The sequence below is a fragment of the Lachnospiraceae bacterium genome, from assembly GCA_025758065.1.
GTDB lineage: Bacteria > Bacillota > Clostridia > Lachnospirales > Lachnospiraceae > Enterocloster.
The window spans coordinates 1,295,172-1,525,857 of sequence record CP107199.1 but is presented as its reverse complement, the minus strand read 5'-3'; the positions used below and the strand labels follow the sequence as shown (position 1 = coordinate 1,525,857).

191 protein-coding genes, 2 pseudogenes, 3 riboswitches and 1 other annotated feature (2 of these 197 only partly in view) are annotated in these 230,686 nt (G+C 44.0%); of the genes and pseudogenes, 65 read left to right on the top strand and 128 right to left on the bottom strand.

Annotated elements, in window-relative coordinates; all coding sequences use genetic code 11:
• The 6 genes from OGM16_07005 to thrC form a co-directional block, all read right to left on the bottom strand.
• A protein-coding gene (locus OGM16_07005) for a GH25 family lysozyme (protein UYJ47986.1) crosses the window boundary here: on the bottom strand, positions 1-1,785 show its 5' portion. It extends 150 nt beyond the left edge of the window; the window shows 1,785 of its 1,935 coding nt (coding positions 1-1,785); its start codon is at positions 1,783-1,785; the stop codon falls past the left edge of the window.
• Between the two features lie 109 nt (positions 1,786-1,894).
• Positions 1,895-2,929 carry a cell wall-binding protein gene (locus OGM16_07000; protein UYJ47985.1) on the bottom strand — a complete coding sequence of 345 codons (1,035 nt, stop codon included), beginning with the start codon at positions 2,927-2,929 and terminating at the stop codon, positions 1,895-1,897.
• 216 nt (positions 2,930-3,145) lie between these two features.
• The gene (locus OGM16_06995; protein ID UYJ47984.1) at positions 3,146-5,029 is read right to left on the bottom strand and encodes a phosphotransferase; all 1,884 of its coding nucleotides are present in this window, start codon (positions 5,027-5,029) and stop codon (positions 3,146-3,148) included.
• A gap of 389 nt (positions 5,030-5,418) precedes the next feature.
• Positions 5,419-7,533, bottom strand: coding sequence for a glutamine synthetase III (locus tag OGM16_06990; GenBank protein ID UYJ48409.1), 2,115 nt, complete (start codon positions 7,531-7,533; stop codon positions 5,419-5,421).
• Between the two features lie 277 nt (positions 7,534-7,810).
• Positions 7,811-8,674: a class II fructose-1,6-bisphosphate aldolase gene (gene fba, locus OGM16_06985; GenBank protein UYJ47983.1), complete on the bottom strand. Its 864-nt coding sequence runs from the start codon at positions 8,672-8,674 to the stop codon at positions 7,811-7,813.
• A 142-nt stretch (positions 8,675-8,816) separates the two neighbouring features.
• Positions 8,817-10,313: a threonine synthase gene (gene thrC / locus OGM16_06980; protein ID UYJ47982.1), complete on the bottom strand. Its 1,497-nt coding sequence runs from the start codon at positions 10,311-10,313 to the stop codon at positions 8,817-8,819.
• Positions 10,314-10,787: 474 nt separating this feature from the next.
• Here thrC and sfsA point away from each other — a divergent pair, with 474 nt between their 5' ends.
• Both sfsA and OGM16_06970 read left to right on the top strand, forming a co-directional pair.
• Positions 10,788-11,597, top strand: coding sequence for a DNA/RNA nuclease SfsA (sfsA, locus tag OGM16_06975; GenBank protein UYJ47981.1), 810 nt, complete (start codon positions 10,788-10,790; stop codon positions 11,595-11,597).
• Positions 11,598-11,624: 27 nt separating this feature from the next.
• Entirely contained in the window at positions 11,625-11,855 is a 231-nt protein-coding gene (locus tag OGM16_06970; protein UYJ47980.1) for a ferrous iron transport protein A, read from the top strand.
• A gap of 51 nt (positions 11,856-11,906) precedes the next feature.
• Here OGM16_06970 and uraA read toward each other — a convergent pair whose 3' ends face one another.
• From uraA to OGM16_06955, 3 genes are all read right to left on the bottom strand, one after another.
• On the bottom strand, positions 11,907-13,163 hold the full coding sequence (gene uraA, locus OGM16_06965) for a uracil permease (GenBank protein ID UYJ47979.1): 1,257 nt from the start codon (positions 13,161-13,163) through the stop codon (positions 11,907-11,909).
• Between the two features lie 56 nt (positions 13,164-13,219).
• Positions 13,220-15,208, bottom strand: a complete 1,989-nt coding sequence (locus tag OGM16_06960) for a DEAD/DEAH box helicase (GenBank protein UYJ47978.1) — start codon at positions 15,206-15,208, stop codon at positions 13,220-13,222.
• Positions 15,209-15,359: 151 nt separating this feature from the next.
• Positions 15,360-15,755 (bottom strand): DUF6483 family protein, encoded by a 396-nt coding sequence (locus OGM16_06955; GenBank protein ID UYJ47977.1) that lies wholly within the window; start codon positions 15,753-15,755, stop codon positions 15,360-15,362.
• Between the two features lie 412 nt (positions 15,756-16,167).
• Between OGM16_06955 and OGM16_06950 the strand changes: the two genes are divergently transcribed.
• On the top strand, positions 16,168-17,244 hold the full coding sequence (locus OGM16_06950) for a DUF3810 domain-containing protein (protein ID UYJ47976.1): 1,077 nt from the start codon (positions 16,168-16,170) through the stop codon (positions 17,242-17,244).
• Between the two features lie 43 nt (positions 17,245-17,287).
• Here OGM16_06950 and OGM16_06945 read toward each other — a convergent pair whose 3' ends face one another.
• From OGM16_06945 to OGM16_06905, 9 genes are all read right to left on the bottom strand, one after another.
• Positions 17,288-18,949, bottom strand: coding sequence for a metallophosphoesterase (locus OGM16_06945; GenBank protein ID UYJ47975.1), 1,662 nt, complete (start codon positions 18,947-18,949; stop codon positions 17,288-17,290).
• Positions 18,950-18,951: 2 nt separating this feature from the next.
• The gene (locus OGM16_06940) at positions 18,952-19,764 is read right to left on the bottom strand and encodes an HAD family hydrolase (protein ID UYJ47974.1); all 813 of its coding nucleotides are present in this window, start codon (positions 19,762-19,764) and stop codon (positions 18,952-18,954) included.
• The gene (locus tag OGM16_06935) at positions 19,742-20,326 is read right to left on the bottom strand and encodes a xanthine phosphoribosyltransferase (GenBank protein ID UYJ47973.1); all 585 of its coding nucleotides are present in this window, start codon (positions 20,324-20,326) and stop codon (positions 19,742-19,744) included. The genes OGM16_06940 and OGM16_06935 overlap by 23 nt, the downstream gene beginning before the upstream one ends.
• 39 nt (positions 20,327-20,365) lie before the next feature.
• Positions 20,366-21,529: a trigger factor gene (tig, locus tag OGM16_06930; protein UYJ47972.1), complete on the bottom strand. Its 1,164-nt coding sequence runs from the start codon at positions 21,527-21,529 to the stop codon at positions 20,366-20,368.
• Positions 21,530-21,693: 164 nt separating this feature from the next.
• The gene (locus tag OGM16_06925) at positions 21,694-23,091 is read right to left on the bottom strand and encodes an aminopeptidase (GenBank protein ID UYJ47971.1); all 1,398 of its coding nucleotides are present in this window, start codon (positions 23,089-23,091) and stop codon (positions 21,694-21,696) included.
• A gap of 17 nt (positions 23,092-23,108) precedes the next feature.
• Entirely contained in the window at positions 23,109-24,065 is a 957-nt protein-coding gene (locus tag OGM16_06920) for a leucine-rich repeat protein (protein UYJ47970.1), read from the bottom strand.
• A 60-nt stretch (positions 24,066-24,125) separates the two neighbouring features.
• Entirely contained in the window at positions 24,126-24,887 is a 762-nt protein-coding gene (locus tag OGM16_06915; protein UYJ48408.1) for a sulfite exporter TauE/SafE family protein, read from the bottom strand.
• Positions 24,888-24,895: 8 nt separating this feature from the next.
• Positions 24,896-26,215, bottom strand: a complete 1,320-nt coding sequence (locus OGM16_06910) for an amidohydrolase family protein (GenBank protein UYJ47969.1) — start codon at positions 26,213-26,215, stop codon at positions 24,896-24,898.
• A gap of 9 nt (positions 26,216-26,224) precedes the next feature.
• Positions 26,225-26,386, bottom strand: a complete 162-nt coding sequence (locus OGM16_06905; protein UYJ47968.1) for a hypothetical protein — start codon at positions 26,384-26,386, stop codon at positions 26,225-26,227.
• Between the two features lie 13 nt (positions 26,387-26,399).
• On the opposite strand from OGM16_06905, the gene OGM16_06900 reads away from it, so the two are divergent.
• A complete protein-coding gene (locus OGM16_06900) occupies positions 26,400-26,597 on the top strand; it encodes a hypothetical protein (protein ID UYJ47967.1) in 198 nt (65 codons plus the stop codon).
• 22 nt (positions 26,598-26,619) lie between these two features.
• On the opposite strand, the gene OGM16_06895 is transcribed toward OGM16_06900, so the two are convergent.
• The 4 genes from OGM16_06895 to OGM16_06880 all read right to left on the bottom strand — a co-directional run bounded on the left by OGM16_06895 (position 26,620) and on the right by OGM16_06880 (position 30,233).
• The gene (locus OGM16_06895; protein ID UYJ47966.1) at positions 26,620-28,362 is read right to left on the bottom strand and encodes an EAL domain-containing protein; all 1,743 of its coding nucleotides are present in this window, start codon (positions 28,360-28,362) and stop codon (positions 26,620-26,622) included.
• Between the two features lie 182 nt (positions 28,363-28,544).
• On the bottom strand, positions 28,545-29,057 hold the full coding sequence (locus OGM16_06890; protein ID UYJ47965.1) for a hypothetical protein: 513 nt from the start codon (positions 29,055-29,057) through the stop codon (positions 28,545-28,547).
• Between the two features lie 2 nt (positions 29,058-29,059).
• Positions 29,060-29,404 (bottom strand): cupin domain-containing protein, encoded by a 345-nt coding sequence (locus OGM16_06885; protein UYJ47964.1) that lies wholly within the window; start codon positions 29,402-29,404, stop codon positions 29,060-29,062.
• A gap of 100 nt (positions 29,405-29,504) precedes the next feature.
• Positions 29,505-30,233, bottom strand: a complete 729-nt coding sequence (locus OGM16_06880; protein UYJ47963.1) for a 4Fe-4S binding protein — start codon at positions 30,231-30,233, stop codon at positions 29,505-29,507.
• Positions 30,234-30,316: 83 nt separating this feature from the next.
• Between OGM16_06880 and OGM16_06875 the strand changes: the two genes are divergently transcribed.
• A complete protein-coding gene (locus tag OGM16_06875; GenBank protein UYJ47962.1) occupies positions 30,317-30,982 on the top strand; it encodes a Crp/Fnr family transcriptional regulator in 666 nt (221 codons plus the stop codon).
• 20 nt (positions 30,983-31,002) lie between these two features.
• Here the strand turns inward: OGM16_06875 and OGM16_06870 are convergent, their stop codons facing one another.
• Positions 31,003-31,617, bottom strand: coding sequence for a hypothetical protein (locus OGM16_06870; GenBank protein UYJ47961.1), 615 nt, complete (start codon positions 31,615-31,617; stop codon positions 31,003-31,005).
• A 174-nt stretch (positions 31,618-31,791) separates the two neighbouring features.
• On the opposite strand from OGM16_06870, the gene OGM16_06865 reads away from it, so the two are divergent.
• Positions 31,792-33,348, top strand: coding sequence for an ATP-binding cassette domain-containing protein (locus OGM16_06865; GenBank protein ID UYJ47960.1), 1,557 nt, complete (start codon positions 31,792-31,794; stop codon positions 33,346-33,348).
• Between the two features lie 285 nt (positions 33,349-33,633).
• Here the strand turns inward: OGM16_06865 and OGM16_06860 are convergent, their stop codons facing one another.
• Genes OGM16_06860 through OGM16_06845 form a run of 4 tightly spaced genes read right to left on the bottom strand, consistent with a single transcriptional unit; the run spans position 33,634 to position 38,860 of the window.
• The gene (locus tag OGM16_06860; GenBank protein UYJ47959.1) at positions 33,634-34,497 is read right to left on the bottom strand and encodes a YitT family protein; all 864 of its coding nucleotides are present in this window, start codon (positions 34,495-34,497) and stop codon (positions 33,634-33,636) included.
• A 7-nt stretch (positions 34,498-34,504) separates the two neighbouring features.
• Positions 34,505-35,632: a C45 family peptidase gene (locus tag OGM16_06855; GenBank protein ID UYJ47958.1), complete on the bottom strand. Its 1,128-nt coding sequence runs from the start codon at positions 35,630-35,632 to the stop codon at positions 34,505-34,507.
• Between the two features lie 17 nt (positions 35,633-35,649).
• Positions 35,650-37,221, bottom strand: coding sequence for an AbgT family transporter (locus OGM16_06850; protein UYJ47957.1), 1,572 nt, complete (start codon positions 37,219-37,221; stop codon positions 35,650-35,652).
• Positions 37,222-37,234: 13 nt separating this feature from the next.
• The gene (locus OGM16_06845; protein UYJ47956.1) at positions 37,235-38,860 is read right to left on the bottom strand and encodes an amidohydrolase; all 1,626 of its coding nucleotides are present in this window, start codon (positions 38,858-38,860) and stop codon (positions 37,235-37,237) included.
• A 202-nt stretch (positions 38,861-39,062) separates the two neighbouring features.
• Between OGM16_06845 and OGM16_06840 the strand changes: the two genes are divergently transcribed.
• The 3 genes from OGM16_06840 to OGM16_06830 all read left to right on the top strand — a co-directional run bounded on the left by OGM16_06840 (position 39,063) and on the right by OGM16_06830 (position 41,677).
• The gene (locus OGM16_06840; GenBank protein UYJ47955.1) at positions 39,063-40,040 is read left to right on the top strand and encodes a LysR family transcriptional regulator; all 978 of its coding nucleotides are present in this window, start codon (positions 39,063-39,065) and stop codon (positions 40,038-40,040) included.
• A gap of 69 nt (positions 40,041-40,109) precedes the next feature.
• The gene (locus tag OGM16_06835; GenBank protein UYJ47954.1) at positions 40,110-40,850 is read left to right on the top strand and encodes an RluA family pseudouridine synthase; all 741 of its coding nucleotides are present in this window, start codon (positions 40,110-40,112) and stop codon (positions 40,848-40,850) included.
• Positions 40,851-41,005: 155 nt separating this feature from the next.
• Entirely contained in the window at positions 41,006-41,677 is a 672-nt protein-coding gene (locus OGM16_06830; protein UYJ47953.1) for a hemolysin III family protein, read from the top strand.
• Here the strand turns inward: OGM16_06830 and OGM16_06825 are convergent.
• The 19 genes and pseudogenes from OGM16_06825 to OGM16_06735 form a co-directional block, all read right to left on the bottom strand.
• Positions 41,662-41,955, bottom strand: coding sequence for a GIY-YIG nuclease family protein (locus OGM16_06825; GenBank protein UYJ47952.1), 294 nt, complete (start codon positions 41,953-41,955; stop codon positions 41,662-41,664). The genes OGM16_06830 and OGM16_06825 overlap by 16 nt on opposite strands.
• 363 nt (positions 41,956-42,318) lie before the next feature.
• Positions 42,319-43,218, bottom strand: a complete 900-nt coding sequence (locus tag OGM16_06820) for a TPM domain-containing protein (protein UYJ47951.1) — start codon at positions 43,216-43,218, stop codon at positions 42,319-42,321.
• A gap of 12 nt (positions 43,219-43,230) precedes the next feature.
• Positions 43,231-44,376, bottom strand: coding sequence for a TFIIB-type zinc ribbon-containing protein (locus OGM16_06815; GenBank protein ID UYJ47950.1), 1,146 nt, complete (start codon positions 44,374-44,376; stop codon positions 43,231-43,233).
• Between the two features lie 2 nt (positions 44,377-44,378).
• Complete coding sequence (locus OGM16_06810; protein UYJ47949.1) at positions 44,379-45,707, bottom strand: SPFH domain-containing protein; 1,329 nt, start codon at positions 45,705-45,707, stop codon at positions 44,379-44,381.
• Positions 45,708-46,643: an ABC transporter permease gene (locus OGM16_06805; GenBank protein ID UYJ47948.1), complete on the bottom strand. Its 936-nt coding sequence runs from the start codon at positions 46,641-46,643 to the stop codon at positions 45,708-45,710. It lies immediately after the preceding gene.
• The gene (locus OGM16_06800; protein UYJ47947.1) at positions 46,621-47,583 is read right to left on the bottom strand and encodes an ABC transporter ATP-binding protein; all 963 of its coding nucleotides are present in this window, start codon (positions 47,581-47,583) and stop codon (positions 46,621-46,623) included. Before OGM16_06800 ends, OGM16_06805 begins: the two co-directional genes overlap by 23 nt.
• Before the next feature lie 25 nt (positions 47,584-47,608).
• A pseudogene (locus tag OGM16_06795) lies at positions 47,609-47,755 on the bottom strand (transposase).
• Between the two features lie 678 nt (positions 47,756-48,433).
• On the bottom strand, positions 48,434-51,046 hold the full coding sequence (locus tag OGM16_06790) for a hypothetical protein (GenBank protein ID UYJ47946.1): 2,613 nt from the start codon (positions 51,044-51,046) through the stop codon (positions 48,434-48,436).
• A gap of 3 nt (positions 51,047-51,049) precedes the next feature.
• Positions 51,050-52,192, bottom strand: a complete 1,143-nt coding sequence (locus OGM16_06785) for a HAMP domain-containing histidine kinase (protein ID UYJ47945.1) — start codon at positions 52,190-52,192, stop codon at positions 51,050-51,052.
• Positions 52,182-52,886: a response regulator transcription factor gene (locus tag OGM16_06780; GenBank protein UYJ47944.1), complete on the bottom strand. Its 705-nt coding sequence runs from the start codon at positions 52,884-52,886 to the stop codon at positions 52,182-52,184. The genes OGM16_06785 and OGM16_06780 overlap by 11 nt, the downstream gene beginning before the upstream one ends.
• Positions 52,887-53,629: 743 nt before the next feature.
• Positions 53,630-55,771 carry an RNA degradosome polyphosphate kinase gene (locus OGM16_06775; GenBank protein UYJ47943.1) on the bottom strand — a complete coding sequence of 714 codons (2,142 nt, stop codon included), beginning with the start codon at positions 55,769-55,771 and terminating at the stop codon, positions 53,630-53,632.
• A gap of 1 nt (position 55,772) precedes the next feature.
• On the bottom strand, positions 55,773-57,335 hold the full coding sequence (locus OGM16_06770; protein UYJ47942.1) for an exopolyphosphatase: 1,563 nt from the start codon (positions 57,333-57,335) through the stop codon (positions 55,773-55,775).
• A 336-nt stretch (positions 57,336-57,671) separates the two neighbouring features.
• A complete protein-coding gene (locus OGM16_06765; GenBank protein UYJ47941.1) occupies positions 57,672-58,940 on the bottom strand; it encodes an ATP-binding protein in 1,269 nt (422 codons plus the stop codon).
• 40 nt (positions 58,941-58,980) lie between these two features.
• The gene (gene pheA, locus OGM16_06760; protein ID UYJ47940.1) at positions 58,981-60,123 is read right to left on the bottom strand and encodes a prephenate dehydratase; all 1,143 of its coding nucleotides are present in this window, start codon (positions 60,121-60,123) and stop codon (positions 58,981-58,983) included.
• Between the two features lie 46 nt (positions 60,124-60,169).
• A complete protein-coding gene (locus OGM16_06755; GenBank protein ID UYJ47939.1) occupies positions 60,170-60,919 on the bottom strand; it encodes a 1-acyl-sn-glycerol-3-phosphate acyltransferase in 750 nt (249 codons plus the stop codon).
• 122 nt (positions 60,920-61,041) lie between these two features.
• The gene (locus OGM16_06750) at positions 61,042-61,494 is read right to left on the bottom strand and encodes a hypothetical protein (protein ID UYJ48407.1); all 453 of its coding nucleotides are present in this window, start codon (positions 61,492-61,494) and stop codon (positions 61,042-61,044) included.
• 86 nt (positions 61,495-61,580) lie between these two features.
• Complete coding sequence (locus tag OGM16_06745; protein UYJ47938.1) at positions 61,581-62,036, bottom strand: prepilin-type N-terminal cleavage/methylation domain-containing protein; 456 nt, start codon at positions 62,034-62,036, stop codon at positions 61,581-61,583.
• A gap of 4 nt (positions 62,037-62,040) precedes the next feature.
• On the bottom strand, positions 62,041-62,397 hold the full coding sequence (locus OGM16_06740; GenBank protein UYJ47937.1) for a type II secretion system GspH family protein: 357 nt from the start codon (positions 62,395-62,397) through the stop codon (positions 62,041-62,043).
• A 186-nt stretch (positions 62,398-62,583) separates the two neighbouring features.
• Positions 62,584-64,233: a GspE/PulE family protein gene (locus OGM16_06735; protein ID UYJ47936.1), complete on the bottom strand. Its 1,650-nt coding sequence runs from the start codon at positions 64,231-64,233 to the stop codon at positions 62,584-62,586.
• Between the two features lie 61 nt (positions 64,234-64,294).
• Between OGM16_06735 and OGM16_06730 the strand changes: the two genes are divergently transcribed.
• Complete coding sequence (locus OGM16_06730) at positions 64,295-64,780, top strand: A24 family peptidase (GenBank protein UYJ47935.1); 486 nt, start codon at positions 64,295-64,297, stop codon at positions 64,778-64,780.
• Here the strand turns inward: OGM16_06730 and OGM16_06725 are convergent.
• From OGM16_06725 to clpB, 8 genes are all read right to left on the bottom strand, one after another.
• Positions 64,754-65,305 (bottom strand): hypothetical protein, encoded by a 552-nt coding sequence (locus tag OGM16_06725; protein UYJ47934.1) that lies wholly within the window; start codon positions 65,303-65,305, stop codon positions 64,754-64,756. The two genes, OGM16_06730 and OGM16_06725, sit on opposite strands and share 27 nt — an antisense overlap.
• Before the next feature lie 4 nt (positions 65,306-65,309).
• A complete protein-coding gene (locus tag OGM16_06720) occupies positions 65,310-65,762 on the bottom strand; it encodes a prepilin-type N-terminal cleavage/methylation domain-containing protein (protein UYJ47933.1) in 453 nt (150 codons plus the stop codon).
• On the bottom strand, positions 65,759-66,082 hold the full coding sequence (locus tag OGM16_06715; protein ID UYJ47932.1) for a type II secretion system GspH family protein: 324 nt from the start codon (positions 66,080-66,082) through the stop codon (positions 65,759-65,761). Before OGM16_06715 ends, OGM16_06720 begins: the two co-directional genes overlap by 4 nt.
• On the bottom strand, positions 66,066-66,593 hold the full coding sequence (locus OGM16_06710; GenBank protein ID UYJ47931.1) for a hypothetical protein: 528 nt from the start codon (positions 66,591-66,593) through the stop codon (positions 66,066-66,068). Before OGM16_06710 ends, OGM16_06715 begins: the two co-directional genes overlap by 17 nt.
• Positions 66,583-67,968, bottom strand: coding sequence for a hypothetical protein (locus tag OGM16_06705; protein ID UYJ47930.1), 1,386 nt, complete (start codon positions 67,966-67,968; stop codon positions 66,583-66,585). The genes OGM16_06710 and OGM16_06705 overlap by 11 nt, the downstream gene beginning before the upstream one ends.
• 35 nt (positions 67,969-68,003) lie before the next feature.
• Positions 68,004-69,194 carry a type II secretion system F family protein gene (locus OGM16_06700; GenBank protein ID UYJ47929.1) on the bottom strand — a complete coding sequence of 397 codons (1,191 nt, stop codon included), beginning with the start codon at positions 69,192-69,194 and terminating at the stop codon, positions 68,004-68,006.
• Between the two features lie 84 nt (positions 69,195-69,278).
• On the bottom strand, positions 69,279-69,458 hold the full coding sequence (locus OGM16_06695; protein ID UYJ47928.1) for a DUF4250 domain-containing protein: 180 nt from the start codon (positions 69,456-69,458) through the stop codon (positions 69,279-69,281).
• A 361-nt stretch (positions 69,459-69,819) separates the two neighbouring features.
• A complete protein-coding gene (clpB, locus tag OGM16_06690) occupies positions 69,820-72,411 on the bottom strand; it encodes an ATP-dependent chaperone ClpB (GenBank protein ID UYJ47927.1) in 2,592 nt (863 codons plus the stop codon).
• A gap of 499 nt (positions 72,412-72,910) precedes the next feature.
• Here clpB and OGM16_06685 point away from each other — a divergent pair, with 499 nt between their 5' ends.
• Together OGM16_06685 and OGM16_06680 are read left to right on the top strand one after the other, a co-directional pair.
• A complete protein-coding gene (locus tag OGM16_06685; GenBank protein ID UYJ47926.1) occupies positions 72,911-73,912 on the top strand; it encodes a hypothetical protein in 1,002 nt (333 codons plus the stop codon).
• Positions 73,913-74,069: 157 nt separating this feature from the next.
• Positions 74,070-74,897 (top strand): hypothetical protein, encoded by an 828-nt coding sequence (locus tag OGM16_06680; GenBank protein ID UYJ47925.1) that lies wholly within the window; start codon positions 74,070-74,072, stop codon positions 74,895-74,897.
• A 162-nt stretch (positions 74,898-75,059) separates the two neighbouring features.
• On the opposite strand, the gene OGM16_06675 is transcribed toward OGM16_06680, so the two are convergent.
• The 4 genes from OGM16_06675 to OGM16_06660 all read right to left on the bottom strand — a co-directional run bounded on the left by OGM16_06675 (position 75,060) and on the right by OGM16_06660 (position 78,682).
• Positions 75,060-75,884 carry an SDR family oxidoreductase gene (locus OGM16_06675; protein ID UYJ47924.1) on the bottom strand — a complete coding sequence of 275 codons (825 nt, stop codon included), beginning with the start codon at positions 75,882-75,884 and terminating at the stop codon, positions 75,060-75,062.
• Positions 75,885-75,987: 103 nt separating this feature from the next.
• Positions 75,988-77,244, bottom strand: a complete 1,257-nt coding sequence (locus OGM16_06670) for a transposase (protein UYJ47923.1) — start codon at positions 77,242-77,244, stop codon at positions 75,988-75,990.
• A 54-nt stretch (positions 77,245-77,298) separates the two neighbouring features.
• Positions 77,299-77,715 carry an IS200/IS605 family transposase gene (gene tnpA, locus OGM16_06665; GenBank protein UYJ48406.1) on the bottom strand — a complete coding sequence of 139 codons (417 nt, stop codon included), beginning with the start codon at positions 77,713-77,715 and terminating at the stop codon, positions 77,299-77,301.
• A gap of 409 nt (positions 77,716-78,124) precedes the next feature.
• Entirely contained in the window at positions 78,125-78,682 is a 558-nt protein-coding gene (locus tag OGM16_06660; GenBank protein UYJ47922.1) for a hypothetical protein, read from the bottom strand.
• A gap of 356 nt (positions 78,683-79,038) precedes the next feature.
• On the opposite strand from OGM16_06660, the gene OGM16_06655 reads away from it, so the two are divergent.
• Complete coding sequence (locus OGM16_06655) at positions 79,039-79,506, top strand: heme-binding protein (protein ID UYJ47921.1); 468 nt, start codon at positions 79,039-79,041, stop codon at positions 79,504-79,506.
• A gap of 12 nt (positions 79,507-79,518) precedes the next feature.
• Here OGM16_06655 and OGM16_06650 read toward each other — a convergent pair whose 3' ends face one another.
• The 4 genes from OGM16_06650 to thiC all read right to left on the bottom strand — a co-directional run bounded on the left by OGM16_06650 (position 79,519) and on the right by thiC (position 87,477).
• On the bottom strand, positions 79,519-80,583 hold the full coding sequence (locus tag OGM16_06650) for an FAD:protein FMN transferase (GenBank protein ID UYJ47920.1): 1,065 nt from the start codon (positions 80,581-80,583) through the stop codon (positions 79,519-79,521).
• Entirely contained in the window at positions 80,580-85,043 is a 4,464-nt protein-coding gene (locus OGM16_06645) for a DUF1533 domain-containing protein (GenBank protein UYJ47919.1), read from the bottom strand. Before OGM16_06645 ends, OGM16_06650 begins: the two co-directional genes overlap by 4 nt.
• A 367-nt stretch (positions 85,044-85,410) precedes the next feature.
• Complete coding sequence (gene thiE, locus OGM16_06640) at positions 85,411-86,064, bottom strand: thiamine phosphate synthase (protein ID UYJ47918.1); 654 nt, start codon at positions 86,062-86,064, stop codon at positions 85,411-85,413.
• A 105-nt stretch (positions 86,065-86,169) separates the two neighbouring features.
• Complete coding sequence (thiC, locus tag OGM16_06635) at positions 86,170-87,477, bottom strand: phosphomethylpyrimidine synthase ThiC (protein UYJ47917.1); 1,308 nt, start codon at positions 87,475-87,477, stop codon at positions 86,170-86,172.
• A gap of 178 nt (positions 87,478-87,655) precedes the next feature.
• Positions 87,656-87,765, bottom strand: a riboswitch (TPP riboswitch).
• 152 nt (positions 87,766-87,917) lie between these two features.
• Here thiC and OGM16_06630 point away from each other — a divergent pair.
• The 7 genes from OGM16_06630 (at position 87,918) to OGM16_06600 (ending at position 95,155) form a co-directional block, all read left to right on the top strand.
• On the top strand, positions 87,918-88,820 hold the full coding sequence (locus OGM16_06630; GenBank protein ID UYJ47916.1) for a LysR family transcriptional regulator: 903 nt from the start codon (positions 87,918-87,920) through the stop codon (positions 88,818-88,820).
• A 209-nt stretch (positions 88,821-89,029) separates the two neighbouring features.
• Entirely contained in the window at positions 89,030-90,655 is a 1,626-nt protein-coding gene (gene nikA, locus OGM16_06625) for a nickel ABC transporter substrate-binding protein (protein ID UYJ47915.1), read from the top strand.
• Positions 90,656-90,839: 184 nt separating this feature from the next.
• Positions 90,840-91,781: an ABC transporter permease subunit gene (locus tag OGM16_06620; protein UYJ47914.1), complete on the top strand. Its 942-nt coding sequence runs from the start codon at positions 90,840-90,842 to the stop codon at positions 91,779-91,781.
• On the top strand, positions 91,781-92,602 hold the full coding sequence (locus tag OGM16_06615; GenBank protein UYJ47913.1) for an ABC transporter permease subunit: 822 nt from the start codon (positions 91,781-91,783) through the stop codon (positions 92,600-92,602). The genes OGM16_06620 and OGM16_06615 overlap by 1 nt, the downstream gene beginning before the upstream one ends.
• Positions 92,602-93,441, top strand: coding sequence for an ABC transporter ATP-binding protein (locus tag OGM16_06610; protein UYJ47912.1), 840 nt, complete (start codon positions 92,602-92,604; stop codon positions 93,439-93,441). The genes OGM16_06615 and OGM16_06610 overlap by 1 nt, the downstream gene beginning before the upstream one ends.
• Positions 93,425-94,204, top strand: coding sequence for a dipeptide/oligopeptide/nickel ABC transporter ATP-binding protein (locus OGM16_06605; GenBank protein ID UYJ47911.1), 780 nt, complete (start codon positions 93,425-93,427; stop codon positions 94,202-94,204). Before OGM16_06610 ends, OGM16_06605 begins: the two co-directional genes overlap by 17 nt.
• A 15-nt stretch (positions 94,205-94,219) precedes the next feature.
• Positions 94,220-95,155: a succinylglutamate desuccinylase/aspartoacylase family protein gene (locus OGM16_06600; protein ID UYJ47910.1), complete on the top strand. Its 936-nt coding sequence runs from the start codon at positions 94,220-94,222 to the stop codon at positions 95,153-95,155.
• Positions 95,156-95,172: 17 nt separating this feature from the next.
• On the opposite strand, the gene OGM16_06595 is transcribed toward OGM16_06600, so the two are convergent.
• The 9 genes from OGM16_06595 to metG all read right to left on the bottom strand — a co-directional run bounded on the left by OGM16_06595 (position 95,173) and on the right by metG (position 107,321).
• Positions 95,173-95,571: a zinc ribbon domain-containing protein gene (locus tag OGM16_06595; protein UYJ47909.1), complete on the bottom strand. Its 399-nt coding sequence runs from the start codon at positions 95,569-95,571 to the stop codon at positions 95,173-95,175.
• 74 nt (positions 95,572-95,645) lie between these two features.
• A complete protein-coding gene (locus OGM16_06590) occupies positions 95,646-96,878 on the bottom strand; it encodes an oleate hydratase (GenBank protein ID UYJ47908.1) in 1,233 nt (410 codons plus the stop codon).
• Between the two features lie 35 nt (positions 96,879-96,913).
• A complete protein-coding gene (rsmA, locus tag OGM16_06585; GenBank protein ID UYJ47907.1) occupies positions 96,914-97,777 on the bottom strand; it encodes a 16S rRNA (adenine(1518)-N(6)/adenine(1519)-N(6))-dimethyltransferase RsmA in 864 nt (287 codons plus the stop codon).
• 121 nt (positions 97,778-97,898) lie between these two features.
• Positions 97,899-98,678: a TatD family hydrolase gene (locus OGM16_06580; protein ID UYJ47906.1), complete on the bottom strand. Its 780-nt coding sequence runs from the start codon at positions 98,676-98,678 to the stop codon at positions 97,899-97,901.
• Positions 98,679-98,683: 5 nt separating this feature from the next.
• Entirely contained in the window at positions 98,684-99,934 is a 1,251-nt protein-coding gene (locus tag OGM16_06575) for an aminotransferase class I/II-fold pyridoxal phosphate-dependent enzyme (GenBank protein UYJ47905.1), read from the bottom strand.
• Positions 99,935-100,152: 218 nt separating this feature from the next.
• Positions 100,153-101,433 carry an amidohydrolase family protein gene (locus tag OGM16_06570; protein ID UYJ47904.1) on the bottom strand — a complete coding sequence of 427 codons (1,281 nt, stop codon included), beginning with the start codon at positions 101,431-101,433 and terminating at the stop codon, positions 100,153-100,155.
• Between the two features lie 35 nt (positions 101,434-101,468).
• On the bottom strand, positions 101,469-102,884 hold the full coding sequence (locus tag OGM16_06565) for an NCS2 family permease (GenBank protein UYJ47903.1): 1,416 nt from the start codon (positions 102,882-102,884) through the stop codon (positions 101,469-101,471).
• 401 nt (positions 102,885-103,285) lie between these two features.
• Positions 103,286-103,382: riboswitch (purine riboswitch) on the bottom strand.
• 564 nt (positions 103,383-103,946) lie between these two features.
• The gene (locus OGM16_06560; protein UYJ47902.1) at positions 103,947-105,143 is read right to left on the bottom strand and encodes a molybdopterin molybdotransferase MoeA; all 1,197 of its coding nucleotides are present in this window, start codon (positions 105,141-105,143) and stop codon (positions 103,947-103,949) included.
• A 195-nt stretch (positions 105,144-105,338) separates the two neighbouring features.
• Positions 105,339-107,321 (bottom strand): methionine--tRNA ligase, encoded by a 1,983-nt coding sequence (gene metG / locus OGM16_06555; protein ID UYJ47901.1) that lies wholly within the window; start codon positions 107,319-107,321, stop codon positions 105,339-105,341.
• A 196-nt stretch (positions 107,322-107,517) separates the two neighbouring features.
• Here metG and OGM16_06550 point away from each other — a divergent pair, with 196 nt between their 5' ends.
• The 3 genes from OGM16_06550 to OGM16_06540 all read left to right on the top strand — a co-directional run bounded on the left by OGM16_06550 (position 107,518) and on the right by OGM16_06540 (position 111,178).
• Positions 107,518-109,389, top strand: coding sequence for a DUF885 domain-containing protein (locus OGM16_06550; protein ID UYJ47900.1), 1,872 nt, complete (start codon positions 107,518-107,520; stop codon positions 109,387-109,389).
• Positions 109,390-109,676: 287 nt separating this feature from the next.
• Entirely contained in the window at positions 109,677-110,123 is a 447-nt protein-coding gene (locus OGM16_06545; GenBank protein ID UYJ47899.1) for a TRAP transporter small permease subunit, read from the top strand.
• Positions 110,120-111,178 carry a TRAP transporter large permease gene (locus tag OGM16_06540; GenBank protein UYJ47898.1) on the top strand — a complete coding sequence of 353 codons (1,059 nt, stop codon included), beginning with the start codon at positions 110,120-110,122 and terminating at the stop codon, positions 111,176-111,178. Before OGM16_06545 ends, OGM16_06540 begins: the two co-directional genes overlap by 4 nt.
• Positions 111,179-111,323: 145 nt before the next feature.
• On the opposite strand, the gene spoVT is transcribed toward OGM16_06540, so the two are convergent.
• The gene (spoVT, locus tag OGM16_06535) at positions 111,324-111,872 is read right to left on the bottom strand and encodes a stage V sporulation protein T (GenBank protein ID UYJ47897.1); all 549 of its coding nucleotides are present in this window, start codon (positions 111,870-111,872) and stop codon (positions 111,324-111,326) included.
• 142 nt (positions 111,873-112,014) lie between these two features.
• A complete protein-coding gene (locus OGM16_06530) occupies positions 112,015-112,452 on the bottom strand; it encodes an FKBP-type peptidyl-prolyl cis-trans isomerase (GenBank protein ID UYJ47896.1) in 438 nt (145 codons plus the stop codon).
• Between the two features lie 188 nt (positions 112,453-112,640).
• Here OGM16_06530 and nagB point away from each other — a divergent pair, with 188 nt between their 5' ends.
• The 7 genes from nagB to OGM16_06495 all read left to right on the top strand — a co-directional run bounded on the left by nagB (position 112,641) and on the right by OGM16_06495 (position 121,138).
• Positions 112,641-113,369: a glucosamine-6-phosphate deaminase gene (gene nagB, locus OGM16_06525; protein UYJ47895.1), complete on the top strand. Its 729-nt coding sequence runs from the start codon at positions 112,641-112,643 to the stop codon at positions 113,367-113,369.
• 778 nt (positions 113,370-114,147) lie between these two features.
• On the top strand, positions 114,148-115,161 hold the full coding sequence (locus tag OGM16_06520; GenBank protein ID UYJ47894.1) for an ABC transporter ATP-binding protein: 1,014 nt from the start codon (positions 114,148-114,150) through the stop codon (positions 115,159-115,161).
• Positions 115,154-116,128 carry an ATP-binding cassette domain-containing protein gene (locus OGM16_06515; protein ID UYJ47893.1) on the top strand — a complete coding sequence of 325 codons (975 nt, stop codon included), beginning with the start codon at positions 115,154-115,156 and terminating at the stop codon, positions 116,126-116,128. The genes OGM16_06520 and OGM16_06515 overlap by 8 nt, the downstream gene beginning before the upstream one ends.
• Positions 116,129-116,382: 254 nt before the next feature.
• Complete coding sequence (locus tag OGM16_06510) at positions 116,383-118,023, top strand: ABC transporter substrate-binding protein (protein ID UYJ47892.1); 1,641 nt, start codon at positions 116,383-116,385, stop codon at positions 118,021-118,023.
• A 29-nt stretch (positions 118,024-118,052) separates the two neighbouring features.
• Entirely contained in the window at positions 118,053-119,072 is a 1,020-nt protein-coding gene (locus OGM16_06505; GenBank protein ID UYJ47891.1) for an ABC transporter permease, read from the top strand.
• A 2-nt stretch (positions 119,073-119,074) separates the two neighbouring features.
• Positions 119,075-119,911 carry an ABC transporter permease gene (locus OGM16_06500; protein UYJ47890.1) on the top strand — a complete coding sequence of 279 codons (837 nt, stop codon included), beginning with the start codon at positions 119,075-119,077 and terminating at the stop codon, positions 119,909-119,911.
• Positions 119,912-120,061: 150 nt separating this feature from the next.
• On the top strand, positions 120,062-121,138 hold the full coding sequence (locus tag OGM16_06495; protein UYJ47889.1) for a Xaa-Pro peptidase family protein: 1,077 nt from the start codon (positions 120,062-120,064) through the stop codon (positions 121,136-121,138).
• A 600-nt stretch (positions 121,139-121,738) separates the two neighbouring features.
• Here the strand turns inward: OGM16_06495 and OGM16_06490 are convergent.
• Together OGM16_06490 and OGM16_06485 are read right to left on the bottom strand one after the other, a co-directional pair.
• Positions 121,739-122,818, bottom strand: coding sequence for a hypothetical protein (locus OGM16_06490; GenBank protein UYJ47888.1), 1,080 nt, complete (start codon positions 122,816-122,818; stop codon positions 121,739-121,741).
• Positions 122,791-123,135 carry a hypothetical protein gene (locus tag OGM16_06485; protein UYJ47887.1) on the bottom strand — a complete coding sequence of 115 codons (345 nt, stop codon included), beginning with the start codon at positions 123,133-123,135 and terminating at the stop codon, positions 122,791-122,793. Before OGM16_06485 ends, OGM16_06490 begins: the two co-directional genes overlap by 28 nt.
• Positions 123,136-123,334: 199 nt before the next feature.
• Between OGM16_06485 and OGM16_06480 the strand changes: the two genes are divergently transcribed.
• Entirely contained in the window at positions 123,335-123,913 is a 579-nt protein-coding gene (locus tag OGM16_06480; GenBank protein UYJ47886.1) for a peptidylprolyl isomerase, read from the top strand.
• 186 nt (positions 123,914-124,099) lie between these two features.
• On the opposite strand, the gene OGM16_06475 is transcribed toward OGM16_06480, so the two are convergent.
• From OGM16_06475 to OGM16_06460, 4 genes are read right to left on the bottom strand one after another with little or no spacing between them, the layout of a single operon-like run.
• Complete coding sequence (locus OGM16_06475) at positions 124,100-125,398, bottom strand: TRAP transporter large permease (protein UYJ47885.1); 1,299 nt, start codon at positions 125,396-125,398, stop codon at positions 124,100-124,102.
• Between the two features lie 40 nt (positions 125,399-125,438).
• Complete coding sequence (locus OGM16_06470; GenBank protein UYJ47884.1) at positions 125,439-125,945, bottom strand: TRAP transporter small permease subunit; 507 nt, start codon at positions 125,943-125,945, stop codon at positions 125,439-125,441.
• A 35-nt stretch (positions 125,946-125,980) separates the two neighbouring features.
• A complete protein-coding gene (locus OGM16_06465; GenBank protein UYJ47883.1) occupies positions 125,981-127,066 on the bottom strand; it encodes a TRAP transporter substrate-binding protein in 1,086 nt (361 codons plus the stop codon).
• Positions 127,067-127,088: 22 nt separating this feature from the next.
• A complete protein-coding gene (locus tag OGM16_06460) occupies positions 127,089-127,520 on the bottom strand; it encodes an HIT domain-containing protein (protein ID UYJ47882.1) in 432 nt (143 codons plus the stop codon).
• A 385-nt stretch (positions 127,521-127,905) separates the two neighbouring features.
• Here OGM16_06460 and OGM16_06455 point away from each other — a divergent pair, with 385 nt between their 5' ends.
• Positions 127,906-129,066 (top strand): iron-containing alcohol dehydrogenase, encoded by a 1,161-nt coding sequence (locus OGM16_06455; GenBank protein ID UYJ47881.1) that lies wholly within the window; start codon positions 127,906-127,908, stop codon positions 129,064-129,066.
• Positions 129,067-129,177: 111 nt separating this feature from the next.
• Positions 129,178-130,260: a GntR family transcriptional regulator gene (locus OGM16_06450; GenBank protein UYJ47880.1), complete on the top strand. Its 1,083-nt coding sequence runs from the start codon at positions 129,178-129,180 to the stop codon at positions 130,258-130,260.
• 60 nt (positions 130,261-130,320) lie between these two features.
• Here OGM16_06450 and OGM16_06445 read toward each other — a convergent pair whose 3' ends face one another.
• The gene (locus OGM16_06445) at positions 130,321-130,950 is read right to left on the bottom strand and encodes a metallophosphoesterase (protein UYJ47879.1); all 630 of its coding nucleotides are present in this window, start codon (positions 130,948-130,950) and stop codon (positions 130,321-130,323) included.
• On the bottom strand, positions 130,947-132,902 hold the full coding sequence (locus OGM16_06440; GenBank protein ID UYJ47878.1) for a BMP family ABC transporter substrate-binding protein: 1,956 nt from the start codon (positions 132,900-132,902) through the stop codon (positions 130,947-130,949). The genes OGM16_06445 and OGM16_06440 overlap by 4 nt, the downstream gene beginning before the upstream one ends.
• A gap of 212 nt (positions 132,903-133,114) precedes the next feature.
• Here OGM16_06440 and OGM16_06435 point away from each other — a divergent pair, with 212 nt between their 5' ends.
• Both OGM16_06435 and OGM16_06430 read left to right on the top strand, forming a co-directional pair.
• Positions 133,115-133,741 (top strand): lactate utilization protein, encoded by a 627-nt coding sequence (locus OGM16_06435; GenBank protein UYJ47877.1) that lies wholly within the window; start codon positions 133,115-133,117, stop codon positions 133,739-133,741.
• Positions 133,742-133,797: 56 nt separating this feature from the next.
• Positions 133,798-134,076: an iron-only hydrogenase system regulator gene (locus OGM16_06430; GenBank protein UYJ47876.1), complete on the top strand. Its 279-nt coding sequence runs from the start codon at positions 133,798-133,800 to the stop codon at positions 134,074-134,076.
• Between the two features lie 185 nt (positions 134,077-134,261).
• Here OGM16_06430 and mfd read toward each other — a convergent pair whose 3' ends face one another.
• From mfd to OGM16_06410, 4 genes are all read right to left on the bottom strand, one after another.
• Positions 134,262-137,792 (bottom strand): transcription-repair coupling factor, encoded by a 3,531-nt coding sequence (gene mfd, locus OGM16_06425; protein ID UYJ47875.1) that lies wholly within the window; start codon positions 137,790-137,792, stop codon positions 134,262-134,264.
• Between the two features lie 92 nt (positions 137,793-137,884).
• Positions 137,885-138,451, bottom strand: coding sequence for an aminoacyl-tRNA hydrolase (gene pth / locus OGM16_06420; GenBank protein ID UYJ47874.1), 567 nt, complete (start codon positions 138,449-138,451; stop codon positions 137,885-137,887).
• Between the two features lie 326 nt (positions 138,452-138,777).
• A complete protein-coding gene (locus OGM16_06415) occupies positions 138,778-139,440 on the bottom strand; it encodes a transglycosylase domain-containing protein (GenBank protein ID UYJ48405.1) in 663 nt (220 codons plus the stop codon).
• Positions 139,441-139,715: 275 nt separating this feature from the next.
• The gene (locus OGM16_06410) at positions 139,716-142,058 is read right to left on the bottom strand and encodes an extracellular solute-binding protein (GenBank protein ID UYJ47873.1); all 2,343 of its coding nucleotides are present in this window, start codon (positions 142,056-142,058) and stop codon (positions 139,716-139,718) included.
• Positions 142,059-142,347: 289 nt separating this feature from the next.
• Between OGM16_06410 and OGM16_06405 the strand changes: the two genes are divergently transcribed.
• The 4 genes from OGM16_06405 to OGM16_06390 all read left to right on the top strand — a co-directional run bounded on the left by OGM16_06405 (position 142,348) and on the right by OGM16_06390 (position 146,314).
• Entirely contained in the window at positions 142,348-143,727 is a 1,380-nt protein-coding gene (locus OGM16_06405) for an ABC transporter substrate-binding protein (GenBank protein UYJ47872.1), read from the top strand.
• 126 nt (positions 143,728-143,853) lie between these two features.
• Positions 143,854-144,753, top strand: coding sequence for a sugar ABC transporter permease (locus OGM16_06400; protein ID UYJ47871.1), 900 nt, complete (start codon positions 143,854-143,856; stop codon positions 144,751-144,753).
• A 15-nt stretch (positions 144,754-144,768) separates the two neighbouring features.
• On the top strand, positions 144,769-145,590 hold the full coding sequence (locus OGM16_06395; protein ID UYJ47870.1) for a carbohydrate ABC transporter permease: 822 nt from the start codon (positions 144,769-144,771) through the stop codon (positions 145,588-145,590).
• Between the two features lie 31 nt (positions 145,591-145,621).
• Positions 145,622-146,314 (top strand): MBL fold metallo-hydrolase, encoded by a 693-nt coding sequence (locus OGM16_06390; GenBank protein ID UYJ47869.1) that lies wholly within the window; start codon positions 145,622-145,624, stop codon positions 146,312-146,314.
• 107 nt (positions 146,315-146,421) lie between these two features.
• On the opposite strand, the gene OGM16_06385 is transcribed toward OGM16_06390, so the two are convergent.
• The 4 genes from OGM16_06385 to OGM16_06370 all read right to left on the bottom strand — a co-directional run bounded on the left by OGM16_06385 (position 146,422) and on the right by OGM16_06370 (position 150,166).
• Complete coding sequence (locus OGM16_06385; GenBank protein ID UYJ47868.1) at positions 146,422-147,462, bottom strand: ATP-binding protein; 1,041 nt, start codon at positions 147,460-147,462, stop codon at positions 146,422-146,424.
• Between the two features lie 207 nt (positions 147,463-147,669).
• Positions 147,670-147,996, bottom strand: a complete 327-nt coding sequence (locus tag OGM16_06380; GenBank protein ID UYJ47867.1) for a hypothetical protein — start codon at positions 147,994-147,996, stop codon at positions 147,670-147,672.
• Positions 147,997-148,295: 299 nt separating this feature from the next.
• Positions 148,296-149,984 carry a transposase gene (locus tag OGM16_06375; protein ID UYJ47866.1) on the bottom strand — a complete coding sequence of 563 codons (1,689 nt, stop codon included), beginning with the start codon at positions 149,982-149,984 and terminating at the stop codon, positions 148,296-148,298.
• A complete protein-coding gene (locus OGM16_06370) occupies positions 149,984-150,166 on the bottom strand; it encodes a hypothetical protein (protein UYJ47865.1) in 183 nt (60 codons plus the stop codon). Before OGM16_06370 ends, OGM16_06375 begins: the two co-directional genes overlap by 1 nt.
• Before the next feature lie 749 nt (positions 150,167-150,915).
• On the opposite strand from OGM16_06370, the gene OGM16_06365 reads away from it, so the two are divergent.
• Positions 150,916-151,674, top strand: coding sequence for a GntR family transcriptional regulator (locus tag OGM16_06365; protein UYJ47864.1), 759 nt, complete (start codon positions 150,916-150,918; stop codon positions 151,672-151,674).
• Positions 151,675-151,841: 167 nt separating this feature from the next.
• Here OGM16_06365 and ptsP read toward each other — a convergent pair whose 3' ends face one another.
• The 8 genes from ptsP to OGM16_06325 form a co-directional block, all read right to left on the bottom strand.
• Entirely contained in the window at positions 151,842-153,461 is a 1,620-nt protein-coding gene (gene ptsP, locus OGM16_06360) for a phosphoenolpyruvate--protein phosphotransferase (GenBank protein ID UYJ47863.1), read from the bottom strand.
• 35 nt (positions 153,462-153,496) lie between these two features.
• Complete coding sequence (locus tag OGM16_06355) at positions 153,497-153,754, bottom strand: HPr family phosphocarrier protein (GenBank protein UYJ47862.1); 258 nt, start codon at positions 153,752-153,754, stop codon at positions 153,497-153,499.
• 249 nt (positions 153,755-154,003) lie between these two features.
• Positions 154,004-154,831 carry a PTS system mannose/fructose/sorbose family transporter subunit IID gene (locus OGM16_06350; GenBank protein UYJ47861.1) on the bottom strand — a complete coding sequence of 276 codons (828 nt, stop codon included), beginning with the start codon at positions 154,829-154,831 and terminating at the stop codon, positions 154,004-154,006.
• Positions 154,831-155,574 carry a PTS sugar transporter subunit IIC gene (locus OGM16_06345; GenBank protein ID UYJ47860.1) on the bottom strand — a complete coding sequence of 248 codons (744 nt, stop codon included), beginning with the start codon at positions 155,572-155,574 and terminating at the stop codon, positions 154,831-154,833. The genes OGM16_06350 and OGM16_06345 overlap by 1 nt, the downstream gene beginning before the upstream one ends.
• Positions 155,575-155,589: 15 nt before the next feature.
• Positions 155,590-156,054, bottom strand: coding sequence for a PTS sugar transporter subunit IIB (locus OGM16_06340; GenBank protein UYJ47859.1), 465 nt, complete (start codon positions 156,052-156,054; stop codon positions 155,590-155,592).
• Positions 156,051-156,473 carry a hypothetical protein gene (locus tag OGM16_06335; protein UYJ47858.1) on the bottom strand — a complete coding sequence of 141 codons (423 nt, stop codon included), beginning with the start codon at positions 156,471-156,473 and terminating at the stop codon, positions 156,051-156,053. The genes OGM16_06340 and OGM16_06335 overlap by 4 nt, the downstream gene beginning before the upstream one ends.
• A complete protein-coding gene (locus OGM16_06330; GenBank protein UYJ47857.1) occupies positions 156,457-157,143 on the bottom strand; it encodes an HAD family phosphatase in 687 nt (228 codons plus the stop codon). The genes OGM16_06335 and OGM16_06330 overlap by 17 nt, the downstream gene beginning before the upstream one ends.
• 24 nt (positions 157,144-157,167) lie before the next feature.
• A complete protein-coding gene (locus OGM16_06325; GenBank protein ID UYJ47856.1) occupies positions 157,168-158,145 on the bottom strand; it encodes an SIS domain-containing protein in 978 nt (325 codons plus the stop codon).
• Positions 158,146-158,517: 372 nt separating this feature from the next.
• Here OGM16_06325 and OGM16_06320 point away from each other — a divergent pair, with 372 nt between their 5' ends.
• A complete protein-coding gene (locus OGM16_06320) occupies positions 158,518-160,233 on the top strand; it encodes an IS1634 family transposase (GenBank protein ID UYJ47855.1) in 1,716 nt (571 codons plus the stop codon).
• Positions 160,234-160,394: 161 nt separating this feature from the next.
• Here OGM16_06320 and OGM16_06315 read toward each other — a convergent pair whose 3' ends face one another.
• From OGM16_06315 to OGM16_06285, 7 genes are all read right to left on the bottom strand, one after another.
• Positions 160,395-160,895, bottom strand: coding sequence for a QueT transporter family protein (locus OGM16_06315; GenBank protein ID UYJ47854.1), 501 nt, complete (start codon positions 160,893-160,895; stop codon positions 160,395-160,397).
• Positions 160,896-161,100: 205 nt separating this feature from the next.
• Positions 161,101-162,270, bottom strand: a complete 1,170-nt coding sequence (locus OGM16_06310) for a DUF401 family protein (GenBank protein UYJ47853.1) — start codon at positions 162,268-162,270, stop codon at positions 161,101-161,103.
• A gap of 546 nt (positions 162,271-162,816) precedes the next feature.
• Complete coding sequence (locus OGM16_06305) at positions 162,817-164,196, bottom strand: FAD-dependent oxidoreductase (GenBank protein UYJ47852.1); 1,380 nt, start codon at positions 164,194-164,196, stop codon at positions 162,817-162,819.
• 170 nt (positions 164,197-164,366) lie between these two features.
• Positions 164,367-167,963: an AMP-binding protein gene (locus OGM16_06300; protein ID UYJ47851.1), complete on the bottom strand. Its 3,597-nt coding sequence runs from the start codon at positions 167,961-167,963 to the stop codon at positions 164,367-164,369.
• 399 nt (positions 167,964-168,362) lie between these two features.
• The gene (gene spoVG / locus OGM16_06295; protein UYJ47850.1) at positions 168,363-168,644 is read right to left on the bottom strand and encodes a septation regulator SpoVG; all 282 of its coding nucleotides are present in this window, start codon (positions 168,642-168,644) and stop codon (positions 168,363-168,365) included.
• A 91-nt stretch (positions 168,645-168,735) separates the two neighbouring features.
• Positions 168,736-169,857: a glucose-1-phosphate adenylyltransferase subunit GlgD gene (gene glgD / locus OGM16_06290; GenBank protein ID UYJ47849.1), complete on the bottom strand. Its 1,122-nt coding sequence runs from the start codon at positions 169,855-169,857 to the stop codon at positions 168,736-168,738.
• Complete coding sequence (locus tag OGM16_06285) at positions 169,854-171,128, bottom strand: glucose-1-phosphate adenylyltransferase (GenBank protein ID UYJ47848.1); 1,275 nt, start codon at positions 171,126-171,128, stop codon at positions 169,854-169,856. Before OGM16_06285 ends, glgD begins: the two co-directional genes overlap by 4 nt.
• Before the next feature lie 385 nt (positions 171,129-171,513).
• Between OGM16_06285 and asnS the strand changes: the two genes are divergently transcribed.
• From asnS to OGM16_06270, 3 genes are all read left to right on the top strand, one after another.
• Complete coding sequence (asnS, locus tag OGM16_06280; GenBank protein ID UYJ47847.1) at positions 171,514-172,905, top strand: asparagine--tRNA ligase; 1,392 nt, start codon at positions 171,514-171,516, stop codon at positions 172,903-172,905.
• Between the two features lie 404 nt (positions 172,906-173,309).
• Positions 173,310-174,380: a metallophosphoesterase gene (locus OGM16_06275; GenBank protein ID UYJ47846.1), complete on the top strand. Its 1,071-nt coding sequence runs from the start codon at positions 173,310-173,312 to the stop codon at positions 174,378-174,380.
• A 4-nt stretch (positions 174,381-174,384) separates the two neighbouring features.
• A complete protein-coding gene (locus tag OGM16_06270; GenBank protein UYJ47845.1) occupies positions 174,385-176,274 on the top strand; it encodes an AAA family ATPase in 1,890 nt (629 codons plus the stop codon).
• Between the two features lie 247 nt (positions 176,275-176,521).
• On the opposite strand, the gene OGM16_06265 is transcribed toward OGM16_06270, so the two are convergent.
• The 5 genes and pseudogenes from OGM16_06265 to OGM16_06245 form a co-directional block, all read right to left on the bottom strand.
• Positions 176,522-176,671: a hypothetical protein gene (locus tag OGM16_06265; protein ID UYJ47844.1), complete on the bottom strand. Its 150-nt coding sequence runs from the start codon at positions 176,669-176,671 to the stop codon at positions 176,522-176,524.
• 251 nt (positions 176,672-176,922) lie between these two features.
• Positions 176,923-177,066, bottom strand: a pseudogene (locus OGM16_06260) (glucosamine-6-phosphate deaminase).
• Positions 177,067-177,503: 437 nt separating this feature from the next.
• Positions 177,504-178,571 (bottom strand): putative sulfate exporter family transporter, encoded by a 1,068-nt coding sequence (locus tag OGM16_06255; protein UYJ47843.1) that lies wholly within the window; start codon positions 178,569-178,571, stop codon positions 177,504-177,506.
• 472 nt (positions 178,572-179,043) lie between these two features.
• Positions 179,044-180,051, bottom strand: a complete 1,008-nt coding sequence (locus tag OGM16_06250) for a D-cysteine desulfhydrase (GenBank protein ID UYJ47842.1) — start codon at positions 180,049-180,051, stop codon at positions 179,044-179,046.
• 285 nt (positions 180,052-180,336) lie between these two features.
• Entirely contained in the window at positions 180,337-181,299 is a 963-nt protein-coding gene (locus OGM16_06245; GenBank protein UYJ47841.1) for a LysR family transcriptional regulator, read from the bottom strand.
• A 274-nt stretch (positions 181,300-181,573) separates the two neighbouring features.
• On the opposite strand from OGM16_06245, the gene OGM16_06240 reads away from it, so the two are divergent.
• Together OGM16_06240 and OGM16_06235 are read left to right on the top strand one after the other, a co-directional pair.
• Entirely contained in the window at positions 181,574-182,281 is a 708-nt protein-coding gene (locus OGM16_06240) for a sulfite exporter TauE/SafE family protein (protein UYJ47840.1), read from the top strand.
• A 27-nt stretch (positions 182,282-182,308) separates the two neighbouring features.
• Complete coding sequence (locus OGM16_06235; GenBank protein ID UYJ47839.1) at positions 182,309-183,490, top strand: hypothetical protein; 1,182 nt, start codon at positions 182,309-182,311, stop codon at positions 183,488-183,490.
• 154 nt (positions 183,491-183,644) lie between these two features.
• On the opposite strand, the gene cytX is transcribed toward OGM16_06235, so the two are convergent.
• The 4 genes from cytX to OGM16_06215 all read right to left on the bottom strand — a co-directional run bounded on the left by cytX (position 183,645) and on the right by OGM16_06215 (position 188,636).
• A complete protein-coding gene (gene cytX / locus OGM16_06230; protein ID UYJ48404.1) occupies positions 183,645-184,808 on the bottom strand; it encodes a putative hydroxymethylpyrimidine transporter CytX in 1,164 nt (387 codons plus the stop codon).
• Positions 184,808-185,614 carry a bifunctional hydroxymethylpyrimidine kinase/phosphomethylpyrimidine kinase gene (gene thiD / locus OGM16_06225; protein ID UYJ47838.1) on the bottom strand — a complete coding sequence of 269 codons (807 nt, stop codon included), beginning with the start codon at positions 185,612-185,614 and terminating at the stop codon, positions 184,808-184,810. Before thiD ends, cytX begins: the two co-directional genes overlap by 1 nt.
• 480 nt (positions 185,615-186,094) lie before the next feature.
• Positions 186,095-186,202: riboswitch (TPP riboswitch) on the bottom strand.
• 49 nt (positions 186,203-186,251) lie between these two features.
• On the bottom strand, positions 186,252-187,358 hold the full coding sequence (locus OGM16_06220) for a hypothetical protein (GenBank protein UYJ47837.1): 1,107 nt from the start codon (positions 187,356-187,358) through the stop codon (positions 186,252-186,254).
• Between the two features lie 231 nt (positions 187,359-187,589).
• A complete protein-coding gene (locus tag OGM16_06215) occupies positions 187,590-188,636 on the bottom strand; it encodes a Fic family protein (protein UYJ47836.1) in 1,047 nt (348 codons plus the stop codon).
• Between the two features lie 179 nt (positions 188,637-188,815).
• Here OGM16_06215 and OGM16_06210 point away from each other — a divergent pair, with 179 nt between their 5' ends.
• The gene (locus OGM16_06210; protein UYJ47835.1) at positions 188,816-189,082 is read left to right on the top strand and encodes a hypothetical protein; all 267 of its coding nucleotides are present in this window, start codon (positions 188,816-188,818) and stop codon (positions 189,080-189,082) included.
• Positions 189,083-189,420: 338 nt separating this feature from the next.
• On the opposite strand, the gene tkt is transcribed toward OGM16_06210, so the two are convergent.
• The 5 genes from tkt to OGM16_06185 form a co-directional block, all read right to left on the bottom strand.
• Positions 189,421-191,406 carry a transketolase gene (tkt, locus tag OGM16_06205; GenBank protein UYJ47834.1) on the bottom strand — a complete coding sequence of 662 codons (1,986 nt, stop codon included), beginning with the start codon at positions 191,404-191,406 and terminating at the stop codon, positions 189,421-189,423.
• Between the two features lie 203 nt (positions 191,407-191,609).
• Entirely contained in the window at positions 191,610-192,959 is a 1,350-nt protein-coding gene (locus tag OGM16_06200) for a glucose-6-phosphate isomerase (GenBank protein UYJ47833.1), read from the bottom strand.
• 126 nt (positions 192,960-193,085) lie between these two features.
• Positions 193,086-194,714: a glucosyltransferase domain-containing protein gene (locus OGM16_06195; protein UYJ47832.1), complete on the bottom strand. Its 1,629-nt coding sequence runs from the start codon at positions 194,712-194,714 to the stop codon at positions 193,086-193,088.
• A gap of 66 nt (positions 194,715-194,780) precedes the next feature.
• The gene (locus OGM16_06190; protein UYJ47831.1) at positions 194,781-195,557 is read right to left on the bottom strand and encodes a hypothetical protein; all 777 of its coding nucleotides are present in this window, start codon (positions 195,555-195,557) and stop codon (positions 194,781-194,783) included.
• Between the two features lie 248 nt (positions 195,558-195,805).
• Entirely contained in the window at positions 195,806-196,498 is a 693-nt protein-coding gene (locus OGM16_06185) for a 5'-methylthioadenosine/adenosylhomocysteine nucleosidase (GenBank protein UYJ47830.1), read from the bottom strand.
• Positions 196,499-196,708: 210 nt separating this feature from the next.
• Here OGM16_06185 and OGM16_06180 point away from each other — a divergent pair, with 210 nt between their 5' ends.
• Positions 196,709-196,954: a TIGR03905 family TSCPD domain-containing protein gene (locus tag OGM16_06180; GenBank protein ID UYJ47829.1), complete on the top strand. Its 246-nt coding sequence runs from the start codon at positions 196,709-196,711 to the stop codon at positions 196,952-196,954.
• Between the two features lie 89 nt (positions 196,955-197,043).
• Here the strand turns inward: OGM16_06180 and OGM16_06175 are convergent, their stop codons facing one another.
• Positions 197,044-197,658 (bottom strand): DUF975 family protein, encoded by a 615-nt coding sequence (locus tag OGM16_06175; GenBank protein UYJ47828.1) that lies wholly within the window; start codon positions 197,656-197,658, stop codon positions 197,044-197,046.
• A 301-nt stretch (positions 197,659-197,959) separates the two neighbouring features.
• Positions 197,960-198,329, top strand: a binding site (T-box leader).
• Between the two features lie 142 nt (positions 198,330-198,471).
• On the opposite strand from OGM16_06175, the gene OGM16_06170 reads away from it, so the two are divergent.
• The 4 genes from OGM16_06170 to OGM16_06155 all read left to right on the top strand — a co-directional run bounded on the left by OGM16_06170 (position 198,472) and on the right by OGM16_06155 (position 203,653).
• Entirely contained in the window at positions 198,472-199,530 is a 1,059-nt protein-coding gene (locus OGM16_06170; GenBank protein ID UYJ47827.1) for a sugar ABC transporter substrate-binding protein, read from the top strand.
• 91 nt (positions 199,531-199,621) lie between these two features.
• Positions 199,622-201,160, top strand: coding sequence for a sugar ABC transporter ATP-binding protein (locus tag OGM16_06165; protein UYJ47826.1), 1,539 nt, complete (start codon positions 199,622-199,624; stop codon positions 201,158-201,160).
• Positions 201,147-202,076, top strand: a complete 930-nt coding sequence (locus OGM16_06160) for an ABC transporter permease (protein ID UYJ47825.1) — start codon at positions 201,147-201,149, stop codon at positions 202,074-202,076. Before OGM16_06165 ends, OGM16_06160 begins: the two co-directional genes overlap by 14 nt.
• Positions 202,077-202,168: 92 nt before the next feature.
• On the top strand, positions 202,169-203,653 hold the full coding sequence (locus OGM16_06155; protein UYJ47824.1) for an FGGY family carbohydrate kinase: 1,485 nt from the start codon (positions 202,169-202,171) through the stop codon (positions 203,651-203,653).
• Here OGM16_06155 and OGM16_06150 read toward each other — a convergent pair.
• Positions 203,641-204,456: a hypothetical protein gene (locus tag OGM16_06150; protein ID UYJ47823.1), complete on the bottom strand. Its 816-nt coding sequence runs from the start codon at positions 204,454-204,456 to the stop codon at positions 203,641-203,643. The genes OGM16_06155 and OGM16_06150 overlap by 13 nt on opposite strands.
• Positions 204,457-204,467: 11 nt before the next feature.
• Entirely contained in the window at positions 204,468-205,016 is a 549-nt protein-coding gene (locus tag OGM16_06145) for a helix-turn-helix domain-containing protein (GenBank protein ID UYJ47822.1), read from the bottom strand.
• Positions 205,017-205,394: 378 nt separating this feature from the next.
• Between OGM16_06145 and OGM16_06140 the strand changes: the two genes are divergently transcribed.
• The 6 genes from OGM16_06140 to OGM16_06115 all read left to right on the top strand — a co-directional run bounded on the left by OGM16_06140 (position 205,395) and on the right by OGM16_06115 (position 212,761).
• Entirely contained in the window at positions 205,395-205,970 is a 576-nt protein-coding gene (locus tag OGM16_06140; protein ID UYJ47821.1) for a VTT domain-containing protein, read from the top strand.
• Positions 205,971-205,997: 27 nt separating this feature from the next.
• Complete coding sequence (locus tag OGM16_06135) at positions 205,998-207,008, top strand: AraC family transcriptional regulator (GenBank protein UYJ47820.1); 1,011 nt, start codon at positions 205,998-206,000, stop codon at positions 207,006-207,008.
• Positions 207,009-207,071: 63 nt separating this feature from the next.
• Entirely contained in the window at positions 207,072-208,970 is a 1,899-nt protein-coding gene (locus tag OGM16_06130) for an ABC transporter ATP-binding protein/permease (protein ID UYJ47819.1), read from the top strand.
• 15 nt (positions 208,971-208,985) lie between these two features.
• Positions 208,986-210,728, top strand: coding sequence for an ABC transporter ATP-binding protein/permease (locus tag OGM16_06125; GenBank protein UYJ48403.1), 1,743 nt, complete (start codon positions 208,986-208,988; stop codon positions 210,726-210,728).
• A 216-nt stretch (positions 210,729-210,944) separates the two neighbouring features.
• The gene (locus OGM16_06120; GenBank protein UYJ47818.1) at positions 210,945-211,583 is read left to right on the top strand and encodes a metal-dependent hydrolase; all 639 of its coding nucleotides are present in this window, start codon (positions 210,945-210,947) and stop codon (positions 211,581-211,583) included.
• A gap of 317 nt (positions 211,584-211,900) precedes the next feature.
• A complete protein-coding gene (locus OGM16_06115) occupies positions 211,901-212,761 on the top strand; it encodes a phosphoribosylaminoimidazolesuccinocarboxamide synthase (GenBank protein UYJ47817.1) in 861 nt (286 codons plus the stop codon).
• A 372-nt stretch (positions 212,762-213,133) separates the two neighbouring features.
• Here the strand turns inward: OGM16_06115 and OGM16_06110 are convergent, their stop codons facing one another.
• The 5 genes from OGM16_06110 to OGM16_06090 form a co-directional block, all read right to left on the bottom strand.
• Complete coding sequence (locus OGM16_06110) at positions 213,134-214,267, bottom strand: hypothetical protein (GenBank protein UYJ47816.1); 1,134 nt, start codon at positions 214,265-214,267, stop codon at positions 213,134-213,136.
• A 38-nt stretch (positions 214,268-214,305) separates the two neighbouring features.
• Positions 214,306-215,943: a DUF2813 domain-containing protein gene (locus tag OGM16_06105; protein UYJ47815.1), complete on the bottom strand. Its 1,638-nt coding sequence runs from the start codon at positions 215,941-215,943 to the stop codon at positions 214,306-214,308.
• Between the two features lie 8 nt (positions 215,944-215,951).
• Complete coding sequence (locus OGM16_06100; GenBank protein ID UYJ47814.1) at positions 215,952-217,235, bottom strand: restriction endonuclease subunit S; 1,284 nt, start codon at positions 217,233-217,235, stop codon at positions 215,952-215,954.
• Position 217,236: 1 nt separating this feature from the next.
• Positions 217,237-218,580: an N-6 DNA methylase gene (locus tag OGM16_06095; protein ID UYJ47813.1), complete on the bottom strand. Its 1,344-nt coding sequence runs from the start codon at positions 218,578-218,580 to the stop codon at positions 217,237-217,239.
• A gap of 250 nt (positions 218,581-218,830) precedes the next feature.
• The gene (locus OGM16_06090) at positions 218,831-220,735 is read right to left on the bottom strand and encodes a diguanylate cyclase (protein ID UYJ47812.1); all 1,905 of its coding nucleotides are present in this window, start codon (positions 220,733-220,735) and stop codon (positions 218,831-218,833) included.
• Between the two features lie 405 nt (positions 220,736-221,140).
• Here OGM16_06090 and OGM16_06085 point away from each other — a divergent pair, with 405 nt between their 5' ends.
• Positions 221,141-221,767, top strand: a complete 627-nt coding sequence (locus OGM16_06085) for a type III toxin-antitoxin system ToxN/AbiQ family toxin (GenBank protein UYJ47811.1) — start codon at positions 221,141-221,143, stop codon at positions 221,765-221,767.
• A gap of 70 nt (positions 221,768-221,837) precedes the next feature.
• Here the strand turns inward: OGM16_06085 and OGM16_06080 are convergent, their stop codons facing one another.
• Positions 221,838-222,713 (bottom strand): LysR family transcriptional regulator, encoded by an 876-nt coding sequence (locus OGM16_06080; protein ID UYJ47810.1) that lies wholly within the window; start codon positions 222,711-222,713, stop codon positions 221,838-221,840.
• A 172-nt stretch (positions 222,714-222,885) separates the two neighbouring features.
• Here OGM16_06080 and OGM16_06075 point away from each other — a divergent pair, with 172 nt between their 5' ends.
• Positions 222,886-224,274 carry a sodium-dependent transporter gene (locus OGM16_06075; protein UYJ47809.1) on the top strand — a complete coding sequence of 463 codons (1,389 nt, stop codon included), beginning with the start codon at positions 222,886-222,888 and terminating at the stop codon, positions 224,272-224,274.
• A 92-nt stretch (positions 224,275-224,366) separates the two neighbouring features.
• Here OGM16_06075 and OGM16_06070 read toward each other — a convergent pair whose 3' ends face one another.
• Positions 224,367-225,191, bottom strand: coding sequence for a Cof-type HAD-IIB family hydrolase (locus tag OGM16_06070; GenBank protein UYJ47808.1), 825 nt, complete (start codon positions 225,189-225,191; stop codon positions 224,367-224,369).
• Positions 225,192-225,514: 323 nt separating this feature from the next.
• Between OGM16_06070 and OGM16_06065 the strand changes: the two genes are divergently transcribed.
• From OGM16_06065 to OGM16_06045, 5 genes are all read left to right on the top strand, one after another.
• Positions 225,515-228,283 carry a sigma 54-interacting transcriptional regulator gene (locus OGM16_06065; protein ID UYJ47807.1) on the top strand — a complete coding sequence of 923 codons (2,769 nt, stop codon included), beginning with the start codon at positions 225,515-225,517 and terminating at the stop codon, positions 228,281-228,283.
• 9 nt (positions 228,284-228,292) lie between these two features.
• Positions 228,293-228,778 (top strand): PTS sugar transporter subunit IIB, encoded by a 486-nt coding sequence (locus OGM16_06060; GenBank protein UYJ47806.1) that lies wholly within the window; start codon positions 228,293-228,295, stop codon positions 228,776-228,778.
• 18 nt (positions 228,779-228,796) lie between these two features.
• The gene (locus OGM16_06055) at positions 228,797-229,567 is read left to right on the top strand and encodes a PTS sugar transporter subunit IIC (protein UYJ47805.1); all 771 of its coding nucleotides are present in this window, start codon (positions 228,797-228,799) and stop codon (positions 229,565-229,567) included.
• A complete protein-coding gene (locus tag OGM16_06050) occupies positions 229,560-230,381 on the top strand; it encodes a PTS system mannose/fructose/sorbose family transporter subunit IID (GenBank protein ID UYJ47804.1) in 822 nt (273 codons plus the stop codon). Before OGM16_06055 ends, OGM16_06050 begins: the two co-directional genes overlap by 8 nt.
• 124 nt (positions 230,382-230,505) lie before the next feature.
• Positions 230,506-230,686, top strand: the beginning of a protein-coding gene (locus OGM16_06045; protein ID UYJ47803.1) for a hypothetical protein. The gene runs 1,043 nt beyond the window's last position; 181 of the gene's 1,224 nt are visible here — the first part of the coding sequence; its start codon is at positions 230,506-230,508; the stop codon falls past the right edge of the window.

Below are 230,686 nucleotides of genomic sequence, written 5' to 3'. Positions count from 1 at the left end.
ATTTACAGGGGTGATCTGTACGTTATTGCCTGTATTACCTGTATTGCTGCCTGAAACATTATTGCCGGTATTTGTATTTCCTGGATCCTGGCTATTCTGGTTACTGTCACTATTTTCCTGGCTCTGGACACTTAATGCTCCATCTGCACCAGCCTGGTAAACAGTTCCATTTATCTCTATTGACCTGCCAGCGACCATGCGGCCATCTGAAGGATCCAGATAATAATGGATTCCACCTGCATCGATCATACCGGTTGCCATGCGCCCATCACCATTAAAGTAATACCATGCGCCGTCTAACTGTCTCCAGCCGGTTGCCATAGCACCTGAGCCTTTCAGGTAATATTTACTGCCTGCTTCTGTAAGCCAGCCGGTCTGCATCACACCGTCACTGCCAGTATAGTACCAGATGCCATTATCATTGATCCACCCCTTTAACATATCACCGGAGCTGCCAAGATAATACCATTTGCCATTCTGGCCAGTCCAGCCAGTAAGCATTTTCCCGGAATTTTCCAGATAATACCGTTTGCCGCTGACCTCGATCCAGCCAGTCTGCATCACGCCGTCATTGCCGGTATAGTACCAGGTGCCATTATCATTGATCCAGCCTTTCTTCACAGCGCCGCTACTTCCAAGGTAGTACCATTTTCCATTTTCTGCCTGCCATCCAGTCTTCATTTTTCCGGTAGTGGTGTCCAGATAGTAACTTGCGCCTGCTACTGTGATCCAGCCGGTGGATGCAAGGCCATCTTTGTCCATGTAATACCAGTCATCCCCATCTTTCGCCCAGGCATTTTTCTGCTTCTGGTAATTTGCATAATAATAACGCTTTCCGTTAATAGTACGCCAGGTATCAGCGGGGATCACAGAAGAAAAGTCCTTAAACTGAAAGTCAATATCCACTCTTGTTTTGATGCCATTTACAGAGCCACTGCTGGTTGCCTGCCACATCACCGGATTCTGGTAGGTTGGGCGGGCAGAATAACGTGCTACCCATACAGGATAGTTCATCTGGCTCATATCCAGTTTGTTTTTCAGCCAGTTCTCATTTGCATAGATAATGGGGTAATAACCTGCTTGTGAGATCCGCTTGCAGAACGCATTAGCAATGGCTGCCAGCTCTGACTTTGAGAGATTTCCCTGAGTGGAATCTTCCATATCAAAGGCTACGGGATAAGAAATGGGATAATCATTAATAAGGTTTAACACAAAATCTGCTTCCTGGACTGCCATATCTGTGGTAGTTGCAAGGGAATAAATATAAACGCCTACTTTAATACCATTGGCAGCTGCATTCTGGATATTTTTGTGGAAATATGGATCTACCGCCCCTTTTGAACGTGTTCCCAGCATAACAAAGGAAATATCATCCTTTGCCACCTGGCTCCAGTTGATCTCTTCCTGCCATCTGGATACGTCAATTCCACGATGGAGCACATTCTGGATGGCACTTCCGTCTGGCATCTGATAGGTACCGTTTACTTTCTTCCAGGCATTGGCATTTGCAGTAGTGTCACTGGAGGAAGTGTTTGAATTATTGGTATTATTGTTGTTATTGGTATTATTGTTATTGTTTGAATTATTGGTATTTGGTGTGGAATTGGATGAAGTCTTATTTCCCGGATCTCCAGGTCCTCCGGCAGAGATCTCTGTTACACGGGAAGCGTCATCTCCCGGACCAGCTGCCAGTACAGGAACAGCATTTCCCAGGCTTGCAAGTCCCAAAACGCCTGCCAATGCCAGTGCCCGGCAGCGCTTTATCATTTTATCTGTACGATTCATATTTTTCTCCTGAAAAAGGGGATGTCGCCTGTCTGACATCCCCCATTATATGAATGTCCTCCCGGATTCCGGGAGAACATCTGATCCTTTGTTTACGAAATCCCTCTTATCAGCCTGGTCCGTCTGTACGTCCTGCCACTAAGGTATCAGAGCTGGATGTGGTCCCTGACGGGTTTGCCGGATTGCTTCCGGAAGGTCCATTACTGGAAGCAGAATTTTTCTTTACGCCAGGTCCGCCATTTTCACCTGTTACACCGCCGGAACTGGAGGTACTGCTTGCCGGTGTCTGTGCAGATACGCCGCTTGCATTCTGGCATGCACCGCTTGCATCAAAGTTATAGGTAGTTCCGCTGATCTCCAAAGAAGTTCCTGCAGTCATCTTTCCGCCATTAGACGGGTTCATGTAATAGATCTTATTATCTACCTGGATCCAGCCGGTCATCATATGTCCATTGGTATTAAAGTAATACCATGCATTATCGATCTGTTTCCAGCCTACGCTCATCTTTCCATTGCTCTGATCCATATAGTATTTGCTGCTTTCGCTGTCAGTAAGCCAGCCAGTAAGCATACGGCCATCTGTATTCAGATAATAGTAATCTGTGTCGACTTTTGCCCAGCCGGTCATCATCTTTCCATCTGTTCCGAACAGATACCAGTTATTTTTGATCTGTGCCCAGGAATTTACCACGCACTTACCGTTGCTCTGGAAATAGTACCAGGAGCCTTCCATCTGGCGCCAGCCGGTTCCCATAGAGCCATCACCACGCATAAAATAATAATCGTTTCCGATTTTTAACCAGCCAGTAACCATGGTGCCGTCATCTAAAAAGTAATACCATTTGCCATATTCCGGATTTGCCCAACGGTTCTGTGCCATTACGCCGTTTGGACGGAAGAAATACCATTTTCCGTCAATCTGTTTAAATCCGGTAGTCATATGTCCATCGGAAAGGTCCATATAATATTTTCCCTCGCTGGTTTCCAGCCAGCCTGTATATGTCTTGCCCTGATAAATGTAGGTCCAGTGGTCATTTGACTTGGTCCAGCCATCTGCGGCGTATGAATTGAACACTGATCCCACTGCCATAGCACCGATCATACCGGCTGCTGCAAGGGCTGCAAAATATTTTTTACGTCCCATGTCTCTCCTCCTGTTATTTGTGTATCGTGATCTCTTTTTCTTTTCTATATTTTTCACTGATCCGCTTTTCACTGTTCTGCTTTTGTTGGTCTGCTTTCTACTGATCTGTTTTCACTGTTCGGTCAGTTTTTTTGTTCTTAATCAAGTATATCACAAATGAACTTTCCATGATTAACATTTTTATTACAATTTTCTGAAACCTGGCAGTTGGGATCTCTAAAAGAACTGCGGCAGTTCCTTCATCAGTTTCTTATAATATCGTTTTGCATACCGGTACATGATAATGGTATACTCTCCAAATTCTTCTCCCAGACTTGCCTTGTATACAGCCCATAAGCACCAGAGGAAACCGCCCAAAGCCGCATCTGCATAGGTAATGAACCGCTCTCTGTCATCCGGTCTTCGCTGTAAGTACAGTTCCAGCAATTTTTCGGTCTGTTCTTCTTCATAATAAGAATAGATAGCGCACATGGAAACATCCATTAACGGATCGCACATGCCTGCATATTCCCAGTCAAGAAGTTTTGCACTGTGATCCGGGAAGATCAGGAAGTTATCCACATTTGCGTCAATATGGCACAAACATTGTGGAAGTTGCATTTTATCCAGCGCATCCAGCAGCCGGTTTACCCATTCACGGACCTGGCTGTAATCCTCAAAAGGAATACCGCCATGTTCCAGACAAAGCTTCTCGTAAGAGCTGATCCGTTCTCTGATATCAAAGCTGTGGCCTACTTTTAAGCCTGCTTCATGGAGCTTTCGCACCATATCCATACAAAGCTTCATATCATCCCAGTTATCGGCGCTGGCATTGCGGGTATTTTCATAGTATTCAGAGATCTTATAACCAGTCTTCGGATTCAGATACAGCACATGTTCTGTGATACCTAAAGGACGGATGGCATCGTAAACTTCTTTTTCCTGCTCTCTGTTAATAAGAAGTTCTGTGCCCGGTCCCGGAATACGGCAGATACAGTGATGATCTCCAGTGCGGAACAGGAATGATTTGTTGGTCATTCCGGATTTTAAGCATTTAATGTCTGTGATCTGGGATTCCTGAACGTGGAACACTTCTGCCACCAGCTCCATTGCTTCATTATCAGAGTGGTTCTGGTAATGGGTATCAAACAGGCGCAGCTCTTCCAGGTTTTCAAATTCATATACCTGGTCATCCGGCTGACGGTTGATGTCCATTTCGATCTGACCCCATTTAGATGCAGGAACACCACAGGCTTCTTCTGTCTGTTTTAACAGCTCTTTGTCCTCTTTTTCCAGACGGTGTTTTGCTTCTCCCTTTAACATATCTACATAAGGCTGTTCCCAGTAGAACTGCTCGGTTCCCGGGATCTGGTAATAAGCCTCTAAAACAGGAAGGAACCTGGCTGAGAACTCTCTGGAAAGATACACGGGACCATACATAAACCATACATCTTTTCCACCTACATTCACATCGCTGATATGTCCTTTTTTATTGAAGGTAAAGCACCATTCCTTTGTCTCCCCTTCTTCGTGGGCTGCGCTGTACCAGGCGCCGCATTCATAGGAATGGTACATATTTTCCCGCATCCAGTTATCAGATGAAAGAATGTATACATTCCGGCCCTTTAAAAACTTTCTGGCCCTGTATACCGTAGCCAGAGTATTTTTACAGGAATACTCCGGATTGTATAACAGTCTCACATCAAATTTATCAATAAGATATTCAAATTTTTCTTTTAAATAGCCTACTGCAATGGTAATGTCGTAGATTCCCACTTCATGGAGCTGTTTGATCTGACGTTCGATCATGCGCTCACCAAAAACTTCCAGAAGACCCTTTGGGGTTTCGAAAGTAAGTGGCACAAAGCGGGATCCAAAACCGGCTGCAATGATCAGTGCTCCGTCTACTTTATAGGGCTTTAAAAGCTCTTTTCCCTTTTCCAGAAGAATAAGATGTTTTTCTTTCCCATTTTCTTCCTCTGCAATATATCCCTCTGCCAGACATTCCTTTACCAGTCCATTGACTGTTCCCAGGGAAATATCCATGTTTTTCGCCATTTCCCGCTGTGTGATGTCCGGTTTTTCCAGTATATTTCTGCATACCAATGCCTGTCGGTCCATAAATTCTGACTCCTTTTCCTGTTTGCATGTTCATTTTCAATCGTTTTTTAATACATGTGAACATTATAGCACAGGGAGTTTAAAATGCAAGGTAAACAATGGCATAAATAAAATGCCCTTTAGTGATACGCTATATATCACCAGAAGGGCATTTTATTATGATTCTGATATGTATAATACCAGGGTCAAAAGGTCAGAAATCCGATGCAAGCTTGCTTGCAGGAGGATTTTTGAACTTGGGACCCGCCAAAAACATGAGTAAGAAGCCATTTTTTGAAGAAAAATGAGCGGATTACGAATGTTTTTAGAATTGCGAGAGTGCAAAGCACGTAGCAATTCGGTATCAGAGGGGTCAAAATACCTTTTGACCCCAACATCATCATATGTATTTAAACTTCAAATATCAGGTCGCCGTAGCTTGGCATTGGCCATAATTCTTTGTCTACCAGCATTTCCAGTTTATCTACCGGAGTTCTTAATGCTGCCATTGCAGGAACTACTTCCTCATGGTAAGCAACTGCCTGGTTTTTGCCGCCATCCATTGCTGCGCTCTTTTCAGTAATTTCAGTCAGTTTTGCAAGAGCCAGTTTTGTTTCTGCCAGAAGATCAGAGGTCTCTAACAGAAGCTCTGTCTGGGTGCTTACATCTGCTTCAGGGCAAGCACTCTTTACTGCGGAGATGGAAGCTGCAAGAGCGGTTGTGTATTTGATAACAGCCGGGATGATCTGCTTTCCAGCCATATCGATCATAGTCTTTGCTTCGATGTTGATAGCCTTTGCATAGCCTTCATACTCAACTTCTACTCTGGACTCCAGCTCGGTCTTTGTGAATACGCCGAATTCTTCAAACAGCTTTACAGCCTTGTCTGTGATCAGTGCCGGAATAGCATCTACCATAGACTTGATGTTTGGAAGTCCTCTTCTCTCAGCTTCTGCTACCCACTCATCGGAATAACCATTTCCATTGAATACAACTCTCTTGTGAGCTGCCAGGGTTTCCTTGATCAGGTCATGTACAGCCATATCAAAGTTATCTGCCTTCTCCAGCTTGTCAGCTGCTTCCTTGAAGGCTTCAGCGATAATGGTATTTAATACTGTATTTGCAGATGCAATAGAGTCGGAAGAACCTACCATACGGAACTCGAACTTGTTTCCTGTAAATGCAAATGGAGAGGTTCTGTTTCTATCGGTTGCGTCTTTATCAAAGTCAGGAAGGATATCAACACCTGTTTTTAAAGTTCCGCCCTGCTTGGAGTGAGTTGCCTCACCAGTATCACAAAGCTGATCGATGACATCTTCCAGCTGCTCGCCTAAGAAGATAGAAATGATCGCTGGCGGTGCCTCGTTTGCTCCCAGTCTGTGATCATTTCCTACGTTGGAAGCAGATTCTCTTAACAGGTCTGCGTGGATATCTACTGCCTTGATGATGCATGCCAGAACTAACAGGAACTGGATGTTCTCATGAGGTGTATCTCCCGGGTTCATCAGGTTAGTACCGTCATCTGCTGTCAGGGACCAGTTGTTATGCTTACCGGAACCATTGACACCTGCAAATGGCTTTTCATGAAGGAGGCATGCAAGTCCGTGGCGTTCTGCCACTTTCTTCATAGTCTCCATAACGATCTGGTTATGGTCTACAGCCTGGTTTACACCTTCATAGATCGGTGCCAGCTCATGCTGTGCAGGAGCTACTTCGTTATGCTGTGTTTTTGCAGGAACACCTAATTTCCAAAGCTCCTTATTTAAGTCGTTCATGTAGGAACCGATACGCTCACGGATAACACCAAAGTAGTGGTCATCCATTTCCTGTCCCTTTGGAGGCATTGCCCCGAAAAGAGTACGTCCGGTATAGATCAGGTCTTTACGCTGTAAATATTTTGCACGGTCTACAATGAAATACTCCTGCTCAGGTCCTACAGAAGGAACTACTCGCTTTGCAGTGGTATTTCCGAAAAGACGGAGGATACGCAGTGCCTGCTCGTTTACTGCCTGCATAGAACGAAGAAGAGGTGTCTTCTTATCCAGTGCCTCGCCCTTATAGGAGCAGAAGGAAGTAGGAATGCAAAGGGTAACACCAATAGCATCTTCTTTTAAGAAGGCTGGGGAAGTACAATCCCATACTGTATAACCTCTTGCCTCGAAAGTTGCTCTTAAACCGCCGGATGGGAAGGAAGATGCATCAGGCTCGCCCTTGATCAGTTCTTTTCCGGAGAATTCCATGATCACTTTTCCGTCTACCGGTGCTGAAATAAAGGAGTCATGTTTCTCAGCAGTTACTCCGGTCAGCGGCTGGAACCAGTGGGTAAAATGGGTTGCGCCATGTTCAATGGCCCAATCCTTCATGGCATGTGCCACAACGTCTGCAATACTTGGATCCAACTCAGCGCCATCTTCAATGGTCTTTTTCAGTTTTTTGTACACACTCTTTGGCAGGCGGTCTTTCATGACTGCGTCATTAAATACGTCCTTGCCAAACATCTCTGAAACACTTACTACTTCGCTCATAGATTCTCCATCCTCTCTTGCATCATTTTTTATGATTTCCATAAATCCTCATTCGAGATGCTTTTCTTCAGCTATTTGCAGTACATCCCTTACTATCTTTACCTGAAAACCTAATTTTTTTAAGTTTAAAGTATCAGGTAGTAAAAAAGGCGCTCTCCTAATATAGAGAACGCCTTCGTTCTTTCTTAAAATAAACCATTTCTTTTAAAATTGCAAGTGGTTTTTTAAAAAAAGATTTTGTATTGTACTAACTTATTTTGTGATATCTGCTTTATTTTCAGGCTTTGCCAACGGAGCCAAACAGTTCCATTTTTTCTTTTACAGTAGCCTTGATAGCTTCTGCGCCTGGTGCTAACAGCTTTCTTGGGTCGAAGCCCTTGCCCTGTAAGTCTTTTCCTTCTTCAACATACTTTCTGGTTGCTGCTGCAAAGGACAGCTGGCATTCAGTATTTACATTGATCTTAGCAACGCCAAGGCTGATGGCTTTCTTGATCATGTCAGCCGGGATTCCGGTACCGCCGTGAAGAACTAATGGCATATCGCCAACTGCCTTCTTAACATTTTCCAGAACTTCAAAGTTTAATCCCTGCCAGTTAGCCGGATATTTTCCATGGATGTTGCCGATACCTGCTGCCAGGAAGTCAATACCCAGATCTGCAATAGCCTTGCACTCATTAGGATCTGCGCATTCACCCATACCTACTACGCCATCTTCTTCGCCGCCGATGGAGCCAACCTCAGCCTCTAAGGACAGACCCATAGCATGTGCGATCTTTACCAGTTCCTTGGTCTTGTCAATATTCTCTTCGATCGGATAATGGGAACCGTCAAACATAATGGAGGAAAATCCTGCTTTGATACACTTATAGCAGCCCTCATAAGTACCATGATCCAGATGCAGTGCAACAGGAACGGTGATATTCAGTTCATCGATCATAGCGGATACCATAGCTGCTACGGTCTTGAAACCGGTCATGTATTTTCCTGCGCCCTCAGATACACCCAGGATAACAGGGGAATTTAATTCCTGTGCTGTTAAAAGGATGGATTTGGTCCACTCAAGGTTGTTGATATTAAACTGTCCTACTGCGTATTTGCCTGCTCTTGCTTTTTCAAGCATTTCTTTTGCTGATACTAACATTTTTATTCCTCCTTGTACATACTGTAATTTTGCACTGTGTCCCGGATTTTCCGGATACCTGTCTTTGTTAAATATATAACTTTGTTATATTCTTAACGTACTAATCCATTATACTCTATCTTGTCCTAAAATGGAAGCTGTTTTAAGCGATTCCAAGGATATTCTTTACAGTTTCACCCATTTTATCCACATCGCATTCTGTATTGTGGCGGATCACTGCGCTGCGCAGTTCTTCTACTGCCTTTGGAACCGGTGTGCCGGATACTTCAGACAGCTCATCTACTACTGCAAATTCATCCTTTCCTTCTACAGCAGACTTACCTTTAATAGCCTCTAAAACGCTGTGGGAGAACTTGTATGGGCTTGCGGTAGATGCGATCACAGTCTTGGTCTGATCCCCTGTTTCTGCCTTATATGCATTGTAAACGGTAGCTGCAACACCTGTATGGGTATCGATCAGGTATCCTGTATCTTCAAAGATCTTGCGGATAGTTGCCTCATTCTGTGCCTCTGTAGCAAAACCGCCTCTGAAATCGGACATGAACTGGCGCATGTTCCCAGTTACTGTATAACTTCCCTTTTCAGAAAGGTCTTTCATAAGAGCTGCATCTGCTGCTGCATCGCAGCCTGTGCTTAAATAGATCAGACGCTCTAAATTGCTGGAGATCAGGATATCCATGGAAGGGGAATTAGTTAAGATAAATTCTCTCTTTCTGTCATAGGTTCCTGTTGTGAAGAAGTCATAAAGAACTTTGTTGTCATTGGAAGCGCAGATCAGGGTCTTGATAGGCACACCCATATGCTTTGCAAAATATGCAGCAAGAATATTTCCGAAGTTGCCGGTAGGCACTACAACGTTGATCTCTTCTCCGTTCTCGATCTGCTCATTTTCCAGCAGTTTTGCATATGCATATACATAATAAACTACCTGTGGGACCAGACGGCCGATATTGATAGAGTTTGCAGAGGAAAACTGGAAGCCGGCCTCTGCCATTTCTTTTTCAAGTTCTTTGTTGCCAAACAGCTTCTTTACCCCGGTCTGTGCATCATCAAAGTTTCCATGAATGGCAACTACGCTGGTATTATCACCTTTCTGGGTACGCATCTGCAGTTCCTGAACCTTGCTGACACCGCCCTTTGGATAAAATACGATAATACGTGTTCCCGGAACGTCAGCAAAACCTGCCATCGCAGCTTTTCCCGTATCACCGGAGGTAGCAGTTAAGATCACGATTTCTTTATCTGCGTGGTTTTTCTTTGCAGCAGTGGTCATAAGATGAGGAAGAATGGAAAGTGCCATGTCTTTGAAAGCAATGGTACTGCCATGATAAAGCTCCAGGAAATACGCTCCGTCTGCCTTTGCTAAAGGCGCGATCTCCTCTGTATCAAACTTGCTGTCATATGCACTTGCGATACAGGTTTTTAATTCTTCCTCTGTATAATCTGTCAGGAAAAGCTTCATCACTTCATAGGCTGTTTCCTGATAGGTCATTCCTGCAAGCTGTTCTAAGGTCTTGTCCAGCCTCGGGATCTCTGTAGGCATGAAAAGTCCGCCGTCTTCTGCCAGACCCTTTAAAATGGCCTGTGACGCTGTAACACCTTTCTGTCCGCCTCTGGTACTTTCGTAGGATAATGCCATGATTTTTCTTCCTCTCTTTTTTATGAATGTTTATGATAATGTCACCGTCAGGTAACATATCCGTTTAATAGCAAAATGATCGTTAAACAGATATTATACGTTGGGGTCAAAAGCTATTTTGGTACTTATTTTGGAAAAAGTGTAACATATTTCAATGCACGCCGCAATATAAAAAAGTTTTTAGGCTTCTGTAAATATGTTATACTAACCTAATAAGATGTTGGGCAAACGTATTTTGATGATGATACCAGGGTCAAAAGGTCATAAATCCGATGCAAGCTTGCTTGCAGGAGGATTTTTGAACTTGGGACCCGCCAAAAACATGAGTAAGAAGCCATTTTTTGAAGAAAAATGAGCGGATTACGAATGTTTTTAGAATTGCGAGAATGCAAAGCACGTAGCAATTCGGTATCAGAGGGGTCAAAATACCTTTTGACACTCACATCATTTTGATCCATTGGAGGTAACATACATATGACCTATGATAATATAGTAACCGGAACATTTTTAAAACGTCCTAACCGCTTTATTGCCTACGTGGATGTAAATGGGGACATTAAAACCTGCCATGTAAAAAATACAGGCCGCTGTCAGGAGCTTTTAGTTCCCGGATGCAGAGTAGTCCTGGAATTTCATCCCAAAGCAAAGGAAATGAAGCGGAAAACGGAATATGACCTGATCGCAGTTTATAAGGGAGATCTGCTGATCAACATGGACTCCCAGGCACCTAATCAGGCGGCTTTAGAATGGATGCGGGAAAAAGAGGCAAAGGGACTTTCTTTAGAAAACGTTGGGATTCCAACTAATATCAGACGTGAAGTGACTCACGGGGATTCCCGGTTTGACCTTGCTTTTGAATTGAAGGATGATGTAACTGGTAAAACAGTTCCTGCTTTTATGGAAGTAAAGGGCGTCACTCTGGAAAAAGAGGGAAATGTATTTTTCCCTGACGCACCTACCATCCGGGGTGTGAAGCATTTAAATGGACTGGCCCAGGCAAAAAAAGATGGCTTTGAGACTTTTCTCCTCCTTGTGATCCAGATGAAGGGGATCCGGAAATTTTATCCTAATGATGAGACACATAAGGCTTTCGGGGATGCCCTTCGGGCAGCAGCTGCAGCCGGGGTACATATTCTGGCATATGACTGTATCGTTCAGGAAGATTCTATGAATATTGATGAAAAGGTAGAGGTTGGATTACTATACACAGCAGATCCCATTGCTGCTCATGCAGCCCATGAGCAGCAACCTGGGTTATCTTATAACGATCCGCATATAATTTAATAAGAAACTGACTATGGACGTGAAACTGTGGTAGAGCCTTTATCCAGTCTGCGTGAAGGTGAAATAGCTGAGGTGGTATGGATCATCTCAGAAGCTGATATAAGAGATATGCTGGGGCGAAACGGCTTTCTGTCTGGTGAAACCGTCACCTGTCTGTTTAAAAACCCGGCACGGCAGCTATGTGTATACAAAATACGCAGACGGGTGGTTGCTATGCGGGAAGAATATACAAAAGAGATACTGGTACGGCGGATATAATATCCGCCTGCCAGTATCTCTTTTGTAATTACAATGCATTATGATGAAAAATCACTCCACCTGGTCATTGGTCAGTTTGAATCTGTCTAATACATAGAATACCAGACTCATTGTCATACCTACTACACAGGCAAGAACCATTCCTGTAAGCTCAATATTTCCAATGCGAAGGGCTGCGCCGGAAAGACCGGTTACGAAGATAACGCTTGTGAGCATCTGGTTACGGTTTTTAGAGTAGTCTACCTTAGAGTCTACCAGGATGCGCAGACCGGAGGTTCCGATCATGCCGTAAAGCAAAAATGAAATACCACCGATAACAGGACCCGGAATGGTGCTGATAAGGGCAGACAGCTTTCCTACAAAGGAACATACGATAGAAAGAATGGCTGCACCTGCAATAACCCGGACACTGTATACACCAGTTACTGCCATTACCCCGATATTCTCACCATAAGTGGTTGTCGGCACAGAACCGATCAGACCGGAAAGCATAGTGGAAAAATTGTCGGCAAATAAAGATCTGTGAAGTCCCGGATCTTTTAACAAATCTCTTCCTACGATCTTGCTGGTAACTACCTGATGTCCGATGTGTTCGGAAATGATGACCAGAATGACCGGAAGGATGATCATAATAGCCTGGGGATCAAATTTCGGGGAAGTAAAATGAGGCACGGCAATAAGCTTTGCTGCTGCTACTTCTTCAAAATCTACGATCCCGCAGATGATGGCTGCTGCATATCCGGCCAGAACCGCAATGAGGATCGGGATAACTGCCAGGAATTTGCGAAACAGGATGGAACCAAATACAGCCACCCCCAAAGTCACTAGGAATACAATGATTTTTCTTGGGTCAATGGTCTCATCCAGAAGACCTGCGTTGGAAGCTGCATTAGAGGACAGTTCCAGACCGATCAGCGCCACTACCGGGCCCATAGCTGCCGGAGGAAGCACGATGTTGATCCAATCTGTACCGAATTTATAAATGATCAGAGCTAAAATACAGCCACAGAAACCAACTGCCACAAAACCGCCTAAAGCATATTCATAACCAAAATTCTGGATAACAATAGATGCCGGTGCCAGAAAAGCAAAACTAGAACCTAAGTAAGCCGGTGCTTTTCCCTTTGTAATAGCAATAAATAAAAGGGTCCCGATACCATTCATAAACAGCACAATAGCCGGGCTGATGCCAAACAGGAAAGGCACCAGAACGGATGCGCCAAACATGGCAAACATGTGCTGGATACTTAATGGTATCAACAGTTTTACAGGAACTTTTTCTTCTACCTGAATGATTCTCTTTTCCATTACATTCTCCTTTGATGTGTTATTTGTTTCCGGAAAGCTTCCAGAAGTACATTATATTATCTTCTTCTGGGATGTACCCTTTTTCCACGTTCAAAGCAGCGTTCGCAAATGGAAAACGGATAATCCCAGGAAAGTTCTCTTCCACAGATGGTGCATTTCCGGGTATAGCTGGCACATTCTGTCTTTAAAATGCGGCTGATCTCTTCTTCTGTATTTCTGCGCTCTTCTAACAGATTTTCTTCCTGAATGGGCAGTCCCACTTTTCTGGAAAACTGAAAATACAGATCCAGCATTTTATAATAACTTTCCAGATCATACAGATCTGGTCCCGGCGTGTATGGAAACTGCAGTTCTTCCACATCCCGGTAATCCCGGCAATAGTCCTTCCACAGATCCATGACCAGTTTATTATCAATGTCCACAGAGCAGGTGATCAGCTTGTAGATCTCTTCTTTGGAAAATTCATCCATGTGGTCTTGCTGCACATGTTCAAAGCTTACATACAGTGCTAACAGTTCATCCACTTCCATTTTTTCATAAATAGAAGGCGTTTCCATGCCGGCCCATATTTTTACCAGTGTATCGATTTCAGCCGGCAGCTTTAACAGCTGTTCCGGGAAGCCAATGTAGGCTTTCATAATAGGGATCGGCCGCCTCTTTAGTCCGTCCTTTATTAATTCCAGATCATCCAAAACAGCCACAAAGCCTTCGTCATACAGTCCGAAACGTCCTGCGCGGCCTGCGATCTGCTTGATTTCCTCGGGCAGCAGGCTTCTGCGGCCCACTCCGTCAAATTTCCGGGTCTCAATAAAGACAATACGGCGGATCGGCAGGTTTAAGCCCATTCCAATGGCATCGGTACTGACTACCACTTCTGTTTCTTTTTCAAGGAAGCGGCGTACCTGCTCTCTTCTGGTAGCAGGAGGCAGACTTCCGTAGATAACACTGCAGTGTACTCCCTGGTTTTCCAGGTGGGCTGCCAGGGCCAGTACGGATTTTTTTGAAAATACAATAAGGGCATCGCCTTTTTTTAAGTCTTTTTTTAATGAGTAGGGCTTTTCTTCTAAGGTAAGTCTTGTATTACGCTTATGGCGAAGGATCTTAAAAGTATCCCCGCAGCGCCTGATCATCTGTACGATAATATCTTCTGCCTCCGGTGCCATACACAAATGGATCTCCTCTGCCCGGAGTCCTAAAACTGCTCTGGTCCAGTTGTGTCCTCTGTATGGATCTGCTACCATCTGGCATTCGTCTACAACAGCTACATCGAAATATTCATGCTCATTTAACATTTCCACGGTACATGCCTGACAGCAGGCACCTGCCACTTCCAGTGTTTCTTCTCCTGTTATCATAGAACATGGAATATTTTCGCCGTTCAGCCGGTCATAAACTTCCAGTGCCAGAAGTCTTAATGGACCGAAGTAGGCACCGTGGGAAGCTGTTTTTAACCGTTCTAAGGCATCATGGGTCTTTCCGCTGTTTGTTGGGCCTATATGAAGAATAAAATGGCGCTTCATGGCTCTGGTCTGCGGATACTCATCCTCCGGGCGGCGTTTTACAGACTCCCTGATCCCCTTTTTAATGGTCTTTGGAAGATAAAACAGCTGATAAGCGCGCTCTAATGAATTAGTAAGAAGGTAGCGGCGGATGCCCTGCATTTTTAATACATGCTCCAGCTCTTCTTCTGTGAGTTCCGGCAGATATTCCATATCTTTTGCTGCCAGCATCCTGCAGAAATCTTCCATTTTTTTCCAGTTTTCTCTTAACTGATCCAGAGCTGCACCTGGTTTTAAACGTTCTTCCTTATGCATGAGATAGGCACATACTTTTGCAAACATGGCATGGATATCGTTTAATTCATTTGGTTTTTCCACCCCGTTTAAAGTTTCCTGGCTTAAACGGTTTAAACGGTGTTTTAAGTCCGCTCCTGTCATGGAACGGTATCTTTTGTTGGCTGTTCCGAAAAACAGCTCCCTATAATACTGCCCCAGATAGGCCAGACACTCTTCTTTTATTTCCATGGATGTTCCTCTTTCATTCATGGCGATATCACCCTCCGGTGACATGTCCGTTTTCTTATATCCGCCACAAAGGGCCGCTGCAATGTTTTAAGTCATCCTGCAGCAGCCCCCTGTGTTTCTTGTGGTCTCACCTGTAAGTGCGCGGATTTTCGTAATCCGCGCCATTATCTGGTCAAACCATAGTGGTATCTACAAAATTTTCAAATCCGGTAATGCCAAAGCTTGCGCTGACGCTGTTGATTCCTTCTACGATCTCTTCTCTGGAATAATTTGCCATGAAAAGTGTATCATCATCTAACTGGTTTAAATACATATAGAAGGTCAATGCCATTTCCAGATGTTCTGTGTCGTTCTCATCCAGATTTTCGTAAAGCTGGTTTTCAGCTTCGTTGATCTCACCGGCATCTACCAGATCACGAAGCTTCCTGTAAATACGGTCTGTATCACTATATTTGTCCTCTGTATCAGGGAGGGCATAATTGATCTCATTTTTTCCCAGTGCCAGTCTGGCAATGGCGCGGACTAAGTCGCTGATGGTCCGCATTACGTAATCGTCCTGATATCCCATATCTTTTTCCCCTTTTACTTATGATGTACTCTCGGAGTCTTTCCTGCACTTGCCTTTGCGGCCGATTTTCCGCCAGTTGCACCCGAATTTCAGAGGCGGACGCACCGCTGGCGTCTCCTCGATATGCCTGGCAGTAAATGCCACCTTTGGCGTCGTTTGTTTTTCCTCTGAGTCTATTAAAGTATAGATGATAGTGACTTTTCAGTCAAGGCAAAAGCATTTATAATAAGTGGCAAAGGGTTACTTTTCACGGGTAGGAATTTTCTGAACTGAAAATTCCGTATGATACAGTTGTGACCGCGGATTTTGCCGATTCGGAATGCGGAGCATCGGCAAAATCCTGTTACAGTGCGCGGGCATGGAGAGCCCGTGTACTGTAACGGCAAAGGCATGGATGTAGGAGGTTATAAATTTGAAAAAAATATTTGCTGCCAGTGTGATCATGGGCATCCTTTCTGTTTTATTAAGTCTTTGTGCCAGAAAGGTCACTGGCTTTGCCCAGGCTTATTCTGTGACTGTTTATCCTGTTTTGAAAGGGATCTTTGCACGCATTTCCGGGATCTTTCCTTTTTCAGTATCTGAAGCAGGATTATATTTTTTGTTATGTTTTATCCTGTTTTGTCTCATCCGGTGGTTTAAAAAGCCATTGTTTCTGTTAAATGGGGCCTGTTTCATAGCTGCTCTCTTATTTTTCCTGTTTACAGTCAACTGCGGCATTAACTATTACAGAAATTCTTTTTCCTATGAAGCTGGTTTTGTGGTCCGGTCTCATTCTATAGATGAGCTTTACGCTCTTTGCAGTGATCTGGTGGATAACGTTAATGAAAATGTGCCGCAAGAAACAGATACTCCCCCATCAGATGCCGGGAATCTCTCTTATTTTCAGAATTTCCCTTATCTGCAAAAAATGGGAAAAGAAGGGCAGAAAGCCATGAAAGGACTGGCGGATCAATATCCCCAGTTTAAAAGCTGGTATCCATATCCCAAGCCTTTGATCAATCCAAGGCTTTTATCTATCCAGCAGCTGACCGGTATCTATTCTCCTTTTACAATAGAAGCCAACTACAACAGCGAGATACCTGGCTACAACATTCCCCACACCATCTGTCATGAATTATCTCATTTACAGGGATATATGAGAGAAGATGAGGCAAATTTTATCGGATATCTGGCCTGTACCAGCTCAGAAGACAGATCCTTCCGTTACAGTGGTTATCTCACTGGCTGGGTGTATGCCGGAAATGCCCTGGCGAAAGCAGATTATGAAGGTTTTATTGAACTTTATAAGAAATTAGATGAAAAAGCCAGAAATGACCTGGAAGATAATAATGTTTTCTGGGATCGTTTTGAGGGAAAGACAGCAGAAGTGTCCACCAAGGTAAATGATACATATTTAAAAGCCCACAGCCAGACAGATGGTGTCTTAAGCTATGGGCGTATGGTTGACCTTATGCTTGCGGACTATTATCCAGATGCCGCAGCAGACTGAGCTGTTTTTCTAAATGTTTCCCTGAATATTTCCCCAATCTGCATCACTGGCGGAGGGCTTTCGATGGGGTTGCCTCAGAAGCCGTAGCCTTCTTCCAGGTATACCTCTCTTCTAAGATGGTATCTTCCGGGAGCAGCAGGTAATTATTATCCCGGTCTGCATCATTAATCATGGCATTTAACTCTTTTATCAGATAGCTGTCCGGGAGATTCCGCTCCCACCAGGTATAGCCCTCTGAAGTCCTTATCCCTTTGGCATCGATCTTGCGGCCTGCGTAGTAATCAATATATACATCTGCGTAGGTCTCTGCCATGGATCTTTTTACATCACTTCCCACATTTCGTACTACACCGCCGATCTGGTCTGAGATCAGCTTCTGGAGATATTCTTCAGACCATGTTTCAAAATCTAAAAGATCAGTATTTTCCTGTCCTGTACGTCTGGCCCAGGCAGACACATCCACAGATTCTGTGGAATATTCCATGCTCCCATCTGCTTTCCACTGTAAAATGCCGTACTGACAAGGTGGGATACTTATGGCATCAGTAACGATCTCCTGAATACCGTAGGCATCATCTGCCACTCCCGGTTCCGCCTTATGCTTGCGGATCCTCTGTACATGGAGATGACCGCTTAAAAACAGGGGAATTTTATATTTCTGAAGAAGATCGATAACTTCCCCGTTATTATCCATAGCACACTGTGTGGTGTACATACGGCTCTGGGCAAGAAGGTTGTGATGGGCAATAGGCAGTATCTGCATCCCATCTTCCTGGGCTTTTTTTAACTGCTCATCCATCCACACTAAGGTTTCTGCCTTGATCCGGCCTTCTACCAGGTTTTCAGGCTCATACTGGCAGGAATCCAACATCAGCAGGCGGTTTCTTTCATCCAGCTGATAAACATAACTTAAAGAAGCACTGTCCCGGCTGATAGCCTGATCATAGCCATACATATGATAAATATCATAAAATTCTTCTGGTGTAACACTGTCTGCGGCAGTTTTTTCATCTCCAAAATAGACAGCTGCATTAGGATTATTGATATCATGATTTCCCGGAATGACCAGCACCGGAATACCTGCTTCCTGGACTTTGCCAAGCTTCCTGGCCAGCTCCTCATGGTTGATCTTCTCCCCATTCATGGTAATATCTCCGCTGAGCACCAGTGCTGAAGGCTTTTCGGCGATCACCTGATCCATAAATGCATCTAACAGCTGGGGAAGATATTTTACTACCTTTCCGTCACACCGCTCTACAAAGAGCTGAAAAGCGGCTCCATCATCCTCTGCATCTGCACTCTGATAATGGACATCCGTTGCCTGGATGATCTTTGGGGGCGTATACGGCAGTTCTTGTGGAACCTCTGGCCATACCTGCTCTATAGTCTTGTTCCAGCCTTTATAGCCGGTCTCCCGGCGGATATAGGTTCCTTTTCCATCAATCTTATCCTGTGTTTCTTCTGTATCTCCTGACAGTCCTACTTCACCATTTCCGTCGTTTTTTCCATTTTTATGATCTTTGTCAGGATCTGCATCGTTATCAGTCCCGTCTATTACAATATCTGTATCTGCCCCAGTCTCTGTAGTATATTCTGTACTGTCTATGGCAGTTGTTATTTTCTTAAAAAAGTGCAATACCCCGAAGCATACCAGAAATACAAGGGTATACATCAGGGCACTGACGATCCAGGTTTTTCGTTTCATACTTATATGATCCCCAACTCTTTCATAGCATAGGCGATCCCGTCATCCTCTACTGTTTTTGTGATAAATGTGGCATATGGCTCTAATACCGGACTGTGATCTCCCATGACTACGCAGTTTTCTGCATACCGGAACATGGAAAGGTCATTGCTGCTGTCACCAAATACATAGGCATCTTCGATCCCAATGCCGCAATGCTTTAATACCAGATCAATGGCTGTGGCCTTGGAATGGCCTCTTGGGATACACTCATAAAAACCGTTTTCCCGGTCAATAACCTCAATATCAGGCATTCTTCCAAACAGCTCTTTGCAGCGGCTTTTTTCATCAGAACCAATGTAAAATTTATCAAAATCAAAGCTGTCATCTTCCCAGAAACATGGCATTGGGCAGCCAGATATCTTAACAGACTGTTTTACGCGTTCTACCTGTGGCAGGCGGGATGGTGTTTCGTGCATATAGCAGCCGCCCAGTCCTTCTAACACGCCGTCCAGTCCACATTCATCAATGTCTCTTTTTATCTGCAAACCTCTTTCGTGTGGGATCATATGATGGTATAATACCTCATCTCTTACTCTCACATAAGTACCACAGCCGCAGAGGAAGCCATCTGCATCCACCTGGGAACGGATCTGTGTTAAATGAGGATACACACGGCCTGTATTGATCAGGACTAAATGCCCCTTTTCTCTGGCCTGTTTCAGTGCCTCTTTCGCACTGTCAGGAACCCTCCGCGTCTTTTCAGACAGGAGGGTTCCGTCAATATCAAAAAATAAAGCTTTTGTTCTGTTATTATTCATCATCCCTGAATACAATAGTTCCTGTCTCCTCATCCATGCTGTCAACAATAGCCAGTGACTCCAGACGGATGCCTTCGGAACGGATCAGATCTCCGCCTACCTGGAAGCCTTTTTCAATAACGATACCCGCACCTACTAATTCAGCGCCGGAATCCCTTACTACAGCTGCCAGACCTTCTAATGCCTTTCCATTTGCCAGGAAATCATCAATAAGAAGCACTTTATCACCTTTTCCGAGGAATTCCTTAGATACGATGATGTCATATACTCTTCCGTGAGTAAAGGACTCTACCTTAGAAGTATAAACTTCACCTGCAATGTTCTTGGTCTGTGTTTTCTTCGCGAATACAACAGGGACATCAAAATACTGAGCTACAATACATGCAATTCCGATTCCGGAAGCTTCGATGGTAAGGATCTTGTTTACTTCCACATCCGCAAACCTGCGCTTGAATTCCTTTCCGATCTCCCCAAACAGTTTAATATCCATCTGATGATTTAAAAAACTGTCTACTTTCAGCACATTTCCTGCTTTGATCTTGCCGTCCTTACGGATCCTGTCTTTTAAGAGCTGCATGTATAATATCCTCCTTCTCCATTGGTTTTTAATGTAAGATTAATTTGCCTTTGTAGTTTCCATTGTTGTTTCTGCTTCTGTGGTCTCAGACTCAGTTGTTTCGTTTTCGGAAGTTTCCTCTGCTGCAGTCTCAGTTTCAGTAACAGCTACTTCACGCTCAGACAGTTTTGCAGGATTTTCTGCCTCATTGTCTGCATTGGAAGCTAAGAATCTTAATACCTTATCCTGAAGTACCTGCTCCTTTACAGTATCTTCACCGTAAAGGCTTACTAAAGTATCCTTGGTTGCTCCGTTTGCCTGTGCAAATGCTTCCATATCCTCATCTGTAATATTGTCAAGACCTTCTTTTGCTGCAATATCCTTTACAACGATTTCTTTCTTGGCTGCTTCTTTTACAGAAGAGTAGATATACTCCTTAAATCCAGCCTCATCCATACCATTTGCCTGTGCCATCTGGGAAAGAGTCATTCCATACATCTTAGCCTGGTTGGTGTACTGCTTTAACATCTGGTTGTAGCGTACAGAAATACCATTTCTGGAAAACTTGAAATCGGAGTTGTCGATCACATCCTGAAGAACATCCTGTTCCATTTCCTGCTCTGCTGTCTTCTGCTTCTGGGTTAACAGATCAGCCCGGATACCTTCCTTGTACTCATCTACAGTCTGGTAAGAAGAGGTTCTCTGTACAAATGCATCATCTAATACTGCGTCCTGTTTCTCCTTTACAGAATTAACAGTTACTTCAAATACAACTGCCTGTCCTGCTAAGGATTCTTCTCTGTAATCTTCCGGGAAAGTTAAGTTTAATGTCTTTGTCTCGCCCTTTTTTGCACCGATCAGACCATCTTCAAAACCATCGATCATGGTCTTGGAGCCAAGAGTCAGATCCGTACCTTCTGCAGTACCGCCATCAAAAGCTTCTCCGTCTTTTGTGCCCTTGTAATCAATGTTTACAATGTCACCATCTTTTGCAGCTCTGTCTACTTCTACTTCATTTGGATTCTGCTTCAGATTGGTCTGGATCTTCTGGTCTACTTCATCGTCTGTTACTTCCGGGGCAGCTACATTTACTTTTACGCCTCTGTACTCAGAAACAGTTGCAGAACCAAGGTTTACATTTGTGGTGTCTGTGCTGCCTGCACATCCAGTCATTAACACAGCTGCAGTCAGACCGCATAAACATAATAATTTCAGTTTTCTCATTGTTGCATGTCCTTTTCTTTTCATTCTTTTCGCTTATTGTCTTCCCAGAAGCTTTTTGTCCGCCTCCGGAAAACAAAAACAGACTTTTTTTAAGCGTTGTACATAGTTATACCATACACGGACGGGAAAAAAAAGCCTTTCCGGAAATTTTATACTTTCGGATTTTATGACGCATAAAAAGCTTTAAAAGCTTTGTATGTATGGTAAACATCTAATTTAGAAGAAAGTTCAAAAGGTGCATGCATAGAAAGGATCGGCACACCTAAGTCTACTGTATCTACATCCATGTGGGCTACAAACTTGGCAATGGTGCCGCCGCCGCCTGCATCCACTGCTCCAAGCTCGCCCGCCTGCCAGTAAACACCTGCATCTTCCATAATACCGATGACTTTCGCCATGATCTCCGCACTTGCATCATTGGAGCCGCTTTTTCCTCTTGCACCTGTGTATTTGGTGAGAACACAGCCTTTGTTGATGTAGCTGGAATTGCGGGCCTCGTATACATCTGCGAAGGTTGGGTCATAAGCTGCATTTACATCAGAAGATAAACATAAGGAAGCTCTTAATACATCTCTCACCAGAATCTTTTCCATAGAAGCAAGATCTTCTATATAATGAAGGACATAATCGGAGTTTAAACCTGTATTTCCGTCAGAACCTGTTTCTTCTTTATCTGTTAAAATGGTCACTGTGGTATGCTCAGGCTTTTTGGTGTCGATCTCCGCAGTCAGTGCAGTGTATGCACAAACCCGGTCATCCTGACCATAAGCACCCACCATACTGCGGTCTAAACCGATATCCCTTGCTTTTACAGCCGGTACCAGTTCAAATTCGGCTCGGAAGAAATCCTTTTCCTTGATCCCGTACTGGTCATAAAGCAGTGCCAGAATGGAAAGCTTTACTGCATCCTTAATATCTTCACCCTCATAGGGAAGAGAACCTAAAACAACATTTAATTCTTCTCCCTTTAAGCCATCTTTTAATTGGCGCTCATTCTGCTTGGCAGCCAGATGGGGCAGCAGGTCTGTGATACAGAATACCGGATCATCTTCCTTTTCACCGATGCAGATCTCCGTCAGTTCCCCGTTTTTCTTTGCAACAACGCCGTGGATCGCCAAAGGGATCGTTCCCCACTGGTATTTGCGGATACCGCCGTAATAATGTGTTTTAAAATAGGCAATATCTTCTTTTTCATATAATGGATTTGGCTTTAAGTCCAGTCTTGGGGAGTCAATGTGGGCTCCATTCATATGCAGGCCTTCTGATAATGGCTTTTTGCCAAATGTAGTTGCGATAATAGCCTTGCTGCGGTTTACATAATACACCTTGTCTCCCGGCTCATAAGAGGCAGTACGGTCAAACAGCTTATAGCCAGCTTTTTTTAACATGTGGACCGCTTCTTTTACACACTCACGCTCTGTTTTTCCTGCGTTAAGGAATTTTTTGTAGCCTTCGCAGTATTTGAAAGCCTTTTCCTTGTGGTCTGGTGCATCTTTTCCAATATGTGGGGCAGACCAGGTAAGCTGCTCCTGTAACTCCTGTGCTTTTGTTTTCTTGGACATTGGATTTTCCTCCTCTTCTATAATTCAAAAGTGCGGGGCTGGGGCTTCGGTTTACCGCCCGCCTGCGCCCCCAGCTTTTTGTGCCTTGCATCCATAAGGATGGCCAAAACCTGGGCATCCCCCAGCCCGGCAGCAGCCTGTATCATCTGCTCTATCATCCGGACGTCTGTTTCTTTTTTCTGTGCCAGCCAGGAAAGGATTTCTCTTTCCCCCCGTTCTGCAAGACCTTTTGCTGCTTCTTCCGGATGTTTTTTGATATACTTCCAGTATTCTTCTTTCCATTCCTCTGTCAAGCCTTTTGGCCAATACAGACGGTAAAGAGCCATGCGGCATACGAGAACCGGGCTTTCTAAGATTTCTGCTGTTGGCAGCAGCTTGTCATATTCCCAGAACTGAAAATCAGTTCCGCTAAAGCAATACCGGTACATATGGCCACAGCCATGCATTTCCCGCATAATGATACGGGCGGGAGTATTTTCTATAGACTCCTCAAAGAACTCCGGGAAAATAAGCTTTGCCAGCAGTTTTCCCTGTTCATCCCGGTAGTCTACTACCAGCATCTGCCGCAATTCTGAAAGGATCTCTTTAAAACTGGACTTTACCTCTGGAAAAATGCGTATATCCAGTTCTGTTATCCGGGTACAGCCGGTAAATACTCCTGCGCCCCAGTCTTTCACTGTACTGCAGCAGGAAATCTTCTTTAAATGAAAGCAATTATAAAAGGCATAGGCTCCCACTTTTTCCAGATGCTCCGGCAGCGTAAGCTCCTCCAGGACCTCGCCGCACATTTCCGGCTCTCCTTCCCGTTCTACTGCCGGCTGCTCCCGCCTTCGCACAGTTTGGGAAAATGTATATGTATCCAATTCTGTTACCGGAAGTCCTTCTATGGTGTCCGGTATCACCAGTTTGTTATCTAATGTGTAGCAGCGCTCCACACAGATCCCATTTGCAGTCTTTCTATATGATATATTCATGTAATCAGTTTAATCAGTTTTGACATTTTTTTCAACCCTATTTAAAAAAGCTGCTTCCTTTTACAGAAACAGCTTACAGATGGCAATGCAGATGGAAAATACGGCAATGCCTTTTTTTAATAATGTCTGATTGATGCGGACTGCATTTTTACTTCCAAAATAAACGCCGATACCATGGAATACCAGGGCTGCAGCCAATATTTTCAAAAGCCGGACTGAGATACACTGGGAAAAATATCCTAAACATGCAGGAATCCCAATAAAAATAGAATTAAACAATGCTACACCAACTGCAGTGCGCACCGGGATCTCCAAAAGGACTAAAAGTGGCATTACCAATACCGGTCCGCCTGCTCCCGAAAGAGCACAAATGGCACCGGTGACTGTTCCAAGACCTAAAACAGCGGGAAGATTTCCTACAAATGTACTGTCCTTTGCCTGTTCATCACTGGCAGCTGCCTTTTTATCTTTTCTTAAAAGAATGGAGATACCAGAAAGAAAAACTACTGTATATAGCAAAGTTTTTACGCCGGACTCCGGAATCAGCATGTTAAGACACACACCGAAAACAGCTCCTACCAGGCTTCCTACACTCAATTTAAGCCCAAATCTCACATCCAGATTTCCAGTCTTTTTGTAATTAACAGAGCCTAAAAGCCCGGATACAATAAAAGCTCCAAAGCTTAAGGCCAGCCCTTCTGTAGTGCCAAGTCCCAGAAGAGATGTATATATGATAGGCAGAAGAAATCCTGCTACACCTGTCAGCCCCACACAGGCTCCTACCACCAGATTGACCATTATTACGATCAGCCAGAATGTGATACCTGTGATCATGTATTTACTTCCTCCATGTATTTCATCGCTTCATAAAAGATTTTTTCTTCATCCAGAGTGAGGATTTCACGATTCTTCATCAGCAGCCTTCCATCTACAACCATATCACAGACATCAGACGCTGTAACACATTCTAACAGGGTATTCACCAGATTACCAGTAGGATATAAATGAGGCTGCATGATATTAATGGTGATAAAGTCCGCCTTTTTGCCTTCTGCAATGATACCTCCATCTTCTTTCATCAAGTGATATCCCTCTTTTGTAACCATGGAAATGATCTGGGCTGCAGGCATAATGGCCGGATCACTCTGGGCAACACCATGTTTTACATTCATTACAGAACGGAATATCTTCATTTCATTCCATAAACTTAATCCACCATGAGCTGCACCGTCTGTACCAAGTCCTACACAAATGCCATCTTCCAGAAGAGCCGGTGTTTCCGGAACTCCTTTTGCACAATTGCTGAAAGGGCAGTGACATACTTGCACATTCCGTTCATGAAGGATCGATCTTTCATGGGCCGATACCATGATGCTGTGGGCACCGATAAAACGGTCACTTAAAACACGCAATGAATCCAGATATTCATAAGGGCGCATCTTAAAATGCTGAAGAAAGAAATTCACTTCTCCCGGATATTCGTTCATATGAGCCTGTAAAAGAGCCTGACGGTCATCTGCATGCTCTGTTATCTGGCGGATCAGACTTTCAGAACAGGAGATCAGGGAACGCAAAGCATAAGCTGACTTCAGTCTCTTATATTCCCCACAGAATTCATAAAAATCATCTGCCCGGGCAACAGCCTCTTCTGTTGTAGTTGCAATAGACTCCGGAAGTCCTTTTTCATCCATGGTAGAAAGGGAAAGTGTTCCACGCAGTCCCGCCTTATCATAAACCTTCACAGCTTCTTTCATATGATAGCTTCCTGCGTCAATAAAAGCCGTAGTTCCTGATCGGATCATTTCCAGAGCAGCCAGCTGCGCACTCAGCTTCATTTTTTCCGGTGTCAGGGTACTCTCAAAAGGAAGCATGATACGGGTCCAGATCATAGGAAGTTCATCTAACACGCGGCCCTTTAGCAGCTGCTGTCCTGTATGCATATGACAATCTGCCAGACCAGGCATCAAAAGTTTGCCGCAGCCGTCTAATACCTGTGGTGCAGCTTTTCCAGGTTCTTTGACCTTTAAACTGCTTTCAGAAGCAGGTGCGATCTTTGAAAAACGGCCATCTGTCACATCTACTGTCTGGTCTTTTAAAATCGTTCCGTCTTCTGTCAAGACAGATACATGAGTAATACGTAAATCAACCATATTGACCTCCTAGATCGCTCCTGCAGCCATTAATCCCATTTGAGCAATAATTGCTGAGAATACAAAAGTACCTGTCATGACAAACACACCGATCAGTATCATTTTCCAGCCCTGTTTTAAGAAGGTATTGATCTGGTCACTGATAGAAACACCAGCATATGCGCCTACCATAGTAAGAGGTGCGGTGAAATTGATCTTTCCGGCAGATGCAATGACAAATTCACGGCATGGGGAAATAGGGGATGCTGCCAGCAGTCCGATAATAGAAACATATGCAACAATAGGAAGTTTTAAAGGAACTACTTTACTTACTGCAACCCCTGCAATAGCGATTGCCAGCAGAATGCACGTTCCTGGAAGAGAGTCAGTAAATGCTACATGAAAGGCTTCGAGAAAACATCTAACTACCGCCCCTCCTGCAGCATTTTTTCAAATTCATCTACTGGTACCGGCGGTGAAAACCAGTATCCCTGAACTTCATCGCACATGGTATTTCTAAGGATGGACGCCTGTTCCGGTGTCTCAACTCCCTCACATACAATATGATAGCCAAGACCTTTTAACAGGTTGATGATCTCACGAAGGAAATAAATACCCTTGGGAGTGATCTCGCAGTTATTAATAAAGGCCCGGTCTACTTTCACCGTATTTACCGGAATATCAATAACTGTATTTAATACTGAATAGCCTGCTCCAAAATCATCTAAAGCAGTCCGAAAACCAACTGTCCGAAGCTTTGCAAACAACTGTTTTACATGGTCATAATCAGAAACAGTGGCAGTTTCTGTAAGCTCTAATTCTGTAAGAGCCGGATCCACACCATACTTTTCCAGAATAGCAGTATAACGATGGATGGTATCGCTGTTCTGGGCATGGAGCGCTGACGCATTGATAGAGATCAGACGCTGTGGAAGTCCCTGTTCTTTCCATTTTGCCAGGAGTTTTACTGTTTCCTCAAACATATAGAAATCCAGGTCAATGATACGGCCATTTTTCTCATAAACCGGGATAAAGCTGTCCGGCGGAAGCAGTGTTCCGTCTTCTTTCTGCCAGCGGACTAAGGACTCCGCCCCTACGATCTTTCCTGTGGTCAGTGAGAAGCGTGGCTGAAGATATACTTTAAATTCCCGGTTTCTAATGGCTTTGTCAATCCCTGTGGCGATCTCATTTTCCATATTCTGCCGGTCTGCCATAGTCTTGTCATAAACGCAGACTGTTACCGGAGAATTGTCCTGGATCTGATGTCTTGCATAGTTTGCAGCATCAATAGCAAAGGACGCCCCGGCGCAGTCCCCTTCTACTTTATAAACGCCGGTGCGCAGACGCAGTTTCGCTTCCGGGTATTTTCTCTGCTGCCGTTCAATAAATCCACTATTGATACGATTGATGGCATCTATAGAAGTGTCATTCCATTTTTCTTCAAAGAAAAGCAGGAACTGATCTGCTACCACTCTGGTAAAATGAGCGGTATTGCACTTTTTCAGTGTATCAATAATATAACCGGTAAATTCCCTCAGCAGCTGGTCTCCGGCTGCATATCCATATTTACGGTTAAAGTATTTGAAATTTTCAAGATCTGTATAAACTAAAAGATAGCCTTCTCCCTTTCCGTCAGTGAGCACATTGTCTATTTCTTCCCTGAAGCGGTTGAAGGAAGGCAGTCCTGTAACCTTGTCATATTCCGGATAACCAGTGCAGCAGCTGCACGGTGTCCCTGCCGCTTTCATCTGGACCAGTTCATGTTCTAAACGCTCTTCCTGGTGCCACTCCCCAGTCACATCAATGACCATGCCAAAAAGAATGTCTGATTCCCCTGCATCCCCTTCTTCTGAAATGGAAACTGTCTCAAGACGTTTTCTGGAAATACCGCCATCATCATCTACTTCCCTGATATCAATAGGGCCTTTGATACGTCCGCTGTAAAATTCAATAGCTTTCCATCGGTCATCTGGATATATCCGTGTTTTGTCCCTGAGATAATCGCAGTATTCCGGAATCTCTGCATCTACTTCCAACTCTTTATTGTAACGTATCAAAGTATCTGTTTTTACATGATATTCAAATATGATAACACCGCTTTTTTCTAAAATAGCGGAAAGATGCTTCAGCATTCTCCTGCTGTCGTTCTCTTTACTGCGCTTTGGCATCTTTTTTTCCTCCTCTTATCTCAAGTACCATCCCCAGGTGGAATTACACTCATGGTTTAATTATACATCATACTTTACCATATTTGCATTTGCGATTCAAGTTGATTCCCGCTAATACTTATCTGGCATTTTTGCCAAATTTTTCTAAAACTTTTCTAAAGCCTTACTTTTACAGATACTGTTTACAGCAGTTCTTTTACTGTGATCTCTGCAGCATCCATTTCTTCTATAGCCGGGAGTATTTGCTCCGGTTCCCAGTCCTCTGCCAGGATAAAAAGTCCTTTGTAAACAGCAGCCATGATATCCTGGAAACGGCTGTCTTTTTCATTTCCATTTTCAATAACTTTAAATACATCCCGTCCTGTTTTTTTCAATCCTGAAAACAGGCGTATCTTAAGAGAGCGTACCTGGACCGGTCCGTTCCAGAAGCGGTCCATATCGTAATCGTCTGTATTTCCGCACTTTGCCACGCAGGTGGCGCAGCCTGGGGCAACTGCCAGTTTTTCAGCCCTTATCTGTTCTAACTGCTTCTCAAGCTCTTTTTCATCTGCATCCACTCTTACCAGGACAGACAGGGCGCATGTTACCACCCTGTCTGTGTTTTCTGTCTTTAAATGACTATATGTGGTCCTGGCAAGTCCGATCAAAGCTCCTGTAAGAATATCTTCCAGCTTTTTTTCTCCCTGAAGTCCCATTTTTACTCCTGCTCTGTTGGAAATACAACGGTCAACAGCATTTTAAAGGTTTCTTCCGCATAAACAGCGTGAGGAACCTTTGCTGGCATAATAAGAACGTCACCAACGCAGCAGAAATGCTCTTTTCCGCCTACTGTAAACTTGCCTTTTCCCTCTAACACCTGTACCATGGCATCGCCTGTGGAATCATGGGTGCTGATCTCTTCACCTTTGTCAAATGCAAATAAGGTTATACTTACAGCTTTGTTCTGGGCCAGTGTACGGCTGACGATCTGACCTGGCTGCACAGTTACCTGGTCTGCTAATGGAAGTACGGTTTCGTGTTCAATGTTTTTAATAAATGCCATTTTTGTTTACTCCTGCTATGATCTTTTCCCCGCCTGCTGGGCGGGGAGTGATATCCATTTTGCTTTTTATTTTTTTCCCAGCCACCGGGCAGAGAGACAGTTAATCCAGTATCTTACCATCAATAGAAATGGTCACCACCTGCCACGGAATAAACTTTCCGCTGTTTTTTAAAGCTTTGATGGCCGCCTGCTCCAGACCGCCGCAGCATGGAACTTCCATGCGCACTAAAGTGACGCTCTTGATATCATTTGCTGCAATGATCTCCGTCAATTTTTCACTGTAATCGCAGTCATCTAATTTAGGACATCCGATGAGAGTTACTTTGCCTTTTACAAAATCCTTATGGAAGTTTCCATAGGCATAGGCAGTACAGTCTGCTGCAATCAGCAGCTTTGCCTGATCAAAATATGGTGCCTTGATCGGTGCCAGCTTGATCTGTACCGGCCAGTTGCTTAACTGGGAAGTAATCGGCGCTGCACTTAATGCGCTTTCTTCTGCCTGGTCTGCTTCCTGGTTTTTACGGTTCATCTGACGCATACGGGTTCCCGGACATCCGCCTGCCGGTGCCGGATGAGCGCCTGCTGCTGCTTTTTTCTTCTTATTTTCAAGTACAGCTGCCTCATCATATGCAGCTGCCTCTCTCTCTATAAAGGAAATGGCGCCCGCCGGACAGGCTGGAAGGCAATCGCCTAAACCATCACAATAATCATCTCTTAATAATTTCGCCTTGCCATTTACCATTCCAATGGCACTTTCGTGACAGGCCTGGGCACAAAGTCCACAGCCATTACATTTTTCTTCATCAATATGAACGATCCTGCGTATCATTTCTATACCTCCTTGACATTATACAAGGAATATACTACAATCACCTGCAAATGTATGTTGTTCTGACAACAAAAGGAGAGAAAATGGATCATAAATTGTTGGAAAATGCACCCTTATTTAAAGATGTAGCCCCGGAAGAGATCGATGCCATGCTCCAGTGCCTTGGCACGGAAGAAAAGGAATACGAAAAAGGCGAGATCATCTTCCACGCCGGAGATGTGATCCATTCCATCGGACTGGTCCTTACCGGCCGGGTCCAGATCGAAAATGATGATCTCTGGGGCAATAAAAGTGTTCTGGAAAGCGTGGGGCCCGGCTTTGCCTTTGCGGAAAGCTATGCCTGTCTTCCCGGAGAACCCCTTATGGTCTCGGCGATTGCAGCTGAGCCTTCAAGGATCCTGTTTTTAGATACAGGCCGGGTACTGACCGCCTATCCATCTGCCTGCTCCCATCACAGCCGCTTAGTCCAGAACCTGTTATATATTTCTTCCCAGAAAAATTTAAACCTGTCCCGCCGTATCTTCCACACCTCTTCCAAGTCCATACGGAGCCGCCTGTTATCTTATCTGTCCTTCCAGGCTGCTAAAGCAGGAAGCCAGGATTTTTATATTCCTTTTAACAGACAGCAGTTAGCCGACTATTTAAGCATTGACCGAAGCGCTATGTCCGCAGAGCTTAGTAAAATGCGAAAAGAAGGGATACTGGAGACAGATAAAAATCATTTTGTTTTAAAGTCAGACCTGCTGTAGCAGCAGGTCTGTTTTTTGTTTTATCTTCTGGCTTCTCTTGTTTTTTCGATCAGCCTGCGTATTCCCTGTTTCGGATAAGAAAGCAGTGCTCCAAAATCTACAGCCAGCTGGTAGCGTTCTTCCTCGGTTCCGCCACACTGGCTTTCCAGCTCTTTCTGGCGTTTTTTCAGTTCCAGATAGGTCTCATAAACGTCCTGGGTACGGAAAAACAAATAATTATATTTATCCTGGTTTGCCTCTGCCAAAAACAGATCCGTAATCAGCGCCTCATCCTGTGGATGATAAAGGATCCCGTATTTCTCGCAAAGCCGCTTTACCTGGGGCAGATAGGAGTCACGCTCTGCCTTTGTATCACATGGATGGCTCATTGCCAGCTTTTTAAGGCCGGATGCCACCATTTCACAAAAGCAGTCCATAACACCGCACTCATAAGAGTAATGATCAATCGGCACTTCCTTCTCTGCTTCCTCTAAAAGCACATACTCATCCTTATCCAGTGAAAGAGGTATTCCCGATACGCTTGTAACATTCGCTCCCCCATACCAGGTGCTGTCCACCTGAAAAATGTCTCCTATCTGATATTCTGCAGAATACTCGTCATTTTTTCGGATGATCTTTATTTTTTGTTTATCCATAAGCAGTTTTACCTCCTTGCTGCAGCTTCAACATACATCTTATTTGCCTCATCTTAACATATTCCCCCTCAAACCTCAATAGCTGTGAAAAACCGGTTGCCATAGCCCACTTTCTCATGTAGAATGGGCTTATCTGTGCTGCCATCTATTGTTTTGTAAGGAGACAAGTTTGTAATGAGTATATTAAATGTAGAACATTTAAGTCACGGTTTTGGAGACCGGGCTATTTTTCAGGATGTGTCTTTCAGGCTTTTAAAGGGAGAACACATTGGTCTTGTGGGTGCTAATGGTGAAGGCAAATCCACTTTTATGAATATCATCACCGGAAAACTGATGCCTGATGAAGGCAAAGTGGAATGGGCAAAAAATGTAAATGTAGGCTATCTGGACCAGCATACGGTCCTGGAAAAGGGCATGTCCATCCGCGAAGTGTTAAAAAGCGCTTTCGCTCCCCTTTTTGAAATGGAAGAGCGCATGAACCATATCTGCGACAATATGGGGGATGCAGATGAAGCGCAGATGAATACCATGATGGAAGAGCTGGGAACGATCCAGGATCTTTTAATGGCCCATGATTTTTATGTGATCGACTCTAAAGTAGAGGAGGTCGGCCGTGCTCTTGGGTTGGATGAGATCGGTATGGACCGTGACGTAACGGAGCTTTCCGGCGGTCAAAGAACCAAGGTCCTTCTTGGAAAGCTGCTGCTTCAGAAACCGGATATCCTTCTTCTTGACGAGCCTACCAACTATCTGGACGTACAGCATATTGAATGGCTGAAGCGGTATCTTCAGGAATACGAAAATGCTTTTATCCTGATCTCCCATGATATCCCGTTTTTAAACAGCGTCATCAACCTGATCTATCACATGGAAAACCAGCGTCTGGACCGTTATGTAGGCGATTATGATAAGTTCCAGGAGGTTTATGCTGTAAAAAAAGCCCAGTTAGAGGCTGCCTATAAACGCCAGCAGCAGGAGATCGCAGAACTGGAAGATTTCGTAGCCAGAAACAAAGCCCGTGTTTCCACCAGAAATATGGCTATGTCCCGCCAAAAGAAGCTTGATAAAATGGAAGTGATCGAACTGGCAAAGGAAAAACCAAAGCCAGAATTTAATTTCCTGGAAGCCCGCACTCCAGGTAAATATATTTTTGAGACTAAAGATCTGATCATCGGATACGATGAGCCTCTTTCCCGTCCTTTAAACCTGACTATGGAACGGGGGCAGAAATGCGTTTTAGTAGGTGCAAATGGTATTGGAAAAACCACGCTTTTAAAAAGTATCCTTGGACTGACACCAGCTTTAAGCGGTTCTGTAGAACTGGGAGATTATCTTTCCATCGGATATTTTGAACAGGAAATGGCTCCCGGCAATACTACCACCTGTCTGGATGAAATCTGGAAGGAATTCCCGTCTTATACCCAGTATCAGGTGCGCTCCGCCCTTGCAAAATGCGGTCTGACCACAAAGCACATTGAAAGCCAGGTCCGCGTATTAAGCGGCGGTGAGCAGGCCAAAGTACGCCTGTGCAAGCTGATCAACCGTGAAACCAATGTTCTTCTTTTAGACGAGCCTACCAACCATCTGGATGCAGATGCAAAAGAAGAATTAAAACGTGCCTTAAAGGCTTACAAAGGAAGCATCCTTCTCATCTGCCATGAACCGGATTTTTATGAAGGTCTGGCTACAGATGTATGGGACTGCAGAGACTGGGCACTGCGTTTATCATGATCTTACCATGATCATAAAAGGCTGCTTTCAGATCATTTACTATGAAAGTCCCGGACGGCAGCCGCGAATGAGCCATGCTTGCATGAGCGAATTCACGGGTATCGGACGGGCAAGCCGGTATGAGCAAGGAGCGCGATAGCGCGGATTGTGAATGCTGGCGACGATTGCGGGAGCACCAAAGGTGCGGAGCAATCGGCTTTCATGAATGGTGATGCCTGCGTCAGCAGGCATGTCCGTTTAAATTGAATGACCTGAAAACAGCCTTCTGTTATTTCTGATTATCTTTTATTTTGAGGAAATATCTTCAATAAAACCTTCTCCGAATACCTCCTTCACATCACTTACAATAAGAAACGCCTGCTTGTCATATTCCCGGACAATATCCCTAAGCCAGACGATCTCTTTTCTGGGAACAACACAAAACAGCATGTCCCTTTCTGTTCCGGAATACATTCCTACTGACCTTACAGCAGTAACCCCTCTCTCCATATTTTTCATGATCGAACCTGCGATCTCTTTACTGCGTTCAGAAATAATGATCGCAAGTTTCGAAAAATTCAGACCATCTAAAATTCCATCTGATACGCGGCACACTGCATAGATCGCTATCATCGCATACAATGCTGATCCCAGTCCAAATACAGAAGCACCTGCCAGTACTACCATTGCATCAAGGACCTGCATGATCTGAGATACAGAATATTGACGGATCTTCAGATGAAGCAGGGCGGCGAGCATATCCGTACCCCCTGTAGTGGCATGTACTGCAAATAAAATCCCTGTTCCAACTCCGGAAAGAATACCACCAAATAAAGCTGATAAAAAGATATCATCTCCGGCAATGGTCATTTCCGGCAAAACATACAAAGAGACTGACAAGGACACAGTTGCTATAAATGTCCTTTTAATAAAATTCCATCCTTTCAAACGCCAGGCAGCCAGAAATAATGGAATATTCAGTAATGTATTTGTCAGCCATAAGGGTATATCAAACAGACTTTTAAATATGATCGCCATGCCGGATACTCCACCGGTAACAAGGTTCACAGGATCATAAAGGTTTTTTATTGCAAACCCCATTAAAAATGCTGCAAAAATAATCACTGCGTAACAGGCCAATTCAGTTTTTACTGCCCTGAAATCCTTCATTTTTATTTCACCATTTTTCTATCTGATCCCAGTCAGATTTTTTATGCGGACGTTCCCACATATATTCTTTAAATTCCCCACAGCATGGGGTTCCTTTACATACCCAGATGCGGCGGTCTGTCACATCCATAAGGATACACCCAAGCGTACTGATCCGGTTCAGCTCTGTCTTTCTGCTATCACCGTGTCTGCAAACGCTGAAAGGATATCCAAAATGATCCTTAAAGGCATCCTTTATATCTTCCATGGTGACTGCACCTGCTTTAGGCTGAAGATGTTTTAAAATTCTTCTGTCACGATATAAAGTTCCCCCCAGTGCATCTACCTGATATGCATAATGTGGATGACGGATATGGTTACTATGGGCTATCAGACCATTTTCCGGATACAGCACCAGCTGTCCATCCTTTAGTTTTTCAAATCCCATGGCATCACCGCCGCAATAAGCAGCCACATAATACATTGGAAGCATTGATTCCGCTCCGAATATCTGATTCACCGCATCAACATAACGGTCCTGTTCCAAAAATTTACGGCGGATAAATACAGATGGGATTCCAAAAACTTCAGGATTATATGTTTTTTGCAGACTGTTGACTCCCAGGGCAATTCCTGCCTGGTTCATGCCATATCTGGCAAGCTGTCCTGCCTCTGTAACGATCATCAGATCCGGACCGTCATCTCTAAGTATCTGTAAGATCACGGTGCCGAATTCCTGCCATGTATAAGTGTCCCAGTTCTGCGCCAGGATCGTATGTCCATTGGCAGAAGCATCCGGCAATACTGCAACGCTGGAACAGCCATCCAGTTCCTCCTTATCAGAAGGGGGTCTGCGGACCAGAGTCATAGCTTCAGACCGCGAATTTAAGGTTAAAAGGTCATCAAACTCTACATCTGCGCCCTGGGCGATCCCTTCTAATTCATCTAAAAGTTCCGGTGAGTAAGAACGGATAAAAGGAAGAAATTCTTTGGATATCACTTTTGCTTCATCCCAGCTTACCGCAGTGTGACCGCCATTAAAAAAACGGATATAGCGTTCCAATACTCCCTGTATCAGTTCTTTACATTGAACCCCATAGTCTACTCCACGTTCTCTGTGGTTTTTACCCCGGATAGTGAAAACAGGCATCTCCATATTGTTCTCTCCTCTCTTTACTTGATAAACATAGTAACACCAGGGCCAAGGGGCAGGTTAAATGCCCACCAGACACCTAAAATAAGCAGTTCCGTGATCATAGTCGCTATTGCATATGGCATACAGCCTGCAAAAACCGTTCCCATACCCGGTGTTTTACTCTTGTCTGTATTATACTTACCCAGAAGGCCTACGATCAGTGCCACATCAGAAGAGATCGGTGCGATCGCATTGGTAGCAGAATCTCCGATGCGGTATGCTACTGTAGTTAAAGCCGGGCTAAAGCCGATCGCATAAAGCATTGGGATCAGGATCGGTGCCAGGATCATCCACTTTGAAGATCCGGAAGTCATAAATAAATTTAAAAATGTAGAGAAAAATACAATAAATACAATAAGACCAAATCCATTGATACCTGATGTTTTTATCCATTCAGCACCTGCAGCACCTAATGCAGTCGGAATATTAGATGCATTAAACAGGTAAATAAATAAGGAGGCCGGAAGTGCGATCACCATGAAATTAACCATGGAATTAATACTGCCTGCAAGCATCTTAGGCAGGGAATTCCAGTCTTTTAAAGCACCAGTTGTACGTCCATAGGCAATTCCTGTAACCATAAAGAATAAAAATAACAGTGTTAACACACTCTTTAATAACGGAGAGTTAGGAACAAGGCTTCCATCATCTGCACGGAAAACAGAATTTTGCGGAATGCATATGATGACCAGTAATGCCAGGTAAATAACTGCTGCGATCCCTGTATTCCGGAGTGCCTTATGCTCCAGGGGAGATAAATCTTTATCTGAAGAGCCAATCTGAATAAGACTTAAATCCTTTGCTTCGCCGATAAAGCCTCTGACAAATTTTGTTGTTACCACGGTAAATACCACTGTCAGGATAATGGCGCATGCAAACATAAAATACCAGTTCTGAAGTACATGTACAGTAGAGGTGTCGATTCCCAGAGAAGAACATACAGATTCATTGATACCACTTAACAGTACATCCAGATTTCCAACAAATACATTGGCAGACATTCCGGCATTACCTGCCGCATATGCCAAAATGATGCCCAGCCACGGATTATACCCCATTGAAGCAAATACCGCCGCTGCTACTGCTGTACAGCCTAAGATACCTGCATTAGAGGCTGTATTTGCATTGATCGCAATAAATGAAACAATGGCAAATACAAATGCCGGACGTACACCTGCGATCGTTCTCTTAATAAACGCACCGAACAGTCCCACCTGTTCTGCCAGTCCGATGGACAGCATCAGCAGACCCATCATCATCATTGGTGAAAAGTTATAATAAATACTGTATAAATTCTGTGTTACATAATTTATGGTCTCTTTATTTAACAGGTTCTTTATAGTCACTGTTACAATTTCCCCGCCTGTTCCTTTGGAAGATGCACTTTCATAAGTCACAGAAACACCTGCAAATATCACAGAAAGAACAATTGCCACCACGATTAGGATCGTAAACAGATAAAATGGATGCGGAAGTTTATTACCAATAACCTCAACACCATTAATAAACCGGAAAAACAACCCCTTTTTTTCTTCTTTTGTCTTCTCCATACCTGATTCTCCTTTACTTTGTTTCATATACAACTTCTCCGCCAACAACTGTCTGCAGGGAGCAGATATCTTTTATTTCTTCTTCCGGGCATTTCATATAGTCACGGTCGATCACAACAAAATCTGCCAGTTTTCCCGGCTCGATACTGCCTTTTAACTGCTCTTCAAATGCTGCGTAGGCCGCCCAATTTGTATAAGAACGCAGTGCTTCCTCCCGGGTCATTGCTTCCTGTGGATGCCATCCTCCTTCCGGTTTTAAATGCTCATCTTTTCTTGTTACCGCACAATACATGCTTAAAAATGGATTGCAGCTTTCTACCGGTGAATCCGTTCCGTTTGGTAAAGGATTTCCCTGGTCGATCAATGTTCTCCATGCATATGCACCTTTTATGCGCTCTGCTCCCAGACGTGCATCTGCTACATTTTTATCCGTCCGTAAAAATACAGTCTGATGAGTAGGTATAACCCCCAGTTTGCGGAAGCGTTCTATGTCTTCCGGGGCAATGATCTGGGCATGCTCACTTCTAAGACGTGCATCTTTATCTGGAAGCTCCTTTAAAAGCTGTTCATATACATCCAGACACTGACGATTAGCTGCATCTCCAATTGCATGGCACCAGGTCTGGAAACCAGCCCTTCGCGCCTCATACAATACAGAATACAACTGGTCATTTGTCCACTTTCCATTTCCTTTATGACCTGGCTGGTCTTCATAGTCTTCTAACATCCATGCACTTCTGGCTCCTAAAGATCCATCAAGGGATATCTTATAGGCTCTGGCTGTAAGACGATTGTCATACATACCAATTCGGAGTCCCTTCTTAAAGAATTTTAAAGAGCCTTCCATCAGTTCCTGGTAATTCGGACGTCCCAGTACACGCATACTTACATAGATCCTTAATTTCAGACGCTCTTTTTCATATAATTCCTGCCATGCTTCCACCCACTCTTCCGGTGAGCCGGCATCCTGAACAGATGTTAAACCATTTGAAAAGAATTCCTGCTGGGCCAGCAATACGATCTTCTGGATCTGTTCCTTTGTATACGATGGTATCGCTTTATTAAATGGATCCTGCGCCTGATCAGTAACCACACCAAGGAGACTTCCATCCTGCTTATGTAAAAATTCTCCCCCTGCCGGGTCTGGTGTATCCTTTGTGATCCCTGCTGTTTCAAATGCCTTTGTATTCGCCCATGCAGCATGTCCGCAGGCTCTTGTAAGGTATACCGGTGAATCCGGAGCCACAGCATCCAGGTCTTCTTTGGTAGGAAATGATGGATCATCCCACGTATCATTGATCCATCCCCGTCCAATGATCCATTCTCCTTTTTTCGCACTGCTGTAAGCATCAGCAACCATGTCCAGGATCTCCTGCTTTTGTTTTGATACCAGATTCAGGTTCAGCTTCATAGCACCTGTATTGGTAATGTGAAGATGGGCATCGATCAATCCAGGCAGTACCGTTTTTCCCTGAAGATCTATGATCTTCGTGTGTTCGTCACAATTTTCAAGAACCTCCTCTGTACTGCCAACAACACTAAATCTGTCCCCCGACACCCCGAATGCAGCGGCTGTGGAAAATTTATCATCTGCAGTATAAATATTCCCGTTGATCCATGCCATATCCAGTTTTCGCATCTTGATTCCTCCTCCTGTTTTTACATCATATTGACAGCCTTATTATTTTCAGCTAATATGATTGTAACTATTTTTGCAAATATAATCCAATACTAATTATTTATAAATTCTATAACATAAATGAATTGAATTTTCTGAATACTTATTCATTAGAGTTTCATCCTCTATTACAGTTTGTATTCCGCAGAAAGGATGATCATAAATGGATCTGGATAAGGTCACTTACCTTCTGGCACTTGCCGATACCAAAAACTATTCACGGGCAGCAGAACAATGCCATATATCACAGCCTGCTTTAACACGTTATATTAAAAACCTGGAAGAAGAATTAAATGTAACACTATTCGACCGGTCTTCCTTTCCCATCCGGCTTACCTATGCCGGGGAGCGATATATAGATGGTCTTTTGAAGATCCTGGAAATGAAAGAAAAACTGGATAAGGAAATGAGAGAAATTGCAGGGCATGTTCAGAACCAGATCTCGATCGGCATGCACAGCACCCGCTGTTACAGCTGGCTTCCCCGCATTCTTCCTGACTATCAGAAAATCTGTCCCAAAGTAAAGGTCAAGCTGAGCGAGGGAAATTCAGCTAAATTACAAAAGGATGTAAAAAACGGGGCGATCGATGTATTTTTTATATGTTCAAAGCCTTCTGATCTTGATGGTCTGACATTTGTCCCTCTTTTTCAAGAAGAAATGACTCTTATTGTAAGCCGTACTGCAGCTGTTTTTCATAACTTAATACTTCCGGAAAACATCCCGGGAGTTCTCCAGTATATTCCTCCTCGTATTCTGGAACAGATTCCTTTCATTTCCCTGACACCGGGACATGGAACCTATGAATTTGCAAGGGAACAATTTAAAAAATTTCAAATATCCCCCTCTGTTTCTATGGAGCTGGATAATTCACCTACCGTGTACCGTTTAGTTCCGCAAAACAATGGCTTTGGATTTGCTCCCGTAACTGTTACCTATGAAGAAAAATTTGACTATACACCTATTTTCTGCTCCATGGACCATCATGTAAGTTCAAGGGAAATCGGATTGTTATACCGGGATAGTTCTTCATTATCTCCTGCAACCCGCCAGTTTATCCAGACAGCCAGAGAAGTTATCCCCAGTTTTGTAAGATCTGAGATCCCTCATTTTGAAGTCCGGGAAGATATTAACTTTTCTTAACTTTATTATAAGGCGACATCACCATAAATGAAAGTTTAAAATAATAACACCTGAAAGGTAAACCCAACCATGCTTTCCATATTATATGAAGATAACGATATTATAGTCGTAATAAAGCCAGCCGGTCTGGAATCACAAAGTGGAAAAAGCTTTGCCCCGGACATGGTCAGTGAAATACGAAAACACCTGGCCAGTCATCCACAAGATATCCACAAATTAACAAAAGAAACATCCACAGCTTCCAAATATCCACAGCCACCTTATGTAGGAGTTATCCACAGACTAGACCGTCCGGTATCTGGTATTATGGTATATGCCAAGAATCCCAAGGCTGCAGCTTCACTTAGTACCAGCCTTCAGCAGGGAAAAATAGAAAAATGGTATCAGGCTGTGATCTGTGGAAAACCTGTGGATAACAATGGGACATATGTGGATTATCTTAAGCAGGACAAGAAAAACAACTGTTCACGGATTGTGGATAAGTCTGATCCTGACGGAAAAAGAGCTGAGCTGGAATACAAAGTGTTAGACTGTATGCAAACGGAGGAAAAGGATCCCCAATACTTAAGTCTGGTGGAAATAAAGCTGCTCACCGGCAGGCATCATCAGATCCGGGTTCAATTTTCCGGTCATGGAACACCTCTTTATGGAGATGGCAAATACGGAAATAATGAAAAAGCTGTAAGAAAAAGCCTTGCTTTGTGTGCCTGCCATTTAAGATTTAAACATCCGGCAACTGGCCGGATCATGGATTTTCAGATAAAACCGGATACAGGAGCTTTTAAATTATTCAGTAAAAACATATCATAAATACAAAACGTCGGACCTTAAAAAGTCTGGCGTTTTTTTATCCTTGCATAATTCCATCACTTGTTGTATAGTATTAATTGTAATGACATATAGTATTGATTACTACATATAAAAGTTTTCAAAGCTTATATGACACATGCAAGGAGGTATCTGCTATGAGTGCAAAAATAAAAAGAAATATCTGCCGTATGAAAGATCCCGGAAGCGCCATTACCCATCTGATCGCTATGGTGGCCGCTGCCATTGCATCAGTCCCGCTTTTGATCAAAGCAGCAAAAACGCCAGGCTACCTGCATCTGGCAGCACTGGCGGTGTTTATTTTAAGTATGATCTGTCTGTATGGGGCAAGTACCTTGTACCATACACTGAATATTTCTCCTGTTATCAATAAGCGTCTGCGCAAGCTGGACCATATGATGATCTTCGTCCTTATTGCCGGAACTTATACACCGGTATGCCTGATCGTTTTAGGAGACCACACCGGCTGGAACCTTTTAGGTCTTGTATGGGGCATTGCCCTTGTTGGGATCATCATCAATGCTCTCTGGATCACCTGCCCCAAGTGGTTTTCTTCCCTGATCTATATTGCCATGGGATGGGTGTGCATCCTGGCTATCTCCAAGATCATCGCTGCACTTCCAGCTGGTGGCTTTGCATGGCTTTTAGCAGGCGGCATTATTTACACCGCAGGAGGAATTATATATGCATTGAAACTGCCGATTTTCAATTCCAGGCACCGGTACTTTGGCTCCCATGAGATCTTCCACCTGTTTGTCATGGGCGGCAGTCTCTGCCACTATATGATGATGTATCAGTTCGTGGCATAAAGCTGACTTTCTGAAGCCACGAATATGTCCATATTACAGCCATGGGCGATCAGCTCCTCCTTCTTCTTCCGGGGGAGCTGTTTTATTGCATATTCCCGCTTCATGGCCTCCTGTTTTGTCCCAAAGGCTTCATAATAGGCCAGTGTCACCGGTCTTCTTGACTTCGTATATTTGGCTCCAGTGCCGCTGTTGTGGGCATGGAGCCGTTTTTTTAAGTCATTGGTCCATCCGCAGTACAATGTCCCGTCTGCGCAGTGGAGTATATAGGTATAATTCATATCTTTCCCCTGAAGCTTCCTTCTGATCCTGAAGTTTTCCCGGATTCCGGTAATCTGTACATCCTAAACCATACATTTTATGTACTGGTATAATCCACGATAATTATCGATTCATTACACACAGGATAAATTTTCATGTGCAAGGAAGCTGAATGAGGCGATGCCAGTAGCATCGTCGATTGAAGCTGACGCGGCATATGGAAATTTAGACAAGTGAAAGGGGCGGATAATTATTGTGGATTATACTAGGCAGAGCCAGAAAGCTCTGCCTCTCCAGGCTCCGGAACCTGCAGATCTATATAAAGCATCAGCGGATGCATCTATTATCATCATACGCTGCTGCTTTTAAATTGTGCCAGCTTCTCAAAAACGTCTTCCGCCGCCTCCATGACTGCTCCCGCTGCTGGAAGTATGTATTGTGCTGCGTCCTGCCGAACTGCTTCCAGAATGTCCTCTGCCTCCGCTTCCACTGGAAGTATTTCTTGGAATAGGTACAGAACGCACATACTTATTGACCATTTTGTCCCCGGCAACAGAAAAATGGAACGCACAGTCCGCCCGGTAAGCCTGAAGACTGTTTGATACCTCTCTGCTGCTCTGTTTCATAGCATAACGTTTTTTTATATCCAGACATACGGATCCAGCTAAAATTCCGGCGATCACCATTGCTATTGCCACCTCATACAAGCGGATGCTGTGGTAACGGACGATCTCGCCTGTATCCCGGTCATAAGTATACTGACCGGATTCCACGCCCTCTTTTACATAGGCCTTTACATCTTCCAGAAAATGCTCCGTAGCTCCTGCAAAGTCCCGGTTTCCCAGATCTCCATATACATCATCTAAAATGCTTTCAATACGTTCATCTGTAAGCATATTGATCATTGTACCTGTAGTTGAAATATAGCATTCTCCCCCCGGCTGTCCAGGTCCGTCCATATAGTATAACAGCAGTACACCGCTGGCTTTCTTTCCCACACCAAAGCCACCGTAGTCATAATAATCATCTGCATATTCTTCTGCTGAACGTTCCCCGTCTGCATAAGCGCTGACTATGACCACATCCATCTTTGTGCTTTTTCTGCACTGGGCAATTTTTTCTTCCAGCTGTATTATTTCTGTTTCACTAAACAGTCCCGCCTGGTCAAATACGCGGGGCTGGCCGCTTACTGCTCCCGTCTGGTCCGCCCATACTGCCATACTGCCCATAACTAAAAATGTACAGATCAGCAGACAGATCATTATCCCTTTTATCTTTTTCATCTCATCACCTCATCAGCCGATCCAATACCCTAAAAACAGCAGTATCACACACACCGGTACAAAAATACTTAAGAATAAAACTGCCAGTTTTTTATTATCCACCGGAAGCTCTCCCCATATCTTTCCCGTCTGGCCATTTAAAGCAAAATAATAGATCTTCCCTCTGGCCTTATCATTATAGGTTACTGTCCATACAGGAAGAAGGGCAGCAGCCCAGGTCTCTTCGGTAATATCCGCCTGATTCTTTCGCACCTGGACGCTGGAATAATTCCCGGTCTGGCTGCTTAGGCTGGATAATGCAAACTGCCGTACCTCTTCTTTAACCTCATTTACAAAACCATCTTTTTCCATATCCCGGTTCTCTGCCACAAAGCCGGAAAGATAACCCATGGAAAATTCTTTTTTCTCATTCAGACGGTAAGGCAGAACACCATCGATCAGCTTTCTGTTGGCCTTCTTTAATGCATTTCTGGCTACAGAGTCTACATTCATATCTCCCTGTCTTTGGATATCATAGACTTTCGTTTCTGTATAGCGCATACCCGCCGTCTCCCAGGTACGGACAGTCTTTCCTTCTGCCTGAAGATCTCCCTTTACCTTGCAGCTGTAAAGCCAATAAGGGAAATATACACCGGTCATGCTCTCGATCTGGCGGGGAGAAAAGAAATAATCCGGTACGAATTTTTTCCGTCCTACCCACTGGGTAAATATCTCCTGGGCTTTTTTCTTATCGATCTGAAACGGGAGTATATAGTCCGGTTTAAATTCCCCCCGCAGTTTTTCTTCCAGCACAACAGGATTGTGACAGTAATAACAGAAAGAAGCAGCCGTAGTCTCATCTGTGACAATCTGTGCACCACAGCTTGGACAAATGTACATGATAGAGGTAACTGTCTTTTTTCTGCCTGTATTTTCAGATGCGTCTTCTGTCTGCACAGCCTGTGTCCCCGATGTTTCAACCGGTACATCCTCTGTTATTACATTATTTTCCTGGATCTCTGCCCGTTTCTCTGCTTTTTCCAGCTCTTTCTTTTCTATCTCATCCAGCTCTTCCTGTGAAAACTCAGAAAGACAGTATTCGCACCTGTATTTCTGAATGTCTGCATTAAATGTCAGTCCGCCGCCGCAATTAGGGCATTTATATGTTATAACTCCCATGCTTAAGCTTCTCCTCTTGGATTTCCGCATTCACTGCAGAACTTGCCTTTATTAACAGTACCACATACCGGACAGGTCCACTCTGCTGACGGCTTTGGTTTTCCACACTCGCTGCAGAATTTTCCTGTGTTTTCCACATGGCATGCAGGGCATATCCAGGGCTGCTTTACAGACTGGGCCGGCTGAACTGCCTGGGCACCATTATTTCCTGTGCTATAACCCATCTGTCCACTTGGAACGCCGCCATTTCCTGCGCCATATCCCATCTGTCCACCTGGAACACTGCCATTTCCTGCGCCGTATCCCATCTGCTGTCCCTGCTGCATCTGCCTGTTCATCTGCATCTGCTGCATATTAGCTGCAGACGCTGCACCCATAAAAGCACCTCCATTTTGCATTCCAAGACCCATTCCCATAAATCCGGACATAGCTCCGTTTGTATTGGTACCTGCACCTTTTAATCCTTCTGCAATGGTGCTCTGTACATAACCTTCTCTTATAGACGGATCTCCCATCATAGCACCCTTGTTGCGCATATTGATCAGTTCCTGTGATGTTTCGTCATAGGAAATGCTTGCAATTCCTACAGACTGGATCTCCATACCACGCAGTTCTTTCCACTGGTCATCCAATACATTGGACATATATTTTCCAAGCTCCATGCTCTTGGAAGGAACATAGGAAATGCGGATGCCATCAGCTGACATCTGGTTAATGGAAGTCTGCAGTGCCTCTAAAAACTCATTTAAGTACTGCTCATTGATATCTTCCATTTCCACCCGGTCTGCATTCTTTGGAATCACTTCTGCATAAAATTTCAGTGGATCAGTGACCTTAATAGAATAGGTTCCATGCGTCCGTAAAAACAATTCTGCGTTATAGAAATTATCAAAATAGTTAATGGCATTTTTAGTACCGAATTTCAGCCCCCGGATCTCCTGAAGATTAATATAATATACTTTCTGGGCTGTAGGAGCCACACCTCCAAAGCGGATCCTTCCTAACGATTCCTTTACTGCCTTCCCTAAAGAGCCATTCATAAGAGAAGGCTGTGTATCCAGGCTTACCTTATAGTAGCCGGGTTCTGCTGTGTAATCCACCACTTTTCCCCCATCTACTAAGATCATGCACTGCTCCGGATATACATGGATAATGGAACCTTCTGTTACCATGTTATCAGAGCCTTTACCATTTTCACCTGTTCCTTTTCTAAGCTGGACGCCTTTTGCAAAAACAGTCTGTGCTCCCATATTGTCCGGTTCCAGGGCCTCCAGCCACTGGTCTGACAGACCTGTACCAACTGCATGTGATGCTGCTTTAATGATTCCCATTTATTTTTCTCCTTTTTTATTCACCCTTTTTAAGCGTGATTTTTTATGTTTTACCGGTTCTACAAAATGAATAGCTCCTGCGATCAAAGCTGCCCCTGCTGTCAGCTGAAGCACAATGCTAAGTCCGATCCAGTGTTTAATGATAATGCCGCTTCCCGACATTCCAAAATAACTTACTATATCTGCAAGGGGTGTTCCTCTGCCCGCCTGTTCCCCAATGATCGCCATAAATGTAACCGCCGGGTTAAACAAAAACAGGTAAAAGGAAACGCCGGAAGAAGCTCTGAACCCACTATCTGCTATGGAATAGGCCGTCGTCTTATCCAGGCTCATTCCTGATATGGAAAGAGCAAAACGGTTGATAAAATAAGTTCCTGCTACTACTGCAACCAGTGTTCCATATGTGACCACAGTTGAGATGGTAGAGCGCTTAAGGGCTGCTGAAAAACAGATGCCGATGCTTCCTGCAAAAAATGCCACTGTCACATAGCAGAGGATCAGTGAGAAAGCATCTGCCCATGTGATACCCCCGTATACGAATACCATTGCAACAGCCGGGAAACTGGAAAGGATGAGCAAAAGCAGTGTGCTTAAAGCACTCAACAGCTTCCCGCCTACGATCTGTCCGGCACTCATCCGGGTGGTCAGCATCAGATCTAAGGTCTGGCGTTCCCGCTCCCCGCTGATAGAGGAAGCAGTTACTGCCGGAACAATAAACATTAATAATAAAAATTCCATGGATGTAACAAATTCATACAGATCCATAAAACTGCTGTACTGGATGTTCGCAGTTGCTTTTACCTGCATGATCACAGAATACATATTTAAAAGCGTTACCAAAAACAAGATCCCATTAAAAAGAAAGATAATAAGGGGCAGTTTCAGGCTTCGGGAGCTTACCCGCATTTCCCTGTTATAAACCGGATTCTGCTTCATAAGAAGTCACCACCCTTTCTTCTTCATGGTCTGTCAGCTGCATAAATACAGTTTCCAGACTGCCCTTTTCTCTGGTAAAACCATTGACCAGCACATCTGAATCAATGAGCTGCTGTAATAGCACAGCCTCATCCCGGGCATCCCCGGCAAAACGGACGCAGATGTCCTTTTCACGCATGGAAATGGTACGCACACAGGGATGGCTCTTTAAAATAGACAATGCCTTTTCCATATTGCTGTAAACAGAGATCACCAGTGGATTAGATGCATTGACTCTTGATAAAATGTCCTGGATATTTCCCTCTAAGATCATCCTTCCCTGATCAATGATGCCAATATCCGTACACATTTCTGATAACTCTGACAGCACATGGGAACTGATAAGGATCGTCTTTCCTGCAAATTTCAGATCTTCCAGTATCTCTTTAAATTCTACCCGTGTCCTTGGATCAAGACCGGAAGTTGGCTCATCTAAGATCAGTATCTGTGGATCGTGGATCAATGCCCTTGCCAGACAAAGGCGCTGCTTCATGCCTCTTGAAAGACCGTCTACATAAAAGTCAAGTTTTTCATTCAGTCCCACCTGCTCCAAAAGGGCAGTATAGCGTTTTCTCGCCACCAGACCGTCTATATGGTAGCAGGCAGCAAAAAAACTCATATACTCGCCTACTGTCAGATTATCATATACACCGAAAAAATCCGGTACATAACCGATACAGGAGTGCAGCTTATCCGGGTCTTCCAAAGCATCTTCCCCGTTAATGACCACACTTCCTTCTTCTGCCTTCAAAAGACCTGTTATGATCTTGATGGCTGTTGTCTTTCCTGCTCCGTTTGGCCCCACAAATCCATAAAGGGCACCTTCCCTTACTGTCATGTTCAGGCCGCTTAAAGCATGATATTTACCATATATTTTATGGAGATTTTCTATCTTAAGCATTATTTGCTCCTCCTTCCTTGTTTTTCTCATATCTGCTTGATATAGAACGCTGCAACCTGCGTTTTTTCTTTTCTAATTTTTTAACAACTTGACTTTTATTAATGTTCTGATATTTGTTACCATCAGAACATATCGCCAAATCTTTAATTCCTAAATCAATTCCAATACTTTCATGTGATGGAATGTTTGCGACTTTTGAATTTAGGAAACTTTGAATATCCTTTGAAAAATCTCTTATAAGCATCACAAGCGTCTTTAATTGCCGATTTTGGGATATTGTTGACTTGGGTCCGAAAGCCACCGGCACACATGACAGATGCGCATTTGAATGAAAATCCTTTGCTCGTGGGCTTGCGCCGCCTATTGTCAGAACTGCGAACCAAACTCGCACGCTTTGCGTGCTCAAACAGTGGTTCTCCATTCTGACGCTATGCTCGCCCACTCACGGATTTTCAACAAATGCTTATTCTGTCATGTGTACCGGCGGCTTTCTACGTTATTGGCAATAAAAAATGCAGGAGCAAACCAATAAGCAGTTTTCATGCAGGAGGGGGATTGTACTTAAGTACGGCATTCTTTATGTGACATATCCATTACAGTAGAAAGGGCTCTTCCATGTATAATAAGCATTCGGTAGGCAATTTTGTCCATTTTGTGAGCATAGCTGGCAGGTTGGAGGCACTGTTTGAGCGAACGCAGTGAGCGAGTTTGCCGGAGACCTGCCTAATCGGCGGCGGAGCAAAATGGACAAAATTGTCGTGAATGCGTTTATACATGGAGGAGCCCTTTCGGCCCCTATTGAACTAAATCGCAATATAAGTTATAAAAAGCGACACTGGTTTATAATATTTTATAACTTCAAATCAACTGCTCGTTGCCTTCCTGTGACAGTCAGTACCGGAAGCATGATGTTCCAGGTGTACTCTCCTGTTGTGTCATATATATAGCGGACAGTAATGGTATTTCCGGGAGATAAATATTCTTCTAATTCTTCCCGGTCAAAATGTTCCTTGTCCGGTTTTACAGGATCATAATTGCCAGTATCATAATTATAAAAATACATGCTTCCTGCAAATGGAACAGTGTAATAATACCGCAGGCTGTCTGAGGCCTCGGCTGTCAACGGATGGAAATCCACAGATTCTACTTCCGTTTCATTTCCCAGATAATATTCTAAGATCACAGGCGTCATTCCGTACATGGTGTTACGGTCTGCATCATACTCCCCTGAAAGAACATTTGGCTGTTTCTGCATAGCAGAGCGGTAAATTTTCCCGCCCTTTTCATAGTTTACATCCAGCCGGGCTGTTAAAAGGGTACAGCCGTATGCTTCATAATCTGCCTGTTTCATAAAATCCATGTTTTCTTTTTCATTTCCAAAAGCCACCACACAGGCCTGGGCATGATACCCGGAAATATAATTTTCAATATAAAATGAAAGAAGATTTGCTCTTTCTAATGCCTTTACATAAGTGGCATCTTCCATATCCCCATTCATATCATACAGAGAAACACCTGTGATCTGGGAAGCCAGTGCATAGCTGAAATTAGTAGCACAGAAGGTCACAGACCGGTTATCTAAGGAAACCGTTTCTCCCGGTTCCATATTTCCAATGATCAGCAACTGATTATAAAGGAGCAATGCTGCATTTTCCACTGCATAAGGATAATTATTGGTGATCGTACCGGAAAGCTCTCCGTTAAAAGCCCGAAGTTCTCCGGAAAATCCTTCTCCTGTTTCATTTTCCTTATGCGTCTCCATCTGGAAAATTTTGGAATTAAATGCCCCTGTGTCCACTGCCTGGATCCAGGTAGCATCATCATCGTACCGGATGGTGATATCTGCCTTATCTTCATCTGTAAATTCTGCTGCAGGCGCCTGGTCATAATAGGGACTGCCGGTAACCGGATACAGGCGGTACTGGGGATTCAGTCCCACTGAATAGGTTTTATTATAAGGCGCCCGCATATTAATAAAGGTAGTTTCTGATTTATCTGTTCCACTGGTATTTTCAATCGTAGCATAAGTGAAAAACGGACCGGAAAAGCGGGTTCCTGAACCCATTATGATCACCATTCCTGTAGTACAAATGGCAAGAAGAGCTACCGATGGCTGATAATATTCCCGTAAGTTTCTCTGTTTTAAGAAGAAATAAAGCCCCGGACCTGCTAATACCACATAGGCCACTGCCAATGTCACATAAAAGCCGATTTTGGGAAGATTGCGGATATTTCCTGTATTTACAAGGCTCTGTATGGACCAGAACTGATTGTAATTACCGCCTCCTGCAGTACTGTTTAAGTTGTTGATCCGGTCTTCCCCTAAAAGAGTGGTAAGAAAATGATCTGCATAGGAACTGTCCCTGGAACAATACTCTTCCAGATCTGTAAAATCAAAAGCAGCCACTGCTGCCATTCCATTTCCCATGGATGTACTGGAAAGGACTGTAAATGAATCACTAGTGATCAGTTCTGTACCACCTTTCAGATTTACATCTGTGCAGTCTAAGGTAAGGCGGTCATCTCCCCTCTCTTTGACTCCCCGTTCTGATCCCATAGAAATCTCATAAGAAATAGCAGGTAAGACCGGATATTCAAGAAGCTGACTGCTAAAAGCAGATAAGGTTTCTTCTCCTCTGTTTCCTGTTCCGAAAAGAAGGATACCTCCTCTGTGTACCCATTCCAGGATTGCATCCGTCTGCTCCTGTGTAAGGGCCTGTGTATTAAAATCTGTGATCAAAAGCACATCCAGCTGGTCTAAGCCCAATTCTGTATCCGGAAGATCATATACAGCCAGGTCAATGGTTTTTGTCCGCAGCATACTATAGTTGACACCCACCTGGTCCAGATAAGAAAGCTTTTCAGGTTCATCACTTACCACACCAATAAACAGTTGGGCTGTCTGGGTATCCAGATCCATTTTCAGGCGCTTGCTTAAAACCTGCTTTCCATTTTCATCATAAAGACTGATATACATCACATCCAAGCGGCTACTGAGAGAAATATTTAATTTCTTCTCCAGACTTTTACCTGCTTCTATGCTTACAGGAAATTCATAGCGGTATGCATCATATTTCACCTGGGAGCTGTTGCTGTAACCGTCATAATCCGGCTCTCTGGAAGTAACGCTTAAAACACCGTTAAAATCAATTTCCCGGGTATTATCTAACAAAATGTCCAGTGGCAGAAAGCGGCCGCTTTTAGCCACATTATCATATCCGTAAACCACATCCATTGAAATGGGGCCTTCTCCCATCATTTCTTCTGCTGATGCTGTATTTTCTTCTGATGCTGTATTTTCCGCGGTCTCTCTAGCAGACTCATAAGCTGCTCCCGGACCATCTGCCGTCATGGCTGCCAGTCCTTCCAAACTTAGGGAAGCTGACAAAAGGACGGCAAAAAGGGTGCTTTTCAGCGCCCTTTTTGTATTCTTTCCAACGATTCTGTTTTTACCTGTATCCATCCTTTAATCCTCATTTTTATGTCCGAAATTTTCCTTATCTACATCAAAATCCACCTGGAGCTTTACTGTAAATACAGTTCCGTTAAGATCACTGGCTACGCTGATCGTGCCGCCATGCATATCCACGATCTCTTTTGCAATGGCAAGACCTAAGCCTGTGCCGCCGGTACTGCTGGAACGCGACTGCTCCACACGGTAAAATTTGTTGAAAATAAGTGGAAGTTCATCGGCAGGTATCACATAGCCGTAATTAGTAACGGAAACTGTTACTGTTTCACCTTCTGCGTGTATCTTTACTAACACCCGCTTTCCATCTGCGCCGTATTTAATGGCATTTCCGATCAGATTGTCAAAAAGACGTGCCAGAAGATTTCCATCTGCATTAATGATCTTAGCCGGTACATTGCTCTGAAGATCGTAGGACAGTCCTTTTTCCACAAAATTGGGATATGCTTCTTCTACCAGCTGTCCCAGAAGCTTTACAATATCAATCTGGCCTACATGCATGGCAATCTTTCCACAATTTAACTTGGTAAAACCAAACAGATCCTCGATCAGCTTCTGCAGCCTCCTTGATTTCCCGTAGGCAATCTCTATGTATTTATGCTGCATATCTGCAGGTACCTGCTGATTTCCGGCCAGAAGCTCCAGATACCCGATAATGGAAGTCAGCGGTGTCCGCAGATCGTGGGCTACATTGGTGATCAGTTCATTTTTCGTCCTCTCTGATTCCCGCTCTTTTTCCATCAGCTTTTTGATATCTGCTGCCATATGGTTTAAATTGGCTGCCATACTGGAAAATTCATCATCACCGATCACATCGATCACTGTGTTCAGATTCCCTTCTGAAATGTTCTGTACTGCCTCAGAGATCCTGCTGATATACCGGATATAAGGTTCCTGGAGGATCATAAAGGTAACAGAAAAAAGCAGGATCCCAAGTATGAGATATAACAGGACCACTGCCGTGTGCTGCTTTTCAATGGCCTGGACCATTAAAAGCATTTTTCCTCTGTTTCCCATATACCGGGCCACCATTGACAGGTTCGTAACAAGGAACACCTCTACCAGGCAGGTAATGATGGCGCTGTATATGATGTTAGTGATCACACGGGTGCGGTAGCGCCTGCTTACATCATTTTTCAATCTTATAACCTACGCCCCACACAGTGGTGATGATCTTATTCTGCCTGGTATCTTCTTTCATCTTTCCTCTTAAACGCCGTATATGTACCATAACTGTATTATTAGCTTCATAAACTTTCTCATTCCAGACTTTTTCAAAGATCTCATCTGTACTGAAGACCTTTCCCGGATTGGAAGCTAACAGATAAAGGATATCAAATTCAATGGGTGTTAATTTGATCTCTTCCCCGTCTACGATCACCTTATGATTATCACGGTTAATGCTCATTCCTTTAATGGTGATCTCATTATTTACAGTCTCTCTTGCACCGCTGTTAGGATTTAACTGGGTGTAACGGCGCAGCTGGGACTTGACTCTGGCAGTCAGTTCCAGCGGGTTAAACGGTTTTACCACATAATCATCTGCCCCGGTCCCAAGACCTAAGATCTTATCTAAGTCTGTAGATTTGGCACTTAACATGATAATGGGGATATTATTTGTCTCACGGATCTTTCTGCACATTTCCAGTCCGTTCATTCCGGGCATCATAATGTCTAACAGCACCAGATGGATGTCCTGTTTATCCAAGATATTCAGTCCCGCCTCTGCATTTTCCGCTTTAAATACTTTATAACCATCGCTGACCAGATAAATCTCGATCAGGTCTGCTATCTCTTTTTCGTCATCCACTACCAAAATATTAATATCGGGCATTTACTTGTCCTCCTCTTTGGTTATATGTTCTCTCTGTACTTGATTTTATGAGAAGATTTATATATCTTAGAGTATACCATATCTTAGCATCTACTTCCTTACTTTTTTCTTGAAAAATTCTGGCTAAATTGGGATTTAGTTCAATAGGGTCCGAAAGGGCTCCTCCATGTATAAACGCATTCACGGCAATTTTGTCCATTTTGCTCCGCCGCCGATTAGTCAGGTCTCCGGCAAACTCGCTCACTGCGTTCGCTCAAACAGTGCCTCCAACCTGCCAGCTATGCTCACAAAATGGACAAAATTGCCTAACGAATGCTTATTATACATGGAGGAGCCCTTTCTACTGTATTGGATATGTCACATAAAAAATGCGGTACTTAAGTACAATCCCCCTCCTGCATGAAAACTGTTTATTGGTTTGCTCCTACATTTTTTATTGCCAATAACGTAGAAAGCCGCCGGTGCATATGACAGAATAAGCATTTGTTTGAAAATCCGTGAGTGGGCGCGCATAGCGTCAGAACGGAGAACCACTGTTTGAGCACGCAAAGCGTGCGAGTTTGGTTCGCAGTTCTGACAATAGGCGGCGCAAGCCCACGAACAAAGGATTTTCTCCCAAATGCGCATCTGTCATATGCATCGGTGGCTTTCGGACCTTAGTCAACAATATCCTAATATCAAATCAAAATGGCATCACAGCCAGATTTTTATGAGCCATCAGATTGTAACAACACGACCTGATCCTACAGTACATCTACCTTCACGATAGGCTGAAAAATACGGGTCACAACCGGATCCCCGGCATCCTGACACGCCTTTGCCATCTCTATAGCCTCTTTGCAGAACTGTTCCTGGGAATTTACAAGGACTTTACCCCGTTTATCCACTTTCTCATAGCTTCCGTCTGGTTTCAGGATATGAGCCTTAACATTGTCTTCCAGCTCCAGCTCTAAAATATGGATGACTTTCTCTTTTAATATTTCATCTTCTACAGGGAACAGTATCTCCACACGGCGGTCTAAGTTTCTCGGCATCCAGTCTGCACTGCCCATATAGACCTCAGGGCTTCCATCATTGAAGAAGTAGAAGATGCGGCTGTGCTCCAGGAAATTTCCTACAATAGAACGCACGGAAATATTTTCGCTTAAGCCAGGTACACCTGCTTTCAAGCAACAGATCCCCCGGACTACCAGTTCAATCTTTACACCTGCACAGGAGGCATCATACAGTGCGGAAATGATCTCCTTGTCGCAGAGAGAGTTCATTTTTGCCATAATATGGGCTTCTCTGCCTTCTCTCGCATGCTCTGTTTCACGGTTGATCATCCGCAGGAAACGGTGGCGCAGCCATAAAGGTGCTACAGACAGCTTATTCCATGCCCTTGGCTCAGAATATCCGGAAAGCATGTTAAACACAGCTGTTGCATCTTCACCGATCTGCGGATCACAGGTTAATATGCCACAGTCTGTATAAAGTTTCGCCGTAGAATCGTTGTAATTGCCGGTTCCAAGGTGAACATAGCGGCGGATCCCATCTTCTTCCATACGGACAACCAGGGTTATCTTGCTGTGAGTCTTTAAGCCAACCAGACCATAGATAACATGGCAGCCTGCTTTCTCTAACATTTTTGCCCAGTTAATGTTATTTTCCTCATCAAAACGGGCCTTTAACTCTACCAGTACAGATACCTGCTTACCGTTATCTGCTGCCTCTGCCAACGCTGCGATAATAGGTGAATTTCCACTGACGCGGTATAAGGTCTGCTTAATAGCCAGCACCTCAGGATCTCTTGCTGCACTGCGGACAAAGTTGACTACCGGGTCAAAGCTCTGGTATGGATGGTGGAGCAGGATATCACCTTTGCGGATATTGGTGAAAATATCATCCTCATTCATCAGTTCAGGCACAGGCTGAGGAATGTATTTTGGCGTTTTTAAATGTGAAAAACCGTCCAGACCATACATTTTCATTAAAAAGGTCAGGTCTAATGGTCCTGAGATCTGGAAAATATCTTCACTGCTGATGGACAGCTCTTTTTTTAAGATCTTTAACAGCTGTTTATCTACATTGGACTCAATCTCCAGACGGATAGCTTCTCCCCACTGGCGTTTTTTCAGCTGTTTCTGGATCTCTTCTAACAGGTCTACTGCCTCTTCCTCATCCAGTGAAAAGTCTGCATTCCGCATAATACGGAAAGGATGGGAAGCCACAATATCATAGTTTAAGAATAGTGACTGCATATTCCTCTCGATGATCTCCTCCAGCAGGATGACTACTCTCTGGGATTCCCCGTCATCGTTCTTTTCCTCCGGCAGTTCCACAATACGTGGTATAACAGATGGAACCTGTACCATAGCAAATTCCAGCTCTGCATCTTTTTCATTTTTCTTCTTTAAAAGAGCTGCAATGTTTAATGTTTTATTGCGGATCAGCGGAAACGGTCTTGATGAGTCAAATGCCATTGGTGTAAGGACCGGGTACACATTTTTGTGAAAATATTCATCTGCAAAAGCAGCCTCATCCCTAGTCAGATCCTCATGTTCCATGACAATGCGCAGGCCATTCTGTTTTAAGGCCGGTACCAGGGAACGGTTGTAGGTGGAATACTGCACATCCACCAGCTGATGGGTCTTTTCACTGATCTTTTCCAGCTGCTCTTTTGCAGTCAGTCCTGCAATATCTTTTTTCGCATATTTTGCATGGACCATATCCTTTAAAGAAGCTACACGGACCATGTAAAATTCATCCAGATTAGAAGCAGTGATGCTTAAAAATTTCAGGCGGTCAAACAGCGGGATGCTTTTAACTCTCGCCTCGCTTAATACACGGTAGTTAAATTCGATCCAGCTTAATTCGCGGTTTACATAATCATTTTTCTCAGCCATTTTACACTCTCCTCTTCTGCTTCAAAACAGGACGTATTCCAAAGATTTCCTCAAAGAACGCCGCCTTCTGCTCAAAAGAAGCACTCTCTAACGCAAGATCCCCCTGATAGCCGGTAGTGATCACCAGCCGGCCGTCCCTTACTGCCATACGGCTATCAATGAGCTTTGCCTTATGGGTCTTGTCCATGGAATTTGCCAGACGCAGGATCGCTGTCAGCTTTGCGATGAGGATGGTAATTGCCGTCCGGTCAGATACTCCCGCCAGGTCCTGTCCCGCCTCTGTTTCCAGCTGCATCATATCATAGTCGAAATCACGGATATTGTAGCGGACTACATTGGCAATGATCTCACGCTCTAAATGGCTTAATCCGATGATCTCTGTGGACATGATCAGGGCATAGCCGCATTCGTTGGAATTTTTCATGCTGATGAATTTTCCGCAGGCATGGAGCGTAACTGCGATTTGAAGGAGCAGGCGGTCACGTTCTCCCAGTCCGTGGAAGCGTTTCGTACTGTCGAAGATATTCATAGCATACTGCTCTAATACCTGATTATGGCTGGCGTGGCATTTGTATTTTTTCGCCATGTTCCTGGCTGCCGCCAGAATATCATTTTCAAAGTTATGATCAAAACGGATCAGCTTTTTATCGCTGGCATATTCTGCTGCAATACCGTCACATATACCGATCGCCGGGATCCAGAACATTTCTGCCCCGGTTATATCCAGGATCCTTGTATAAACGGCTGCTGCAGGAAGAAGAAGATTTGCGTAATCGCTGTTTACACCGAAATTTTCTTCGATCTGGTTAATGGTCATCTGGGAAAGCTTATCATAAAAAACATGCATCGTTTCTGCATCTACATGGCTTTCCCCACCCTTTATGCCCAGACGGCGCATAAGATACAAAATATTATCTCCAATACCGATGAGATTCGTGATCTGGCGGTCTCTTAAATACATTTTCCTGAAAGTGATCAGTTCATTATCCACGATCTCTTCAATATGCAGTCTGTTGCCCTCTACGCTGACAGGTATTTTAGATAACTGGCTGCGAAGGCGCAGGCTGCCAAGAGGCATGTTCTGGGTAGCTACCAGAGAGTCTTTGTCAAAAAGCGAGATCTGGGCACTGCCAAATCCTACATCTACAATAGCAGTACCTTTCTGGATGATCTGGTTGAACTCACCTGCTTTTGACGCAACTGCCTTATAACTGATAAAACGCTGCTCAGAGTTGCTGATAATGTGTACCTCCAGTCCGGTACGCACCCGTATCTGGTCCAGGATAATGCGGCTGTTTTTTGCCTCACGCATGGCAGTAGTAGCATAGGCGCGGTAGTCCTTTACCCGGTACAGCTTCATTGTTTCCGTAAATTTTTCCAGAACCCGGCACAATTCATCTGCCAAACCATAACTTATCTTTCCTTCACTGAAGGTATCGCTTCCTAAAGCGATCATATGACGGACATGATCAATACTCTTGATCCCTTTGTCTGAGATTTCATAAATCCCCAGCTCCAGGGCAAAAGAACCTACATCGATCGCCGCAAACATTCTGACTGCCACTTTTTTCCTCCTTAAAAAATGCGTATACATCATTTTTAAAAAATTCCCCGCAACGGGGAATTTTAAATTTATATTTTGTATACAATGATGTAACCGGATTGCTCCATTGCTATGCAATTCCCGCAATCCTCGAACACCTCAAACTCCCATAAAATGGCGTGTTCACACCATTTTATTTCGTTTTCGGTGTTCGGCGTGTCAATAAGTATAAATTGCTTATTTGTGCGAGCACAAACGCAATTTATACTTTTGACACTTACATCATACAATAGTCTACTGCATATTTTCACTTTCTGCCCCATATCGGGGTAAAGACTGTGTAAAATCCATGTAAAATCACTTTCTTCCTAACAAATGTGTAATAAACTGGGAAGCGGTACGTCCTGACAGACCGCCATGGCTTAACTCCCACTTGTTTGCTTCTAATAACAGTTCATCTTCCGGCATATCCAGCTGGTATTTTTCTGCAAGCGCCTTTACAATGCCCTGGAACTGGAACTTGTCCGGAGAACCATAATAGATCGTAACGCCAAAACGGGCTGCCAGGGAAAGCTTCTCCTGAACAGTATCATTATTATGCAGATCATCATCTAATTCTCTCTTATCAGAGAACTTCTCACGGATAAGATGACGGCGGTTTGAAGTTGCATAGATCAGCACATTTTTCGGACGCTTTCCAAGACCGCCCTCTAAGATCGCCTTCAGATATTTATATTCCAGCTCATATTCCTCAAAGGAAAGATCATCCATGTAAATGATGAACTTATAGTTGCGGTCCTTGACCTGCTCTAATACTTCAGAAAGTGCCTTAAATTGATGCTTATACACTTCGATCATTCGCAGTCCCTGGCCATAATATTCATTGAGAATGGCCTTAACACTGGAAGATTTTCCGGTACCTGCATCACCGAACAGCAGAACGTTATTAGCTTCTTTTCCGCTGATAAATGCTTCCGTGTTCTCGATCAGCTTCTTCTTCTGTGCCTCGTATCCAACAATATCTTTAAAATACACATGTTCTACATTGATGATCGGATCAATGATAAACTGATGCTCATCTTCTTTTTCAATAATACGGAATGCCTTGTTTAAGCCGAATTTTCCTACGCCGTACTCACCGTAGAAAGCCGCCATATGGCTTTGGAACTCTGTTTCATCAGCTGATTTCTCAAGGAGTACTGCCAGATCTACGATACGGTCTCTGATTCGGCGGTTGAACACGCGGCTTTCCTGGTTAGATGGACGATAATCTGCAAGCTCCTTCCACATAACCGCCGGCTCTAATGTTTCAATATTAAAGTCAAATAATGCCTTGAAAATACGGTAATCATTTCTTGCCAGCATATCCAGTGTGCCGCCGGCATTTCCCCGTATCTCACAGGTGGTGGTGTAGGCATTTTCATTATCTGCCAGACAGAGAGCTAAGAAACAATGCCATAAATTGCCCTCAAAGCCGTATTCTACAGCCAGTTCTACAAGCTGTCCTGCACAGCCAAAGGCATCTGCCTTTTTTTCACTGCTTCCCAGTCCCATAAGACTGGCCATATCCTCAAAAAGATCTTCATGCTTTAAATTTCTGTAGATCACAAGTTCATTGATGTTCATTTTCTCGTCCTCTTTTTTGTCTTCCAAAGTATTTTTTTATTTAAGCTTCATAATTGCCCAGGATGCGCAGTGTGGCTGCCTCTTCTGCAATGCCCTTTAATGCGTTCTGAACAGCGGGATCACTTAAATTTCCTTCCACATCTACAAAGAAACGGTATTCCCAGCTTTTTCCAGGTATCGGTCTGGACTCGATCATCAGCATATTTACGTTGTTGTAGATCAGGTTTCCAAGCATATTATAAAGAGTACCGCTCTTGTGGGCACATTCAAAGCAGATGCTGATCTTATTTGCTTCTTTCTGGTAAACAGGATCTTTTGCAAGGATAATAAAACGGGTGGCATTGTTTTTATTATAATTAATGGACGGTTCCAGAACCTTCAGGTCATACAGCTTTCCTGCGATCTCACTGGCTACTGCAGCCTGTGTCACATCGCCGTCTTCTAACACTTTCTTTGCAGAAACAGCCGTATTTTCCATGCTTATCTGCCGCCACTGCCTGTGGCTGTTTAAATACCGGGAACACTGCATCAGTGCCTGAGGATGGGAATAGACCTGATGGATATCTTCCAAAGTCGCACCTGGCAGTCCTAAAAGAGCATGACTTACCGGAAGTTCTGTCTCTCCTACTATGTATACATTATGCTTTACCAGAAGATCATAATTGTCACTGACTGCCCCGGCAGAAGAATTTTCAATAGGCAGAACCGCAAAATCTGCTCTTCCTTCTTCTACCTCTAACATAGCATCTTCCATGGATTTTACATGATAAACATCTGCGTCCTGACCAAAATATTTTAAAGCCGCACCATGTCCATAGGAGCCTTCCACACCCTGATAAGCAATGCGGGCACCTTCTTTTTTAAGGGAATCTGTCATGGTAAAACCGGTTTCCAAAGCCTGTCCATGGCGGATCAGCAGACCATACTGCAGCTTGCGGCTGATGGTCATGATTTGGGAAAACAGCTCATATACACCTTTTTTATTAAAATCATTTCCTGCCATGGCAGTAACTGCTTCTAATTTCTGGCGTTCTCTCTCTCCATCGTATACCTTTTTTCCTGTCTGTATCTTAAACTCAGCTACATCAGAGCAAAGAGCCATTCTTTTTTCAAACAGCCCTACCAGCTGGGTATCGATCTCATCTAATTTGTTGCGTATCTCTTTCAAGTCCAGATTTTCCATTTTTTTCCATCCTCATTTATGCATTTCTCTTACACAGCTTTTGCTTCTACTTTCCTTCTCTTTCTTCCATCTGTCTGCGCAGCATACTGCTGATGACATCTCTGGTATAGGCACCTGGGAATTTCTTTTTATCAGGAGGAAGCTCTTTTAAATAGATCGGCTCTCCGTACTCAATGATCACATGGCTTTTGCGGATCCATGGAGTATGGCGCTCAAACACATCATCTGTACCGGTAATAGCTACCGGGATCACAGGACAGCCGCTTTTTTCTGCGATCTTTAAGCTTCCTTCGTGGAATTCCATCAGATCTGCTGGATCTTTGCTTTCATTTCTGGTTCCTTCCGGAAAGATCCACATGGAAACACCGCCTTTTACCTTCTCAATTCCTGTGAGAATGGTCTTTAAACCTTCCTTTATATTGGCGCGGTCCAAAAACAGACAGTTCATCTGCTCCATCCACAAATTTAAAAGAGGAATGCCTATCATCTCTTTTTTGGCAATAAAACCGGTTGGTGAAGGTACAGTGGTATAACCCATTACAATGTCGAAATAACTTCTATGGTTTCCTACATACAGCACAGCCCTATCTTTAGGTATATTTTCCAGTCCTCTTACCTCACAGGTAATACCCGCCAGATTTCTGACGATCCCAAGTATCCATCGTACCATATTCAGGCTTTTTAAAGTAGCTGCAACTGCATCTTTTTTTTCCAGAGATCTTAAATAAAAAAGCACCGGAAGAGATAATATCAGGTACAGCGCCACTGCTGACAGCACTAAAATCAAACGTATCATAGTCTTCTCCTTTGTTAATACAGCAGATATCCGTGATCCGCTGTACTGATCATGCTAAACTTCTATATATTATATAAAATTGCAGGCTTAAATACAACCTAAAATACACCCGTAAACAACCGCTATTTATGGGTACACAGGCTTTCAAACAGAAGCCCTGTACCAAACCAGAAAGGGATAAAGGCAAGACGGATCACCCCGCCTATATGATCAGGCCACTGGGAATAATCCCATGGACAGATGCCTTTGCCCATAAGAAAGGTTCCTGCAATGTATTCCCCTGTGTAAATAAGTACCATGCAGATAAGACCATGGCGAAGCTTCAAAGCTGCCAGGGGCATTTTATCTGCATCTGCTTTTTCAAACCCGGGAAGTCCGGACAGCCATCGGTCACACCATTTTACGATCAGTGGAAGAAGGGCGCCTGCGCCATAAATAGGGAACATGATAATAGACGTAGTCCCCATAAGCTTTGGATCTCCCCGCATCCATGCTTCTACAGATGTAAAAAGGATCTCCAGACACCAGCCGGCTATGCCGCAGCGCAGGAAATCCCTTAAAGCCAGACCTGTCATTTCTCTTGTACGGCCAGACAGCTTCGCTGCCGCCGGATGGAACACTCTTTTTTTCATAACATTAGTCTGTGTTGGTTTTCAGTTAATTATTCTATTTCTTCCACTTTCCGGGTGCCGTCAGCTTCTACTGTGACACGGACTTTCACCCATTTATCCTGATATATCATTTTTTCTAACTGTCCTGTTTTTATGTCTGCATCTACAGATATTACCAGGGCATTTTTACTGCCTGCAGACATATATCCGGACAGCTCATTGTCCGGATCGTCCAGATCCAGGTTCATCAGCCTGTGAAGCTTTCCAATGGTAAGCTTTCCTTCTTCTCTCTGTTCATCCAGATACTGCTGTACTGCATCTGCTGTGATCTGGGCATCTGTGTATGCAGCCATCCTTCTGGCACTTTTTATATAACCTAAGACAGATGGGACTGCTACTGCCATAAGGACTGAAAGAATGCCTAACACTGCGATCAGTTCAATGAGAGTAAATCCTTTCCTGTCTTCGCCTGTATTCTGCTTTTTCTCCTGCATTTCATTTTTCATATTATTAATTACCGCCTGATAGCATACGGCCTTCTCCCGTCTTTCCTGAATATTCTGCTTTATAGGTCTTCTTTCCTATCTTACCTTCCCAGACCGCCGTATCATTATCTGCATCATAATAATAGCTTTGTGTTTCCTCTTCTGCCAGAACACCTGCATCTAACATCTCCTGCTGTGCTTTCCCCTGGACATAATTGGACCTGGCATTGGCAATTGCTACCTGTTTGGCAGACCGTTCCTGGAAATGATTGTAAGAAGGTACAGCAATTGCCATGAGAATACCCATGATCGCGATCACGCAGATCAGTTCCACTAAAGTAAATCCTTCCTGTTCCCTATATTTTTCTCTTTCGTTCCTCATACTCTTCCTCCTGTCATGTTCTCTCGGAATCTTTCTGTGCCTGATTTTGTGAGAAGATTTTTTGTCAGTTGTGCCCAAATTTCTGAGGCGTACGCGGTGCGTACGTTGATGAAATTCGGGTGCAACTGGCGGAAAATCGGCCACAAAAGCAGGTGCAGGAAAGACTCCGAGAGGACATAATTCTCTTTAATTAACAGAATAAATAACATTTTCCGCTTCTTTCATATCCATTTCACCGGCGATCACCATTTCTGCCGCCTGTTCCTGAAGGGACGGAAAACCTCTTTCTCTCTGATAATACCGGATCTTCTCAGCAGCTTCCCCATCCCTTATCATATTTCTCCCTTTTTCATCCAGCTCCAGCATTTCATAGACAGCGGTTCTATGGCTGTAACCGGTAAACTGGCATTCTCCGCATCCAACAGCTTCCCATACCTCTTCTACTTCTTCACCTGTAAGTTCCCGGATCAGATGTCTGGTCCCGCTTTCCGCTAATACCTTTCTCTTACAATGGGGACAGAGCACTTTTACCAGACGCTGTGCCACCACGCCTGTAAGTGCTGCTGCGATCATATAAAATGGGATTCCCATATTTTTCAAACGGTAGATCACTGATACACAGTCATTAGTATGCAAAGTGGAAAGCACCAGATGGCCGGTGACGGCAGCTCTTACACCAATATCCGCCGTTTCTTCATCTCTCATTTCGCCTACCATGATCACATCCGGATCCTGCCGGAGAATAGAACGGAGTACTGCTGCAAATGTCAGCCCTGATTTTGCATTGACCTGTACCTGCGTCACTCCGGGGATTACCTTTTCCACCGGGTCTTCTACTGTAACGCGGTTGATCTTCTTGGCGCCCAGACGGTTTAATGCTGCATAAAGAGTGGTAGATTTCCCACTTCCTGTAGGCCCGGTTACCAGGATGATACCAAATGGGGCTTTTAACATTCTGCCGAATATCTCTTCCTGTGTTTCGCTCATTCCAAGACGGCGTATATCCATAAGATTACTGTCTCTGTCATTTCCTAGCAACCGCAGCACCACGGTTTCTCCATAAACCGAAGGCAATGTGGAAATACGCAGGTCTGTAGTGATCTCCTGGCTTTCATAGCGGTATTTTCCATCCTGGGGAAGCCGTTTTTCTGCAATATCCATTCCGCCCATCAGCTTTAATCTGGTAACTACCGGGCGGTGATAGAGCATTTCCATCTCTGTATACAGCCCCAGATCCCCGTTAATGCGAAAACGAATGGTAAGATAATCTTTCCCCGGTTCTATATGAATATCACTGGCATTTCTTTTATAGGCAGATTCGATCAGCGTATTTACCAGACGGATCACCGGGGCACTTTCACTTTTTTCTTCGGTTGCTTTTCCATCTTCATTTTCATGCTCAGCTGTACTTCCTATGCCTGCAATAGCCGTTTTCATCTGGTCCAGGGAAGTCAGGACCGGCCGAATCACCATTCCTGACAAAGCCTCTGCCTCATCTAAAACATGAGGATCAACAGGAAATGTAAACGCTGTTACCAGCTCTCCTTTTGCAAAACATACAGGGAAAACATTATTTCTTCTGATAAAAGATGCAGGAAGAGCAGCTAACGCCGCCGGATCTGCAGGTTTCTCATCTAAACAGACTACGTCATCTGCTTCCTTCTCACTGAAACATTTTAAAATCCCCGCTTCTGTGGTATACCCTAAAAGGAGCATGATATCTGTAAGGCTTTTGTCTCTGTGGTCAAACTGTACCTTTTTCACACGTTCCAGCTGTGCTCTGGTGATGATGCCTTTTTCCACCAGCATTTCTTCTACATTGGTCTTTACTGACATGGTTGCTCCTTTCCCTCATAAATGTTATACTGCTTACATTCAATAATACAGGTGATGACAAATGAACTCTTTTATCTTTATTTCTGTCCTGTGCAGCTGCCTTCTTCTTTATAGTGCATGGACCGACGGAAGAGAAGGCTATATACCGGACCAGGTCAGCATTCTGATCTTTGTCCTGTCACTTTTCAGTGTGTTAAACGGATACGGTCCCGGATTTTTAATCCGCATAGCAGGTGCATTTTTCTGCGGCGGTCTTTTGGAACTGATCCGCTTAATAAGCAAAGGCGGTATTGGTATGGGTGATGTAAAGCTGATGACTGCCTGTGGCTTCTATCTCGGAATTGTTCCAGGCATTTTTGTCCTGATGCTTTCCTATATGCTTGCAGGCCTCTTCTGTCTTCCTGTTCTGCTTTTAAAAAAAGCCTCTTTAAAGACCAGGATTCCCATGGCACCATTCTTCGCAGCTGCCATGATCCTGATGCTCTTCTTTGAAAAACCCCTGCTCGCCTGGTACTTTTCCCTATGGAATATTTTCTGTATCCCCTAAGGGGACTTCACTTTCCAGGTGCATGGAAAAACCACCTGTTTTTGTCCATGTATCTACAAAAGCAGTCCCCCTGACAGGATATGCCTTTAAACGGATGCGCACAGTACAGGGATCACCATTTTCATCTGTGTAACTGCCTTCTCCTACCGTCATATATTCTTTATCTTCCAGCTCTTCATCTATATCATTTTCTTTATCTATAACACTTTCTTCATCTATATCATCATTTTCTTCATCTGCTTCCAGATCAGAACTGTCATTTTCAAACTCATCCATCAACAGGCCAAGTGCTTCACTTTCGCCCATACGCACTGCTTCACAGAAAGAATTATGGATCATCCGGGCAGTAAGACGTGCTTCCATGTAAGCCCGGTTTTTCAGGGCTGCACGGATATGATACTTAGAAGCCGCCATATAACCACAGGACAATATGGATAAGAGGGTAACAAAGAAGATCACATACAAAAGGCTTCCACCTTCTGTCCGGCTGATCTTCTTATTTTTCCTGTGAAATCTCCTTTTCATAGGTTTATGTCCCCTCCATCTGTTCTGCTTCCTGCTGACCATAAAGAGCCGGCAGTTCTATTTTCCGGGTATGGATCTCTTCTTCCTTATATAAAATGGTGATATATACCACTGCTATTTCCGGTTCTGTATCAGAAAAATCCAGTTTTACCCGGTAATCGCCAGCTGATACCTGGTCAATGTCTTCTTGTGTAAGGCTGTTCCAATCTTCTCCTTCCAGATAATACAAAACATCATCTTTTCCCGGATCTATGCGAAAAGAAGCAGACTGCTCCAATCTGGATGTGATCTTAAACGCAGCTGCATCTCCCATGCTTTCCGCCTGATATAACTGCATATGTTTTCTGTACACCGTCAGCTGACTGCCAAAAAAGCCGGACGCCCATACAGCCACCACCGCGCTGATAGAAAGAACGGCGATCAGCTCCAACAGCGTAAATCCTTCTTTGCTTTTCATGGATCTCCCCTTTTGTAATAAGTCATTCCATCACCGTTTTCATCTGTTACTTTATATCCGGAAAATACTTCCAGGGCATCTCCTTCATTCCCCAGAAAAATGACTTCAAATGTTTCACCTGTTGGGCTTCCTTCACCCTTTTGGGCCAGGGCTGACAATTCATAAGCGCCCTGTACCAGAGAATGCTCTCTGGCAAGAAGTTTTCCATTTGCAGCTGTCATGGCAAGAAATGCTCCTGCCACAGAAAAGAGGATTGCTGTACTGACCACCACTTCTACCAGGGAAAATCCAGCCTGTTTTTCCTTATTTCTTCTGTTCATGGCAATATGACACCTCCATAAATCCCTTCAGGTTTTCTTCTGCCTGTTCCAGTTTCAGGGAACTGATGCACAACGCACTGCCTTCTTTACCTATGTTATCCACAAAAGTAGCCGCCTGATCTCTGGTTGTACACAAAAATTCCAATGACAACGTGGTATATACATACCCTTCTGTTTCCATTGCTTTTGTCTCACCGGTATTTAAACTTACAAGCTGTACCTGGGATGCCCCGGCCAGATCCTGAAGGCGTATATCCATCTGGTCAGGACTCATATCAGCGAAATAAATCTGGCCCTTTCCTGCATTTTCAAGCTTTTCCAAAAGCCTGCTGTTATCTTTCTTATTTCCCGTTCCTTTTGCCCTCACACGGATCTCCAGGTCTTTTCCCTCTTCCCATTCCCAGAGGATCCTAAACATTTCCGGTCCTGCCCATAGCTTGTAAAATCCGGTCCAGAGCAGAAGAAGCATCAACACAGTTACCAGAAAACGTTCTCTTCTACTAAGTCTCATGACCAGTCTCCTTTCCAGACTTAAAAAGGATCTCACCATGAACCTTCGTTTCCTGCTTCTGCCAGCGGCTCTGATCCATTATAAATCCATTTTCCTCCATTATCCGGATAAACCCTGATATATCCCTGGTATCATCCGTTAAAATCTTTATGCGGATCCTTCCGTCTTCTGCAAGAAACTCCAGGGATTCCAGTTCCATTTCCGGCTTTAAGGCATTATCAAGGCTGGAAAATAATGTAGGATCAATAACAGCATTTCCGGAAATCTCCCCCATCTCATTCACCAGTCCTTCCAATTCTTTCAGCTGTGCCTCCAGCTGCTTCTTTTCCTCTTCCTCATAAACTTCCTGACGGTCAGCATACATTAATTCCAGATGGTGCAGCTTCCTATGGGTATAAAACCGGATCGTAAGAAGGCTGACAGCTATCACAGCAAATAAAATAAGACTGATACATACCGGTTTTAGCGGAAATCCAGCATCTGTGATCCGCACCCATAGATTTTCATCATCTATATAATCAGTTCTTTCACTGAACTGAAGGTTTTTCAGATTCTCTGCCCTGAACTGTTTTTCCCACAGGGTGCCATGATTTAAAGCTTCACATGGAACTTCCAGCAATCCGCCTAAATATCTGGCACATGATCCTGGTGCTATAAGACAGTCATTCTGAATCAGGACACCTCCCAGTTTAAAGCCTTCATCATTATTTTTACGTATCCTGCAGATTCTTAAGATCTGGGCCTGCAATTCTTCCATTAGAACACATTCTTCTCCCATTTTTGAGAAGATTCCCGGCTTCAGCTCCAGTTTTTCCCAATAATAACAGCGGCCGTCCTCTATTTCATACAGGCCTATAAAGTCTTCTGACAGATGGACCAGCACCATGGGACTTTCTTCCATACCATACTCTTTGGGATCTGGAAAGGATGCCACAAAGGCAGGTGACGGAAGGATTTCTTTTAAATGCAGCTTGACCCGTGAAGCAGCTGATCTTACTGCCCACAGCCAGCTTCCCGGCGCTGTATAGACCACGCCCCGCAGCATTCCTTCCTGAGAAGAAGGAAAGAAATCGGCTGCCAGAAGCTGTTCCTCTTCTCCGCCCAGGATCAGAAGCTGTTTTTCCGCCATCTGAAGTGCTGTACTTTTCGTGGAAGCAGGAAGGTTTACCACATGGATCCCCACTTTTACTCCCATGATCACAGTTACCTTTCTGCCTTTTAAGTTATAAACCTCTGACAGGGATTCCATGGCACTTTCTACGCCTTCCAGCCCGGCTACAGGCCTGAAACCCAGAAAGTAATAACCACCTGATTTGCCTGGCGCTCTCCGGATATAATATAATTTGTCTTCTGTAAGATAGACGAAATGTTTCACTGCATCGCATCCTCCCTGCAAAAATTTCACAGCAGTTACAGCAGTGCCGAATACATGTTAAATACCGGCAGCATAATGGATAAAACAATAGTTCCCACAATGCCTGCCATCACTAAGATCATACACGGTTCTATCAATGTTACCAGCCTCTGCGCTGACTGTTCTGCCGCTTTTCCATAATAAACTCCCGCCTGCAGCAACACCGACTCCAGTTCTCCTGATTCTTCGCCTGCTGCCACCATGGAAAGAAATACGGGATGAAAGATCCTCTGGCGTTTCAGTGCCGCTGAGAGACTTTCTCCTTTTTCCAGACCATTTACTGCTTCCTGTATTTTACGCTCCACCCATGTATTTCCCATAACACGGCCGGTAATGGCCATACAGTCTATGATCCCGTTTCCACCGCCATACAAAACAGAAAATGCAGAAGCAAAACGGGATGTATAAATAGTCTTAAGCAGGCCTGCTATCACCGGTATATGGAAAAACAGGCCATCCACCCTTAACCGCAGCTTGGGAACAGCCGATAACAAGGCAAATACCAGAAAAACAACTGGTATCCAAAGACAGTACAGGATCCAGTCCTTTTGTAAATGATCTCCTGCCGCCATCATAAAACGGGTAATAGCCGGAAGCTCATATTCTTCCAATATATCTGCAAACTGCGGAAGTACGGTTGTAAGAAGAAAAACGGATGCGCCTATACTAGCCAGTAAAAGGATAAAAGGGTAGATCATGGCAGTCCGCACCTTTCCTTCCATTTCTACTTCTTTGGCATAATAGACGGACATTTTCTGTAAAATATCATCCAGTGTACCGCTTGCTTCTCCTGTCTGTATCATATATATAAGGAGTTTTGGAAAACACTTTCCCATGGATCCCATTGCTTCTGAAAGTGTCTGACCCCTGTGGATCTTCTCTTCCAGCCTGGCAAGAAGGGCCTTCATTTCCCGGGTAGGTGCTGTTTTACAGGCTGTTTTCAAAATATCTGACTGTGGAACACCTGAAGATAACATAGAACTGACCTGGCTGCAAAAAGGCGGCAGCCATTTTAATGGGACTGTAAAGTGTCTCATGGAAACAACTCTGTCTTCATTTTGCAGGAAATAACAGTAAAGACCGTCTTCTGCCAGTGATTTCACCAGCTGGGCCTCATTTTCCCCTTCCCTTATTCCTTTATATTTATGTCCTTTTCTATCTTTTGCACGGTATCTGTAAAGGCTCATCTGTTTTCTGCTCCTTTTAGTGGCGGTACTAACGAAAGAACCGGCCTTACCTGAACAGCCTTGTTCAGGTAAAACCGGCACATCCTAACGGAAACAATTTTTTTCAGACACATATTCAAAGCCAATATCAGACAATGTTTTCCTGATATGGAGTTCATTCAGATCCAGGATCTGGCACATTTCTCCCAGGGAACTGTAGTTATCTCTCAACTGGGTATTTATATAACTTAGTAATATCATAGGATCTTTAGGCAGTGTACTCATACAAACGCCATCCTTTCCCGAACTTTATAAATGATCATTCATGCTCATCTATGATTACAGGGAATTATATCATCTGCGACTTTTCATTTCAACTGTAATCTTGTAATTTCAGGAAGATTTTTGGGATTAAAATATAGGAATATGTGGGGTTATTCACTATATAATGTATGTTATATGCATTGTATAATACCATAATCAAAGACCCAAAAATACGATGCACGCTTGCTTACCAGAGGATTTTTGAACTTGGGATCTGCCAAAAAACATGCCTGAGAAGCCTTTTTGGAAAAAATGAGCAGAACACATAACAAGAAAAACCGCTGCGAAACATTTTTACCTGTTTCACAGTGGCTTTATCTATTTACTCTGCTTTTGCACTGAGATGATCTCCCTCAGGCGCAACATCGATCACAATAGCAGAACCTTCGCTTACCTGATCTGCAAGAATGATACGTGCAGCCAGTGTTTCTACATTTTTCTGCAGATAACGCTTCAGAGGACGTGCACCGTATACAGGATCGTATCCATGATCCGTAATGAAAGTCTTGGCAGCATCTGTCAGACGCAGCTTTAACTCTCTGTCAGCCAGACGCTTATTCAGGTCTGCTACGCACAGATCAACAATACGGCTGATATTATCCTTAGTCAGAGGCTTAAACAGGATCATTTCATCCAGACGGTTTAAAAACTCAGGTCTGAAGTGGGCTTTCAGATCACCCATAACCATATTTCTCGCTTCTTCACGGATATTGCCGTTTTCATCAATTCCCTCCAACAGATACTGGGAACCAATATTGGAAGTAAGGATGATAATGGTATTCTTAAAATCTACAGTACGCCCCTGGGAATCAGTGATACGGCCATCATCCAGTACCTGCAGCAGTACATTAAATACATCTGGATGTGCCTTTTCTACTTCATCAAAGAGGACAACGCTGTAAGGTTTACGGCGTACAGCTTCTGTCAGCTGGCCACCTTCATCATAGCCAACATAACCTGGAGGCGCTCCGATAAGACGAGCCACAGAATGCTTCTCCATGTACTCACTCATATCAATACGCACCATATTGGACTCATCATCGAACAATGCCTCTGCCAGTGCCTTTGCAAGCTCTGTTTTACCTACACCGGTAGGTCCTAAGAACAAGAAAGAACCAATAGGCTTTGTAGGATCCTTGATACCTGCTTTGGAACGGATAATGGCATCTGTAACCTTTTCTACTGCCTCGTCCTGTCCTACTACACGTTTGTGAAGGACTTCATCCAGGTGTAAAGTCTTGCTGCGCTCACTTTCTGTCAGCTTTGCAACGGGGATACCTGTCCACTTGGATACAATGCGGGCGATCTCATCTTCTGTTACACTTTCATGTACCAGGCTGAGATCTTCATTTTTAACCTTTTCTTCTTCTGCTTCCAACTCTTTCTGCAGCTGAGGCAGCTTGCCGTACTGCAGCTCTGCAGCCTTGTTCAGATCATATTTCTGCTGTGCATCCTGAATCTGGCGGTTCACAGCCTCGATCTCCTCACGGAGACTGGATAACTTATCTACACTGGCTTTTTCATTCTGCCACTGGGCTTTGCCGGCAGCGAATTTATCATGAAGCTCTGCCAGCTCTTTCTGTAAGTCTTCCAGACGTTCTTTGCTCAGTCTGTCTGTTTCTTTCTTAAGAGCCGCTTCCTCGATCTCCAGCTGCATGATCTTACGTGACAATTCATCCAGTTCTGCCGGCATACTGTCAAGTTCTGTCTTGATCATGGCACATGCCTCATCTACCAGATCAATGGCCTTATCCGGAAGGAAACGGTCAGATATATAACGGTCGGAAAGCACTGCTGCACTTACCAGTGCAGAGTCTGCGATCTTTACACCGTGGTAAACTTCGTAACGCTCTTTTAAGCCACGAAGGATGGAAATGGTATCTTCTACTGTAGGCTCTGCTACCATAACCGGCTGGAAACGGCGTTCCAGAGCAGCATCTTTTTCAATGTACTGACGGTATTCATTTAATGTAGTTGCACCGATGCAGTGAAGTTCACCTCTTGCAAGCATAGGCTTTAACATATTTCCGGCATCCATAGATCCCTCTGTCTTACCTGCGCCTACAATGGTGTGCAGCTCATCAATGAACAGGATGATCTGTCCTTCGCTCTTCTTTACTTCTTCCAGAACAGCTTTCAGACGTTCCTCAAATTCGCCTCTATATTTAGCACCGGCTACCAGAGAACCCATATCCAGGGCAAACAGCTTCTTATCCTTCAGGCCGTCAGGAACGTCACCACGGACAATCCTCTGAGCCAGGCCTTCTACAACAGCTGTTTTACCAACACCAGGTTCACCGATCAGGACCGGATTGTTTTTCGTCTTTCGTGAAAGGATACGGACTACATTTCTGATCTCGCTGTCACGGCCAATGACCGGATCCAGTTTCTGGTCTCTGGCACGTTCTACCAGATCGTAGCCATATTTCTGTAATGTATCATAAGTTGCCTCCGGATTATCGCTTACCACTCTCTGATTTCCTCTTACAGTGGAAAGTGCCTGAAGAAACTTTTCCCTGGTAATGCCATAGGTTTTAAACAGATCCTTCATTTCCTTAGAAGGCTGTTTTAACAGAGCCAGGAAAAGATGCTCTACAGAAACGTATTCATCTCCCATGGATTTTGCTTCATCTTCTGCATTGATCAGGACTTTATTTAAGTCATTGCTGATATACAGCTGACCGCCTCCGCTTACCTTGGTCAGTTTCTCTATAGCCTGCTTTGCCTCATTTTTAAACATGTCACCCTGGATGCCCATTTTCGTGATCAGTTTCATGATCAGGCTGTCTTCCAGTGCCAGCAGACTGTACAGCAGATGCGGCTGGTCGATCTGCTGGTTTCCATATTCATATGCCAGCTTTTCGCAGTTCTGAACTGCTTCCATTGATTTCTGTGTAAATTTATTAATATTCATATGCCCACTCCCCTTTCCGGAACAGTGCGTTTGTTGTCTTGTTTTTTGTTCTATGCGTACTATAACACTAGTTATTAGCACTGTCAAGAGGTGAGTGCTAATTTTATGTAAAAAATTTATCCGCTACCCTTTGACAAAATGGCTCCCCCTCCGTATAATAAGATTTACAGTTACTTCTGCAGCCTGTTACAGGCTTCATGGTTTTCATTATTTTCATTATTTTCGGTAATTTCCAAAATTATCCAGTTTTTACTTTGTACCTTGACAATTAAATATGAAGATACCAGGGTCAAAAGGTCATAAATCCGATGCAAGCTTGCTTGCAGGAGGATTTTTGAACTTGGGACCCGCCAAAAACATGAGTAAGAAGCCATTTTTTGAAGAAAAATGAGCGGATTACGAATGTTTTTAGAATTGCGAGAGTGCAAAGCACGTAGCAATTCGGTATCAGAGGGGTCAAAAGACCATATGAAACATATTTTACAAAGGAGAGCAAGGTATGAAGAAAAAAAACAATAGTATAAAGCTTTTAACATTTATGTGTTTTATAGTGTGTATGATGTGTATGATCCAGACATCCCCCATACTGGCACAGGAAACAAAAAATATTACCTTTTCAAAAAAACTCACCAGGGAAGAAGCAGCAGATTTTGAAGAACCGGATGCATTTTATGAAGATGAAGATGGAATTAAATATCAGCTGACAGAATGGGAGCTGGAAGAAAAAGCAGGAGAAGAAACACGAGTACCCATGGAAAAACAGGTACGCTATCTTGGCCTGGAAGATGGGGAAGCGATCCCGGAAACGATCAATGCCAAAACACCTTTTCCGCAGCCAAATTTACCAGAAGCAACGATAACAGAGAGTCAGCTAAGAGAAAACCAAGAAGAAACACCAGCACAATTATCCGGATCACTCCATAAAACAGAGATTCAAACTATAAATGAACAATGGAAAGACGACTTATATCTGCCAGTTACTTTCTATTCTTATGGGGCAGATGAATTTCAGCTGGAAAATATTATTATTTCAGCAGAAGCTGACCACCTTCTTGAAGAAACCACAAAAAAAGGTTCTCTTATCCTTGACAGTCTCGGACTGTCTGACCAGGCATACCACATCACTTCTATGATCTGGAGCGGAGAACCATTTACAGATGAAGATGGCCAACTTTGCCGGAATGCCATTGCATTAGGGGAACGCCTTTTGAAAGATGTAGAAGTTGTTTACAAAGGTGAGGTCATCTTAAAAGAACCTGATCATTATGAACTTCATGCTGTATATCAGGCACAGGAAGTTAATGAAGAGTCTGCCGAAGAACTTACAACGCAGGCAGAACCAGAACTGCCGATATCTGCCTCCAAAAAAGGACCCTTCTGGTACCTGATCCGCACCGGTTTTGTGATCACAGTGGCTATAGGGATCATCGGGATCCTGATAGGTATCATTTTACTGTTTATTATGAAACGGCGCAAAAAAGAAGAAAAAGATCATTTTTAGAAATAAGCCCAGGGAAAAGTTTAAGGAAAAATTCATAAAAAAAACATAGTAAAAACACAGCTTTCGTAGTAAGATGTATCGTACCGCAGAAAGAGACATCATAGAAAATATACCGTTACAGTAACGAAACACCTGCGGCAAAGAGAGGAGAATCATTATGAAAAAACAATATCTGGCAATTGCATTTCTGGCAGTTGCACTGGGGCTGACCGCCTGCTCTTCTAAAAAAGCGGATACAGAAACTACAACTGTGCAGGCAGCAGAAAGCACAACAGAAGCTTCCTCTGAGGAAGAAGCAGAGGAAGAATACTACTATGGTTTTGTCAGCCTGGTAGAAGATAAGGTAATCACTGTATCTGACGATGAAGGTAAAACTGTAAAATTTGATATTACAGATGCCATACTGACCGATGCAGATGCAGTAGGCGAAGGCGATGAAGTAAATGTTGGTTATACTGGTGAAATGTCTGATGATGTAACAAAGGCAACCTCCGTAGAGATCATGACTTCCGCAGCAGAAGTTGCAAGAGAAGAAGAGGCTGATACAGAGGATCTGGTAGTGGAAGGAACCATTGAAAGTGCTGATGACAGCACCATTACTTTAAAAAATGATGAAGGAACCTATACACTGAACGCCCTTATTGCCCAGAAGGTAACAAAAGACGGTATCAAAGCAGGTGCCACAGCAGAAGTTACCTACTACGGCGACTTAGAAGATACAACTGATCATGCAGTTGCTACCCGTATTATCACTGAAGATGCAATGGATTCCGAAGAAGCACAGAAGAAAACTCTCACTGGTACTGCAGCAGAGGTTGAGACCGACCACATTGTTCTGGACACTGCAGACCCGGAAAATACATTCTTCTCTTTCGTAGGAACAGAGGGAATGTTTGACGGCATCAATGTAGGTGACAAAGTAACCGTTATTTATGACGGCACACTGACTGAAAAGATGATCCCGGCCCAGGGTGTTGAGAAATAGAAATATTATAAGACCAAAGAAATATCGTCCATACAAGAGTGAAAATACTCCTGTATGGACGTTTTTGTTTGAAAAAAGCAGCTGCCAATGGAATCCATCTTCCAAAAGCAGCTGCTCCTTTTATTTCGTAATCTCTTAAATTAAATTGTTCAATTTACTCTATTACCTGCCAGAGGTTGTGCCGCCATCAATGCACAGTGCCTGACTTGTGATCTCGCGGGCGAAATCGCTTGCAAGGAATACGGTTGCCCAGGCAATATCTTCTTCCTTCTGGTCATGTCCCAGTGGGATCATGCTCTTAACGGAAGCATTCCACAGCTCTTCGCGTTTTTCAGGGGTCAGTTCATTATGAACTTCCGGATCCCAGCCATTGTTCATTCCTTCCAGTATTTCTTCCCACATTGCTGTACGGATGATTCCCGGAAGAATAGCATTTACACGGACTCCATAAGGAGCTGCATGTTTTGCAGCTGACTGCATCAGGCTTGTTACAGCTGCTTTGGATGCACTGTAGGTCTGGAGCATTCCCATACCATCTCTGCCTGCAATAGAGGATACAAGGATCATATTTCCGCTCTTATTTGCTTCCAGATGTGCCAGACCATGTTTGATCATATGTACGGTTCCCACTACATTAATATTAAACAGTCTCTGAACCTCTTCTGTGGTTGTATGCATCATATCCTGAAGGGAAATTACACCTGCTGCATTTACGATCACATCAATCTTTCCGCCGCCAAATGCTGCTGCGTCAGCGATCAGTTTCTTAACGTCTTCTTCAACAGCAACATCACACTTTGTGAAACCACCCTTTACGCCAAGTGCCTCGATCTCTTTCACGGTAGCCAGGCCCTGATCTTCTTTACGGTTTGCAATGTATACATTTGCACCACATCCTGCAAACTGAAGTGCCATCTCTTTACCAAGTCCACGGCCACCACCTGTAACAAGGACTGTCTTTCCAGTAAAATCAATATTCATTGCCATAAGTGAACTACTCGGTAACTAAGTTACCAGAGCATCTGAAATCTGGCGGGATACCGCCCTTTTTCAGGGTGCGTCCATGACACCACTACTGCTTGCCTTTCGGCTATACAGCTACTTTTATTATTTCTGGATTTTTTAGTCCGGCTACGGACAGTTCTTTCTGTTTTCCGGATACGGAAAGATATTTTCGCAGGATATTAAATGCTCCTACTGCATCCGCATTATATCTTACTCCATCCGTTATATACATGCCCCGCTCTTTTCGGTTTGATGCTTCTGCATATCTTTTTGATACTTCTGGTGAAAACGGACTGCACTGGCTGGTATAGCTTTCTTCCTGTTTTATCAATGGTATTCCATACAGTTTTAGTTTATATTCCAACATGATATAAAGTTTATTATACGGCAGTCCGTGAAACTTCTGGTTTGCCTTGTGGCCTATCTCTTTTCCTTTACGGATATTTCGGATATCTCCTATGATCACACTGCTTATCCCTTCTTTTCTACAGTATTCTGCAAGCCATCTGGTCACCTTATGAAGGTAATCCTTTACTGCGTCCTGCTTTTTTCGGTAAATCCTCTTGATATGTTTCGATGATCGGGGATATTTTATGCCATTTCCCGACTGCTGTGCATACCATATTGATTGAACTCTGCTGATTTCTTTGTGAAAGTATCTTTCCAGTGAAAGATATTTCCTTCCCAGAATAAAAGTCCTTCCATTTTCGGAATCATAACAGGTCATCAGATTATGAATTCCAAGATCTATTGATAAATAATGGCCATTCAGGGAGATCGGTTCTGGTTCTTTGACCTCGTAGACAACGATAAGGTCACATTTTCCATCTTCCGGTGGATAGATCCGCAGCTGCTTTATGTGATCCATGTTCCTGAAAATCTTATTTTCAAGATATAGAAATTTTTCATGAATCCCATAAGCTTCTTCCATATAGCTTTTCAGATCCTTTGACAGAGACAGCCGCAATTGATCGGAGCCTTTCTCGTGCTGGATTCCCATCTGCATGTAAGTGATCGGTATATTGTCCTGTTTAAATCGCGGCGGATTTGGATCTTTGATCCCAACGGTCTTTTTAAGAACATAAAATGATTTCCAGGCTTTATCCCGCTGCTTGCAGGTCTCCTGCGCTGTCTGGGACGGAAGCTGTCTATACCACAGATCTCCTTTATGCGCTTTCTTCTGATAATACCAGTCAGGATACTTCTCCAGCTCCAATTCTTTATATCGACGGCGTTCATAGTTGCAGACATTCCAGAGTTTGGAAGCAGCATAACACATATGCCCTATAATATTAGAATATTCCGGCCTGATATTGACCGATGTTCTGTGTGACAGCAGCATTCCCCTTCCCCCTTCAGACAGCCATGCATATGAATATTTACAATTCACATTGAATTAATACGACTTGCTCTGATGTTCAATATAACGGCGGATATTTTCCTCAGATACAGATCCGATCGTTTCCACATAATAGGAATGGTTCCACAGTTCTCCCTTCCACAACTGGTTTCTTATTTCCGGAAAACGTTCGAATAATTTCCTGCCTGTGATCCCCTTCAGATACTTGATAATGGCTGTTATTGACAGTTTTGGTGGAGCTGATACAAAACAGTGAACATGATCACCTTCACCACATTCAAATAAATGAACGGTAAAGCCTTTATCGTCAGCTATCTGCTGCACAAGTTCCTGCAGGTATTTCTCAACTTCTGGGGTTAATATCTTCCGTCTGTATTTCACCGACCATACCATATGGTAGTTGATATTGCACACGCAAGTCCTATAATGTATAAGATTTTCTTTCATACATATAGTATATCATATTGAATTGTAATACACAATCATTATTCGAACATATTTTCGTTTTTATTGTATGCCAGTTACGGCATTAATATCAAAGAATGAGGATTATTATATTATTTACATTGTGCAGATATGCACACTTCTGAGCTTTCATCTCGGTAATTGAATTGCCGAGGATTCCCGCTTATTGTCCTAAAATCCCCTTTCCATATATAATATACTGTGATGTGAGTGTCAAAAGTAAATTTTGCCGCTCACTGATGTAACCGGATTGCTCCATTGCTATGCAATTCCCGCAATTCTCATACTATGCTTAACTCTGTTAACATTTTATTAATCTATATGGAAATGTCAATGTTTATAATCTTAATTTTTAACTTATCATCCCATAATTACAGACTTTTCTATTGTTAATTTTTTAATCAATTTTTTCAAAACAACCACCTTTATTCTCCGGCCAGGTGCATTTTAATTCTTCCCGGTAATGATACCAGAGGACCTGTCCGTCTGTCATGGAAATCCCTATTTCTTTTATTCCGTCATTATCCAAATCTTTTAACTGGATCTTAAACATATCATCTGCCTCTTTTTCCGGCTCCCACAAAAGACTGCCCTCTCTGGCACCACTTGCACTGTCATATACGGCATAGCCATTTTTACCATCCAACGGGGAAAGACAGAAAATGAGAGTTCCTGCATCGTCCAGATGCAGATCTTCAGAGTACGCCCTGAACGTGCGCCAGTCATCACCGGCAATATCCGTTTCAAAATAAGGCTCTGTTTCCGGTTCCCGGATCTGGATACCATACAAAAGCCAGATCGTACAGATAAATAAAAATACGCTGATCAGAACCGGAACAATACCGGCAGCTGTGAAAATATGCCATTTTTTCTGCCCCGTCTTTCTGCTCTGGATCGTACCAGCAGCAATAAATCCTATTCCCAGCAATAATGTGGCCATTTCCAATAAAAACATTCATTTTCCCCCTCTTTCACCAAAATGTTCTCTCGGAATCTTTCTGTGCTTGATTTTGTGAGAAGATTTTTTGTCAGTTGTGCCCAGATTTCTGAGGCGTTGGCGTTGCGTCCGCCTCTGAAATTTGAGTGCGACTGGCGGAAAATCGGCCACAAAAGCAAGTGCAGGAAAGACTCCGAGAGGACATCAAAGATCACTTCACTGTTCTGTATATCTAAACTATACAGCTATTCTTTTGCGAAAAATATTAACCAAGGGTTAGTACATTGTTTTGTGAATTTCATTTCCTGCTGTACACATTTCCTCTTAAAGGCTATAATAGTTCTGGTAAATACAGATCTACAAGGGGGATTATTATGTACGATTTAAAAATGTTAGAAGAGATCAAAAGCCAGGAAAAGCGTATCCACTTTTCTTCTTTTGATCACAATGATGCCTATACACTGGGAACCATGCTTCGGGAACGTGGCCTGACCACTCCAAAGCCAATTGCGATCCGCATTGTTTTTGATGATATTATCCTGTATCAGTCCTTCCTCCCGGGAACAGATGAAAGCAACAACCAGTGGATGAACCGCAAGCAGCACACAGTTGAACGCTGTCACACTTCTTCCCTGCGTGCAGCTGTTGAGCGCGAATTAAACGGCGTAAAAGAAAACTGGCAGCAGGATGAGTCCCACTATGCATTCTGCGGCGGCGGATTCCCAATTATTGTAAATAATGAGTTTCGGGGCGTTGCCATTATCTCAGGTCTGCCTCATCTGGAAGACCACAGAAACCTGGTGGAAGTAATGGATCAGTTCTGCGCACAGAAAAACGCATAAGATCTATTCACCTTATCTGCGGATCACCTGGATTTCCTGCTCTGTGCCAAGATCCACAGGTTTAAAGGTATTTTCCAGACCTTCTGTAATATAAATCTGTCCGTTCTCATCTTCTAAAACAGCCTCATAATTCTGGTGACTGCGCCAGTGTGAGGCTGCTTTTTCAACCCCCATGACGAAAAGGGCCGTGGAAAGACCATCACACAGAAAACCGCTGTCGCTGATAATAGTCACGGATACCAGACCGTTTTTGGCCGGAGCTCCGGTTTTTGGATCCATGATATGCCAGTAGATCTGACCGTCGTCGCCGGCAAAATAGCGTTCATAGCCACCAGAAGTAACCACTGCCTTATCTTTTACAAAAACACCGCCCAGATAACGGTTTTCTTCTGCTGCACGGATACCAATAAACCAGTCTGTTCCGTCTGTTTTTGTTCCAATAGTCTGGATATTTCCTCCTAAACTAAAAAGAGCAGAAGTAACGCCCTTTTCTTTCATCAACTTTGCCAGAACCTCTGCTGTATAGCCTTTTCCCACGCTTCCTAAGTCTACCAGCATATCCGGGGCTATGGTTACAGTGTCACCATTGATCTGGATCTTATGATAGTCTACACATGCAGCTAATACTTTGCGTTCTTCTTCATCAGGAATACGATGTTCACCTGTGGTGAAGCCCCAGGCTTTTACGACCGGGTAAGCTGAAATGTCTAAAGCGCCATCTGTATCTTTACACAGTTCAAGTGTTTTTTTCATCTGCTTAGCAATTTCCGGTGCAAACTTTGCTTCCTTTTTCTCGTTTAATTCCCACATAGGGCTGTTTTCTTTTGTCACAGAAAGCGCATCTTCCAGTTCCTCTATTTTTTCCCTGACTTTTTCTTCTACTTCATCATTTCCGCCATAGAGCTGAAACTGCATCACCGTATCCATGGCAAATACTGTAAAATTTTTTTCATTTGATCCTGCCTCAGTACGCAAAACAGGGCGGTCGTATTTGACCGCCTCTGTTTCGGCTGTTTTGGGAGCTGTACTGCACCCGCACAACATCAGTGTCAGGATCACCAGACACCATTTTTTCAATTAGATTTCCCCTCTGTTTTGGTTACTTCAGAGTCTTCGGAAGCATTGTCAGATGCAGCAGTTTCGGAAGTTTCTTCCCTGGAATCTTCGGAGCTGTTGTCTTTAGAATCATCTTCCTTGGAATCCTCAGTCTTATTATCGCTGTTTTCTGTTTCAGACGGAGTTTCCGGTTCTTTGGTGGAATCCTCCTTAGATTCATCCTTGGTTTCATTCCTGGAATCATCCTTGGTTTCATCTTTGGTTTCATCCTTGGTTTCGTCCTTAGATTCATCTTTGGAATCGTCCTTGGTTTCATCCTTGGTTTCTTCAGAAGATCCGGTCTCATCAGCCTTATTTTCTTCATCTCCAGATGGAGTTACTCCTGAAGTTACACCGTTAGAACCGGTGGCTGCATTATCCTTGATTTTCTCATTAAATCCATCTTCCGTTGATTCCTGCTCATCTAACAGTTCTTCTTCTGCCTCTGTCTGATCTACCAATTTGCCATCTCTTATGTAAAATACATAAGTACTATATTCGCTATTCTTACTGTAGATGGTAACTTTGATCAGATCACCTGATTGGTAAGAATCAAAGCTGTCCTTAGCAAAATCAATATAATCCTTTCCATTTCCCGTACTCTCACTTTCAGGTGTTGTACCTACTTTAAACTGCTTATCTGATATGGAACCATAAATGCATTTCTCATATTTAAATGTTCCCACCATTATATAATCTATAGTACCAAGATAAGTATCTCTTGAAATATTATTTATCCTATCTACTTTAAAGAGTAAACGATATGCCTCATAATTGCCTGACCAGCTTTCTACGGAGACTGATCCAAAAGTAATATCGCTATTACTTTCAGTATCTCCGGTACTACCAGAATTGTCCTCCCCTTCGATCTGTACTTCAATTACCTGGCTCTTATATCCATCTGCATTAATCGTAAGTGTATGTGTACCCGCAGACAATCCAGATGTATCAATAGTGATCTCTGTGTCATTTACTGTTGTGCTAAGCTTTTCTTCCCCATACTTAACAGAAGTAATTGCTTTCAGATAGTCTGCATTGCCGGTCAGTGTCCACTTTGTCTTTTCCTTGATATTAAGCTGGCCAGTAAGCTGTGGGGCATCTTTATCTGCTGCAGGCGGATCAACATCCGTACCATCTTTCAGAACATAATTATTACCACTCTTAACTACATTAAAAGTCAAAGATTTATAGCCATCTGCATTAATTGTGATCTCTAATTCATCACTGTCTTTAAATGCACTGTCTTCTGTCAGGCAAAGGCGGTCATTTTTGCCACCATACACAGGATCACCGGTTACTCTGAAATTATTTTTTGAATTCCAGAAAGAACTAACTTTGGTATACGTTGTATCTCCAACTTTAATATCCTCTATATTAGCCAGATATGTCTCTAAAGCTACTTTTTCATCATCTGTTGTCCCTTTATTAAAGGTAACAGTATAATAAGCCTGTGCCATTATCTCTGCTTTTGTATATTCAAAGCTGAGCATCTCCGGCTCAAATGCAGTAGGATCTTCAACCCCTTCATCAACCACAATCGTAGTCCTCAGTGCTTCTGCATATCCCTTAGCCCGGACAGTCAGTGTGTGCTCTCCCGGTTTGATATTACCAATGGTCAGAATCTTCTTATTCTCAGATACTGCATAATACGATGCATCGCTACTTTCAACACCTTTGGTATAAAGTGTATCATCATCCAAAGCTACAGACTGCAAATACTTTAAGAATCCGCCTTCAGAACCAGTTACTTCTACAGTTGCGTCTGCATAGAATCCCTGGATTTTTCCAAAGGTTCTCTTGTCAGATACATAAGAAGTCTTATTGTCTTTATACTGTACAGTCAGTGAAAGCCCTTCTTCCAGGATCTGATCGTATGTGACCTTAAACGCGTTCATCTGATATCCGTCCGCTTCCACTGTGATCTTATATTCTTCTCCTGGTGTGAACAGACTCTTGTTCAGAGTTAAGATTCCATTTTCAACATCTACGCTATACTGTTCTTTTGTTAATCCGGTCCAGCTGCCATTGATCACAATGTTCCTGATCGCAGCCAGATAAGCCTTATCCTCATGGCTTAAGACCACGTCTTCATTTTCCCTGTTCCTGATTATTGTAAATGCACCAGCTGCAGGACGGGAGAAATCTCCTTTATTCTGGATCTCACCTAAAAGTCCATCCTCCAGAACTTCTTTTGCAGCAGCGGGACTGTTATTCCATACAACTCCTTTTGTCTTGTAATCCTCAAAGGGAATAATTCCTGTGGTCTTGCTGCTTTCTACTGAATGGATATAAGCAACCCAGTCATAATACTGGTCGTCTTTATCATTTTTATTAAATGCAGCATCTACACCGGCCATTTCATACCACCAGTCTATAACCGCTTCAGACTCTGTAGTAGATTTTCCAATTTCTTCCAGAATATTTGCATTTACAAGCAGATCCGTATCAAATACCAGATTTGCAGAAACAGCCATACTGCCAGAATCGCTTTCGCCGGAGCCGCTGCTGCTGCCGGAACCAACAGAAGCAGTGGAAATACCATCAAATGAATACTGCACAATACCCATTTCATCCTTAGATGGAACACTCTCTCCCTTAGTTACTGTAAACTCTACAGAAGCTGATTTGAAACCATCTGCATAAACAGTCAGTTTATAATTGCCTTTATATTTAAAATGATCCACATTATCATTATAAATGACAAACAGATCCTGACTGAACAAAAACCAGTCGTTGATCTTGTCTAATTCTACAGTTTCAGTTGGTCCCTCCAGAACTACACGATTCACCGGTGTCTCTATTCCGTATACCATATTTTCAACCTGGAAATGCAGGTTCACACCTGACTGTGGAGTCTCTTTCAGTTTAAAAACAGGCGCCTGTGCATTTACTACATGGATTGGAACCAGTGCAGATGTACCTGACTTTGACTCTACGCGGACATAGTATCTTCCATTATTTGTAAAATTGCTCTGTCCTGTCTCAATGGTCAGCTCACCTACACGGCCCTTTCCATGAGGTACATTTTTTGCACGGTCAAATACCAGATTACTGTTGATCGTATTTTTATTTTCATTATACTCTACCAGCTGAAGACGATTGATACCATCAAACCACTCTTTCTCTTCATCGGTATTGTAGTTAAACATAATAGTTACGGTTGCTTTACCATCTTCACTTAATTCTGCATCTGGTGAATATGCAGGATGGGCTGCCGCCTTTTTACCAAGTGCAAATGTGGTTTTGGATGGTGAGTATCTTACAGAACCGTCATCTGCATAATTGGTCAGATAGTAATCCCAAAGTGCTACAGGACCATGAGCCAGGATCTTCTCTGGCAGATAACTGGTTCCTGTATAGATCACGCCATTTGCAGCTTCATCATCCAGGGAAACTATCTGTGTTCTGACAGGATCTGCTGCATTGCTTACAGTCAGTTCAGCCGGAGGCTTAATAACAGCCAGTTTACAGATGCTTCCATCGTCAGTTACATTGGAAAGTGCAGATGTTACATCTACACCATCTGCATATACCTTGGTGTTGCTTGCATTATAACCATCCTCAAATGCTACGGTGATCCACCAGCCGAGGGAATTTACCTCAACCAGCCCCGTCTCATCTTCCTTTACAAATACAGCCTTAGTCTGGTCTGCACTGCTATTAGAATTATTATTACTATTATTGTTTGTATTGTTGCTGTTGTTGCCATTATTGCTGTTATTTGTATTATTGCTGTTATTATTGTCTCCAGTCCCATTACGATCAGATACGTTGCTTCCTGCATTAGAGTTGCCAGAACCGCTACGGCTGCTTCCGCCACCACCGTTTCCACCCCTGAGGCTGGTTTCTGATCCTTTGGTATTCCTGGATGGATCGCTTGCAAATCCCTTTCCTTCTACCACTTGCACCTTACCGTTGCCATCTATCCACTGACCGGCTGCGTTTACTTTGTAACCATCTGGAGTTACACCATCTGCAAACATTTTTCCGTGGTTTTCGCCTGCAACAGGTTCGAAATAGTAGCTGCGCCCATCAACCCACTGCCAGCCGGTAACTGCTGCACCTTCGGTGCTGTCTGTTGTAGTATTGAAAAAATACCAGCTTCCTTTTGCATCCTGATACCAGCCGGTTGTCATTTTTCCTTCTGTTTCATCTGGATTTGCATTAAAATAATACGTACGGTCATTCATGCGCAGCATGCCAGTTTCCATAAGTCCGTTCTCTGGCTGCAGGTAATACCAGCCGCTTGCAGTCTGGATCCAGCCTGTTGCCATCTCTCCTGATGGCTTTCTGAATTTCCATCCTTCTGCTTCTTTCACCCAGGTTCCTGCCTGAAGCTGTGATTCCCCCGTTGCCTGAGCGCCGAAAGCTGTGCCTGCCTGCAAAGCTGCAGCCGCAAGCAACATAGTTAACAACGTTTTTGCTTTTCCTGTTTTTCTCATAAGTAAAAACTCCTCTTTTTATAATGACGTTTGCTTAAACTCGCATGTCGAGTTAGTTTATACTAACATCATTTTTTAGTCAACACTAAGGGGCGGTTTCACCATGATAAGATTTGTCAACAACAACACATATATGTAATCGGAAATATTTTTTTCAGGAAATACGACTGGCTGACCATCATTATAGTTTATAGAGAATAATGATAAATCGGCTTAAATAAAGGATCTGGCTGAATTCATTTGAAGAAATGCACACATAAGATCAACAGAAAAAGGGCTGCAATCAGCAGCCCGTATATTATCAGGAATCTTTCTCAGATTTAAAATTTTTGTGTTTTTATATAACAAACCCAGCAATTGTAATTCATTATTTTTCAAGAAGATTGCGCTCCATTTTCTCCCTAAGCTCCCTGGTGGTTGCTTCAATATCTTGTGCTGCAAAGATACCTGATACAATGGCAGCTCCCACTGCACCGCTTCCTTTCAGCTTTTCAATATTGTCCAGGCAGATACCTCCGATAGCTACTACCGGAATAGATACGGATGCACAGATAGCCTGCAGCTGTTCCATGGTCATTGGACGGGCATCTTTTTTGGTAGATGTGCCAAATACGGCACCACTGCCTAAGTAGTCAGCCCCCTGTGACTGGGCTTTCAATGCCTGTTCTACCGTTTTGGCTGTGACTCCCAGGATCTTGTCCGGTCCAAGAAGCTTTCTGGCAAGACCGGCATCCATATCATTCTGTCCTACGTGAACACCGTCTGCACCACAAAGTCCAGCCAGTTTTATATTATCATCAATCAGGAGAGGAACATTATATTTTTCTGTAAGAGCACGCATTTTTTTCGCCTCTTCCAGATATTCTTCCACATTGTCATCCCGCAGTCCTTTTTCACGAAGCTGCACCATGGTAGCGCCGCCCTTTAAGGCTGCTTCCGTCTGTTCATAAAGGCTCATACTTCCGGTCCAGGATCGGTCGGTTACTGCATAGATCAACAACTGGCTTTTGTCAAATTTCATGTTTCTCTCCCTTTCTTGTGTCTGCTCATGCCCACTCGCGAACCCGCGCTTACACGCTTTACTGCCTGCTTACGCAGGCTGTTCACTGGTCAATGGCCCATTATATCATTCATCAAAAATGCTTACGATCTCACCGTCTAAAATACGGTTCATATTTTTTACAGCACAGAAGTTGCCGCACATAGAGCAGGTATCTTCTTTTTCCGGCTTTGCAGATGCTCTGTAGTTTCTTGCCTTTTCCGGATCAATAGAAAGCTCAAAGGTCTTTTCCCAGTCCAGTTTCTTTCTTGCCATTCCCATCTGACGATCCCACTCAGAAGCGCCTTTGACACCTTTTGCAATGTCAGCTGCATGAGCTGCGATCTTGGAAGCGATGATACCTTCTTTTACGTCATTCAGATCCGGCAATCTCAGATGTTCTGCTGGTGTTACATAGCATAAAAATGATGCTCCGTAGGTTGCTGCGATCGCACCGCCAATAGCCGCTGTAATATGATCATATCCCGGTGCAATGTCTGTAACAAGAGGTCCTAATACATAGAACGGAGCGCCCTTGCAGATGCTCTGCTGGATCTGCATATTGGCTGCGATCTGGTTAAGAGGCATATGGCCTGGTCCCTCTATGATCACCTGGACATTCTTCTCCCAGGCTCTTCTTGTGAGCTCACCTAATGTTACCAGCTCTTCGATCTGTGAAACATCGGTAGCATCTTCTAAGCATCCCGGACGGCAGGCATCACCTAAGCTGATGGTCACATCATATTTCTGGCAGATATCCAGGATTTCATCAAAATGCTCATAATATGGATTTTCCTTTCCAGTCATTTCCATCCATGCGAAAATAATGGATCCGCCTCTGGATACAATGTTCATAAGACGCTTATTCTGTTTGAAACGCTGGGCAGTTGAACGGTTAATGCCAATGTGGATGGTCATAAAATCCACACCGTCCTGCGCATGCATTTCCACAATCTTTAACCACTCTTCGGTAGTAATATCCTTCAGTGCCTTATGATAGTATACCACTGCATCATAAATCGGTACAGTACCAATGATGGCCGGACACTCAGCAGTCAGCTTTCTTCTGAATTTCTGGGTATCGCCCCATGAACTTAAGTCCATAATGGACTCTGCACCCATTTTTACTGCGTCATTTACTTTCTGAAGCTCCATATCCAGATCTTTACAGTCTCTGGAGGTTCCAAGATTTACATTGATCTTGGTCTTTAACATGGAACCGATACCATTAGGATCCAGGCATTTGTGGTTTTTATTTGCAGGAATGGCTACTTTTCCCTCTGCCACCAGCTGCATTAACTGTGCTGTATCCATCTGCTCTTTTTCTGCTACTGCCTGAAGCTCCTTTGTAATAATTCCTTTTCTGGCAGCATCCATCTGTGTTGTGTAGTTCATTTTCATTCTCCTTCACATCATATTTTTCCACAGAAAGGGCACCCGGACGGAATGTTTTCCACATTTACTGCACATATTTCTGCTGTGTATGTTGATCATCAGTCTTTACGCAGAAAAAAGAAAACGGTCCGCCCACATAAGGAACGGACCGCAAAATATACGTATTATACATAAATACAATATGCGACACATTATTTCCCTACGTTGGCATTACCCACATCAGGTACAATAGGTCGAAGTTTGATTACTTCCTCTCAGCCTGCTTCACAAGCTCCCTGTTCCCATTCAGAATAACATTTATTGGTAAAAATTGTCAAGTTGTTTATTACTGTTCACATGTTGCATGATCAGCAGCTGAATTTGCTGATTGTGCGCTGTCTTTTTTTCTGTTATAGTGGTTAGCATAAACTTACTGTTTACTGCACTTCAGGGAGGAACCTATGGAATTACGTCAGCTGGAATATTTTATGATCACATGTGAAAAAGGCAGCTTTAATCAGGCAGCAGAATGTCTTTATACTACACAGCCTAATGTGAGTAAAGTGATCAGTTCTCTGGAAAAAGAGCTGGGACGACCTCTTTTTGAGCGCAGCAGCCGGGGTATCCACATTACCCCTTACGGTGAAACAGTCCGGGAATATGCCCAGAATATACTGCATAATGTAAGCCTGATCAACTCATTGACTGATCACAATCAAGGTCAAAAATTCAGTCTCGCTACTTACCCCAGCAATATGATCTCCCGCCTATTAACAGATTTTTACAAAGAAATGGGAGATTCTTACATTGTGGAACACTTAGAAGGCACTGTGGAGGAGATCAGCAACCGGGTAGCCCAGGGGCTTTCTGAAATTGGCATCGTTTATATTGCGCAAAAGCAGCTCCACCAGTTCCAGCACATTCTGTCCCACAAAAAACTTAAATTCGTTCCTCTTGACAGAAAAGAAGCCTGTGTTTATGTAGGCCCCAGGCATCCCCGCTACCAGGATGACAGCATTGACTTTCAAGAGCTTTCCTCTCTTTCCTTTGTAAGGGGTGTAAGGGATTTTTTCTCCGTAGAACACCACTTGAACCATGTAAGCCTTGGAGCGATCAGCACAGAACAGCTCCACTACGCCGTCTATACCAACAGTGATCACCTGACCATTAACCTGTTATTAAACACGGATATATGCAGTCTCGGCATCAATTTCCTTTATGATCAGTACCGCCAATATGATGTCCGGCAGCTGCGGATCAATAACTGTGAGCCTTTTCTCCTTATTGGCTATATCTGCCCGGATCATGCAAAATTAAGCAAAGCCGCTGAATGGTTTATCAGCCATTTTAAGGATATCTTGTAGATATTTTAGTTCAGTTATAACATTTTGGAATAACTAAGCCCCTCTAATTTCATCAGTAGTAAGTCTTAACTAACCTGTGTTATACTCTCTATCGTTCGTTTCAGGCGAATGAACAAACAACATTATATTTTATATCCTCTCAGAGTCTCGCAAAATCAAGTACAAAAAGATTCCGAGAGTACATTTCTTACAACAGGAGGAAACTTATCATGAAAAAAAGATGGGGCACAATGCTTCTGGCAGGTCTCTTAGGCACCGCCTTATTAAGCGGCTGCGGTTCATCCGCTTCTGACTCTGCATCTTCTGCTGCAGATCCTAAGCCTTCAGAAACTACCACTACAGCTGAAGGTACAAAAGAAGACCTGATCTTCGTAAACTATCGCGATATCCGCGATCTAAACCCACATTTATATGCCGGCGAAATGTATGCCCAGGAAATGTTATACGAAGGCCTGGTCAATATTACCGCTGACGGTTTTGAGGGCTGCCTGGCAGAAAGCTGGGATGTCAGTGAAGATGGTAAAGTATATACTTTCCACATCCGTTCAGGCGTAACATTTTCAGATGGTGAAAAGTGTGACGCATATGCCATCAAAGCAAACTTTGACGCGATTCTGGAAAATAAAGACCGCCATACCTGGCTGGAAATGATGCATCTGTTAGTAGGAGTAGATGCTCCAGATGAAAATACCTTTGTGATCGAATTATCTGAACCATATTATCCTCTTTTAACAGAGCTTGGCGTGACCAGACCATTTGCCATGATCTCACCGAAAGCCATGAAAAACAGCAGCACCAAGGATGGGGTAGAAGCCTATATAGGTACTGGTCCATATGTGCTGGATGAGTTCGTTACTGATGAATATGCCGTATTCAAGGCAAATCCAAACTACTGGGGCGAACAGCCGGCTATTAAAACCATCACAGTGAAAGTCATCCCGGATAATCAGACCCGTATCCTGGCTCTGGAAAAAGGTGAGATCGATATGATTTTCGGAAAAAATATGATCGATGCAGATGCCATTAACCAGTATCTGGACAGTGATAAATTTACCGTAGAGCTTTCTGAGCCAACTTCCACCAGGCAGATCGTCCTGAATACTTCTTCTGACATTCTTTCAGAAAAAGACGTGCGCGTCGCCCTTCAGCACGCAACCAATAAGCAGAATATCTCTGACGGTATTTTCTATGGACTGGAAAAACCGGCAGATACTCTGTTTGCCTCCACAATTCCATATTGTGATATTAAACTGGAACCATATGCTTATAACTTAGAATTAGCTGGACAGATTCTGGATGACGCAGGCTGGAAAATGGGTTCCAACAATGTCCGTGAAAAAGATGGACAACAGTTAAATGTTGATCTTCTCTATAACAGTGACAGCGTTACTGAAAAATCCATTGCAGAGTATCTTCAGAGCGAATACCAGTCCATCGGTGTTTCCTTAAACATACATGGTGAGGAAGAACAGTCTTACCGTGACAATATGAAAGCAGGTAATTTTGATATGGTATTTAATATCTGCTGGGGTACTCCTTACGATCCCCAGTCCTCTCTGGCTGCCATGCGTGCACCTGTATACGGCGATTATGCAGCACAGCTCGGTCTGGATGATAAAGCAGAGATCGATGATGCTATTACTGAGATCCTGGTCACCACAGATGAAGACAGACGCCAGGAACTTTACACCTACGTTCTGACTCATCTCCATGAAGACGCAGTTTACATTCCGCTGACTTATGAATGCAACAAAGCAATCTATCGTTCCGATATGAAAGGCTTCCACTTTACCCAGACTCAGTATGAGGTTCCATTCCAGGATTTCTCTTTCTAAACGGACATGTCACCTGATGTTGACATCACCACAATTCAAGTCGAACGTCTGTTGTTACGTGCCGATGGCACTCCCGCAGCTGCCGCCAGTATTCGTAAAATGTGCATGAAGCCGTCTCCCTTGAGGCGGCTTTGTTCCAATTAGATCCTTTATCACATTTATTTTTCCAAGCGGAGGTATTATTTTGAAACCCTATATCATCAAGCGGATCCTGTCTTCCATTCCGCTCCTTCTCATTATTTCCTTTGTATGCTTCGTTTTTATCAATCTGATTCCTTCTGATCCGGCTGAAGTAGCTTTGCGTGTACGTCAGGTTCCCATTATCACGGAAGATGCCATTGCTGAGGTCCGTGCCCAGCTTGGTCTAGACAAGCCTTACCTGGTCCGTTACTTTACCTGGGTACTGGACTGTCTTCACGGCAATTTTGGAATTAGTTATGTAAACCCAAGCCGCACTGTTTCAGGAGAACTGCTGCGCTGTATGCCTGCTACTTTACAGCTTGCCGGTGCTTCCCTTATTATGGTGATCCTTTTAAGTCTTCCTATCGGCTTTCTTTGTGCAGTATATAAGGATGGCTGGTTTGACCGGCTCATGCGAGGTCTTGTATTTATGACCACTGCTATGCCGCCTTACTGGGTGGGACTTCTGTTAATGTGGCTGATCTCCATTAAACTTGACCTTCTGCCTACCAGTGGGAACGGTACGATCAGACATCTCATCCTTCCTGCTTTTACTGTATCCCTAAGCTATATTTCTACCTATATCCGCCTGATCCGCAACAATATGCTTGAAAATATGAAACAGGATTATGTACTTTACGCCAATGTCCGCGGTCTCACTCAAAGATCCATTCTGGTAAAACATATTCTGAAAAACTCCATGCATACCTGCATTGTTGCCATTGGTATGAGTATCCCGCAGCTGATCTCCGGAACTATTGTGGTAGAAAATGTATTTGCATGGCCTGGACTGGGAACCTTGTGCATCAGTTCCATTTTCAACCGGGATTATCCTGTTATCCAGACTTATGTTCTTTTGATCGGTGTCCTGTTTGTTATGTTTAACCTGCTGTTTGATATCCTGCAAACCGTATCTGACCCCCGTATGCGAAAGGAGAGCAACTGATGTTACACCGGTTTCTTCACAATAAAACTGCTGTCAGCACAGTAACACTTGTACTGATCGTGGCATTAATGGGCATTTTTGCCCCATTTATTGCTCCACATGATCCCTATGCTACCAATATTCTTAACAAATTTTCCCAATTCAGCAAAGAATATCCCCTTGGTACTGATAATCTTGGCCGCTGTATCCTCTCCCGCATGATCTACGGGATCAGGCCCACTCTTGGTCTGGCCGTACTGACTATGTTAGGTACCATCGGTCTTGGCGCTCTGATGGGACTTCTGGCCGGGTATTTCCGTGGTATTACAGAAGAACTGATCATGCGTATAGTAGATGTAATGTTGTCTTTCCCAAGCCAGATCATGGTCTTTGCCGTGGTTGCACTGCTGGGCATTAACGTACAGAATGTGATCCTGGCAAATGTCTTTATTAAATGGGCCTGGTATGCCCGCATGATCCGCACAGGTGTCATGCAGTACCGGGACCGGAACTTTGTCCAATTTTCCCGCTGTGTAGGGACTCCTGAACGTTTTATCCTTTTTAAACACCTGGTTCCATCCATTGCAGCAGATCTGGCTGTTCTCTCTTCCTTGGATGTAGGCTGGGCTATCATCAATATTTCTACTTTGTCCTTCCTTGGACTTGGTGTACAGGCCCCTACTCCTGAATGGGGGGCTATGCTTAGTGAAGCAAAAAATGTCCTGACCAGCAATCCGGCCCAGATGCTGGTCCCTGGTATTGCCATCGTTATTTTAGTTTCTGCCTTTAACTTAATGGGAGATGCCATTCGTGATGTACTGGATCCAAAGGAGGTGCTGTAATGTCTGCCATTTTAAAAGTTGAAAACCTGAATGTAACACTGACATACCGTAAGACTTCAAAAAAACTGGTTGAAAACGTAAATTTTGAAGTCCACCCAGGAGAATGCCTGGGAATCCTTGGTGAGTCTGGAAGTGGAAAAAGTATGACTGTAAAATCAATTCTGGGCCTGTTAGATAAAAATTTCCATGTTTCCGGAAGCGCTGTTTTTGATGGTCATGATCTTCTAAAAGAATCAAAAGAAGAACTGCGCAGACTTCGCGGAAGCCGGATCACCATGGTGCTTCAGAACCCCATGACCTGTTTTGATCCTCTGTACCGTATAGGAAATCAGATGGCTGAGACTTTCGCCACCCACACTACATGGAACGCCCAGGAGATCCGTTCCCACTGCCTAAAGATCCTGAACCAGATGCAGATCTTAAATGGAGAAGAAGTTTTGCAAAAATACCCCCACCAGCTTTCCGGTGGTATGCTCCAGCGCATTATGATCGGTATTGCCATGGCATTGCAGCCTGAGCTTCTGATCGCTGATGAACCAACAACTGCCATTGATGCCATCACTCAATATGAGATCCTGGAGGAATTTATCCGCATTAAAAAGAGCAAAAATACTGCCATGCTTTTCATCACCCATGACTTAGGGGCAATATCCAAAGTAGCTGACCGCATCCTGGTCATGAACAGCGGACATATCGTAGACAGTGGCGACTTTGAGCATATCCGAAATCATGCCCAGGATCCTTACACCCGCCTGCTGATAGAAAAACGTTCTGCGGTTATGCATCACTATCGCGAAGTTTTACATAGAAAGGAGATATCCCATGCTGGAAGTAAATAATGTATGTGTCAGCTTCCGGAGCGAACGACAGGAAAAAATTTTCGGAACTACCAGAAACCAGGTATTATTCGATGTATCCTTAAAAGTCTCACAGGGAACCTGCCTGGGAATACTTGGGGAATCCGGAAGCGGAAAATCCACCCTTGGCCGTGTGATCTGCGGTCTTTTAAAACCCGACACAGGAGAAGTAAAAATCCAGGATGTGTCTGTTTATGCATCCAGAAATGGCCTGAAAAACTTTCAAAAACGCTTAAGTGTTGTTTTCCAGGATTATACTACCTCTGCCAATCCCCGTTTTCGCGTAAAAGAGATCATTGCTGAAGGTCTGGCTGCAAGAGAACGAAATCAAAAGATCCGGCTGGATCGGCTGGAAGAAACTAACCGCCTTTTAGAGCTTGTGGGACTGGATCCCTCCTATGCAAACCGATATCCCCATGAACTGTCCGGCGGACAGCTGCAGCGTGTCTGCATTGCCCGGGCTGTAGCATGCCAGCCAGAGATCATTCTTTTTGACGAAGCTATCTCTTCCCTGGATGCACATACCCAGGTCCAGATCATGGATCTTCTCCATGATCTGAAGGAAAAACTGGGACTCACTTATATTTTCATTACCCATGACCTGACTTCCGTCACTTATCTGTGCGATGATGTGCTTTTCCTGTATCATGGCCGTATTACCGAACACATTCCGGTATCCCGTATTGCAGAAACAAAGGATAACTATGCCAGAAAGCTTTTAGCTTCTATTATTGAATTTGACTAGAGGAGATCTTTAAACATGAAACTGTCTGACTTGAAAGCCGGCAGCAATACAAAGCAAACTCTCCTGCTGCCTGTGGCCAGCCCTTACCCCGTTGAGATAACTGCCATATGCGGCAGCCAGCCTGGAAAAACCCTGATAGTGACTGCAGGTATCCATGGCTGTGAATATGTAGGCATAGAAGCCCTGAACCGTCTGAAAAAAGAACTGGATCCCGCCGGTCTTTCAGGACGTGTCATCCTGCTTCCCCTGGTAAATCCAGAAGGCTTTTACATGGGTGCCAAACAAACGATCCCTGCGGATGGCCAGAATTTAAACCGCATGTTTCCCGGTGATCCTGCCGGTACCTTTTCCAGCCGCTTTGCAAAAATCCTTGAAAAAGTCCTGTATCCTGAAGCTGATTTTCTGATGGATCTCCATGGCGGTGATATAAACGAAGCTCTGACTCCTTTGATCTTCTTTCCTGCAGCCGTTCCTGATACACTGGCTGCCAAAACCTCTGCTGCTGCAGCGGCTCTTTCTGTTCCATACCGTGTTGCTTCCACTTCCAAAAATGGGCTATACAGCTGGGCCGCCCAGTGTGGTATTCCATCGCTTTTAGTAGAACGGGGTGAACGGGGACTATGGAGTGAGAACGAAATTACAGCCTGCAAAAGAAACGTTTTTGAACTAATGGATCATCTTAAGATCAAAACTTTTTCAAATACAGCCTTTCACCAGGAAGAAATCCGTCAGTCAATTTATGAAGAAGCACCTATAAATGGTTTCTGGTATCCCGCTGTGTCACATGCCGGTCAGAAATTAAAACAGGGCGCCCTCCTTGGCACCCTGAAAGATTTTTATGGAAATGAAATTTTCCGGTATACTGCCCCATTTGACGGCGTTATACTTTATTACACCCTGAGTCTGGGTGTAAAATACAAAGATCCGTTGATCGCATATGGGAGGATTTAATATTTATTTTGGACTCATTAGATCCGTCCCCCGCACTTGGGGCAGTAATTGTAATCTTCATCTGTCTCAAATCCGCAGCGCATACACTTTTTATGGGGATTTCCGGAACCTTCCTGCCAGGTGCGGGTGTATTTTCCCTCCTGGACCAGATGAAGGTCGGCAGATGTGATCGACGGTTCTTCCCCTCTTAAAATAGCTTTTCCGATTTCCGGCTCCAGCTCATAAATGGCACTGCAGCAGGACATCTGCACATAAAAGCGCTTATTCCACTTAAACAGCGGGATAAAGAAAAAACTGAAATACATATAGGTCATAAAGACCTGACACTGGCTGGTGCTGCCGCAGCTTCCGCAAAGAATGCTCTTTGCGTAGTTAAGCAGCTTCCTGCCCTGACTGATACCTCCGATAAACAGCATTTATCCATCTCCTTTTTAACAAAATGTACCACCTATAGCGGCATGACCATGCACGAAAATTACAGACCTGAAAGTTACAGACCTGCACGGTACAATGAACTGACCACCTTGTAAACTGTGAGCCATTTCCCGGTCCGGGACTTCTTTCTCTCTCCTGTTCCTCCAGCCCATTTTCCTGCGTGCATCAGCTCATCTACTGTGCTTCTGGCACTTGACACAGCATAGTTTCCTGTAAGGCAGAAGCCTTTTTCCAGCCGTGAAAATGCTCCAACAAAACCAAGATTCCGGCTTCCGGCCGGAACGGTTTTAGGCCGGTCTGTAAAATGATGAGGACGAAGTGATGAGAGTTTACCTGTTTCATCTGAAAAAGCTTCCGGCTCTCCCATAGCAATATGCAGATCAGCCGTTTTTTTCCATAATTTCCCAGAACCACTGCCATTTTCCATAATGCAGATATCCCCGGAACCCAGATTTATTTTTTCAAATACAAAGGATTCCCGGTCGGTTTCTTCTTCCTGCAGTCTGCGTTTTACATACAATTTCTTTACTGCCAGTCCATTTCCGCCTTCATTGCCATTTTCAAGTTCCAGATCCGTTACCTGGCTGTTTTCCAGCAATAATACACCTTTACGGCGCAGGTATTGTTTCAGCAAACAGATCAGATCTTTCATTTCATCTGGCGAAAGGAAGAGAAACGGTCCTTTTATTTCCCATAAACTTCTGCGAAATCCTGCCAGGCTGCTGTCCTTTTGCAGGCCAAACACACACTGGCACAGCTGCCACAGATTTGTCTCAAATATATGAGGTGTTTCACTGAACCAGTCTTCAATGCTTAAAATATCCAGCCTTTCTTCTTCTGTACACAACAACCGCCAAAGTGCAGGAAGATCCCCCCAGTCCAGACATTCTCTGCCTTCTGTTTTCGGGAAAGTAAATACTTTTTCCCCGGAATCCGGTATTTTTCCACACATTTCCAGAAAATCTTTGCAGTTTTCCCGGCTTACTACAAGAGGGCGTATTTCTTCCTCTCCCTCAGTGCCTTCTCCAAACACCATAATGCTGCTTCCTGGAAAATGGCAGTCTTTTATAAGCCAGACTGCTGCTGCCAGAGAGCTTAAACCATTTCCTATAATATAAGCCTTCTGCTTCCCATAATCCCTGCTCCGCACTACAGCAGCTTCCACCGCCGCCAGTCTGGCATCATTTTCCGCTTTTTTATCTTTCTCTATCTGATAAGTCCATGCACCGGCTGCAGCACCTAAGCCTGCGGCCACAGCTAGCCGGATCCATCTTTTTTTATCTGACATAGGCATTTTCGCCTTTCTTTTTATAAACGGCTTAATTACTGTGCAAAATAGTTAGCCAGCTGTGCAAACTGCTCCAGACTTAAGGCTTCTCCACGGACAGAAGGTGATACTCCCAGGCTCTCAATAGCCTTTGTAATCTCTTCTTTTGAAAAAGAAATTTCCGGAGAGTTATTTAAACCATTCTGCAGTGTTTTTCTTCTCTGGTTAAAGGATGCCCGGATCAGCTTAAACATCAGCTTTGGATCTTTCACCTGTACCGGCGGCTCCTGATAGCGGGTCAGGCGGATCACCGCAGAACCCACATTCGGTCTTGGGATAAAGCAGTTTGGCGGTACATTTGCTACAATATACGGACTTGCATAATACTGCACTGCCAGAGACAGGGCACCATAATCCTTAGATCCCGGCCCTACCTGCATACGGTCTGCTACTTCTTTCTGCACCATAACAGTAATATTGTCAATAGGCACATTACTCTCAAACAGTCCCATGATAATGGGGGTAGTAATGTAATATGGCAGATTTGCAACTACTTTAATAGGTCTGCCGTTATTGTATTCCTTTACCAGCTCATTAATATCCACTTTCAGGATATCCTGGTTGATGACTTTTACATTGGAATAATCCTTTAATGTATCTGTAAGGATTGGCAGCAGATTGGTATCGATCTCCACTGCGATCACCTGTCCTGCGCTTTCTGCCAGATACTGGGTCATGGTTCCGATCCCCGGACCGATCTCCAGAACACAGTCATCCTTTGTAATACCTGCTGCGCTTACGATCTTTTCCAGAACATGGGCATCAATAAGGAAGTTCTGGCCGAAGCGCTTCTGGAATGCGAACTGATATTTCTGGATGACTTCAATTGTTTTTTTCGGATCTGATAATTTCTGATTCATCTATGATTTTACCTGCTTTTGTCTTCTTTCTATCTATGTTATATTTCTATCATTTAATGTTGGGGCAAAAGGTATTTTGACCCCTCTGATACCGAATTGCTGCATGTCGTCAGCAAAAAAACTATGGCTGTAAACCATAAAGCCTTCTGGCATTATCCCAGGTGATTTTCTCCACTTTTTCCCGGTCTATGCCTTTAATGGCAGCCAGCTGGTCTGCCACATAGGTCAGGTTCAGGGAAGAATTTCGCTTTCCCCGGTTGGGAACAGGTGCCAGATATGGACAGTCCGTTTCCAGTACCAGACGGTCTAAAGGGGCATATTCTACTGTCTCTGCCAGTTTTCTGGCATTTTTAAAGGTAAGCACGCCGCCAATACCAAGGAAAAATCCCATATTCAGGTATTCTCTTGCCATTTCCTTTGTGTAGGAAAAGCAGTGGATCACGCCGCCAATGTCTTCTGCATGTTCTGCCTTCATAATATCCAAGGTATCTTTTGCAGCATCACGGCTATGGATGATCACCGGAAGCTTCAGCCTGCGGGCCAGGTCTAACTGGGCCACAAACCATTTCTTCTGGATCCCTTTATCCGGCTCTTCCCAGTAATAATCAAGGCCGATCTCACCAATGGCCCGGACCTTCCCGTCCTGTCTTTCTGTACACCAGGCCTCAATATCTTTTAAGCCTTCATCAGACAACTCTGCACTTTCACTTGGATGCACGCCTAAAGCAGCATACATGAAATCATGGTTCCTGGCAAGCTCCAGTGTGGTCTTGCAGCTGGAAATGCTGGCAGCTACATTTGTAACAGCGCCGATGCCATTTTCCTTAAAGGCTGCCAGAAGCTGCTCTCTGTCCTCGTCAAAGGCTTCATCGTCATAATGAGCATGTGTGTCAAATATCATGTTCGTTATCCCTCCTGTGGGTTAAAATGTCCTCTCGGAGCCGATAGAACATTAAACACATATTTATCCAGACGGTCAAAGGCTTCTTTTACCCTGGACAACGGCAGTGCCAGATTCATACGGATATGGCATGGACCGTGGAATGCTACACCGTCCTGCCAGATCACGCCTACTTCAATGCCTGCTGCCTGAAGTTCTGTAATGGTCCTTCCATGCTTTTTGCACCACTCTGTACAGTCCAGGAAAAGCATGTAAGTGCCTTCCGGCCTGGAAACATTAACACCGTCAAAATGCTTTTCAATGTAATCGCAGGCATAGTTTACATTCCCGCTTAACACCTCTTTTAATTCATCCACCCACTCATAACCTTCCGGTTTATAAGCACCGATCAATGCATACATTGATAACAGGTTCATGCTGTTATAATGGCTTAAAGAGGACTCTTTTAAAATCCGTTCCCTTAACCAGTCATTGTAAATAATATGGTAACTTCCAATAAGACCAGCCAGATTAAAGGTCTTGGATGGAGCATAGAGAGCTACTGTCCTCTGCTTTGCATCCTCAGATACAGACTGGGTGGGAGTATGCTTATGGCCATTTAAGAGCAGATCAGACCATATCTCATCAGAAACTACATATACATCATGCTTCTTGTAGATCTTCATTGCCTTTTCGATCTCCCACTGCTCCCACACTCGGCCGGTAGGATTATGCGGACTGCAGAAGATTGCTGCATGGATATGGTTTTCCATGATCTTCTTCTCCATATCCTCAAAATCCATACGGTATACATTATTCTCATCCTTTACTAACGGGCTGTGGACAATGTGATAACCGTTGTTGGTAAGGCTGTTGGTAAAACCGATATAAGTGGGGGAATGTAAAAGTACACTGTCACCTTTAGAGCAAAGTACATTTAACGCACTGACTACACCGCCTAAAACACCATTTTCATACCCGATATGCTTTGGCTTTAGCCCTTCCACACCATTTCTGTTTTTATGCCACTGGATAATGGCGTCAAAATATTCCTCTCTTGGGGAAAAATAGCCATAAGTGGTATGCTTTGCTCTCTCAATAATGGCTTCCGGAATAGTATGTACAGCCGGAAAGTTCATATCTGCTACCCACATGGGGATAATGTCAAAACCTTCCTTCACCGTTCCCGGCCACTTGATCCAGTCAGCCTCAAATGGTTCCACTGCAATAGAATCTTTTCCTTTTCTGTCTAAAACTGTTGTAAAATCATATTTCATTGTGTTTTTATCCTTTCTGCTGCCCAGAGAAGTTTTGTCTGTAAGTCTATTACGCTGATACAAGATCTTGTTGCCCTGCAACAGATTACTGTATACATAATAGCATGAAGACGAATGGTTTACAAGCGGACCGGACAACTGGAAAAATGTTTATAATTCGCAAAAGAGGCATGGATCTCTCCACACCTCTTTGCCTGCAAAACCCTTTTTTATCACATTTAAAACAGCTTTCTGCCTTCTACATATTTTCCTGCTACTTCTCTCTCATCCCCCAGATAAATGATCCGCTCCAGCCTCTGTTTTACAGTCAGTGGCTGGGGATGTTTTAAGCGGCTGTCATCGCAGACCACTGCATCAAATTCATAACCCGGCTCAAAGCTTCCTACTTTTCCAAAGAAAGCCCCGCCGCCCTTAGATGCCATATAGAAAGCTTCCTCAATGGTCAGCGGCTTTAAAGAATCATCAAACAGTCTCCAGCGAAGCTTGGATACCTGAATGGACTGTGCCATAGCTGCAAACAGATTTTCACTTGTTCCGCCTGCTACATCACTTCCCAGTCCTATGTTCATTCCCTCTTCCAGATACCTGCGCACCGGAGCCACACCAGAGGAAAGATTGGTGTTGGAATCAGGGCAATGGGCAATAAATACGCCTTTTTCTTTCATACGGGCGATTTCTTCCTCGCCAGAATAAACACAATGAGCCATGACCGTATGGCACTCTCCCCCAAACAGGCCAAAATGATCATAGGCATCCCCATAAAATCCGGACCAGGGGCATAATTCCTTCACCCAGGCGATCTCTCCCTGATTTTCAGACAGGTGGGACTGCACAGGCAGACCAAAATCTCCCTGAACACCTTTTAACCGTTCCATCAGTTCATCGGTACAACTTGGTATAAACCGTGGTGTAAGGATCGTCCTTGTGTGGTCATAATTTTTATCAGCTGCTATTTTCAGCCACTCTCTGGTGGCTTCTTCTGATTCTTCTGCTGACAGCTCCCGCAGATAATCCGGGCTGTTGCGGTCCATATTTACCTTTCCGATCATAGTAGAAAGCCCGCTTTCTTCCATCAGATCCATAAGTAAGATCGTTGCCTCTTTATGGATCGTTGCAAAAATACACGCCCTTGTAGAAGCGCTTTTTCTCATCTGTTCTGCAAAAATGCCATATGCTTTTTTTGCATATTCCAGATCTTTGTATTTCGCTTCTTCCGGAAATGTATTGGTTTCCAGCCAGTCAAGAAGCTCCATATCCATTCCAAGACCCCTGAAGGAATACTGAGGCGCATGAACATGAAGATCTGTAAGTCCCGGGATAATAAGCTTATCGCCCACATCTTCTACCGGGATATCCTTCATATCTTCCGGAAGTTTAGAATAGATCCCATAAACCTTTCCATTTTCACAGACAAGATAACTCTGTTCGTTAATGCACAGTTCTTTGCTGTCTTTTGCGTATATAATATTTCCTTTTAAAGCAAATATATTATTTTCCATATGTTTCCTCCTTGACCCCAGAACCCCGGACATTTTTACCCTAATGTCATAAATGCATAGCGGAAAACGAATACTACTGCAATTACTGATGTAAGTACCTCTACCTCTTTCGCCTTGTTAGTGAAAACCTTTAACAGACAGTAAGTGATCAGACCCATTGCAATGCCATTTGCGATCGAATAGGTAAATGGCATAAATACAATCGTACAGAAGGATGCCACTGCATCTGTTGGCTCAGAAAAATCCACATCTTTGATATTTCCAAGCATCAGCACACCTACAAAGATCAGTGCCGGAGCAGTTGCTGCTGCAGGTACGATGCCAACTACTGGTGCAAACACAATGGCTGCCAGAAAAGCAACTGCTGTTACAAGACTGGTCATTCCTGTTCTTCCGCCTTCTGCAATACCTGCACTGGACTCTACAACCGTTGTAACTGTAGAAGTTCCCATTAATGCTCCTGCTGCTGTAGAGATAGCATCTGCCATTAACGCTTCCTGCATGTGGATGACTTCCCCATTTTCATCCACCAGACCAGACTGTCTTCCTGCTCCCATCAGCGTTCCCATAGAGTCAAACATATTTACCAGTGAAAAGCTAAGCACAAGCATGATAATAATAAATACAGCTTCTGTCACGCTCTTTCCTTCAAATAATCCGGCTATATCCAGCTTAAACAGAGATACTTCCCCAAAATCCCTGAATTTATTTGCCAGATTCAGATCAAAGGATGATAATTTTGTAACGCCTAAGGGAATACCTGCTAAAGTTGCTGCCACGATCCCTAAAAAGATAGAACCTTTTACTTTTCTTGCGTTTAAAACGCTGATCACGATCAGACCAAATAAAGCAACCAGTGCCCCGCAGATCAGTTCTGTATTCCCACCATTTCTCCACTGTGCAAAGTCTACCATACTTACCAGTGTAGCCGGATTGCTGACTACGATACCTGCATTTTTCAGTCCGATGATTGTAATAAAAAGCCCGATTCCCGGTGTGATCGCCATTTTAATAGATTCCGGTATGGCCCGGATGATCGCCTGGCGAAGGCCCACCACTGTGATCACAATAAACAACACACCTGATAAAAATACAATGGTCAGTGTCTGGTTATAGGTATAACCCATTCCTAAGACTACTGTGTATGCAAAAAATGCATTTAATCCCATTCCAGGTGCCTGTGCCAATGGTACTTTAGCATAAACAGCACAGAGAAAGGTTCCGATAAACGCACCGATACAAGTACCAATGAACACACCATTTGATACCTTTGCCGCCATTGCCACATCACCGGTGATCACAAATGGATCTGCTAAAATCTGTGGATTTAAGATCAGGATATAGGCAACTGTGATAAAGGTTGTAATGCCTGCCAATATCTCTGTACGCATGTTTGATCCACTCTGTGAAATCCCAAAAAATCTTCCGAAAAAACCTTCCCTTTTTTCCATAAAATAAAGCCTCACTTTCACATATTTCCTTCACTAACAGCCGTCTGCGTTCTGGTGTCCACTATACCCCCCTTTTTGCGATTTTTTCTGATCTTTCCAGCCTTTAAGCTTCCCCGTTGCTCAAAGTATTTCATGCGCTCATCTATACCTGCAGGCTTACAGAATCTGCAGCCCACAGTTTTTTCCAGATATCTGGCATTGTGTCCTCTCAGAGTCTTTCCTGCACCTGATCTTGCAGCTGATTTTCTGCCAGATGCATCTGACAAAAAATTTACTCACAAGATCAGACACAGAAAGATTTCGGGAGAACATTATAAAAGGAGCCGCGATATGTGCGGCTCCTTACTGGATCGATCTTCATCTGTCACCAAAACCGCACGCATTTATATACAACAAGTACTTACCTGCCATATACACTATGTAGTCAACTCTTTACGGTAGTTGGTAGAAACTCCGGACCCATCTCCGGGATATACATATGAAATCTGCTTTATGAAGTTATCTTTATTATAAGATTAAAAAAGTCTGGTGTCTATTGATAATAAGTATCGAAAATATTTTTTGTTTTTGTGTATATTATACAATAATTTTGTTGATAATTTACATTTTTTGTGCAATCGTTCATCTTTTGATGATCGAGCGCTACAGCCTCTAGATCTCAGCACTGTTATTTACTTTTTAGCTCTTAAACTCCCAAAAAGCCTTATTGTAAAATCCCCCGCCCCATGTTATAATCAATCTGTTGTCGCACCCTATTCTGGCAACAGAAAGGAGGCGGGAGAATGGCTATATTCATATCTTTTCTAGTGTCGGTCGCAGCAGAAGTAGTTGGCTACTACATATGCAAATGGCTAGACAGACATGATCGCGACAATTAGCCTAAAGCGGATTCTCAACCGCACAAAGAGAGATGAATCCCCAGCAGCTGCAACTGCTGGGGATTCTTTTTTGGCGGTCAAATGACACACCCATATCTTTTCTCGGCTACCAACATTATAACATATGCTAACCCCTAAATCAAGTATTCATCGTAATAAAAATGCCCCTGCCGCTAAAATACCGTTACAGCCACAGCACCTCTACCTTATCCCCTGCTTTTACCGGTCCGCTTCCTGCCGGTATCTCGATCAGGCAGTTACAGCCTACCATACTGCGCATCTGCCCATTGGCCTGCTGGTCTGGAAGCCATACTTCCTTTCCTTCTGCTTTTCCTCTTAAAAAGCGACGCCTTCTGCTGTTTTTTGAGAAACCGGTTACAGCGGTAAGAGTTTCCCGGCGCAGTTTCAGATCCGGATCGCCCATTTTTAATGACAGGATCTCACGTACAAACATTTCAAATGGGATTGCCGCAGAAAATGGATTGCCGGAAAGCCCTATAAACAAGACTCCGTCTTTTTCAGCTGCAAGGGTAGGCATTCCCGGTTTAATGGCAATACCGTGAAACAAGATCTCTGCCCCAATAGAAAGCAGCGCTTCTTCTGTCAGATCCTTCTGTCCTACGGAAACACCACCGGTGGTGATCACCAGTTCTGCCTGGTTTGCTGCTTCTTTTAATGCGTCTTCCATGATCTCCAGCTCATCTCCCACGGTCCGGCTCATCATTACCTGGGCGCCTAACTGGTGTAAACGTGCTTTCATGTATACAGTATTGGTATTATATATTTTTCCGGGAGTCAATGGTGTTCCCGGCTCTACTACCTCACTGCCTGAAGAAACCACTGCTGCTTTTACCCTCCTATAAACAGGCAGCTCCATAATGCCGTTTCCACTGGCAACAGCCAGAGCTGCTGCATCGATCTTTGTACCTTCGTGAAGCAATGTATGGCCTTTTTTATACTCTTCTCCTTTAAAACAGATGCTGCAGCCAGGTTCTACCTCTTTATAAATCTGAACCACATCTTCTCCTTCATCTGTATCTTCCTGACGAAGGACACAGTCTGCGCCCGCCGGGACCATTGCCCCTGTCATGATCCGGACTGCCTCTCCTGGTCTGACCTGCACATCCAGATGATCCCCTGCATAAATCTTTCCTGTAACCTTCAGCTTAACCGGGTTCTCTCCAGTGGCCCCTATGCTGTCCTTAGAGCACAAAGCATACCCATCCTGCGCAGAGCGGCTGAAGGGAGGCATATCAAGAAGTGCATACACATCTTCCGAAAGTACCAGCCCCAGGCAGTCCTCCAAAGTTTTTCTCTCTGTTTTTCCATGTGTTACATGATCCATAAGGATATTAAGTGCCTGTTCCAGACTGATTCTCATGATCATTCCTCCTGTGCTTGCTTAATGTTCTCTCGAAATCTTACTTAAAAAGTCCCGTATATGCGCGAAAAAGGGAGGGGAATTTTTCCTCTCCCTTTACATCTCACTTATATACACTCAAATATCTGCAACCGCAGACAAAAAACACATTTATAATAATTCCACTATCAAGCAGCATTTGCATCTGCTGATCAATTAACAGATCTCAGCTCCGGCTGGCATCTTCTTCTCCGGTACCATTAAGGACAGATTTCCCTCTGCATCTTCTGCACACAGGATCATGCCTTCGGATACGACTCCGGCTAATTTAGCAGGCTTTAAGTTGGTTACTACCATAACCTTCTTTCCTACCATTTCCTCTGGTGAATAATGAGCCTTGATGCCGCTTACGATCTGGCGGGTCTTAGTTCCGATCTTTACCTGGGAGCAGAGAAGTTTTTTGGACTTCGACACTGCTTCGCACTTAACGATCTCACCGATCTGGAACTGCAGTTTTGCAAAATCATCGTAGGTGATCTCAGCCTTTGGCTCTAAGTCGATGCCGTCATCCTCAGCTGCCTCTTCTGCCGGTTTTGCAGTTTCTGCTGCTGCAGCTGCATGCATTTCCTCTACTTTTGCCATAACTTCCTTAATATCCATACGGGCAAAAAGGATCTCAGGCTTGTCTGTTACCTTATTTCCTGAAGGATACAGACCAAAAGTATCCATTTCATCCAGCTCTCTCTTCTTTGTATTTAACTGGGCTAAGATCTTTTCAGAAGTCTCAGGCATAAATGCCTCTAACAGGGAAGCACCGATAGTAATAGCCTCTGTCAGGTTGTAAAGAACAGTTGCAAGACGGTCTTTCTTAGCCTCATCCTTTGCAAGAGTCCATGGAGTTGTCTCGTCAATGTACTTGTTGCATCTTCTGAAAATGCCGAAGATCTCTGTCATGGCATCTGCCACACGCAGCTGGGCCATTTTTGCGTCAACCTTCTTAACTTCATCTAATACAACAGCCTTTAAATCTTCATCAACAGCTTCTGCAGCGCCTTTGTTCTCTACAACACCGCCAAAGTACTTGTTGCTCATGGAAATAGTACGGTTTACAAGGTTTCCAAGGATATTTGCCAGGTCAGAGTTCATACGCTCTACCATCAGCTCCCAGGAGATAACGCCGTCATTTTCAAATGGCATTTCATGGAGCACAAAGTAACGCACTGCATCTACGCCGAAGAAATCTACCAGAGTATCTGCATAAAGAACATTTCCCTTGGATTTGCTCATCTTGCCATCACCCTGAAGCAGCCACGGATGACCAAATACCTGTTTTGGAAGGGGTACGCCTAAAGCCATCAGGAAGATCGGCCAGTAAATAGTATGGAAACGGATAATATCCTTACCGATCAGATGCAGGTCTGCAGGCCAGTATTTCTTAAACTGGTCAGTGCTGTTTCCATCGCAGTCATAGCCGATACCGGTAATATAGTTGGTCAGCGCATCCAGCCATACATAGGTAACATGCTTTGGATCGAAAGATACCGGAATACCCCAGTCAAAGGTAGTTCTAGATACACACAGATCCTGAAGTCCCGGAAGAAGGAAGTTGTTCATCATCTCATTCTTTCTGGAAACAGGCTGGATAAACTCAGGATGAGCGTTAATGTACTCGATCAGCTGAGGAGCATATTTACTCATACGGAAGAAATATGCCTCTTCCTTTGCCGGCTTAACCTCTCTGCCACAGTCAGGGCACTTTCCATCTACTAACTGAGATGGAGTCCAGAAAGACTCACATGGAGTACAGTAAAGTCCCTCATAAGCGCCTTTGTAAATATCGCCCTGGTCATAGAGCTTCTTAAAAATCTTCTGTACCTGTGCTTCATGGTCAGCATCTGTGGTGCGGATAAACTTATCATAGGAAGTGTTCATCAGATCCCAGATACGTCTGATCTCCCCTGCAGCCTTGTCCACAAACTCCTTTGGAGTAATGCCTGCAGCCTCTGCCTTCTCCTCGATCTTCTGTCCGTGTTCATCAGTACCTGTCTGGAAGAACACATCATAGCCCTGGGCTCTCTTATATCTTGCAATACTATCTGCCAGCACGATCTCATAGGTGTTGCCGATATGCGGCTTACCGGAAGCATATGCGATGGCAGTTGTAATATAATACGGCTTTTTCTTACAATCCTGACACATATTTAAATCCCTCTTTCCATCCCCCTTTTGGGGCATTCTAATGATGTAAGTATAAGCGTTTAGGCGGCTTTCGTCAAGACGCCCTATGCCACATACGTTGTAATTTTCCTACATATAATATATAATCATCTCAAAGAACACCGTCCACTGCACTCTGGCATCAGGATGGTCATTGTATCCCAAAAAGGAGATTTCTATGAAACAGCGAACACAAAAATATCTGCATGCCATCCTTGCACTGGTATTATCCCTGTGCCTTATTACCGGCTGCTCACTTTTTCCAAACTCCACACCGGAAGCAGAAAAAAATACGGTTTTGGAGACCACTGCAAAAGCCGCAGGCAACGGCTCTTTGGAAGATCCTACCGACCAGCCAGACAAAACAGCTCTTTTGGCGGCCCAAAAAGCCTTTGACCAGTTTACGGAAAACCTATTTAAGCAGGAAGCAGCCCAGTCCCTTCTCACTCTTCACTATACACTGGCAGACCCTGAAAGCTACGGCATCACAGATTATGACCGGACACTTGGAACTGCCCTGGCTGAAGACACACAAAGGGACATGGAAGATGCAAAACAGGTCAAAGCAGACCTTGATGCCATGGATACCCGCCTTTTATCCAAAGACCAGCTGCTTACCTATACCATTCTTTCTTCCTACATTAATACCCTTCTGTCCTCTGATGGATTAGAGCTGTATGACCAGCCTTTATCCACCACCCTTGGCATCCAGTCCCAGCTTCCCATTCTTTTATCTGAATATACCTTTTACAAAAAACAGGATATTGACGATTACCTGTCTCTTTTATCATCCATTGATACCTATTATGACTCACTCATTGCCTTTGAAACACAGCGGGCCCAGGCTGGTCTTGGCCTGTGTGATACAGTCATTGACAATATCATCCGTTCCTGCAATGCCTATCTCATTGACGCAGACCACAGCTTTTTGGCAGAAACCTTTGCTTCCCGCTTAAATACAATAGATGGTCTTTCTGACCAGGAAAAAGCTGATTATAAAGCAAAAAACAAAAAAGCCATTGACGAACATTTCGTTCCTGCCTATGAAAGGCTGATAACCGGTCTGGAAGGCTTAAAAGGAAAAGGGACCAATGACAAGGGGCTTTACTACTACCCGGAAGGCCGGAAATATTATGAATATCTGGTAAATGCCAGTACCGGAACTTCTTACAGTGATGTTCCTGCATTAAAACAGGCCATTAACAAGCAGATGGCAAAGGAACTGACCGCTGTAAACCAGCTGTTAAATGATGATCCGTCTTTAGGCGATAAACTGGATACTTCCACTTTTACCCTTACAAAACCCCAGGACATTTTAGAAGATCTGAAAGCCCAGTGCCAGACAGATTTCCCCCCTGTAAATGACTGTAACTATATTATCAAAACTGTACCTAAAACATTGGAAGGCTTTTTAAGTCCCGCCTTCTACCTGAAAGTGCCTATTGACCGGCCGGAGGATAATTCCATTTACATCAATAACAAAAGTACAGATTCCGATTCACTCTACACCACTATGGCACACGAAGGTTATCCGGGACATATGTACCAGACCCTTTATTTTAACCAGAAAAACACCTGTAACCTGCGGAATGTCCTTGATTTCCAGGGCTACACAGAAGGTTGGGGAACTTATGCGGAATATTATGCTTTTAATCTAAATAATGGCCTTGAAGAGAATATGGGACAGCTTCTGCAGCACAATTCCGCCTTTACACTTGCCCTTTATGCACTCCTTGATATTAATATCCACTACGAAGGCTGGAACATAGATCAGGTGGGTGAATATCTGAACATGTATTTCCAGCTGGAAGATCCATCTGTGATCTCATCTATTTACTATGAAGTGGTAGAAAACCCGGCCAATTATCTCTCCTACTATACCGGCTATCTGGAACTGTTAAACATGCAGGAAGAGGCAAAGCAGCAGCTTGGAAATAACTTCTCCCTGTTAGAATTTAACCGCTTTATCCTGGATATAGGACCAGCACCTTTTAGTGTGATCCGAAATTATTTTACACAGTGGCTGATACAAAATAGCAACAATAATTAGATTTATTAGATAATAATATTAATTATTGTTAAAATGTTGTTAATAAATTTAATATCATCTTTTTAATATTAAAATCATGTTAATTTTCTGATAATATTTTGACATAAGATGTCCGATGTAGTATTTTGATTACATCAGACATCTTATTATTTTGTTGCATTGAAATCATCTGCTGGCAGACAACTGAAAACATGCTCTGAAAGAGGTCGGAAATTGAGATTGGAGAGGGAACTATAAAAGATATTAAAAAGCTGCTGTCCTATGTCACAAAAGTAGAATATGCCATTATGATCGTTGCGTTTGTCGCCATGGTAGCTGCCTACTTTGTAGCAGTCGTCAACCGCAACTTTATCAAGGCTTCCATGCCATGGACTGAAGAGGTAGCCATGGACAGCATGATCTATATGGCACTGTTAGGAACAGAAGTAGGTCTTCGTGACGGCACACAGGTTGCTGTTACCGCTATTATTGAAAAGCTTCACGGAACCACAAAAAAAGTGGTCTCCATTGTTGAACAGATCGTATTAGAGATCTTTACCGCTGTTATGTTAAAGGCTGGCACCGCCTTATTTTTAAAACAGATCCAGACTGGTCAGACAACTCCAGTATTAAAGATCCCTATGTCTGCCATGTATTTCTCACTGGTACTTACCTTTGGACTGATCTTACTGATCCAGACTGTGATCCTCATAGAAAAGATCATAGATTTAAAGAATAAGGAGGCAGAAGCATGAGTGCAGGTATCATCCTTTTCGCAGCGTTTGCTGTATGTCTTATAGTAGGAGTTCCGGTTTCCATCTCCCTTGGAGTGGCTTCCCTTTGCTCCGTAGTATTCGGTGGTCTGTCCGCTTCCTCCACCGTTATCGCACAGCGTATCTTCGGCGGACTGCAGTCCACTTCCATTATGGCCATCGCTTTCTTCGTGCTTGCCGGAAATCTGATGACCAAAGGTGGTATCTCCCGCCGTATCGTAAATTTCGCCAACTGCCTGGTAGGCAATGTGCGCGGCGGAATGAGCCTGGCACTGGTTTTAGCCTGCGCATTCTTCGCAGCCTTATCCGGTTCCGCTCCTGCAACTGTTATTGCTATCGGTACCATGCTCTATAACGATATGGTAAAGCTTGGCTACCCAGGTGACCGTACAGCCGGACTGTTAGTTGTATCCGGTGGTCTTGGACCGATCATCCCCCCATCTATCATCCTTGGCGGTATCTACTCCGGTATGCTGACAGCAACAGAAAGTGCTGCCATCGCAGTTGTATGGGCTGCTATTGCCGGACTGTTCATCTACAAAGAACTGACTGTAAAAGAACTGGTCCCCATTTTAAAAGATTCCGCGAAAAGCTCTGCCATGATTTTATTCATCATCGCAGCTTCTACCGCTTTTTCCTGGGTATTTACCTTCTCAGGCGCTTCCCAGGCACTGGTAAACGCAGTTATCAGCATGCATTTAAATTCCGCGTTGTTCTGCTTCGTAGTTGCCATTATCCTGCTGATCTTCGGTACATTCATGGAAGGAACTGCTATCGCTGTTCTTTTAGTACCGGTCCTCTGGCCTATTGCCCAGAGTATGGGTATTGACGTGATCCACTTCGGCATGATCGTGTGCATCTCCAACGTAGTTGGTACCATGACACCTCCGGTTGCAGTAAACATCTTCTCCGCTTCTACCGTATCCGGCCTGAAAATGGGCGATATTGCAAAAGCAGAGATCCCATTCCTCATTGGATATGTGGCTGTATTCTTCTGCTGCGTATTCTCTGAAACCTTCTGTACATTTTTAATCTGATGAAAAGGGACTGACTGCCCTTTCTCATATTAGATACCTAACTTTTTTCTCTTGCTAAAATCCCCCAGGTTTTACCTGGGGGATTTTACATTGCTATTAATTGTCATTCATTTCTGCTCATATTGTTTATCCATGCCGCTTTGTTTCAGCTTTCCATCTGCCGCCCTAAAAATCCGCAGGCAGTGGCAGCCAGCTTCAGCTCCATTTCTCCAAACCGTGCTCTTGGCTCCCGGCTCATAATGGCTACTGCGCCAATGGCATCACCTTCACAGATAATAGGAGCTACCACCTGGGCAGTAATCCCCTCTAATTCTTCATCTACCAAACGGACAAAGCTTTTATCGTCTTTTCCTGCCTGAATAGTCTGACGTTCATTAATAACACGTTCCAGGCTCTGGCTGATAGCCTTTTGCAGCAGCTCTTTTCTGGCTCCCCCGGAAACAGCGATCACCTGGTCCCGGTCTGTGATGCACACGATCAGCCCAGTCGCCTGGGACATGGCTTCTGCATACTGCCCGGCAAAAGCAGCCAGCTCCACCATAGGGGAATATTTCTTTAAAATGATCTCCCCCTCACGGTCTGTAAATATCTCTAAAGGTGTTCCTTCCCGCAAACGCAATGTCCTTCGTATCTCCTTTGGGATCACCACACGTCCAAGGTCATCGATCCTTCTTACGATTCCTGTAGCTTTCATAACGTTTATTCCTCCTGCATACCACAAAACATCTCTGTTTCCATATTGTGTGTCTTATGGGTAGTATGTGGAAATGCGGGTAAAATATACACTGCTGCTTTCTATATTTACTTCCGTCCAGAAATTAAATTTTTATTTTTTATTACTTCACTTCTACCAGTTCGATCTTAAAGTTCAGCTCTTTTCCTGCCATTTCATGATTTGCATCAAAAGTAATGGTCTTTTCTGTTTTGTCAGTGACTTTTACAGGGAATGGCTGGCCCATCTGGTTGGTCAGATATACCTGCTGGCCTACAGTCAGATTCTCAGAGCCTGGAAGCTGCTCGATCTCCAATTCAAAGATAGCATCCGGGTTTGGCTGTCCGTATGCTTCTTCCGGCATCAGGTGGATATCCTTCACCTCTCCTGGTTCCATATCTGCCACTGCCGCGTCAAAGCCCTTGATCATCTGGCCTGCGCCGCATACGAATTCTAATGGCTCACCTCTGTCATAAGAAGAGTCAAACTGTGTTCCATCATTAAAAGTACCCTTATAATGGGTGCGGCATGTCTTTCCTACATTACGTCCTGTGATTTCCATGATATTGTCCTCCGTTGGGGTTGCGCTTATTTTTTTCTGCGCTCATTATATTTTAGCATACCATACTTCTACAGCTCTGTCAGTCTTTTTTCCTTTCTCTTTTCTGTCATCTTTCCCTCTTCCTCTTTTTTGTCAAATCAGCTATACTGATAAGGTAGGAGAAATCAAACTAGAAAGGGGATATATTTATGGTTATCTACAAAGCAAAAAACTATCAGGACTTAAGCCGCAAAGCTGCAAACATCATTTCTGCCCAGATCATCATGAAGCCGGACTGCGTATTGGGGTTAGCAACCGGTTCTTCACCTGTGGGCACCTACAAACAGCTGATCGAATGGTATAACAAAGGGGATCTGGACTTTTCCAAAGTCACCACCATTAACCTTGACGAATACAAGGGCCTTGGCCCGGATAATGACCAGAGTTACCGCTATTTTATGAACACCAACCTGTTTGATCATGTAGATATTGACAAATCCCACACCTTCGTTCCAGACGGCTTAGAGCCAGACCCGCAGAAAGCCTGCGCTGCCTATAATGAGATTATCCGCTCCCATGGCGGCATCGATCTGCAGCTTTTAGGCCTTGGACGAAATGGACATATTGGTTTTAACGAGCCCGGCGCAGCTTTTGAAAAAGAGACACACTGCGTAGATTTAACAGAAAGCACCATTGAAGCAAATAAGCGCTTCTTCGCCTCTGAAGATGATGTTCCAAAACAGGCCTATACCATGGGCATCAAAAACATCATGCAGGCAAAGAAGATCCTGCTTATTGCAGGGGGTGAAGAAAAAGCAGAAGCCTTAAAGAATTCTCTTTACGGCCCTATCACACCATCTGTTCCCGCATCCATTTTACAGCTGCATAATGATGTGACCGTGATCGCAGACGAAGCCGCATTAAGCCTTATTATGTAACCTGCAGACCCACTTAAAAAAGGATATTGTTGACTACGGTCCGAAAGCCACCGGTGCATATGACAGATGCGCATTTGGGAGAAAATCCTTTGTTCGTGGGCTTGCGCCGCCTATTGTCAGAACTGCGAACCAAACTCGCACGCTTTGCGTGCTCAAACAGTGGTTCTCCGTTCTGACACTATGCACGCCCACTCACGGATTTTCAAACAAATGCTTATTCTGTCATGTGTATCGGCGGCTTTCTACGTTATTGGCAATAAAAAATGTAGGAGCAAACCAATAAACAGTTTTCATGCAGGAGGGGGATCGTACTTAAGTACGGCATTTTTTATATGACATATCCAATACAGTAGAAAGGGCTCCTCCATGTATAATAAGCATTCGTTAGGCAATTGGGGACCTTTTGTGAGCATAGCGGACAGGGTGGAGGCATTGTTTGAACACGCGAAGCGTGTGAGTTTGCCGGAGCCCTGTCTAACTGGCGGCGGAACAAAAGATCCTAAATTGCCGTGAATGCGTTTATACATGGAGGATCCCTTTCGGACCCTATTGAACTAAATCCCAACATTTATCAAAAGAACCTTGCTTCCCCCAGTTGAATTTCCTTAAAAAATATGGTATTCTAGGCTTTAACAATTGTATCTATACTATTATAGCTATTTTTTTTTGCGTTGATACTTTGTCGCTTTAAACTGACGAATGTATTACTGGCATCCGGTGCTGTCGTCGGATAATATGTTTGTTTACTTATAGAATCCTGTAGAAATGAGAGAAAAACATGAACCATTCAGAAATATTACTTGAAATAAAAGATTTGTGTGTGGAATTCAAGACCATGGCCGGAACAGTACACGCAGTAGACCACTTAAGCTATACGCTCCACCGTGGTGAGAAGCTTGGCATCGTTGGGGAAAGCGGAAGTGGAAAAAGCGTGTCTTCCCTGGCCATGATGCAGCTGATCCCAAATCCTCCGGGCAAAGTCACAGGCGGACAGATCTTATATAATGGAAAGGATCTTGTAAAACTTTCTGAACGGGAAATGGAGAAGATCCGCGGAAATGAGATCTCCATGATCTTCCAGGAACCTATGACTTCTTTAAACCCTATCATCCGCTGTGGAAAGCAGATCGCAGAGTCTTTACAGCTTCACAGAGGAATGAAAAAGAAAGAAGCCATGGAAGAGGCCATTAAAATGATGCAGGCTGTTGGGATCGCCAATCCACAGGCCCGTGCTTATGAATATCCCCACCAGATGTCCGGCGGTATGCGCCAGCGTGTGATGATCGCCATGGCTTTGGCCTGTCAGCCGCAGATTCTGATCGCAGATGAGCCTACAACAGCTCTGGATGTGACTATCCAGGCACAGATCTTAGACCTGATCCGTGATCTGAACCAGAAAATGAATACCTCCGTTGTATTTATCACCCATGATCTGGGCGTAGTAAGTGAACTTTGTGATACCGTTATCGTTATGTATAACGGCCACATCGTAGAAAAAGCACCTGTAGCTGACATTTTCCGTGAACCTCTTCATCCTTATACACAGGGACTTTTAAGCGCTATCCCAAGGATCACCAAAGAGCGTAAACCATTATCCACCATTGAAGGCATGGTTCCAAACCCGGTAGAACGCATCAAAGGCTGCCGTTTCTGGCCAAGATGTCCAAAAGCCTGTGACCGTTGCCGTAAGGAAGAACCACCTGTATTTTCTGTTGGGGAAGACCGCCAGGTACGCTGCTGGCTCTATGCACAGGCAGATAATGGAAGTCAGGAGGCAGTGACCAATGGCTGATGAAAGCAAGAACAAAGACGTACTGGTCCACGCAGACCATGTAAAAGTATATTTTAAAGGAAAAGACAAAAAATCCGGCACAGTACGTGCCGTAGACGATATTTCATTTGATATTTTCGCAGGGGAGACCTTCGGCGTAGTTGGTGAGTCCGGCTGCGGAAAAAGTACCTTAGGACGCACCCTGATCCGCCTGATCCCCGCTACTGACGGCCACGTTTATCTGGACGGGGAAGATATTTCCGGTTTAAAGGGAAAAGCCTTAAAGCAGATGCGTAAGAAAGCCCAGATCATTTTCCAGGATCCTTCCGCATGCTTAAATCCAAGACGTACGGTGCGCCAGATCCTTATGGAACCTTTCCAGATCCACCATATGACAGGTTCCATGGACGTAGACGCAAGGATCGAGGAGCTGCTTCACTTAGTAGGTCTTGACACCTACCATTTAAGCCGTTATCCACACGAGCTTTCCGGCGGTCAGAAACAGCGTATCGGTATTGCAAGAGCACTGGCCTTAGAACCAAAGCTTATTATCTGCGATGAAGCAGTTTCTGCTCTTGACGTATCTGTCCAGGCACAGGTCTTAAACCTGCTCCAGGAATTAAAAGAACGTCTGGGACTGACCTATTTCTTCATCTCCCACAACTTAAACGTTGTTTACCAGGTCAGTGACCGTGTAGGTGTTATGTATCTGGGAAAAATGGTGGAGATCGCCGCTTATGACCAGCTATATGAGAAACGTTATCATCCTTATACAGAGGCTCTTTTATCTGCTATTCCCCAGGTTGATGCAGATGACAGGACAGAACGCATCCACTTAACAGGTGAAGTTCCAAGTCCTTCTAACCCGCCTTCCGGCTGCCCGTTCCACACCCGCTGTCCGAAAGCCTGTGATATCTGCTCCAAAGAGATCCCACAGTTAAAAGAGATTGAAAAAGGTCATTTTGTGGCATGTCATTTATATCAGTAAATGAATTTTACCAGCACATAAAATATTGCTTTATCACAGCTTTTTAAAGCTGTATCAATAAGTACTAAATGTTCTCTCGGAATCTTTCTGTGCTTGATTTTGTGAGAAGATTTTTTGTCAGTTGTGCCCAAATTTCTGAGGCGTTGGCGTTGCGTCCGCCTCTGAAATTTGAGTGCGACTGGCGGAAAATCGGCCACAAAAGCAAGTGCAGGAAAGACTCCGAGAGGACATCTAAACAAGAGGAGGATTTAATTATGAAAAACAAAAAGCTCTTAGCCTTCGCCCTCTCCATGGCAGTTGCAGCAGGCTGCACGGCATGTGGCGGCGGACAGGCATCCACAGACACTTCTGCAGCAGGTTCATCTGGCAGCACCCAGGCAGAAAGCAGTTCCACCGGCGACAACACTGTTATCGTTGCCATGGGTTCCGGCTTCTCCACTCTGGATCCTGGTTATGTTTACGAAAAGTACCCACAGCTGATCGTAAATGCCTGCTATGAAAACCTGTTTAAGTTCTACGAAAACAATGGCACACCACAGCCTTGTCTGGCAGATACTTACGAGTTTTCTGAAGACGGCTTAACATTGACTGTCAAGTTAAAAGACGGCCTGACCTTTGCAAGTGGCAATAAGATCACATCTGCTGATGTTGCATTCAGCATCAACCGTACCAAGAACTTAAAGGGAAATCCTTCTTTCATCTGCGATACCATTGAAAGCATTGAAACTCCAGATGATGCTACTGTGATCTTCCACTTAAACCAGCCTGACAGTGCCATTCTCTCCAAGCTGACTTACAGTTCTCTGGCTATCCTTGACAGCGCTGTTGTAAAGGAAAATGGCGGTACTGATGCAGAAGATGCTTCTTCCACTGATACTGCACAGAGCTTCCTTGATAATGCAAGTGCAGGAAGCGGCATGTACATCCTGACCAGCTACACTCCCGATGAGGAAGTTGTTCTGGAAAAGAACCCGAATTACTGGGGTACTTCTACTAATGTAGACAAGTACATTTTAAAGATCCAGCCAGATGCAAATACCCAGATGATGACTTTATCTGCCGGAGATATTGATGTTGCATTAAACCTGACTGACGATACTTTAGAGGAACTGGGATCTGCTGAAAATGTTGAGATTGTAAACGGAACCACAAAGATGATCGGTTTCGTTATGATGAACATGAATGAAGAATACGGCGGACCTGTTTCCAATCCAGATGTGCAGAAAGCCATCCGCAAGGCTTTAGATTACTCCGGAATCCGCATGATCTGCGGTGACGGCACCTTAACTCCATATTCTATCATTCAGGACGGATTTATGGGAAGCAAGGGAACACGCCCAGATGACTACACTAACATCGAAGAAGCAAAGCAGCTGTTAGCTGACGCCGGTTATCCGGACGGCTTTGACGTAGATATGACTGTTTCTGACCTGGATATGGAAGGCATCCTTTTAACTGACCTGGCCCAGAAGGTAAAAGATGACTTATCCCAGATCGGCATTAATGTAAATATCACAACAGAAGCATGGGCAGCAGGCTACGGCGATGCTTACAGAAACGGAACTCTTGGCTTTACTGTTATGTACTGGGGCGTAGATTACAGCGATCCTAACGTACAGCTGGAATTCCTTCCAGGCGGTACTGTAGGACTAAGAGGCGGATGGACTGCTGAAATGAACCCGGAACTGGCTGCAATGTCCCAGGAAGCAATGGAAGCAACTGACAATGATGCCCGCACCCAGGTTCTGGAAAATATCCAGGATGCAATGTATGAGGATGGTCCGTTCATCGTGATCGCACAGGCTCCTGCTCATATTGCCCACAGCACCAGATTAGATGGCGTAGATATCTTTGATTCCTATACCATTGATCTGACTGCAATAAACGTAAAGTAAAATAACGCAGAGAAAGGTACCAGATCCAAATGGGAGAGTTGAAATTTATTGGAAAACGTGTGGTTTATCTGGCAGTTATGCTGTTCGGCGTTGCCACCCTGGTGTTCATCCTTACAAAGATGATACCTGGCGACCCGGTAGTTGCAAACCTGAGCCAGAGAGCTTTAAATGATCCTGAGATCGTAGCGGCCTACCGTGCAAAGCACGGTCTGGACCGTCCGCTCATTGTGCAGTATATCTATTACATCCGTGATCTTCTGCACTTTGACCTGGGAACCTCTATCCGAACCAGCCGTCCGGTACTGGACGATCTGGCAAGATGCTATCCCGCTACTCTGGAACTGGCCCTGTTTTCCATCGTGATTGCTTCTGTTTTCGGCATCCTGTTTGGTATCATTTCCGCCATCCGCCGCAACAGTATCTTAGATCAGATCGTCCGGGCCATTTCCGTAACCGGCGTCAGCATTCCGGCTTTCTGGTTTGCGCTGCTGATGCTGTATTTCTTCTACTATAAGTTAAAAATATTCCCGGGACCGGGCCGTTTAAGCAATTCTTTCTCTGCCCCGGCCTCCGTTACGGGAATGTATGTGATCGACAGTCTGATCGAGGGAAATCCGGCAAAAGCCATGGATGCCATCCGTCACCTGATCCTTCCAAGTATTGTTCTGGCTGCCTTTACCATGGGCCTGATCACCAGAACCACCCGTTCTAACCTGTTAGATGCCTTATCTACTGACTATGTCCGCACAGCAAAGGCAAAAGGCTTAAACAGTCTCTGCCTGATCTTAAAACATGCACTTGGAAATGCACTGATCCCGGTTATGACCGTTATTGGACTGGGACTTGGAAACCTTCTTGGCGGTATGGTATTAGTAGAAACCATTTTCAAATGGCCGGGAGTAGGCCAGTTTGCCTACGAATCCGTCATGGCAGCTGACTATCCGGCGATCATCGGCGTGGCACTGCTGATCGCATTAAACTATATGATCATCAATACAGTGGTCGATATCCTCTACGGCATTATCGACCCAAGAGTGAGGTGCAATTAACCATGATCCATTCCCTGAAAAAATTATTAAAATCCAATTACCTGTTTACACTGGGTATTTTGATCTGTCTTGGATGGATCTTAGCAGCTGTTTTAGCACCTGCTATTGCTCCTTACGACCCAATCACACAGGATCTGTCCATGCGTTTAAAGGCACCTTCTGCCATCCACTGGTTCGGCACAGATAACTTTGGACGTGACATTTTCAGCCGTGTGATCTACGGCGGACGTTATTCTCTTCTTGCAGGGTGTCTCTCCGTTATCATTGCAGGCATTATCGGCACCTTTTACGGCGCACTGGCCGGTTACGCAGGCGGCTGGCTGGATAATGTGATGATGCGTTTTTCCGAAATGATCCTGTCTTTCCCATCCTTGATCCTGGCAATGATCATCAACGCAGTTATGGGCTCCAACCTGTTCAACACCATGTTTGCCCTTGTCATTGTTTCATGGCCTACTTACGCACGCCTGATGCGAAGCGTTGTTCTAAGCGTAAAGGAAAATGAATACGTGAATGCAGCGGAGGCCCTTGGTGCTTCCCGCATGCGTATCCTTTTAAAAGAGATCATCCCAAACAGCGTCAGCTCCGTATTGATCATGGCTACCACAGATATCGGAAACAAGATACTGATGTTCTCTACTTTAAGCTTCTTGGGACTTGGTTCCGCCCCGCCAACACCGGAATGGGGAATGATGGTTTCTGACGGCGTAGATTACTTCAATAAATTCTGGGTTGCCGGTTTTCCGGGACTTGCCATTTTCACCATGGCGGTAGGTGCCAATTTCATTGGCGATGGTTTAAGAGACCTGTTAGATCCGAAACTGAGAACACAATTTTAATGGCAAACTTTCTCATCTGTCTTGCATGCAGATACGCAAAAAGCAAGGTTGCCTGACAACACTATCATAGTACAGTATTATGGCGCCGGAAGGCTGGTTTTCAGCCCCGGCGCCATGAATTTATAAAAGTTATAAAGGAGAATATTTATCATGAATGAAGCAAGAGCAAACCGCATTCTGGCTGCCTTAAAAGAACAGGGCGTAGATCAGATGCTCATTACCGATCCAATGTCTATCTGCTACCTTACAGGGATTTCCATGGCTCCTATTGAGCGTTTTTATGCACTTCTGTTAAAGGCTGACGGACATCATTACTATTTCTTAAACCACCTTTTCAATGTCCCCGGTGATGTAGGTGTTGAAAAAGTATGGTATTCCGACACAGATCCGGTACCGGAGATCGTTGCCGCCCATCTGGATAAAAATGCTGTTCTCGGCGTAGACAAGGACTTAAAAGCACGCTTCCTTCTGCCTCTTATGGAAATGAAAGCTGCTGCCGGCTTCGTAAACGGCTCTCTGGCTGTTGATATCACCAGAGGTGTAAAAGATACCGAAGAACAGGAAAAAATGCGTATCTCCTCTGCTATTAACGACAAAGCCATGGCTAAATTCAAGGATCTGATCCATGAAGGCATATCTGAAAAAGAAGTAGCTGACCAGATGCTTCAGATCTACCTGGATCTGGGCGCAGATGGCTATTCCTTTGAACCATTAGTTGCCTTTGGCGCAAATGCTGCTGACCCACACCATTCTCCCGACGATACTGTTGTAAAGCCTGGAGACTGCGTTCTTTTTGACGTAGGCTGCATAAAAGACGGCTACTGCTCTGACATGACCCGTACCTTCTATTTCAAAACTGTAAGCGATGCCCACAGAAAAGTATATGAGACCGCCAAAGTAGCTAACGAGACTGCTATCTCAAAGATCCGCCCGGGCGTACCCTTATGCCAGCTTGATGCTGCTGCCAGAGACCTGATCTCGGCCGAAGGATGGGGACCAAACTTCAATCACCGCCTTGGACATTTTATCGGCCTTTCCGAGCATGAATTCGGTGATGTTTCCTCTGCAAACACCTGGCAGGCAAAACCAGGAATGATCTTCTCCATCGAACCAGGCATCTACTTAACCGGTGATACCGGCGTCCGCGTAGAAGATCTGGTGCTGGTAACAGAAAATGGTGTAGAAGTATTAAACCATTATCCCAAGGAACTGCAGATCATCGGATAAAATTTAGGATTTAGTTCAATAGGGTCCGAAAGGGCTCCTCCATGTATAAACGCATTCACGGCAATTTTGTCCATTTTGCTCCGCCGCCGATTAGTCAGGTCTCCGGCAAACTCGCTCACTACGTTCGCTCAAACAGTGCCTCCAACCTGCCAGCTATGCTCACAAAATGAACAAAATTGCCTACCGAATGCTTATTATACATGGAGGAGCCCTTTCTACTGTATTGGATATGTCACATAAAAAATGCCGTACTTAAGTACAATCCCCCTCCTACATGAAAACTGTTTATTGGTTTGCTCCTACATTTTTTATTGCCAATAACGTAGAAAGCCGCCGGTGTACATGACAGAATAAGCATTTGTTGAAAATCCGTGAGCGGGCGCGCATAGCGTCAGAACGGAGAACCACTGTTTGAGCACGCAACGCGTGCGAGTTTGGTTCGCAGTTCTGACAATAGGCGGCGCAAGCCCACGAACAAAGGATTTTCATTCAAATGCGCATCTGTCATGTACACCGGCGGCTTTCGGACCCTTCGGAAATCTTTCGGACCTTAGTTGATTAAATCCCAATATTCTTTTATAAAATATGTACTCTCTACATCTATCTTCTAGTCATAAGCCATTGATAATAACTGATCAGCCACTGATAATTATTATAATAAGAAATACATGCAATTACTGTCAATGCTGCAAGAATACCTGTTTTTACAGCCTTATTACCGATCCGTCCCAGTATCCGGATCAAAATGTAAAGGTCTACACAACCGATCAATACCAGCTGATACATAAAGGTCCTGAAACTGGAGCCAAACAATGTTGCTGAAAATCCCATCATAATACGTGACATGGCCCCGATAAATAATGTCCACAGGATACCGGCTGCTTCCCATTTATCATCAAATATATTCCAGACCGCAGCTACCACCAATAATGTGATCACGATCAAAACTGCAAAAGATACCATACTTCCATCTGTATCCGGAAGCCCCCATGAAAAGTCATGATACATGATAAAAAATTCATAATCCGTACACATTTCAAAAATCTGAAAAAGTACCAGTGCTGTCGCCGGGATCAGTGCTTTTAACTTTTTTCCCTGCATCACGATTGCTGCGATAAACAATAAGACACACAGTATCATAAATACCTGTACCGGCTGAAAATAAATATTTGCGGCAGTTGCTGTAATACCTTCTGTTATCTTATTTGCTGCTGTCCATTTTTCATATCCCGGAACAGAAAACGTACCACCAACAGAACCACTTCTGATCCGATGACCAGGTGCCGTCATTAAAACAATCAGTCCAGCCACATCTTCTGCTAAAAATAATGCTGCCGGAATATTTACTTTCTTATCATGTGTCATAAAATACCAGAAAAGATAACCGCATAACATACCGCCTAAAACGCAGGCTGACTGCTCCTGGTTGCTGGCATACAGCACACCCAAAATGCCACCCAAAGCAGCAATGATCTTTACCCAAGACTTTCTGCCTGCATTTTCTGTAAAATACACTACTGCAGCCAGACACATGAGACTTCCGATGCAGGTATAAACATAGTTGGTATTAGTAAGAATAAAACCAGCTGACAGCAGATAGCTTACCGGAAAGCACATAACCAGCAGACAGCCCAGATAAGGCGCTTCTGTTTTCAGGGTTTTATTGCTGCCCCCCCCCATGTTTTACTTGCTGCTGAAACAACATAGGCAGCTAGCCAGACTCCAATGGTATATAATACCACATCCACTGCCATCCACATCTCAAACGGCCACTGTCCCATAAATGCACCTAACGGATCTGTAAACCATTTTCCATTTACCGATGTAAACATATATTTAATGTATTCCTGATGATTCATGGTCAGCATGCGTTCCTGAGCTACCACATCATCGGAATAGATAAACATTTTTGTCCGCAGCATATACTGTGTGATCACAAATAACACCATGATCACACCAGATATGCTCCAGGTTTTCTTATTTTCCTTTGTTTCCATTATCCATCCTCCATTTTCAGTTTCTGCCGATAAATTTATAAAATGCCACTGCCAAGTATACTACACCCAAATAAAACTTACAATCACAGGCTCATCCATAAATATTGATTTTCCGCCCTATTTCAAGTAAAATCAAGCTAGAGTTAGAGCATACCTTGTTTATGTACTCTCGGAATCTTTCACTTTAGGAGGACACACCATGACAAACCCAAAAGCCACACTCCATATGGCAAATGGAGCTGACATCGTAATAGAACTGCTGCCTGAGGCAGCGCCAAATACGGTAAACAGCTTTATCTATGCTGCTTCCCACGGATACTTAGACCATCACGCCATTGAGCGGATTGTTCCAGGAAACTGGGTAGATGTAAGCTATACAGCCTTCGGCCACAAGGAACTGCAATACCTGATTCCCAATGAATTTACTCTTCATCCAGAAATTACACCTCTTGATTCCCATCCAGGCTGTGTCTGCATGGGCGGATATGGAGAAGCAGGACTGGCAAGCTGTGAATTTTTCTTTCCTCTCCGGGACTGCCCGGACCACAAAGGCACTTATCCCGTATTCGGAAAAGTCCTTTCCGGCATGGATGAGATCCGCCGGATCGCGACAGTCAAGACCGTTCCCGTAGATTTCCCGATTCCAGGAGTAGAAGTAAACAAGCCGGTAGAGCCGCAAATCATTGATACAGTAGAATTAGAGCTTTACGGCGAGACTTATCCAGAGCCGGTACGGGTAGAGAATCCGAGACTGCCAAAATGCTGGCCAAAGCTGTGAGATTTTTGAAAAACATGAAAAATTCAAGAAATTAGAAAGGTCAGGAAAATTTCAAAACATAAAAAATATGAACTGCCAGGCTGAGAGAAGGAATAGCCTGGCAGTTCATATTTTTTTATTCTATATTGCACTTCCTGCCAAAGAACCGTACTCAGACATATACGGTTCTTTTTATTAATGCCTTTACTAATGCATCAGCAGATTTGGAAGTGTCATGGAAAATGCCGGAACGTAGGTAACTAATAATAGTGCAACCACCATTACTATATAGAATGGAAGCAGCGCTTTCGTAACTCTTTCAACTGAAATATCTCCAACTGCACAACCGGCAAACAAGGTAGTTCCAACCGGTGGTGTCAAAGATCCAACAGCCAGGTTCATCATGATCACAATACCAAACTGGACCGGATCCATTCCAAGTGCCTTGATAACAGGCAGAAGAATCGGAGTTACGATCAGGATCAGTGGAGCAACGTCCATGAAGCAGCCCAAAACTAACAGCAGAATGTTGATCAGGATCAGGACTACATACTTATTATCAGAAACAGTCAAAAGCATCTGTGTAATCTTTGCCGGAACCTGCATCAGGCTCATGAGATAGCAAAATGCATTTGCAGCAGCAATGATACTTAAGATCATAGCCAGAGTTCCTAATGATCTCTTTACAATTCTCCAGATATCATTTACCTTGATGCTCTTATAAACAAATACAGTAATGATCAGCGCATAAACACAAGCGATGGCAGCACTCTCTGTTGTTGTAAAGATACCCGTACAAACACCTAAAAGAATGATAACAATGGTCATAACTCCCAGGAAACCATCACTGACGATCTTTAAAGACTCACGGACTGTATATTTCGATCCTCTTGGATAACCTCTCTTCTTGGTAATACGTGCTACCAGGATACACATTGCAGCACATACGATAAGTCCAGGTCCAATACCTGCCAGGAACAGTTTTCCTGTAGAAAGACCGCCTGCAGCCATACCATAGATAATCATGTTATGACTTGGAGGAATGATCAGTGCCTGTGTAGCTGTTGCTACTGTGGTTGCAACAGAGAAATCTTTGTCGTAACCGCTTTTTGTCATCATACCGATCTCGATCGGTCCTAAAGAAGATACATCCGCTGTAGGAGAACCGGAAATACCGCCGAAAAAGGTTGAAGCGATAACGTTTACATATGCAAGACCACCGCGGAAACGGCCTACCATAACATTAGCCACCTCTACCAGTCGGTCTGAAATACCGCCTTCTGCCATAATATCACCGGCAAAAATAAAAAACGGAATCGCTAAAAAGGAGAATGACTGTACACCGTCACCCAGACGCAGGAACACAGATGATACGTACTTCGGTCCCAGATAAAGAGCCGTAAGAACACAAGCACCCAGCATACTGAATGTTACAGGTACACGCATAACCATAAAGATCATGAAGGTCGCAAACAATATGATCATGGCTATTGTATTTGTATCCATAGTTTTTATCCCTCTTTTCTATCACTTAAGTGTGCTGATCTTAGTTATCATGTTTTGGATCCAGAAAATCATCTGTAGATTTTGTATGGAACATACCAAAAGATTTGGCAATGACCATGATCAGACATAAGAGCCCGCTGATAACTGTAATCATATACAGATATTTTCTTGGAAAACCTGTAATCGTAAACTTGGAATTCGTTTTTTCCATAAGGAATGCCCCATAACGAATCATGCAAAGGGACACAATCAGCAGCACTAAATTACTGAAATGGATCAGAAATACTTTTACTTTCTTTGGGAAATACTTTGCAAATACTTCAATACGGATATGTAAGTCATCTTTTATACCCACTGGAAGCAGCATGAACATCATGATGTCAAGGAGGATCAGCATGACCTCCTCGCACCACTTGATGTTACTTCCAAGAGCACGGCTAATGACCTGCGCTGTTACTGTACACACCATAAATATCAGAACAAGACGACAGAACGCTTCTACAATGGCATATACAAATCCGATGGCATTTTCAATTTTTTCTTTCATCGCCTATACCCTCTTCCAATCTTTGATACAGCCTATTATTTTCCTAAAGCTTCATTGATAGCGTCTAACAGATCGCCGTATTTTGCAGAATACTCTTCATAAACAGGAGCCATAGCTTCTCTGAAGGAATCTAATGTTGCATCATCTGGCTCTACGATGGTTGCACCTTTATCCTTTAAGGTCTGAATGGATTCAGCTACAGAATCATCCCAGATCTCTCTGTCATATGCAGTTGCATCTGCCATAGCCTCATTTACGATCTCTTTGTCTTCATCGCTGAGGGAATCCCACAGATCCAGATTCATGCAGATAACATCCATGGTAGTTACGTGATTGTCCATCAGTACATATGGAGCAACTTCATATAAGCTGTCAGAAAGGATGATGTTAGGATTGTTCTCACCGCCCTTGCATACGCCAGTCTGCAGTGCGCTGTACACTTCGTTTGCAGATACATTTACAGGATTTCCGCCTAAGCAGCTTACCATAGAGTTCATCAGCTGGTTGTTCTGAACACGGATAGCAAGTCCCTTGAAATCATCCAGACTGTCAACTTCTGTAGTTGTATAGAAGCAGCGGCTTCCATTATCTGTGAAACCGATTCCCTGGATGCTGTAGTCATTCAGACCATTCTTAACGGTGGTTCCAACTTCACCTTCCAAAACTTTCCACATCTCTGTATTGTTCTTAAACAGAAATGGCAGTAAAAATACCTGGGTATCTTCATATAATCCGCTTAATGTACCAAGGGATAATTTTGCTACATCAACGGTTCCTGCCTGAAGCTGTTCCATATAAGAAACTTCATCACCCAGGATAGAAGATTCATATACGTCAATGGCAATACGTCCGTTGCTCTTCTCATAAACTTCATCAGCAAACTTGACCAGAGCCTTTGTGGTTGGATAATCCTTTGCAGCATCTGTAGCCAGTTTCCAGGTCATTTCAGAACCTGTTTTCTGCGCATCACTTCCAGCTGTTTCTGTGCTTTCCCCTGCTACTGTACTATCTGCCTCTTTTGCACTTTCAGGTGCCTTTGTATCTGCTGTCTGTGAACCGCCACATGCGGTAAGTCCCATAACCATAGATGCTGCCAGAGCAGCTGCTAACATTTTTTTCATTTTTGCCATCCTCCTGTATACATTATTTATTTAATTCTTTTAATATAGTTTCTCTTAACTCATCTGCCATCTTCTGATATTCTGCTTCGGTCAGCTCTTTCTTTCCCTGTGTATCATCAAATGGATTTCCCCAGTCCGGACCATCTTTATATTTAGGAACAACATGTACATGTACATGAGGTACCAGATCTCCAAATGTTGCATAATTGATCTTATCTGGATGGTACAGTTCAAAGATCGCTTTGGCTGTAGCTGCCAGTTCTTCAAAGTATCCGTCTCTCTGTTCTTTGGTCATCTGGAAATATTCTGTCTTATGTTCATTCAGCTTTACAACGCATCTTCCCAAATATTTCTGATTTCTGTTTAAGTAGATCGTAGAATAATTTAACTTACAGATCTCGATCATCAAGCTCTTTCTCTTTTCTCCATCCTCACAATAGAAACATTCGCTCATAACCTGACTCCTTTTTATTTTATATTGTCAACATTGTCAACATTTATTTACATCGTTAAGTATACATATCTTTCCATATGTTGTCAATATTAATGTCAACTTTTTTATATTTTTAACTCTTTTTTATCATCTTGCTTACAAATCAACCTGCTTTTTCGCCTGGAATCCCCTCTGTTTTTCACAGGTTTTCCCCATTTAAAAGAAAAATTATGGTCATTTTGTCTGTTTTGTTTCTTATATATATGTTTTTATATGTTCACAATGTTTTTAATAATTTGTTGATTATTTTGTTGACTTTTTATTCAAACATATGTATACTAGCAAATGTAAAATTTCTACTGACATCTCAATAAATAAACACACACATTTATAAGGAGGACGTATCATGGCAATCACAAATGGTTTTGAAATGGTCTATAACAGACGCCTTATCTTCGGAGAAAATAAGGTTGCAGAAATCCCAGGTATCTTAAACTGGTACAATAAAAAGAAGGTACTTTTCGTAACCTTCAGCGCTGACTTTGATGCATTTAAGAAAATTTCTTCTCTTTTAACAGATGCAGGTCTGGCAGTTGTTCCTTATGAAGTAAAAAGCGAACCAACTCTTCAGATTATCGATCATGGCCGCGATATTTATGTAGCAGAAGGCTGTGACTGTACCATCGCTTTAGGCGGCGGAAGCGTTGTTGATGCTGCAAAAGTAATCGGTATGCTGGCTGTCAACGGCGGCGAGACAGAGGATTATCAAATGAGGGGCCGTGCTGTTACTGTTGAACCGCCTCTGTTCATTGCTATCCCAACTACATCTGGAACTGGTGCAGAAGCTACCAAGACCAGCGTTGTTATCAACAATAACAATCATTTAAAGAAGAGCCTGTATCATAACACTATGATCGCTGACGTAGTTGTTCTGGATCCAAGCCTGACTCTGGCTCTTCCGCCACGCATCACTGCTGCTACTGGAATGGACGCTTTAAGCCATGCCATCGAATCTTATGTTTCCTTAAACGCAACGCCAATTACCGAAATGTATGGTTTAAAGGCTATTGAACTGGTAAATAAATATCTGGAAGAAGCATACCGTAATCCTGATAACCTGGAAGCAAGAGCAGGAATGATGTTGGCAAGCTACTTTGGCGGAGTTGCTATTACTGCAGGTATCGGTATTGCTCATATCATGGCTCAGCCTTTAGGCGGCGAGTACGGCATTCCTCACGGTGATGCATGCTCCATTTTCCTGCCAGGTTCCATTATGTTAAACCAGGAATATGCCGAAAAGAAATATGTAGACATTGCCAAAGCATTTGGCGTTTATAAAGAAGATGCTTCTGATAAAGAAAATGTTCAGGCACTTTTAGATAAGATCACTGCCCTGCAGAAAGCCATCGATGCTCCGCGTTGCTTAAAGGGTTATATGAAAGAAGAGCCAAGCATGGATTATCTTATTGATGTAATCAAGAGAACTACCGGACATATCACCTGCAATCCACGCCCATTAAACGAAGAACTGATGAAAGCAGCTTATGATCTGGCAATGAAGGATTGACGTTTTTTTAACATGAATTGCAGGAATGGATCTGGCATGTTAAAATATTAAATATATACATGATCCATAGCGGACAGCCCGCAATTAACAAACAATATAGTTAGGTACAATATGAGTAAAGAAAAATTTCGCTATTCTATGATTTATGATGACATCAAAAAGGATATCCTTGAGGATGTCTATGCAGTAGGAAGCTTACTCCCTACAGAGCAGGTCCTTTCCGAAAAATATGATGTCAACCGCAGCACGTTGCGAAAAGCTATGCAGATGCTGGCTGATGAAGGACTGATTGAAAAGTGCCCGGGTAAAGGCACAGTTGTCCTCAGCAGTGTTCCTGCTGCTGCAGAGCCCCCAAAAGTCACCACCAACAAAAACATCGGGTTTTTCCTTCCAAAAGAAAATATCATAACAGAGCCCTTTTATTCTTCTCTGTTTAATATACTGGAACGGGATTTCCAGAAAAACGGCTGCTCCCTGATCTACACCACGCTGGATTCTTCCGATAATATTGCTGAAAAGACAGCTGCTCTTGGACTTTCTGGTATTGTTTTTGTAAGCAACGTTTCCCAAAAACATATCGAGTACGCTGTTAGTCAGAACATTCCCTGCGTTTTAGTCAACAGTTATTCTGACAAACTTCCCTCAATCTTATCCGACAACCGCAGGGGTGCTTACCTTGCAGGCCGCTACCTCATCACAAATGGACACAAAAATGTTGCTATCTTAGCCGGTGTGCGCAGCTATCTCAGCAACCAGGAACGTTTATCCGGTTTCCTTCAAGCATTTCAGGAAGAAGGACTTACTATTCATCCGGAACTGATCCTGGAAACAGGCTCCTGGCTTTATGATGCAGCGGAAAAAGTATGCTTTGATTTCTTCAGCACTTATAAAGGCGAAATGCCTACTGCCCTGTTTGCATTTAATGACCGCCTTGCAACAGGAGCCATCAATGCCATCTGTAAAACTGGTCTTACCGTACCAGGCGATGTAAGTGTCATCGGATATGATAATCTGGGCTATTACAACATTATCAGCCCGCGGATCTCCACGGTAGAAACACATATTGAAGCCATTTCCGAATCTACTGTCATGCATATGATCTGGCAGTTAAACAATGGCAATTGTCTTCCTGTAAAGATACTCACCCCAGTAGAAATAGTACCAGGCGAAACCGTTCGTTCTTTACTTTCTTAAACAGATCAGTAAAACCGCCCAAAGTTCTTTTTAAGCTTTGGACGGTTTTTATTTATGATTCTATATTCTTTTCTCTGCAGATTCCACCGGCTCCCCAGGATACTCGATCACATAAAACTCATATCCATTGATCACCCTGGTAGTGCCATACACGTCTTTACGTTTAAAACCTTTCCCATAATTAGCATGTACATGGCCATGAAGAAAGTATTTTGGATGATATTTATCCATCAGTTTCAGAAAAGCCTTAAATCCCCGGTGTGGGAGATCTTCCATATCATTCAGCTTATAGGCCGGCGCATGGGTTACAAGTATATCAAATCCCTTATGCCACCACAATTTCCACCACAGTTTCCGGATACGTGCCCTCATTCTCCATTCTGTATACTGGTTTGATGCCCCTGGTATATATTCCATGGAACCTCCCAGCCCCAGAATACGCACACCCTTGTATACATAAATATTATCTTCAATACAGATACAGCCTTCCGGCGGTTTTTGCTCATATTTTCCGTCATGATTGCCCTTTACATACAAAAGAGGGGCATGGCACAATGTAGCAAAAAATGTAAGATATTCCGGAGGCAGATCACCGCAGGAAATGATCAGATCAATATCCTTCATCCGTTCCGGATCATAATACTCATATAAAAGCTTTGATTCCTGATCTGCAAATATCATTATATTCATTTATCATTCTCCGTCTCTGCCTGTCCGGCCGTCTTGATTCCCTGAAGCTGCATCAGTTCCTGTGCACGCTCATTCATCTCTTCAATCTCTGGAATATAGCCAACCACATTCTGGGCAAGCCAGTTCATGGTGATGATCTCCTCAGCCTTTAAGCTTTTTCCCTGGGTGCATTTAGCCCTTCCATCCTGTGCATAGATCAGGCCATCAAATGGATGAAAGCTTCCTGCTCGGATGGAGTTTTTCAAAAATTCGATCAGTCTTCTGGTGCCATTCGGGATATTTTCAGAACATATTACATCGATCACATCTGCTGACATTCCCCACCAGTAGTTAACCGCCTTTTTCCCTTTCATGGACTCAATCTCTTCTGTGCTCTTAAAAGCGAGACGGATGATCTGTTCATAAAACTTCCCCCAGTGCCATACCGGCATAGCAAGGTTTTTAATAGTCCCGTCTTCTTTTTTCAGATAAAGACCATACTCTCTGGACGGGTGATCCGGATTGATCATGTCATGACCGGAAATATATCTGATCCCTTTATCATGCAAAATGTCCTCTGTATGCTTCTCTTTCTTTCTTCTGGCCCATTCCAGATGAACCTCTACATAAGGATTGACCATTCTGGCTCCCAATGCAAATGCATTGATATCCGCTAACATTCCATATGTAGGCTGTTCTGCTATATATCCCAGCTTGTCTTCTCTTGAAAGTGCAGCTGCAATAGCTCCCATAAGGAATTTTGCTTCATACATCCTTGCATAGTAATTGCACACAGAAGAATAGGACATATTAATAGAACAGTTATAAAATTTAATATCCGGATAAAAAGCCGCTGAACGTACACTCTGGTTCAGCATTCTGGATGTAATGGTAAAAATAATGGTGCAGCCTGCTTTTACTTCCTTTTCGATGGCCGCTGCCACATCGTCTTCTGTCTCCACATGATCCACTACCATAGTCGTCAGTTTTCCGGGAAATACCTGCTCCAGATACATTCTTCCAAGCTCATGTCCGTAGATCCAACGGGACGTTTCCGCTGTTCTTCCGTAAATAAAGCCTACTTTTAATCCACTGGGGATCTCTTCCTGGGGAAGGAACCATTTTAAAATAGCCGGTTTTTTATCTTCTTCTACTTCCTGAGGATCCTGGATCAGCTCAATCTTATTTCCCCTGTTAGCCAGCTGGATCTCTTCCCAGATGCGCATCAGCGCACGATACATCTCCCGTTCTGTCTGTCCCTTTACATTATCATATCCGTAAACTTCAATATATACTAAAAATGCATCTCCCTCTGTAAGCTTCAGCCTGTCTCCATGGGCCATCTGGAAAGCCTTTGCAAAACGGCCATAAGCAGAGCGGAAATATATCCGTTCTTCCTCCGTCCATATCTGATCCGGTTTCAATCCCATCAGCTTTAAAAGTTCGTTATATCTTCCTTCCTTGCTGAACCACACATCACAGTTGGATGAAACCTTATAAAAATCCAGAAATTCATAATACAGCCTGTTTTCCAAATCATCCGTACGTTTCGGGATCAAACGGATCACTGTTCCGGGAATGCTGTAGGCCCCCAGATATTTCATGACACTGACCCTTTTATTTCCCTCCTGGACATAAAAACGGTTCATAAACTCATATGCCACTATAGGATCATTGATGCCGTCTTCTACCTGGTAATTGTAGAGGTTCTGCCATTTAATAGCAAACTCAGAACGTTCTGTAAGAAGCGGCATAAAATTATTTGCAAAAGAAATAGACCGTTCCGCTGTCTTAGTTCCCACCAGCTTCGACAATGGTATATCCATCGTCCCCAATGACACCTGTGATACGATTTCCGTATAAGATAAGGCTTCATCTAACACCGGAAGATAAGGATATTCTCCTTTTGCCACTGAATCCTGGTACTGTTTTTTGCCCAGCTTTAGCGCTGCTCCATATTCTGTATCTGACATGTTTTATCCCTTTTCCTTCCCTGCTCTGTTTTTATATCGTCTTTACCTGTTATTATCTGTTTTTCTTCTACGTTTATTATAAACATCTGCCATTCATCCTGCAAGATGAATCCTCTTTACAAAAATAAGTGGATTTTTATGCAATTTCTGCTAAAATGAGGTTATTAATAAGGTTATTGAAAAAATTATTCAGAATACAGGAGGAACCCACTATGGACGAAAATGTGAAAAAGAGAAATGAATGTCTGGCACAGACTGTGATCAAGGGTCTTCAGTCACGTAACATGTCCGGCTACTATGCCCCAAGCAAAGAAGCTGCCTTAAAACAGGCATTAGAGCTGATCCCACAGGGAAGCAGTATTGCCATGGGAGGCTGCATGAGTGCCCATGAGATCGGACTTATCAACGCCCTTGAAGCAGGAAATTACAATTATATCGACCGCTATAAAATGGAGCCCAGAGAAGGACTTATGGCTGCTTACAATGCAGATGTTTTTCTTTCCAGTGCAAATGCCCTTACAGATGACGGTATCTTAATAAATATTGATGGCAACTCCAACCGCGTTTCCTGTATTGCCCAGGGTCCTAAAAAAGTGATCTTCATTGTGGGAATAAACAAGATCTGCAGCGACCTTGACAGTGCCATGAAACGTGCCAGAAATATTGCTGCACCTGCCAATGCCCAGAGATTTGATATTAAAACCCCATGTAAAGAGACCGGAAAATGCTTTGACTGCAAATCCCCGGACACTATCTGCTGCCAGTTCCTTATTACAAGATACTCCAGACACAAAGACAGGATCCATGTGATACTGGTAAATGATACACTTGGGTTCTAAGTCTGACCGTCACACAGCATAGTCCAAAAGATCCCCTCAGAAAGGAACTATCATCCATGGAAGACCGTTTAGCTGTCATCAGCTGTATTATAAGTGACCCGGAATCTGTTTCCATTATGAACGAAAAGCTCCACCTGCGTGCCCACATGATCATCGCAAGACTGGGAGTTCCCTGCCGCGAATACGGCGTATCAGTAGTCAGTGTTGTACTTCATGGAACCCAGAATGAGATCAGCTCCTTTGCAGGAGATCTGGGAAAAGTTAAAGGTGTGAAGGTGAAATCCATCCAGGTGCCGGTAACTGATCCTCTGCCTGAAAATACAGACAGCCAATGACTAGTATAATTCACGATAATTACCGATCCCTTACACGCAGGATAAATTTTCATGTGCAAGGAAGCTGAATGAGGCGATGCCGGTAGCATCGTCGATTGAAGCTGACGCGGCAGATGGAAATTTAGGCAAGTGAAAGGGGCGGATAATTATTGTGGATTATACTAGAAGCTAAAAGCTGCGGACTCTTACATCCGCAGCTTTCTTAACCCCTTTAATATCTCCTCTGCTTTAAACAGCATATCTTCGATAGTAATGCCTTTTGGCTTTCTTTCCACATAATGGAACACCGGCACTTCTCCAGGTACCAGCTTTAAGGCACCACCGTAGGAATTTACCAGATCCGGTATACCTCCTACATTGATCTTCGCCTTCTGATACATAGTCAGCTTCACTTCTTTTTCCTTCACCAGAACCTCTGTCACATAACACTTATGTGCCAGGGCACGCACTCTGGCAATGACCAGAAGATTTTCCACACTCTTTGGAATATCCCCAAAACGGTCCACCAGTTCATCCTGCATATCCATGTATTCATCTTTTGTCTCAATGGCAGAGATTCTCTTATAAATATCCAGTTTCTGATACTCATTTTTAATATATGTGACAGGAATATAGGCATCAATGTCACATTCCACGCTGGTAGCATAGGAATCTTCTTCCGTTTCCTCACCTTTTAATGCCAGAACCGCCTGGTTTAACATTTTGCAGTAAAGATCGTATCCCACTGCTTCCATGTGCCCATGCTGCTCTGCGCCAAGAACATTTCCCGCACCGCGGATCTCCAGATCACGCATGGCAATCTTAATACCGGAACCAAGCTCCGTAAACTCCCGGATTGCCTGAAGGCGTTTTTCCGCTTCTTCCTTTAAAAGCTTATCCCTCTTATACATTAAAAATGCATAGGAAGTGCGGTTGGATCGTCCTACGCGTCCACGGAGCTGATACAGCTGCGAAAGTCCCAGACGGTCTGCATCGTGGATGATCATGGTGTTGGCATTTGGAATATCAAGACCGGTTTCAATAATGGTAGTAGATACTAAAACATCGATCTCACCATTAATAAAATCAGTCATGATCCGCTCTAACTGATGCTCATGCATCTGTCCATGGGCAAAAGTAACTACTGCATCCGGCACCAGCTTCTGGATTCTTGCCGCTACCTCATCAATATCTGTTACCCGGTTATATACATAATACACCTGGCCTTTTCGTGCCAGCTCCCTGTTAATGGCTTCCCGGACCATTTCCTCATTATATTCCATTACATAAGTCTGGATAGGCGTACGGTCTACAGGCGGCTCCTCAAGTACGCTCATATCCCGGATCCCCGCAAGGCTCATGTGCAATGTTCTTGGAATAGGAGTTGCGGTCAGAGTCATAACATCTACATTTTCCTTTAACTGCTTGATTTTTTCTTTATGGGCCACACCAAAACGCTGTTCCTCATCAATGATCAGAAGCCCCAGGTTTTTAAACTTTAAGTCTTTGGAAAGCACTCTGTGAGTGCCGATCACAATGTCTACCATGCCTTTTCGCAGGTCTTCCAATGTCTTTTTCTGCTGGGATGGGGTGCAGAAACGGCTTAACATATCAATCCGCACCGGAAAATCCTTCATTCTCTGGACAAAGGTATTGTAATGCTGCTGTGCCAGAATAGTAGTAGGCACCAGATACACTACCTGCCTGCTGTCCTGGACTGCCTTAAAAGCAGCCCGAAGAGCGATCTCTGTCTTGCCATAGCCAACATCACCACAAATCAGCCGGTCCATGATCTTGCGGCTTTCCATATCCTTCTTCACTGCTTCAATAGCATCTAACTGGTCATCCGTCTCCTCATAAGGGAACAGTTCCTCAAATTCCTTCTGCCATACCGTATCTTCCCCGTACTGATAACCATTTTGCGCCTGACGGGCTGCATAAAGCTTTACAAGATCCCTGGCAATTTCCTGAACAGCCCCCTTTACACGGGTCTTTGTCTTATTCCACTCAGTTCCGCCTAACTTATTCAGTTTCGGCTTTTTGGCATCTGCACCGGCGTATTTCTGGATACTTTCCAGTCTGGTGGCCGGAAGATACAGATTTCCCCCGTCTCCATACTCGATCTTAATATAGTCCTTAATGACCTTGTCCCGCTCTACCTTTTCAATTCCCTTGTAGATACCAAGACCATGTTCCTCATGGACTACATAATCTCCTACTGCCAGTTCCGAAAAGCTCTGAATGGCTTTTCCCTGGTAATTGCTCTTTTTCCGTCGTTTTTTCTTCTTTTCTGTGCCAAACATGTCACCTTCTGTAATAATGACATATTTGATCAGGGGATACTCAAAACCCCGGTGGATATTTCCATAGGTAACTAAGATCTCACCTGGAGCCGCCTTATGTTCTTCCCCTGTTCCATCCGGACAATAAGCCCGCAGATCATATTCCCGCAGGTCACTGGCCAGCCGGCTGGCTCTTGTCCTGGACGCAGACAGTAAAACCACCCTGTAGCCTTCTTTTTTCCATCGGGTTAGATCGCTTATGAGCATGTCAAAACTGTTCTGATAGGAGTTTACGTTGCGTACATCAAAGCTGAACTTTTCCTTTACCTTCATGCCTGGAAGCTTCTGGTCAAGACCGGTAAGCATCACTGTATAAGGGCTTTGAAGCTTTGCAAGAACCTGTGCCCCTGCATAGAGAAGCTCTGTCTGGCCAGGAAGAAGATATCCCTTTTCCAGGCGGTGGATCATGCTTTCACGAAATTCCTGCTCTACAGTCTCGCCCTTATCCTTTAATCTCGCCGGTTCATCCAGACAGATCAGCGTATCTCCCGCCGGAAAGTAGTCCAGAAATGACACTGTTTCCGGGCAGAAATACCGGATATAGGCATCAAGTCCATCCCGTTTCCAGCCTTGTGTAATCCCTTCTGTCAGTTCTTTGATGATCCCCCTGATGCGGGATGCTTCCTCGATCTGATGTTTGGCCCTTAAGGCTGCTTCATATTCTTTTTCTTCCTTTTCCAGCCTCTCTATCCCGGCTTCCAACTGCTTTTTCGTTAAAATGGTCTCTGCTGCCGGATAAATGGTGATCTTTTCCAGCTGTTCCACAGACCGCTGGCTTTCCGGGTCAAAGCTGCGGATAGAGTCTACCTCATCATCCCACAGTTCAATACGCACCGGCACTTCTTCTGTCAGCGGGAAAATGTCCACAATGCCACCGCGGATTGAAAACTGGCCCATTCCGTCTACCTGGGCCGTACGCTCATAGCCCAGTGCTGTCAGCCGCTCCTTCCACTCATCCAGATCCATGACCTGACCATTTTCCACAGTCACTGCCTGCTGCTTTAAAAATACTAAAGGCAGCAGATGATCCATAAGACCGTCCAGCGTAGTGACGACCACGCCTTCTTCCTCTTCCATCAGGTGCCGCCATACGGCAATACGCTGGCGGGTCATCAGGTTTCCATGGATATCCGCACTGTAAAACAGCAGATCCTTTGCAGGATAAAGCCATACGTCTTCCGTAAAACTGCGAAAATCATCATAGATCTCCCTGGCTCTCTGGTCATCATAAGTCACCACCAGTTTCCAGGAAAAACCCCCGTCTTTTCCCAACCAGTGCATCAGGTGTACCTTCTGGGAATCAAGGGTTCCCGTTGCCTGGACCGGTCCTTTTGCCTTTTTTAACGCTTCCTGTAGATTTTCATATTCCTGTAATTCCAATAACGGATTTTCCATATTTTCCCCTTATATCCTGTATCTGATGACCAACCCTTTTGCTTCTATATTCTCCCGGAATCTTTTTCTACTTGATTGTGCGAGAAGATTTTTTATTTATGGCCATTAAACCGGTTCATAGCCGCATCTGCCCCTTCTGTGATCATAACCTCTACCGCATCTGCCGCATCTTTAAATGCCTGTTCCATTTTCTCACGGTCTTCCTTAGAAAAACGGCTGAGTACATAATCTGCCAGATCCATTCTGGGGGGCTTGTCACCTACGCCCACCTTGATCCTTGGAAACTCCTGGGTTCCCAGATGGGCAATGATATTTTTAATACCATTATGGCCGCCTGCACTGCCTTTCTTGCGGATGCGCAGCTGACCTACATCCAGACTGATATCATCATATATAACAATAATACGCTCCGGATCCACTTTATAGAAATCTGCCGCTTCTCTTACGCTCTCACCGCTTAAATTCATAAAAGTCTGGGGTTTTAAAAGGATCACCTTTTCCCCTGCGATGATCCCCCTTCCATAAAGTCCCTTAAACTTCTTCTCATCCACAGATGCGTTTAACCTGTCCGCCAGCACATCAATGGTATCAAATCCCACATTATGTCTTGTCTTCTCATATTCCCTTGTAGGGTTTCCCAGTCCTGCTATGATATACATAAAATATTTTCCTTTCCAAAACACGCCTGAAAGCGCTAGATTCCGCCATATAGGGGTATCTAACGCTAATTTTACTAATACATTGTTTATGAAACGATGTACTAACCGTTCACTTATTCTAGCAGATATGGCCTTCTTTTACAAGCCGTGATTCTTTTTACCAGGGATTTCGCTTTTAGCACTGTATATTTATAAATAGCTCCCCTCCCGCACTTATTTTCTTTTGTCCGATAACCCCTTTATTTTCTCCGGGATTTTATATACACTTTTCATATATGAGAATTCCCCGTTCTGCCAGATGGATCCCTGGCAAAACGGGGAACTTTTTATCCCTTTTTCTCACTTCCCGCCAATGTCTCCAGCGCCCGCTCTTTTGTAAACAGACCGCAGGCTACCAGCCGTTCCACCACCTGCTCCTGGCGTTTTTCGGCCAGCTCCAGGTTTACAGTGGGGGCATATTTAGATGGTGCATTAGGAACGCCTGCAAGGAGTGTGCTTTCATAATCAGTCAGGTCTTCTGGTTCTTTTCCGAAATAACCTTCGCTGGCATCTTTAATACAGTAGTATCCGTTTCCAAAATAAATGGTATTTACATAAAGCTCTAAGATCTCATTTTTAGTGTAAGCCCGTTCCAGTGCAAAGGCCATAAATACCTCTGCCGCCTTCCGTTCCATCTTCTTTTCCTGGGTGAAGTACAGATTTTTTGCCAACTGCTGTGTGATCGTGCTGCCGCCTTCTACGAAACATCCTGCTTTCACATCATTGACCATGGCTCTTGTAATAGCAATGGGATCAATACCAATATGTCCATAAAATCGGTGGTCTTCCACAGAGAGGACTGCATCCATGTAAGTCTCCGGAAGGTCAGAAAACAAGGTGTAGCTTTTCTTGGAACGGATCTCATTTATTTTATCTTCCAGGCTGACCTGGTCAATGGCATCCTTATACATATCATAACCACGGATACCTATAGTCACTGCAAAATACATAGCTACCGCACAGAGCACAGCTGCCACTCCTTTAAGCCAGTTAAACGCTGCACGCTTCTTTTTCCCGGTGCTTCCTGCTGTATTGTATTTTCCATTGTCTTTCGTCCTCATCTGCTCACCTTCTCTCCTGTGCTATATAACTCAGGCTCAAGCACCTATGCTCTCTCCCGCCCGCGGCAGCGGTCGGGGCCTTCCCTTAATTACAGTATAACACACCAGAACAGGCAAGTCTTTGAGGCTCCCTTAAAGAACTCTGACTAAAATCTGACTGTTTCTTAAAGTTTTCCTAAAGGAGTTTTGAAATAATTTGAAAACTGCATCTGGGCATCGGAAAGAGCCTCTTTTGGTGTCACAATACCAGTGTAGGCATTCTTAACCGCCAGTCCCAGGATGCTTAAAAATTTACGCTCATCAAAAGGCACAGAAAGCTCTGCCGGAAGCCGGTTTCCCTTTGAAATAGGAAAGCAATGTCTGGAAAGCTTCAGCCACGGATAGTTATGTAAAACCTCATAATTGTCATAGGTTCTGCGGCATGGCGATGTACTTCCCAGTAATGCTGATGCCGAACACAGGGGCTCACTGCACATCCATTTAATAAAGGAAAGTGCATCTTTTGGCCGCTTACAATACTTAGAAACACCTAAACTACCGCCTCCAAGCACCGGATTATTTCCCGGCATCATGGAATATCCTACATTTCCTACTACATGAGAGCTGTGGGATGACAGATCGCTGGCATAGTTGCTGTATAAAATGGACATGGCAAAATTTCCTTCTGCAAAGCGTTTTGCAGTCTGGGTCCACCAGCCGCAGTATTCCGGCGATGTACACTGCCGCAGCTCTACCAGTTCCGTAAGGGCCTGCTGGCACGCAGGAGAATCCAGATGAATCTGTCCATCTGCACCATACAGGTTTTCCTGAATAGCAAATAATCTTGCTAAAAATTCAGAACCTGCCACACCGGTAGACCCAAGTGTAATGGTAGATCCATAAGGAACCGGTGATGACGGTGTCAGATCTCTGGTGAAAAACGCAGCAATCCTGTTATATTCCTCAAAAGTTTTCGGCGGCTGCAATTCCTCATGAAACTGTTCAAAATAAGTCCGCTTGCAGATAGGACTTTCAAACAGGTCTTTCCTATAATAAAGGATCTGTACGCTGGGCGTAACCGGCAGTGCATAGATCTGGTCATTGACCCGGCAATAATGCTCCGGGACCCCTTCCACATACTGTCCCAGACTGTTTTCAATATCCTCATCGATTTCTGACAGCGGCCGCAATAACTTCTGGGCAAACCAGGACAACCAGGTCATATCCAGACGCAGGATATCAAAACGGGAGGTTTCATCTAAGGAATTAAATGCCTCATAGATCTCATCATATGAAAGGATACACACATTTACATCAACTCCCGTTTTCTGGGTAAATAACCGTGAAAATGTTTTCATAATGTAAGCTTCCGGGCTGTCCAGCGTTACAATGTTTAAAGGCTGGGAGCTTTCCGGTTTCCGGATGTTCACAAACCAGTTCTGGAATCCATCCCCCACCATCATCCGGTTCACATGGTTCTCTGTTACGCTGCTTTCTGGCATTTTTCCCCACAGTCCTTTTTCTTCTGCAGCGCTTTCTTCCGCTGTATGCTCTTCTGCTATCTTTTCTTCCCCTCCGGTCTCTTCTGCCTTTTGGATCAGCATTTTCGCCGCCCTTTTTCCCAGCTGACGGTAATTCATTTCATATTTAATAAAGTCATTTTCCGGAATGGTAAATAATGGTGAGACCGTATAAATATCTGGCGAGCCTTCTTCTTTTCCATAAAAGGTGGTACACATATCCTTAGCGCTTTCCGCAAATCCATAATTGGATATAAAAAACGCCTGTGGCAGCGTCCCGTTAAATATCTGCATGATATTCTGGTATTTTCGAAATGAATCCGTCCAGATCTGGATCACCTGGCAGGCAGAACCTTCCATTCTGGTCAGGAAGCCCCGGCAGAAATCTTTTTCACTGGAATAATCCGGATTTCCTGTAAGCAGACAGATGCTTCGATATCCCGCCTGCAGTGCCTTCTCTGCCATGGCCTGTCCCGCTTTTTCATAATCAAACCCAATAAAATCAGAAGGAAAACCTGTTTTCCGGTCCACAAAAAGTACCGGAATATCAGTCCCATTATTTGAATCCGGTTCCATTTCTCCAAAAATCCCACTGTTTTTATAAATAACCGTTTCGCTGGCAGTACCCGCTACAGCGGAAATGCAGGCAATTCCCTTTACCTGCCTCACTTTTGCCTCTGAAAATGCAGCCACTTCGCTTTCCGGTGAATTTTCATTGGTCAGGTGACGTGATACCAGATAACCATGTTCCTGGGCATAATCTTTAAAGCTGAAATAAAAATCCTCATACTGCCTGGCCCGTGAATCAGGCATGACCAGGGCCAGACAGTCATTGGTTCCTTTACGCAGCAAAGCCGCTCTCTCATTTGGAACATATCCCAGCTGTCTTGCAGCTTCCAGTACACGGCGTATTTTGTCACTGCTTACATTTCCCTTACCATTTAATACATTGGAAACCGTTCCCTGAGCCACACCGGCTTTCTTCGCAATATCTTTAATGGTTGCCATATATGCTCCTCCTGATACCTTGATGCTTCTGAGTATACCATATCTATGTGAAAACCACAATTACGCCTCTGTAAATTGAACATCATTCAACCACATTATTTGTAAATGAATTGTAAAAAATGTATAACATAGGTAAATTTGTTAAAGTATCAAGTAAATACAAAATAAATATTGTGCAAAAAATCAAAATAATATTTGACACGTTTCAATAATAATGTTATAGTGAACTTAAGAGCAAATCACGGACCTTAAAAAGGCCTATCAATGTGAACAAAAAAGGAGGAGTATCATGAAAAAGAAACTCGTACTTGCATCATCTGCCTGTTTAGTAGCATCTGCTATGGCATTAAGCGGCTGCTCCGGCAGTTCCAAGCCAGCTGAAACCAGTGCAGCAGCTGAAAAATCCGAAGCAGCAGCCGATACAACCACTGCAGCAGCTGAAAGCGGTTCATCTGACACCATGCACCTGTCATTCTACTACCCGGTAAACGTAGGCGGCGATGCTGCAAAGCTGATCGAGAAGATCTGCGCAGACTTTAACGCTGAGAACCCTGATATTGTTGTAGATCCTGTTTATACCGGAAACTACGATGATACTGTTACAAAGATCCAGACTGCTATCCAGGGAGGCACACCTCCAGATGTATTTGTAAGCCTTGCTACCCAGCGTTTCACCATGGCTTCCACAGGTATGGCAATGCCTTTAGATGACCTGATCGCAGCAGATGGTGATGAAGGAAAAGCTTACATTGATGATTTCTTAAGTGGATTTATGGAGGACTCCTACGTAGACGGCAAGATCTACTCCATCCCATTCCAGAGAAGTACAGAGATCCTTTTCTATAATAAGGATGCATTCAAGGAAGTTGGCCTTGATCCAGAAAAAGCACCTGCAACCTGGGATGAACTGGTTGAGGATGCACAAAAGCTGACCAATGAAAACCGTTACGGTGTTGGTATTGCATTAAACTCCGGTTCCGCACAGTGGACCTTTACAGGCTTCTGCTTACAGAACAGCAAAAACGGTGAAAACCTGATGGCTGAAGACGGAAAATCCGTTATGTTCGACACCCCGGAAAATGTAGAAGCACTTCAGTTCTGGCTTGACCTTCAGAACAAATATAAAGTAATGGCTCCTGGTATCGTACAGTGGACCGATCTTCCTACTCAGTTCTTAGCAGGCGAAGTAGCTATGATCTACCACACCACAGGAAACCTGGCAAACATCAGCAAGAACGCTACCTTTGAATTCGGTACTGCATTCCTTCCAGGAAATGCCCGTCAGGCAGCTCCTACCGGCGGCGGAAACTTCTACATCTCCGAAGGTATTCCGGAAGACCACGTACAGGCAGCATGGAAATTCATCAAGTTCGCTACTGAGCCAGAACGTGCAGCACAGTGGGCATTGGATACCGGTTATGTAGCAACCAGACAGTCCTGCTTCGATCTGGATATCATGAAAGAATACTACGACAAGCTGCCTCAGGCTAAGATCGCTTACGAACAGATCCCGATCTCCAAGCCAGAGCTTACTACTTACAATGCAGCAGAAATCTGGAGAGTCTTAAACGACAATATCCAGTCTGCAGTAACTGGTGACGCAACTGCTGAAGAAGCATTAAGCGCAGCTCAGGAACAGGCAACAGAAGTTCTGTCTGAGTATCAGTAGAATTAAACAGATACTTTCTGAAATGAGGTTGGTGCTGCCGTGCTTTACGGCAGCGCCAATTTATTTCATATTTTCTACTGTTCTCTCAAAATCTGATAATTGGAAAATCTGATAAATGGAGAAGCAATGATGAAAACACATACAAAAAAGCAGCGTGAACTGCGAAACACTCTCATAGGATGGTTATTGGTAATGCCTTCCCTGATCTTTATGGCAGCCTTTACTGTATGGCCGGTCTTTCGGAGCATCTGGCTCAGTCTCACAAAATATAAGCTTGGTATGAGCGCACCGGAATTTATCGGTCTGAAAAACTATATCAATCTGGCCGGATCTTCTCTTTTCTGGAAAGTAATGGGAAATACGCTGTTTTTTGCGTTGATCACCATTGTTCCCAGTATGGTAGTCGGTCTGTTTTTAGCAACCTTAGTCAACCGTAAAAGCCGTCTCATCGGTTTTGTCCGTACTTCCTATTTCTATCCGGTGGTTATGCCCATGATCGCTATTGCCAGTATCTGGATGTTCATTTACATGGCCAAAAACGGCTTACTTGACCAGATGCTTATCAGCATGGGATTTCAGCCTATGAATATCTTATCCAGTAAAAAGACTGTTCTTCCGGCTATGGCCTTTATGTACGTGTGGAAAGAGGCCGGATATCTGATGGTATTCTTCCTTTCCGGTATCCAGAGCATTTCTACCGATGTAAATGAGGCAGCACGCATTGACGGTGCTAACTCCTGGACTATTTTCCGCAAGATCACCTTACCGCTTCTTGCACCGACCTTCCTGTTTGTATCCACCATTGCGCTGACCAACAGCTTTAAGCTGGTGGATCATGTAGTCATTATGACAGAGGGAGCTCCAAACAACGCTTCCACACTGCTTCTGTACTACATTTACCAGCAGGGATTTACAAACTTCAACTACGGCGTATCTTCTGCACTGACAACGGTTATGCTGCTTCTGCTTATGGTAGTAGCACTTCCTCGTTTCTTAAGCCAGGACAAGAAGATCCAGTACAACTAAAGGAGGCCTTACACCATGCAGAAAAAACATTTGATCGGTGCCGGGATCACCGCATTTTCCGTTATTTTAGGCCTGCTTTGGCTAATCCCACTTATCTGGCTGATCGGAACCGCATTTTCTGTTCCATCCTTCCATATGACACTGTTCCCAACAACAGCGTTTACACTGGACAATATTAAATATGTATGGAATGCTATTCCATTTGGCACCTATTACATCAACACCCTGACACTGGTAGTATGCACCTTTGCCGTACAGTTCTTTACTTCCACTCTGGCTGCCTATGCGCTGGCCGTTCTGGATTTCAAGGGACAGGCACTGGTATTTGCTGTGATCTTTATGCAGATCATTATCCCAAATGACGTTCTGATCACACCAAACTTCATGACTCTGTCTGACTTAAAGCTGATCGATAGCAAGATCGGTATGATGCTTCCATTCTACGGCAGTGCCATGGCTATCTTCTTGCTCCGCCAGCACTTTAAATCTATTCCAAAGGCACTGGCTGAAGCCGCAAAGATCGACGGTGCCAACACATGGCAGACCATCTGGGGTGTATACATGCCCTGTGCAAAACCGGCATATCTTTCCTTTGCCGTTATCTCTGTCAGCTACCACTGGAACAACTATCTGTGGCCTTTGATCGTAACTAATTCTCCTACTAACCGTACACTGACTGTAGGACTTGCTATTTTTGCAAAATCAAAGGAGGCTAACATGCAGTGGGCCAATGTGTGTGCTGCAGCCTTTATCATCATTGTTCCTCTGCTCTTAGCCTTCTTAGTTGCCCAGAAACAGTTTATGAGCAGCTTTGTAAGTGCCGGCATCAAGGAATGATCGCTGAAAATACCCATTAAGGAGGAAAGGCATGGAATTAAATTTTACCGGAAAAGGCAGCGCTTTTTATCCTCCCTTCAAGAATACGGGAGCATACATGCTTTCCGGAAAAGCGCTTTATCTTATTGACTGCGGAGAGACCATGTTTGATGTGCTTTATCACAAACTGGACCTGGCTTCCATTGAAGATGTTTATGTTATCCTGACCCATATGCATGCCGATCATGTAGGAAGCCTTGGAACCCTGATCTCCTATTTTTACTGTCTCTTCAACAAAGCTATTCATGTGGTTTATCCACAGGAGACCATTAAACAGCTTCTTACATTAGAAGGGATAACACCTTTAGGCTACCATTACCATGAAACACTTCCTGAAAATCCGGCCGGACTGACTGCAGTTCCCGTGGAGGTGAAACATGCCCTGGATATGAAATGCTATGGCTATGTTTTAAGCAATGGTACAGAGTCTATCTACTACAGCGGTGACTCTTCTGAACTGCCTAAAGACATCAGAAACCGCTTCCTGGCAGGAGAAATAAACCGTATCTACCACGATACCAGTACCCACGATTCACCGAATCCATCCCACTGCTACTACGGCAAGATGGAAAAATGGATCCCCCGTGAAGAACGCCACAGAGTCTACTGTATGCACCTTGACAGTCCCTGTGAGGATATGTTGAAAGAGAAGGGCTTTAGTATTGTGGAGGTTGTGGAAGAATAAATCTGCAAAACCATAAGCATATCGTTTACCTTTGCTCAATGTAAACCTTCCCTCGTTTTCTGATAATGTCAGAACGAGGGAAGGTATTCTTCTCTAACCTATTTTAATTACAATATCACTTCACAATACATATTGATATACTCTTCAAATCTTGGCAACGCCAAGGTCAGTTCCCCATGTCTTGAACCATCAACTACACCTCTCTCCATAAGACGTTTCCGATAAGTATTTAAAAGTTGCGGTGATACTCCCAAGCTTTCCCGTATGTCACCTGTTTTATTTATTCCCTGAGAAATAATATAAACAATTTTGCGATCCAGCTCCGATAATTCACTCCATATTTTTTCATAAGCATAAACAGTCAGTTCTTCATCAAATTTTGGCAAAATATCATCCACTGTACCTCCATTTTCCCATTTCAGATATCCCAATATCTGAAACGCGAAGGGATATCCTTTTGTGAGCCGCGCCATGGAAGCTGCCTCTTTAGGTGGCAGTTCAAATACAGTCCGGTAACTGGTAGTCATTGCCGGAACACTTAATGGTTCCAGGAATATTTTGGGAGCGCGGTATAAAAATGTAAGGCTTTTTTCGTTTTGAAGGTTGCTGATATTATCATATAATCCAGCCATTACAAGATAAACTGGATAATTTTTTGTAATGTAAATTTGGAAATTACTTACGAAAAATTTTACATATTGATTATTAATGATCTCATCAATGATAAAAAGTACTTTTTTCCCCTGTTCTTTTACCTTTTCCAAAATATCACGCAGCATTGTTTCTTTATCTAATGTATCCCGTTCTTTATTGAAAGCAATTTCTGCAATTCCGATATTAATATTAATTCCCAAATCTATCCCTCTGATTTTTAGAATCCGATTTAATTCCGATACCGCTCCTGAAATCAGATCCATATCTGCACTTAAACACAAAACGATCCAGTCTTCTTTTGCATTATAATAGTCTCCTATCACAGCAAGAGAAACTGTTTTTCCAGAGCCCCTAACCCCGGCGATCATATAAACCACATTAGACGGATTTTCCATGTCAAACGTATTTATGATCCTTCCAATCTGATCTGTACGGGAAATAAATTCTACCGGCTTTTGTCCAAAAGTCAATGTAAATGGATTTTCTCCTTTCATTCGTCTTCCTCCATATCTATATTTATTTATATTTATTTATATTTATGTTTATTTTTCATGTTTATTTATGTTTATAAATATATAATACCTGCATTAACGTAAAAAACAAGAGGCTCATGTCTTCTCGCAAAATAAAAGCAACCCATTTTCCGAAAATGGGCCACTTCTACTATTATTTATTATTCTAAAATACATAGAATATCACATTTACTGTATTCTATCCAAAAAATCCTCTTCTGAACCTGATCTGGCAGCTGCCTTAAGCCACACGCTTAAACGTTCCGTATCTGTTTCAGATAAGATCATGTTACGGGTTTTCTCAGATACTGGGCCATTTTCTTCCAGAAGTTCCAGGATACTTTGCGCTTTTCCCTGAACTTTTCCACAACTTAAGCCTCTAGCCATTCCTTTTTCCAGTCCAATCTTCTCTCCACGTTCCAATCCTATTGACAAGATGCTCATCCTTACAGCCTCCCATTCTTCTGATTGCATCAAATCTTTTACTGCTTCCTGTTCCCATACATTTTGTGTCATAGGCATCGTCCTTTCTGTTGTGCGGCAGAAAGTTTTTCTCCGTACTCTCTGCCCGATCCATTAATCAGTGATTTAAGCAAAGAGTTCAGATAAGATGCTGTGTTTGATACAGCTTAGAATTTTAGAATCTTTAGAAATTTATTTGAAATCCTGCTTATATCCAGAATAGCAGTTTTACAGGGAAATGTCCAGAGTTCAGACGCAAAAGATCCCCCTGGCGCATTAAAAATGTTACTATACACGGGCAGACTTGTGTACAACCACTCGGTCAATTAAAATAAGGGAGTCTGATGCACAAATCAGGCTCCATATCTTCTGTTAAAGATTTCCATGACAGCGGTATAAATGTTGGGGTTGTTTTTTCGTACTTCAAGCAGCACACCCTTGCTATGACATAATTCTTCGATACTTTCAAGGCTTCGAAATGTCATTGCAAAAGTCTGTTTTCGTTTATAATCTCTCAAACAGCGTTCTGCGGTATTGTTTGTGGTTGGCACCCTCATGTCATGCAGGAAAAGAAGATGCTCTGTTTTATATTCCTGCATCCGGCGATATAAGTTGTAGCCTTCGCGGTAATACGGGCTTGGCTCATTACGTTTGTATTCTTCTTTGGCTTTGTCCAGGATTTCCTGATACTCTGTCTCAAAGCCAGCTACTGTTTGAGCGTCTAACGATGCTTCACCGGTATGTTCTTTCCGGTAATGTATCATTCGTTGGAGCAGTTCTCTCATTCGCCGGTTCCAGGTAAGGGATGACTCATTTTCCATGCTGTCTTTCAGATACCGTTCTACATGCGCAAGGCATTCCTGATGAGCGCTTCCATAACGGTAAAAAGTAATTTCATGATCGTGTACCAGAATCCCCCGGAAATCTTCTGTTACAGTTCCCTTTACGCCTTCATGCCCCTTTTTCTCACGGGCAAAGTAAAGTACCTTTTCCTCATCTGAAGATGCGCAGACAAATACATAGGCGCTTTCTCCGTTTACGCGGGCATTTGTACAGTCTGTATGCAGAACCGGGCAGGACAGCAGGTCTGCAAAGATTTTTTTCCGTTCTGTTTCTGTTTTGGAAGAAAACTCACGGCAGAGTTTATTGATCATTCCTCTGGAAATTTTCAGCTTTCCACCTGTCAAATCAGAGAGAAAGCGCTGGCTTTTATCAATGGAAACTGCACAGTCTGTATTTAACAGAAATAAAAGTGACTTGATGCTGCCATCATAGTTCACATCATCAACCACTCCTGCGGGAAAAGCTGCATGGACTTTTTCTCCCGTCTTGGAGTTACGATATACATCTGCCTGATATTCCGTTACATGAAGAATCATTTCAATGGAAACAAGCTGTTTGGTTATGATCTTCTGTGTTTTTTTGAAATCCGGATCCTCTGCCACAATTTTGGGCGCAGGCAGATGTACAGTCTGAGTTGCTTCCTGCTTTTTCCTTCCATGATGGGCGTGCCCTGGCTGCGCTCCGGGTTTTCTTCCAGTGCGTTCACGATTGTTGGATATTTTTCGACGGTTTCTTGATTGTGATGACGGAATGGAGGAATTTTCATAATCACGGTTCAACTGTGCCAGAAGTTTCTTATTCTGTCCCTCTGTTTTTTCCAGCTGATCCTTTAGCTCACTGTTTTCACGGCGCAGTCCAGCGACCTCAGACAATGCCTGATCACGGCGTTGTTCTGCGGCAAAGCGCATTCTTTTAGCCGTTTTTAATGCATGCTCCAGATCTTTCATCTGTGCATTCAGTTCCTTAAGTGCATCTTCATATGCCTCTTCGCACCATTTCCAGGCTTTTCTTACATCTTTGCGAAGATTTTCAATCGTTTGTTTCAGACGTTTTATCTGTCGTCGGTACTCATCAAGTACTTTTTGATGTTCCATTTGAATCTGTTGGAATCGTTCTCCTGACTCATGATCGGCTACTTTTTTTCTCAATATTCGGTTTTCACACTGCAACGCTCCAATATATTCAAACGGCTTTCCCATTATGATTGCTCCAATGCTTTAATGATTTTATCCTGGTTTTCAATCAACTGTTTCAGAAGACGGATCTGTTCTTCCTGGGCTTTAATTGTTTTTAAAAGTTCTTTATTTTCTTTTTCGTACTGTTCGCAGACACCCTTTTGAAGTTTCAGTAACTGCTCGATTTTTACAGATATGTCATTCATGCTCATCCCTCTTTTCATGGAATGATTATAGCAGAAGATCTGAATTTATGCGAATTTGCAGGAGATGATCATTCGTCATTTTTTCATGTGAATAACTCTAAAAAAATGGTCAGATAAGAAGCTGGCGTGGAGAAACCATCCACAAAAATCGATGAATTCAACACGCCTCAAAAGAGAATTTATAGATACTGTTGATAACTTAAGCAATAAAACATGTAGCCGGAAGCGATATCCGCAGAATTTCTTCCGGCTAAAATAGTTTTGATGAAAAAGAAAAATGATTTTCGTCACTTTCCACAATGAAAATGAACTACCCGTGTATAGTAACTTAAAAATACTCCAGAGGGATCTTCATCATTCACAAATGATACATTTTACTAATATTTTCCAATATTACTTTGCAAACAGCACTGATTTATAATGACGTTCCAGTGTCACTAACAGGATACCCGTCTTTAGGATTTAGCACTTTATTTTTTGAGAGTTAATGAAATATATTTTATCCTCAAGTCAGCATATTTGCTGGCTTTTTTCTTTGTTTTAAAAACTTGACAAATTTTCTTTTTTATACTTGCTTTTATGATGCTATGGTGCTATACTATAAGAGGGTGACTTTTATGGCATATTTTCTTAAAAAAACTAACAACAAAAATTGTATCTGGGGCTGGCCGTCGCGCTAGCGACTTGGTACAATATGATGATATGGCATTTAATTATATCATCGCTGATGCGAAGGGGAGATGGAAACAATGATGATCATGGATAGCAGCAAGCCGCTGTATCTGCAGGTGGAGGCAGATATTAAAAACCGTATCCTGTCGAAGCAGTACATGCCGGGAGATAAGCTTCCGACGGAGAACGAGCTAAGTGACCAGTATAATGTGAGTAAAATCACGATTCGAAAGGCGATACAGAATTTATCCGATGAGGGATATGTCAATAAGGTCCAGGGAAAGGGCACCTTCATCAATTTCAAGAAGGACAAGCTGTATCTGAATAAGACCAGCGGCTTCAAGGAAAGTCTGTCGAGCCTTGGACACGCGTCCAGACACGATATCATCCAGGCATCGTTCCTGAACGCGGATGAGGATATCGCAGAGAAGCTGATGATTCCGATGGGGACGAAGGTCGTCTACATCGAGCGTCTGGTCTGGCAGGATAACGAACCGATCGCGATCGATAAGATCTACATCGAGGATGCCCGCTTCCCGGACTTCATCACGACACTTTCGAAAGATCGCTCGTTCTACCAGGTGATGGATGAGTGCTATCATATCCGGCCGAATCATTCCGTCCTCGAAATCGACGGAAAGGCTGCGCAGAGCCACAGCGCAGATACTCTGAAGTGCAACGTCGGCGACCCGCTGTTTTCGATTCATAAAATCAGCTATGATCAGGATGGTAAGCCGATCCACTACTCGCTGACGACGGTCCGCTGTGATCGCGTCACCTATGTCGTTTCCACAAACGACTCCACGGTCATGGACGAGAAGATCAAGTCGAACTGAGCTTCGATCCACAACAGAAGGACGCTTCAGCCAGAACCAGCACAAACACAATCACAGATTTATCTCCATAAAGTTCAGAAGGGGCACCGACACATCTCGTGTGGTTGCCCCTTCGCTTCGTTTATTTATCGTTTATTTATCTTCTGTTTTTCGTGCTATGAACGGCGTTACGCCATCTCACAAATCTTACTGCGCACGCTGAGCACCATAGATGGTGCGACACTCAGCTCATCGATGCCCATCTCGACGAAACGCTCCGTCAGGGTCGTGTCAGCACCGAGCTCACCGTAGATGCCGGCCCACTTGCCCGCCTTATGCGCGCCATCGATGGTCATCTGAATCATCCGAAGAACCGCCTCATGATGTGGATTATAGAACTCGTCCAGCTTCTCATTCTGGCGATCGATCGCAAGTGTATACTGCGTGAGGTCGTTGGTGCCGATGCTGAAGAAATCGACGAGCTCTGCCAGCTCCTCACAGATCATCACTGCTGCCGGCGTCTCGATCATGATGCCCTGCTCCGGAATCGCATACGGGATTTGCTCCCGCTTGAGTTCTGCCGCCACCTCTGCGACGATCTCACGGATCCGAAGCACCTCATCTACGGAGATGATCATCGGATACATGATGGCGAGGTTTCCGTACTTCGCCGCACGAAGCAGTGCGCGGAGCTGTGTCTTAAACACATCCGGCTGTTTCAGACAGATACGGATCGCGCGATACCCCATCGCCGGGTTATCTTCCTTTCCGAGTCCGAGGTAATCGACGTTCTTATCCGCACCGATGTCGAGCGTTCGGATGATCACCTTCTTTCCGCCCATCGTCTGTAGCACCTGACGGTACGTGTTAAACTGCTCAGTCTCATCCGGCAGCGCGGTCTTTCCGAGATACAGTAACTCACTGCGGAACAGGCCGATGCCCTCCGCGTCATTTTCCTGTACATATGCGACATCTGAAACACTGCCGATGTTTGCATATACGTTTACCTTCCGGCCACTCTTCGTCACCGAAGGACGTCCCTTGTAGTTTGCAAGCAGCCGCTTCTGCTCTGCCGCCCTCGCCTGCATCTCGTGTGCAGCAGCGATGGTTGCCTCATCCGGATCCACGCAGAACACGGCATCCTTGCCATCGACGATGCCCATCGTACCGGAATGGAGACTGTCGAGCTCCACCGGCACACCGATCAGCGCCGGGATGTTCATCATACGCGCGAGGATCGCGGTATGGGAGTTCGTCGAGCCATGGACGGTGACGAACGCAAGGATCTTACGCTTATCCATCTGCACCGTTTCACTCGGTGTCAGGTCATCCGCCACGATGATGGACGGTTCCATATGCGCCCAGTCGAGCTCCTCCTCACCACTCAGATTCCGGATCAGACGATTCGAGATATCCTTCACATCCGCGGAACGTGCCTGCATGTACTCATCATCCATATTCGCGAAGATCTCGGCGAAGTTATCTCCGGTGACCGCCACCGCGTACTCAGCATTGAGCTCCTCCGTCTCGATCATCGAGTGGATCGCATCCTGGTAGTCCTCATCCTCGAGCATCATCTGATGCACCTCGAAGATCTGCGCGTTCACCTCGCCAACCTCCTGAAGCGCCTTCTCATAAAGCGCACCGAGCTGGGCCTGCGCCTGTTTCTTCGCATCCTCGAGACGCTGGAGCTCTGCCGCTACATCCTCGACATGCTGACGCTTTACGATGCCATCACTCTTCTTCAGAACATTGATCGGACCGATCGCCGTTCCCTTATAAACGGACTTTCCGATGTATTTTTCCATTTCCTGTCCCCTCAGATTCTATATCGATCGATGAATTACAGATTTTCCTGGAAGAACTTCTCGAGTGCCTCGAACGCAGCATCCTCATCCGGACCCTCGACCTGCACGGTCACCTCATCGCCCTGCTTGACGCCCATGCTCATGATGGCGATCAGCTTGCCGGCAGCTGCGGTCTTTCCCTTCGCCGCGAGCGTCGTAGCGCTCTGGAACTTCTTCGCTTCCTTCACCAGCAGTCCGGCTGGTCTCGCATGCAGTCCGAGTTCTTCCTTGATCACATATGTAAATTCTTTCATCTTTATCTATCCTTTCTTTTCACTGCGTGAGCTCATACGTAAGTCCCCTCTGCAAATAAGCGGGATTCCTGCATACGTCACCATGTCATCTAAGTCATCATGTAAATAAGTTCTCATTATAAACAAAACTTCCCGCACGGTATAGTACTTTCCGGATCTCGAATTCACTATGCATGCAGGAAGTCTGGATATTTTTTCAGGGGTATGCCACAGTGCCCTGTGGTATTTTAAAGAAGTGTATCGCTCTGTTTAGAGAATGCCCAGTGCACCCATGACCATGCCGAAGAGGACGATGCCGATCAGCAGGACGTTGGTATTGACCTTCTTCTGAACGAGATTGTAGATGCCCAGCGTAAATACGAACGGAAGCATCTTCGGGATGATGGAATCCAGCATATCCTGGATGACCAGATTCGTACCACCGGTGGAGAAGGTAAGCGGCGTGGTGACGGACACCATGCTGGCTACCATACCGCCGACGACGGCGAGACCGACGATGGATGCGAAGTGCATTACGCGATCCATAAGTCCTTCCTGGTACAGCTTCGCGAGGTATTTATTACCTGACCTGTAGCCGAAGAAGGTTGCATTGTAGGCAAACAGCAATGACGGAATCGCGAACAGCAGTACTGCGAGAATCGGTCCCAGGATGCTGCCCTGCTGTGCGAACGAAAGGCCGATACCGAAGGTGATGATTCGGATGGTTCCCTGGAAGAAGCTGTCACCGATGCCGGCGAACGGCCCCATCAGACTGGTCTTGATCATGGAGATCGACTCGGTCTGGAACTCACCCTCTTCTGAATTTGCGTTCTGCTCCTCCATGGAAGCGGCGAGGCCCATGATAAACGGTGTCAGCTGCGGTGTGCAGTTAAAGAACTCCATATGCCGCTGATACGCTTCCTTTTTTCTCTCCTCATCATCTGCATACAGCTTGTCAAGCACCGGTGCCATGCCATACATGAAGCCCATGTGCATCTGACGCTCATAGTTCCATGAGCACATAATCGCGAGGGAATGCAGGAAGACCTTACGTAAGTCTTTATCGCTTACCTTCTTTAATGCTTTCTGATTTTCCATTATGCATTTGCCCCCTTTCCATACAGAACCTTATCCAGGATGAATGCCAGGATCGCGGCGAACATGGTCACACCGATCAGGCTGAGACCGGAATATGCGACGATCAGGAAGCCGAGAAGGAAGTACGGGAACATCTTCTTCGACAGCATTGAACTCAGCAGCATCGCAAATCCGAGGGCCGATAAGAGGTTACCAGCGACTGTGAGGCCGTTCGTGATGACCTGCGGAATCGCAGCTACCAGGTTCGTAACTAGATCCGTACCGAAGTAAACGGTCAGGAAGATCGGGATGAAGTAAACCAGCGCGTTGAAGCCGAAGGACCACCAGAGGTGGATATGAATCGCCTTCTTGAACTGTCCGTTCTCGATGGCCTTATCCGCTACATGAGAGAACTGCGCGATCACCATACGCATGATGACACTCAGGAACTCGCCAATGACGGCGACCGGAACGGCGAGGGTCAGTGCCGCTTCCGTGGAGGCACCGGAAAGAATCGCAAACGCAGTGGCGATGATACTTCCGAACTGCATGTTTGGTGGTCCGGCTGCTCCGATCGCTACAAATCCCATGGAAATAAGTTCCAGGGATGCACCTAAAATTACACCCTGTCTGACATCGCCTAATACGAGGCCTGCCAGTGTACTCAGGATCAGTGGTCTGCCGATGTTCTGACGTCCGATCAATCTGGAGTCGATGACACCGACGATACCAACTAAACCGAGTAAGATCGCTTTAATCAGCATACGACATCTCCTTTTTTAATTCTCAAATGATGCATGCTCGATCGGGGAGGATGGCACCATCTGAATATAGATCTTCTTTCCCATCGAAATCAGTTCCTGGGTGGCCTTCAGCTCTGCTTCATTTAAGTACACGGCCTTACCGTACTCCTTCGAACCGGCCTTCTTCGCCACACCGCCATAATTGATTTCGGTCACCTCTGGAAGCTCCTTCGCAAGCTGAAGTGCTTCTGCCGGTCCCTTTACGATGATCATGATATTCTTGCTGGCATTCTCATCCACCAGCTTCCGAAGCTGTGAAAACGGAATGATACTAAGCTCACAGTCCACCGGCTTCGCGATGCTGAGCGCCATCATGCTGATCGGATCATTCGGAACCTTATCATCGGCGACGATGATATAGTTGGTGCCTACCTGCTTGGTCCAGGAAAAAATCACCTGGCCATGTAAAAGACGATGATCTACACGAACTAACTTAATCATACATTTCCTCCATTTAAAAAGTTGTTGTACAGTACGATGCTCTGGGCTGCACTCTTACAGGTATCATCGAGGTCCAGCTCCTCCCATGTCGTACCGCTCTTCTTCATTGCCATGATTTCCAGTACCAGCGGGAGATTTACACCCGCGATCAGTTTTCTCGACGAGCTCATGAATGGTAAGGCGGTATTCGCCGGCGATCCTCCCGGAAGGTCCAGAAGGACGACCAGATTCCGATCCTTATATCTCTCCTCGATCGTCGCACGGATTGCTTCTGAAAAGTCATCCAGTGACTCTCCGTTTTCGAACGACAGCGTCCCGAAATCATCCTCGTCGATATCCAGGATCAGCTTCAATGCATCTGCATATCCCTTGCACAATCCTGCATGTGTAATCATCAGCACATCAAATGCATCTTTCATGTTTCGTACCATCCTTACTTAATTCTTCTATGATTGGAACAGCCTCTGATAAAGAGGCGATAATCTTTATGGCCTGTCGCTTCTGGACTTCCGTCGGCGGCATCAGATCCGGCACCATGATGACCGGGATCCTGGCATTCCAGGCTGCCTGGACGCCCACCTTCGAGTCTTCGAAAACCAGTGCATCCTCCGGTGCTGTATTCATCTTCGCAAGCACCTTCAGGTACGCTTCCGGCGAAGGCTTCCGCTCGACGACCTCATCACCACAGCAGATATAGTCAAAGTACTGTATGAGCTGTAAGCGAGTCAGGCGCTCCTCCGTCAGTGATCGACTGGTGGCGGTCGCTACCGCACACGGAAGTCCGGCCTTTTTGATGCAGTTCAGGAGTTCCACGGCACCCGGTTTTGCGGTGAGCTCACGCTCCAGACGCTCTACTCCATGCTGACGGGCGACTTTCATGAATTCCTCTGTGGAGCAGCGTCCACGGAACAACTCTTCCATGTAATCATACACCGGCTGTCCACTGCGACCAACCACATTCAGAAAGTCCTCTCTCTTCCAGTCGTCGATCCCGAAGTCTCTTGCCGTATCATACCATACATCCTGCCATACCCTCTCTGTATCGAGCAGCAGTCCATCTACATCAAAAATAACCAGTTTAAGCGACATATATTTTCCTCTTCGTACTGTATCTTAGTACTGCATCTGCCACATATAACGACGAACATCGAGTGAGTGACCACGCTCGAAGGCGATCGCCTCTACGAAGTGACGGATCACCACGCCGGTAAGGATGGCTGCAACATATGGCTTCGCCTCATCAGCTACCGTAGAAAGATCGAGATCCTTCTGATCGAGTACGAGCAGATCCTCTGTAAACTTCTTTGCGAAGTTCTCTACACGCTCATCGAGGTGTCTGGTGTGACCGATGGACTTTACAAGCATGAATGGAACATCATAATCGGTTACCTCGAACGGGCCATGGAAGTACTCACCGGAGTGGATGCATCCGGAGTTGATCCACTGCATCTCCATGAACCAGCACATCGCGGTGGAGTAAACCTCACCATAGTTGATGCCGCTGCCGATGGTGTAGATGGTCTTCTCACGCTTGTTGCGCTTCGCCCATGCCTTCGCCTGTGCATCGTACTGTGCCTTCGCCTGTGCAGAAAGATCGGTCAGCTTCTCGAGCTCCTTCAGGCATACATCCCACTTCGCATCTGGAGCGAGTACGGAAAGAAGGCTGAAAAGTAAGCCGTAAAGGATACCCTTATTCTTATCAGAATCGCTTACTTCCTTACCCCAGTCATAGTGAACAGGATACTCTGCTGCCTCCCAGAGTGGAGAACCCTCGAGGTTGGATAAGCAGATCGTAAGGGCGCCCTTGGAACGTGCAAGCTTCGTTGCCTCTACGGTCTCCGGTGTGTTTCCGGAATGTGAGCAGGAAATCACGACGGAGTTCTCATTGAGACGCTTCGGCGTATCATATACGAACTCGTTCGCGGTGTATACGTGGGAAGGGATCGAACTCTCCTTATCGAACATATACTGTCCAGCCATAAGCACTGCCTGGGATCCGCCACAAGCGACGAAATAAACCTCATTGACCTCCTTTCTGGCTTTCACTGCCTCAACTGCGGCCTTAATCTGTGATGCATGTAAGTCTCTCATAATTCCTCCTTAAAAATGATAATTGATTATATATCATTATATGATTTTATAAGTCTTATTATATACATGTAGCACAAATTTGCAAGTACTTTTTTCTTTTTTGTCGGGAGTTTTACACTTCTTTTTTTAGTGTTTTAATACAAATCCTTTATTTAAGCCATTTACGGCTTATTTTTTTGTCAAATTTTATGATTTTTATAGTGCCCGTCTTTAGGATTTAGCACTTTATTTTTTGAGAGTTAATGAAATATATTTTATCCTCAAGTCAGCATATTTGCTGGCTTTTTTCTTTGTTTTAAAAACTTGACAAATTTTCTTTTTTATACTTGCTTTTATGGTGCTATGGTGCTATACTATAAGAGGGTGACTTTTATGGCATATTTTCTTAAAAAAACTAACAACAAAAAAGGTACTTATCTTCAGATTTATTCAAGCTTTTACGATCCTGAACGCAGGCATACTGCCCACAAGGCTTATAAACCTATTGGTTATGTTCATGAGCTTCAGGCAAAGGGCATTGACGATCCTATCTCCTTCTACAAAGAAGAAGTTATCAGACTGAACCAGGAAGCAAATGCTGCAAAAGCCGCAAAAAAAGCGAAGCAGATTTCAGATGATTCGCCGGAAAAACTCATTGGCTATTTCCCGATGAAAAACATTAACGACAAGCTTTCTGTCAAAAAGTATATTGATCTCATGCAGACCGCTACTGACTTCCGCTTTAATGTTTTTGACATGATCTCTGCCCTTGTTTACGCAAGGCTTGTCCAGCCATGTTCAAAATCAAAGACTTATGACGAAGTGATTCCAAAGCTTTTTGAATCCTACGATTTTTCTTTAAACCAGCTCTATGACGGGCTGGAGTATATCGGTTGCGAATACGAAAAGATCATTGAAATCTACAATCATCAGATCCAACAGATGTATCAGTTTGATACCTCTCATACTTACTTTGACTGCACTAACTTTTACTTTGAGATCGACAGGGAAGATGATTTCCGGAAAAAAGGACCTTCCAAGGAAAACAGAAAAGAACCGATTGTTGGTCTGGGACTCCTGCTTGATGCAAATCAGATTCCCATCGGCATGAAGCTGTTTCCGGGCAATCAGAGTGAAAAGCCGGTGATCAGAAATATCATTGATGATTTGAAAAAGAGAAACTCTGTGTCCGGCAGAACCATACAGATCGCCGACAAAGGGTTGAATTGTGCTGAAAATATCTTCCATGCGCTCAAAAATGGGGATGGATATATTTTCTCTAAGTCCGTAAAGATGCTTCCGGAAACGGAAAAGACCTGGGTACTGCTCCCTAATAATTACAGGGATGTAAAAAATGCTGCCGGGGAGACTTTGTATCGCATTAAGGAATGTGTAGATGAATTTGAATATAAATTTACCGAGTCTGAAACAGGCTCTTTAAAAAAGTTCCGGATCACAGAAAAAAGGATTGTTACTTTCAATCCAAAACTTGCCAAAAAACAGATCTACGAAATTAATAAAGAAGTTGAAAAAGCAAGGCTTCTGAAAGCTTCGCAGGCTAAAAAATCCGAGTATGGTGATTCTGCAAAATATGTCATTTTTACTGCTGCAGATAAAAAGGGCAACGACACAGATGGTAAAGTAAAAGTCACCATGAATGAGGAACTCATTCAAAAATCCCTGGAGCTTGCCGGATACAACATGCTGGTCACTTCCGAGATTTCCATGAAAGATAAGGATGTCTACAATGCATACCACAATCTCTGGAGAATAGAAGAATCCTTCCGGATCATGAAGTCACAGCTGGATGCCAGACCGGTATACTTGCAAAAACAGGATACCATTGTTGGACATTTTTTAATCTGCCATCTGGCCGTATTACTGACAAGATTACTGCAGTTCAAGATATTAAAAAATGGTTATAGTTCCGAAGAGCTGTTTGAATTCGTACGTGACTTCAGAGTTGCCAAAATATCAGACAGAAAATATATAAATCTATCGCATGGTACATCATTTATCAGGGAATTGTCAGAGCTGTGCAGCTTACCACTGACATCGTATTTTTTGAACGAAGGAGACATCAAAAAAATGCTAAGCCACAGGTTTTAATCCTTGGCTTAGCACCATGTTTTATACTTCAACTCCGAAAGTCAGGTTTTACAGGGAAATGTCCAGAGTTCAGACGCAAAAGATCCCCCTGGCGCATTAAAAATACTCCAGAGGGATCTTCATCATTCACAAATGATACATTTTACTAATATTTTCCAATATTACTTTGCAAACAGCACTGATTTATAATGACGTTCCAGTGTCACTAACAGGATATTTCCAAGTACACCGATAGCCAGGATCTCTCCGATCCCTACAGTCAGCATGGCATATGGAATCAGATCTGTGGAACCATATGCATAGCGCAGTACCCATGGAACAATAATGGTGTTGGAAAGGATCGGCGGAAGACATACCAGCCATTTATTTTTCTTTCCAAGATAGTAAGAACCAACTGCCCCGATCAGAGTTGCAATACTTCCGAACACTACATCCAGCGTTGCTGCACCGCAAAGCAGATTAGCAAGGAAGCAGCCAATGGTAACACCCGGAACTGCACTGGTTAAGAAGTACGGCAGCACACATAATACTTCTGAGACTCTGAACTGGATCGGGCCAAAGGCGATAGGCGCAACGATCATAGTCAGCACCACATAAAGAGCTGCAATAAGCGCACTCTGGGTAATAAAGCCAGTTCTTGATTGGTAATACTGTTTGTTCATTTTTCAATTCTCCTTTAGTTTTGTTTTACGAGTGGAAGGTCACGAACACTCGATTCATTTTACGCCGGGAATCGGCGAAAGCCTTATAAGACCTTGGTTTTTCAGGCTTTGCAACGAGTAGAAGTATAGCACAGCAAAAACACAAAATCAAGGTCACATTTTGATCATCTTTCCGAGAGTACATAAGATATAAAAGTGGGCTGCCTTAGAATCCCATCATGCTGAGTACCCCATAATATCCAATGGCGATGAGTGTAAATAAAGCAACCATCGGGATTGTCCTGCGTATCATACTGCCCAGGGAAGCCTTATAATCTTCCGAGCACAGAATCAGACATATGTGAGTAGGAGAAATCTGCATTGCCACATAACCGATACACATTAAAAGTGTAAACAGCGCCAGTCCTGTATGCCCTGGAGTGATCACTTCCATTGCCATAGGCATACATAATACAATAATAGCCTGAGTTCCAGCTACAATAGTTCCAAAGAGGAACAGAAGCACAAATACAAGGAATGTAGGGATCGGCAGCGCAGAGAAAAACTCCGGCAGTGATGTGATAACACCTGTTTCTGTAAGCAGCTCCTTGAAGATCATGATCAGCAGTGTACTGAGCAGTAGTCTGGCCTCAAAAGCAGTACGGATAAACGGAACCAGTTCTTTTCCATTAAAATGGTTTACAAATACATTTAATAAAATACAGATCCACACTGCGCCCCATACAGGCAGGTTAAAGATCAGGATCAATGCAATAGTCAGTGCAATGGCCCAGATACTCTGTACCAGAAGCTTCCAGTAATACCCTTTTGGCTGATCCGGCACCATTCCTGTATCCTTAGGCACCCGGCGTAGATAAAAGATCCAGCCTACAGCAAAAAGTGCTGCTACCATAGGCAGCATAGCTAAAATAAAGGTTCCTGCACTGACACGGCCTTCTGTAATCCCCAACGCAATAAAAATGCTGGTATAAGTAGGCACAAAAGCTTCTGATATATGGCGGAAATAAGATGTGATACATGCCTGTTCCGGCACACTAAGGTCAGAATCCTTTACACTTTCCCGAACAATAGGGCCGCAGATCAATACTGTGCTGGCAGCCGGAAGCATACCTAAAAGAAAAGGAACGATTGAAGCATTTACCCGGTTATTATTAAACAGACCGTTCATTGCAACCTGGGCATTGCTTAAATTTTTCCTTTTCTCCATCATCCTCTGCAAAAATGTAATGGAATAAAATACCACCAGCGTTTCAATGGTAGCTCTGGCTGTAGCCCCTTTTATGATGCCGTGGATCGCCACATCAGGAGAAAGGCCATATAAAAGGATCGTTGCAACAGATGCCGCGATCACAGCCATCCACATAGGCTTTTTCATCCACATTACGCCTATGATCACACAAAATACTAATACTAATTTTAAAATATCCATCCACTACACACAGAAACTGCTGCAAAACAGTTTTCCTCTCCTGCAGCAGTCCATATCTCCTTTCTGTTTCCAGCTCAATCCTTCGTCTTTTGCTTACTCTGCATTAAATGCTTATTCTGTCATGTGCACCGGCGGCTTTCTACGTTATTGGCAATAAAAAATGTAGGAGCAAACCAATAAACAGTTTTCATGCAGGAGGGGGATTGTACTTAAGTACGGCATTTTTTATGTGACATATCCAATACAGTAGAAAGGGCTCCTCCATGTATAATAAGCATTCGTTAGGCAATTGGGGACCTTTTGTGAGCATAGCGGACAGGGTGGAGGCATTGTTTGAACACGCGAAGCGTGTGAGTTTGCCGGAGCCCTGTCTAACTGGCGGCGGAACAAAAGGTCCTAAATTGCCGTGAATGCGTTTATACATGGAGGAGCCCTTTCGGACCCTATTGAACTAAATCCTAATTTCGAAAACGATGTACTAGCTTATCTTACTTATCCTTCCAGGCTCTCCGCGATCTTACGTGCTACATACACACCACTTGCAGATGCATGGGAAAGGGAATGTGTCACGCCGCTGCCATCGCCGATGATATAAAGTCCTTTGTGACGGCTTTCCAGGTTCTCGTCTACGTCTACTTCCATATTGTAGAACTTAACTTCTACACCATAAAGCAAAGTGTCATCATTTGCAGTTCCCGGTGCTATCTTATCCAGGGCATAGATCATTTCGATGATGCCATCTAATATACGCTTTGGAAGAACAAGGCTTAAGTCGCCGGGTGTTGCAGAAAGAGTAGGCACAAAGGTATTTTCCTCAATACGCTTTGGAGTGCTTCGTCTTCCGCGGATCAGATCACCGAAACGCTGTACGATAACACCACCGCCTAACATATTAGAAAGACGGGCAATGCTTTCACCATAGCCGTTGCTGTCCTTAAACGGCTCAGAAAAGTGCTTGGAAACTAACAGCGCAAAGTTAGTGCATTCTGTCTGCTTTTCCGGATCCTCGTAGCTGTGTCCATTTACAGTAACGATGCCATTGGTATTTTCATTTACAACGATTCCCTTGGGGTTCATACAGAAGGTACGTACATTATCCTCAAACTTCTCTGTACGGTATACGATCTTGCTTTCGTACAGCTCGTCTGTTAAATGGGAGAACAGCACTGCGGGAAGCTCTACGCGCACGCCAATATCCACACGATTGGACTTGGTGGGAATATCCAGTTCCTTACAGATATGCTCCATCCACTTGCTGCCGCTTCTGCCTACAGATACGATACATTTCCCGCAGTCATAAGACTGGTCATTGCTCCATACTCTGTATCCCCCATTTTCCAGGCACTCAATATGGCTTACAGGGGACTCGAAATAGAAGTCCACATGCTCTTTTAACTCATCATATAACTGGCCTAATACAACCAGGTTAATATCTGTTCCCAGATGACGGACAGAAGCATTTAACAGCTTCAGACGGTTCTGTAAACAGACTTTCTTTAAATTAGTTCCGGCTGTAGAGTACATCTTAGTACCTTCGCCGCCGTGAGCCATGTTGATCTCATCTACATACTGCATCAGCTCAGTAGCAGCCTTTTTGCCGATATATTCATATAAAGTACCACCGAAATCATTGGTAATGTTATATTTACCATCAGAGAATGCACCAGCGCCGCCGAAACCGCTCATAATAGAGCAGGACTTACATTTAATGCAGGCTTTGACCTTTTCGCCGTCAATAGGGCAGTGACGCTTCTTTAATGAATACCCGGAATCAAATACAGCAATTCTTTTATCACCGCATTTCTTCATCAGCTCATAAGCAGAATAAATTCCGCCAGGACCGGCTCCCACAATAATTACATCGTAATTCATTCTCAAAACTCTCCTTTTCACGTTAATGTACTCCCGGAATCTTTTTGTTCATGATTTTGAAAGTACATCTTAAATAGAATGATCTGTGATCTGCGTTCTGTCACCCATAAAAATGGACCTTATTTTTATTTTACCTTGTTTTGAGAAAAACTACAATAACCAAAAGTCTATTAAAATACGGTTATCACCTCAGGAACCAGCGCTTCCCCACAGCGTTCTCTTACATAAGTCTTCAAGCGTTCTGTATCAGCTTCAGAAACACCCCATACATCTGCCTGGAGCACCAGCTTATTTCCTTCCCCATAACGGACATAGGCCTCTGCCTTTGTAACACCGCCTGCACTCGCTAAAGCCTGTTCCAGCTTATAAAGGTCTAAGAACCTTCTGCCGGTGAGACCTTCCCGCATAACAGTACGTCCGCCCTGTTCCAGAAATTCCAGGCGGCCATCTGGCATGATACGTGCTTCTCTTCCTGTCTGGTACAGCATTCCCGGTCCATAAGGATTGGTGATCTTATCACTCCATCCAAGAGTGGGGTGATCCATGATATACAGCTTGCCCCAGGCTCCAAACGGCTGCTTACGGCAGCTTTCATCCAGTACATATGCCTTTATCTGCTCACCTTCATCCACTTCCGGGATCAGTTCACAGCCGGCTGCTTCATTAACTTTTCCTGCTTCTACGCGATAATGCAAAGGAAACAGATCTGGGGAAAGACGGTTTTTCAGACCTGCTGCCTGGCCTTCCTCTTCCATAGCTGCTACGATCTGCTCCATGACTGTCATAAACAGCTTTAGAAGCTGTGTATCAAACCGGTTCTTCCAATAACGCAGCTCATAATAATATCCCTTTTCATCCCACATAACCTGCAAATGGAATGGAAGTGCATCTAACTGTATTTTTTCGCGTTTAACCGGCCAGCCGCCAATCTTATTGATGTTTAAAATATCCCCCTGGTACTGGAAGAACATCTCATCTGCATGAAGATTGGAAATATAACAGCCCATGGTCTTCATGATCTGCTTTCCGGAGGTCTGAAGCAGCTCTTTTACGCTTTCATCCGCTTTCCGGGTGCAGCGGAAATAGTAGGTAAGGAATAATGGTCCCGCCAGACGATTCCATCTGCTGTCCGTTCTTCCACTGTGGATACTGGTGCTTACAGTATCTTTTTCATTGCTGAACAGACCAATGGAGTAATTAAAAGCAGTTAAGAACACTACATTTTCAGAAATACCATTTCTGCGGCAGAATGCCAGCAATCTGCCCCTGTTGATTCCCTTAAAATGCTCCTTTAAAACGCCGTCTTCTCCCTGTTCCAGATCATGGCAGTCACTTCTTGCAAGAATACTCTTGCGGATCTTAAAGCCCTTCATCAGGTCTGCAAAATAAGCTTCATTTTTCTGCCTGAGACCTCTGGCATCCCGTTCTTTTTCATCCAGAATATATTCATAAAATGTATATTTCTCTTTTTCTACCTGCTTTCCGGCATAAATAGCATTAATATCTTCAAACAATACATTCATGGTCATGCCGTCTCCCATAATATGGGCAATATCCAGGAACAGGTAGTTAGCAGACTCTGTCATATAGATGCCCGTATGGTAAAGAGGCTCATTTTCTGTATACATATAGGGACGTAACAACCCCTTTCTTGTCTCTTCCCATTGGTCATCACTTAAGGTGATCAGAGGAACATCCACCTTTTTCTCATCATTTCTAAAGTTTTTGTATGCGCCTTCATGAAGCTGGATCACACATTTCAACTCCGGATGTACATCAAACATTCTTTCTACTGCTGTTTTTAAGAGATACACATTTACATGTGGATCCAGTTTAAATAAAAATGGCAGATTAGCTGTAGTATTTCCACGCATTACATAGGCAAAATACAGCTGCAGGTTGGTCAGTGGGTAAATATCCCGGACTTCAAACCCCTTCTTTTCTTCAGCAGCCCGCTCTTTATAAAGAGCTTCCAGCTTCAAAACAGAAGCATGTTCTAGCAGATCATTTAAGGTCATAGAAAGCTGCAGCTTTTCATACAGGTCTGTAAGGAGCAGCACGCTTCCTAACGAATCCAGCCCCGCACTGTAAAACTCTGTATCAATACCAAAACGACTGTGTCCTAACACAGCAGATACTGCATCATAAATCTTCTGCTGGATATCATTTTCCGGTTTATGTACATTGACCTGCTCCTCTGCCTCCTGTTTCTTTTGGCTGAAATACTGGCTGCGGATGATCTTTTTAGATGAAGTCTTGGCAAAAGGGATATCCCGCAGGTGGAAACGGGCGATCTTTTTATAAGAAGGAAGTCCTTCATTGTGCTTTTTAATGATCTGTGCCACTGTCTCCTCAATATGGTCGATACCGGCAGCATCTGCGTACTTAAAGTTTGGATAGATCTCTGCTGCGATCATATCATCTTCCCCATACACCAGAATATCCTCGATCAGGCGGTCGTCCACAAACAGGTTCTCTATCTGCTCTGGAGCTACATTTTCACCATTGCTTAAAATGATCAGATTCTTCTTTCTGCCAGTAAGATACAGGAAATTCTCTTCATCTACATAGCCTAAGTCACCTGTACAAAGCCAGCCGTCCTCTGTGATCGCCTCTGCTGTCTTGTCCGGCTCCTTATAATATCCCATCATCACTGAGGGACTTTTTACCTGGATCTCACCGTCCACAATACGCACCTGGCACCGGTCCACGATCTTTCCTACAGATGCCACCTTATCCGGTCTGCTCCAATCCGGGGATGAGATCTTTGGGGAACACTCCGACATGCCATATCCCTGGGCAATAGAAATACCCAGACGGTTAAAATCAGCAGCCAGCTCCGGTGCCAGATAACCGCCACCGCTGATGATCTTGTGCAGGCGTTTTCCCAACACCTCCTGTTTAATGGAATTTATAGACCGGCCTGTGTCCTGTCTGGAAAGAATAGCGATCTTATTGTAAAGAGCCTTTGCCACCATAGGCACCATGCGGATCACAGTAGGCTGGAACAGCTGGATATGAGCAGCCAGACGGGCCATATCCCGGTTCAGGCACAAAATACTTCCATAACGCATTACCGTAAATACATCACCATTAATACAGAATACATGGTGGATCGGAAGAATATTCAGGTAAACTTCCTTTTCCGGATGATCCTTATCTGTAGTACAGAAACTATTATCCATCAGGTTTCGGTTAGAAAGCATAACTCCCTTTCCTCTGCCTGTTGTTCCTGATGTAAACAGCACCATAGCACAGTCTTCCTCGGAAACCACCGGATCCACGCTGATCCCTGTATATCCTTTTAAGATCTGGTCTGAGCACGGCACATGTTTTCCGTGCTGTAAAGAAATGCAGGCACGAAGGCGGGGGCATTTCTCTTTTACTGCTTCCACCAGACCATAGTGATCCCAGTCATAAAATAAAATATCCAGATCAGAGCGTTTTACATTATCAGCAAAGGTCTCCTCATTCAACTGTACATCCAGAGGAACTACTACATTTCCGCTGGCCATTACACCTAACAGAAATACCAGATAATGGTGGCTGCTGCTTCCTATTAATCCCACTCTCACCTTATGGCCTGCTGCTGCGTCCTGCTCCCGCAGCCAGGCGGCTACAGCATGGCACTGATCCGCAAATTCACCGTAGGTCACTTCATATACTACGTCATTTTCCTCATAACGCAAAAATACCCGTCCGGCATACTCTCTTCCCGTATTCCAGACCAGGTCTTGTACTGTCTTTGTATTCTCGTATGAAATCATGGCTTTTCTCCTTATAACTAAACCTGCTATTAGAAGTTTCTATACACATTGTTTATTAATGTCTATTAGTATACATTTATGCCCTAACTATAGCACAGTAGATTCCCACATGCAATGCTATTATTTTGAATTTCAAAGTATTTGTCGTGAAAATGTTGCCCAGCGGCTATGCGGACTGCGTGCCTACACGCACGGACGTATAGACATTTGGCAATTAAGCCTGCATGAGTAAGCAGGACGATAGCCCGGATTACGAATGTGGGCGGCAATTGTGAAAGTGCCGAAGGCACGTAACAACTGACTTTCATTTATAGCGGCATAAAAATACCCCGGACCAGTCATGGCTTCTGCCATGTTTGCTGGTCCAGGGTATCTTACTGTAGCTTATTTATCGCTTCCTTATGCAAGCGCTTCTTCTTCGTTTTCCAATAATGTACTTTCGTACTTATCCAGAATGATCGTCTGTATCATTTCCCTTGTACCGGAATTGATCGGATGGGCAATATCACGGTATTCACCATCTGCTGCCTTTCGGCTGGGCATAGCAATGAACAGTCCCTTCTCACCTTCAATGACTTTGATATCGTGGATCACGAACTCATTATCTAAGGTAATGGAGACAATTGCTTTCATCTTCCCCTCTTTCTCCACCCTTCTTACTCTCACATCTGTTACCTGCATGTTTCAATACTCCTTCCGTTTCTTCCGTCAGCCCCCGTGCTGCACCCCTTCTGCAGGAATCAGAAGAACGGGCCGCACTATGTTGTAACTTTTACAATGTATAACGTTCGTTCTTCTCAATGACGATCTTAATGTTCTCAGGTGTTCCAATATAAGTTGTATTAGCACGGATGGTATCCCGGCTTTCAACAATACAGTTTTCGATCACTGTATTATCACCAATATAAACGTCATTTAAAATGATAGAGTTTTTAATGATACAATTATTTCCTACGTATGCTTTCTTAAAGAGAATGGAATTCTCTACCGTACCATTTAAAATACAGCCACTGGATACAAGACTGTTCCTTACAACAGCGCCTGGATTGTATTTTGCTGGCGGAAGATCATCGATCTTCGTATAAACATCCGGATACTGTTTGAAGAAATAATCCCTCACTTCCGGCTTTAAGAAATCCATGTTGGTCTTATAGTAGGAATCAACAGTAGAGATATTGCTCCAGTAGCTTTCTAACTTATAAGCATAGACCCTCTTTAAGTTCTTGTAACGTACCAGGATATCATTTACCAGGTCGTATCTGTCTTCTGCCGCGCAGCGCTCCAGCAGTTCGATCAGCTGTCTTCTGCGGATGACATAGATACCACAGGAAATGGTGGTAGCATCAGAGGCCATAGGCTTTTCTTCAAAATCAGTAATGCGTCCGTCATCATTTAACTTAACGCATCCAAAGCGGGTAACATCTGTTCCCTCTTCCATATCCTTGCAGACAACAGTGATATCTGCTTTCTTCTCAATATGGTATTCCAGAACCTTGTTGTAATCAAGCTTATAGACGCCGTCACCAGAGGTGATAACTACATATGGTTCATGGCTGTTCTTTAAGAAAGTCAGGTTCTGATAGAGAGCATCTGCTGTACCACGGTACCAGTCTCCGTTTTCAGGAGTAATGGATGGTGTAAATACATACAGCCCGCCCTGCTTACGTCCGAAATCCCACCACTTGGAGGAACTCAGATGAAGGTTTAAGGATCTGGAGTTATACTGTGTAAATACAGCCACATTCTGAATGTGGGAGTTTGTCATATTGCTTAATGCAAAGTCAATACTGCGGTAGCTTCCTGCAACCGGCATAGCAGCCACTGCTCTTTTACTGGACAGTTCCCGCATCCTCTTGCTGTTACCACCTGCTAATACGATACCGATCGCTCTCATTTCACGCCACCTGCCTTTATAATGTAATTTCCGCTTGCCAGTAATCCATCAGGATAGTCGCCTACGGTGGTCTCGCCTGCTATAGCGGTATTCTTTCCGACCTTTACGCCGTCCGGGATAATGGAGTTCTCACCAATGGTGGCCAGGTCAAACTGATATACCTTCTGGTCATATGTACTTGGTGCGTATTCGCCAACACCGATCTGAACATCAGAACCAACTTTTACATTTTCTGCGATAATGGCCTTTTCAACAGACGTACTTGCTCCAATGACGCTTCCCTGCATAACAATGGAATCCTTAACTACAGCACCCTTTGCAATGGTAACGCCTGCGCCGATAACAGAGTTGATAACCTCACCATAAATTTCAGTTCCTTCTCCAATGATACTTCTCTCAACATGGGCTTCGGAAGCTATGTACTGAGGCGGGATCACATCACTCTTAGTATAGATCTTCCAGTATTCTTCATACAGGTTGAACTCAGGGATAATATCGATCAGCTCCATATTTGCTTCCCAATAGGAACCAAGAGTACCTACGTCCTTCCAGTAACCATTGTACTCATACGCAAAGATCCTCTCGCCCTTTGCGTGGCAGTATGGAATGATATGTTTTCCAAAGTCACATCCAGGCTCGTCCTTCATCTTGATCAGGGCTTCCTTAAGAACCGGCCAGCTGAAGATGTAAATACCCATGGAAGCTAAGTTGCTTCTTGGAACAGCTGGTTTTTCCTCAAACTCTGTAATACGGTTGTGCTCGTCTGTGATCAGGATACCGAAACGGCTTGCTTCTTCAATCGGTACCGGCATAGCAGCAATGGTGATATCCGCATTGTTTGCTTTGTGATAATCAAGCATCACTTCGTAGTCCATTTTGTAAATGTGGTCACCGGAAAGGATGAGCACATACTCTGGATTATATGCTTCCATATACTCCAGGTTCTGAAAAATCGCATTGGCAGTACCGGTATACCAGTCACTTCCTTTGCTTCTTTCGTATGGAGGTAAGATCGTCACGCCACCAACATTTCTGTCCAAATCCCACGGAATACCAATTCCGATATGTGAATTTAAACGTAAAGGCTGGTACTGTGTCAGGACACCAACGGTGTCAACACCTGAGTTGATACAGTTACTCAGCGGAAAATCAATGATTCGGTACTTCCCCCCAAAAGATACCGCCGGCTTGGCTACTTTCTGTGTAAGAACGCCAAGACGGCTTCCCTGTCCGCCAGCTAAAAGCATGGCAATCATTTCTTTTTTAATCACGTTATCACCTCTTGCTGTTATATAATTTTGGTAAACATAATTATACCACAAACTTTATAAATAGTACACAAATATTTAAATATATTTTGTGTTTTTTATGCAGTTTTCCGACATTTTTCGATATCATGTTTTATATTTTACACTTTTCCCAAGATGTTGTGCCCTAAAAATCCTCCGGGCACTATATGTCCCCTGCCATCAACCAAGTGCGTTGATAGGTGAGACTGCTCTTTTCTTGCCTAGAAATGCACACAAATAGCCTAAGAAACCCCGCAGAAACGCATGAAAACCTTGAAACATTACGTGAAATACCTTATAATACCTAATAATATTGCAATTTTGCTTTTAGAAATTTTGTATTGGAGAAAAGGAGATATTACTCATCATGGATTTAGTTACAGTAAGAGAACTTTATAAAAATCCGGAAAAGTTCCTGGACAAGGAAATTACCGTTGGCGGATGGATCCGCAGCCTTCGCGATTCTAAAGCATTCGGTTTCATCGTTATCAGTGACGGAACTTATTTTGAGACCCTTCAGGCTGTTTACCATGACACTCTGGAAAACTTCGCACAGGTTTCCAAATTAGGTGTTGGAACTGCCATTATTGTTAAAGGTACTTTAGTTGCTACTCCACAGGCAAAACAGCCTTTTGAGATCCAGGCTACTGAGGTTACTGTTGAAGGTGCATCTGCACCTGATTACCCACTGCAGAAAAAGCGTCACTCATTTGAATATCTGCGCACCATCTCACATTTACGTCCAAGGACCAACACTTTTCAGGCAGTATTCCGTGTGCGTTCTTTGATCGCATATGCTATCCATCAGTATTTCCAGGAAAAGGACTTTGTTTATGTCCACACTCCATTGATCACCGGAAGTGACTGCGAAGGTGCAGGAGAAATGTTCCAGGTTACTACTTTAGACTTAAACAACGTACCTAAAAATGAGGACGGCACCATTGATTACAAGCAGGATTTCTTCGGAAAGCCAACCAACCTGACTGTAAGCGGCCAGTTAAATGGTGAAACCTACGCTATGGCATTCCGCAATATCTATACCTTCGGACCTACCTTCCGCGCAGAGAACTCCAACACCACCCGTCATGCTGCTGAATTCTGGATGATCGAGCCGGAAATGGCTTTCGCTGACCTGGATGATAATATGCGTGTTGCAGAAGGCATGTTAAAATATGTGATCAAGTACGTTTTAGAGCATGCTCCGGAAGAAATGAACTTCTTCAATAACTTCGTAGACAAAGGTCTGTTAGACCGTTTAAACAACGTTCTCAACTCTGAATTCGGACGCATCACCTATACTGAGGCTGTTGATCTGTTAATGAAGCACAATGACAAATTTGACTACAAGGTATCCTGGGGCTGCGACCTGCAGACTGAGCATGAGCGTTACCTGACTGAAGAGATCTTCAAGAAACCTGTATTCGTTACCGATTATCCAAAGGAGATCAAGGCATTCTACATGAAGATGAACCCAGACGGCAAGACTGTTGCTGCTGTAGACTGTCTGGTTCCTGGAATCGGCGAGATCATCGGCGGAAGCCAGCGTGAAGATGACTATGACAAGCTGGTTGCAAGAATGGATGAGCTGGGACTTAAGAAAGAGGATTACGGATTCTACCTGGATCTTCGTAAATACGGTTCTACCCGCCATGCAGGCTTCGGACTTGGCTTTGAGCGCTGCGTAATGTATCTGACCGGTATGTCCAACATCCGCGACGTTATCCCATTCCCAAGAACTGTTAATAACTGCGAACTGTAAGCCAAGGGAACAAAAGTGCAGGTGCTGTTCGTGCTTGCACGATAAGGCATCTGACTTTGGTTTCCGCCAAAAACATGAAGAAGAAGCGATTTGCATTGCAAATCTGCGGATTCTGAATGTTTTTAGAATTGCGGGAGCAGCGCAGCTGCGTAGCAATTCGTTGGCTTACTAGCACTCTCCGGCGCAAAACATATTTTTTTGTTTTGCGCCGTTTTTAGAATATGTACTCTCGGAATCTTTTTGTACTTGATTTTGTGAGAAGATTTTTTGTCAGTTGTGCCCAAATTTCTGAGGGTTGGCGTTGCGTCCGCCTCTGAAATTCGGGTGCAGCTGGCGGAAAATCAGCCGCAAAGGCAAGTGCAGGAAAGACTCCGAGAGTACATGAAATTCCAAAGGAGGATTCCATGAAATTTATCCATACAGGCGACATCCACTGGGGAATGACTCCCGATGCAGATAAGCCCTGGGGAAGTGAACGGGCCCAGGCGATCAAAGATACCTTTAAGAAGATCATTGCCCAGGCTGGGAAAATGCAGGCGGACTGTCTGTTCATCAGCGGTGATCTGTTCCATCGCCAGCCACTGGTACGGGACTTAAAAGAAGTCAACTATCTGTTTACCACCATTCCCAATGTAAAAGTCATTCTCATTGCCGGGAATCATGACCGCATACGGGATAATTCTGCCCTTTTAAGCTTTGCGTGGAGTCCAAACGTTACATTTCTCATGGAGCCCACTTTAAGATCCGTCTATTTTGAGGATATCAATACTGAAGTTTACGGCTTCAGCTACCACACCACTGAGATCAAAAAACCACTGTTAGAAGACATTCAGGTTCCTTTAAACAACCGCATCCAGATTCTTATGGCACACGGCGGTGATGCTTCCCACCTTCCATTAAACTTTAATAGCCTGGAGTTATCCCCATTTTCTTACATTGCACTGGGACATATCCACAAACCTCAGTTGATCGCTGAGGATAAGATGGCTTACTGCGGTTCACCTGAACCTTTAGACCTGACAGAAACCGGCATCCACGGATATTTTACCGGTGAGATCCATCCTGTGACCAGAAAACTGACCCATCTGGAGTTTGTTCCTGCCGCCTCTCTCCAGTACATGCCATTAGCCGTGAACGTATCAAAGGAAACAACAAACGGTGAACTGGCAGACCGGATCGAAGCAGAGATCAAAAAGCGTGGCACAAACAACATCTACCGCTTCCGCATCAAAGGCATGCGTGATCCGGATATTGAATTTGACTTGTCCTCCCTGCAAACGTTCTACCGCATTGCAGAAGTCATTGACGATACAGAACCGGATTATGATTTTTCTGCCCTGTTTGCAGAACATTCCAGTGATATGATCGGCTTCTTTATCCAGGCACTCCAGAATGACGATATGGGGCCTGTAGAAAAGAAAGCGCTGTATTACGGCGTCAATGCCCTGCTTCACACCACTGACGAAAGGAGCTAAGCCCATGAAAATACTCAGTCTGCATATTGACGGCTTTGGAAAATTTCATAACCGGGATATTTCCTTTCAGGACGGCTTAAATGTGGTCTACGGAAAAAATGAAGCCGGAAAATCTACTTTACATACATTTATCAAGGGCATGCTCTTTGGTATTGAACGCCAGAGAGGACGTGCTTCCAAAAACGATACCTACTCCAAATTCCAGCCATGGACCCAGAGCGGTGTCTATGAAGGCTATCTCCGTGTGGAATGTGACGGGCAGATCTACCGGATCGAGCGCCGTTTCCAGAAAGGTGACAAGCGCCTTTGTGTCATTAATGAAACTACTGGAAAAGAAGAGGAGAATAACAAGGCTTTATGGGACAAGCTGCGCTGCGGCCTGTCTGAAACTGCTTATGATAATACCATTAGCATTGGACAGTTAAAATGCGCCACAGACGGTGGAATGGTTTCGGAGCTGCGAAATTATATTGCAAACTTAAACACCTCCGGAAGCATTGCCTTAAACATCACAAAGGCCAGTGCTTATTTAAAAGCACAGCGCAAGCAGTTAGAAGCCCGTTTTGTGCCGGAAGCCGCAAAAAGCTATACAGCAGCTCTCAGCGAGATCCGAAGGATCGAACAGGAAATATCTGCCCCTGAATATGCCAACCACTTAACAGCAAAGCGCCAGGAACGGGGACTGGTGAAAGAGGAATTAGATAAAAAACAAAAGGAAAAAGAACAGCTTCTGGAAAAAGCTGCAAAAGGCCGCCAGATCTTATTAAACAGCCAGTTTACAGACCAGGCATCTGTAGAAAAGTACCGCAATGAGACCAGACAGCATTTTGAAGATCATGCCAGTGCAAAAGCCGCCTGCAATAAGCGTTCCAGATCCGTAGGGGCATTTTTACTGATGTTCCTGGCAATGCTTGGGATCGGAAGCAGTTTGTTCTTCCTGCTGGCCCCGGAAACCGGGATTTCCCTGTTATCCAGTCTGGCTCCCAGATTTTTACAGCTCTCACCTGCCACGTTACAGCTTCCGGCGCTTTTATGCGGGCTTTGCGGGATTCTTTTCCTGATTGCCGGGATCATGTTAATAAACCGCAGCCGCCATTTTAAAAAACAGCTGGATACCGAAACACGGCTGCTTCAGGAAATTTTTTCAAGACATCTCCAGGATGCTTCTATTTCCCAGAAAGCCCTGGATGCCCTGGAAGAAAAGCTGGCTGGTTTCTTGCGGTTAAGTAAAGCTGTAGAACAGTCAGAAAATACCTTAAAAACTATGTCTGAAGAGATCAGCAGGCTTCAGCAGACGGAAGATGGTGTATCTGAAGAGATTGAGAAACAGCAGCGTATCCAGTGGGAACTGGAACAGAAATTAGAGCAGCTGGCTGCAAAGAAAAATGAAGCAGAACACTTAAAACATATTCTTGCGGAAAATAAGTACATCCAGGAAGAATTAGATGCTGTGGATCTGGCCCAGGATACAATGACCAATTTATCCACCACCATCCGTGATTCATTTGGGCTTTACTTAAATAAGACCGCTTCTGAACTGATCGAAGGCATTACCGGCGGCATCTACCGCAGCATGAGCATCGACCAGGACTTAAATATATTTATGAACACACCAACCCGCCTTGTCCCTATTGAACAGGTCAGCAGCGGCACCATGGACCAGATCTATCTGGCCGTCCGCCTGGCTGCTGCCAAGCTTGTTATCGGTGACAAAGGCAATATGCCTCTGATCTTTGATGACAGCTTCGCTCTATACGATGATGACCGTTTAAAAACTGCCCTGAAATGGCTTTCAAAAGCCTGGGACAAGCAGTGTATTATCTTTACCTGCCATCAGAGGGAGAAAGAAATATTAAAAGAGGAAGGTATTACACATCAGATCATACAGATCTAAACCATATATGACAACAAAATGGGATCGTTTCCCAGATCTATCCCTTACAAGGGAATGAGGAAGCCATGGGACTAAATATGTTAGAGCATCCGACCAGAAGGCGGGAGGGGATATAAAAGACCTTTTGGATGCCTTTCAGGCTGTTTTTGAACCTTTTGTAAAGAAAAAGAATCTGGTGTACCAATGCAACATGGACGTACAGCATGAATATATGATCTGTGATGTGACAAAACTGCGGGAGATCGTTTTAAATATCATCAGTAATTCGGTTAAATACACCGGAAGGGACCTTTAATGTAATCTTAATAGATGTGATGATGCCGGTTATGGACGGACTGTAAGCAACCAGGGCAATCCGGGCACTTGAAAGAACAGACCCAAAAACCATCCCGATCATTGCGCTTACGGCCAATGTACTCTTTGAAGATGTGAAAAAATGCTATGACACAGAGATGAATTCTCACCTGCCAAAACCCATTGATGTCAGAAAAATAGCAGGTATCATAACGGCATTTATAAAGCAGGTAAAATGAGAAGAGAATGAAAAAAAGATAGAGTAAAATAAACCGAAGAAAAAGGGATATTGCCTGGATAAAAGAATCGGGCAGTATCCCTTTTTATGTACAATGGAAACGAATTTTTATGTCCGATCAGCTGTTTATAAGTGCCCACAGGTGAAGAACCGGTTGCCAACCCCAGTACGCAGTCCGGTTCCATAATGATCTGGGCGGAAATGATGTTAGCAGCTTTCCGGCTTAAGTCCTGATAGTTTATTGCTTTGTATATAACCATAATATACCCCTTTCTTTCCCAGACACTTTGCCTGGAAAATCTTCTCCTGTTATTAAGTATACCTGGAAAAAAAGAATTGCAAGCTATCCTTAAGTACCGGAAAAGGAACGTTTATAATGGATGTAAAAGACGGACCACAAATAGATTTTATGGGCACGTGCAATTCCAGAAAGAGATATTGGCGGCTATCATCCAGCTCTATACTGAAAATCGCCCTCCCAAACGAAAGGCTTGAGAAGGTCGGATTCTATTTCTTTTGTTCGTACTACCGCAAGCCTGTAGTGATACAAACAGAGGAAGGGTACGCATGGTATTCAAGATAGGTTTAGTTGGTATCACAGCAAGTCTACACGAGACGGTACTTCGGCGTAGACGGTGCAAAAGATTACTTTCTTCCCATTAAATCCTTTTGATGGTTTGAGATAACCTGATGATTTTTAGCCAACGTAGCCCGAAAAGATAAAAGCAAACGCAAACGAACACAAGGCAACGCATATCCATGTGACACCGCCTAAAGCGATCGGTTTTAAGCCCTTAGAGAATACGTCTTTAAACTTAATTTTAAAACCAACACCGGCAAGCGCTGCTGAGAATAAAAACTTTCCGAGCTTAGAGAGAAAACTAACGCCTGTATCAGAGAACACGCCTATAGTATTCAGACCTGCCATAAGGACAAACCACAGAATAAACATCGGAAAAGATTTTTGAATCACCGAAAAGATGCTGCTATTTTGGGACTCAGCACTGTCCTTTTTTGATTGAGCGGCTATTATAAATGTCCATGCCAGAGCAACAAATATCAGCATGGTTGTACGAACAAGTTTAACATTAAGTGCTCCTTGAAAAGAACTATCTCCAATCATGCTCTGGTAAGTTGCCTGTGCACCGGCTACAGAGGATGTGTCATTGATTGCTGCACCTGCAACAAAGGCAAACTGATTTGGAGTGAATCCCAATGCGGTCATTAAATACGGATAAGAAAATGCTGCCAGTGTATCGAAGAGGAAAATTGCTGCCATTGCAAAAGCAATTTCCTCTTCTTTCGCTTTAATTATACGACTTAATGTTGCAATAGCGGTACCTCCACAAATAGCAGTGCCTCCACCAACTAAAATGGAAGTATTTTGGGTAACGCCTAGTTTTTTGCCAATTAAAAGTGCAACACTAAAGCTAAGAATAATATTGATAACAATCAGAGGCAACGCCTTTACACCGGTTCCGAGAATTGCCGCAAAGCTTAGTGTTCCACCAGTTGCAATAGTACCCCAATTTAAGAATTGTTTTGAGCAATAGGTGGTACCTTCTTTGAATTCTTTACTCACCGTGGGTAACAAATTGCAGAAAACCATGGTAACCAGCAAGGCAACCATCGGTCCGCCAATAACTGTGCGTCCAAGTAAGACCTTTTGTAGCGAAGTGCTCTGATTTGCTAATGCTCCAATGATAAGGCATAATATAATAGCAAACATTTTTCCATATTTTATGCTATTTTGTTTTTGACTCATGTGTACTCCTTCCGATGTTCCTATCGAGACAAATATTGTATCCTCTAAAAAACATGCTCTTGAACAACATTTGAATTTATTTGCACATATTTGTATCATACCGTGTGCGCTGGTCTGTATTCCGAGTGAAGGATTGTGATTCAATCACATGCAGCAATGCATTCAATCTCCACGAGAGCTTCTTTGGGCAGACAAGATATCTGACAAGCCGCCCTAGTACATCGTTTTCGAAATAACTATACCACTCACTTGTCTGCGGATCAGTACAGTTATTTACGAAACGATGTACTAGTAGGAAAAGGGCGGAGAAGAATTGAGCATAAGCATTGTTTATTGCCGCAAGATCAGCAATAATTCCCTAAAATTTTTCTACGATGATCTATTGAGAATACAGCGAGATGAGAAAATAGATTCCAGGGGGGTGCCAATGGCACCCCCTGGTGATTCGTTATAAATCAGGATGTAACAGCAATTATTCTACACCGTTGAGAATAGTGTTTTCATAAGCAAACAGTGCAGGAGAACCACCAGTATGCAAGAACAGAACATTTTTGCATCCTTCAAAGTATCCTTTTCTGATCAGATCAAGGAAACCAGCCATAGTTTTGCCTGTATACACAGGATCCATCAGGATTGCTTCTGTACGAGCCAGAAGCTGGACAGCATCAACCATGCCCTGAGTAGGCAGGGAATAGCCAGGACCAACATAGTCGTCAAATACAACAACTTTATCCTTGGTAGGCTTATTTTCACAGTCGAGTAAATCCATAGTACGCTGTGTCAGGTTGAAAACGGCATCAGTCTGAATTTCCTTTTTACGGTTGACGCTAATTCCTGTGACTGGAATATTAGCATTATTGCCCAGAATACCAGATAACACTCCGGCATGAGTTCCAGTGGATCCAGATGGGCAAATAATATGATCGAAGTTTACTCCCATATCGAAGGACTGCTGCAGCAGCTCTTGTGCGCAAGATACATAGCCAAGGGCACCAAGAGGGTTAGAACCGCCACCTGGAACTACATAAGGTTTACGTCCCTGTGCACGCAATTCATCAGCCAACTGATTCAGAGCCCCAAGCATATCGGTTCCGCCAGGAACTACCCGAACGGCTTCTACGCCTAAAAGGTTGAACAGGAAGTTATTGCCGGATGCTTCAGGATTGTAGCTATGAGCCACACGCTCTTCCAGCACCAGCTGGCATTTCAGTCCTTCCTTAACAGCTGCTGCCAGAGTCAGACGGCAGTGGTTAGATTGCACAGCTCCACAGGTCAGAATCGTATCACAACCCTGCTCCAGTGCCTCAGCCATCAGAAATTCTAACTTTCTGGTCTTATTTCCACCACCGGTTAGCCCAAGCAGATCATCGCGCTTCATGTAGATATTAGGACCACCCATAACCTTGGTTAGATTGGCCAGATACTCAATTGGGGTATCATAATAGGTGTATCTTCTTCTGGAAAATTTGGCAAGATTCATAACATTATTCCTCCGTATAGGTAATTTTTTTTGGATGACTGTACGTCCATCTGGCATCATAATAACATCAATTACATAATGTAGTGAAGATACGGCTTTTCAATAGTATGTTATAACTATATACATATAACAAAAAGCAGTATCGAACAAAGCAATCGTGTGAACCATTTAAACATTCTGCGATTCACAAACACGGTTTGTGCGGTACTGCTTATTATTAATTTTTGTTTTGGATAAAAATGTTTAGACTTAGCCGAGAGCCTCAAATATAAAATTTCACACAGTTCATGCCTTTTCCCACGTAAACATATTTTCACAGTATTGGTCAAAGTAGCCCTCTAGCATGGATAAAAACTGTTCTTCCTGTAGGGAAGAATTCTGCGATTCCGATGTCAGATACCCTGTGATAAATCTAATATTTATATCTGCAAACGGGACATATACAAGTTGTCCCATATCAACAAATGGATTGCAAAGATTTAACGACTTTTGCCCTACACAGTAGCTATTTTCACTCATTGTAAGATAATGTAACATACTACGGTTGTTGTTAAACACAGGCCCCCCCTGCTGCCTGAAGAAAACATTGGGCAAGGGATTGTTTTCAACGGGTTTCTTTTTTCCAGAAATTTTGATATATTCTGCAAGAAAATTCATTCCATGAAGTTGCTCCAGATAAATCTTGTCCAGTTTGGACAAAGGAGACTTGGTGTTCAATACAGCATATAGTGGTTCATTTACCAACGGGGTAAATACCATGCCCATAGAATGAAATTTTTGAATGGATGCTTCATATTGACTGGATGTTACATAATGTAACCCAATATTACAATTTCCACGATAAACTTCATCTGGGACCTGCCCGTTTGGCATTTCAATAAGATTTCCCACAAATTTTTTGGAGGAACCGCTTCTTAAAAATTGCTGAAACAAGTTCATCATTGTAAATGATGGCATACTGCTTATGTTTAGCTCTTGGGAACCACATTCATATTGATTGTGTAAAGATTCTGCCTGTTGTGTAAGCTGAATAATTTCCTTTGAGATATTCAAAAATTCTTTTCCAGCATCTGTAAGAGAAATCCCTTTGTTGCTGCGCTTCAGCAGAGTTACTCCCAACTGCTGCTCTATTTTCCTGAGAGTCTGGCTGAGATAAGGTTGAGATATATATAGATTTTCTGCTGCACGATTAATGGATCCTGTCTGGCATACTTCCTTCATATAGTAAAAATATTCCATTTTAAGCATAATTTCTCTCTCTTTCTCCAAGAAGTGGCGTGATTTTGTGCTAATATCAATATTATACTACTTTTATTATAACGTATATATTATAACACGATATTGTAAATAAGTTATTGTACCTTTTCTATATAAAGAATATAATTATGTCATCCAAATATATGATTAGTGCACAAAAGTCGTTTGGGTTTGGAAAACGTTAATTTTGCTAGCATAATCGTTTTTACGGCAGAATTGCGAAGTAGTCATGCATTAAAAAAAATATACTTATTGAGGTGCGGTTATGGAACATGTATTGTTTGCGGTTGCTATCTTTATTGCCAATATCATTCAGGGATTGACAGGTTTTGCGGGTTCTCTTCTGGCAATGCCCCCTTCAATCAACATTCTTGGTTTAATCCCTGCAAAGGTTGCAGTAAATACGTTTGGTTTGGTCAGTTCTGTCATTCTTTTTGTTAAAAATTTCCGGAAGCTGGAATGGAAAGAAGCCATTAAAATTATTATTTTGATGGGACTGGGTCTCGGTACCGGAATGGCTTTGACAAATATTGTTGAAGGCAATATTTTACTCTATATTTACGCTGTTTTTATTATCTTGGTTGCATTGAAGGAGATGTTCTACAAAGGGAGTCTGGATTTTAATGAAATTGGATTGATCATTGTCCTTTTTATGGCAGGCCTTTTTCAGGGACTCTTTGTTTCCGGAGGTCCTCTGCTTATCATTTATGTATCTAAGAAAATCAAAGATACTAATGCGCATCGTGGAACTCTTGGATTAATTTGGATTTTTATGAACGCTTCCATGATGGTTCAGCAAATTTCTAGTGGACTGTTTACTACTTCCAATATTACTAATATTTTGATTGGTCTACCTGCAGTATTCCTGGGCGTATGGATTGGTGGAAAACTAGCTCAGAAGCTGGATCGGCAGAAGTTCCTGCGAATCGTATATATTCTGCTGATCATCTCTGCATTGACCCTTATACTGTAAAATGACTGAATGTGGGAGGATTTCAATATGAGTATTTGTTTTAGTGAAAAAAAAGAAGGTATTGTGGCCATTGCTGGGCACGTAGGGTGTGGTCATTGCCACAGTTTGAATAATCAGGTTCAGGATGACTCTTCGGGATTATCTACAGTTCTGGAAATTTTAAAAGAAGCATCGGGAATTTCTATGGAATTAGAGGATATTCTTTTTGATGGAAATTGGATTACGGCTGTTATGAAGAACGGTGGCATTGGAAAAGGGTATGCGCGGCGAGACATTACACCCCAGGAAAAAAAGATGATCCGGAAACTCATTGGAAAAGAGGTTATCAATACACATACGTTGGTGCTGGATGTTTTCGGACGTTTTTACGGACAAGGTATCTCAGAAACGCCGGTTGCATTGCAGACTGCTTTGGCAAATGCAGCTGTAAATGGGTTTGTTGTCAATTTCTCTCAAAATTTTGTTCACTGTGTTGAGGATGTTGGCGATAATATCGGTCAGATTGCTGGTACAGTTGTAAATATTGATGGTATCGACGTATCTATTCTTGCCACAGTAAATGCGTCAAAGGGGGGACTTGGTCCTCTGGAGGATCTTGAGGGAAATTCAACTTGTGGTGCAAAAGGGAAAGTTATTCGTTCCCTTGGCATGGATCATTTGCCGACTTTGGTTGTCGAAGCTATGATTTATTCTAGTTTTTCCGATGGCTTAACGGAAAATACCTATTTTGTTCGGGCAGATGAAGAAGACGATAATCCATATGTAGCCAGAGCATTTATGGAGGCAGGAAAAAAGCTGGGGCTTCCAGTATATTATAGGAAAGGCGGAATGAAACGTGGACCCGGAGGGCTGCGTAAAAATACGCAAATGGTTGCTGATAAAATAGTCCAGCTTGGTAAGGCGCTTCATGATGCAGAAACAAGTTTTGAGAAAATATCGATTATTGGAGACTTAGCGCTGACTGTTAGTCAAGATTGCGGCGGTGTCAGTTTTATGAGTAACGAACTCCACGAGCAAATCGGTGGAGCAGGTATGATTCCAAGAACAGCTGCTGTTATTAATTTGGTGACTTGTGATATGTACCATGCAGAGAATCCCATCCCTTATATGACCGAAGAAACTGTTAAGCAATATGTTGCTTTGACTATCGAGACAATGAAAATTCTCGGAGCATCTGTAGAAGAAGCAACTCGGCATATTACTGGCTAACATATCGCAACGTTAAAATCAGTTCAGTAAAAACAACAAGAGGCTGTCGCTTTAACGAATGAATTTTCGTGAAGCGACAGCTTCCTTTTTACTGTTTTAAGAATAAAATCCATCAAAAAACGCTTTTTATTATAGCCGCTTTTATTCCTGTATTTTAGTGTAATACCGCACCAGCGATCACACACAGCACTATGGTGATGATCATATCCGGCAGTGTATTTCCCACCGGCAGATCTACATTCATCAGAATACGGTACAGGACAAAACCAATGGCCCAGATCACCAGATTTCTAGCATCAAATGCAGTCCTTCTTCTGTCTCTGTGTAAGATAAAATAGTCAGCGATCTGAATAGCGATCATCGGGGCGAAAACAGAACCGATGAGATACAGGAAACCTGTAATATCATCCATTGGAAATACAATTGCTCCAATGGTTCCTACAACCGTTACTGCCACAGCCACATACTGGCCTTTAAACTGCGGGAAAATAGACTCATTGGAGATACCTGCAGAGTAAGCATCAAGGAAGGTAGTTGTTACCGTTGAAAATACTACAATGATCAGGGCGATCACGCTTAAACCAGCCTTTAACATGATCTGGGCAATGTCAGACTCACCGGTTAAGATAGATGCGCCCATACCGATCACATACATCCAGCAGCTTACCAGACCGTATACAACAGCGCTGACTGCAGTTGCTGCCACAGGCTTCTCTGCCTCTCTGGTATAGTCACTGATCAGCGGCAGCCATGACAATGGCATGGCAACTGCCAGTTCTACTGCTGCGCCAAAGGAAAGACTGTCATCTGGCTGGGAAAGAACGGTATTTCCACCAAAGAAAATAACCTTGCAAAGCACCAGTGTCAGTAAAAACAAAGCTGTCATTGCCACTGTATTGATCTTTCCAAGATTGGTAATGCCAACCATGATCCACACAACGATCAGGGCACCAATGACCAGGCACCAGATCCAGTGTCCAGATGAGAAGATGCCACCTGCTGCCAGAGCACCGTCATAGATCATAATAGCCGTCCAGCCTACTAACTGTAATACATTTAACAGGGCGAAAAACAGGCCGCCCTTGTTGCCAAAGCTGCTTTTTACTGTCTCCATAGCGCTTAAACGGCTCTTTCCGCCGATGACGCCTGCTAAAAACAGAAGGACGCAGCCGATCACATGTCCTACGATAATGGCTGCAAAACCTTTTCCAAAACCTAAAGTGGAAAAATAAGTACCTGTGAGAATCTCTGCCAGGGAAACACCTGCTCCAAACCAGATCAGCCCATTATCAAAAAGAGAGGTTCTTCTTTCCATAATTACTTTGCCTCCCTTGTATATTCATTATCAATGGCAAAACCATGATCCATAGGTCCGCTGCCTTTTCCAAGGTCCAGCATAGCTGCCAAAGCACCTGAAATATAGTCCTTTGCCCGCTCTACGCTGGTTTCCAGATCAAAGCCTTTTGCCAGGTTGGAAGCAATGGCTGATGATAAGGTACAGCCGGTTCCATGGGTATTTGGATTGTCAATACGCTTTCCAGAAAACCAACGGCCTTTTCCTTCACTCCAGAGCAGATCATTTGCATCATTTAATTTATGCCCTCCTTTGCAGAGAACAGCGCAGTGATAGGTCTCAGAGATCTTCTTTGCTGCTGCTTCCATATCTGCGGCAGATGTGATCTTCATACCGGTCAATTCTTCTGTTTCCGGGATATTTGGCGTTAAGATCTTTGCCAGTGGGAATAATTCTGCCTTTAATGTTTCAATGGCATCTTCACTGATCAGTCTTGCCCCGCTGGTGGCTACCATAACCGGATCTACTACCACGTTCTTTGCATCGTACTGCTTTAATTTTGCTGCAATCATACAGATCAGTTCTTTATCTGATACCATACCGATCTTTACTGCATCCGGGTAAATATCTGTAAAAATGCAGTCTAATTCCTGTCCAAGAAATTCTGGAGTGGCATTTAAAATTGCCTCTACTCCTGTTGTGTTCTGCGCAGTCAGTGCTGTGATCGCGCTCATGGCAAATACTCCATTTGCCATCATTGTCTTAATGTCGGCCTGAATACCGGCGCCTCCGCTGGAATCGCTTCCAGCGATCGTTAATGCTGTTCTCATTCTCATCTTCTCCCTTCTCAGCATTCCCGCAGTGTATACAATATATGTAATGTACTTATGTTCTCTCGGAATTGGAGAATACATTACAACATCCTGTTGATCACTGCAGGCCACGTTTTATTATGCGACACAAAGTGGTGCCCCCAATATGCCGCCTGGAAGACCTGAAAACTGTGCCATACACCGCCCTGCTTATCTCTAACGGTAAAACGACGATACATGACAACTAAACGGACATGCCTGCTGACGCAGGCATCACCATTCATGAAAGCCGATTGCTCCGCACCTTTGGTGCTCCCGCAATCGTCGCCAGCATTCGCAATCCGCGCTATCGCGCTCCTTGCTCATACCGGCTTGCCCGTCCGATACCCGTGAATTCGCTCATGCAAGCATGGCTCATTCGCGGCTGCCGTCCGGGACTTTCATAGTAAAAAACGGATATGCCCACAACAGACATATCCGCTAAGATCACACTATGAAAAGACCTTGTTTTTATATCCCTACGTTGGCATTATCCAAATCAGGTTGCGGGTCTGGGAACCATATCCCACTCTCAGCCAGCTGCTGCCAGCTCCCCTTTTCCAGTTCTTTACCATTATAGTGCGGTTTTGTTTGGTTTTCAAGTTGTTTCTATTTTCTAATTTTTTTCTGGCTTTCCCTCTCCGTTTTTATCCATTTCAATAGCCTCAGTAATATTAGACGCTGTTCCAGCCTGGATAATCCTTGACAATTCCATGAGCTTATCTGTATCCAGATACTCTTTTCCAAGATATGGTCCATAAGTGTCTGTAATATGGATATTCTGCTGACGGATGCTGTTCTCTAATTCTGCCAGGTTATTATTTACTTCTTTTAATTTCTGCTCTTTTTCTTCGATCTCTGCTTTGTGGCTGCCTTCGATCTCATCAGCAATGATATTTTTTGTCACATTTTCAAAGCTGCTGATGGCATCTTTTTTCTTTGCCGCTATATCAGACAGCTCCTGCTGTGCGCAGGCAATCTCGTCATCATATTTTTCCAGATCATAAATATCTTCATTGCCGTCTTTTTCAATGCTGTGTGTAATAACTTTGATCTTCTTTTCATTGGAATTTAACAGGTTCCGGATCTCCCGTCCCTGTTTTAAGGCATCATGGTAACGGGACCGGCTTCTGTTTCCAATGGTCACATACAAACCGCCGAAAATGATGATATCTGCAAAATAAACCAGCACCAGATACCATATCTTCCGGTCCGGAAGCAGGAAATAAATACCACATGGAAGCACTAAAAAGCAGATCAGAAAAGTAATAAAACCGATCAGCCGTTCCTTAAGCCCTCTTGCATAATACAGGGAATAATAAAATGTAGTACGGCAAAATGCAGGAACCTTGTCTTTCTGGAACATAGTCTTCATCTGTACCTGCAGGTCACGGTTATGCTCTCTCAGCACACTGGTTTCCTCTGCAATCCGTTCCTTCATTCCCTTATTTTTAGCTTTTTCACGCTGGGTTCTGGCCTTTTTCAGTCGTTCCTGGCCTTTTGCTATCTCTTTATCATAACTTGAATCAATCTCACTGCGCCGCTTTTTTATCGTCTGGTTCACCGAATCTGTCACTGCCTTTTTTGCAGCTGCCAGTTCTTTTTCCTGGCGTTCGCCCTGTTCTTTCAGCTGTTTTGCTGTTGCCTGATCACAGCCCAAACGATAAACCGCATCTCTGGCATCTGCCAGAAATTTTACATAATCTGTAATAACCTGCTCCACCGCCCAGTACCTCCTCGCCGCCCGAATTTCGGGGGATTTTGTCATTATTTATAGCTTACTACAAAACCAGTAACAGGGCAAGGGATGGTTTAGACGATTGGCGTTATCTATTGTTTAGACGATTGGCGTTATCAGAAAAAATGCAGAAATAACGCATTGATACGTCAACGCAAGTACACTCCTGTTTATCTCAAGAATTTCTCATTTAACAATGCAACTTTCTCTATTCATTCATGCCTTAATATATCTTGTCATACGCCCCGATCCAACTCGTTGTATACTTCCTGTTTTTACCATTTCTCCTAAAACAGCTTCCACCGTAGTCGGACTGACATCTGGTAATATTTTGCATATTTCTGATTTAGAAATAGGTGTCAGACTATTTAACACCGTAGACTCTATTCGGGCTTTTTTAGTGATTTTCCTGCCATTTACAATAGCAAAACGTTTGTCCAGCTCTTTATAACACATATAGAGCGTTGACAGGAAATTTTCAATAAATGGAAAATATGAATTTTCATTTTTCCCCCAGTCTATTGATGACTTTCGTAATGACTCATAATAATACACTTTATAATTATTTATCTGTTCTTCAAACGACACATATTTTCCAGCATCAAACCCGTTTTTGTAAAGCAATAATAAGGATAACAGCCGGGACATTCTTCCATTTCCATCCCGAAACGGATGAATACAAAGGAAATCTAGGATAACACAGGGAATAAGCAATAATTGATTAATATTGGCATCACTGCGGGCATCCATATATGCAAGGGTCAGCTGTTCCATTGCTTCTGGTGTTTCCAACGCTGATGTGGGATGAAACCGAACCTTTCGTCTGCCTTCCGCGTCAATTTCCAGAATCACATTATCATCCGTCTTATACTGACCACCGATACCATTTCCTGTAAACTGCATTAAAATCTCATGCAGACGCAAAATATCAGCTTCACGAAAATCAATATGTTCATACCCTAAATGAATCTCATTTAAAGCATCACGATATCCAGCAATCTCAGCTTCATTATGATTTAATGGCGCACTATTCTGATTAACGATCTCTGCAATACGTTCATCACTGGTCACAATACCTTCAATGGCATTAGAACTTTTAATTGACTGTACTTTTGCTACAGCCTCTAATTCAGTAAATATCTGTATATATTCTTCTTTTCGTACGCCTGCCATTGTTTTTAGTTCTGCGATATTGGCAGTAAGGTTTACTAAATTAGCTGGAAGTAATCCATTATTTAAAAATGAATAGTCAAAATACCTCATCACGGCACCGCCTTTCTGCATATGATTCTACCATGTCATATGCAGAAAAAGCAATCTTATCTGCATATAATTCTATCTTTTATATGCAGATAAGATGTGTTTTTCCTTCTGTACACATCTCATCAATATATGCTATACTGACATGTAACACTTAACAAAAAAGAAAGGCTGGGAAATACATGTTTCGGATGTGGGGAAAGATCATGAAGGATAACCATCTGGTGAAGGATATGGTAGCCTGCTGCGGTGACTATTCTATTTCCAGAACGCAGATGGTTTTTAACTGTTTAGATGAGATCTGCTATAAGTTTGACCTGGAAAAGCCTATGTGGCTGGATTCTACTGTCCAGGATTTTAAATATCACGACAAAGCCCGGTTTACCCAGGATAATTTTATTGAAACAGTGGATTTTGATTACCTGGAAATACAGGTGATCGAGGAATAACAAGTACATCGTTTTCGAAATAACTATACCGCTCACTTGTCTGCGAATCTGATTGCACAGGCCTAAAAGCCTCAGCGTAGCCCGCTACGCCTGCGTTTTTAGACCTGCACACTCAAATCCGCATCCTACGTGAACAGTACAGTTATTTACGAAACGATGTACTAGCTAACCGCGCCTTTTGTGCGGTCGCTTGTGGCAAACTTCCTCATCATGCAAGTGCCCATCCCAGGCACAAAAAATACCCCGGCAGCTGCCATTTCCAGGCAGTTACCGGGGTATTTTAATTATCCCGATATCAGAATGCGCCAAAAACGCATCCCCTGATTTTCACGCTTTACTTACAGACTCTTCACAGTTTCTGCAACACGCTCTGCTGTAAATCCAAACTTTTCAAACAGCTGTGCTGCAGGACCGGAAGCGCCAAAGCCTTCCATGCATACAGTTGCACCGTCAAGACCTACATAACGTCCCCAGCCAAAGTCGGAAAGTGCTTCTACTGCAACTCTCTTTCTTACAGCCTTTGGAAGAACAGACTCTTTGTATTCTGCACTCTGCTCCTCGAACAGATCCATACATGGCATGGATACAACACGCACATCCATTCCATCCTTTAACAGCAGTTCTTTTGCTTCTACTGCCAGGCTTAACTCAGAACCGGTAGCAATGATGATCGCATCCGGAGTTTCCTTTGCAGAATCAGCTACAATGTAAGCGCCCTTGATCGCATCGCGGCCAGTTCCTGCTAACTGAGGCAGGTTCTGTCTGGTCAGTACCAGAGCAGTAGGTGTCTTTTCAGAGGTAATAGCGCTGTACCATGCTGCTGCAGTCTCTTTAGCATCTGCTGGACGGAATACATGGAAGTTAGGCTGTGCACGCAGCATAGCTAACTGCTCGATGGGTTCATGGGTCGGTCCGTCTTCGCCTACACCGATGCTGTCATGGGTCAGGACATAAACTAACGGCACCTGCATCAGGGATGAAAGTCTTGCAACTGGCTTCATATAATCACTGAATACAAAGAAAGTCGCTACATAAGGGATCACGCCGCCGTGAAGAGCCAGACCATTTCCAATAGCAGTCATTGCCTGCTCTCTTACGCCAAAGTGCAGGTTCTTTCCAGCATAATCAGCCTTAGAGAAGTCGCCTTCGCCCTTTAAATTGGTCTTATTGGAAGGAGCCAGGTCAGCGGAACCACCAAACAGGTTCGGAACCACTTTATTGATCTTATTTAACAGCTCACCGGACAGATTTCTGGTTGCCTGTGGCTTGTCCTCATAGGACCAGAACTCTTCATTATCCCAAAGCTTCTTAGGCAGGTTTTTGTCATGATACTGATCCCAAAGCTCCTTCATTTCCGGATACTTCTCACAGTATGCTGCAAATCTTGCATTCCAGTCTTCTTCCGGTGCCTTTAAGCTTTCTTTTACCTTATCCATGTGATCATAAACATCCTGAGGTACATAGAATGGTTCCATGCTCTCCCAGCCTAAGTTTTCCTTCATGGCAATGATGTTCTCTTCACCCAGAGGCTCACCGTGTGCAGATGCTTTGCCCTGCTTAGCCGGGCAGCCGTATCCGATCTGGGTATGAAGAACGATAAGGGAAGGTCTTTGGGTATCAGCCTTAGCTGCTTCGATAGCTGCACCGATAGCTGCAAAATCATTTCCATCCTCTACCTGGAATACGCCGAATCCATAGGACTCAAAACGCTTTGCAGTATCTTCTGTAAATGCAATGTCAGTATTTCCTTCAATGGAAATATTGTTGGAATCATAGAGAACGATCAGTTTTCCAAGTCCTAAAGTACCTGCTAAAGAGAATGCCTCAGAGGAAAGTCCTTCCATCATACAGCCGTCTCCGCCCAGTACATAGGTGTAATGGTCAACGATCTTAATATCGTCTTTGTTGAATACGGAAGCCAAATGAGCCTCTGCCATAGCCATACCTACAGCCATGCCCATTCCCTGTCCCAACGGTCCTGTGGTAGCTTCTACACCTACTGTATGACCATACTCAGGATGTCCCGGAGTTAAGGAACCTACCTGACGGAAGTTCTTTAAATCATCCATAGATAAGTTTCCATAGCCAAATAAATGGAATAATGAATACAGCAGCATAGAGCCATGTCCGCCGGAAAGGATAAAACGGTCTCTGTCCACCCACTGTGGATCTGCCGGATTATGTCTCATATGGTTAGCCCATAATTCATATGCTGCAGAAGCACATCCTAAAGGAAGTCCCGGATGTCCGGATTTTGCCTTCTGGATAGCATCAGCCGATAATACACGAATGGCATTAGCTGTCTTTGTTTCTATCATGCCCATTTTTATAATTCTCCTTTCGTTGTTGCAACGTAATCTACGCTCATTCTACCATTTGAACCTGTTTACGTCTAGTATAATCCACAATAATTATCCGCCCCTTTCACTTGTCTAAATTTCCATCTGCCGCGTCATAAAAAACGGGGAACCACTTTTCAGTGACTCCCCGTGCAGTGCTGTAAATAAGTTTTACATCCGGCTATATTTTACAGTCTCTTTAACAGCTCTTCTCTCTGAGCTTCATAACCTGGCTTTCCAAGAAGGGCGAACATGTTCTTCTTGTAGCTTTCTACGCCTGGCTGGTTAAATGGGTTGATGCCTAAAATGTAGCCGCTTACGCCGCAGGCAAATTCAAAGAAGTAGAATAATTCACCTAAATAGAATTCATTCTGCTCTGGTACCTTTACCATCAGGTTTGGTACATTTCCGTCGGTATGAGCCAGAATGGTTCCGTTCATGGCACTCTTATTTACGAAATCTACCGTCTTTCCGGCAAGATAGTTCATACCGTCGGTATCTACATCCTCTTTTTTCAAAACGATCTCTTCTGGAGATTCTTCTACATTGATAACGGTTTCAAACATGATGCGTGCGCCGTCCTGGATGAACTGTCCCATGGAGTGCAGGTCTGTGGTCAGATCTACTGCTGCAGGGAAAATACCTCTCTGGTCTTTTCCTTCGCTTTCACCAAACAGCTGCTTCCACCACTCAGATACATAATGAAGGCTTGGCTCATAATTTGCTACGATCTCTACTGCTTTGCCCTTGCGCAGCAGGATGTTGCGGACTGCTGCGTACAGAAGAGCCGGGTTTTCTTCGTAAGGAGTTTCCAGTGCTTTCTTACGGCCGGAAGCAGCACCTTCCATCAGCTTATCAATATCAGCACCACATACAGCGATCGGAAGCAGACCTACTGCTGTAAGAACGGAGAAACGTCCGCCTACATCATCTGGAACTACGAACTCTTCGTAGCCTTCTTCATCTGCCAGGTTCTTTAAAGCGCCCTTTGCCCGGTCTGTGGTTGCATAAATACGCTTTGCAGCCTCTTCTTTGCCATATTTTTCGATCAGCATTTCCTTAAATACACGGAATGCGATAGCCGGCTCTGTGGTGGTGCCGGACTTGGAAATGATATTGATAGAGAAGTCCTTTCCAGCCAGAACTTTCTTAAGGTCTGCAATATACTTGCTGCTGATGCTGTTTCCTACGAAATAGATCTCAGGAGTCTTGCGGACTTCCTTAGACAGCACATTGTAAAAGCTGTTGCTTAAAAATTCGATAGCTGCTCTTGCTCCTAAATAGGAACCGCCGATCCCTACTACCAGCAGAACATCTGAATCGCCCTGGATCTTTGCTGCTGCCTTTTTAATTCTTGCAAACTCATCCTTATCATAATCAACAGGAAGATCGATCCAGCCAAGATAGTCGTTTCCAGCACCTTCTTTACTTAACAAAGTCTCCTTTGCTGCCATAACTGTTTTTTTGAAGTTAGCCATCTCTTCAGCTGAGATAAAACCGGTGGCTTTTGAATAATCGAATACAACTTCCTTACTCATGTTCCCGCTCTCCTTTTCTGATTGCATACTTTTGAGATTTGTGAAAATTTTCCCAACTACGTGCTAGTATAGCATATTTACACTACCAATTCCATAACCTGTTATTGTAATTTTTAACGGACTTTTTTACTCTGAAAGCTTTACAGCCACACAACCGTCATCCAGAAGGAAAACCGACTCCTTTGCAGGCCAGCAAGGCTTATCTGCTGCTTCCTGCAGCGCCTGTTCATATTCTTCCACTGTAGGTGTTGCCAGGTTCAGTCCCATAAGGTTAAATAAGCCCGTTGTCCGATTATTGATCCCGATATTGGTCAGTCCAAAATCAAAATAGGAATATCCGATCACTTCTCCTCTTGCCGCTGTATTTGGTATTCTGGCGCTGCGTGTTCCTACAAAAACCACTGGACAGTTCTGCATATCAGAGCGGTCAGCCACACGGCAGATATCCCCATACATCTGCTGTGCGATGATCCGGTCATTGACCAACGTATCATGAAGGGTCTGGTTTAACTGTACCAGATCCATTCCCTGCACCCATGACTGATAAAACATTGCCACAAAAAGAATGGAAACAACAACACAGCGGGGTTTTACGGAAAAGCCCTTAAAACGCTCCAGGCATCCCACTGCAAAACAATAAAAAATGCAGGCAAAAGCCCCTAAAAGAAGAGGAAATACCAGCTGTCCACGTACTGGTGTCCGCATTCCGCTTAACAGGGTAACAAACATAGGTGACGCAAATAACAGGAACAGCCCAAGAAAATACCAATACCATTTCTTAAAATGCAGCTTCACACTGCGGACAGCCAGAAATATGGTACAACAAAATGCCATTATGCCAAAAAAACGATTATAAAGGACCGGCACCACACCGCAATACAATGCACGGAATTCATCCTTTACATAATGCAGGCACTCTGCCTTACTTAAGGTACCCCACATAAACATGGCATCCACATAACTGGAATCCCCGCCTTTGATCCTGCACAAAAATGAAGCTGTAAGGAAATATAAGATAAATCCTATAATAAAAATGATAACCTGCCGGATACCATAAAGAAAGGCTTCTTCCTGCCCCTTATGCATATCTGTCTCATAGCTTCCCAGAAATGAGATCAACACCAGTGCCATATAGCAGACGCAAAACCCCTGATAAGAGCCTAATGTCCATACCAGAAGCAGCACCGCTGCCAGATACCAGATCACCGAACCATTTCCATAAACCGCTCTCCCGGCGCAATACACTGCGATCATGCAGATGCACATAGATAATGTGATCTCAAAAGCCTGGAGCGTATAGGCATACTGTTCTGCAAGGGACGGCGCTGTTACAAAAAAGGCAGCTGCTAACAGCAGTCCCTTATCATATGGTTTCTTTTTCAGGACTGGGATCCATGTCTGCAGGCAAAATGCAAACAAAAGTGCAGCCAGAAAAAGAAAAGCAGCTGTCAGCAGATTGGATAAATAGGGAACCAGCCGGATCATATGAAATATTTTTTTCGTAAAGATCAAGCTGAAGCGCCTGCTTCCATACCAGGACTGAAGCAGTGCATATGGCTCCAGACTCATGATCTCACTGTCAATAAAAATATCATCATAAACGATCTTTAATCCCCAGCAGACTACGATCAGGGACAGGCAGATAAGTTTAAGTGCCTTTTCTTTCTTTAAAAACCGCCTTAATTCCCTGATATCAGCTGCTGTCTCTCCTGCAAATTGCCTGATCTGCCCGACAGCAGAAAAATGTGTTGCCATAAACTTTTTCTTTACTCCTTTGTATCATTTTATAAAGATCCGCATTTACGCGGACCTTTTGTATACTTACAGAAATTCCTTTAACATTTCCCCCAACATCCGTTTCTGCTCCGGGTTCAGATCATCCAGCCAGTCTTTGGCAGACCGGTCCTCTTTTTTGTCCCGGTTTGCTGCCTCACGGGCATTTTCCCTGCTTGCCGCAGTCTGCTCTGCCCCTCTTCTGGCACCAGAAAGTCTCCTGTCACGGTCTCTGCCAATAGTGCGCACATTTCCATTTTCACGGCGTTCCTCTGCTTCTGCCGCTGCGCTGGAACGCTCGCTGCCGCTTTCCCGTTCCAGCCTTGGCCACATTACATTTTCCAGATGATCCTGAAGGCTGATAAGGAGCTGGTTTCTCTTTCCTTCCAGATTTACGCCGTAATCGGCTACAACGGTAAGCATTCCACCTAAAATCCCTGCAGCACCGTAAAGAACAATGTATGAATTATCGCTGCGGTTCCAATAAGAAAGAAATGCGCATACGCCGCCAGCCAGGAAGCTTAACAGCGTCAGCTGGCCCGCCAGATTTTCAAGTCCAGATAAAGAAAAACCTAAAAATTTCAGGTTTCCAAGCTGTCTCTGTAAATACACTGCTGCATTATTCATGCCCATATTGATCCTGTATGTATCTTCTGCGTTCTGTTTTAAGTTCCGCAAATACCGGTTCTTGGTCAGCGCCATATTTGCGCTTTCTTTTATCAGTTTTTTGTAGAAGCTTCCGGCTGCCAGCCGTACAAAAATACCTCCAAAGCAGATAACTGCCAGCACATACAATGCTTTTCCTGTCTGTAAAAAGCTCATCATAATTAAGCTCCCCTTTCTGTTTTACTGTCTGCAAATTTCATTGATCCATTGCAGAATGATCATTCCGGCAGACACACCTGCAGGCCTGTGTCATTCGGTAAGCTTTATTATAACGACGGCTTTTTATTTTGGAAGTTGAGAACCCTTAAAATCGTTCGTCAAATTCCCCCACGAAACGATTCTGAACCGGGTCTGAAAGACATTGATAACTGGCTGTTTGTATTATTTTTTCTATGATACTTCTTCACTTAAAAGCAGCGGATCATCTCTGCCATTAAGTTTACGCTGTGGCGGATGGCCTGTGCCTCAAAGGTTGGATAATCCATAGATGCGCTGTCATCTGCCTTATCAGAGATTGCTCTTACAATAAGGAATGGAATATGGTTAAAATAGCATACCTGGGCGATAGCTGCACCTTCCATTTCCGTGCAGTAGCCTGCAAAGGTATCAGTAAGCCATTTTTTCTTCTCTTTATCAGAAATAAACTGGTCACCTGAAACAACTCTTCCGGTAAATACGCCAATCTCCGGATTCACCTTTTCACAGCATTCCTTTGCAAGAGAAAGCATTTTCTCATCTGCCTTAAAGGAAAGCGTATCCACTCTTGGGATCTGGCCCGGCTCATAGCCAAATGCCCTGGCGTCCATATCATGCTGCAGTGCATCTGTAGACAGCACGATATCTCCAATATTAATCTCTGCCTTTAAGGAACCTGCGATGCCTGTGTTGAGCACATGATCTGCATGGTATACATCTGCCAGGATCTGGGCACACATTGCCGCATTTACCTTACCGATACCGGAACGGACTACCACTACGTCCTTTCCTTCCAACTTTCCTTTATAAAAGTCCATAGCAGCCTTTGTTTCTACCTGAACCTCTGTAAGCTTTTCCTTTAACATTGCCACTTCTTCGTCCATGGCCCCGATAATTCCGATCATTCTTTTTCCTCCAACTTGACAATCTTATTTACATGAAGCATAATGAAAAGTACACTGTTGCGGGTCATGCAACAACATGAACCATAACGTTATACATGTGTACAAATAGAAACGTACACAGATACATGGTAACAGTTTGGCTTCTGCCCGTCAAGAACTGACTGGCACACTTTTCTGTTGGCCATTTATGAAAATCAGGAGGTACTTAGGATGAATTATACAACCCACGGCGTCTGTTCAAGAGCCATCTCTTTTGAAGTAAAGGACAATAAGGTAACTGATGTTCATTTTGTAGGCGGCTGCTCCGGCAACACCCAGGGCGTTGCAGCACTGGTTGAAGGAATGGATATTGATGAAGCTATCAAGCGTTTAAAAGGCATCAAGTGCGGCCCACGCCCAACTTCCTGTCCTGACCAGCTGGCAACTGCATTAGAACAGTATAAGGCTCAGCAGTAATTAAAAAGGGTTAAAAAGGGCATCTCGCTGTGAGATGCCCTTTAGTCTGCTTGGCGCAGCCGCTTGTTTTTCTTTTGGACTCATTTATGTTAGAAATCTCTGTCCATCATCTGATTACTTTCAAAATATCTGTAATACTCAGCAATAGTCGCTTCTCTGTAAGCGTTGACCCAGAAAGTTCCAATACCTAAACACAGACTTCCTACGATCTGCCAGCCGATGAAGCTAAGATCCAGCACAAACAGCTCCCACCTATGTCCATAGGTCAGTTCGCTGCTGGCATCCAGGCATTCTCTCCAGTCATAGGACGGATGATCTGCCTTTATAAAAAATGCCATAGAGTAAGAATACATTTTCATAATACCTGGAATGATCAGCAGAATGGACCATAAGGCAATGAAAAGGTATCTTAACAGGTATAGGATAAAGCTTCCACCGAAATCTTCTGAAAAGCCTTTGAATACTTCTGTTGGGTTCATTTTCTGTCCGTCATCACACTGCTGTAAGAACAGCTTTGCTACTCCGTAGCTTAAAGGGCCTCCGATCACCAGCATGATCAGGGTACCTAAGCCTGTGATGCCGTTTATTGCTGTTGTCAGTATATAGAAAATGGCCATTACGAGGACTGCATTGACCCAGTTAGGTCCAAACAATTTTCCTCCAAGTTTTTCCCGCGCATTGCGCTTTAATTCGGCTCTCGTCATTTGATCATTCCTCCGTTTTTCATTTATATTCTCCCAGAATCTTTCTGTGCCTGGTTTTGTAAGAAGTTTTTTTTGTCAGTTGTGCCCAAATTTCTGAGGCGTACGCGGTGCGTACGGTGATATAATTTTTTCGTTATTACCATGTTACAACATGCCTGCTGTCTGGTCAATGCGATATCTGCAATCTTTAGAAAATCTTTTAATTTCACCTTATAAATCAAATTTCAAAATCCTCAAATTTATAATTTTATAATTGACAGTCATTATAATTTGTGCTACTTTATTACCATAAAATTCAAACGTAAAGTCGATGAGCAAAGAGAGTACATCTGGAATGAAATCACAGAGAGCTGCTGGTGGTGGAAAGCAGTATGGAGTTCCTTATGGAATGGGTTTGTGAGACGCCAGGCGAAAGCGATAAACAAGTAGCTGAGGCCGTGATTCCTGCGTTAAAGGATAAGAGTATCGAAGTTTTATTTTTCTTAACTTTCCGTACTCTGAAAATGAGACAGATTGGTGGCAGATATTCCGGTTATGGAGTAGCTGCTTTTTTTGTTAACATCAGGGTTAAAAAACATGAGTAAGTAACCATTTTTGAAAAAAATGAGTGGACTACAAATGTTAACCATATCTGTGAATTCGGGTGGCACCACGAACAATTCGTCCCGGGCATGATGTAAAAGTCATGTCCGGGATTTTTTATTTCCAAAATGATTTTCCAGATGTATTCCGGCAAACAAAAACTTTATATACTCTCGGAATCTTTTTGTACTTGATTTTACGAGAACATCTTTATTTCAGGAGGCGAACACTATGAAAAAAATGCGTAATTTCTTAACTCTGGCTGCAGCTGCAGCACTGACCGGCATCCTGCTTACAGGCTGCTCTACTGAAGCAGATGAAACTACTATCGCCAAGGCTGAGACCACCACACAGACAGAATCCGCTGCTGATGCTGAAAAAACTTCTGAAGGTGACGTTTCCAGCGAAGTCGCTGCAAAAGCTGCTGACGGCTCTGCTCTTGCAGGTAAAAAGATCTCTGTTATGACACCTTATCTTACTTCTGTCACCACCAACCAGATGACTGGTTTTATCAAAGATAATTTAGAGGCTGAAGGCGCAGAAGTGTTCGTTATCGACACTGCCAATGATTTTGCAGAACTTGCAAGCCGTATTGAAGATGTGGTTTCTTCCGGCACTGACGGTATTGTTTTAGTAAGCGCTGATCCCAACCAGGTTGCTAACCAGCTGACAGAAGCCTTCGACGCAGATATCCCGGTATTTGGCTGCGACAGCGGTTTTATTGAAGGAATGCAGGTCAATGCTACCAGCGACAACTACCAGATGGGCGAACTTATCGTCCGCTACCTCTTTGATGACCTGATGGGCAAAAAAGGCACTGTGATCGCTCTCACCCACAGACCTCATCCAGGTGTTGTGAAACGTTGTGAAGCTTTTGATGACATTATCAAAGAATATCCGGATATTAAACTAATCACAGAACAGCATGTACCGGCTGAACAGCCCATTAATGATGCAGAAGAGATCACCGCTAACCTGCTGACTGCAAATCCTGATAAGGATTCTGTAACTGCCATTTTCGCAGCATGGGATGAACCGGCTATCGGCGCTGCAAAAGCATTAGCTGAAGCAGGACGTGACGAAGTGATCGTTACCGGTGTTGACGGAAATGAACAGGCAGTACAGATGATCAAAGATGGCTCCTGCTTAAAGGCAACTGTAAAGCAGAATTTTGAAGGTATGGCAGAAATCGTCTGCCAGCAGATGAAAAAATATTATGCAGGAGAAACCATTGAAAAAGGCGAAATGTACGCTCCTGCAGAGCTTATTACCCAGGAAAACGCACAGTAACAGTATGAATTTCCCAGGCGGCCCAGATGAGTCCGGGAGTTTTGGCTGATACAGGTTATGATCAGATCATGGAAAATGGCAGGTGGCAAAAATGCTGTTAGAAGCAAGGAAACTAGACAAATCATTTAATGGTGTATATGCCCTTAAGAGTCTGGATCTCTCTTTAAAGGAAGGGGAGATCCACGGCCTGGTAGGTGAAAACGGCGCCGGAAAATCTACGTTTATTAAAATCTTAGGCGGCGTATATACAAAAAGCAGCGGGGAGCTGACCTGGAACGGTGTTCCTTTTCCTGCTGAATTCGGCCCGGTACAAAGCCGTGAGCTGGGAATCAATATCATTTTCCAGGATCATGTACTGATACCTGCATTTTCCGCCCTGGAAAACATCTGGCTTGGACGGCCTTATCCCCGGAAAAACGGTCTGATCCAGTGGAAGGAAATGGAAAAGGCGGCGTTAGAAAAGGCCACTGAACTGGGGATCTGTTTAGACCTGAAAAAATCTATTTCCCAGATGACTCCGGCCCAGAAAAAATGCGTAGAGATTCTGCGGGCCATGATGAGCGACTGTAAGTTAATGATCTTAGATGAGCCTACTGCTTCTCTTTCTGATAAGGAAGCGAATTTATTGTTTTCTATTATAAAGAACCTGAAGGCAAATGGGACTGCAGTCCTTTATGTGACCCACAGACTGGAAGAGATCATGGCACTGACAGACCGGGTGACAGTGCTTCGAAACGGGGAACTGGTAAGCACCTGTGATACAGGTTCTACCAGCCAGAAGGAGCTGGTACGGCTGATGAGTGGGAATGAGAAGGAAAATGGTTCTGCTGTAAATATCCTGGCATCGGCTACGGCAAATATCCACTCCGGCACACCTGCGCTTACCATCTCCCACCTTTCCTCTGCTGACCACATTGTAAAGGATGCCAGTATCACTGTCCATACTGGACGCATCACCGGAATGTTCGGTCTCTGCGGCAGCGGGCGGACGGAATTTTTAGAATGCATCTACGGCATCCGGCGCATATCCGGCGGGACCATTGAGATCAGCGGGAAAATGGTGAAAAAGCCATCTCCTGTGGATTCTATTAAAAAGGGAATCGCCTTTATCTGCGAAGACAGACGGCGCAAAGCCATGATCCCGTCCTTTACAGTGGAAGAAAACATGAACCTTTCTTCTATTGACCATTATTCCAAAAAGGGGATTTTTTCAATGGGCGCTGCTGTTTCTGCAGCAAATGGCATGATAAATGCCTTAAAGATCCGCTGCACCGGCACTTCCCAGCCAGCCTGTGAATTATCCGGCGGCAACCAGCAGAAAGTGGTGTTTGCAAAAGCGTTGCTTACATCCCCCTCCATCTGGCTGTGCGATGAACCTACGCAGGCCGTAGATGTTGCCACCAGACAGCAGATTCACAGCCTGCTGCGCACCCAGGCATCAGAAAATAAAGCCGTTCTCTACGTTTCATCGGACCTTACAGAGCTTTTGGAAGTGGCTGATGAGATCGCAGTTATGGCATCCGGGAAAATACGGAAGATCTTTCCAAATAAGAATTTAAAGCCGGCAGACATACTGTCCTGCTGTTATGAAGCAGAAAGAGAGGAAGTACATGAAGATGAAAGCATTTAAACATTATGGGACCGTAGCTGCACTGGCGGTCATTATCCTTATTTTTTCTATTCTCCGCCCGGCTTCTTTCTGCACCGTCAAAAACTTTCTTAACATCAGCAGACAGGCGGCACCGCTGGCTATGGTGGCTCTTGGAGCTACTTTTGTTATGACCATCAATGAATTTGACTTATCCGTTGGAAATATTGTAAGTCTGGGAGGTGTGATCGCTGCTCTGCTATCCATCCGTCAGGTTCCTGTGGTACTCTGTTTTTTAACTGCCGCCCTGATCTGTCTTTTGGTTGGCTGTATAAATGGTATTGTTGTTGCCCGTTTCCAGATTTTATCTTTTATCACTACTCTCGGTATGGGAACTGTTCTGGATGGCGTGATCTACGGGCTGACCGGCGGCACTACGGTATTTAATGGTATTCCAAAGGCATTTACCATTCCCGGCATTTTAAAGATCGCAGGTATTCCATTTATTACTTTGATAGCCGTTATTTTATACATGGCTTTTTATGTTTTCATGGGACATACTGCTCCGGGCCGGAAGCTGTATGCCATCGGCGGCAGCAGGGAAGCCGCAGAAGTAGCAGGAATCCCTATTTTCCGTTACCGGGTACTGGCATTTTCCTTATGCGGGGCTATTGCAGGTCCTGCAGGAGCTTTAGTAGCTTCCAGGGTTGGTTCTGCCAACACCACAGCCGGACAAGGCTATTTTCTCCAGTCTTATGCAGCCGTATTTATCGGCTGTACTGTATCTAAAAGCGGTGTGCCTTGTGTAGTGGGAACATTGATCGGCGCGGCTGTTCTGGCAGTTCTTGCCAACGGCCTGACCATTTTGCAGATGCCAAGCTTTATGCAGAACATCATTACCGGCGGAATTATCATACTTGCTGTTGTGATCCAGAAGATCGGTGCAGGAAAAAATTGACCGTAAGATCATAACCATTCCGCCATGGACTGACCGGGCTGGAAAATGTGCTGAAATATTGCAGGCTGAATGACCTTAGGAGGTAAGAAACTATGTTGGTTGCAACCTTTGATATCGGGACTACCGCAGTAAAGGCGGTAGCTGTACATGATGATGGAGAACTGGTTTTTACAGGAAGCCAGGTGATCCATACAATAGAAAAGAATGGTTTTAAGGAACAGGATCCGGAAGAATGGTACAGTGCTTTCTGCACCTTATCCCATGCTCTTACAGGGAAAATACCGGCACAAGAAATTTCCGCCCTTATTTTTTCCGGCCAGATGCAGAATGTGATACCAGTTGGAAGTGACCGGAGAGCTTTGGGAAATGCCATTCTCTACTCTGACGGGCGGGCTGGCGCACAGGCAGAAACCATTGAAAATGCAGTTGGAAGCGATACCATTACCGCTGTAACGGGAAATCATTTTGACGGTTCCATGCCTCTTGCAAAAATCCTGTGGTTAAAGGAAAATGAGCCGGAGATCTACACCCAGACAACTGCATTTCTCATCAGTTCCAAAGACTACGTAGTGGCAAAACTGACGGGAAATTTCATCGGCGACATGACGGCCTGCGCTACTGCAGGAGCTATGGACCTGGAATATAAAACATGGTCCCAATGCCTTATAAACGGTGCCGGACTGGATATCAATAAATTTCCAAAGCTGCTCCATTCCCACGAGCTTGCAGGCGTAATAACGGAAACCGGGGCTGCTGATACCGGCTATCTGCCTGGCACAAAAGTTTACGCAGGCACAGGAGATGCAGGGGCTACTACACTTGCCAGCGGTATTTTATCCCCTGGGGAATATAACGTAAACCTGGGCACTTCCAGCTGGGTAGCAGCGGTTTCAAAGAGCCGCATGGACAGTGAAGGGGGAGGTTTTAATCTGGCTGCTATGCAGAAAGATCTGTATATCAATGTAGTACCATTTTTAAACGGTGGAAATGTACACCGCTTTATTGCCCGGATCTTATCCCGCGAACTGGATCACAAACCGGATTTTGCCTATATTTCCCACCTTTTAAAGGGTCATGTTCCCGGCAGCCACGGCGTTTTCTTTCTGCCATATCTTACCGGTGAGCGCTTCCCTATTATGGACAGCCACATCCGCGCCTCCTTCCTTGGCTTAAGTCAGGATACCTCTGCCGCAGACATGGCCGGAAGCGTATTAGAAGGAGTGGCCTTTTCCATCCGCCACGGCTTAGAGCTTTTTAATCATCCTGCAGTAAAACTTTCCATCATCGGCGGCGGAGCAAGGGAACTTGCTTGGTGCCAGATCTTAAGTAATGTAATGGGCCTTCCTGTCCACGTCTACAAAGACCCGGACCTGCTTCCTGCACTTGCTATCGCATCCAGCGTTTTCTTAGCCGAAGGCATTATCCCGGATTACCAGTCCTTTATCCATGTATTAGAAGAAAAAGGGGGATGTACTGTGCTGAATCCGAATCCTGATGCGGTAAAAGCCTATGAGCCTGTATATAGGAAATATAAGACCATTTACCCTATGGTGTGTGAATTTTATCATGAGGTGTGAATTAGATATGCATATTTATCAATCTGCCGGTGAAGGAGCGTCTGTACACGTTCCTTCACTTCATTTGAATATCCCGTTGCCTGTTTTACCAATTTATCTGCATCTCGCTTCGTAAAGAAAAATTTTAAATTACATCCATATAGACGTTCTGAAGCATCTAACTGCTCATCAAAATCGGAGCTTACTGTTTTTGCCTGAACTTCCTTTATAAGATCAAAAGGATCTTCTCCCAATGGGTAATCTAATGTTGTATCCGACAGTAATCCACCACCATTATCAAAGATCGGACAGTATTTAAACATTCCTGCTCCATTCATTAAAACAGCAATATTGTGTGTATGCCTGTCTTCATTAAGAAAAATGGCATCTATTGTAAGTAATTTATTCAGATAAATGCCAAATCCTCTTAAACCGGTCATCCGTTCCACCTGTTCTTCCAGAAAACGCAGCCGCTGCTGCGCATCATCCATTTGCCAGAGCATTTGGTTCAGACTATTTCCATACATTTTCTGAAACAGTCTCTCCAAGGTTATGATCTGCCAGTCTTCCGATAAAAAAGTACGGCTTTTTACTCCCTGATAGACCTGACGTTTATACTTAATTTCTTCCAGATCATACCGCACAAACTCTTCTGGTTTTAAAGTGGATTTTATCAGTAAATGAGAGATCATATACTCTGCCATCCCTTCGTATCCCGTATAATCTGCTTTGTACCAAATTCCTGCATTTTCCCATTTCAACTGGTTTCCTTTTGAGGACTGACGGTCCTGCATTCGTTCATTTTGTTCAAACAGCTCAATCATCGTCACTCCTCCTATCTCTCGATCTTAAGCCAGAAATCATCCTCCGCCATTCTTCCCTCTGTTTTCTGAACGATCAAATATGGATCGTAAAATGGAACCCCAAGATCACGCAGCACCAGTTTCATCTTATCCCTTGTTCTGGGAAAGCATCTTGATTCCAAAAATTCATTATAATCTTCAATGGTCGGATCTTCTTTGACCCCAAATGCTCTAAATTGAACATTATCTACATAATTGCGGATGCGAACAATTTTTCGCATTTCATCCACATCGATCAAAGTGCATGGTGTATCCTTATACATATACCACATACGGATCGGCAATTCTCTTGGCGGGATTAAAAGTGTCTGTATATATTCTGCATCCCGATCCAATAATTTCATAAGAAGTGCCATGGGACCTTTCGTGACCGTTCCTTCACGTTCCATACGCTCTACAGTCGGTTTGGAACAGCCCAGAAGTCCTGCAAAATCTCTCTGGGTCAAACCTAACTTTTTGCGCAGCATTTTTACCTCTTCTACACTTACCGTTTCTTTTATTGCAAACCTTTTTTCGTCCATTTCTGTCTTTCTCCATGCTTCTATCTTTACTTTTATTATAGTATTATTTTTCCACGTTTCAATGAAAATAATCATTTTGATGTTTTTTTTATTAAAAATATCGTTATTTTAATGATTTTTGATTTTGTAATATGGGATTATACCATTTTTAAGCTTATGTTCAAATTTCCTTCACATTTATTCTATATTGTGATTTAATAAGTCCAAAAGAAAAACAAGCGACATCATAGGTGGCATTTGTTGCCCGGCATATCGAGAAGGCGCCAGTGACGCCTTCGCTGATTTTTCTTGGGCTATTAACGAACGAACCGCCTGCGTAAGCAGGCAGTGGAGCGCGTAAGCGCGGGGTTCGTGAGTGATACAAAGGAGGTCTTAACAGTGAAAGCATCTGTTTTATATAAATGGCTGACCTACAGTGCCATTGTGATCAGCGTACTTTTGTGTCTGTTTATGCTCCAGGCTGGTCTTAAGGGCAATTTCCGGTCTGTTGACACATTTCAGTCTTACATACGCAGCTTTGGGATATTTGCTCCTTTTATTTTTGTGTTTATACAGGCCTTTCAGGTAGTGATTCCGGTTCTGCCGGGATTTATTGGCTGCGTGGCCGGGGCTTTGCTTTTTGGCAGTGTGGGCGGATTTATTTATAATTATGTGGGGATCTGCGCCGGTTCTATTATCGCATTTTTTCTGGCAAAGCATTATGGTATCCCCTTGGTGCAGGCCATATTTCCATCAAAAAAATATAATGTATGGACAGAGCGGATCAGGAAAGCAAAAAGCTATGATGTGCTTTTCGGCCTTTCCATTCTCCTTCCTCTGGCGCCGGATGACTATTTATGCTACTTTTCCGGTCTGATCAATATGTCTGTAAAGAAATTTATCCTTATCATTCTTCTGGCAAAACCATGGTGCATCCTGTTTTATAGTTTCGGCACAGGAATGATCATACATTAGGGAACTATTATAAATCGGAGGTATTTTATGGCAGAGATTAAGCTTATTCCCGGCGGTCAACAAGACCAGATTCCCGTTTCCGCCCAGAGTCCTTTAAAAAATCCGTGGGTCTTTTTTCAGGAATATCGCCAGGACACAGAGCCTGGTGGTACTATCACCTACTATAACGTATTCTCCGGTGTCATTCTTTTCCAAAACCGCATCCACACAGACAGCTGCGAAGAGATCCGGGAAAAGGCAAATGCTCTTGCCATTAATTTCTGCGCCAATGGCCGGTTTGAAAGCCAGTTTTCGGAAAATGACCTGGGCATTGTGGAGCCAGGTGATGTGGCAGTAAGCCTTTATGACGGGGAACATGGCACCCACTCCATTTCCCGCTTTCCTCTGGGCTTTTATGACGGATTAAGTCTCTACGTAGACTGCGATCTGGCTATGAAATGGCTGGCAAAAAACTTTCCCTGTCTTTCCATTAACTTAAACCATTTAAAAGATCAGCTGTTAAAGGATTACTGGTACTGGGTGGGACCAGCCGGAACCCGGTGTGAGCATGTGTTCCGAGAGCTGTTTGAATGTGTCTCTTATGCAGACAAAGCCTATATCCAGCTAAAAGTGGCAGAACTTTTCCTGCTTCTTCCTCTGGTGCGCTCCCAGGAACGCACGGAACAATATTATCCCATGCAGCAGGTCCAGCTGGTGCGCCATTTAAGAGATCTTCTCATTTCTGATACCACCAGCCGCACCACCATCGAAGATCTGGCCCGGGCCCACCACATTTCTGTTACCCGGTTCCAGAAGATCTTTAAAAAACTGTATGGAACCTCTATTTACCAGTATGTAAAGCAGTACCGCCTGGAACAGGCCACCATCGAACTGACTAATTCCGCCCGTTCCATTACCGATATTGCTCTGGATGCCGGTTTTTCCAGTGCCAGCAAATTTGGGGAAAGCTTTAAGAAGCGTTATGGAGTAACCCCTACAGAATATCGCCTCCAATTTCGTGACCGAAATGGAATAATTGAATTAAATCAGAATATATAATCTTATCTTTTTTTTATATTATATGGTTATTCAAGACTAACTTTTTAGAGAGGAAGGATAACCATGAAATCTTCATCACCTATGAAATCGCTGATGGATTATGCCGGAAGCTACCGGTATCTCACTGGCGCTGCCTTCGCGCTTTCTGCCATCAGCTCTCTTACGGCCTTAGTGCCCTTCTTTTATATCTGGCGTATTATCAGCCAGGTTCTTGAAACTGCACCTCACTTTGAAAATGCAGCAGGGGTCGCCCATGACGGGTGGATGGCGCTGGCATTTTCTATCTTGTCCATGCTCATCTATGTAGCCGCTTTATGGTGTTCCCACCTGTGCGCTTTCAGAGTGCAGCGAAACATCCGCTGCCAGGTCATGGAACATATTTTAAAGCTTCCTGCAGGCTTTATGAATGACTGGGGAAGCGGAAAGGTGCGCAAGATCGTCAATGACTGTTCCGCTTCTACAGAGACCTATCTGGCACACATCTGGCCGGATAAGGCGGGAATGATTTTTACTCCCTTAGGACTCATTGTCCTTCTGCTGTTTTTTGACTGGCGGCTGGGGCTTTTATGCCTGGTGCCTGTTGGCATTGCCTTTATCTTCATGGCCGGTATGATGGGCGATGATATGAAAGCCGCTATGAAAGAATACCAGAATTCACTGGAAACCATGTCTTCAGAGGCTGTTGAATACATCCGCGGCGTTCCTGTTGTGAAAACCTTCGGACAGACCATTTTCAGCTTTGAACGCTTCCGCAAGGCCATTGATGAATACTCCAAATGGACCATTGCCTACACCAAAAGCATGCGCCCGCCTATGCTGCGTTTTACCACTGCGATCAACGCTATTTTCGCCATTATCATTGCCTTCGGTATTGCAGCAGGAGCCAGCGCCCGCACGCCCCAGCTCATATTAAACCTGATCTTCTATACCATTATCACTCCTGTGATCACAACCACCTTAAATAAAGTAATGTACGCTGGTGAAAATGAGATGCTGGTCACTGACTGCCTTTCCCGTATTCAGCAGATCATGGACATCAAGCCTTTGCCAGAACCTGAAAAAGCAGAAACACCGTCAGACTACTCCATTACCTTTGACCATGTTTCCTTCTCTTATGCTGGCGCTGACAAAACGGCTTTAAATGACATCTCTTTTACCATTGAAAGCGGGGAACATGTGGCTCTGGTTGGCCCAAGCGGCGGCGGAAAATCCACCATTGCCAGCCTGATCCCAAGATTCTGGGATGTAGAAAGCGGCCGTATCCTTATTGGCGGCGTAGATGTAAGAAATATTCCAAAGGAAACCTTATCTGACATGGTCTCCTTTGTGTTCCAGGACAGCAGCCTTTTAAAAATGCCTGTTTTTGACAATGTACGTCTTTCCCATCCGGACGCCACCAGGGAAGAGGTTTTACAGGCCCTTCATGAGGCTCAGTGCGATGACATTATTGAAAAGCTTCCAAACGGCATCGACACCGTTGTAGGTGCTGCAGGGGTCTATGTTTCCGGCGGTGAGAAGCAGCGTTTAAATATTGCCAGAGTGATGCTTAAAAATGCCCCTATCCTGATTTTGGACGAGGCAACTGCTTTTGCGGACCCGGATAATGAAACCAAAGTCCAGGCCGCATTTGCCAATATGAGCCGTGGCAAGACCGTTCTTATGATCGCCCACAGGCTTTCCACCGTTACAGACACCAGCCGCATTTTCGTGATCAAAGACGGCCAGGTGGAAGAAAGCGGAAACCACAAAGATCTGACTGCTTCAAATGGTCTTTATCATCGCATGTGGAAGGATTACTGTACAAATGTAGGCACTTTTGGACCCGAAAGTGCCGTACGATTACATAGCGATCGAGGGAATTTGCCGTATTCAAATGCGAAGCCACGGCAAATTCCGTTTCTGGACATGCAACGCATGGACAGTAACGACATACCAAACGGCTGCCTCGTGGAAAGCAGGTGAAAATAAATGAACAACATAATAAAAACATTACAGTATAAATACGCCCTTTCTGAAAGCGGCGCCAAAGATATGGTCCGGGCCTTTGCCGCCTGCACCTTTTCCGACCTGGTCTTAATGATCCCGGCCGGCCTTCTTTACCAGTTTATTGATACAGTATACACGGCAGATGCCCCCATTTCCGGCAGCCAGATCCTTTTCTTCGGGATCGGCATTTTGGTATGCCTGGCACTGATCTGCCTGTCCACTTACATCCAGTATAACTGCACCTTCTTTTCCACCTACAAAGAAAGCGGCATACGCAGACTTTCCCTTGCAGAGCATATCCGCAAGCTGCCGTTATCCTTCTTTGGGCAGCGTGATCTGACCGATCTGACCAACGCCATTATGAATGACTGCGCCACTTTGGAGACTGCTTCTTCCCACTGGATCCCGGAGCTGATCGGTTCCGTGATCGCCACTACCATTACCGCCCTCATGCTGTTTTTCTTTAACTGGAAAATGGCTATTGCTTCCCTTTGGGTGCTTCCAGTCGCTTTTATCATCCTTGGAAGCTCTGCAAACCTGCACAAAGCCTTAGGAAGAAAGGGAATGGCTGCCAGACTTACCTGCGCAGACGGCATCCAGGAATGCCTGGAAACACTGCCCCAGATCAAATCCAACAACTACGAGGACAAATATCTGGTATCCTTGAAAGAAAAATTTGCAAACGCAGAAAAACGGACTATTTTTACAGAACTTAGTGCCTCTGCCTTCGTTTCCAGCGCCCAGATGTTCTTAAAACTTGGCATTGCAACCACGGCTCTCATCGGCGGAAAACTGCTGATCCAGGGACAGATCCACATTATGACCTTTTTCCTGTATCTCTTTGTAGTCTCCCGCATTTATGACCCCCTGCAAGTAGCTTTGCAGAACCTGATGGCCATTATTTCCCTTTCTGTACAGACAGAGCGGATGAATGAGATCTTACAGTCCCCGATGCAGACCGGGGCAGAAAAGCTGACCAATAATGGCTATGACATTACCTTTGACCATGTTTCCTTCTCCTATCACAATGACAGTAAAAAGATCCTGGATGATGTTTCCTTTACTGCAAAACAGGGCCAGGTAACGGCTCTCATCGGGCCTTCCGGAGGCGGCAAAACTACCGTTTCCAGGCTGGCATCCCGTTTCTGGGATGTAAACAGCGGAAAGATTACTCTGGGTGGTATGGACATTTCAAAGGTTGATCCGGAAACACTGCTTTCCCTGTATTCCATTGTGTTCCAGGATGTAACTTTATTTAACAACACCATTATGGAAAATATCCGTATCGGACGAAAAGGGGCTACAGATGCAGAAGTTATGGAAGCTGCCATGATGGCCCACTGCGATGAATTTGTAAATAAGCTGCCAAATGGCTATGACACCACTATCGGCGAAAATGGCTGCGAACTTTCCGGTGGAGAGCGTCAGCGTATTTCCATTGCAAGAGCCTTCTTGAAAAATGCGCCTATCCTGCTTTTAGATGAAGCCACAGCGTCTCTGGACGTAGAAAATGAGACTCTGATCCAGGCTTCCCTGTCCCAGCTGATGAAAAATAAAACCGTGCTGCTCATCGCCCACCGCATGCGCACCGTAGCAGGCGCAGACCAGATCATTGTATTAAAAAACGGCCATGTGGCAGAAAATGGTTCTCCTGAGACGCTTATGGAAGAAAATGGTATTTTCGCCCATATGTCAAGACTGCAGACGGAAGCAGCAGGCTGGAGCATCCAGTAATCCCCACTGCCACACAAGTCATTTCCGTTCTGACATCTGCCACGCCCTCTGGCGCGGCACAAACCTTCAAATGGTTGCCAAATCCTTAAGACCATTTTTAAGAGAAACGTCATTTGATTTTCAGGCATGGATAAGATACAATCGAAGATATCCCCAAAATTGTAAATAATTGGGAAAAATTGTAAATAAAACATTAGATAAGGACCAAATCTTAACATGCTTGGAAGAACACATTTTTTTATTGGTATATCCGCTGCTTTAGCAGTTATGCAGCCCTCCTCCATGTCCACCTTAGTGGCTGGTGCAGGGGCTGCTGCTATTGGTGGCATGATCAGCGACATTGACTCAGGCACCTCCCAGGCCCATAAAGAGGCCGACAAGATCATGACCGTAGCCATTGCCATTACCGCTGTAGTCATTTTCGCTGACTGTAAATTTCATGTAGGTATTTATGAACGTCTGATGCGCAACAGCAGTATTGCAAGACTTCTCACCGGTGCCATGGCATTTATCATCATCTGCACCTATGGTTCGGGACAGCCCCACCGCTCTTTTATGCACTCCTTTTTATCCATGTTCATGCTCACAGCCTGCATGGATGTGATCTATCCGGATGCAGCTCCTTATTTCGCCATTGCTTATGCTTCCCATCTGGCACTGGATATGTTAAATTACAGGCGGCTTCAGCTGATCTGGCCTATGAAACGTAGTTTTTCCCTGAAGTTCTGCTCTTCCCAGGGACTGATAAACCACCTGCTTTTGTCTGCCGGTATGGTCTGCGTTGTCCTGGAGCTGGTCACATCTATTCCTGCAAGAGGGCTGGCAACGCGTATTGTTTCCTTTTTACCTTTTTGAATAATGACTTTTAATTAGTGTCGCTTATATATCATATGTCATTTTTCACAAAAATTAATTATACTATTGATTTTTGAAAAATTTTACGTATATTCTATAGGTAGATAACAAAAAATCGTTACAGTTCAGCCATTACATCTTCTTGTTTCCATATTCATGAAAACAAGAAGCCTGGTGGTTCCACCATATGCTGATTTGGATGAAAAAGTGCTTATGCAAGCAAGCTTGCAACACACTTTCTCATTCAAACCAGCGCATGGCTGAACTGTAACAAAAAATCCCATTTAATTAAAATTCAAACATTGTGAGGTAGAAAGATGAAGCCAGTTAAAGAAGGAAAAGTACGTGAAATCTATGACAACGGCGATAGCCTGATCATGGTCGCTACCGACCGCATCAGCTGCTTTGATGTGATTCTCCATAATACTGTTACCAAGAAAGGTACTGTTCTGACCCAGATGTCTAAATTCTGGTTTGACTACACAAAAGACATTCTTCCAAACCATATGATCTCTACTGACGTAAAAGATATGCCTGAATTTTTCCAGACTCCTGAGTACGAAGGCAAGAGCATGATGTGCCGCAAGCTGAACATGCTTCCTCTGGAGTGCATCGTCCGCGGCTATATCACAGGAAGCGGCTGGAAGAGCTACAAGGAAAACGGTACTGTATGCGGCATCAAGCTTCCTGAAGGCTTAAAGGAATCTGATAAACTGCCTGAGCCAATCTTCACACCTTCTACCAAGGCCGAGATCGGTGATCACGATGAAAATATCTCCTACGAGCAGAGCATTGACCACCTGGAGAAACACTTCCCGGAAAAGGGAAAAGAATATGCTACCAAACTGCGTGACTACACCATTGCTCTTTACAAGAAGTGCGCTGACTACGCTTTAAGCAAAGGTATCATCATTGCTGATACCAAGTTTGAGTTCGGTCTGGATGAAGATGGAAATATTGTCCTTGGTGATGAAATGCTTACCCCGGACAGCTCCCGTTTCTGGCCTGCAGACGGCTATGAGCCCGGTCATTCCCAGCCATCCTTTGACAAGCAGTTTGCCCGTGACTGGCTGACCTCTCATCCGGGAAATGACTGGACACTGCCAGAAGATGTTGTTCAGAAGACAATTGATAAATATCTCCAGAGCTATAAGATGCTTACTGGAAAAGATCTGTAAAAGAACGTATCTCAGCAGACACGCCCCCATAACAGAACGCCTGACATTCCTGATCCCAGGATTTCCTCCTCCGGATTACTTATGTACTCTCGGAGTCTTTCCTGCACTTGCTTTTGCAAGAAGATTCCGAGAATACATTACTTCAGGAACTCCAGGCGTTCTTTTTATTATTTACTATGAAAGTCCCGGACGGCAGCCGCGAATGAGCTATGCTTGCATGAGCGAATTCACGGGTATCGGACGGGCAAGCCGGTATGAGCAAGGAGCGCGATAGCGCGGATTGCGAATGCTGGCGACGATTGCGTGAGCACCAAAGGTGCGGAGCAATCGGCTTTCATGAATGGTGATGCCTGCGTCAGCAGGCATGTCCGTTTAATTCCGGTCTCTGCCTGCGTCACCAGCCACACACTGACATCCGCTTTTTAATTCTGCATAAAAGGCCTTAAGCTGTTTTTCCATAACCCACTTCATATACTCCCCTTCCAGATACCTTCCCGGCCGGACAGACTGCATAGCCTCATTTCGCTTTATATCCTCTTTCATCCATTCCTCTAACTGCTCCAGACTCATTTTTCCAGATCGTTCCTTTATCTTTTCCTGATACCGGGAATAAAAGCTCATATAATATTCTTCCAGTTGTCCGCTCCAGCGTTCTTCCAATGAAAACAACCGGTCAAATTCCTTTATCTTTTCCCCTGTGTCCGGATCCGCCTCCAGGACCGGGAGCAGACTTACCACTTCGCTGTCCTTATTTCCCGGATTTTCAAACTCCAGCTGTACCTGATCTTTTACTGTATCCAGATAAGGTAAAAATATACTTCCAATATTTCTCTGCTTTCCCTTTAAAGGACTTTTTCTTCCCTTTAACCGGCTTCTGCAGGCAGAACAGCAAAAATACAGGTTATACGGATGCAGGCATAGACAAGGATACCTGGATTTTGGAAAATAATGCTCCACCTCCTCATCTGTTTCCCCATTTGAGATCATATTTAAACATACCGGGCAGGTCCTGCGTATCTTCTTGTTTTTCCCCTTAAAATAGTCTTTAGCCAATTCCCTTCTGCTGTACATGGGACTGGAAAGTTCCTTTAAATGAAAATGGGCAGTGCAAAAGACCACATCATAAAAATATCCGAAAAAATCCTTTAATATCTTCTGGGCTGCATCAGAAAGCTGGTCACTTTCCAGGCTGAACCTGCCATTTTCCCAGGCTTCTTTATCCATAAATTCCATATCATGCTTTATGGCTTCCCAGATCCTTTCCCGCTGTTCCTGCTCCATGCGGAACAGCCGGTCCACTGCCCGGTGCATATTCTTTCCATTCTCTGTGTCACGCTCATAAAGCCTGTAAAACCAGGCTCCATTCTCCGGTGCGAAAGCCAGCCAATCTTCTTTCAGGAACACATTTCCCGGCTGGTCTGCTGCAAATTTGAAAACAGATAACAGAAAATGGCTGACCGCCATTAGATCCTGCTCTTGTTCTTTAACATCTATATTCCAGAACATCTTTCATCACCTCTTTTAGTTGTTAGAAGTGCCTGCGCCTATACCTTATTCCCTTTTTCCAACAGCGCATACAGCTGTTCCTGCAGACGGAAACGCTGATAACCGGGACCCACTTTTGAAATGATCTCTTCCAGCTTATCCGGATCTTTTTCTTCCATGTATGCTTTCACAGAATCCGATGCAAATCTGCCAATGGCAGATGCCTTAAATACCTGTCTGGAAATACTGTCCCGGCCAGCTGCAAAAGTAGAGATCTCCAGATCCTTTACTTCTGTCTTAGAACCTGTGGGATTCTCAAACAGGTGGATCTGCTCCCACATGGCATCTGTTAAGATCAGGTCTGAATGGGTGGCTATCAGGAACTCATTCCCACTTTTCCCGTCCATGCTGCACATAGCATACACAAAGCGGACAAAATCCCGGCTCCATTCATCATTAAAATGCACATCTGGTTCATCATAGAGGAACAATGTATTTTCCCCACAGTGGTTCTGGGCCATAAGGATCAGGCCAATGCGGGCCAACCACATTAATTCCCCGTCACTTAAATCTTCCATTTCATAAAGCCCACGTTCATCCCCGTTGCGATAGGAAAAATGGATCTCCCGGATCACGCCTTCTCTCCATGCTGTAAGGAGAGTGGAGATAAGGGCAAATGGATTTCCATCAAAGTAGCGCTGAAGCATGGGGTGATAAAATACCTTTTCTCCCTCTGCTTCCCAGGAATCAAACAAAAATACTGCTGCTGTTTCCCCTGCAAGGCTTCCATCTTCTTCCACCCGGTCTGCAGAAGTCCTGTGGATCACACAGTTGCTTAAAGAACCGCCCTTTGTATCCTGGTTTAAAAGCCGCCGTAAAATGCTCATCTGCGGCCTGTCTGCAGCCGCTTCCAGCCTTGTATCATCAATGCGAAGGGAAAAAGCTGCCGGAATCAGACGGATATTTAACCGTTTCAGAAGTTTTTTCCTAAGGGATGCATAGTGCAGCGCCTTTGTGCTGATATTGTCATCCTGCATATCAAAGGGCATTACAGCAAACAATGCCGGTAAGATAAATTTTGATGTGACCGCATCCAGAAACAGCACCCTTGGATTTACATCCAGACGCTCATAAAAGGATAATATCTCCTCTGCCGCCTCGCCCTGGGCCACGCTGCTTTCTCCCGGATAGCCTTCATTGCCGGAAACCCGGCTTTCTCCGTTTTCATCATTTATAGCCAGTGACAGATCATACAGATCGCTGGCAAGAGATGCCCTTGGAGACCGGATCAGGATATCTTCCATAGAACTATTAGCCCCGGAGCAATAAGAAATGATCCGGTCCGGCAGGTACTCATCTGGTATAGAATATAGCTGCCGGGTTTTCCCATTTTTTTCCAGTTCCACATATAGCTTTCTCCTCCGCCCGGAAGCATCGCAAAAACCCTTTTTCTGGGGCTTTACATAAATTCCCGTTCCATCCGGCATCCTGTATTTTAACTCAAAAATAAATCCCGGCAGCTCATTTTGCATAATACGGGTAAAAATAAGTCCCACTGCCTCTAACACACTGGACTTTCCAGAACCATTGCAGCCAATGAGAAAATCCACGGGTACAGCCCCCGTCTGCTCCTTAAACTGCAATTTCAGCCGCTTCAGTCCTTTATAACCATCTATATATAAGTATTCCATCTTCATGTTGTATCTCAGACCTCCCTGGTGTCCAGAATCTGATATTTCTGTATGGTAATGGGATGACCTGCACTGTCCTGCACTTCTTTTTCTCCCATATAAAGCTTCTGTGGAACCGTCTTTTCCAGAAATCCCAGAGCTTCTAACAATCTTGCAGATGCCAGGGCATCCTGCACGGAATATCCTTTTTTGTGGATCTGCTTAAACACTGTATGTACCGGCAGCGCTTCCGATGACTGGGCATAGATCCGCAGGATCTCCATCTGAAAATCAGAAAGCATGGTAAAAAGGGACTGAAGCTCCTGAGGGATACGGCTCTGCCAGTCTGTAATGCCTTCTGTAGGCTGGCTGACACTTTGCACTGTACCGATCCCATAACTTTCTTTAAATAAAGATGGGGACGGATCAGTCAGGGCTTCCTGTTTTCTGAACGCCTCTGTCAGTCCGGATGTAAATGCCAGAGACAGCATGGATTTAAAATACCGTTCACCTAACTGCTGCATTTTATGTAACCGTTTTCTTATATTTTCTGCTTTCCGGATCGTTTTTGTAAAAACTGTCTGTTCTGCCTGAGAAAGTACCGGTACAAAAAAGTCATTATCTGTATTTTCCGGCAATACCCGTTTCTGTAAGGATGTCCATACAGACCGGAGTTCAGGAGAAAGAAGTTCTTCATCCCAGCTTATTTTACCTTCTTTTAAAGCAGCCTGGGCCTGTTTTAAAAGAGCATTTTCAAGGATCCTGTTTAATGCAGCCTCAGATGACTGACCACATTTTACAAGCTGCCTGGCCCGCTTTAATCTATCTACAATGACCTTCTGTTCTTTTAAGCAGGGAAATACCACAGGAATACCCGATAACTGCTCCTTGGTCAGATTAGGGATCGTCACTGCATTGGCCCGTTCTATAAGCCATGGGCGGTAAAATTCCAGATAAAAGCAGGCATATTCCGGCAAGATCTGCTCTTCATCGAAAACCATTGCCTGTATTGCCTGGTTCACCGTCATGTCACAGCCTGCAATAGCCGCTTTTCCAATCGTTCCTGATACAGAGAGCAGCACAGCGCCCTTTGGCACTACCAGCCACGGGATCTGGTCTGCCCCTTCTTTGGTAAGATAATTTTCTGTCTGGGAAATATATTCTTCTTTTATGTCCCCAACTCTTGCCCATGGAAGGCTTTCCGGCTGGGGAGTTTTTGTATAATAATCTGTCTTTGAACGATTTAAAGTAGTTCCCCTGATCCACCTGGATACCACCTGACTTAAAGGTCTCTGCTTCCAGTTCTCCAATTTTTCCAATTCAGCCGACCTCCTTAAGAAGTTCTTTTAACTCCTTTGTGATTTCTTCCTGTTCTCTTAACATTTCCTGTAAAAGAAGGGCCGGATCCTCTATTTCCAGATTGATCTGTTCCTCCGGTCTGTAATTTTCCGGCAGCAGGTTCCATTTTGCAGCCTCGATCCCAGCAGCGCCTGCAAACCAGAAGCTGTTGTACTGCCAGTTTGCAGGAACCTTTATGCCATTGCGGTTTTCCACTGTTTTTTCCCTACGGCAGCGTTCCCATTTTCCATAATAGCTGTCTCTCTGGCTCCAGACCTCTTCCAGACGTTCATATTCCTGCTTCTGTTTTTCTTTATCTTCCTGTTTTTCCAGACTGTAATACAGCACTCTCTGGGTATGTCCTTCCCAGCCACTGGACATAAATGGCTTACTGAATATCATGACACTGGAGCGGACACCGCTGTACAGGAAAGTATCTTCCGGCAGCGCGATCACTGCTTCCAGTGAATAAGACTGGAGAAGCCATTTACGCACCTTTATACTCTCTGTACGGGTTGCAAATAAAAAGCTGTTTGGAACAATGAGCATGGCCCTTCCATCGTATTTTAAGGCCAGCATGCCACGGATCAGCTCCATGTGATAGCGACCTCTTACAGTCCTCAGTTCCGATGGAAGTTCCTCTGCCAGTGAATCATCTTTGATGGTATCCGTTCCATATACCGGATTGCTGATCACCAGATCGCAGGTCTCATATAAACAGGCTGGTATTTCCTCCTGCAAATGAAGTTCCATTTTAAGGTCTGAAAGCCTGGATATGATAATACCTGCTGCCCACAGTTCCTCATCCAGCTCATAGCCCATAAGCTTTGGATTTTTTAAATACTTACAAGCTGTCATCAGAGTGCTTCCTGCGCCGCACTGGGTATCTAAGACCGTTTCTCCTTCACCAGGGCTTAACATTCCTTCCGGACAGGTTACAAGGCCAAGAAGTGGCTCTGCGATCTCCACAGGAAGAAGATACCGGTTCTTGCCGCCCTTGCTGTAAAGGCAGAAATTAAACATCCCAGAAAGAGCCGTCTGGAACATCTCACCGGAAACCGGAGCTTTCCACAAACCGGCCAGCTCTTCTGCTATAACTGTAAGCTGGCGCTTTACCGTACCTCTTAGCACCTGCCGGTACCCAAAAAGCTGCTTTATCTCCGGATCCCCTTCTGCATTTATCCCACAGGCTTCAAGCAGCATACACCCAAACTCCCGGAACATCCCCATAAGATCCTGTGAATACTCCATGCGGTAAAAATCTGCCGCTTCCTTAAATCCCTGAACCTTCTCATTTATCTTTATTTTCTGGTCTGATGTCAGCATATTTTGTTACTCCTTTATATGAGATTACCCAAAAAGCAAATGTCTGCTCCGCAGCCACTTTTTTCGTACACGCTTACTATATTATATCCCACATAAGAATTACTTGAAAGAGAAAAAAGCACCCGGCAAGAGAATTTATATAATTCCCATACAGGCGCTTTCTTATTATTTTTCTTTTACTGTTCTTTCTTTTTTCCGGCAAACATAAACACAAGCATTAATCCAGTGAACAACAGTAACCCTGTGATTTTCAGCTACATTCACGCTTTTTCCGCATTCTTTTATCTTCATACATCTTTTCATCTGCTTCACGGTACATTTTATCATAATCTACTGCACCGTAAGCCATGCTGCTTCCCATAGAGAACCTCAGATCAACGGTAAGTCCGTCCCGCAGCTGAGCCTTCAGCCCGCTCTGAAGTGCCTTTAAAGCTTCTATTTTCTGTATAAGAGCTTCTTTCTCATACTTATAATAGAACAATGTAAATTCATCACCGCCCTGACGACACAGAATACAGTTTTCACCAGCTTCCTGTTTCAGCATTTCTGCAATCTTTTTAAGGTACTCATCACCATTTTCATGTCCGTAAGTGTCATTGACCATTTTCAGACCGTCAGCATCTACCATAACAGCAGCGCAGTAATATGACTCCTGGCATTCTTCCAGTATTTTGGAAAGCCTGGCATCTCTGCCAGTCCGGTTAAACAGCCCCGTCAGCTGGTCATGATCTCTCTGATGTTCGATCTCCCTGCGCTTGCGGATCTCCTCTGTAACGTCCGTAATAACACCGAAGATCTCTTCGCCCTCCTGGATCTCTTCAATTTTTAAATATTTACCATTTCCTACAGCAAATATCTCATTTTCACCTGCAACCGGCTCTTTTTGCAGGGTTCCAATATATTTCCTGAAATCTTCCCAGTCAGAAGGCAGCTTCCAGGCAGCTTCTGTGCCGGTCTTTAAGATCTGGAGAACATCACCGGTAAAACGGACTCTCTTCATTTGCCGGTTGTACTCATATACACCAATGTGCATATCCGTCTTTCCAAGCACATAGCTCATTTTCCTGTCATTGGCTAACAGGCTCTGAAGCATTTCATTAATATAACGGCTCAGTTCAAAAAATTCCCTGCTGCTGTGGACATCTATCTTGACGTTTAAGTCACCCATGGTTATCTTATGCAGCTTTCCATTTACTTCCCCGATCTTCTGGACTACCTCCCGGTCCAGATACCGGGTCACTGCCTTAAACAATGCCAGCGCAATGAGTACAAGACATACCGCCAGATACAGCATATTTAACGGTATGCGTTCATAAAGTGCCTTACTGGTCACTGCCACACCGATATAATTATCTGCTACCTTTTTAAATACGATATAGGAACGTTTTCCATTGATCATACCGGAAAAACCTTTTGTACTCTGGATCTTTTCAGTATTTAAACCAACCTCCTTCATATCCATTCCTACCAATTCTATGTCCGTAGCACCTACGATCTTTTCTGTTTCTGCATTTACCGCAAAGTAGCTGGTATCCGGGTTGACACAAAGCTGGGAAAAAATATAAGGCAGTTCATTTTTTTCTGTTACTTTGGATACATTTACCGGTTCAATTCCCACTTGCACGATAAATTCCCCGGTGCTGTTCCACATAGCTGAATACTGCATCAGCTTATGCTCTGCTGTATTCGGCTCAATATCCTGGACCATTTTCAGGGATTTGTCCTTAAGCATGGGCTTAAAATAATTCATCTGCTTCCCAGAGTCAAAGCTATAACCATAATACTGGGGATGGGTTCCGGAAACGATCTCTCCTGCTGCATCAATAATGTGGATCTCATCTACTTCCATAAATTCTGCGATCTTACGCAGTTCATACCGATCATTTCCCACCCCGGTGTTCTTCTCCAGAATATAGGCAATGGCCTCTGTATTATGAAGACATTTCGCAGCATATTCCTGACGCAGCCTGGTAAGTTCTTTCTGATTCTCCTCCAGCATCTTATCCATCTGCTCAAAGATCTTATCCGCCGTCCCCTGCGCCCGGCTCTGCTCATTTGCTATATTCAATGCCATAATGCTAATAAGGATCACACTCACCAGCGCAAATGTGACCTTATACATATAACTCCATATGGATTTCTTTAAAGTACGCACAACTTCTCCTTACTTGCTATATGTACATCTATGCCCGTGTACATATACTTGCATCTTCCCATCTTTTGAGAAAGCTTATCACACCTTCGTTACAAGAATTATAGCAACTTTAAAGAAGTTAGGCAAGTTTTCATCAGTTTTAATTGGCTGAATTTTCAATTTGTCTTATGATTAAAAAATTTAAAATATATCTGTTGATAAATCAGATTTTTTTGCGTATACTATAGTTGAAAGAAGCCATTAATGGCTTAACAGCAGGTATATCTCGACCTTTAACTGAGACAGTTATCAGCGGGCGTATCTCAGCCCCAAGCGAGACAGTTAAAAGAGAGTATTTCGCCACTCTAAGTGCGAACTTAACGGCAGGGCGGTTTTATCCGCCCTATTTTAATACGGAGGTGAATTTTGTCAATCAGACTATATGAAGTAAACTCTAAATATATCGACTATCTTATCCCCTATGCACCACATTTATTTCACAACAAAAAGCCCGGTCAGCATAACGAGCGAAAATATATTGGTATTATTTTAATCGTAAATAATATGAACTATTTTACCCCTCTATCATCTTATAAACCTAAACATGACAAAATGAAAAACTGTTTAGATTTTCTTAAAATTGGAAATTATGCCGTTATAAATATCAATAACATGTTTCCCGTTCCTGAAGGCGAATATCAATATGTACATATCCCAGAAATCAAAAACACCCAGTATCAAAAATTGTTAATGGCAGAATATCGACTCATAAAAAAATTGCAGGATAGAATAAAGAGAAATGCTGCTCTTACCTGCAATCTAAGAAATAATCTTTCAGCTCACCAGCGGCAGAATCTAATTTATCCACAGCCAGCTCATAGGCATGACCATGATCATTGCGGGAATCATATCTACAATGGGATAATTTTTAAACTTATCGCGCATATCAACGCCCTGCGTACGTGTTGCTGCGATGGTAGTATCAGAATCTTTTTGTACTTGATTTTGCGAAAAGATTTTTTGTCAGTTGCACCCAAGGTACATTTTTACTGATAGGACCAGTATGTCAGATATAGCGACTATACACGCAAGGATGCATTTTTACCCAAAAGGTATGTTCATTTTATTTCCAGCACGTCTCTTTTAAATACTCCAACATTATCCCCGACACCACAGAATTGGCTGTCTTTGAAAATGCCAGTCCCAGCGTCCGGTGTGAAGCTGGCTCTAAGGGTCTGGATTCTACATCGTTTCTGGCAAAGGCTTTTAGTACCATTTCCTGGGAAATGGTAACGCCTAATCCGCTTTTTACAAAGGCCATGATCAGTGTATCGTCCCGGAAGCTGTAGGTGATCTTCGGCTTTACGGGACATTTTGCTAATAAATGCTGGATATCGTTGTCACAACCAGGTGTTTCTATAATTAAGGGATACGAAAACAGTTCTGACACTGTGACCCGTTCTTTTTCTGTAAGTGGATGCCCCTTAGGCATCACTGCACACAGCGGGTCATCCATCAGTGGATAAAATTTCAGGTCATCTGCCACAATAGATGACAGGAATCCGCAGTCCACCTGTCCATGGATGATCCAGTCACGGATCTCATCGTAATTGCCGTCAAAGATCTCCACCTGCACCTTTGGATAATGCTCTTTGAAGAAATGGATCACTCCCGGCATCCACAACGCTGTAATACTGGAAAAGCTTCCTACCCGCAGCTTTCCTTCGATCTTATGATTAATATTAAAGGCCGCCTGGCGCAGCTTTGCCTTCTGATTTACCATTTCCTGGATATAAGGGATCAGTCTGGCTCCGTTATCTGTAAGTATGACTCCCTTTTTTACTCTGGCAAACAGCCGGACTTCCAGTTCTTCTTCCAGTCCAGCCATCATCTGGCTGATGCCGGACTGTGTGTAATTTAATGCCTCTGCCGCCCCGGAAAAGCTGCCGGTCTCGCACACTTTCAGAAAAATCTCATATTTGTCTTTCTGTTCTTTCATAAATCCCACCACCCCATATGATACCAGCTTGTTCCCCACGACCTGGCATCATACACATTACTAAAAATTATATATAATCATAAAAACATTTGTTTTACTGATATTATAACATGTGCTATTCTGGTATGACAAGCAAGTTCAGCTATAGATAATTTTAGGGGGATTCTTTTTCATGAATAAGAAAAAAAGTAGTTTTTCCGGACAGTTAGGTTTTGTTTTAGCTGCTGCCGGTAGTGCCGTAGGCGTGGGAAACCTGTGGCGTTTTCCGTATCTGGCTGCAAAGGACGGCGGAGGACTGTTCTTAGTCATTTATCTGGCACTGGTTTTAACATTTGGATTCACACTGCTGGCATCTGACATTGCCATTGGCCGCAGAACAAAGGAAAGCGCCATCGGTGCTTATACCCAGATGTCGCCTAAATGGAAATTTTTAGGAGTTTTAACCTTTCTTGTTCCAGTCCTGATCATGACCTACTATGCTGTTATCGGCGGCTGGGTCACAAAATACGCTGTTGTCTATCTCACCGGACAGACTGCCGCTGCAGCCCAGGACAATTATTTTACCTCATTTATCACTTCACCTGTATCACCAGTCCTGTTTGCCCTTTTATTCATGGGTGTAACAGCATTTATTGTATACAATGGTGTGGAAGATGGTATTGAGCGTGTTTCCCGTTGCATGATGCCCATCCTTCTGGTTCTGGTGGTTGTGATCGCAGGCTATTCCCTGACACTGCACCATGTAGACGAAAGCGGACAGATGCGTACCGGTATGGACGGCCTTCTTTATTATATAACCCCTCATTTTGAGGGACTGACCTTTAGCCGCTTCCTTCAGATCTTACTTGATGCCATGAGCCAGCTGTTCTTTTCCTTAAGTGTTTCCATGGGTATCATGATCACCTATGGCTCTTATGTGAAACCGGAAGTTAACTTAAATAAAGCTGTTAATCAGATTGAGATCTTCGACACAGGTGTTGCTCTTTTAGCAGGCGCCATGATCATCCCGGCAGTTTTTGTTTTCTCCGGCACCGACGGAATGAGCGCAGGTCCAAGTTTAATGTTCATTTCCCTTCCTAAGGTATTTGCCGCCATGGGAAAAGCAGGTACCTTTGTTGGTCTTTTGTTCTTTGTAACAACTATTTTCGCTACTCTTACGTCCTGTATCTCTGTGCTGGAATCTATCACTGCCAACTGCATGGAGATCTTCCACACAGGCCGCAAGAAAACAGTCCTTGTGCTGACCGTGATCTATCTGGCTGCCTCTGCTATTATTGCCCTTGGCTACAGTATCTTCTATATTGAAGTAAAACTGCCAAACGGCTCTGTGGGACAGTTATTAGACATCATGGACTATATCAGCAACAGCGTTATGATGCCGTTTATCGCACTACTCTCTGCCTTTCTGATCGGCTGGATCAAAACACCAGACTATGTGATCGAAGAAATGGAAAGCACTGGAGATACCTTCCGCCGCAAAAAGCTGTACCGCATCATGATCCGCTATGTAGCCCCGGTTATGATGTTTGTACTGTTTTTACAGTCTACAGGAATACTCTGACAACCGCCTGCGTCAGCAGGCAGTGAATCACAAGTTTACAAAGCAAACGGACGCGTCAGCCGGCGCGTCCATTTTTTGTTCTCTGTTTTATTTTACAGCACCCATTCCTCCAGGAAATGAGCCGCCCCGTCCTCTTCATTATGCCCGGCCACAAATTTCGCAGCCTGCTTTACATCATCTTCTGCGTTTTCCATTGCTGCGGAGATGCCTGCAGCCTGAAGCATGGAAATATCATTTTCGTTATCCCCAATAGCCAGCACATTTTCCATACTTATCCCCAATTTTTTACAAAGTGTACACAGTGCATTTCCTTTAGAGGCATGGATAGAGTTTAATTCTATGATCCCATCTCCGGTGCGCAGAAATACGATACCCGGTATGGGGCTTCCTTTTTCCAGAAGTTCCTGTGCCAGTCCATCTTTTAAGACATGAGCACCCATTTTCATCACTTTTACTCCGCTGGTCCTTAAAAACTCTCCCAGATCTTTTACATTTCCCTCGCTGAACCTGATATAAGGATATTTCTCAGAAAGCCCTGTTTTCTCCCATCCCTCTGCCCGGAAAGTACCTCTGTCTGTATGGACATATACAGCCACTGGGAATTGTTCCAGATACGCAATGGCTTCCACTGCTTTTTCTGTGGAGATCCCTGTTTCACAGATACTTTTTTCCTCCGGTACATCCATAAGCATGGCACCATTGGAGCAGATAGCATACTGAATGCCGTCTACATTATTTAATACTGCTTCTTTCATTCCTCCGATCGGTCTTCCTGAGGCAGGTACCAGGATCACACCTTTTTTTACAATCTTTCTTAAAACATCTAATGTATAGTCTGATATGCTCTTATCATCATGAAGAAGAGTTCCGTCCATATCTACGGCTACCAGCCGGATCGTTGTGTTTTCACTATGCATATTGATTTCCTCCTGTAATGTTCTGGTGTAATATTCTCTCGGGATCTTTCTGTGCCTGATCTTGATCCTGACATCTGATTTTAAGTATAGCACACATTTCCCCCATAAAAGTGTCAATCCTAGTGTCGAACCCCATTCCTCCACTCTGGACATCTCACCATTTTTCTCACTGCTACTGCCGAAACCCTTTTCAAACTGGCGAAATCATTCAAAACATCTTTCTTTTCAGATTATTTTTTGTATAATTACACTTGTTATCAGGTAGACATAAAACACGCGCGAAAAGAATTCAAGTCAAATCAACAAACAGGAGAATCATGTACATGCTCAGCACAAAAGAAGAACTCTATCTTTACCTGGAAAAAATAAGCCGGGGCTATGCCCTGAAAGATCTGAAATATTTTACGGCGAACCATATCAGCGAATCACTGAATATTTCCCGTAATCTGGCCAGTCAGTATCTGAACGAGCTGGTAAAAGAAGGGCGGGCCATTAAGGTCAACTCCCGTCCTGTTTATTTCTTCCATAAGAAAAATGTTGAACGCGAAGCCCAGGTCGCCCTGGAAACCTGCGTATTCTCCGGTATGGACGATTTTCAGCGGAAATGCCGAAGCGATGAAAATAAAAGAGATTTTCAGAAAGCCATCGGTTATTACCTGAGTTTAAGTTCCTGCATCGAGCAGTGTAAAGCAGCTGTTAAATACCCGTCAAATGGTCTTCCGGCCTTGTTTAACGGAGCTGGCGGAACAGGAAAGGCTTTTCTTTCCAGGCTGATGTATGAATATGCTGTAAATGAACGGGTAATAGGAACTGCAGGCGCAGCTTCTCTCCCGCCTTACATCACAGTAGACTGCTCCGAATATGCCCAGAATGAAGAAAAATTTGCTATTTCCCTTTGCGGCAGCGAAGACGGAAAAGGCTGGCTTGCAAAAGCAAACGGCGGCATCCTTTTCTTTGATGAAATTGACAGGCTTCCATTTTCAGGACAGGAACTGATCTATTCCTACTTAATTTCGGGACAATATAAAGGATATCATGATGACGAACATGTTTTTGAGTCCAATGCAAGACTGGTATTTTCCACCACAAAAATACCGGCGGAAACACTTTATAAGCCACTTGCAAGAATGATCCCCATTGTGATCCCGGTCCCAACATTGCATGAACGCACAGCCGATGAAAAAGAGGAAATGTTAGTCTCCTTCTTAAAAGCAGAAGGGCGGCGCATGGGCGTAGATGTAAGCATCAGCCAGAACGCCTTCCACTGTATGCTGGAATTTTCCTACGAAAACAACATCGACGAATTAAAAACCTGCGTTACCAGCAGCTGTGCCGGAGCTTATCTGGAAAAAACCAGCGATGGTATCGCTATCCACAGTTATCACCTTCCGGAATATATGCTCTCCTCCTTAAAACTGGAGGTTGAAGACAAAGACAAACGTATGATCCACTTAAACAGTTACAGCCGTGACACCTCTTTGGGGCAGACGGTACAGTATTTCCAGATCATGTTAGATGTCTTTGAAGATTACCGTCAGGATATGCTCAGTTTTGACGGCCTGATGATGGAATTCCGGAAACAATTAAATGATTATTACGACTATCTGATCTACGGACAGAAGCTTGTAAACATCAAGATCTCCACTTACGAACAGCTGATCAATCAGATTTTTGAAAATGTAGGTGAAATGTATGGCATCAGCCTTTCCAAAAAATACAGCCACTTACTTGCCCGCCGCTTATATATACAGCTTCAGGGCGATCATCTGATCGACAACTGGATGAAACAAAACCATGACGAGATTGAAGAAATGTTTCAAGCTGTAAGCGCTGTTCTTGAAAAAGAATCAGTCATCTGTTCCAGGATCGTAAACCTGATCAAACTGAATCTGGACATTGAAGCAGACAGTTTAAACCAGCTGTTTTTGCTTTTAGATATAAAAAACCAGAACCAGAAGATCCAGGGACTTTCCGCAGCCGGTATTATCTTAAGCCACGGCTATGCAACAGCTTCCAGTATTGCAGATGCCGCTAACCAGATCATCGGGCGAAAGGTATTCGATGCCATTGATATGCCTCTTGACATGCAGATGAGTGACATCACCGGGCTGCTGGAAAAACACATTGAACGATTTATCACCTGTCAGGACGTAGTACTTCTGGTGGATATGGGTTCTTTAGAGCAGATCCACAGCCAGATGGGCGGCCTGCGAAACTTAAATATCGGCATCATCAACAATATTTCCACTGCCTTAGCTGTTGATATCGGCCTTGGCATCTGTGGGAACCAGAAGCTGGAAGACATCCTGAAACGGGCCAGCGAAAGCAATGTCTGCACCTACCGTATCATCCACAATGTACAGAAGGAAGACGCCGTGATCTTCAGCGGAGAAAACGGCATTGACACAACGGAAAAGCTAAAAGAGCTGATCTTAAAGACTTCCGCCACTTCCATTCCTGTAAAATTTGTGGCTTATGATTATTACCGGCTGATGAAAAACGGCAGCCATGATGAGATTTTCCAGCAATACCATGTAAAATGCATCATCGGGCTTTTCAATCCGGAGATCGAGGGAATTCCTTTTATCTCACTGGAAGACATTATTTCCATGAATTCCGCAGAAAAGCTGACAAACATTTTCTCAGAGTATCTGGATGAAGAACAAATGGAAATATTTAACCAGAACCTGGTAAAGAATTTCTCCCTGCAAAATATAGTTGAATCCATTACCATTTTAAATCCTGACAAGCTTTTAGATGAAGTGGAACAGGCAGTGGGACGGCTTCAGAAGATCACAGGAAGAAAGATCGCAGGACGTATCATGACCGGGCTTTATGTCCACCTGTGCTGTCTGGTGGAACGTCTGGTCACAAAAACACCTATTGATAATTATCAGGATCTGGAAGAATTTGAACAAAAACATGCCGACTTTATCAGGCAGGTAAGGGACAGCTTTCAGGATATCTCCCGGCATTACCGGGTGGCTCTGCCTGTAAGTGAGATTGCTTACATTTATGATTATATGCATTTGAATTCAAAAAATAAGCTTTCCGGGCAGGCAGAAAGCCCGGCCGTCCGTGAGGACGAATAGGAGGTAAATATGGGTATTGTACTTGCAAGAATTGATAACCGTCTTCTTCATGGTATCGTGGCTACACAGTGGGCCGGACGTTCCGGTGCACAGCGTATCATGATCATTGATGACACTGTTGCCAATAATGAACTGACCAAAGCCAGCATGAAGCTTGCCAGACCTACCGGAATGGCTATTTCCATCATTACCGAGGAAACAGCTTTAAATAACTTCAAAGCCGGAAAATACAATGACCACACTGTATTTGTACTGGTTAAGAAGCCGGAAACACTGGTTAAGCTGTCTGAGATCGGCGTAAAGATCCCAGAACTGGTCATTGGCGGAACTGTAAAGCCTGCTGAAGGCGAAGAAGCTGTAAAGCTTTCCCAGAGAGCTTACGCAAAGCCGGATGACATTGAGGCTTACAAGAAATTAAAGGCTGCGGGAACCAAGCTCTATGCACAGTATGTACCTGCAGACGCAGAAGTTTCTATTGACGAATTTCTGAAATAACCAAAGGGGGAAATTGTTATGCAATTAAGTGCTTTACAAATTGTACTGCTTGTCCTGGTGGCTGCTGAGATCAACGTTGACCGCCGCGGATTATCACTGACACATGCAAGACCTGTTATCGTAGGTTTCCTGTGCGGACTGATCTTAGGCGACATGAACAGCGGTCTTTACATCGGCGGTACTTTCACACTGATGTCCTTAGGTGTTGCCGCTCTTGGCGGTTCTTCTGTACCTGATTACGGCGTTGCAACCATTATTGCATGCGCATTTGCAAAAACAACCGGACAGGGACCTGAAGTTGGTATGACCATTGGTCTTCCTGTTGGTATGCTGGGCGTACAGATGGACGTTTTATATAAGATCTGCAACTCCTTCATTGCTCAGAAATCCCAGAAATATGCCAATGAAAAACAGTTTGGCAAAATGTATGCTATCCTTTACCTTTGCCCTGTTATGGTAGCTGTATTCATGGCATTCCCAACCGCTGTTGCATTAACAGCAGGCGCTCCTTTAGTTCAGGCTATCCTGGATGTGCTTCCTTCCTGGGTAACAGGCGGTCTGTCTGTAGCAGGAAAGCTCCTTCCTGGTCTTGGTATTGCCATGCTGCTCCACTACATGCCGGCGAAGAAGTACTTCAACTACATTCTGATCGGCTTTGTACTCAGCGCATACATGGGCGTACCGATCCTTGGTATCGCATTCCTTGGTGTAGCTTTGGCTTACAAGTTCTATATGGATGAAGAAGCAAAGGAAAATGTAGGATTTGCAGGAGGTCTTGAAGATGAATAATGAGAATGAAGTAATGGAAAAAGCTCCCGTTTTAACAAAAAAAGACTGTGTGAAAGGTGCCATCCGCTGGTCCTTAATGGCAATAACAACCTTTAACTACGATACCCAGCTTGCTCCAGCCGTTGTTTTCGGTATTGGACCTCTGCTGCGTAAGATCTATAAAGATGATGACGAATACGTTGAAGCATTAAACAACCATTATAAATACTTCAACACCATGCCATGGCTGGCAAATATCGTTCTTGGTGCTACTCTGGCTCTGGAAGACAAAGAGGGAATCACTTCCCTGGATGCTGTACAGAATATCAAGGTCAGCTTAATGGGACCTTTAGCTGGTATCGGTGATACCTTATTCTGGACACTGCTTCCTACTATCATGGGCTCCATCGCAGGATATATGGCTCTGGAAGGCAACCCTATCGGTGTTATCCTGTGGCTCATTGTAAACCTTATCTTCATCTGCATCCGTACCCAGTTAATGTGGATCGGATACCGTGAAGGTACCAAACTGATCACCAAAGTGGGCAGTAAGCTTGCCCGCATCACAGATGCTGCTTCTGTTCTGGGCCTTACTGTTGTAGGTGCGCTGTCCGCAACGGTTGTAACTGCAAAAACACCTCTGGCATTCCAGATGGGCGAAGTCAATCTGGCAGTTGCAGATCTGTTAGACAAGATCATGCCTTCTATGATTTCTGTAGCTACTGTCCTGGTACTGTATAAGCTCCTTGGAAAGAAGGGCATGAAGATCACTACCCTGATCCTCATTGTTATCATCTTCTCCATGATCTGCTCTGCACTGGGAATCCTGGCTTGATCATTTATAACTAATATAACTAAACGGACATGTCGCCGGATGGTGACATCACCATAATGACGGTTCTGCCTGTCTTATTTGGCAGGCAGAGCCATTTTTTATTCAACTAAGGGGAGATTATCATATGGTTGAAGTAAGCGCAGCAAAACGTAATATCACACCTCCATTTCCTATGTACATGCGCGGTTATGCCATGAGAACAGGAAAATCTATTGGTGTTTTGGATGAACTTTACTGCAGGACTTTAGTCCTGCGCATTGACGGGGAGATTTTTATATGGTCCACCCTGGATCTGTGCCGGTTAG

Coding starts and splice junctions, on each gene's coding strand:
- OGM16_06780 (UYJ47944.1), bottom strand. CDS start 52,886: ATGCCCGATATTAATATTTTGGTAGTGGATGACGAAAAAGAGATAGCA.
- OGM16_06905 (UYJ47968.1), bottom strand. CDS start 26,386: ATGGTAGGCGCATATGCTGGTGTTTCTATCAGTGACCAGATCAATACC.
- OGM16_06670 (UYJ47923.1), bottom strand. CDS start 77,244: ATGCTGCTGTCACACAGAACATCGGTCAATATCAGGCCGGAATATTCT.
- OGM16_06075 (UYJ47809.1), top strand. CDS start 222,886: ATGAATAAGAAAAAAAGTAGTTTTTCCGGACAGTTAGGTTTTGTTTTA.
- thiE (UYJ47918.1), bottom strand. CDS start 86,064: ATGAAATTTGACAAAAGCCAGTTGTTGATCTATGCAGTAACCGACCGA.
- OGM16_06885 (UYJ47964.1), bottom strand. CDS start 29,404: ATGGCATTTATTAAAAACATTGAACACGAAACCGTACTTCCATTAGCA.
- OGM16_06675 (UYJ47924.1), bottom strand. CDS start 75,884: ATGGCAATGAATATTGATTTTACTGGAAAGACAGTCCTTGTTACAGGT.
- OGM16_06320 (UYJ47855.1), top strand. CDS start 158,518: ATGGCATATTTTCTTAAAAAAACTAACAACAAAAAAGGTACTTATCTT.
- OGM16_06080 (UYJ47810.1), bottom strand. CDS start 222,713: ATGAAAGAACAGAAAGACAAATATGAGATTTTTCTGAAAGTGTGCGAG.
- OGM16_06835 (UYJ47954.1), top strand. CDS start 40,110: ATGCTTTCCATATTATATGAAGATAACGATATTATAGTCGTAATAAAG.
- OGM16_06750 (UYJ48407.1), bottom strand. CDS start 61,494: ATGACAGGTCTGGCTTTAAGGGATTTCCTGCGCTGCGGCATAGCCGGC.
- OGM16_06060 (UYJ47806.1), top strand. CDS start 228,293: ATGGGTATTGTACTTGCAAGAATTGATAACCGTCTTCTTCATGGTATC.
- OGM16_06250 (UYJ47842.1), bottom strand. CDS start 180,051: ATGAATCTTGCCAAATTTTCCAGAAGAAGATACACCTATTATGATACC.
- OGM16_06465 (UYJ47883.1), bottom strand. CDS start 127,066: ATGAAAAAAATGTTAGCAGCTGCTCTGGCAGCATCTATGGTTATGGGA.
- OGM16_06755 (UYJ47939.1), bottom strand. CDS start 60,919: ATGATACGTTTGATTTTAGTGCTGTCAGCAGTGGCGCTGTACCTGATA.
- nagB (UYJ47895.1), top strand. CDS start 112,641: ATGGTTATCTACAAAGCAAAAAACTATCAGGACTTAAGCCGCAAAGCT.
- OGM16_06400 (UYJ47871.1), top strand. CDS start 143,854: ATGATGAAAACACATACAAAAAAGCAGCGTGAACTGCGAAACACTCTC.
- OGM16_06095 (UYJ47813.1), bottom strand. CDS start 218,580: ATGCTGACATCAGACCAGAAAATAAAGATAAATGAGAAGGTTCAGGGA.
- OGM16_06960 (UYJ47978.1), bottom strand. CDS start 15,208: ATGAATGAAAGAGGAACATCCATGGAAATAAAAGAAGAGTGTCTGGCC.
- OGM16_06990 (UYJ48409.1), bottom strand. CDS start 7,533: ATGAGCGAAGTAGTAAGTGTTTCAGAGATGTTTGGCAAGGACGTATTT.
- OGM16_06195 (UYJ47832.1), bottom strand. CDS start 194,714: ATGGCAACACATTTTTCTGCTGTCGGGCAGATCAGGCAATTTGCAGGA.
- OGM16_06145 (UYJ47822.1), bottom strand. CDS start 205,016: ATGGACGAAAAAAGGTTTGCAATAAAAGAAACGGTAAGTGTAGAAGAG.
- OGM16_06105 (UYJ47815.1), bottom strand. CDS start 215,943: ATGAAGATGGAATACTTATATATAGATGGTTATAAAGGACTGAAGCGG.
- OGM16_06700 (UYJ47929.1), bottom strand. CDS start 69,194: ATGAGCCTTTACAGATACCGTGCAAAAGATAGAAAAGGACATAAATAT.
- OGM16_06050 (UYJ47804.1), top strand. CDS start 229,560: ATGAATAATGAGAATGAAGTAATGGAAAAAGCTCCCGTTTTAACAAAA.
- OGM16_06590 (UYJ47908.1), bottom strand. CDS start 96,878: ATGTCAGATAAAAAAAGATGGATCCGGCTAGCTGTGGCCGCAGGCTTA.
- OGM16_06745 (UYJ47938.1), bottom strand. CDS start 62,036: ATGAAAAATGAAATGCAGGAGAAAAAGCAGAATACAGGCGAAGACAGG.
- OGM16_06350 (UYJ47861.1), bottom strand. CDS start 154,831: ATGGAAAATCAGAAAGCATTAAAGAAGGTAAGCGATAAAGACTTACGT.
- OGM16_06065 (UYJ47807.1), top strand. CDS start 225,515: ATGCTCAGCACAAAAGAAGAACTCTATCTTTACCTGGAAAAAATAAGC.
- OGM16_06330 (UYJ47857.1), bottom strand. CDS start 157,143: ATGTCGCTTAAACTGGTTATTTTTGATGTAGATGGACTGCTGCTCGAT.
- OGM16_06325 (UYJ47856.1), bottom strand. CDS start 158,145: ATGAGAGACTTACATGCATCACAGATTAAGGCCGCAGTTGAGGCAGTG.
- OGM16_06725 (UYJ47934.1), bottom strand. CDS start 65,305: ATGAAAAGGAGATTTCACAGGAAAAATAAGAAGATCAGCCGGACAGAA.
- OGM16_06155 (UYJ47824.1), top strand. CDS start 202,169: ATGTTGGTTGCAACCTTTGATATCGGGACTACCGCAGTAAAGGCGGTA.
- OGM16_06810 (UYJ47949.1), bottom strand. CDS start 45,707: ATGGGAATCATTAAAGCAGCATCACATGCAGTTGGTACAGGTCTGTCA.
- OGM16_06860 (UYJ47959.1), bottom strand. CDS start 34,497: ATGAAGGATTTCAGGGCAGTAAAAACTGAATTGGCCTGTTACGCAGTG.
- OGM16_06790 (UYJ47946.1), bottom strand. CDS start 51,046: ATGGATACAGGTAAAAACAGAATCGTTGGAAAGAATACAAAAAGGGCG.
- OGM16_06185 (UYJ47830.1), bottom strand. CDS start 196,498: ATGATCGGAATTATCGGGGCCATGGACGAAGAAGTGGCAATGTTAAAG.
- OGM16_06530 (UYJ47896.1), bottom strand. CDS start 112,452: ATGGAAATCACAGGACGTAATGTAGGAAAGACATGCCGCACCCATTAT.
- OGM16_06920 (UYJ47970.1), bottom strand. CDS start 24,065: ATGAATATATCATATAGAAAGACTGCAAATGGGATCTGTGTGGAGCGC.
- OGM16_06910 (UYJ47969.1), bottom strand. CDS start 26,215: ATGGTTGATTTACGTATTACTCATGTATCTGTCTTGACAGAAGACGGA.
- ptsP (UYJ47863.1), bottom strand. CDS start 153,461: ATGGAAAAATACATCGGAAAGTCCGTTTATAAGGGAACGGCGATCGGT.
- OGM16_06830 (UYJ47953.1), top strand. CDS start 41,006: ATGAGTGCAAAAATAAAAAGAAATATCTGCCGTATGAAAGATCCCGGA.
- OGM16_06880 (UYJ47963.1), bottom strand. CDS start 30,233: ATGATACGCAGGATCGTTCATATTGATGAAGAAAAATGTAATGGCTGT.
- OGM16_06110 (UYJ47816.1), bottom strand. CDS start 214,267: ATGTTCTGGAATATAGATGTTAAAGAACAAGAGCAGGATCTAATGGCG.
- OGM16_06495 (UYJ47889.1), top strand. CDS start 120,062: ATGAATGAAGCAAGAGCAAACCGCATTCTGGCTGCCTTAAAAGAACAG.
- OGM16_06315 (UYJ47854.1), bottom strand. CDS start 160,895: ATGAACAAACAGTATTACCAATCAAGAACTGGCTTTATTACCCAGAGT.
- OGM16_06550 (UYJ47900.1), top strand. CDS start 107,518: ATGAAACAGCGAACACAAAAATATCTGCATGCCATCCTTGCACTGGTA.
- OGM16_06895 (UYJ47966.1), bottom strand. CDS start 28,362: ATGCCAAAGCGCAGTAAAGAGAACGACAGCAGGAGAATGCTGAAGCAT.
- OGM16_06710 (UYJ47931.1), bottom strand. CDS start 66,593: ATGAGACTTAGTAGAAGAGAACGTTTTCTGGTAACTGTGTTGATGCTT.
- OGM16_06160 (UYJ47825.1), top strand. CDS start 201,147: ATGAAAGCATTTAAACATTATGGGACCGTAGCTGCACTGGCGGTCATT.
- thiC (UYJ47917.1), bottom strand. CDS start 87,477: ATGAACTACACAACACAGATGGATGCTGCCAGAAAAGGAATTATTACA.
- OGM16_06340 (UYJ47859.1), bottom strand. CDS start 156,054: ATGATTAAGTTAGTTCGTGTAGATCATCGTCTTTTACATGGCCAGGTG.
- OGM16_06450 (UYJ47880.1), top strand. CDS start 129,178: ATGAGTAAAGAAAAATTTCGCTATTCTATGATTTATGATGACATCAAA.
- OGM16_06395 (UYJ47870.1), top strand. CDS start 144,769: ATGCAGAAAAAACATTTGATCGGTGCCGGGATCACCGCATTTTCCGTT.
- OGM16_06855 (UYJ47958.1), bottom strand. CDS start 35,632: ATGGAGATGCCTGTTTTCACTATCCGGGGTAAAAACCACAGAGAACGT.
- OGM16_06455 (UYJ47881.1), top strand. CDS start 127,906: ATGGCAATCACAAATGGTTTTGAAATGGTCTATAACAGACGCCTTATC.
- OGM16_06935 (UYJ47973.1), bottom strand. CDS start 20,326: ATGCAGCTCTTAAAAGACAGGATCCGTAAGGACGGCAAGATCAAAGCA.
- OGM16_06365 (UYJ47864.1), top strand. CDS start 150,916: ATGATGATCATGGATAGCAGCAAGCCGCTGTATCTGCAGGTGGAGGCA.
- asnS (UYJ47847.1), top strand. CDS start 171,514: ATGGATTTAGTTACAGTAAGAGAACTTTATAAAAATCCGGAAAAGTTC.
- OGM16_06565 (UYJ47903.1), bottom strand. CDS start 102,884: ATGGAAAAAAGGGAAGGTTTTTTCGGAAGATTTTTTGGGATTTCACAG.
- OGM16_06775 (UYJ47943.1), bottom strand. CDS start 55,771: ATGGCTGAGAAAAATGATTATGTAAACCGCGAATTAAGCTGGATCGAA.
- OGM16_06730 (UYJ47935.1), top strand. CDS start 64,295: ATGAACTCTTTTATCTTTATTTCTGTCCTGTGCAGCTGCCTTCTTCTT.
- OGM16_06815 (UYJ47950.1), bottom strand. CDS start 44,376: ATGGGAGTTATAACATATAAATGCCCTAATTGCGGCGGCGGACTGACA.
- OGM16_06345 (UYJ47860.1), bottom strand. CDS start 155,574: ATGCTGATTAAAGCGATCTTACTCGGTTTAGTTGGTATCGTCGGTGTC.
- OGM16_06870 (UYJ47961.1), bottom strand. CDS start 31,617: ATGGATAAACAAAAAATAAAGATCATCCGAAAAAATGACGAGTATTCT.
- fba (UYJ47983.1), bottom strand. CDS start 8,674: ATGTTAGTATCAGCAAAAGAAATGCTTGAAAAAGCAAGAGCAGGCAAA.
- OGM16_06335 (UYJ47858.1), bottom strand. CDS start 156,473: ATGAAAGATGCATTTGATGTGCTGATGATTACACATGCAGGATTGTGC.
- OGM16_06490 (UYJ47888.1), bottom strand. CDS start 122,818: ATGGGGGGGGGCAGCAATAAAACCCTGAAAACAGAAGCGCCTTATCTG.
- OGM16_06410 (UYJ47873.1), bottom strand. CDS start 142,058: ATGGCAACCATTAAAGATATTGCGAAGAAAGCCGGTGTGGCTCAGGGA.
- OGM16_06130 (UYJ47819.1), top strand. CDS start 207,072: ATGAAATCTTCATCACCTATGAAATCGCTGATGGATTATGCCGGAAGC.
- OGM16_06240 (UYJ47840.1), top strand. CDS start 181,574: ATGGAACATGTATTGTTTGCGGTTGCTATCTTTATTGCCAATATCATT.
- OGM16_06135 (UYJ47820.1), top strand. CDS start 205,998: ATGGCAGAGATTAAGCTTATTCCCGGCGGTCAACAAGACCAGATTCCC.
- OGM16_06825 (UYJ47952.1), bottom strand. CDS start 41,955: ATGAATTATACCTATATACTCCACTGCGCAGACGGGACATTGTACTGC.
- spoVT (UYJ47897.1), bottom strand. CDS start 111,872: ATGAAAGCTACAGGAATCGTAAGAAGGATCGATGACCTTGGACGTGTG.
- OGM16_06305 (UYJ47852.1), bottom strand. CDS start 164,196: ATGAATTACGATGTAATTATTGTGGGAGCCGGTCCTGGCGGAATTTAT.
- OGM16_06765 (UYJ47941.1), bottom strand. CDS start 58,940: ATGAACATCAATGAACTTGTGATCTACAGAAATTTAAAGCATGAAGAT.
- OGM16_06800 (UYJ47947.1), bottom strand. CDS start 47,583: ATGCTTAAGATAGAAAATCTCCATAAAATATATGGTAAATATCATGCT.
- OGM16_06925 (UYJ47971.1), bottom strand. CDS start 23,091: ATGTCCAAGAAAACAAAAGCACAGGAGTTACAGGAGCAGCTTACCTGG.
- OGM16_06600 (UYJ47910.1), top strand. CDS start 94,220: ATGAAACTGTCTGACTTGAAAGCCGGCAGCAATACAAAGCAAACTCTC.
- OGM16_06415 (UYJ48405.1), bottom strand. CDS start 139,440: ATGTATTTTGCAGTGACTATAGGTATCCGTGGTTATGATATGTATAAG.
- tig (UYJ47972.1), bottom strand. CDS start 21,529: ATGAGAAAACTGAAATTATTATGTTTATGCGGTCTGACTGCAGCTGTG.
- OGM16_06840 (UYJ47955.1), top strand. CDS start 39,063: ATGGATCTGGATAAGGTCACTTACCTTCTGGCACTTGCCGATACCAAA.
- OGM16_06995 (UYJ47984.1), bottom strand. CDS start 5,029: ATGGACCGACAGGCATTGGTATGCAGAAATATACTGGAAAAACCGGAC.
- OGM16_06405 (UYJ47872.1), top strand. CDS start 142,348: ATGAAAAAGAAACTCGTACTTGCATCATCTGCCTGTTTAGTAGCATCT.
- OGM16_06740 (UYJ47937.1), bottom strand. CDS start 62,397: ATGAGGAACGAAAGAGAAAAATATAGGGAACAGGAAGGATTTACTTTA.
- OGM16_06235 (UYJ47839.1), top strand. CDS start 182,309: ATGAGTATTTGTTTTAGTGAAAAAAAAGAAGGTATTGTGGCCATTGCT.
- OGM16_06470 (UYJ47884.1), bottom strand. CDS start 125,945: ATGAAAGAAAAAATTGAAAATGCCATCGGATTTGTATATGCCATTGTA.
- mfd (UYJ47875.1), bottom strand. CDS start 137,792: ATGGAAAATCCGTTATTGGAATTACAGGAATATGAAAATCTACAGGAA.
- OGM16_06610 (UYJ47912.1), top strand. CDS start 92,602: ATGTCTGCCATTTTAAAAGTTGAAAACCTGAATGTAACACTGACATAC.
- OGM16_06115 (UYJ47817.1), top strand. CDS start 211,901: ATGAAGCCAGTTAAAGAAGGAAAAGTACGTGAAATCTATGACAACGGC.
- OGM16_06545 (UYJ47899.1), top strand. CDS start 109,677: ATGATCGTTGCGTTTGTCGCCATGGTAGCTGCCTACTTTGTAGCAGTC.
- OGM16_06845 (UYJ47956.1), bottom strand. CDS start 38,860: ATGCGAAAACTGGATATGGCATGGATCAACGGGAATATTTATACTGCA.
- OGM16_06445 (UYJ47879.1), bottom strand. CDS start 130,950: ATGAATATAATGATATTTGCAGATCAGGAATCAAAGCTTTTATATGAG.
- OGM16_06955 (UYJ47977.1), bottom strand. CDS start 15,755: ATGGGATATCAGGACGATTACGTAATGCGGACCATCAGCGACTTAGTC.
- OGM16_06440 (UYJ47878.1), bottom strand. CDS start 132,902: ATGTCAGATACAGAATATGGAGCAGCGCTAAAGCTGGGCAAAAAACAG.
- OGM16_06680 (UYJ47925.1), top strand. CDS start 74,070: ATGAAAAAACAATATCTGGCAATTGCATTTCTGGCAGTTGCACTGGGG.
- OGM16_06215 (UYJ47836.1), bottom strand. CDS start 188,636: ATGAGGTATTTTGACTATTCATTTTTAAATAATGGATTACTTCCAGCT.
- OGM16_06255 (UYJ47843.1), bottom strand. CDS start 178,571: ATGAGTCAAAAACAAAATAGCATAAAATATGGAAAAATGTTTGCTATT.
- OGM16_06630 (UYJ47916.1), top strand. CDS start 87,918: ATGGAATTACGTCAGCTGGAATATTTTATGATCACATGTGAAAAAGGC.
- OGM16_06580 (UYJ47906.1), bottom strand. CDS start 98,678: ATGATATTTGACACACATGCTCATTATGACGATGAAGCCTTTGACGAG.
- OGM16_06355 (UYJ47862.1), bottom strand. CDS start 153,754: ATGAAAGAATTTACATATGTGATCAAGGAAGAACTCGGACTGCATGCG.
- OGM16_06275 (UYJ47846.1), top strand. CDS start 173,310: ATGAAATTTATCCATACAGGCGACATCCACTGGGGAATGACTCCCGAT.
- OGM16_06575 (UYJ47905.1), bottom strand. CDS start 99,934: ATGAAATATGATTTTACAACAGTTTTAGACAGAAAAGGAAAAGATTCT.
- OGM16_06270 (UYJ47845.1), top strand. CDS start 174,385: ATGAAAATACTCAGTCTGCATATTGACGGCTTTGGAAAATTTCATAAC.
- OGM16_06375 (UYJ47866.1), bottom strand. CDS start 149,984: ATGGGAAAGCCGTTTGAATATATTGGAGCGTTGCAGTGTGAAAACCGA.
- OGM16_06120 (UYJ47818.1), top strand. CDS start 210,945: ATGCTTGGAAGAACACATTTTTTTATTGGTATATCCGCTGCTTTAGCA.
- OGM16_06480 (UYJ47886.1), top strand. CDS start 123,335: ATGACAAACCCAAAAGCCACACTCCATATGGCAAATGGAGCTGACATC.
- nikA (UYJ47915.1), top strand. CDS start 89,030: ATGAAAAAAAGATGGGGCACAATGCTTCTGGCAGGTCTCTTAGGCACC.
- OGM16_06245 (UYJ47841.1), bottom strand. CDS start 181,299: ATGCTTAAAATGGAATATTTTTACTATATGAAGGAAGTATGCCAGACA.
- OGM16_06165 (UYJ47826.1), top strand. CDS start 199,622: ATGCTGTTAGAAGCAAGGAAACTAGACAAATCATTTAATGGTGTATAT.
- OGM16_06475 (UYJ47885.1), bottom strand. CDS start 125,398: ATGGATACAAATACAATAGCCATGATCATATTGTTTGCGACCTTCATG.
- OGM16_06605 (UYJ47911.1), top strand. CDS start 93,425: ATGCTGGAAGTAAATAATGTATGTGTCAGCTTCCGGAGCGAACGACAG.
- OGM16_06595 (UYJ47909.1), bottom strand. CDS start 95,571: ATGCTGTTTATCGGAGGTATCAGTCAGGGCAGGAAGCTGCTTAACTAC.
- OGM16_06500 (UYJ47890.1), top strand. CDS start 119,075: ATGATCCATTCCCTGAAAAAATTATTAAAATCCAATTACCTGTTTACA.
- pheA (UYJ47940.1), bottom strand. CDS start 60,123: ATGGAAAATCTGGACTTGAAAGAGATACGCAACAAATTAGATGAGATC.
- tkt (UYJ47834.1), bottom strand. CDS start 191,406: ATGGGCATGATAGAAACAAAGACAGCTAATGCCATTCGTGTATTATCG.
- spoVG (UYJ47850.1), bottom strand. CDS start 168,644: ATGCAGGTAACAGATGTGAGAGTAAGAAGGGTGGAGAAAGAGGGGAAG.
- OGM16_06615 (UYJ47913.1), top strand. CDS start 91,781: ATGTTACACCGGTTTCTTCACAATAAAACTGCTGTCAGCACAGTAACA.
- OGM16_06175 (UYJ47828.1), bottom strand. CDS start 197,658: ATGACGAGAGCCGAATTAAAGCGCAATGCGCGGGAAAAACTTGGAGGA.
- OGM16_06150 (UYJ47823.1), bottom strand. CDS start 204,456: ATGATTGAGCTGTTTGAACAAAATGAACGAATGCAGGACCGTCAGTCC.
- OGM16_06210 (UYJ47835.1), top strand. CDS start 188,816: ATGTTTCGGATGTGGGGAAAGATCATGAAGGATAACCATCTGGTGAAG.
- OGM16_06890 (UYJ47965.1), bottom strand. CDS start 29,057: ATGGGACTTCAGGGAGAAAAAAAGCTGGAAGATATTCTTACAGGAGCT.
- glgD (UYJ47849.1), bottom strand. CDS start 169,857: ATGAGAGCGATCGGTATCGTATTAGCAGGTGGTAACAGCAAGAGGATG.
- OGM16_06180 (UYJ47829.1), top strand. CDS start 196,709: ATGAATTATACAACCCACGGCGTCTGTTCAAGAGCCATCTCTTTTGAA.
- OGM16_06715 (UYJ47932.1), bottom strand. CDS start 66,082: ATGAACAGAAGAAATAAGGAAAAACAGGCTGGATTTTCCCTGGTAGAA.
- pth (UYJ47874.1), bottom strand. CDS start 138,451: ATGTATATCATAGCAGGACTGGGAAACCCTACAAGGGAATATGAGAAG.
- OGM16_06370 (UYJ47865.1), bottom strand. CDS start 150,166: ATGAATGACATATCTGTAAAAATCGAGCAGTTACTGAAACTTCAAAAG.
- thrC (UYJ47982.1), bottom strand. CDS start 10,313: ATGGCATTATCCTACGAAAGTACCAGAGGCGGACAGAAAGGTGTTACA.
- rsmA (UYJ47907.1), bottom strand. CDS start 97,777: ATGAATCAGAAATTATCAGATCCGAAAAAAACAATTGAAGTCATCCAG.
- OGM16_06805 (UYJ47948.1), bottom strand. CDS start 46,643: ATGAAGCAGAATCCGGTTTATAACAGGGAAATGCGGGTAAGCTCCCGA.
- OGM16_06515 (UYJ47893.1), top strand. CDS start 115,154: ATGGCTGATGAAAGCAAGAACAAAGACGTACTGGTCCACGCAGACCAT.
- OGM16_06945 (UYJ47975.1), bottom strand. CDS start 18,949: ATGAAACGAAAAACCTGGATCGTCAGTGCCCTGATGTATACCCTTGTA.
- OGM16_06660 (UYJ47922.1), bottom strand. CDS start 78,682: ATGTTTTTATTGGAAATGGCCACATTATTGCTGGGAATAGGATTTATT.
- OGM16_06070 (UYJ47808.1), bottom strand. CDS start 225,191: ATGCATAGTGAAAACACAACGATCCGGCTGGTAGCCGTAGATATGGAC.
- OGM16_06520 (UYJ47894.1), top strand. CDS start 114,148: ATGAACCATTCAGAAATATTACTTGAAATAAAAGATTTGTGTGTGGAA.
- OGM16_06735 (UYJ47936.1), bottom strand. CDS start 64,233: ATGTCAGTAAAGACCAATGTAGAAGAAATGCTGGTGGAAAAAGGCATC.
- OGM16_06485 (UYJ47887.1), bottom strand. CDS start 123,135: ATGGAAACAAAGGAAAATAAGAAAACCTGGAGCATATCTGGTGTGATC.
- clpB (UYJ47927.1), bottom strand. CDS start 72,411: ATGAATATTAATAAATTTACACAGAAATCAATGGAAGCAGTTCAGAAC.
- OGM16_07000 (UYJ47985.1), bottom strand. CDS start 2,929: ATGGGACGTAAAAAATATTTTGCAGCCCTTGCAGCAGCCGGTATGATC.
- OGM16_06695 (UYJ47928.1), bottom strand. CDS start 69,458: ATGAGTACACTGCCTAAAGATCCTATGATATTACTAAGTTATATAAAT.
- OGM16_06820 (UYJ47951.1), bottom strand. CDS start 43,218: ATGAAAAAGATAAAAGGGATAATGATCTGTCTGCTGATCTGTACATTT.
- OGM16_06865 (UYJ47960.1), top strand. CDS start 31,792: ATGAGTATATTAAATGTAGAACATTTAAGTCACGGTTTTGGAGACCGG.
- OGM16_06875 (UYJ47962.1), top strand. CDS start 30,317: ATGGATCATAAATTGTTGGAAAATGCACCCTTATTTAAAGATGTAGCC.
- metG (UYJ47901.1), bottom strand. CDS start 107,321: ATGTGTCAGGATTGTAAGAAAAAGCCGTATTATATTACAACTGCCATC.
- uraA (UYJ47979.1), bottom strand. CDS start 13,163: ATGGAAAAGAGAATCATTCAGGTAGAAGAAAAAGTTCCTGTAAAACTG.
- OGM16_06310 (UYJ47853.1), bottom strand. CDS start 162,270: ATGAAAAAGCCTATGTGGATGGCTGTGATCGCGGCATCTGTTGCAACG.
- OGM16_06540 (UYJ47898.1), top strand. CDS start 110,120: ATGAGTGCAGGTATCATCCTTTTCGCAGCGTTTGCTGTATGTCTTATA.
- OGM16_06560 (UYJ47902.1), bottom strand. CDS start 105,143: ATGAGAATCAGTCTGGAACAGGCACTTAATATCCTTATGGATCATGTA.
- OGM16_06685 (UYJ47926.1), top strand. CDS start 72,911: ATGAAGAAAAAAAACAATAGTATAAAGCTTTTAACATTTATGTGTTTT.
- OGM16_06505 (UYJ47891.1), top strand. CDS start 118,053: ATGGGAGAGTTGAAATTTATTGGAAAACGTGTGGTTTATCTGGCAGTT.
- thiD (UYJ47838.1), bottom strand. CDS start 185,614: ATGAGAACAGCATTAACGATCGCTGGAAGCGATTCCAGCGGAGGCGCC.
- OGM16_06300 (UYJ47851.1), bottom strand. CDS start 167,963: ATGATTTCATACGAGAATACAAAGACAGTACAAGACCTGGTCTGGAAT.
- OGM16_06435 (UYJ47877.1), top strand. CDS start 133,115: ATGGACGAAAATGTGAAAAAGAGAAATGAATGTCTGGCACAGACTGTG.
- OGM16_06265 (UYJ47844.1), bottom strand. CDS start 176,671: ATGATCGGGATGGTTTTTGGGTCTGTTCTTTCAAGTGCCCGGATTGCC.
- OGM16_06200 (UYJ47833.1), bottom strand. CDS start 192,959: ATGAGTAAGGAAGTTGTATTCGATTATTCAAAAGCCACCGGTTTTATC.
- OGM16_06390 (UYJ47869.1), top strand. CDS start 145,622: ATGGAATTAAATTTTACCGGAAAAGGCAGCGCTTTTTATCCTCCCTTC.
- OGM16_06055 (UYJ47805.1), top strand. CDS start 228,797: ATGCAATTAAGTGCTTTACAAATTGTACTGCTTGTCCTGGTGGCTGCT.
- OGM16_06460 (UYJ47882.1), bottom strand. CDS start 127,520: ATGAGCGAATGTTTCTATTGTGAGGATGGAGAAAAGAGAAAGAGCTTG.
- OGM16_06510 (UYJ47892.1), top strand. CDS start 116,383: ATGAAAAACAAAAAGCTCTTAGCCTTCGCCCTCTCCATGGCAGTTGCA.
- OGM16_06385 (UYJ47868.1), bottom strand. CDS start 147,462: ATGAAAGGAGAAAATCCATTTACATTGACTTTTGGACAAAAGCCGGTA.
- OGM16_06380 (UYJ47867.1), bottom strand. CDS start 147,996: ATGACACAAAATGTATGGGAACAGGAAGCAGTAAAAGATTTGATGCAA.
- OGM16_06570 (UYJ47904.1), bottom strand. CDS start 101,433: ATGGAAAATAATATATTTGCTTTAAAAGGAAATATTATATACGCAAAA.
- OGM16_06720 (UYJ47933.1), bottom strand. CDS start 65,762: ATGAAAAGCAAAGAAGGATTTACGCTGTTGGAGCTGATCGCCGTTCTT.
- OGM16_06170 (UYJ47827.1), top strand. CDS start 198,472: ATGAAAAAAATGCGTAATTTCTTAACTCTGGCTGCAGCTGCAGCACTG.
- OGM16_06850 (UYJ47957.1), bottom strand. CDS start 37,221: ATGGAGAAGACAAAAGAAGAAAAAAAGGGGTTGTTTTTCCGGTTTATT.
- OGM16_06655 (UYJ47921.1), top strand. CDS start 79,039: ATGTACGATTTAAAAATGTTAGAAGAGATCAAAAGCCAGGAAAAGCGT.
- sfsA (UYJ47981.1), top strand. CDS start 10,788: ATGACCTATGATAATATAGTAACCGGAACATTTTTAAAACGTCCTAAC.
- OGM16_06430 (UYJ47876.1), top strand. CDS start 133,798: ATGGAAGACCGTTTAGCTGTCATCAGCTGTATTATAAGTGACCCGGAA.
- OGM16_06645 (UYJ47919.1), bottom strand. CDS start 85,043: ATGAGAAAAACAGGAAAAGCAAAAACGTTGTTAACTATGTTGCTTGCG.
- OGM16_06190 (UYJ47831.1), bottom strand. CDS start 195,557: ATGATGAGCTTTTTACAGACAGGAAAAGCATTGTATGTGCTGGCAGTT.